We start from the raw sequence: 173288 nt of genomic DNA on the forward strand, positions 1-173288 counted from the left end.
ACAAGCGATTCATCGCGCCAAAATTGCGGCATGAATCAGTTCAAAACAGGCTTGGTGCTGATAAGCGGCCTTTGGCTATTGGCTTCCAATGCTGCAACAGCTCAGGCCACAAGGCCCTTACCACTGGCCCAACCGAAGGCAGCCAATCTCGCGCGCATGCGTGCAGAGTCGCTGAACGGGGGCTTAAGCCAATACAGGGCAGCAAGCTGCATGTACGAAACCGGAGCAGGGTCCTGTCTCGAATCCATCAGCGACGGAGGGTTTCTGTTCCGCTTCCAAGGTGGGCCGCCTGGTTGGCAGCAGCAAACCCCTCCCAACCCAACCATCGAGACATCGGTGCTGGTCTCCAGAGACGGTGACCGCATCCTGGAGGTCACTTACAACGGAACGGTCCGGTAAGGGCACGATCCAGTTGACAGATCGGGGCACCATGATTCCGATGTAGGTGCACTATCTGGTTCTGCATGAATCTCCGTACCCTCTCGGCCATGGCCGTCATCACCGGTGCAAGCGTGATGGGCGCAACCCCCGGGCTTGCTCAAGACCCCATTCCAGCGTCGCAAGTGAGAGCGATCAACTTGGCCCGCAACACCGCCGTTGCCGAAAATGGTGGTCTCACCGTTTATCGCCCTCAGCCCTGCATGTTTCAAACCAGCACAGGAGGAGGAGATTGCCTGGTCAATCAGGACGCCAACGGATACACCTTTCAATTTCTGGGAGGCGTCCCAGGCTGGCCTGAAAACGGCAGTTCACCCACCACGGAAACGGAGATCCAGATTGCTCCAGATGGGCGCAGCGTGAACGAAGTTCTCTACAACGGATCACCCCGCTGATAGCTGCGCTTGAAAGGCCTCTGTCCATTCAAAAGATAGAGGCCAGCACTCTCTGTGGGTGAGGCTCAAGGCAATGGCTTTCTCTGCATAGGCCGCCTCATTAATAAAGAGTGGAACCAGTCCATCCGCTCCCTCATAGGGAACACAGCTGCCATCAGCCTTCTGAAAGAGCGGATCGCCGCCACACATGGGCTGCCAGTCCGAACCTTGTCGCTGAGGGTGGAGGAAGGCGTCTGGGGAACCGGATGGGGAGCGTGGGAGATCAAGACTCCCCAGATGGCGATGCACCACCAATTGCTTGGGATAGCGGGCTCGTCCGGCCAGCGCATCAGAGCAAGCCTCAAAGACGGCCTCGAGAGCCAGGCGCGTTTGCGTCAAGATTTTGTGATGACGCACCATCTGGGGGACGGGCCCCACTTCAATCACCAGGCCACAGGGCCAGCTCTCCACCAGAAATCCCTGCTGAGCCTGGTCTGCTTCATGGAGATACACCGGTAAGCCCAACCGCCCTTGAACAAGGGCGGCCAACGCCAAATCAGCAGGACGACGCCCATAGACCACCAGAGAGCTTCCCATCGCAGAGGTGGTGCTGTGGAGATCAATCACCAAACCACAGGCCTCGATGCCTTCAAGGCCGTAACGGCTCACCAGGTCAAAGGCACGCTGAACTTCGCGATCCACCTGGAACGGTGGATTCCGCTCTGAGCCAGCCTGCCGAAGAAGATCAGGCTGGAAGGAGCGATTGAGATCACGATCGAGGTAACGACAACCCTTTGCATAAGCATCGGGATTGCCAATCACCGGGATCACCTCGCATCCATGGGTCTGAATGAACTGGGGCTGCTGCTGCCACTGTTCCAGCAGCCAGGGAGCATTGATTTCATTCCCATGGGTTCCAGCCACGACAAGCACACGAGGGCTTGGCATCAACTCTCAGCAGCCATCAACAATCTGATGGAAGATACGTGCAAATGGAACAAAGATGGCGATCCATCCACTGATTGTGCGCGGCGCTCGCCAAGGATGGCGCTGGCAATGGCTTCGCTTGATGGGAGGGCTAGGCCCTGCCGATCAAGGTGGACACTATCGGCGCCCTGACAGCACACCGATGCAAACCCTCGTCTTAGAGGAGCAGGAGCTTGAGGCGAGAAACAGCAAGACAAAACCCCACCTGATCGTTGGCCGCAGTTGCCCATGGGCCCATCGTGTCTGGCTGGTTTTTCAACTGAGAGGACTCAGCGCAAGCATCAACCTGTTGAAGGCCGATGCCAATCACGACGAAGGACGTTGGCGACTGGAGCCAACCTGGCTCAGCTGCGACAGCCTTCTTGATCTTTACAAGCTGTGCGGAGCACCTCCCAGCTACCGAGCCACGGTGCCGGTCCTGGTCGATCCAGGTGCAAGCCCATCCGATCAGCCCCGATTGCTGGGGAATGACAGCACCCCCTTGAGCGCTGCACTGTGTTCGTGGCCAGCAGAGGCAACGGCACGCGATCTCGCCCCCAGCGAATTGCAACCTGCGATTGCGTCATGGCAGGAATTGATCCAACCCTCGATCAACGACGGCGTCTATCGCTGTGGATTTGCACGAAACCAAGGCGCCTTTGACCAAGCCAGCCAAGCCCTGTTCTCAGCTTTGGACCAAGTGGAGAAGAGCTTGCAAGCCCAAGGGCCATGGCTCTGCGGCGAGCAAATCACGCTGGCAGATGTGCGTCTTTTCCCCACATTGATCCGCTGGGAAATGGTCTACGCGCCCCTATTCGGTTGTAGCGCCAAGCCGCTATGGATGTTTCCAGCACTTTGGAGTTGGCGTCAACGCTTTTTTGCACTTCCTGGGGTCGGTGAGAGTTGCGACAGCCAAGGGTGGAAGCAGGATTATTTCGGAGCACTGTTTCCCTTAAACCCCAGCGGAATTGTTCCAAATAGCCCTGAGCTGAGCAGACTGATTGGGGCGGGAGTGGCACAACCGGAATGACAACCAACAGCAAGACAAGAGCAGAACAATCGGAACCAAGCTTTGAGGGAATGTATGGCCCCTATTGCATCACCCTTCAGGATCAGCGAGAGGTTCAGCTCTACCGAATCTGCTTGCTGGTGTGTGGATTGAGCTTCAGTGCAGGCCTCGGACAATGGATCCTCGTAGGGCCGCAGCTGGCGCCCCTATGGCTGTTGCCCCTTGCCGTATCACTTGGCCTGGCCTTGCGCTGGATTCACATCTATTTGCGCCCTCTCCACCAAGCCCTTCAATTGTTTTGGGCTGCTGGATGCATCGGCTGGCTGGTCTTAGCCATCCAGGCCGGTCCATCGGACATTTTCAACGCACTCGAAAGCCAGCGTCTTTGGACCCTGGCGATTGGCCCCCTCTTTGCAGCCCTGGCCGGCATCGGCTTCAAGGAGTTCTTTTGCTTCAGACGGCCAGAAGCCATCGGACTCACCCTGCTTCTGCCCGTTGCCCTGCTCGGTCACTTGAGTGGCCTGATTGCAGGGCCAACAGCCATCAGCATGATGGCGATTTCCTCCGCTCTTCTGGTGCTTCTTGCCTTGCGCAAATTTGGAATGGAAGCCGCCGCAGATGTAGGCGATAAGAGCGTATTTGCTTATCTGGAAGATCTGCGTAGGGCCGAGAGCACGTGAGCCTGATCAGTCTGATCGATGCATCCAAAGACTTCGGCATCCGCACGCTGTTTGCTGAACTAACCCTGCACATTCGAGAGGGTGATCGCCTGGGACTAATTGGCCCCAATGGGTCAGGGAAGTCGACCTTGCTGAAAGTGCTGGCCGGAGAGGAACCGCTTGGGGGAGGGGAACGACGCTGCTCGTCGCGGTTGAGAGTTGAGCTCGTGGGGCAAGAGAGCACCGTGGACCCAGGCCTCACCGTTCTGGAACAGGTGTTGGCAGGGTGCGGAGAGAAACGAGACTTGCTGCTGCGTTTCAGCGAACTCAGCGAAGCTGTTGCCGACAATCCAGACAACTCCGAGCTCCTAGCCGAGCTGGGGGTCCTGAGTCAAAGGATGGACGAATCCGAGGCGTGGAGCCTCGAACAACAGTGCCAGGAAGTGCTGCAACGGCTTGGGATCGCAGATCTACACAGCCCTGTGGAGGCTCTTTCCGGTGGTTATCGCAAACGCGTTGGACTGGCATCGGCCCTTGTGGCTTGTCCTGATGTCCTGCTTCTCGATGAGCCGACCAACCACCTCGATGCCGCAGCGGTGGAGTGGTTGCAAAGCTGGCTAGATCGCTACCCAGGAGCGGTCGTCCTCGTCACGCACGACCGCTATGTGCTGGATCGTGTGACCCGCAGGATCGTGGAGGTGGAGCTGGGGGAAGCGCGAAGTATTGACGGCAATTACAGCGCTTACTTACAGCGAAAAGCCGAGCAAAATCAGGCCGATGCCGCTGCTGCTGCGAAATTTAAAAGCGTGCTCCGACGCGAATTGGCTTGGTTGCGACAGGGACCCAAGGCCCGTAGCACCAAACAAAAAGCGCGGCTGCAGCGGATCGACGAAATGCAGACCGCGCCGACGAAACAGAGCCGCGCTCAGCTAGAGATGGCCAGCGTGAGTCGTCGGATCGGAAAAGTCGCGATCGAGGCGGACCAGCTTTCCGTCTCGGCGGATGGCAGCAAGGACGGGCCGTTTTTGCTCTCAGACTTCAGTTACAGCTTCAGCCCAGAAGATCGTGTCGGAATCATTGGCCCCAACGGCAGTGGCAAATCAACCCTGCTGGACCTCATTGCAGGACGTCGTCAGCCGACCTGCGGGTCCCTCCAGATTGGAGAGACCGTTCATCTCGGCTATCTCGACCAACACACCGATGTCTTGAGCGATGGGAAAGGCTTGGAGCGCAAGGTGATCGACTTTGTTGAAGAAGCAGCCTCAACAATCGACCTTGGCCATGAACAGCTCAGTGCCTCCCAGCTCTTGGAACGGTTCCTCTTTCCACCAGCCCAACAACACAGTCCCCTCAGCAAACTCTCTGGTGGAGAACGACGGCGCTTAAGTCTTTGCCGGATGTTGATTCAGGCACCCAATGTGTTGCTGCTCGACGAGCCAACCAACGACTTGGATGTCCAGACCCTGAGTGTGCTCGAAGACCTCCTCGAAGACTTCCGTGGCTGTGTCGTGGTCGTATCACACGATCGCTACTTTCTGGACCGCACCGTCGACCGTCTTTTCTGTTTTGAAAACGGGCGCTTGCAGCGTTTTGAAGGGAACTACAGCGAATTTCTTGATCACCGCCGTGATCTGGAGAAAGCGCAAAGCGAAGCGCTGGCAGCACAGGAAACAGCTCAACGCGCAGCAAAATCAACCTCTAAACGGGTCTCTCATCAAGACAACAAGCCGAAACGGCGCAGCTTTAAAGAATCGAAGGAGTTGGAGCGCCTGGACAGCGACCTTCCCGCCCTGGAGATCAGAAAACAGGAGCTGGAGGAGGCCATTGCTAGCGGCAGGGGCGATCTCAGCTCTTTGAGCTTAGAGCTGGCCACGTTGTTGGACTCGCTTCATGCCAGTGAGGAGCGCTGGCTGGAGCTCAGTGAACTCGAGCCATAAGCGCCCGCACCAACAAGTCCTTCCTCCATTTGAGGGAGGACAAACGTGTTGTTACGGATACCATTTCGCCTACAGCACTGGTGGATTTAGAGGAAACCGGTCGTAAAATATTTGTATTGCAACTGGCTTCACGAGCAGCCGATTCCATGAAATCCATCGACGAGCACATCAAGAAAGATCAAACAGAAATTGAAGCCGCTCGTGCTTCAGGCGATGAAGCAAAGGTGCGTCACCTGACGACAGAGCTGCAATCTCTTGAGGAATACAAAGAGCACAACCCTGAGGACAAGCACGATCCCACCTCACTTGAGCTTTATTGCGATGCAAACCCAGATGCCGATGAATGCCGCGTCTACGACGACTGAGTCGAACCAGCGTTCATTGGTCATGAACCTGCCCCCCAGGGCAGGTTTTTTTATGCCTTTCGATCCAGCCGCCAGCCCTAGATCCCCAATTCGCTCCAAACACGATCCAACAGCTGATTCAGTCCGCGACTCATCGCCGCCGAAATCAGCAGCGGTGTGCTCCCGCTGGCATCCGTGAGAGCGGAAACGATCGCATCTAGATCTTCTTCCTGAATCAGTTCCTGCTTATTAATGACCAGGATTCTGGGGCGCTCCACCAACCCATGCCCATAGGCCTCTAGCTCCTTTTCAACAACGCGTAGATCCAACAAAGGATCCTCGGCGCCGCCATCCACCAGGTGAATGAGCAGCCGGGTGCGCTCGATATGACGAAGAAAATCGTGGCCCAACCCCGCGCCCTGCGCAGCACCAGCGATCAAACCCGGAATATCCGCAAACACGGTGCCGTCGCCTGTCGGGCGGCGCACGACCCCAAGATTCGGGATCAGCGTTGTGAACGGGTAGTCGGCAATTTTTGGTCGCGCGGCAGATAGAACACTGATCAAGGTGCTTTTCCCCGCATTTGGGAGCCCAATAATCCCCACCTCTGCAAGCAGCTTGAGCTCCAGCTGCAAAGGCCATTCTTCGCCGTCGCGACCCTCCGTACATTTTTCTGGAGCACGGTTGCGATTGCTGAGGTAATGGGCATTGCCCAGTCCTCCCCGCCCACCAAACGCCACGGTGAGGCGTTCTCCATGGGTGGTGAGATCGCCAAGCACGATGCCCGTACTCAGATGACGAACTTCGGTGCCACAGGGCACTTTGATCACCAAGGGCGGACCTGAAGCTCCAGTGCAGCGATTGGGGCCTCCCCGTCGCCCATCGATCCCAGCGAACAATCGCTTGTATTTGAAATCCAAAAGGGTTTGCAGGTTGGAATCGGCCTCCAACACCACATCCGAGCCCTGGCCTCCATCACCACCGGAGGGGCCTCCCGCTGGAACATATTTTTCTCGACGGAAGGCCACGATGCCATCGCCACCACGGCCACCCCGCACGGAAATGCGCGCTTGGTCGATGAACTGCACAGCAAGCCTCAGTTGGGGCCAATTCCCAACCCTAGGATCGAAGAGTACGAGGACAAGAGCTTGGCCGGGGTTCGCTTTGAAGCACTCAGCAAGAACTATCCGGCCCGCGGGGGGGGCAAGCCTGTTGAGGTGATTCGCGATCTCTCCCTCAGCATCGCTGACGGCGAATTTCTAGTGCTCGTTGGTCCCTCAGGTTGTGGCAAAAGCACGCTTTTGCGACTCATGGCAGGACTGGAATCCCCGAGCTCAGGCGAGATCCTGGTGGGGGACCAACCCGTGTCTGGCCTGAGGCCAGCCAAGCGCAATGTGGCGATGGTGTTCCAAAGCTATGCGCTTTACCCCCATCTGAGCGTCCGCGACAACTTGGCTTTCGGCCTGAGGAGAAGCCAACAGCGCACGAGCTGGCAACAGCTCCAGGACCAACTTCACCGCAACACACGCCGTCTCCCTTCTCCGCTGAGAGTCCCTTCGCATCGAGAGCAACAGCTTGAGAAGCGCATCCAGGATGTGGCGCAATCTCTGGAATTGGATCAGCTCCTCGATCGTCGACCGAAAGAACTGTCTGGCGGACAAAAACAACGGGTGGCCCTAGGCAGGGCCATGGCCCGCAAACCAGAGGTCTTCCTGATGGATGAACCACTGAGCAATCTCGACGCCAAATTGCGCGGGAGCACGCGGGCGCGGATCGTTGACCTCCAGCGCCAACTCGGGACCACCACCATCTACGTCACCCATGACCAGGTGGAAGCGATGACGATGGGCCACCGCATCGCCGTGCTCAACCAAGGACATCTGCAGCAATTAGGCACTCCGATGGAGCTGTACCGCTGGCCTTCCAACTTGTTTGTCGCCCAGTTCATCGGCAGCCCGCCGATGAACGTGCTCCCCGTGCATGTTGGCTCTGGCGGCACACTGATGCTCGAGGACAGGCGCCTCAACGTGGAGGGACCGATCAGGACCCTGCTTCAGACCCTCGAAGGCCAACAATTGAGCGGAGGAATTCGTCCAGAACAACTCCATGTCGCACCAGCCACCAACCGAAACCTGCCAGCTGAGGTGAGTCACAGTGAGGTTTTAGGGAACGAACAACTGCTCACCTGCCGGTTGCTGGATGGCGACCACTTGGTGCAAGTCAGAGCCGATCCAAGCCTGAACGTTTCGATTGGAGGGTCCATTCATTTAGAAGCCGATCCGGATGGCTGGCGGCTATTTGATGAGGCTGGAGACGCCATCGCTCTCCCAACCCCACCACCAGCCGATACCGATGAGCCTCAACTCCCCCCGCTGAGCTGAGCTCAGCGATCAGCGCACCCAAACAACGCTGCAACCTGGACCACCATCTCCCTGATCGGCATCACCAACCCGTTCCACGTACGGGAGCGAATCGAGCCACTGACGCAAACCGCGCTTGAGGCGACCAGTCCCGATCCCGTGGATCACCCAAACCGGACCATTCGCACCACGGAGGAGCTCTTCCACAGCAGCTTCCGCTTCATGCACTCTCTGGCCGCGAACATCCACGGTGTTCCGCGAGGTACGCACCTGAGAGCCACCGACTCCTCGGCGCGCTTTCACCTGAACCACAGGTTTCTCAGGGGGTGCAGCTCGGCGGCCATCCAAGCTTTCCACCGCTTGAAGATCCACCATGCTGCGCATCACACCACAGCGCACACTCAGCTGCTGACCATCGTCTGACACCTCAAGCACCTCAGCCGCTTTATCGAGGGCAAGCAGGCGAATGCGCTCGCCCACAGAGGGGCGCCATTCAGGATGATGGCGACGCTCTGGAACGGAGCGATGGTTGGATTCAAGCTTGCGCAGCCTCTGACCGGCGCGGCGAGCGGTTTCACCATCCGCTTTCTGATCCCGCAGCCGACGAATCAGATGACGCACCTCTTTTTGACCATCGCGAATGGAGCTCTCCAAACGCTGACGTCCCAACTCCTGCTGCTGAGCTGAGTTTTTGCGTTGCTGCTCCCAACGCTGAAGGAGCTCCTCATGCAGCAATTCGGTGCGAGCCAAAAGTGCCGCCGCATCTTCAGCCGCGGCCTGTTGGCGTTGCCTCTGCTCTTCTAGGCCGCGAATCACAGCGTTGACATCACCATCGCCACTGGGCTTCAGCAATTGCCTGGCTTGTTCAATCACATCGCTGTCAAACCCGAGACGCGTAGCAATCGCTAAGGCATTGCTCCGTCCTGGAATCCCCCAAAGCAGCTGGTATGTCGGCGAAAGGGTATCGCTATCAAAGGCCACGGAGGCATTTTCAAAGCGTGAATCGCTGTATTTGAGAGCTTTGAGCTCGCCAAAGTGAGTGGTCGCGATGGTGAGCCGGGCGCAATTGGCCAAATTGCGCAGCAACGCAATCGCCAGGGCTGTGCCTTCACTCGGATCCGTGCCGGCTCCCACCTCATCCAGCAGCACCAATGCGGGAGAGGGTCCAGAGGCGATGGATTGAAGGATGCTGCCGATTCTTTTTACATGACCGCTAAACGTGGACAAACTTTGCTGAAGCGACTGCTCGTCGCCGATGTCGGCAAGAACCTGTGCACACCAAGGCAGTGAGGGACTTCCTTTGCAGGGAATCCACATACCGGCTCTGGCCATCAAAGCCGCCAAGCCAATGCTCTTCAAGGTCACTGTTTTGCCACCGGTGTTGGGTCCTGTGATGGCCACAACACGCAACTGCTCCGACACCTCAACGCTCACGGGCACCACAGGGGCGCCCCCCTCCTTGCGCTGCTGCCAAACCAGCAGTGGATGGCGGAGCTCGAGAATTTGAAAGGGGGCATCAGGTTGAGCGTCAAGCCGGGGTGGGACGGCACCAAGCCACTGTCCATACCGCCCTCTCGCCAAGGCCAGATCGAGCTTCAACAACACGGCCATCAAACGAGCGATCGCATCGTTTTGCTCGGCAACGGCAGCGCTGAGCTCCGCCAAGACCCGACGCTCCTCTTCTCTGATCCGACCATCGAGAGCGGCAAGACGATTGCCAAGACCGATCACCGTCTTCGGTTCAACGAAAACAGTGTTTCCAGACGAAGAGCTGTCGTGAACCATTCCTGGACATTGGGAGGCGGCACCAGCCTTCACCGCCAACACCGGTCGACCATGGCGTTCCGCAATGACGGCGTCTTGCAACAGGGATGTCCAGCGCCGCAGAACCGCCTGCAAACGATCACGCCGCTCCTGCCGAGCGACCTGCCATTGGAGGCGCAACTCTTCCAACGATTCACTCGCTCGATTCGCAACGCGCCCACCCTCTTCCAAGGCAAATTTCAACCGCTGCTCAAGCTCCGGAAGCGTCGCCACGTTTTCCAGCAGAGCCGAACAGTCAGGCCTTAAGTCAGGGTCATCGATCTGACGGCGAAGACGTCGGGCGGCTGCAAGGGTGTGAGCCACAGACAACAACTCCTCTCCTGACGCTGTTCCGCCTTTGCAGCAGCGAAGCAAGACCATCTCGAGGTCAGACACCCCTTGAAAACTCAATCCGCCATCGAGGAGCCCATCCAGGCTTGCGAGCTCGATACTTCTGGCTTGATAGGTCAGCGTGGTTTCCAGGTCAGCGGGAAGCTGACCCTTCAAGCAGTGTTGGCGCCCTTGTGGAGTGTTGGCAAACGTTGAAAAGTGCTGGCACAACCTGGGCCACTCCAACAACTCCAATGTCTCTTCCAAGATCGAGACCGGAGGAGGCAGCGAGGTGGTGCGGGGTTCAGATGTCATCAAGAGAGACCCGCCGATGCCTCCACCTGGTTGGAGGGGATACCACCGGGAGGTTCGTACAGCATCTCGAGCCAGTTCCCATCTGGGTCCCGGAAGTAAAACGAAGCCGTTCCATCTCTGTGGTCATGCACAGCGCCAACGCTGACCCCAGAGGCTTTTAAGTGGTCGTGGACCACATCAACCTCGGCCCGATCGCGAAAGTGAAAGGCAAAATGCGGCCCTGCCGCTTTGTAGCTGGGTCCAAGGAGGGCTAACCCATCTCGACTGTCTCCCGCCTCGAGATAACACCAGTCATCCGCCTTCCAAACCAAGCGCATGCCGAGATCACAGTAAAAAGCGATCGCACGTGACAGATCCTGCACACGGATGGCAACGTGGCCGAGGCGCTTTACCGCTGGCATAGGTGCAGTGAAAGAAGACGGTCATTCTGGTCTGTCAATCGCCATCTGTGAGGGACTCCATGACCGAGACCGTCTACGGCATCGCCATCTTCAGCACGTCCGAAGCCACTCGGCAGCATCACAGGCGTGATAGGTGAGGATTAAATCGGCACCTGCTCGCTTGAAGCTCAGCAAGGTCTCCAGAACCACAGCACGTTCATCAATCCAGCCACGTTCGGCGGCCGCTTTCACCATGGAGTATTCGCCACTGACGTTGTAAGCCGCGATTGGAAGCTCTGACTCATCCCGAAGACGGCAGATGATGTCTAGATACGCCAAGCCTGGCTTCACCATCATGATGTCGGCACCTTCTTGTTCATCAAGCTGAGCCTCCGTGATGGCCTCGCGCGCATTGGCCGGATCCATCTGATAGGTGTCTTTGTTTTTAGGGATCACCTTTTCAGTGGTCGCGCGAGGAGCCGAATCCAGCGCCTCGCGGAAGGGGCCGTAATAGGCGGACGAATACTTTGCGGTGTAGCTGATGATGCCGACGTGCTCGAAGCCCGCGTCATCAAGGGCTTCACGAATGGCGCCAACGCGTCCATCCATCATGTCGCTGGGTCCAATCAGGTCGGCCCCTGCCTCCGCCTGCATCACCGCTTGTTTGCACAGCTGGTCGATGGTTTCATCGTTCAGCACGATGCCTTCTGGGCTCACAATCCCGTCGTGGCCATCACAGGAGTAAGGATCAAGGGCCACGTCGGTCATGATCGCCATCTCGGGGACATCCCTCTTGAGCTGACGAATCGCCCTGGGGATCAAACCGTTGGCATTGAAACTTTCTGAACCGTCTTCACTTTTGAGGCCTTCCGCCACCTTCGGGAAGAGAACCACACAACGAATCCCCAGATCCCAGGCTCGCTGAACCTCCGCACTCAAACGATCGAGACTCCAGCGATAGGCACCTGGCATCGCACCGATCGGCTCAACTTCCGCCCCTTCGTGCACAAACAGCGGATAGATAAAATCAGCTGGAAGCAATTGGTTTTCGCGCACCATGGCCCGTAGGGCCGGAGAGCGACGCAAACGGCGCGGGCGATAGGTGATCTCCATTAATGCGGTCGGACGACAGATGGGGAAATCGTAAATCCCGCCTTAAAGGCTGGCGTTCTGAATCCACTGTTGCCGGAGGTTTCCGTCTCGGCTGCTCTGAAACTGTTCCAGAAGCTGACGCTGTTCGTCTGACCACTGCTTAGGCCACTGAAGGGAAAGGGTAAGCAACAGATCTCCACGACCAGACTTCCCTGGCCAGCCTTTTCCGCGCAAACGAAGGCTTTTTCCAGGCGCCGTGCCAGGGGGAATGGTGACGTCTGCCTCGCCATCGGGGGTCATGACCTTGACCGTTCCACCAAGGGCGAGTTCATCGAAAGCAACGGGCAATTCAGCGCGCAACTGATCGCCATCCAGCGTCCAGATCGAATGGGGTTGAACCTCAATCACCAAATAGAGATCCCCTCGACGCCCCGTGCCCGGTTGAACATTTCCCTTGCCCTTAAGCCGAAGCTTCGAACCACTTTTCACCCCAGCTGGGATCCGCACCTGAACCCGTTCATCGTTCACAGACAAGGTGCGCTCCCCCCCTCGAAACGCCTCCGAAAAAGTCACCTTGACCGTTGCTTCCGCATCAAGGTTGAGAGCGGCTCTCGATCCACCGCGGGGGAAACCGCCGCCAGGGAAACCACCCCCAGGGAAACCGCCTCCATAACCAGCCGGACCAGAGCCAGCTCCAACCCCACCACCGAAGCGGCCCAGGAGGTCATTAATGAAGTCGTCAAAGTTGCCGTAGCGTCCAAAGTCAACGTCAACTCCGGCGGGGCCTGAGCCACCACCAGGCATGCCTGCCTGGTTCCAATATTGGCCAAATTGTTCGTAGCGACGACGCTTCTCAGGATCAGAAAGCACCTCATAGGCCTCGCTCACTTCTTTAAAGCGCGCTTCAGCGTCCTGATCATCCGGATTCACATCGGGGTGATATTGACGAGCCAACTTGCGAAAAGCACGCTTCACCGTATCGGCGTCGGCACTGCGTTCCACACCCAGCACTTTGAAGTAATCGCGGTAGCCACTGCCGGCCATGGAATTCATCAACCCTTGGGGCTGCGCATCAGATCCAATCGCCAGTTTCGTCCGTGGATGCGGACCGGAGCAATGGCGGGATGCCCGAACGGCATACCTTTCTTAGATTTGAACCATGGTTGAAATCAACAAGCTTTGGCCAGTGATGGCAGCACTGGCAGCGCTCGTTCTGCCAGTTCCCGTGGCAGCGGCGCCCAATCCATCAGAGCTCGCAGAGCATCTCAAAGAAAGTAAGGCGTTGTACTACGGCTCCTGGCGCTGTCCTGCCTGCATCACCCAAAACCGGATGTTCGGCGATGCAGCCGTCAAACTTCCCTATGTGGAATGCGCGAAACCCAAGGAACTTCCGATTCAGGCGGCAGCCTGTCGAACAGCAGAGATTCGTGCCTATCCCACCTGGATTCTTGAAAACGGAGAGCGCCGAGAAGGCGTTCAAACCCTGGAGCAACTCAAGGTGTGGTCATCCATGCCAGCCCGTCCGTAATCCATGGCGCGTCCAAAACTGGCCTTAGTTCACGGCTTCAGTTGGAGGCACTGGAGAGGCGACTTACTGGGGGGGCTCACCGCAGCCGTCGTGGCCCTTCCCCTAGCCCTTGCATTTGGAAACGCAGCGCTGGGGCCTGGCGGGGCTATTTACGGGTTGTATGGGGCCATCATTACGGGCTTCTTGGCCGCTCTCTTTGGCGGTACCCCTGCACAAGTTTCAGGTCCAACAGGACCGATGAGCGTCACCGTTGCCGGTGTGATTGGAACACTCGCAGCCGTTGGAATCTCTCGGGAGCTTGGAAGCAATGAGCTACTCCCGCTCGTGATGGGAGCCGTCTTAATCGGCGGGCTCATTCAGATTCTGATGGGGGTTTTGCGCCTTGGTCGCTATATCACCCTGGTTCCTTATTCTGTAGTGTCAGGCTTTATGTCTGGCATTGGGGTCATCATTTTATGCCTACAAATCGGACCCTTATTAGGAATTAAAAGTCAGGGCGGAGTCATTGCTTCACTCGGGACAGTCTTTGGCCAATTCACTCCTAACACGGCTGCATTACTGGTTGGGGTGTTGACACTGGCAGTGGTTTTTTTAACCCCAAAAAGGCTCAGCACCTGGGTTCCCTCACCATTGATTGCATTGGTGGTGATCACGCCTCTGTCCATGCTGCTCTTTCAAGACGGAATCCCCAGAATCGGAACCATCCCAGAAGGTGGATTGAATTTCAGCCTGCCTAACCTAAAAGATCACTTACCCGTCTTATTACGCGCAGGACTTGTGCTGGCGGTTCTCGGTGCCATTGACTCCCTTCTGACATCACTTGTGGCCGATAACATCAGCCAAAGTCGTCACCACTCCAACCGGGAGCTGATAGGTCAAGGCATTGCCAATAGCGTTGCTGGACTGTTCAACGGTTTACCTGGTGCCGGGGCAACGATGCGAACGGTCATTAATATCAAATCAGGGGGTCGAACGCCTATCTCAGGGATGGCGCATTCGGTGTTTCTGCTTGTGCTTCTACTGGGTGCAGGCCCGTTAGCCGAGAGCATTCCAGAAGCATTATTGGCAGGAATCCTCATCAAAGTAGGCCTAGACATTATTGACTGGGGATTCCTCTTAAGGGCCCACCGTCTCTCCATCAAAACAGCACTCGTGATGTGGGGCGTTTTGCTGATGACCGTGTTCTGGGATCTGATTGGAGCGGTCCTTGTTGGAATGTTCGTAGCCAACCTTCTAACCATTGAATCAATAACAACGCATCAACTGGAGAGCATGAATTCAGAGGACAGCTCTCAGCTCGACCAAGAAGAGCAGCATCTCCTCAATCGCTGCGGTGACGCACTCATGCTGTTTCGCTTGCAAGGGCCACTGAGCTTTGGAGCCGCGAAAGGAATTAGCGAACGTATGACCCAAATCCGGCAGTACAAAATACTTTTGCTGGACGTCACAGATGTTCCGCACCTTGGAATCACGGCCACCTTGGCCATTGAAAGGATGGTGGAGGAAGCGGAGCACCACGAACGCCAAGTGTTAATTGCCGGTGCCAACGCAAAGGTCAAAGCCCGCCTGAAGCAATTCCGCATTCATGAACTCACAGGAAGCAGAAGAGACGCTCTGGCACACGCAGCTCAGGAACTAGACCCGAACTAAGAGGGCCAAGGCATTCAGCGGCGGTCAGTATTTATACTCGATACAAAGACTGTGTAACCGCGAGCACACAGCCGATGGAAATTGTCTGCAGAATATTCATACTTCTTAAATTTCAATGGAAATCCTCACCGCGCTTGCCATCGCTCCATTCCTAGCCGCGCTTGTCCTAGGAGCCAGAGAGGCCGAGCTCGACGAGCAAAGCAACCGATAAAGGCATTCTCAATCATTTACGTGCAGAATTAAACATCAACCTTTACCCAAATCGATCACAGCAAAATAACATTCATCGATTTAAAACTTTTACATTTTTAGCACTTACAACCATTCACCATAAGTGATCGAATCGCATGTAGTCGAAATCAATCTTTTTTTAAAATATTTATAAAAACAATTGAATAATGAATTAAACCCTCCAAATAATAGACGCTCTACGATCAAAAATCGGCAACACGGAAGATCAAAAGAAAACTTGTCCAGACATCCAATGGCCGTAGGGTCTCGATGAAGCCTCAGCAAACGCCAAAAACATCGTGACGCCAATGCCGAGAAGGGTGATCGAAATGCCACTCATGATGGCGATATCGTACAAAGCGCGTATCTCAGAAGCGCTGCGCCCAGGAAGGGAAGAACGTCGAGCCATTCACCTGAACAACAAACTACAAATTAGTTATGAAGCATCAGAGAGAAGAAAACAGCTTTCATTGATGAAGCTCATCAATTCGTTTCACGGCGCAACATGGCGTGCCCAATGTTGCTGAAAAGGAAAGACTTAGCGCAAAGGAACCGGCTGTATTACAAACTTACGCACCTGGATTCAGCACAGACGATATCAGAGCCTCTTTTATCGAACAGGCGGATAGCAGCGCTGCCAACCCGCCTCACGCATGGTGTCCCAGGTGTCGACGGCCTGATGACGAAGCATCCGACGACGCGATAGGGGGACTGGCGGATAGGGCGGTTTCCACTGAAATGTCCTTAACGCGATCAATTCGCCATCAGCAGAGTTGCCAGCAGACTGGAAATGCACAAGCTGCTGTTGAAGCTCGTTAGAGAGCCAACCCTCACCACCAGGGATGTCTGGCAGGCGTTTTGAGTCCGGTCGGAGACGAGGCATAAGTAAATTATGACAGCCTCAAACCAAAATTGTCAGAATTAATGATGAATAACAGATATTTGTTCTGATTCAGGTGCAAACCAACTGAACCACTAGAAGCGTTTACAAACCAAAAGGAATCGGAGTGGCAAGCCAGCTCAGCGAATCACAATGGGTGTCCCCACCTCAACCTGATTAAAAACTTCAATAACGTCACTATTCAACATTCTGATGCAGCCCAAACTTGCAGCAGCCCGAAGGTGGACCCAGCGTGGCCAAGCCGTTCCATGAACGGCGTAAACCTTTCCATCTGAAGCCGCCTTAAGATAAGGCATAAATCGAACACCCACTGGATCATTAGGCCCAGCAGGGAAAACCTTATGATGAGACTTTGAATAATAAGTAGGATCTTTTACTTTTTTCAGAATGCTATAAACACCGGGAATCGTGGGGGTTTCAGGGGCGCCGATCGCAATTGGATATCTCTTGATAACAGTTCCTGAGTCTTTGAGCCAAAGGTAACGCTCTTTAAGGCTCACCTCAATCTCAATCTCAGCTTTTGCTTCCACTGAAGAGATGCCGGTTAGGGCAATGGAGCCCAAAGAAGCAGCCAAAAATACATTTAAAAGAGACCTTGGCGAAAGCATTGGGCCACACAAAAAAGTTCAAGTATTCTACATCAATTAACAGCTAAAACGCAGCAGACCAGACCAAGAAGCATTGGATAACAAGAATTACGATTCAACCGCTTGATCACCCTCTTCCAAACTCTTAGAATCTTCAATTTCTTTGAGAATTCTTTTATAGATGCTTGCAATCACCACTCCATCAGCATTTCGCAAAACAACAGAGTCGATACCAACAGAGCTTTTGGACAAATCCACCTCATCTTCATGCTTGATTTTCTCTTGAGATATTGCAAATTCGATTGCTGGCTTAAATGAAAATGAACTCGTCATCAAGCAGTTGCGACTGCGACCAAGCTGACAGGCCAACAGAACACTGGCAGCAAATACGGTTTTACTTAAGACAGCAAAGGGCCAGGCCGCCAAGTTAAGCAGCCAAACATCAATCAGAGAGAAGGACAGATGGCCACAGGCTTTTGGTGGATCAAGCTCTCAAGAGATGGCCGTATCAAACCGACTGATTCCAGCTGAATTCCCTGACTCACGGTGGAAGCGTCAAAAATGGGCAGTTATGCCTATCGCCTTAGGGATACTCGGCTCCCTAGAACGATTGAGTGATATTCCCAAGCAATGAAGCTCGATAGTGCAAACGCCCAACCGATGGGAAGCCTGATCCACGATGGAACTCACACACCCTTCCACGCCCTTGCCTGCCCCTTGAATCCCCGCATGGTTCGAATCGGCAAAAAAAGATAATCGGCCGAATCTTGATTGGGGCAATGACTAAAAAAGCAAGACATCAGCATTGCCACCGAACGGCTTGATCGCGCCAGACGCGCTGAGCCAATCAAATCCCCTTAAACAATAAAAAACCCCGTATTAACGGGGTGGATCACAACGATCAGGGCGACGTTAACGCGCCAGAGGAGCCAGCTTCGTAGGCGAAAGATGCGCGGAGGTGTAATCGATGCCCTCTGAATGGGCAGCAAAACAACGCTGAGCATCTTGAAGACGTTGCGCCTTCAGCTCTTTTTCTTTGATCAGGAGGAGGGTGTTCATGGGAACGACCGACAGCGCCTCAAACCCCGTTGCTTGTTTGAGATCGAACTGCGTCCCCTCATGGGGACCAACGTGATCTGAATATAAGGGAAAAGGCAGGGTTAGCAAAGCCATGAACCGAACCTTCAATGGCGTAACAACCGTTCCTTCCTCAAACCCCATAGCTGGGGAGATAAACCCGCCACAGATAGCCACGGACCCATACCAAACGGCGCTCCACTCCCATCACCGCGGGGTTGGCTTGCATCTGTATCCGTGAACACTGAGCAGGCCCCTGAGATACTTGGTGCTGAAGGCGGGAGCAGCTCAAGTGGCAGGAAAGTCTGGCTTCACACAAAGCGAATTTGAAGAAATCAAACGCCTCTACGTGGAAGAGGGAAGAACCTTTTCCCAGATCGCCAAAGTCATCGGCAAAGGTAGCGAAAATTCGGTACGAAATTCTTTGTCAAAAGCGCGTGTCAATCGCGCTTCTACTGGAGAGAGGAAGCTCGAAAGATTTAAATCTGGACAGAAATATGGAAACATCACTCTACTCACAAGGCTCGTAAAGTCCAAAAAGCTTAGATACCATGTAGCGTGTGATTGTGGCTATGAATTCGACATTGATCCATACTTCCTGACACTTCCTGATGACCACAAAAACAGCATCTCACAATGTCAGAGATGCCGAGCAGGAAAGTAAAGATATCAATCCCAACAAGGTATTCCAGTGCTGCTGAATCACATCAAATGGAGACGGAACGTAGCCCGATCTACTTGACGAATATTGGCCTCAATCGTTGTCCGGCCGAGACGCTTATGCGCTGTATACCGATGGCAGCCATTAAATCCATAGAACCTACCCTCAAACTCAATGAGATCGATAGGTTCTTGAAGCCCAATCTCCTTGATGCTTCTGATCAGATCATCAACTTTACTTTCATCAATCACACTCTCATGAGGGCGGTTAATGGATTCAATCGGAACGGCTACTCGCTTTTTCATGATGAAGCAGTTGGTGAGAATGAAGCGATCGGTAGCGCTATCACCGCCGAGATCGAACAAAAGCAAACAAGTTGTTGACCTTTTTGAGCAACTGTTGAAGAAGGCCGGGCTGCTGAGGTCCGCTTGGTCGTTGCAACACCATGGTCTCCAGCTCTGGACCTTCGGATTGAAACCCATCAAAAGCCATCAAGGCTTCGCCAGCCCCTTCCAGGTCATGCTCAAGAATGCGCTGATTGACCTGAGGGCTGTGGTGCGAGCGGTTGCGAATGGAAGACATTCTCTACTCCTGATCTGACTCCTTTCTGTCTGAAAAGCAAGAGAAAAGCAAGTGTAGCGAGATGCTTCTTTAAGTAATCTTTAATCAGCTCACAGAGGAGCTGGATATCCAAATCAGGAGTGAAACCTATCCCAATGGCCGATATGAATCACATGAGAATCATCTGAAGCACATTGATTCATCGATCACCCAATCAAAACTTCCTGGGATAGGGAGTATTACCCGCAAGCTCCACGTTCACTGCCTTGCAAATGTTCATCATTGCCGCAAGCCCAAAATTCACACCCATCGGGCCATCAATGAAATCCTGAAACTGCTCAGAAGTAATGCCCTCACGGACTTCCCAAATACAGAATATGGGACCTTCAGCAGACGTTGGACAAAAGGAATGATTAAAGAATCCAGCCTCTAAGTTTTTGACAACGGCGTCATCCCATCCACCACCAGGAGCCATGGCTGCCTGCGCAGCAGCCCACCAATCCTGGGCTTTTCCATGGCGAAACTCATGCTGGACATGGAAGAAAGTAGAAGCCATACAAAATAATTTTTGAACACTAATCGTACTCAAGCCACTTTTTCAATACAAAGAGGTCAGAGAATTAACACGCAATGCTTTAGCAGCACTTACATGCCATCATCGACAACACCGGAGCGACTGTCACAACGCAAACAAAAAGAGTCAGAGAGAGAGTGCTTAAATCAATGAACAAGTTTTTGCCCCATGGAAACCACCATCTGGACCTTTAGCTTGAGCGTTCCCTTCGCAGAGTGGGCTGCAATTTATGACAGTGAAGATGTAAGCAAAATGCACAAGGCAGTTGGGTTAACGTCACTATTTCGTGGCGTTAGCAAGAGCGATCCATCCAAGATCTGCGCCATTCAGCAAGGACCCGTTGGTGTTGCCCAGAAGATCTTTGATGACAACAAAGAAATGATTCGTGGCAGCGGCCACATTATTGAAAGCACGGTGATTAGCACCTATGCAGAAGAATAGTTGACGAAAGACTTGTGGACAGCGACAAACATGACTTGCGGTATCAACAAGCTCATCACTGCGACTGGACGGCAATAAAAATCCCCGCTTATCGCGGGGGTAATGAATCAAGAGCCTTGGATTAGTGATTCCTCGGCTCAACGTGAATCCTGCAGGCATCTGACTTAGCCAGTTCTGCGTCCGCAGCACAAAGCCGCCTCATAAGATCGTCCTTATCAAATTCAGAAAGCGAGCCATCAGAGGCCCACTTAAGACACGTTCTGCCAAGGCAGTTCTTGGCAGGTTTGCCTCCAGAAGATAGAGCCATAACGCAATTCGCGATGGGAAACTCGCCTAGCTCTCTCGAGCATGCATGGTTCACACCGAGAGTGCTTCAGAGGTGTGAGAGAGCAGCCCACCTGCGGCAGATGTGGGAGTGCCCTTTCATGATTCTTCGCTTCCGACACCTCTGGGAATCCAGAAACCAGGGGTCAAGCCGCATGCTTCAAACGTCAAGACGAAGTGTCGGGCTTTGATGAGCAACTGGGGCGAATGTTCCAGGTGATGGACCTTCTGGCTCCGATTGGAGTGCCCCCCAGCTTGCTATAGCCGGGATGAAGGGCGTGTCCATGGATGGTGAGAAAACTCGTGGAGCAGGTGCTTAAGAGGCCAGGCAGCTTCTTACTTTTGCTGGGGGGGAGTGTTTGCCATGCTTGGCACCTCCGATCTCGATGAAAGTATTCTCCACCCGATGAGCATTTTCTGCATCGGTTTAAACGCGCATTGCCTTCTGAACAGAAACAGCCGAGGATTGCAGAAGCATGCCAAGAACGCAATCACAGCAAAGTTCAAACAAATATCCTTTTAAGAAGCATTCGAGGAAGCAACCATCACGACCTGCTTTAGAAATTTTGCTTACGCAGGTCTAACTCCAACGTGCTTCAGAAAAGCCGAAGCCAAAATCCAACTCAAGTGCGATCCACACTTGTCATGAGTGGCCTACTTGCGGTTCAGGTACTTCCAGCCTGCCCAGATGATCACAGCGAGAACAATCCACCCCAAAAATGCACGCAGGAGCACGACACCAATCAAGAGCACCACTGCCGTGCCAGCGGTATTTTTAACGATGGCCTTGCTGCGATCAGACATGTACTGCCAGCGAGGAATCAGAGCCATGAAGTCACTTAACGACAAAGCCACAGTGCCAGTGGTAGGCGTTTCTGTCACGTTTGAGTAGGAGCAGCGATCACCGGCATCCTCACGAGTGTCTTAAGCAGCTTCGATGCACCTGTGCTGAAGGGTGGCCTCAGGTTGGATGGACATGACGGAGCGATCCGTCTCACAAAAAACTCATCGCCCCTTGCTAAGGCGGGAAGCGGAGTCACCCCGATCAAGCGCAGGGTCAGGAAAGATCGCCATGGCTACCTTCAAGATGATCATCCCCACAGCCATGACCTCTTCATCCAGGCTTAGAGACGTGCACGTTTTTCGGATGTCAATGCCGGAACACGAATGCCCCTGGGGACTGAAAGCGATTGCATTAATGGAGAAGCAAGGGATCAGCTTTGAAGACCATCGATTAACAAGCCGAGAGGAAGTCAACACCTTCAAAGCTCAACATGGCGTTGCCACAACGCCACAGATTTTCAACGGCGATGAACGAATAGGGGGTTATACAGAGTTGGCCGCCATGCTCGGAGAAGAAGCTCAGGGAGCTGAGTATTCCTACATGCCAGTGGTAGCAGTCTTCGGAACTGCACTTCTGATCTCACTGGTTCTGGAAGGCAATGTGATCCAACACTTCATGGGGATTTCCATCTGCACACTGGCAATGCTCAAGCTCATTGATGTGGAGTCCTTCGCGGCCAGTTTCGTGAAATACGACCTGGCCACAAAACGATGGCGCCTATGGGGCAAGCTCTATCCGGGAGTGGAACTACTGATCGGGCTTGGTTTTTTAATGAAACCGCCGCTTCCAATGGCAGGGTGGATCGCACTGATTGTTGGTATCCAGGGAATGATTTCAGTCCTCAAAGCGGTTTACATCGACAAGCTCGCTTTGAACTGCGCCTGCGTTGGAGGGAATAGCAAAACACCCCTAGGAATCATCAGCTTCACTGAATATGCAATGCAGACCCTGATGGGCATCGCTGTCGCCTTCCAATTAGCATTTTAAACTTCTCGAAAAACACATCAATACACAAACAAATCGATAAAAAAAGCAATATGGTCTTGCTATTACAGAAAATATAGCCAGCTTCAAAGCTAGTCTTTAGAAGCAGATGAACGTCAGCAAGTCACTAAAACCAATCATTTCGAGGAATCACTCTTTCTGCCCAATGAAGGCTATTAGCAATGCCAACCTATTTCACAAGCGTCTTCGCCAAAGAACGAAGGGAATGATAGTAACCAACATTAAAACACTATAGACAGCGGATGGGAGACTAAAGCGACTTAAACCACCTTGAACAAGCTCCTCACTGATCAGCGAACCAACAACAATACCTATCGTGCCATTTTGAAACCCAGCCTCTACAGAAAGGGAAGTAATCTGAGATTTCTTTAAACGCAGCAAGTGACCAACAAACAAGCCAACCGCTAGCATGATCACATTAAGCAGCAGCAGAATTGGGCCCAAAACAGGGAGATTTGCGATAAAAACATTCCACTGGCCAATCAATACTCCAATCAACACTGCCACAAACAAACCATTGGATATTTGACTGCTTGGCTGCTCCCAACGAGACGCTTGCATCGGGCTGCATTGGCGAAGCAAAACACCGATCAATACAGGCAATGTTGACAAAGAAAAAACTTTTAAACTTAAAGGGAGTATTGACAACTCAATGCCTTGTTGTGGAACAAGAACGGGTGCTGTAACACTCAACACAAGAGGAAGAGTTACAGCCGTAACAAGACTAGCCAGTGCGGTGTAAGAAATGGAGAGTGCTACATCTCCACGAGAAAGCTTAGTCATAATATTCGACGTTATTCCACCCGGACAGCAACTCAAAATCATGACACCAAGGGCAAAATCACCTTGCAGTCCAAACGCCCATATCAATACAAAAGCAATCGCTGGAAGCAGCAAGAGCTGAGCAAGTGCTCCAGCAATCAAGGCCTTTGGCTGCTGAAATGCGAATCCAAAGTCTTGCGGCGTTAGAGAAAGCCCCAAAGAAAACATAATGAAAGCAAGACTTCCAGTAAGAAAAAGTTCAATCACAATTGGGCCAATTCCAAGCTAGCCGAGAATAATCCATAGACATGCTCCCGCAGCACCAGCCTGCTCAGCATCAATGCTGCGAAAATCAAGAAACTCTAAAAAGCTTTTTCAACCTGATCCTTAATTTGAATAGGGCCAAAATTTGTTACTACTCAGACAGATATTGAATCCAAAAATCTAGAGAATAACGGATGCGGTGGATCGCTTGAGGCATAGGGTTATCCCAGGCATGTTTTTTCGGAATACCAGGACCGTACCCAGGCTCCGCTCCGTTGATTCCCCTCTGCTGCGGTTTAAAGCCCGACTAATCTTTAAAGATACACAATGATGAGCTTTCGGTGGAAGCCACAGACTCAGTACTGATGATGCGCCACGTTCATGAGCACGGCTTCCAGGCTGATGGCTGCACATGGCAATTAGCCAAACAACAAGGGAATAGAGCAATCCGAGGAATGGGCTCTAAAAAGTTCGCTAAGGCTGTTCAGGAGCTTGTCTCTCTCGGCTATGGGGTGGTGAAAATCGAAAAACCTCTTACTTACCGCTCTCTGAAGGAGATGGCATAAAAAAAGGCCAGCTTCCACGCAGACCTTTTGAGTGATTGAAGACCGCTCCCTCAAGCGACGTTCGTTTGCAGATCCCGTCCGAGGAACGCTACACATATAGTAACAGGCTTGTAAAGCTTTGTAAAGCTCACTGCTCTTGGGCTTGATTCAACTTGTAGATGTTGAGAGCGAAGCAGGCGGTCCCGAAGCTCACAAGAAGCACGAGAAGATCTTGGGTGTTCATGGGTTGAACCGGTAAGGAGTGTTCAGAAGGGGACTCAGTTTTGAGCTGATTTTGCTTTCTTCACGACTGGCAGATCGGAAGGCTGGGCAAGGATGTACACCACGGCAGCGGAGACAATTCCGGTGAAGGCGATCAGGCCAAAGATGGCGGTTGAGTAGTCGGTCATCAAAAGCGCTCGTGAACTTATGTAACGGACCCTAGAGGTTTTTGTAACGGGTTGCAAAGGTCGCACGCCTCAGGCTGATCGTTGCAGCGGGCATCACAGCAGCGGTTGATGCAGGTCATCAGCTCACTGCGATAGCAGGTGGCATCCCCATGCGACCGTCAATCCCATTAGAGGCAAAGCCTCGATGAGCGAAACAAACAATGTTGAACGACCAAGAGAGGGCTTCAGCAACGATGACCACAAAAAACAAGCTATTTGCTTCTTCTATCCCCCACCATGGATGAGATCTTGATTGCCTAGGATTTTGAAAAATGACAGGCAATTCCAGCACAAACGAGAAGCGGAAAAAATTGCTCTCTGCCATTACGAGCGAAGTATTAATAGAAGAATGACCGTTATTCCATCCAAAGTTTTTTGAAAGCATAGGGAGCAGATTCACGCTGCTCCATAGATGCTTCACGAATGAAGGTGATGCAAGCATTTGAGCCATCAAACTGCTTGTTATTGATGACCATTTCCATCGCAGCATTTAAGCTTTTCCCTTTTTTTAATCCTGCATCAAGAGTTTTTACAGCACCATCAGGATCGCACTTACCAAGCTTCAGTGGTTCTGTGTCTTTGGCATGGCTTGTTGGAATGACACCGACAGACAGGATGAAGCTCAAGAACAACAGATTGATCAACGTCATCGTCCTATCGCTCATAACAATGAGTAAAGCATTAATCTCTTGAAATTTCCGCCCTGGGATATGACAAAAGATGCATGAGGGAAGTAAAACCGTTAAGCCCTTGATCAACATCTTTCAAGACGATCAGGGTTTTGATGGCAGCGGGAGCGCGCAGCTTTCCCCCAGCAGATCTATCGCACAACAACATCAACGCTACACCTGGTCAGCCACAGACCTTCGGACTGATCACCCGTTTGGGGGTAGAGCGAGAACAGCGCTGCTGTTTTGCTGAAAGGCCGAACAGCCCAGACCTCTGGTCTGATCCGATGAACAGGACCAACGAATTCCTCAGCCCCAAACAAGGCAACAAGCTCGGGAAATCAGGTCTGCTGATGCCCCCCTTACGCGATGTCCAGTTCTCCTTCGACATCGAAGACCTCACCCCTCACCAGGACGAATACTGGAAATGGTGGGTCCATAGGATGCAGCTGGCGATCAGTCGCAGCTACGAAAACGATGATGTGCCAGTCCTGATCACTGACATCGCTGAGGAGTTCAGCTATGCCTGTAAGTGGGAGCTGGAGATCATCAGGACCATCTCAGACATGGCCCTAGAGCTGAGGCGAATGCGCCTCTCAATCAACGAAGAGGAAACAGACGGAACAACTCTTCAAAGCGACTATGCGGCAAGCTTCTACCCAAGTCCCAGCGGGAATCACTCGGCAAAAAGCACGATGCGTTCATTCATCTGGGCTGATTGTCATTTGACAGGTCACTGATCAGTTCCGTAACACAAGTGACACTTACTCATTAGAGCCACTGGTAGAGAAGGTCATTGGTTGAAAGTTAATGCAGCACTATTTAATCGTCTGGAATTTCCCAACAGTGGAAGGGTCCTGGGATGCCTGCACTCCATTTGCTGAATACATCAATGCTGGCGGCCCTGGAGATTGCTTCGATGGCTTTGAGCTCAAATATCGCGTCTGCGAGCCCATCGGTGGAACAGGAATGGCCATTGCTGTTGCTAGCAACATAGGCAAGGTCTGGGCCCATCTTGCCCCTTGGATCAAGGGCTTTGGCATCGAATTCGAAGTGACACCTGTTGTTTCCGATGCTGAGTTCGCGGCCATGTGGCCAGGAGTTCAAGCTGCTGCCTCCACTGACTGACCAGCTGGTTGCATCACCGCCACCCTCAGTCCGTTGACTGCTGCGACTGAACGTATTGAGGGTGACTTTGTCATAATCAAGAAAATTCAAGGCTATAAATAGCGACGTTCGATCAATCCACTCCCTTCATGCTTCTGGCCCGGATCCACGTGAAGCAGGGCTGCGTGGACCAGTATCTAGAGCTTGCCCGTGTGACTGATGCAGCCGTTCAGTCTTCCGAGCCTGGAATGCTTCATCACACCTTTGATCAGGATCCGGAAGACCCACAGATGTTTGTTTGGTCAGAGGTGTACTCCAATGACAAAGCCTTTGCCCTTCACGTCTCAAATCCTCCAGTCCAGGAATATTTGCAAAAGCATGCTGAACTAGGGGATGGCTTGAGCATTGAGGTTTACGGCACTGTTGGCGAGGAGTGCAGAAAGCTGATGGAATCTTTCGGTCTTCCTCTCAAGATTTACCCATCCAAACTGGGATACAGCAGATTCTAAGCGAAACCAGATCAATGCCAACTTGGTGACTCAAATCGTTCGCACTGATTGAGAATCGTTCCCCGCCACAGGCGGGTTTTTTGTTGAAGCAGAGAAAGCCTTATAAACAAAAGCCTCCTACTTAGCTGCAGATCATCTTCCTCAAGACGTCGATCTAAACATCAATTCCATTCAGCTTTGCTGCCAATACAGCATCCGCTTGCGTTAGGCCATCCACCTTATGGGTGTAAATCACAGCTTCCGCATGTGCCCAGCCCAGGGAAAACTCAGCATGGTGTCCCTCGACCTCACAGATCGCACCAGCTGCATTCACCCAATCGAGGGCCGTCTGAAAATCGATGAATCGCAACGAACGCGTGAGATGATGGTTATCAACCACTTCCCAGCCAGGCAGTTGAGGCAGCAGATCAGCAAGTTCTGCTTCTGTGAGTTTGGGAGCCCCTTCTTGGCAGGGGATACAAGTCTGTTTGGCTAAATCCATTGAGATCACCGTCAACATTTTCAGTATGGCCACAGCATTGATAGACCTGCATTGAATCCATACAGGGGAAGCTGCTGATGGATACAAGGTCGAAACCTTCTTCAAACGACAGCCTGAGGGGGAGAAGCTGAAACAGGCCTACAAGCTTGAAGCCCATGCCAGGGCCTGGGCCTCTACAGCCGAAACAGACGGTCAACAACCATGAATGCAATAAAAACCCTGAAATACATCGAGCAGCTTGGCGAGAAGGATGAACGAGAAGACGACAAATGTAAACACTGCAACCAATTCAATGGCGTTAAAGAACATCAAAACCGTTCGCGCTCAATGGAGGCGTGGAGAGGTGATGCACTAGCAAGAAAAGCTTGGCGCAGAAGCGTTTCCTAAACGCAATGAAACAAATTTCAGCATGGCCGATGGCCACCCTTTCTGTATTAAAGACTACGCATATACTTCTAATCAGCAGTAAATTGGAAGGAACACGCAAAAGGAGAACAGCGATGGAAATAGAGGCATTCCGCAAACAATTGATTGACGCCAACCCCAAAATGACTTCACCTGCAAAACAGGAACTGATATCCGAAGATTTAGTCATCGCTTACGAAGCGTTAGACCGCATAACAGATAATCTCGGGGAGTTAATTGACGAGACAAATGACACCGAAAAGCTCGTTTACTACGCACAAATGAGAGGAGAATTATGCTCTCACTTCAATGGGTTAGCCATGCTGTTAGAAGACTATAGCCAGGATGTTTAGCAATCACCGTTCCAGGCGACTCCCAATTTTGTATTAGAAATTACCCAAAGCAAATCCAAATCACGGATAAGATTTGGGTATTAAATGCAAAATCCAATGACAACAACACCAAGGCTTCACAGGCCGATCCGTCGATCAGGAGCAGGAAAGCATGACAAATCCCACCCTCCAAATCCAACGGCTGCACCCCCGGCTACGTATCAGGAGGCCATCTCGCGTGATTTAGTGATTGCACTTGAAGCAACGGAAAGACTCAACAAAAGCCTTGACGAACTGATTGAAGGGAATGGATGTAGCGAGTTTCTTGCCTCCCATAGACTACTAGTAGAGAAGATAACGTCCAATCGCAATATTTTGCACATGCTGATTCGAAATACCATGGATATCAGCATCAAGACGGACAAGCCAGAGCTTAGAACCAAATACCCCGACTATTTCACAAAATAAATCGAGGCCATGAAAGCATCATCACCCGAAAACAACTGAGCTCTCTGACTGTTTATCCCTAAAAGCAGTTTAGAAGTCAGCTCATCAAATTATTGTCGTAATCGCAAGGACAAACTGATCCCGCCACAAGCGGGATTGAGCTTGTCCACTAAGCCTATGAGTAACATCACAGCAACGCTTGACGCGGGTCATCAACTCAGCCATTAACTCGGGAGATGGTGTGTTGTGCGAAGAAAGTCTTTTGCTCATAATCAATCAACATACTATTTCCAATGATTAACTCTGAAAACAATGCACGACTGCCCGGTATGAACAAAATTATCAGCGGAAATCCTCAGAGCAATCTGTGTCATTTCCTCCAGAAAGGATTGCTTGGTGCTCTTACAGCCACAGCAGTCCTACACGGTGAGGGGTTGGCACATACCTATTCAGGCCAACACATCCATACAAGATCAGCCGCCTTCCTGCGCAACTGCATGGGCCAATCACCAGCGACAGTTACCTCGATCAACAGTGGGTGCCCGAACCGTTAAAAAGGGTTAATCGGGATTGGCTCGTCGGTGATACGCCTGCAAACGGTGCAACGTCATTTTTCAGGGCAAAAAGGGCTTTGGTACCTGGCGCGAGTGATCCAAAACCAAACCTCAAACCAGGCAGCTTCAAACCATGCACCAGCAGGTTCGATTGGTTGGCTGAGAGCGAATAAGTTCTAGCCGAAACACTGATAAGCATCTGCTGGTACGAACCCACCTCAGGTCTTGCGAGAACTGATGCATGAACCCACCGCTGCCGAGCGAAGTCAAATTCGCCATAAACGGCCACCTGGAGACCGAGATTGCACACTAAAAAAGCGGACCCTTGAGATCCGCTGTCTTGGAAAGATTGAAGGGGGCATTCCACCCCCACGAGTCACTTGGGTGATACGGCTATCCACGAGTATTACGGAATCAGTGCTGACGGGCATAAGGATTAACAACTCAGTCAGAGACTAAAACAAAAGACGACTGTTGACGACTGCTCACTATTAGACAAAACTAACTTGTCGGAAATTTGTCGGAAAACGATGCCGCGTCGCAACCTCAGCGAAATGCCCTTGTGGGAGATGAGGTTGGTCTCAATCACCAGCAAGTGGGCTGGGTGGAGCGTCACCAACGACAAAGGCTACGTCTGCATCCGCTATCGGGTAGCCAGCAAGCCAGCGCAGCAGGTGAATCTTCCCAAACTCCGTTATCGGGAGGAGGACGAAGAAGCGGCAATTAACTGGACCAGACAGCTCTACAAGGTGTGGAGCGGAGCAGATGGAGAGCGAACTCTGAAGGATTGCTTGGCAGAGGTGAAAGGCAGCAGCGATGTTCAGACGCAGGAGGAAGAGGTGACCTGGGCCAAGATCGCCTTAGCGATGAAGGAATCGAAGACCCAGTTCGGGGACAAGATCCAGCAACACACATGGAAATCGAACTGGGAGCCGATTCTCTCGGAAGCGGTGCGGGTACTGGGGAGAAAGAACTCCCCGGCGGATGGCTACGAGTTACTGAAGGCAGTGATTAAAAAATGGCAGCACGCACCATCTACCCAGAAGGAATGTGGCCGCTATTTGGCGCGGTGGATGGAGTTCGCGGTTCGGCGCTACAAGGTGCCGCGCTCATGGCTCATCACCCAAGCGGATCGCGATGAGCTGATCCCAAAGCGTATTAAGAGACGAAAGAAGGCCGTCCTTGAAGACAACGAAATCCTGGCGTTTATCGCTGTAGTGCAGAAGGAGAATCCGGCCTGGGCAAATCTGTTCCGGATGCTCACGCAATACGGATTACGACCGACCGAATTGCAACACCTTTCAGTGGTGAAAGACCCAGTAACTCAAGAGAAAACTTTCTGGTGCAGCTACGAAAAAATCGGCGGCGAAGAAGAGACGGATCCCAGATACCTGAGAGCCATGTATCTACGCAATGAGGACGACAACCCAGTGCAGTGGCCACTGGTTGCGGAGTGGGAGGCGGGGACGTTGAAGTTGCCTGAGGGTCAGCTAAACGGAGCCGCGTGCAATCGACACGTTCACCGCAAGCGGAAGGGTGTGCCCACTGGACCAACGCAAAAAGAGTGGATTCGACTGGTGGAGAAGTACGCCGCAAAGCCCGCTCCCGAGTGGTTGAGGGTCTATTCCTTCAGAGACACATTCGGCGTCCGATGCAAACGAGAGGGGCTAGACAAAGGCGCAATTTGCGACGCAATGGGGCACTCTGAAGCCGTTCATGACCGCTCATATCGAACGATCACGGATTCAATTGTCGCCAGAGCTTTCGAGTCGTCAGCAACATCGATCCCTTTGGAGTAAACACCAGTAGTGGTGGTTTAGTGGCATAAATGGTTGGCAATCTCTACCAATGGTGGTACGTTAAATGACGAAAGCAGCACAGGCGGCCAGTTGTTACCACCACCTCTCTGGAGGGTGACTGCAATCCAACCGATTTCACAAGTTTCAGGGTGCCCAGCCTAAAAGCCCCTTCCGGACGATTGCTCCGACCTATCCACGGCACAGAGGGTCAGAAACTCCCAGCGTGGCTTGAGCCACATCGGGAGAAGCTCACTTACTTCGTGAACTGCGCAGTCCGTATGGATTGGGAGGTTTCACAACCGCACTGGAAACGGTGTCATGTTCGTCTTGGAGAGAAGGCCGTGGTGCTGGTGTTCAAGCCCGGCCACGACCTGCCCCAAAACGCTGATCGCCTAACCCGCGCGCAGCGACTCCACTTCTGGAAAATCGTTCAGAAGTGGGTGGCAATGGAAATGGGCAACCGAGACAAATCGACGAAATCGGACGCCAAAAAAAGCAATGAAAATTGCGTCCATAGAGACGGCACAGCCGAACTCAACAGCAACAACAGCCGAGGTCGCTAAAGAGGCACGGCTTGCAATAGAAACCCTCCTCCGAATGAGGCGGATGGAGAGAGGCCCCTTCGCAGAACATCGCGACTGGGTCTTCATCGGAGCCGGCACTAGACAGCTCCGATGGAACAAGGAGCAAGCAATCAAAAGCCTGTGGAACTTCAAGCGGCAGCCCGCGTCGGAGGTTGAAACCTTCAGCGCGTCGGCCAGCCCACTGAGTTGAAGCGGAGCCAGACACCGTGACAACACAAAATAAGCGCCCCAGCTGGTGGGGCAAAGAGCTACGCCGTTTGGACGGGCTTCCTCTGCTCCCATGTGGAGCGGGTGATACCTACAAAGCCCCTCTTCTTAGCGGGTGGCAAAACAAGCGGTTCAGCCTGGATGAGGTGATGGAGTTCCCTGGGCTTCGATGCATTGGCATGAGGTGCGGACCAGAAGCCGATGGCTTACTGACCATTGACTTCGATGGTGAATCCGCCATCGATTACGCGGTTGAGAAGTTCAACTTCGACCTCTCCACTATCAATCTCAACAACTGGATAATCGTCAGGGACAGCGACGAAAACAGATTTAAGCTCGTCGTAAAGGTCCCGAAATCACAGTGGGATGGTCTCCCTGGGAAGACCGTCATCAAGACCGGGGAAAAAGAACAGATCGAGTTCTTCTGGTCCTCAGGTCAGGTAATTGTTGCTGGAGAGCATGTCTCCTCCGGGGATAAATACCACTGGGCAGACACAGGGCCACGAATGGTCAGGGAAATCCCCCTATCGCTATTTGCTCTGTGGAAATCGGGCTTTAGCCAGGGCCATGATCATTACTCCAGCCGAAGCGAAGGCAGTCGAACTCGACAAGAAGACGCGCATTGGATCGACTGCATCCCCTGCCCGATTTGTGGCCGAACTGAACACGACTGTCGCCAAAGCCGCGACAAGAAAGTGATCCTCTGCCACTACGGCTCCCGCTGGAGTCCACCTTTGATGGCAAAGGGCGAGATGCTTGTTCGCGGCGGGATCACCTGGGCCTACTGCGGTGACAAAACTACCGCCGTCGGAGAGTCGGCGCTATTCCGCATCCATGAGGAGCAGCCAAATCAAGCGTTACGCCAAAAGCGTGTTGAACCTGGCTTCGCTTTAAAGCTGATGGCTCAACAGCTCGGCGACGTTCCGAGGCTGAATGTAAGAAGCCGTGGCATCCACATCAATGGGGCCGAGGCCACAGCGACTCAAACAGAGAACCTCTACCTCCGTTTATCGATGCCTCCAAGCCCAAACAAGTGGAGTCAGAAGATTGCTCGCGATGCCTTCATCGAACTTGCTCACGAGCACGAGTTCGATCCTGTCGAGGTCTACCTAAACAGCCTCGAAGCAGACCCTCTCGCCGATGAGGACTGGCATCAGCTCAGCCGATTCCTGTTCGACTTCAGCGACCCCATCACCGATGCCTTCATGCCTCGGTTCCTAGTGGGCGCGGTAGCCAGAGTGATCAATCCAGGATGTCAACTCCGGCAGACACCGGTGCTCCTTGGTGGGCAGGGGATCGGCAAGACAGAGATGGGCAGGGCGCTGTTCGGACATGAGTTCTACGGCGACGGTTTAAGTCCGGCACTCGACATCGACGATGTGACCCGCCTCCAGTTCGTTTGGGGGATGGAGCTTGGCGAGCTGAACGGCATCACACGACAAACACAGCAAGAAAAGCTCAAAGCCTTTCTAAGCAGGCGGGTAGATCTAGTTCGGCGTAAATATGCTCCCGGCACCGAGCCAATTCAGAGGCGCTCGACGTTCTGGGCGACCACGAACAAATCGCCACTGACGGACAACACCGGCAGCAGCCGATTCGTGATGATCCCCCTTGGGAGCGACAAGCTCCCGATCTCCAGGGTGAAAGCCGCAAGGGATGCGATTTGGGCCAGAGCCCTCCTCGAATACCGCAATGGCTACCAGCACTGGAGCACAGACGAGGAGATGGGCGAGATCCTTGCCAGAAACTCCGCCTACGACCTGGTGGATCCGTGGTTGGAGCCGCTGCGCGAATGGATTCTGATGCGTGGCACCACTGCCTACATCAAGCGGGCAGAGGTTTACGACTTTCTCGACATCCCTAAAGAGAGGCAGAACAACTACAACGCCCAACGCATCAGGGAGCTTATGACACATCTTGGGTGGGTCACGGACCGCCGCCGTATCGACAAGGACAAGTGGGTCCGTGCGTTCTGGAACCCTCGCCAGCCGGAATAGTCATCTCTCCTCAATAACCAATATCCCCCTTTATTTAGAAATGGATAAAGGGGTGGTTCGGATGGTCAAATAATCCAGCTACCCGTCACAACCAAGTCAAGACAAAATGTCGAACGCGTTAACCCAATGAGCCTAAAAGATCATTGGTCTCAACAGCAATTACGCCAACAGCAACGCCAAGCATCACTGCTACCGACAAGCAATCACTTTTAGCGTTTTCTATCTAATGACCACTTTCAGCCATAAACCCTAGGCTACTGATAATCACGCAAACACCGGTGAATAGGGAAAATTCACCGAATCTTAGCTATATTCAGCTTTGAGCAAAAATAAATAGCCTTACCATTGAGCTCAGATCATGGATCCAAGAAATAGTTTTATCGCTCTATAGGAAACAGCTAATTGAACAGCATCTGAATTAAGCTGACCTGTTCAGATGATGGAATACAAGGAACATTTAAACATAAAGAAACTATTTCAAAGCACAATCCACTAGCACCCTAGAAGAGGTTAACAAACCCCTAATCCCCCAACTCGGGGCGATCTACGACAATGGGAGTGAGGTGGAGGAATACATAGCATAGTTCTGCCATCACAGAGTCCCGCATTCCGGCGGAAAGACCTTCAAGACAGTATTCAACAAACCCTGGCTCAGGAGAAGAAGAACAGAAGCCGTTAATCGCTTCAATTGCAAAATCGACGAGCTTCGGACCAGAGGGTAAATAAAATAGAATAAAAATTCGGAAGAAGGATCCCAAGGGAAGAACTAAAGCCCTAACAAAAGCACCAAAACAAACGAGAGATCAAAGTTTCACACATTATTTTAAAGCTTAATACTAAACAGAAAGATTTGATTCTTTGGCTCAACCATGCTAAAAAAAGCAAAAAAAACACTGCCTTATGGATAGTCACGGCGAACTCATCCTCAGAAAGGGGCCATTTGGGTTGAGAATGGGACTGAAGAGGGATGAATACCCCGGCTCACTACAAGAGGTCAAGCCAGGGCTCTACCAGCCGACAGAAGTCCCAAAGCCTCACTCAGCCTTTGAGTTCCATGTTCTTCAGTTTGGCCCATCCTGTGGCCTTTCCTGGATAAAAGCGATTGGGAAAACCATAGAGACGAACGATTTTGGAACACCTATCGAGAATGCTTTTGATGACATGAAAAAGAAGCTGGTTAAGGCATATGGAGAGTCAGAGAATTTCTCTTACTTAATGCAAGGAAGTATTTGGAGCGAACCGCGAGACTGGATGCAAGGCTTACTCAATGGAGATAGAGTTTTAGCCGCAAGATGGGAAGCTCATTCGCACAAAGAACTTCCTAACCAACTATCATCTATCTTTTTGGTAGCCTGCGCAACTGATACGTCAAATGGTTATATAGCAATTGAGTATGCATTTGAAAACCATGCAGCCGCAGAAGAAGAAATTGCAGAGCTAGAAGACGATGCTCTCTAAAAATGCACAGTGAAGGCAGCAACTGAGCAGCAAAGACAACGCAACCAAAGGCAAGGTCGAATCCAACAATCGTACCCAGGCAGAGGGATCTAGACCCTCTAATTGCTAAAGACATTAACAAAGAAAGCACTAATTACAGCCTTGGCCATGTTGAAGCATTTTAGTTGCTTGGTTCAATACATGAGACTCTCATTCCGTGAACATACCATCGTCAATATTCAACAAGAGTCACATCACTGACAAGAGGAATGACAATGGCCCTGATGTTACTCATTTACGCAATTAGAGACAAATACTTAAAGCCCGGCTACACATCGATTGAGAAACACTTGTTACTTAGCATTCGTCGATAGCTTCACTAGCTCCGTATCCGTGGAACTCGTTGTCTAGCTGTTGCGTTGATCCCTAAGCCCGTCATCCAATCAAGCTGCTTAATGCAAGCAACAACAGCTCCAGGATTATTCTGTTGTTTTGCCTGACCAGCGGCAGCCATCAGCGTCTGGATGGACCAAGCCAATAGCTCTTGCCTATCGATACCGGTCTCATCAACATCGGCCTTGATCTGCGACCAGGCACGTTTAAGAAGTTCATACCCGCGAGCTCTGCTAATCCCCCACTCCTTTCTCGCAAAAGCGAGACAAGAGGAATTTGGCTGACCCTCCAAGATCATGACTTGAAGGTGATCGACTCGTTCAGCGGTCTCTAAAGCAGTAGCTCTTGCCATATTCGAGCAACCTCCTTATTGATCACGAAACCAAGGCGATAATTTTAATAATAGAACAATCCCTATAGAAGAGAAACGACTTCTTACAAATAAAACAAACTCTCAATTCAACAAGGGAAAAAAGAACATCGACTTCAAAAGGCTAGGAAAGCAGGTCTCTAATATAAGTATCAAGCAGGTTCAACTCTCGCTGTGGGTCACGAAACCAGTCTGTTGACCAAACACGATAAACCTTCCATCCAAGCCCCTCTAAGACTTGTTGACGCAGGCGATCTCGCGATCTCGCACTAAAAGAAGAATGGTATGACGCCCCGTCACATTCAATTGCCAATAGGTAACGCGAAGGATCTCTTGGATCACGTATTGCCATATCGATTCGGTAAGAGGCAACACCAACTTGGAGATCTACCTGATGACCGAGAGAAACCAAAGAGTTTCGTACAGAATCTTCAAAAGGACTTTCGACTTCACCTCCAGATCGCTGCAAGTCATCAGCAATTGAACCTGATAAAGCGAAGTCAAGATAGCCACGTAGAGCACGCACACCCCTACTTGAGTTCTCAGTGATTGAGATGTCTGATGGCATCAAGGAAGAGACTACTATGACCTTGTGCTTAGCACGAGTGAAGAGTACATTTAGACGCCTCCAACCTGAATCTTTATTAATTGGACCAAAGTTTTGCATGACACGACCGTCAGAGCCAGGTCCATAGACAGTTGAGATAATGACAACATCACGCTCATCTCCTTGAACATTCTCAAGGTTCTTTACGACTAATTCGTCAAGGGTGGATTGATGGGTAGAAGAAAACTTCTCAAGCAAAGGGTCATTCTGGATCTCCCTCTCCAATGCCATCTTGAGTTCCGAAGTTTGAGCCTGATTCATTGTGGCTACCAAGATTGTCCTATCAGGCTCTGCAGAGATCTGACGCTTAAGCACCTGGATCACCTGCTCTACTTCCGACAAATTGATACCACCGGAATACAATGGGTTCTCAACTTGAACAAGATTTACTTGGGAGTCAACTTTATTTGAGGCGAAGATTGTCAGGGAGTTTTCGTAAAAGTAGTAATTCGAGAAGCTTATTAATGATTGATGACGTGAACGGTAGTGCCAACCGAGCGAGCAACCGTTAGCGGCTAGAACCTTATCTGCAAGCTCAAGGATAGATTCATTATCTTCAATCTCGACATCGACTTCATCTTCATCTGAGACGAGATCTCTTTTCTGAAAGAAGTTGGTTGGTGGAAGCTGATTTCTGTCGCCGACAATAATGACTTGCTTAGCTCGTGCAATTAATGAAAATGCTTGCTCAGGCTTCATCTGTGATGCCTCATCAATGACGAGTACATCAAAAAGAGCAGGACGCTTAGGAAGCAGCTCTGCTGCAGAAGCAGGCGACATCATCCAACATGGCTTGAGACGAGAAAGCGACTCAAAGGCTTGCTTGACTAGCAACCTAGTTGGCAAATGACGGCGCTGCTTTCTGATCTCGTGTTGAATTAATGGCCCCTCAGTAAAAAGCCGTGGGCTTCCAGTAGATGTCCCTGGTAACAGAGCATTCTTTGTTCCAGCACACAAGGAAGCTGCTAGAGCCTTGGAAGAGTCAAGGATAAAGTCTTCATCAACCTCTCTAAATAGTTCACGTAGAGAATTGACTGAGGCACCAGATAAGGTACTTATTTGCGCTTCTAATTGCAACTCACGAGATTGCATAGAAGCAATTGCTACTGTCAGGATACGCCTTGGAGGCAAACCTGACTCAACAGATAGCTTGACAACCTCTGCGACCCCCTTAGAAATTCCCTTCTGAGATAGAGAGGAGACAACTCGAAGGTATTTGAGAATTTCAGGCTGAAAAGATACTGCCTTATCAGTAAGGCTAAGCAGGGTAGAAAAGGCGTCAGCAACAGTAACATCAGATAGAAAATTTTCTACAGAGTTAGCAGAGAGAAAATCCGCTATGGGAGCTGTAGATGAAATAGTATTAAGGGAATCTTTCCTAGAGAAGCATGCAAGATTTTTTCGAAGTGCCGAGCAAGTAGCAGAGACCCCATACGACGAGAGTGACTCGCTAATAGCAGGTGGTAATGATGAGAATTTTATATCATTAAAAGTCGAGAGTAGTGACTCAATATTGGAGCCACTCAGTGAGAATGAAAGATCCTTATCAGAGAAAATATTATTGCTGATTAGGAATTGATAAAGAGAATCTACCGCATCCTTAAAAGCCGAAAGATCGCGAGCTAGAAGTGATAGATCATATGGATCTAATGCAGAAATTGAATCTCTTATTCCCTCCCCAAGAAGACTTATCTTTGAACCTATAGATGCTAAGCTGGCACCAGAAACCTTTTCTGCTTCCTGAAGAGTCCTTGCCGATAGGCATATCAGCTCCGGGACAGAGATAGATTCAGAGATCGTGGCAAGTAGTTCCAGTGCAGATGCTGCTAGCTTCGGATCATCTAAAGAGCCATAAAATTGAACCAGGTCACATTCATGATCATCGGCGGAATCTAATTGGCTTGAAAGGTCGCGTAGCTTCTCAAGTGGAAGAACCTCATTGATCAAAGCTTCTTCCTCGGAACTACGCCTTATATATTCAGAACACTTTGAATATATTTTGGCAAGTTGAGGCAGCGCCGGTCTTTTTGTTTGACTATTACTAACAAGCTTCCAAAGTAATTTAGCAGAACGAACTTTGGCATCAACAATACACCCCAAGGGACCAGTATCTCGGATTGATTGCACACTATCCCGAAAGCGAAGAGCATCAACTTCACCAAGAGAACTAACTTCCACGCCAAGTCCAGTCAGCTCAGTAGCAAGATTTGAGTTTCGCTTAATTTCTAAAAGTGCGGCGTAGCAACTTGAGACATGTTGAGAAGACTCAGAATGAGCAATAACCTGTGCTGCGATTTGGATAGGTATCGCAGAAGCAGACCTAGAGAAATCTATACAAGCAGCAGTATCTCCATAACAGAGCTTTTCTGTGATTGCTCGATCCATACGAGAAAGAAGTCGTCCAGTAGCCCGACAGAAGTCAAAAGAATCCCTTAGCAAATCCTGAAAATGCTGTACCGAGTCAATATTTTTCTCATCCTTAACTAGATTATCAATTGCTATCAAGCAGTCTTGGAGCTGAGAAAACCGTTTTGATTCTCCAAGAAGTGGATATGTCCAGGAAGGTATATGGTCCTGGACACTTTCTCGTGTCTTGATGAGACGTAAAGCCTCTGAAAGATTAGTAGCAAAGCTCTCATTAATAGGAACGTCAGGTGCAACGCCGAAGGATTCGGACAGCTTCTCAACAGTAGAGAGTTGATCAAGGAGAAACTGATAGTATTCGTCCGTTAATTCAGAGATGGTAAGTCTCTCTTGATTGGACTCCTGAAGGAGCAATTCATAGTCAACCCTGAGATTGTGAAGAGCATCTAAAAGACTTGCTAGCTCACTTTCAGTAACAGGAAGTCCTACAATTGTTGAAATGTTTTGTAGACCACAATCAGAAAGAAGCTGTGAGGTTTGCGAAAGCTGATCCAACTCATCAGTAGCTCTCTCAAGAAGAGCAGGTGTTATAACATCAACATTAATTTCTTGAGCCCTAGACAAGGCGAAGAGTTCGGATTCATCAGCTACCGCTAGCTTATTCGATACCAACTTCCAAATTGAATCATGAATAGAGGTATCCCCAAATGAAGTCGATAGTGTTTTATTAAGAAGTCCTGAGTGATCGTTAAGTTCGGTCCTAAGAGTCTTGAGTTGCTCTAGAGATTGAGAGTAGTTCTTTTGAGAGTACTTTTCAACCTGATAATCGATTCGCCTCTTGATCTCTTGATGAAGCTTAAGCTTGGAACAACCAGCATTATGCATTTCAAGACAAAACTCTTCCAGCCCTTTCTCGCTAAGCCTATTCTTAACTACCTCCAGTGCAGCAAGCTTATCTGCAGCAAATAAAACTCTTTTACCACTATCTAAAAGACAGGCAATCATATTGGTAATGGTCTGACTTTTCCCAGTTCCTGGTGGACCTTGAACAACGAGGTTATAGCCCTGAATAGACTTTTTGATGACTGCATATTGTGTGCTGTCAGCATCAGAAATAAGCTTTGGAACTTCGAACGCAGTCAAAGACTGCTCATCTTCATCCTGTGAAGACGAAAGCTCGCCCATCGGCTCAATGCTGGCCGATGGAGTTCCCTGGATAAAATCAGATAAAAAACTATTTGAGCTAAGCGGATCTTCATCCCAACACGAAAAGTCAAGATCATTATATATAGAGATATTGGTAAAACTAAAAAGTCCTAGAGTAGCCCACTGTTTAAGATGCCAAGGCTGTCCTGAGTGATTCTCATTACGTTCAGACAAAAGGACCTTAAGTTCATCAAAAAATTCCGATAACTGAGGCTGACCTTCTTCATCAACAGATAACGCTGGTAGCTGAAGCCCCTCATCCTCACTTAGCTTTCTCCAAAGAGAGATGTTGATCGAAGGATCATCCTCTCCTCCATCAACAAAATATATATATCCATTTGTCGACTTCTCCCTTGAAATCTGGACAGGTAAGAGAACTAAAGGAGAGAAACGCTCTTCAGTCCCTATCGAGCCTCTACTTTCATACCAATGAAGAAAACCAATAGCAATATTTAGAGTATTAATTCCTCTTTCTTGAAGACTGAGGCGGTTTTCAGATCTGAGCTTCTCGCAGCTAAGGCTAAATACAGGTTCTTCTTCAATAACCTGAATGAAATCATCGGAATGCTGAGACGAGAGAGTAGATATATCTGTCAAAAGTGTAAGATCTACCTCATAGGCATTTTCCGGTGGCTTTGCTATAAGCTGAAGCCGTGATTGCTGATCTAACTTTTTAAGAATTATTTCTGGCACCTCATCAGCTATCCGAAGATAGTTTTGCTTTTTTGATCTTGAAGTAGGGCCTGAGTGCTTAAAATTTATAAGCTTATTTCGACCACCAAGATCAAGCAGCAGCTTACGTTGTGCCTCTAATTTGGCGAGAAGTTCAGTTGAATTTTGACTAGACACTACTGTTCAAGCCATAATACTAATCACAAGCCTAGCCCAATCAAAGATTACCGGCTAGCCCGCCAAACATGATGATTCCACCAGCAATCCAGACTACGAGTTCGGCTTTACTTGCTGGTGGTGCAGAGGCAGCTATTTCAGCTGGAACTTGGGAAGAAAAATCAGTCATTGTGTTTGAGAAAGAATTTTTTATCGGTAGATTGATAGCGACACACGCGCCCCCTGCTTTTCCCTTTCGGGTGTTGTCTTGCTACTTAATACTCTCCCAACTATGGCGTTGAATTTCAGCGAGACTTGGGTGTTTCCGAGCCCAAAGCTGCAGTAAAGGATTGGCGTTTAACTTCTCTTCCCAGCTCATGCGAAATATGGTCATTTTAGGTCGAACTTCATTTTCTGGCTGCCATGTCAAATCTGCAACAGGGCAGCTTCCTCTCGACAGCTCTAAACCCAATACTTCCAAATCTTTTGCAATCTTAATTCCTTGCGCTGAACGATACCCATTACCAAAAAGGTCCTTATATGAATAGTCAGTATCTGCTTTCCATTTTTCACGGCATAGTTGCCGCGCGCCCGTATTTGTCTCCCATGCCCAATCGGAAACAGAGTTCAGCTTTGTTCTGAATTTATCTTCAGGACATTTATCATTAGCCAGTGAAGATTCGGCTCTCCTCGCTTTCGAGATCATATCTTCTGATAATTCTCGAAGGGCTAGACATTCGGCCATGCTTCCTGCAATAGATGGTGAGGCAAAACCTATTGACAAAACCAATGGGATGATCCGAATCATTTGCCCTCTACGCAAGTCCAACGACCATCAAAGTACCAAATAGGCTTATAAATCTTTGTGGTGATTTGACGGCCAGCCGCTTCACACTGTTCGATTGACTCCATAGGCAGAATTTGTACTGACGGACTGCTGTATTGGGCGACTCTCGGTTTACTGCCACCATCAGGCTGTTTGTAAGAACCCAACACTAAATAAGTAGTTGCTGCATTTGCAGCAGGTGCCATGGCAATGAGCCCACCCATCGCTGAGGCAAGGGCAAGTAAAAGTGGAGTTGTTTTCATAGCCTCGATTTGAGTACCGGAGGTCATCATCCCTCCTAAACTTCTTCATTGTGGTTCCCACTGCAATACCAGTCATCACCCGTTCGGGTACATGCAGCATTTGCATAATCCCCCAAACGGGTAATCAGCAAGGCGGCGGCGTGCAGCGTTCCCAACCGATCTTCTGCAGGTTGATCCACATCTCGATGCCTAGGTGTCTGAGCATTCGCTGCTGCCTGACGGGTTTCCCAAGCCGTGCTGACAAGCGGTAGTAGCTCACCAGAACGAACTGAGCATGTTGCGTTGCTGCATCGGGCTTGATCTGGAGGAGCATCCCTTCTTGCCTGTTCAGCAGCCAGCCCTCACCATCGAGCCTCTCTTTGTATAGGGCGTAATCAGGCTGCTGCTGCCACATCACAGCAGTTTGCTGAGGCGAGCTGAATCAGTCAGTATTGATGGAATTGGATTTGCCGTTATGGCCTTTAAGGCTGGGCATCGCAGGGGTCAGGTCTGGGATGACGTGAAGACCCTCGACAAAATCATTGGCAATACTCGGTTCAACCTGACCGGAAAGTCAGAACGCGAGTTTGAAATTCACTTCATGTCATCCGTTAACGCCAACGCTGATCGGTTGAACGGGAAGATTCATTCACAGGTTGACAAGGAAACTGTCGTCCAAAGCGTCTACTTATTTGGCAAGAAGCATCGTCCAGACCTCACGATCAACGAGGACGGTATTGCGATTGAAATCAAGTACCTCTCAGGCAGCCTGGACGGCCTCAAGCAAGCGATTGGTCAGAGCATTTTTTATCGAGTGCGCTACCGATTTGTGATTAACGTTTTCGTCCTCGATGAGAAGTACAAAGAGACTTATCTAAAGGGTGCGAACGATGCGGAGAAGGATTTGGAGGAGATTTTCCGAGAACTCAGTACAGATATGAATATCTTCAGCTATATAATCCCAGCCTTCAACCCTGGCTCGAATATCAAAGCCCTTCTGGCCTGGAATGATATTTCTGACGCATAAAAACACTCCTACTGCTGCTGTCGTGGGATTGACCTGAGCAATTAATGAATCTAATTTTGCCAGAATGGCATGGTCCACTTGCCAGATCGATCTTTTTTAAACCGAGCCAATTCGTTATTGCCTTCATCCATCAAGCAAATAGTCTTATCATCGATGATTGATTTGGCATACACAGGCCGTCTATATGTGCCTCGTTCGTTCCAAATCTCAACGCATGCATTGTAATCATCAGCTCCTTCGATAGGCCCTTCTGGCTCGCTAACTTCAAGGATTAATTCTGGCTTGTCAATGTTTGCATTGTTTGCTTGCTCACCTGACAAGGCATCAGAAATTTTACGTAATAGCTGATGCTGACGCCTGTCAGATAGTCCAACTGTGGCGATCAATGCCAGAGGCCCCAATAGCAATCCAGCGAATCCCCATGCTGTTCCATTGTGATTTTTATCAGCAGCAACAATTGCACATAAAAGAGCAGTAATTATCCAAGCTAAAAATAAAGCGAAACCCATGCGTTGAGTATATTTTGGTTAACTCTAGTCTTCAGGACAGCTGTAGAAATTTGAAAGCAACATTCCTAAATGCGATGCCTAGAAATGGTCTCGGCGCCGTGACAGTTAGAGATGGTCACATCACCAAGAGGTGGCATCACCCGACGCTGGCAAAGTGGGCTGATGGAAGGGAAAGCAGCGCGAAAGGTAGCCCGGAAGGCTCAAATTCCAGAGCTTCTGAAAAAGCGCGAGGAAGAGGCAAACCTCCCCGCTGAAGAGGTCAAACAGAGAAAACGTGAGCAGGACAAGCGCAATAGGGAAGCAACAAGAGAAATGATGCGTAAACAGGCAGAAAAAATGGATTTCAGCCCTGGTCCATCAGTCCCATCAACTCCAGCCGTCAGAACTGGATCCCGTGGCGGCAAGTACACGGAAGCCGTCACCAAAGAAGGACGCCCTTACCGCCGCTATTTCTGAGCCTCCAACCCCTCCAGCTCCGTCTGATCCCTGACTTCATCTAAAGCACTGGCAAACTGGGCTGATGGGCTACCGCAGGCACTACGACTACCCAGATAATCCAGGAACTCGTATTGGCCACGTAACGGCAGTTGCAGGCTTCTGGGGGATGGGTGGCTGGATAGTCGGCGCAATCGTTGGAGGAGCGGATGGAGTATGGGGCGTATATATCGGCGGATTTTTATTAATTTTCTTGGTTGGGCATTTCTACATCTGGGGCGCTCCTGTTCAAAACCAAGGCACAGAAGCTGAGATGTTGGCAGACCCAGATCTAAATACGCAGGATTTTCAACTCCACTGGAAAAGACTGGAGATGTTCGGCCACTCCAAATACAACGGAGAAACGGAATACATGGGGCCACGCGGAGGCGTTTATAAGTACACAGCTTCTGGTCACAAGAATTACCGCTGAGCCTCCAACCCCTCCAACTCCGCTAACACCTCCTTAATCAGCCCTAAAAATCCCTATTTCCGTGTCAAGCAGAGATAGTTAATAAAATTCCTGAGCTGTTGCCTAGTGAGAGCCTGCGGGCTCAACACATCCACATGCATTTGGGCTGGAAGGGACCCAGTCGGAACTACTAATCCGTCCGCGAAGCAGAAAGTTTCCTTGATCAAATCACATCTCTTAAGCAACTTGCTGCATTTGAGAACGGTACGAGGCACAACGTGATTAATATTTAGCCCTAAAGGGGTTGCATTGACATCCCTACTTTTCAGTAAATATCATCGCGCGTGTACGCACCATAAAATCAGGAACTTCAGCAAGTGCATGCAGCTTGCTCTTGGTACTCATAGCAGTAGCAAATACCTCTGCAGCTAAACCTCCTACCCTTTCTTGTTCAAACTTGGCTTTTTTAGCTGTCTTCCATAAATCTTCCTTGAGCGCCTCGATCGTGTGCTGCTGCATCACCTTTTCCGCATGCTCAAGCGACCAAAGAGCATTTTTCTTTAATCCCTCTTTCAATTCTTCGCTAAAGTATCTGTTGGAATCATAGTTTTTCCAGTCTTCATTTTTAACAGCTTCGCTTGCTTCCATATGTTTTCTCATGGCGCGAGCTGTACTCAGCATATTCTTAGTGCACCTCTCCCAAAGAGCTTGTTCGAACTTTTTTTCTCTTTCTAAAAACAGGCGAGTTTTATCTGAGACTTCTATCCTCCAATCGATATCTATTGCAAGCTCTGTTGGATTTGGACCTCTATGAGGAAGAATACCGTTGGCGAGAAGATTTAGCTGCCCCCAACCCTCATCATTTTTCTTGGCAAGCTGAAGGTAGGCCGGCAGTCTTGTGTAATGAGACAAGTGATTGGAGATTATTTCATACATTGCTGCCTCCCTATACGCTTTGTCTAAGTATTTTAGAGCCTTTTCATAATCCTTTTCTCCTTTACACTTAACAGCTTCAGAAACCCACTCTTGAATTTGTTTTATCGATTCATCGCTCTGACGCGGTTTATCTGCTGCTGAATCTTGCTGATGGGAGAGCCTTGGAGAAAGCTCTGGTGCCGCTGGTGGCATTGCAGCCGACGCACTTGGTTGAGTCGTCCTGGCTTTTGAGCTGAAGAGCTTTATGGCGACTAGATAAGCCACCGCCAACACGACTAAAAAAAAGAAAAGAGCCCCCATCTATGAGCCGGCCGCGGATGATCTCCATATTCTGGACACAGCGACAGGCGAACAGCTTTCAGCCTCAAGTTTTGCTGCGGGTGCAATCTGCTGATAGCTCAGTTAAATATCTATGAACCTGATATGCCTCAGCCATATCAATGCGCCTGATCACTCCTAGCCAGCTGTCGCTGTTTTCGATCAGCCCGGTGATCGGGGCGTGGTGGCAGGAGCTGGAAGCTCGCAAACTATTTGAAGGCAACAAACCAGCGGTAAGCGAGCTTGACCAGCAGCTGTTTGCCGATGGCTTGCGTCATGAGGAGGTGTTGCTCGAGAAGCTGGAGAAGGAGGGGCATCGCATCGCTCGTTTGCCTGGCAAGCAAACGGAAGCTGATTACACCGCCACGAAGCAAGCGATGGCTGAGGGGTATGACTTCATCCATCAAGCCTCGCTTTGTGATGGTGGAATGCGTGGCAGCGCCGATCTGCTCAGGAAGATTGAGGAGCCGTCAGCGCTGGGTGAGTGGAGCTACATCCCTATTGAATGCAAGCTCGCCAGCAAACCAAAAACTACTTTCCTGGTTCAGGCTTCTGCCTACTGCGAACTGCTAATCCCGCTTTTAGGTAGTCGGCCGGATCAGTTCGATCTGTATCTGGGTGGCGGCAGGTTTCAGCGATACAACACTGATCAGTTCTGGGCCTGGTATCAGCATCTACGCCAACGCTTCTCAGCTTTTCAGGAACGTTTTGACCCCAGCCAAGCGCCTGAGGATGCACCTGGTGACCACAGCAACTGGACAGCGTTTATTGAGGAACGGCTAGAGCAGCAGCGCGATTTAATCCTGGTGGCGGGGATGCGCCAAAGCCATCGCCAGAAGCTGCGCGCAAAAGGCATCACCACGATCGAGGAGTTGGCTGCTCTACCCGCCGGGTGCAGCGTGAAAGGACTTTCTGGTGAGGCGTTGCATGAGTTGCGCCAACAAGCTGAACTGCAGCTCACTCCAGTAGGTGCTGATGGCCGTCCGGCTTATCGACTGCGACCTGCCATCACTGGCAAAGGACTGAGTGCCTTGCCTGCGGCTGATCCCGGCGACATCTGGTTTGACATGGAGGGGATCCAAGATTCGGTGGCTGGCACCAAGCTCGAATATCTGTTCGGAGCTTGTTATCGCGATACGCCTGATACCCATCCAGTGTTCAAGGCTTGGTGGGCCCACACCCCAGAGGAAGAAAAAGCCGCCTTTGCTGCTTGGGTGGATTGGGTAGAAGACCGGCGCAGGAGCCATCCCGGCCTGCACGTCTATCACTACGCGGCCTATGAAAAAACAGCGATGCGACGGCTGGCGCAGCAACACGCCACTCGGGAACTAGAGATCGACAACTGGCTGCGCAACGGTTTGCTGGTGGATCTGTTGCCGGTGGTGACTAGTTCGATCGTGCTGGGTGAGCCCAGCTACTCGATCAAGAAGGTGGAGCACCTTTATATGGAGCAGCGTGAGGCAGGGGTCACTAACGCCGGAGATTCGGTGGTTGCCTATCTGCACTGGCAGCTCTCTGACGAACCGGAGGTTCCTGGCGAGGCTCCTACCTACAGCTCAAAGCTGAAAGCGATTGAGGACTACAACCGGGAGGATTGCGAAAGCACTGCGTTTTTGCACGACTGGCTGCGCCAGCGCAAAGCGGAACTGGGTCTGCCGGAATACCCACTGCAGCAGTTAAGTGAAGACGAGCAGGAGCTACGGGAGCCGCAACCGCTGGAGCTGCTTAGCCAACAACTCCTCGATGAGATTCCTGATCCACTTACTGATGACAATGCGATCGGACCGCTTGGCTTGAGCTGGAAAGCCCAAAAGCTTCTCGCTCAATTGCTGCCCTTCCACCACCGGGAGGCAAAGGTGGGCTGGTGGGCCTATTTCGATCGCAGGAGCAAAGCTGAACTTAGCCCCGACGAGCTGATCGACGACGGAGAAGCAATCGCAGAAGTTAAGTGGGTAGGGATGGAAGAGCGGCCCAGCGCCAGGACAGGCGCAGACATTCATCACTTCCGTTTTGACCCCAGCCAGCCACTGAAACTGCATGCCGGTAATGGCGACGGACGGCTCACCGTGGAGCTACCAGCCACCCGCCTGAAGCTGGATGTCGATGCCCTCGATAGCAAGCAGGGCAGCGTGAGCTTGAAGTTGCCTTGGAGGAAACGCGATCAACGCCTCGCCAATGGAGAAGGAGAGGGCATCCCTAAGGAGCCAACCTCAATCATCAGAGTCCCGGCGGACATCAGTAAACCGTTGCGAGAACGGCTGGAAGAGCAGGCGATGGAGTGGGTCCACGAGAACAAACCAATTCCCAAAGCAATCGTGCAGCTGCTTGAACGGAAGCCGCTTAAAGAACTCAATGAACTGAACGCAGTGATTGCTGGAGATCCCAATGCTGTAGCGGGTGCACTGGCGAGTTACCTGCAGGAGCATTCCGGCATCAGCCTGGCGCTGCAGGGTCCACCGGGCACCGGCAAAACCACTGTCACTGGTCAGGTGATTGCCCAACTGGTTGCAGTAGGCCAGCGGGTAGCGATCAGCTCGAATAGCCATCCGGCGATCAACAACCTGCTCAGGAAAGCTAAAAGCACATGCACTGCAGCAGGCGCATCGAGCGAGGTGGTGAAGTGCAGCAATGCCAAGGAGGATCCACTGGCGGCTGAAGGCTTTTCTGTAGTGAGGCCAGACCAGCTCACAGAAGAGATGGCAGTAGTAGGTGGCACCACCTGGATGTTCTGCAAAGAAGAACTTGATGATCAGTTCGATCTGTTGGTGGTGGACGAGGCGGGACAGATGTCGCTCGCCAATCTTCTGGTGATGGCTCGCTGCGCTCGCTCGATCCTGCTGGTGGGCGATCAACAGCAACTAGCTCAGCCATCTCAAGCCGATCATCCTGGCGACTCAGGTCAAAGCTGCCTTGAGTATTGGATGGAAGGCGCATCTGTGGTGCCGTCTGATCGCGGCGTGTTTCTAGGCACTAGCTGGCGTATGGAACCCAGCCTCACGGCAATGGTGAGTGAGCTGTTTTACGAGGGCAGGCTCAAGGCCAATCCTGGAAATTGCGCAAACCGCATCGAATGGGCCAAACCATGCCAAAGCAAAGCGGGATTACTGCTACCTGAGCAGGGCCTTGTTTTTGAAGCAGTGGACCACAGCGGTAATAGCGTCTGCAGCGAGGAAGAAATCAATCGCATCGAAGAGCTGGTGGATGCCCTGCTGGGGGGCCACTACCAACACGCCAAAGCAGGAGAACTAGATGAAGGCCCGCTGACTGCCAACCAGATCTTGGTGACAGCGCCATACAACGTGCAGGTGAACCGGCTGAAGCAACGGCTCAATGGTCGTGCTCGGGTTGGCACGGTGGATAAGTTCCAGGGTCAGGAGGCTCCGGTTGCCATTCATTCGCTTACGGCAAGCAGCGGTGATGAGGCACCCAGAGGGCTGAGTTTTTTATTGGAGCCAAATCGATTGAACGTGGCAATCAGTAGGGCTCAGTGCCTGTCGATTGTGGTGGGCTCCTCCAACCTGGCCAGTGGCATCGCAAACACGGTGGCGGAAGCCGAGCAGATAAATCGGTTATGCAGGCTTCAATCGCACCAATGATCAAGTAATAAATGAAGTAAAAGAGCCTCTCGTATAACCCAATTAATAGAGGACGATTTATGAAGGCTGCGATGCCCATGAAAACTTCCACGCCTTGACTGATAACGTATGGATCACCTGGGACACTCCCTGCAGCATGAAAGCTGATAAAAGATCACTGTTCACAGTGCTCAACACATAAATAGTCGAATGAGGTTGCGACAAGGAGAGTGAAGCCTTAGTCTGCTGGGGTTGTATAGAAAAATGTATGAACTACAGCAAAGAATTGCTTATTAAGTGCTTGACAAATGAGTATGAGCACTTGCTCCATGACAGCGAAGAGCCATTAGACATGACTATCGAAGAGCGCAGAGAATGGTTCAATACTCTCTCTGTTGAGCAGCTCATTGAAGAGACAGGTTGGGACGATGAAGAAGACCTAAAAGAGTTTATCGAAAATTGGAAGGGTGAGGAATAGAGAGGACTAGGTTATGAGTTCATATACATAAACTCATCAAGAGGATGGAAACGAATGGGGGATGATAATTTTCACGTTTCCATAGAAGGAATTTACAAGGATGATAAATCGATTAAGTCTCTCTATGTTGAATTGCTAAATGACGATCCTGACTTTGACTTCTGAAAAGCGAAGGAACACAAAGGCTTAAACTCTACTTTTGGAACGCTATATCCTGGTGTAGAATATCTACCTTCTTCGCATCTTACGTGCAGATGGATACTCTGAGGGCTAACGGATAACGATTCTGTGAGATTGGTCTTAACATCTCACTCACTTCACCAAGAGAAGAAGATGAGCAGTAGAAAGCAGATTGGGAGATACCTGAGCTACAAAATGGCCTTTGACAGGCTTGAAGAATCCCTATCTGAAGGATGGTTGCTAGAGGCTTTGGCGATCGAAGAAAGCATAATTTCAGATAGGTTAATGTCAATACTGAAATCACGAAACATTAAACCAAACGCCAGACAAAGTCTCAGAGGAATGATTGAGCAAGTAAAGAAATTACTTACAAATACTGGCAATCTGTCAAATGATGACATCTTCAAGGAGCTAGACGATTGGCGTCATCAAAGGAACGAATGCATTCACAGCCTCTGCAAGCCAAACGATGAATCGCAATCAGAGCGATCCACAGAGTTGTTTAATGAGAAGCTTTGGCATACCTCTAGAAAAGGATATATATTGGCAGAGCTTACTAGGGATCTAGCAAATCAAATAAAAAGATCTTGATAGATCAAAAATTCTCGCGATAACTTCAGAAGGATGTACTTAGATTGTCAAGTTCAACTCTCCCTTTTTTTATTGCATTTAGATCAATAGAGGGGCACTGTATTGCCTTCTTGAGAGCCAAGAATCAAATTCTTCTCTCGCAATAACGATTCCTTTATTGAATTACTCTTGATTTGGTAGTTCATCTCCAGACCACCAACAATAAATCTGTTTCAAAAAACAACCATGTTGATCTATCTCTGCAATTTCAAAGTCGAAGTCTTCATCATCTCTGCCCATGAACTTTATTTCTGACCAAACTCCTTTTTCTCTACAAATAAATCGAGTTGCATTTTAGATACTTCCGAGCTTGCTGAAAATTATCGAAAATCTTAAGTGTGTGACTTGATAATCCGTCATAATAAATGACTGCATAGCATTTAGATGCTTTGTGCCTAACTTTGATATGGGTGATTAATTGACAAGCGTTGTACTACCATCTTCGTTCTTTAGATATTTCATCTCTGCATACATTGTTCTATCGAGCCAGGTCTCCATGTATTCACTTAAAGGGTGATTGAGTTTTGGGTTTTCATTTTCAATAACAGATGTTTCTTGCATCAGCTCTTCCCATGACATGGATGCTGCATTTAATTTGAAATCTTCCAGGGAAGTTTCATCAGATTGAGTACCCCCATCTCCGAAGCAGAGATACGCATAGTCATTGATGACAGCCTGACGAAGCTGTTCGATGGTGTATTCGGTATTGATTACACGTTCCTTAGGGTCTTCTTTCGTAGTTGCTACTCGCCCATGGTTTCCCCACTGGTTCAAAAATTGCCTTGTATCTCCCGAGTAGTCCCTATGAATCTCGTTAGCCAATTGATCATCCGACATCGTATCAAGTTCATTGCGATAATCTTGTATGAGGACCTGTGCATCTTTTCCTGCATCTTTACTAATCCAATCCTGTTTCCTGGAGAGAGCGTCAATAATCTCTTCTCTCCTATATGGCCCATTACCATAATCAGTAAAACATTGATTGGTAGAAGATAAAATATTAAATGCTTTCACTTCGAAAAAATCAGATTCTTCTGCTGAGGTAACTAAGTCTATATTTGTTGAAGCAATAGTCCAAAGCATCGTCTGACGTATTACATAGATCTCGTCAAACATTTTTTGCTGCTCAAGACCAGACTGAATTTCCAAAAATCTTAAATAATTTTCTCCATTGTCCCTTTCTTCTCTTGAGCCACAATCAGTTAAATTAAGGAGCTTATTGCAGTAAATCGAACACCCGTAGACGATATATTCCTCGATCTCATTGGCTCTTTCGGACTGCTTTTTGATCTCTTCGTCATTTAACACTTCATGAAGACGGGTATCGGTATCGGCAAAAATTTTATATAGAAAATACTCACCAAAGGCTTCGTTGTCGTCATTCATTTTACCATTCATATTGATAGACATGCAGGCATAAGTTAGATTCCTTAGACGGAAAAGAAAGTATGAATCGTGATATTTAAAGGAGATCTTTAATTGATTGAAGTATTCAGTGATGAGTTCGCTTCGAAGCCCAGAAAACTCTTCTACTACTTGCGTTTGTCCGCCGTCATCGCGCAGCATCTCAATATACTTCTCATACCGGAAGATGTAAGCGGCATTTCTGCATAGCAATGCCTGAGCAATTCTCCACTCTTCAAGGTTGTCTGTTGGTTTTAGCAAGTCAATTGAAGGTTCTTTTTTCTTTAGTTTTTGCTGAATATGTAAGATATGCTTTTCGACCTCTTCATCTGTTGTGCTATTTAACTTGTAGGTATTTAGGTCCTCTAAAGCACTTTCGTAATCCAATAAAAATAGACTAAGTAAGCCTCTTAGCCTGTAAGCTTCCCAAAAGTTAGCATCAATATGTAATATATTTGAATATTCCTCGGCCGCCTTCTTGTACTCCTCGAGTCGAGAGTAAGTAATGCCTAAATAGCTTCTGGCCTGCAGATCATTAGGGTTTAAATCAATGGCAGCTTGCAAGTCAGACTTGGCACTGATATGATCATCGATAGTAGATTCAAGAACAGCTCTTGAGACGTGCGATTGTTGACTTAATTCTTTGTATTCATCCATTGCAATAGATTTGCTGTAGTCCTCTATTGCATCAGAAGTCTGTTTTATTTTTTCGTTTGTCCTCCCTCTCTCAAAGTAAGCACGCTGAGTTGGTCTTGTTTTCAATGACTGATCAAAAAAGGTAATGGCTCTCGGGAAATTCCCAAGTTCATAGCAACAACAACCCATTCTTAAAAGAATACTCTCCACATTGATATGAGATAAATGTTCGGGATAATCATCTAAGGCTGAGAAGAAAAGCGCTAACGATTCTTGAAAATTACCCTTTTGAAACTCTTCCTCTCCTTCCTCTATATGACTTAGAAATAATGATTGGGACGTGGATGGATTGCAATGCTCACTATCCCGTTCGGGATTTATGCGGCGAAAAGCCTTGTAGATAATGTCAGCAGAAAAATACAGGCCGATCACGAGCCCGCAAATGCGGATCCATGACGGTCCTTTCGTCAAAAGAGCATTCGCCTGCAGAGCAATTATGAATAGAAAGAATGATAACCATGCATAGTCACTCCACTTAAGACGCTTTATGAAAATGGATATAGGTGATTTCATTGCTTACTCTCCAGATTGAATTTCTCTGACGACGCTATCTATACCATCACCAATCGTTGTTTCACTGTTCTGACCCGCAAGCTCAGCAAATCGTCTCCCCTGCGGTAACAAGCGACTCTGCGCAGAGCCAACTGCCTCGTTATAGCTCTTGTTGAGTCTTGCCAAATTGCTTCCTACAGCGTTGAACTTGTCGACAAACATCAAGAACCGCTTATGCAGCTCAACAGCATTGTTCTGGATCTCCTCAATATTTGCCGCTATTTCACCTTGCTGAATTGTCATCGATAAGCCCTTGAGAATCGCGAGGAGACTTGTTGGGAAAGTCAGGATGATCTTCTTGCTAAACGCGTACTCCAGAAGGTCAGGATCGCGTTCCAATGCCATTGATAGGGCTCCTTCAACAGGAATGAACAGAACGACTCCGTCAACGACCTGTCCCAAGGAACTCAGCTTTCCTGCGTAATCCTTCTTACTAAGGAGATCAATATGACTACGGACTTTTTTGAGGTGCTCCTTTAAGGCTGCCTCACGCTGTGTTTCGTCTGTGGCCTGCAAGGCATCCAGATAACTCTCGATCGGTGCCTTGGAATCCACGATGAGCCTGCGCGAACCAGGAATAGTGATCACGCAGTCCGGGCGATAGGCACCTTCATCTGTATCGACATGCACTTGCTCGTCGAAATCGCAGTAGCTGATCAGACCAACGAACTCCAAGATTCTGTGAAGGTTCACCTCTCCCCATCGGCCCTTCACGTTGGGGGAACGCAAAGCAGATGTGAGCTGCTGAGCTGCGCCTTTAACGTCTTCGCTGCGTTGACGCAGATCCATGGTGGTCTGGGCCAATGCCCCAAGCTTCTCTACTGACTCCTTCTGTAAGACCTGCATCTGCTGCCGCAGCTGCTCCATTTGTTTGGCAAAAGGCTCACTAACGCTTTCTTTGGTGGATTTGAGCAAGGCGTCCCTAGAGCCATCAAGCATCTGACCACTAAGGGAGCGAAATTGGGTCAGTAGATCAGCCCGAGCTTGCTCCAGAAATTGAGTTTGAGTCTCTTGCGAACGGAGCTTCTCAGCTATCTCTGCCGCCTGCTTGCTGAGGGTCTCTTTCTCTGACCTGATCTGCTCAAGGACGTTAGTTGTCGTGGACTGCGAAGACTTCAGCTCATCTCGCTCGCGGCTGACTGCCTCAAGCTGTGTACGGCTGACAGCAGCAACCTCTTTGGCTTCTTGCAGCTGCAACTGCTGTTGTTTGAACTCCGCGTTCTGTGCCTCAAGCTGATCCCCAAACTTGCCCAACCCCTCATTGGCTTGCCCTAGGCGCTCTTCTAGACGCCCTAAGTCGCCAGTGCCACCTGCGGGCCTAGAACGCCCAAACATCTTGCTGAGGATGAAACCAACGATCACGCCGGTTAAGACACCCGTGATGAAGAGGAGAACTGCTGGCAACGACTTTTGGATTAGATCACGCGCGACTCATAACCCGAACCAACTGAAATAAGCAAACGCTTGCAAAGAATGCATAGGGTCGGTTAGTAGTATTTGCAATTAAGCCATATGTCCTGATTAAACCTGGGAGTAATAAGCATTTTCTTCGGGCTCATCGTAAAGTTCAACAGGAAAGTCATTGAAATAAGCTTCAAAAGTCTTACTCCAAACTTCTCCCCATGGAGTCATTGTTGTTGACTCATAGTCTTCCTTAGTCTTCCGATAAGCAATGACGTCATCAATTAGAATCTCGTGGGTGTAGCTTGCGGATTCGTTGTCCAACTCTTCTTTCATTTCTTCCAATTCATCATCATCCATTTTGGTTGCAACTTCATCTAATCCGTATTTCTCAACCATCTCCGAGGTTAAGTAGAACCTGTGCATATGCTCGTCAAAATCATAAAATATCCCATCATCATTCTCTACGAACTCAGTACCGCGATCCACTTCTTGTTGATGTGAAACTGCTATGCAAACTTCAACATAGGCATGGTTGTCCTTACCCCAATTCCAGGCAGGTGTTTGAATTTGTGCTGTTTTGCCGTTCGATCTCCATCTCTGAGCTTCCTCCTTGGCTAATTCAACAGATGGAAACCACTTCCAGTCGCCGTCTTGATTGAATACTTCAAACCAAGTGCTAAGTCCTTGTGGTGGCAGTTCAGTCATTTGATTAGTAGTTCAAGAGAATTGTGTTTTTGATACTTAAACTTTAGCGGAAGCATCGCTATCTCCATACTCCTCAAATGATCAGATACATTCCGGAGCAAAATGATCAGGCTGTTGCTGCCACATCAGTGCAGTTTGGCGAAATGGCCCATTGGGTTGATACCCACTCACTCGAAAGGATGAGTCAAGGCATAAAAAAAGAAGGCGACTAAGCCTTCTTCGGGGGGTGTGAGGAGCCAAACCTTGTGAGGAGTTGGCCAATCCCATGATGATGAGGCGCCTGCAGAACAGTCAATCAACTGATACGGAGGGACTTGCTCAGTCGTATTTCTGAGGCATTATTCACGTGTGAGGAGGGCTTCTTCACGGAGTGGAAACTAGGCAACACGCCCAACGAGAAGCCGAGAAACCCTGCCTTTGGCGGGGTTTTCTTTTATCTGCGCATAAAAAAGGAGCGGTTTCTCACTCCGCTCCCATGCCGTGTGTCTTGCGTGAGCAGCCTTCACTGCTATAGCAATCATGAGTTAGCGCAAGGAACATGTTTGTCACGCTACATACAAAGTCGAAAATTGCTTGAGGCAGGCTGTTATCAACTATTGAGTGTGCTGTTATCCGAGTCTCAATGAACTGCTGTCTTTTGGGTTTGCCGCAACGTAATGAGCAGTCGTTCCAGATGAACTGTGTCCGAGTGTTGCTTGAAGCGTGAAGACATCGACACCTCTCCTGATTGCATGTGTCGCGTGGGTATGGCGGCACCGGTGCGGATAAAGCCGTACTCCGGCTTCGCTTCCCCATTTCGCCATGCGAGCAGCAACTGCCTGACGGGTCAATGGGCCATCTCTCCTATCGGAGGGGAACAGCCAGCCCTCAGGCTCGCCGCGGCCCAACGACTCGAATAACTCCAGCGTTGCGGAGCTGACCCGAATAGCGCGGGGCTTATTGCCCTTGCCCAAGAGCTGAATGTTCCCGCCCTCCTCCAAACGCTCAATGTCCTGCCAACAGAGACGGCACAATTCAGAGACGCGACACCCCAACAAATACGACCCACGCACCATCACGTAGTCACGCGCCGCGATAGCTGAACCCTTTAACTTCTTGGCACTAATTACATCAAGAACTGATGTCAGATCAGACTCAGATAGCGGCTTGGCCAGCTTTGGTGCCGACATTCCTGTTCTTCGGGGGATTGGGTTCCGCGGCACTCCTGACACAGCTGATCTCGTAGGTTCAGCGGCCCAGCGATAGAGCGCGCTGACGGCACTGATCCGTCGATTAAAAGAACGCGGCATCAGCTCGCCTGCATCAACTTGTTCCCGCAGCTGGGACACCCAGTCCTGAACAAGCGCAGGGTCCAACTCCCTCAGGTGCAGGTGGGGATGGTGCTGATCCCTCCAGCCTGTGAAATGCCTCAGCTCTCGCCTATAACCATCTTTGGTTTCCTGAGATCCAGTGCGACTGCACTGATCAAGGAATCGTTTTAGGAGGAGATTGTCCCCCCAAAGGACAGCGCCAGCATGAGCGGCATCAAAGAGCCGACTGACGTATGCCAAAGCCTCCGCCTTATCCAGCCCCAAGAACACCGCAGGAAGCTTGTCGGAAGATTTGTCGGAAACCGCTTTACTGGCTTCTGGCGTAACTACCAGATCATCTGCAGCAGTAACAATTGAAGGGGGCATTCCACCCCCACGAGTCACTTGGGTGATAAGGCTGACTTCACCCCATCTCCCTTAAAAGGGTCAGGCAGCAACAGGGGCTGCTTGACGGGAGAAACGTACGATGTTGTTCGCAGTTACGGGATTTGCTCTTACCGAGCAGGCTTCAGTAACCCTCCTTATGCCCCGTCGAAACCATTGCAGCCCCGAAGGGAGAATGGAGCTGAGCGGAATCGAACCGCTGTCCGAAACACCGGTGTGGACCACCTAGTCCGTTCAAGAACGGACCTCATCATTCTGGCATCAAGACCGAAAGATGCCTCGCCTCTCGAAGAGCAAAAAACATCAGTGCCTTTGCGACGCCCCTAGGACGCAGCAAGCAAGCAGGGAAGACATTCGGAAAAACCAAATATTGATACCAACCAAAAGCCAGATTTCAGATACCCACTCCATGCAGTTTTCTTGCTATTCAAAAAGGCAAAAATGATCAATAAACCATCAACAAGAGCATTATCTTGACAGATACATTTAAAAACAAAACAGGAGCTTTTCTGCAAATTCGCCACCGCTTTTGTCAAGGCGATCGCATGTCCCGGAGGCTCTCTGGGCTTACAACCAAGACAAGAGACTTAGGCTCAGATACCGTGTCAATCAGTAGGCATAAATCGAGACGTAGTAGTGAACAGAAAGCAAGCAAAATCTGAGCGCATTAAAGGTGTCTCCGTGCTACCTCAAGGATTGGAAGAAGCTGGAGTCACTGAGCTTCTTGCCTTAGGAGCGAAAGCGGTGAAACCACTGCGTAGGGCCGTCTCATTCGAGGCAGATATGGCTTGCCTGTATCGGCTTCATTTGCAATGCCGTCTGCCTTTTCGATTGCTGCGGGAAGTAGCCCGATTCCCATGTGATGGACGCGAGTCGCTGTATTCAGGGGTGCAGGAAGGACTGAACTGGGAACGCTGGCTGCATCCCTCGATGAGTTTTCGGGTGGATGTCACTGGGACAGCTCCCGGCCTTAATCACAGCCACTACTCCGCACTGCAAATCAAGAACGCGATCGTTGATCGACAACGCGACATCTGGGGACAACGGTCTTCGATCGATCTCGATGAACCTGATGTTTGCCTGCACGTGCATCTCGATCGAGAGGGTGGCGTGCTGAGTCTCGATGGATCAGGCGGCAGTCTCCACCGCCGCGGCTATCGCGCCGAAATGGGGGATGCTCCCCTCAAAGAGAATCTCGCCGCTGGCTTGATCCGCCTGAGTGGATGGACAGGAACCACTCCGCTCGTGGATCCCCTCTGTGGCTCGGGAACGTTGCTCATCGAAGCGGCGTCACTGGCTGCAGGGCATGCCCCTGGCCTCAACCGCAGCTTTGCCCTCGAAGGTTGGGCTGATTTTGATGACGACCTCTGGAGAGAGGAGAAAGAACGCGCGCTCAAGCGCCAAGAGCAGGGCCAATTCCAACCCCTCATCATTGGCTGCGAACAGGATCCATCGATTGCCAAACAGGCTCGCAACAACGTTGAGGCCGCTGGTCTTTCCCACTTGATCTCCATTCAAACGGGAGATTTCCGAGATCTCCAGCTCCCCGAAGGACCAGGAACGATCGTTTGCAATCCTCCTTATGGATTACGCATCGGAGCCGGTCAGGATCTTGAAGCGCTGTACGGCGATCTCGGTGCCATGGTGAAAAGCCAAGCCTCAGGATGGGATTTCTGGCTGCTTAGCGGCAATGCTGGAGTCACGGGAGCCCTGCGGATGAGAGCGTCCCGACGGATCCCGATCAACAACGGAGGCATCGACTGCCGCTGGTTGCATTACCAAGTGCGTTGACCCCAATCGATCAACGTCCCATCACGGCGCGGGTGGTTTTGGACAACCCTTCGAGGGTCTGCGGCAAATAAGGCCCCTTGGCCAGCTGTCCTCCAATCCGCAAGCTCGCACCCGCAACCACCACATTCAAGAACGCAAGGGTGAGCAAAGACTGCGGCAACGTCCAACTGAAAGCGGTCAAGGACCAGACCACAAAAGCCGTTTCAACAGCCACGAGAGCCAAGAGCATCAAGGTTCCGCCCATGGCCAAAAACACACCCCCGCCAATCAGGCGGCGCTTCTCTCGACCAACTTCCTGCAGAGCAATACGGACATGCAGGTCCATCACCGAAGCGGCTAGCGAGGTCACTCGACCCGCCGCCCCGAGACCTCTTGGGCGGCTCTCCTGAGATCCAGGTAGTTCACTCATGAGGAACGACGACCTCCAGTGAGCAGGGCACCGACAAGAAGGCCAACCCCAGCAGCGATGGCGATGGCCAGCAGCGGCCGCTCTCGCACAGGGCGCTCAATCTTGGGTCGCAAGGTGGCATTGAGATCATCAAGCAGATGTTCGAGTTGCTCCTCCAAGGGCTCAAGGGTGTCCGCAAAACTGCGCACGCTCTCCCCGGGGTGATGCATCAAATCTTCCAGCTGCAGCTGCACGGTTTGCACCGCTCGATCGCTTTGGGAAGCAATCAATTGCACAACCTCATCAAAACTGCCCCGGGTGGCATCTAAGGCTTGATGCGTCACCTCGGGCCAACGGCGCTGGATTTCAGGAACGAGAGACTCAAAATGATCCCGAAACCGTTGCGCAAAATCCTTGTCTTCCTCTTGGGATGGAGCTGAGTCCATGGGTAGGGGTAACGCCTTTTTCAGACTAGAGATGGTGTCTAGAAGATGACACCCATCTCAGCGCAACTGTCTCGATACCTATTCCTAGAGCACACGAATGCTCCAGATGATCCGGCATGCAGGCATGTGGATTTACTGCTTGAAGATGGCGAAAGCTGCCGCACCTGGCGTCTGCGCAGTGTTCCCCTTCCCAATGGCCCCAGCCTCAAAGCCACCCCATTGCCAAGGCACCGACTGATCTGGCTGGAGCGAACATCAGCGGCCGTGTCTGGAGGGCGCGGCTGGGGACGGCGCATTGTGGGGGGCACTTTCCAGGGGGTCTTACCCGACAACCCGAAGGCGCTGATCAGGGTTGAGCTCCGCGGCACTGCCGCCCTTCGCTTTCCAGACCCCTTGATCCTCGAACTAGCCGATGGCGAATGCCGGCTGCATTCATCAGCAGATCAAAGACCGGCGCCAAGCCCTTGAGCTTTTCAGAAGCTTCGCTAGTTTTGATTTGCTGACAGCTGTGTCACCTGTTGGTCCATATCAATCAGGTCGGACTAACTCACTTCAAGTCCTTCGGTGGGGCGATGACCATCCCCCTCGAGACCGGGTTCACTGTGGTGACCGGTCCCAATGGGTCTGGAAAGAGCAATATTCTCGATGGCGTTCTTTTTTGCCTAGGCCTGGCCAACAGCCGGGGCATGCGTGCTGATCGCTTACCCGATCTTGTTAACAGCGGCATGCTCAAGGCAGGCAAGTCAGCTGAGACCACCGTCAGCGTGCGTTTTGATCTGAGCGACTGGCAGCCAGATGCCGCGGAGGAGGGGATTGAACCCCCTGAAGACGGTCCCTGGATTCAAGCTGATGCCAATGAGTGGACGGTCACGCGCAAGCTGCGCGTGATGCCGGGGGGGTCTTACAGCAGCACCTACAGCTCAGACGGGGAACCGTGCAACCTGCAGCAGCTGCAAACCCAGCTGCGCCGATTGCGCATCGATCCTGAAGGCAGCAATGTCGTGATGCAAGGCGACGTGACGCGGATTGTCTCGATGAGCAATCGGGACCGCCGCGGCCTCATCGACGAGCTGGCAGGTGTCGCGCTCTTCGACACCCGCATTGAACAGAGCCGCCGAAAGCTCGACGACGTGCAAGAGCGGCAAGATCGCTGCCGCATCGTTGAACAAGAACTCCTAACCGCCCGCCAACGCCTGGAAAAGGACTGTGCAAAAGCACGGGCCTATCAAGACCTACGCGATCAAGTGCAACGTGGCAGGCAGCAGGAGCTTGTGCTGGCCTTCGAAGCCGCTGAAGCGGAGCTGAAGCAGCTCAAAACCCGCCAACACCAACTCAGCGAGCAGGAGATCCGCGACAGCGCCGCCATCAAGGAGAAGGAAACAACCTTGTCTGAGCAGGCCACACGCCTCCAAACCCTTCAGGAGAGCGTTAAGGCCTTAGGCGAAGACCAACTGCTCAGCGTGCAGGCGGAATTGGCCGGTCTCGATCCTCAGAACCGCGCTCTCGAACGTCAAGCCACGCAACATCAGCAGGAAGGCGAACGCTTACAAGGACTGCGACAGACCCTCACCAGCCGCCGACAGCAACTTCAAGCAGACAGCGAAGGGCTCAAGCAAGCCAACAACCCAGAGGTGCTTCAGGCAGCAGAGCAAGCCTGCCGCGATGCCGAAGCTGCTGTTGAAATCTCGCGCAGGCGCCTCGGCGATGTCGCCGGGCGATCAGGAGCCTGGCTGGATGAGCAACGCCAACGGGCCGCACGCCGCTCAGACTTACAAACCACGCTCACGCCTCTTCAGGAGGAACAACAGCAACTCCAAGAGCGTTTGCGTCTGGACGAAGCGCGTCAATCCGAGCTGCAGCTGGAACGGGACGAAGCCGGTGCCGAAGACCGTGAAGTTCAAGACCAGCTGGAAGCCCTGGAACAAGAGTGGCAAACGCTTCTGGAAAGCCTGCGCAGCGGCAAAGAACAGCTCCAAGAACGCGCTGAAGCTGTTGCGATCCAACAACGCACCCGCACAAGGCTGGAAGAGGAACAGACCCGCCTGGAACGGGAAATCGCCCGATTAGAAAGCCGACGGGAAGCTCTGCAGGAAACAAGGGGGACGGGGGCCTTGCGCCTCTTGCTGGAAGCGGGACTGGATGGAATCCATGGAGCCGTTGCTCAACTAGGCGAAGTGGAAGATCGCCATCGCCTAGCCCTCGAGGTCGCGGCTGGAGCACGCATGGCCCAGGTGGTTGTCGACGACGACCGGATTGCAGCCCGTGCCATCGATTTGCTGAAGAGCCGGCGGGCGGGCCGTTTGACGTTTTTACCTCTCAACAAAATTCGATCCCAAGCCGCTGGCGGTAGCGGTGGCTCAGCGATGGCCCGTGGCCGCCGACCGGATGGAGACCAGGGCGCCGGCCTGATCGCGCGAGCTGTGGAATTAATCCGCTATGAGCCGATCTATAGCGACGTGTTCGGGTACGTCTTTGGCGACACACAGGTGTTCAGCGACCTAGGCAGTGCTCGGCAACAAATCGGGCGTTTCCGCGCCGTCACCCTCGAAGGCGAACTGCTCGAAAAAAGTGGCGCGATGACCGGCGGCAGCTTCAGCCAGCGCAGCGGTGGGCTGAGTTTCGGGGTGAGCAGTGACAGCGACGAAGCCGAACCGCTTCGGCAGCGGCTGCTCGAGCTTGGCGAAACCCTGGTGGCTTGCAGGCGAGAAGAAAGCCGACTGCTTCAAGCGCTCGAGCAAGAACGACCACGGCTGCGTCAGCTGGAACAAAGGCAAGCGGCCCTGGATGCGGAGAGAACTGCAGCCAAGCGAGCCCATGGACCCCTGCTGGAGCGTTGCCGCCAACGCAGCGAGCGTCTCAACAGCCTTCAAGCCAACCGCACGCAACAGGAACAGCGACTTCTCGTTCTCAAAACCACCATCAGTCCTCTGCTCGAGGAACTCGAGAGAATTTCCACTGAGGAGCGAAAGGTTCAAGCCGAAGCGGATGCCGGGAACTGGCAACAACTCCAAGCCGAACTTGAACAGTCGGACAACGCCTTGGAGCTGGCCCGCCGCCATCGCGATGATCGCCTCCAGCATCAGCGTGAACGCGAATTGGCACAAACCCGCATCGCTGACCAACAACAGGCGATCGAAGAGGAAGAAAGCAGTCTCCAACGCGCCGTTACAGCACTCGCTGAAGCCCATCAACGCTGGCGTGATGAACAGAAGGAGTTGCAGGAACGTCGCCAGGCTTTGGAAAGCCAGCAACAAATCCTCCAAACCAAATTTGGGGAGGAGCGTCGCGCTCGGGATGCGGCAGAAGCGTCCTTGGCCGAGCTGCGTCAGAACCTCCAGCAAGCCCGCTGGGAACTCGAACGGTTGCAGGAGGAGCGTCAAGCGATTCAAGAGCAACTGCGCAGCGGTGGAATCCGCCTAGAGGAGCTCAAGCCCACACTGCCCAACCCCCTTCCTGAAATCCCAGAAGAGATCCGCGATGCCGGCCTTGAGGCCCTGCAGGAACAGCTGCAGCAACTTCTGAAACGGATGGAAGCCCTCGAACCGGTCAACATGCTGGCCCTCGAAGAGCTAACAGCACTGGAAGAACGGCTGGGGGACCTGGGCGAACGCCTCGACGTGCTCAGCCAGGAGCGCGAAGAACTGCTGTTGAGGATCGAAACGGTGGCCACCCTCCGGCAAGAGGCGTTTATGGAAGCCTTTCAAGCCGTCGATGGGCATTTCTCAGAGATCTTTGCAAGCCTGTCCGAGGGCGATGGCAAGCTGCAGCTGGACAATCCGGATGATCCCCTCGAGGGAGGGCTCACCCTGGTCGCTCATCCGAAAGGCAAGGCTGTACGCCGCTTGGCGGCCATGTCCGGTGGGGAGAAGTCACTGACCGCACTCAGTTTTCTGTTTGCACTGCAACGCTTCCGCCCCTCACCCTTCTATGCCCTCGATGAAGTGGACAGCTTCCTCGATGGCGTGAATGTGGAACGGCTTGCGGCCTTGATTGCCCGTCAAGCCGAAGAAGCCCAGTTCCTTGTCGTCAGCCACAGGCGACCGATGATTGGCGCCTCACAGCGCACCATCGGTGTGACCCAGGCCCGTGGCGCTCACACCCAGGTTGTGGGATTACCCGATGCAGCCTGAACAGCGAGCTCCCTGGTCTTGCGTCAAAATGAGTCGAATTGCTCTGGCTGAGGCCTGCATTTGAGCTCGTCCCCGTCCCCCAACGACCCACTGGCAACCGTCCCCAGCGACAGGCTTTGGCTTCGGTCGGAATTAATGGGGACCCAAGTGATCACCAGAGATTCCGGCAGACGCTTGGGCGTTGTTGGTGAAGTGGTTGTGGATATCGACCGTCGCGAAGTGGTCGCCCTCGGGTTGAGAGACAACCCGCTCACCCGGTTCTTACCGGGACTGCCCCGTTGGATGCCCCTTGATCGCATACGGCAGGTGGGCGATGTGATCCTGGTTGACTCCGCAGACTCCCTCAGTGAGGGCTTTTCCCCGGACCGATACAGCCGGGTGATCAATTGCCAGGTGATCACAGAATCGGGTCAAACGCTCGGCCGCGTGTTGGGCTTCTCCTTCGACATCGAGACGGGCGAACTCACCACGCTTGTGATGGGAGCCGTTGGCGTTCCTCTCCTGGGGGAAGGCGTGCTCAGCACCTGGGAAATCCCTGTCGATGAAATCGTTAGCAGTGGCGCCGACCGAATCATTGTGTACGAGGGCGCCGAAGACAAACTCAAGCAATTGAGCAGCGGTGTTCTGGAAAAACTGGGCGTTGGAGGGCCGAGCTGGGAGGAACAGGAGCGGGAGCGTTACAGAGTGAACATCGTCCCCGTTGAAAACCAGCTCAGCTCAGGACAAGCCGTCGAGGAGGCACCCAGAATGCTGGAGGCCTCCGACTCACAACGCTTCGAAACCGAACGCGAACTCGAGTACGTCGAACTCGAAGATCGCCGCAGTGAGAACACGCGGGAGCGTCGCTATCTGGATGAAGCGCCGATGCAGGAGCGTGACAGCTCCTATCGAGAGCCCTATCGCCAATCCGAGAGCTACAACGAGACGCCGTCGTATCGCGAGCCCGAACCCTTCAAAGAACCGGAGGCCTACAGCGAGGACCGCAGATTCCGTGAGCCGGAGCCAGAGCGTTTTCGTGAACCCGAGCCCTTCCAGGACCAAGACCGCTACCAAGAGCCCCAGCGCGCCGCTGCACCGCAGCAACTGGATGCTGCCCCACGCTTGGAACAGAGGCCAAGACCGGCCTCCCGTCGCCCGATCGAACGCCCAGGCGAACCCCTCGATGTGGAACCGATCGAAGCTCGTTCTCCCCAAGAACCGGAGAGCCAACCCCTCGATGATCCCTGGTAAAGCCAGGGATCAAGCCACGCCTCAACTCAACTGCTGGCTTTCTTTTTGAAGTCGAGGGAAGCGCTGTTCGTGCAGTAGCGCTGACCGGTGGGTGCGGGTCCATCGTTGAACACATGCCCTAGATGGGCATCACAACGCGCACAGAGAATCTCTGTTCGCATCATCCCGTGGCTGCGATCTTCATGGGTGCGAATCGCCCCCTGGGTCACACCATTCCAGAAGCTTGGCCAGCCGGTACCCGATTCAAATTTTGTGCTGGAGCTAAACAGAGGCGCATCACAGCAGACGCAGTGATACATGCCGTCTTCCTTGTGATCCCAATAGGCACCAGTAAACGCCGCTTCGGTGCCGCCCTGACGCGCCACTTGAAACTGGGTTGGGCTGAGTTGCTGCCTCCATTCCTCAGGAGTGCGTTCCACCCGATCTCCACCGGCTACTGCCTCACCCGTCATGACTCAAACATTTGACTGGCGGGGACGCTAGTCGGAAAGAGCCAATGGCAAGAGTCCCTGAACCTCCTCAGCAAGTGCCCTAACCGCCCCAGGTTCACCGCGAAGGCCACGCAAGTCATCGCGTTGACCCTGCAGCCTGTTCGGTGACGCAAGCCAGGACTCAGCCTCAAGGGCAATTTGCTCAGGCGTGATCGGTCCCACCCGTTCAGGAACCACCATGCGACCAGCACTGATGTTGGGCCAAGCCATCAATCCATGGTTCCGGAGACGCCAAGCGCTGAGCAACAAGCCGATCAGACGCCGGAGGCCTGGCAGACGGGCTAAAAGCCCGAGCCATCCATCCCAAGCCTGCATCACCCCCAGATGCTGCGTAGGCACCAACACGATCATGGGCACACCAAGAGCGCCAAGTTCAGCCGTGTTCGCTCCCACTGTGGTGAGCGCCAGCTTGCACTGACTCAGAGCCCCATGAGCTGGAGGGCTTTCCTGCAGGTAAATCTCTGTGCCATGACGCGTCAGCAACCGCCTCAAACCCTCGCCGGCGCGGGCCGGTTCAATTGCGGCGACAGCGCTGTTGTACGAGGCCGCAATCGGATTCGAGCGACTCGCATAACGTTCCAAGTCTCCGATGGTGGTCGTGGGTGCCACCGGCAACAAAAAACGACAGCCAGGGCGTTGAGCCGCCAACCGGTCTGCGGTTTCCAGCAAAAAAGGAACACCCACACTGAGTTTTGCCGGTTTCGAACCAGGCAACAAAGCCACCCACTCACCCGATGGAAGAGGGGCCTCCTCTCTGGCATGGCTGGAAAGATCCGCCATTAAATCGCCCACGACGCGGCAGCGCGAGCGGAAGCGACTGGGCAGCTGATCCCTCACCGCTGGTGCCATGGCTGCAATGCGATCGTTCCAACGCGGCCAACGCGCCACCCACTCCGCGTAAGTGATGTGGCGATAACCAAGCCGAGCTGATAACAACACACTCCAAAATTGATCCCCGCCCAAAAAGACCACCACGCCGCGATCAGGCCATACCCCAAACCGAGATGGCCTCAACAGCAGCAACCAAAATTGCCGGGCCAGAGTGATGCGATCAAACAAATGCCAACGGGAGGCCGCGGAGGCTTCCGTCCCGGTGGCATTGGGACAGGGAACCAAAACCAGCCGCAAACTCAATAACGACCCAGGAGCTCTGGGGCGCATCAAGAGGCGGCGATGCAGCTGCTCTGCAAGGGGACGAACCCAGGTTGTGAGTTCACCAGGGCCGTTGGAGACGAACACCACAGCCAGGGTTTGGTCCTTGGTGTGTGACGTCACTCAGTGCCGTTGGGACTGTGAAAAATGATGCGGATGGCGAGACTTGAACTCGCAAGGCCGAAGCCACACGCTCCTTAGACGTGCGTGTCTACCAATTCCACCACATCCGCGTGGCGACGTTTCCCAAGGGGCTCGTCGATGGATGAGTATACCGACAGGCCTGAAAAGGCCTAACCGCTGATACGATCCGCGCTGGCTCGGATGCTGCGGAATGCCCATCGGCAAGGTGCTGATCGCCAACCGCGGCGAGATTGCCCTAAGAATCCTGAGGAGTTGCCGTGAACTCGGCATCAGCACGGTTGCGGTGTACAGCACCGTGGATCGTTCTGCACTGCACGTTCAACTCGCTGACGAGGCGGTCTGCGTCGGAGAAGGTCCGAGCAACAAGAGCTACCTCAACATCCCCAACATTCTTGCGGCAGCCACCTCCCGCGGGGTGGATGCGATTCACCCCGGCTATGGGTTTTTGGCGGAAAACGACCGCTTCGCTGAGATGTGCCGTGATCACGGCATCACGTTTATCGGTCCGTCTCCCCATGCCATCCGATCGATGGGGGACAAGTCGACGGCAAAAGCCACCATGCAGGCTGTGGGCGTTCCAACGGTGCCTGGCAGCGAAGGCCTCCTACCCACCCCAGAGGCCGCCGCTGAGCTCGCTGCTGCCATGGGCTATCCCGTGATGATCAAGGCCACCGCGGGCGGCGGCGGCCGTGGCATGCGGCTCGTGCCCAGTCCTGATCAGTTGGTCAAGCTCTACGAAGCGGCGCAGGGGGAGGCCGATGCAGCGTTTGGAAATCCAGGGCTGTACATGGAGAAATTCATCGACCGGCCCCGTCACGTCGAAGTCCAAATCCTGGCGGACCGTCACGGCAACGTGGTCCATCTCGGTGAACGGGACTGCTCGATCCAACGACGTCATCAGAAACTTCTCGAAGAAGCGCCAAGCCCGGCCCTGGACCCTGAGCTGCGTCGTCGCATGGGAGATGCAGCGGTCGCGGCGGCGCGCAGCATCAATTACGAGGGCGCCGGAACGGTGGAATTCCTCCTGGACCGAAGTGGTGGGTTTTATTTCATGGAAATGAACACCCGCATCCAGGTGGAGCATCCCGTGACGGAAATGGTTACGGGTATCGACCTGATTGCTGAGCAGCTACGCATCGCCGGCGGGGAGCCGATCAGCGTCCGGCAAGAAGATATCCAGATGAATGGGCATGCGATCGAATGCCGAATCAATGCCGAAGATGCCCAACACAACTTCAGACCAGCCCCAGGACGGATCACGGGTTGGTTACCGCCTGGAGGCCCTGGAGTCCGCGTCGATAGCCACGTGTACACCGGCTACGACATCCCCCCCTTCTATGACTCCCTGATCGGCAAGCTGATCATCTGGGCGCCCAATCGCCCTGCAGCCCTCGAACGCATGAAGCGAGCTCTCAACGAGTGCGCCATCACCGGCATTCCAACAACGGTGGACTTCCACCTGCGCATGCTCGACCGCCCTGAATTCCAAAGGGGCGACGTGCACACCAAGTTCGTTGAAGAGGAGATGCTCTAAGCGGGAGCAAAGGGGTTGCCAACGGCGCTCCCACCATGGATTAAGGCCGTGATTAGGGCAGTGATTCAGGCCGTGATTTGGGCGAGGGACTGGGCGCGGAGCAGCACCAAGGAGAGCAATCCTTGCTGCCCAACCAAGAGTTCGCGCAGCAAGCTGAGCAGCCCAACCCAGATCACGGGAGTGACATCCACGCCCCCGATGGGAGAGACAACTCGGCGGGTCACCCCCAAGATCGACTCTGTGGGCCAGGCCACAAGTGGCCAAAAGCCCTTGGATAGATCCACCTGCGGATACCAAGTGAGCACGATGCGCGCCAGGAATGTGAGGGTCCATGCGGCCAACAGCAAACCCAGTGCCAAGTTGAGAAGAGGGAGGATGGCGACAAGCGTTGGCGTCACAAAGCCCTAAGCATTGGAGATCTCATCGTAGAAACTTGACCTTGATCCCTAAGATCGCAGCCAATCAGGCCTCGCTAAACGCATTCGGTCCTAATTCCTTATGACGCCCTCCCTCTCCAATTTTCTGACCAGCCTCGTTGCTGGTGTCGCGATCGTTGTGATCCCTGCTTCTATCGGGCTCTTTTTCCTCAGCCAAACCGATCAGGTTGATCGCAAACTTTGAAGACCCTTTCACGCTCCGTAGACTGGGCTCACTAGACCCGAGCTTCGGTTCCACGCAGGTCGTTATCAGAGAGCTTCACTGTGGTTAATGCCAGTCTGAATTGGGCCAGCATTGTTGGGATTGTGCTGGCTGTAGGTGGAGCACTGCTCTACTTCATGCGCAGTTTCAAGCCCGCTCTCGCTCGTGATTACGACGTGTTCTTCGCGGCGATCGGCCTTCTCTGCGGTGGAATTCTTTTCTTCCAGGGCTGGAGACTCGACCCAATCCTCCAGTTTGGACAGTTCCTGTTGGCGGGAACCACGGTGTTTTTTGCCTACGAGAGCGTTCGTCTTCGGGGGATTTCAGCGGAACAGGCAAGGCGCTCGGCCTATTTCGATGACGAGCCCGAAACCGCAAGCCCCGCTGGAGGTTTGCGGGGTGGTTACGACGATCCCTACGAACGATTCGACGAACCCCAGCCGATACGACGCCGGTTTGGTGGCCAAGGCCCGGATGAAGACGAGAGGCCTGAACAAGATTTCTACCGCCCCCGTCGGACCTCCAGAGCTGCGATCCCAGAGCAGGCCGCGAGTCGGAGCCGTCAGCGGCCCGATCCCCCCTCCGATTGGTCAGACAGCAGCGAACGGGAGAGGCGCATGGCCCGATTTGGTCGTGGCGACGACTCTGCACCGAGTGGTCCAAGCTTTGGAGATCGCCGCAGCCAACGCCAGGATCAACGCCGAGGCTCTCGGCCAACTCCCGTCGCTTCGTCCAGGCCTGAACCCTCATCACGCGCCTCTGCTGGGGAGGCTGGCCTCAACCAGCGCACGACAGGATCAGCTGGCCGATCAGCGACTGGATCAGCACGCAGCGGCTTAGACGGACAACCTGGCATCCCCCAAGGCACACCGCTGCGTCGAGAACCCGAAGATGCCGCTTACTCCCCAAGCCCGCGGCAACCCTCTTCCAAACCCCCGGTGAGCAGACGCAACCCAGCCCCTGAAAACGGGCCTGCAACGTCTAGGGACACCAATCGCACCCCTCCCCGCAGTTCCCGCCCCAGGGATAACAACTCCCGCTTCGACGACTGATCAGTCTGAGCATTCACTCCGGTATGACTCGACGCCTCCTCCTCGTGCTGCTCGCACTGGGAGTTGCTGCCTGTGAAGGTCGCTCGACCCGAGCACCATCTGGCCTGCTGGAGCCACAACAACAAGACCCTGCCCTCAGCGGTGATGGGCGGTTGTTAGCCGTGATCGAAGACCAAAACGGCAGACCGACCGTCCAATTACGCAACGTGCAAGGTGGGGGTTCGTTGCGTTTACGCCACCTCTCTCGTCATCAGCCCCATAGCTCGCCGTCCTTGAGCTGGAACGGCCGTTATTTGGCCGTCATTACCCAACGCGGCAACCACAGGCTGGTCTTGATTGAAGATCGCCTCAATGGCAAAGCCCACCCCCTGCGCTTGCCCTCCGGGCGAGATCCCGTGCAAGTCAGCCTTGCTCCTGATGCCCGCAAGCTCGCCATTCAAACCGCAGACCAGGGACGTTGGCGTGTTGAAGTGATCGATCTGAGTGGCTTGCTGGAGCCCGACGGGCCTGGAGGCCAGCGACGCACGACGCCGAACGAGTCAAACCGATGAGACAGCGATTCCTGCCATCGGCCTTCCTGCTCTGTTTCCTCGTTTTGGGCTGCGGTCAAAGCGGGATCCGTCCCATGTCCAGGGTCGGGGCATCGCTGCGTCGAAGCGCCGAGAGCAGGCGCCTTCCCTCGATGGGACAACGTTGGCTCGCCACCCTGGCCAGTCGCAACGGAAGAGAGCGCGTGGAACTCATTGACCTGAGCAACGACACACCGGTGCCCCTGAATGGGATCAATCAGGCCGATTCCCAGACCATCAGCCTCAGCGTGAGTGGGGATGGGCAGAGGATCGCCCTTGTCCGTCAACGCGAAGAACGAACCGAACTCATGCTTTATCGACGCAATGCCAGCGCGTTGCAACGCCTACCCATTAATCCGCCGGGTGTCCCCCGTTCTGTGAGCCTGAATGGGAATGGTCGACTTCTCGCCGTTCAGGTGAGCCGCAGAGGGCGTTGGGATGTGGACTTAATTCGCCTGCCCTAGCTAGGGAATCAACCCTGCCCAATGCAAAAAGGTATCGCCGCTGAGGGCTTCCGTGAGCACGACAGCTAGAAATCCGATCATGGCGAAACGGCCATTGATCCTCTCGGCATAGGCACTCCAACCAAAGGCAGGCACATCTTTGGTGGTGGCACTGGTGGTGGAAAGGGGCTCTGGAGCAGCCGACGCAGAGGAGGGGTCCTCCGGAGTGCGATCGCTGACTTGATCAGGCTTGTTCATGGTTGATAACTGCTAGCGGGAATCAGGCTCCAATCGCCATCCCCACGCAGTTCAAGCACGTTGTCATGGAAGTGCTTGAGGGAAGGGCGATGGCCAACACTAATAAAGGAGAGATCTCGATCCACAAGCAACTCATAAAGCTGCTTCTCTGTCTTCACATCAAGGGCGCTGGTCGCCTCATCCAGAACCACAAAACTCGGAGAATTCAACAACAAGCGTCCAAAGGCCAGTCGTTGCTGTTCTCCAAGAGAGAGAATTCGGGGCCAATCCTGCTTGATATCCAGGTCGGGATAACGCGTCACCAACTTCTGCAAACTGACTTGCTCCAACACGCTTCTCAACTGCTCATCACTAAAGCGATTCTCATCTGCTGGATAACAAAGCTGTTCTCTTAACGAGCCCAGCAACATATAAGGCTTCTGGGGGATGAACAGCAGATCCCCCATCGAGGGCCTCTCAACACTGCCCCTGCTGGGCTCCCAAAGGCCGCTAATCATCCGCAGCAGGGAAGTCTTTCCACATCCGGATGGCCCCACAACCAAAAGCTTGTCGTGGTCACCGATATCAATCGTGAGATCTTCGATGACGGGATTCTTTCCATTCGGAGGATATAAGTCTGCAGACCGAATCACGATGCCGTTGCTTCCTGGCACCTCGCGACTGTTGCTGCTGGGGGCCTGCTGGCTCACCTGCTCAATTTTGGTTTGGAATCCTTCGAGACGACTAATGCCGGCGGCAAACTGAGCAAGCTGCTCAATGCGAGCCACGATGAAGAACAACGATCCCTCCACCATGTTGAAAGCAAAGTTAGCCTGATTGAACACGCCAAAATCGATCTCTCCTGCGAAATACACAGGTGCCATAACCAAGAAGGGCAGAAAAACTCCCGCATACGACACCGATCGCCGCATGACATCGATGATGACCTGCCAAATAATGAGGAGATTGAAGTTTTTAACAACAGAACCCAGACGCCGATAGGACTCTTGCTTTTCTTGCCCCTCCCCCGAGTAAAAGGCAATGGATTCAGCATTGTCCCTGATATGAACCAGTCCGTAACGGAAATCAGCTTCATAGCGGAGCTGGTCATAATTAATGCGCACGAGGTTGCGCCCTGAAACAATCAGAAGCGTGGTGGCAACCGCCGAGTAGGCAAACAGAGCGAACGTCAGCCTAGAGCTAATACTCCAGAGCACCAAGATGTTGAGCGAAAACGTTAAGAGCGCATCAAAAAGACCCAAGGCAAGGCTCAAACTTTGCGCCGTAAAAGACTCCGTATCTTGGGTAATCCTCTGGTCAGGGTTATCAACATCCGTTTCGTCTTCACTATTAGGATTGAGAACGTAATAAGCCCTGTTTTTCATATAGTCGCCAATCAACGATTTAGACAGCCACTCCCTCCAAATAATTCCCAGCTTTGCAGTGATATAAACCTGAGTCACCCGAATGGGAAGGGCTATCACAAAACAGGCACCATAAATAGCCAATCGTCCATAGAAACCACCTTGGTCCTTATCCACCAAGGCATTCGTGATGTCTCGGTAGATAAATCCGATCCCCGTATTAATGCCGTTAACAGCAAGCAACATGAACACAATCGTTGCCAATAAGCCCCAATTGAGCCAACGCCGCTGGCGCAATTGCTGACGGAAAGCAATGAAACTGGCCAAACCAACCAGAAACAGCCCAACGAAAGCCACTCCCCACCAACTCGACCAAATCGTGGCGATCGTTCCCGAAACACCCGACAGATATTTCTCCGTTAAGTCGGGTTGAAACCGATCCAGGCTTCGAATCAAAGCGGTAAGAACCGCAAGCACCAACCCGCCAACACAAAACAGAAGGCACAACAACAGCCAAATGAACTGCCATCCGCTGGCCTGATCAAGCGGCAAGAAAAAAGGTTGGGCCAGGTGACGCAGCTTCGCGAGCTGATGACGCAGATTTTTAAACGGGCCGCTGCTGGCGAAAGGGGACGCTGTCATGACGCCATTCTCACAAGCCAGACCTTCATCCGGGAGGCCAATCCAGGGAACGCCCACCGATCACATGCACGTGCAAGTGGAACACGGTCTGCCCGGCACCCTCTCCGCTGTTAATCACCGTTCGCCAATCCCTTAACCCTTCTTGTTTGGCAACCTTCGCAGCCACCAACAGCAAATGCCCAAGCAGCTGCTCATCCCCTTTCTCCGCCTCGCGCAAGCTCTCGATTGGTTTGCGCGGAATCACCAGCACATGCACAGGAGCGGCTGGAGCGACGTCGCGGAACGCCAAACAGCTGTCATCGCTGTACACCTCATCGCATGGAATGTCTCCACGCAAGATGCGGGCAAAAATCGTGTCACCAGCCATGGTCACAACCCTGGGCAAAACAGTGCATGAGACGGGTGGGGCATCAGATGCCTACCCCGCAACCATTCAATGCTGGCACGCTGCTCAAGTGCATCCCTTCAAGGGATGGAGGCGCTACCCGTCACGGTGGAAGTGGATCTGGCCCCAGGGCTTCCCGGCTTGCAGCTTGTGGGACTTCCAGATACCGCCATCCAAGAGTCGCGCGAACGCGTCCGGGCAGCGCTGCGCAACAGCGGGTTTCGCGGCCCCCTGGTTCGGGTCATTGTCAATCTGGCGCCAGCCGATCGACGCAAGGAGGGACCCGCCTTCGATCTGCCGATCGCGCTGGCCTTGCTCGTCGCCAGCGGTCAGCTTGATCCCCAAAAACTGGAAGGGCTCTGCTGCGCCGGAGAACTGGGCCTGGCGTGCCAAGCGAAAACCCAGCAAGCCAAAGCCTTTGTGGTGCCATCAGCCAACGCAGCCGAGGCGTCACTCGTGGACGGACTCCCCATCGTGAGCGCCAAAACGCTTGGCGAGCTCGTTGAGCAGTTACGGCATGGAAGCCAGAACAACCGTTGTTCTCCCCCCAAAAAGAAAGAGCCTGCAACGACCACCATCCCAACCAGCGCATCAGAACCTCCGTCCGCAGCACCCCTCACGATTCAGCATTTCGCTCGAAAAGCCCTGGCGATTGCCGCCGCCGGTGGGCATCACCTTCTGATGGTGGGACCTCCTGGCTGTGGCAAAACGATGTTGGCGCGAGAGCTCCCCAGTCTTCTTCCGCCGTTGAGCGACTCAGAGGCCCTAGAGCTCACCCGCCTTCAATCCATTGCTGGCACGCTCGGCAGCGTGACAAACCTGGTGCGGCAACGACCCTTCCGAGCACCGCATCACAGCACCACGGCAGCAGGGCTTCTCGGGGGAGGGATCAATCCCCGTCCCGGCGAATTGAGCCTGGCCCATGGAGGCGTGCTGTTTCTTGATGAGCTCACTGAATTTCCGAGAGCCATCCTCGATCAGTTGCGTCAGCCTCTGGAGGAGGGCGTTCTCTGGATCAGCCGAGCACGATTGCGCTGCTCTTTCCCCTGCAGGGTGACCCTGGTGGCGGCGACCAATCCATGCCCTTGCGGATGGCATGGTGATCCTTCCAATCGCTGCCGTTGTTCTGAACTTCAACGGCAGCGCTACTGGAATCGTTTGTCTGGGCCATTTTTAGATCGGCTCGATCTTCAATGCCGCCTCGAACCCGTGCCGACCAGCCAACTTCGCCGGTGCTTCAAGACAGCAGAAGACCCAACGGAGACTCCAAGAAAAGGCAGCTTCTCTCCCAAAGCCATCCAAGCCGCGCGCATCAAAATGTGCCAACGCAACCCGGGCAAGCAGCTCAACAGCCAACTCAGCGCGCTGGAGCTCGGGCGTTACGGCCAGATCGCAGAGCGAGCCTTTCAATACTGGGAGCAGGTGGTGTCGAAACGGCAGTTGAGCATGCGCAGCAGCTTGAGACTTCTGCGCGTTGCCCGAACCATTGCCGACCTAGACGCTGTGCCAACAGTGGGCGAGCAACACCTAGCGGAAGCGATCTGCTTCCGAAGCTATGACCACGCGCCCAGAGCTAACAGCTAACGGACCGTCGCTTAACGCGATCCATGGTGAGGAACGTCGCGATAGGGCTGGACTCCAATCGGAGGTGGAACCGTCTTCTTCTCTTCACTTGGATTTCCAACAGCATGCGACAGGGTTTCTGCTAACCATTCGCGCAGCGAACTAAACATGAATGCCATGGTGGGTCTCCTCCGAGATGCACCCAGTCTCGTCAGGCATTCAAGAAAAAGAAACAGTCGAAATACCGATCATTCAGCGTGCCACGGCAATGAATCCGACGTAGCACGCCGATCTAAAAGCTAAAACTGCGAACGAATCAACGACGGCGACGGCGCTGCTGAGCTTTGCGCTTGTACTTCTCGATTGGAGTTTCGTGATGGCGGAGACGCTTGAGATCCGCGAAGATCCCGGCCTTGGAGACCTGACGCTTAAAGCGACGTAGGGCAGATTCGATGCCTTCGTTTTCTCCGACCGTGACCTGAGTCATTCAACAAGCGATGATTTCCAGCTTGTCAATGTAGCAAGCGATCGGCAAATGGATCAAAGGGCATCTGGCAATCCAGGCATGCTGTCCCGATACACATAAAGATGTCCCAGGGTGCGCTTGCCGTATTGACGCCTCATCAGCTTCCAACCTGGTTCAAGGTTCAGCTTGAGGAAACCGTTTCCAGGACCTCCTGAACGAGCCACCACCATGGTGGGACGGGAGGGATCACGCGTCGGAACGGCCAAGAGCTCGATGTCCGCGCCAGTTTTGACGACGGAGAGTCGATAACGCGTTCCAAGGTCATCCCCTCCAATCCGCAGGGAATAGCCATTGCCATCGATGTAGCGGTTACAGATTCCTGTGAAGTCAAAAGTGGCCAACAGCGGATCCACGACAGCAGGCGACGATCCCGAAACCGCAAAACAAGGACGGGCGCTCGTGCGCTGCTCGTAAATGTTCAGCTGCGAGTTCTCACCCTTACCGATGGGAGCCGACACCATCACAAATTGGCTTTCGTCGACGTCTGCAGCCGTGAAGACAGAGCCTTGCGCTTTTGCTGCTTGCGGGAGGCCTGTGGCCGCAGCAGCGGCAAACACAGCAAATGCAACAGCAGCGTTCCAAGGACGGCCCATCAATCAATTCCGATCGTTAAAGGGATCGTATTAGTCCCTTTGGATCTGAGCACGTGCCATCAGGCCGGTTTGTTGAGACGAATCGCGACCAAAAGTGACCCAAGCGTCGCTGGAAGACTCAAACCAAGGATCCATCGCGTTGGGTTGACGCCCAGATCAGGATCGCCGTAAGCCAATTCAAAAACACAGCCAGTGGCTGCGATTCCAAGCACGCATGCCAGGGCCAGGAACAGCCCAGAAAGGGGTTTCATTGGCATCGGTTTAAGGCGTCATGGGGCGGACGTCTGTGGCGCGGAAGCCATGATCTTTTAGCTCCTTTTTAAGGCCAGTGGCATCGGTCACGCGATCCACAAACAACACCCCACGGAGATGGTCCATCTCGTGCTGAATGCAACGCGCCATCAAACCGTCGGCCTTCATGGTGCGGGGCCGCCCCATCTCATCCCTGAAACTCAATTGAATGGCCGTAGGACGGACCACATCGAGGTACACCCCTGGGATGCTGAGGCACCCCTCCTCGTACGTATCCACCGATGCGCTGCAGGTGGTGATTTCTGGGTTGATCAGCACCAGAGGTGGCGTGCTGGGGGTCTCAAAGTCGAGGTCGATCACCAGCAATTGCTGATGCACCCCAACCTGAGGTGCCGCCAAGCCGATGCCACGGGCCGTGTACATGCTGCGCAACATGTCGCGGGCCAAGTCGCGCACACGCTCGTCCACCTTGCCAATCCTGCGCGCATCACCCCGTAGCGCGTCGTCGCCAAGGGTATAGATATTGAGCGGAGCACTCTCTAAGGGCTCCTTAGGCACGGCAATGGAGGAGCTGCTCTTCTCAGCCGATCGTGCCAACTGGGCGAAGCTCCTAGCCAAAACCCCTCCTACTTTGAAATTGTTCTGATCTTAGGCAGACCTGATCTCTGCTTGATCCGTTCGACATGTCTCTGCAACAGCCCCTACCTGCCACAACCGCTCTCGGACGGACTTCGCTGCTGCGTGCTCCGCAACTGCTGGGGGATTGGCTGCTCTGGCTCGAGCAGCGTCCCCACGAGAAAGGCCGCACCACAGCATGCATCCGGCGCTGGGGGGAGCCAGAAGCCACACCTCTGGAGCTCACACCAGCCCCCATCAATTTGCGCAGCAGGGTGCACGACTACGGCGGAGCGCCGCTCACGGCGGCGCTAACGGAAGGAACACTCCAGCTGGTTTGGGTCGATGACAACGACGGTTGCCTCTGGTTCCAAGCCTGGACAGGTCTTGATGGAAATACCCCCCAAGCGCTGCACGCCCTCGACAGCCCCCAACGGCTGACCGCCCCCCGTAACAGCGCGCTGGGGGGCGGCGTGATTGACCCTCTCCGCTCGCGATGGCTGGGCGTGATCGAGGAGTCCGGTTGTGATCGCTTGGTGAGCGTGGCCCTCGATCAGCGGGATCAAACCCCTGATGTCGTCCATCAGCCTGCTGATTTCGCGGGCTATCTCGCCCTCAGTGCCGACGGAGCCCAACTGGCTTGGGTGGAGTGGCAACAACCCTCCATGCCCTGGGATTGCTCCCAGCTCGTCTTGGCGCGACTGACGGCCTCTGGCTCCATCGAGGCTTGCCGTGGGATCGCGGGCGCTGAACCATCCCAGGCCCAGGGGATCTCCGTGTTTCAGCCCCAATGGCTGCCGGATGGAAGCCTCGTCGTGGCAGAGGACAGCAGTGGCTGGTGGAATCTGATGCGCCATCCCAACGCCGACAGCATGAACATCCACTGGCAACGCCTTTGGCCCATGGCCAAGGAGACGGCGATGCCCCAGTGGGTGTTTGGGATGAGTACCACCGCTTGGGATGGGGAGAAGCTGTTAGCCGCCGTCTGTGATCAAGGGGAATGGCAGTTGCAACGGCTCGGTCTCGATGGCTCGGCAGAGAGGGTGGAACAACCCTTCAACGATCTCGCCGATCTGCACGCATCCCATGGCCGGGCTGTCGCCATCGCCAGCAACAGCACCACAGGCCATGGACTGCTCGAGCTCGACTTGGGCTCAGGAACCTGGCGACACACTCCAGCCGCCTCCGCCGCCATGGAAGTCAACGCGATCAGCGTGGGGCAATCGCTGTGGTTTGACGGATCCGGTGGGCAACGCACCCATGCCTGGTATTACCCCCCTGTCGGGGGAGCCGATGCCTCGTCGCCACTGCTGGTGAAAAGTCACAGCGGGCCTTCATCCATGGCCCGCCGCGGCCTCAACCTCGCGATTCAGTTCTGGACCTCCAGGGGCTGGGGCGTGGTGGACGTGAATTACGGGGGCTCCACAGGCTTTGGCCGGACCTACCGCGACCGGCTTCAGGGGGGCTGGGGCGTGGTGGATGTCAACGATTGCGCCGCAGCCGCCAAAACCTTGATTGCCACGAACCGCGCAGATCCGAGCCGCATCGCCATCGAAGGGGGCAGCGCCGGTGGCTTCACCACGCTGGCCTGCCTCTGCTTCACCGATGTGTTCCGCGCCGGTGCCTGCCGCTATGCCGTGAGCGATCCCAGTGCCTTAGCCACCGAGACGCATCGCTTTGAAGCCCGCTATCTGGATGGACTCATCGGCCGTTGGCCCGAGGAGCGGGATCTCTATGAGCAGCGATCGCCGCTGGGCCATGCAGACCAGATCCGCTGTCCTGTGATCTTTTTCCAGGGCCTCAAAGACAAGGTCGTCCTGCCGCAGCAAACCGAACGCATGGCCGAGGCCCTACGCCGCAATGCCATCCCAGTGGAGGTGCACACCTTCCCAGAAGAAGGCCATGGCTTCCGAGATAGCGCCGTGCAGATAGCTGTTCTTGAATCGACTGAACGTTTTTTCCGCCAACACCTCAATTGTTAGAGGCTTGGCCATATCCCAACCCACGGAACTGCCGATGCACCTCTTCCATTTGTGATGCGGACAACAGCGGAGGCTCCCCTAGCTGCAGCGCTTGCAAGTACATCTGTGCCAGCGTCTCCACCTCAACGGCAATCTTCAGAGCCTGATCAAGATCCCGTCCCAAACTGACCAATCCGTGGTGAGACAGCAGGCAGGCCTGCCGGTCCTGCAGCGCCTGCACCGTATGGGCTGATAGCGCAGCGGTCCCGAAGGTGGCGTAGGGAGCACAGCGAATGTCATCACCACCAGCCACCGCTGTCATGTAGTGGAACGGCGGAATCCCCCGGTCATGGCAGGCCAGCGCCGTTGCATGAATGGGATGGCAATGAAACACCGCCATGGCATCGGGACGATCCGCCAAAACATCGGCATGCAATCGCCACTCGGACGAGGGTCTCCGCCCACGGCCAGGGAGTCCGCTGGGCAAAGGTTGACCGTCAAAATCGATCGCCACCAGATCCTCCGGCTCCATCTGGTCGTAGGCCAAGGAGCTGGGGGTCACCAACAATCCCCCCTCAATCCGCAACGACAGGTTGCCGGATGTGCCCTGATTCAAGCCGGTGCTGTTCATGGCACGGGCCACGTCCACGAGCTCGCAGCGCAAGGCCCGTTCGTTCTCGTTCATCCTTCTCCCTGAATCAGCCACGGTTGTAAAGCTCCTTCAGGCCAACTTCAGTGGCCGGCGCCACACCACGGTCGGTGATCAGAGCCGTCACAAGCCGCGCCGGGGTGACGTCGAACGCCGGATTAAACCCAGCGCAACCATCAGGCGTGAGTTGCACGCTCACAATTTCACCGGCCGACTCCCCCGCAATCACTCGCCCCTGAATGGACGTCACCTCCTCAGCAGAACGCGCTTCAATCGGGATCTCTGCCACCCCATCCGCAAGACGCCAGTCGATCGTGGACGTCGGCAGGGCGACATAAAAAGGCACGTTGTTGTCGTGAGCCGCCAGGGCCTTGAGGTAGGTGCCAACTTTGTTGCAGACATCGCCGCAGCGCGTGGTGCGATCGGTCCCAACGATCACAGCATCCACCTGTCCATGCTGCATGAGGTGACCACCTGCGTTATCCACAATCACGGTGTGCGGAACCCCCTCCCGCGCCAACTCATAGGCCGTGAGCGAGGCCCCTTGATTGCGCGGCCGGGTTTCATCCACCCACACATGAATGTTCAACCCAGCGCGATGGGCCTTATAAATCGGTGCCAAAGCCGTTCCCCAGTCAACGGTCGCCAGCCAGCCCGCATTGCAGTGGGTGAGCACCTGAAAGGGCTCGTTCTGTCGTGCGCTAGGTCGCTGCTCTGCCAGCGCTTGGAATAGATCGAACCCATGCACCCCAATCGACTCGCACATCGCCACGTCTTCATCGGCAATCAGCGCCGCCTCCCGCCGTGCTGCCGCCGCTCGCTCCGCTTCGGGCAAAGGCTGCACCAGATCACGAACCCGTTCCAAGGCCCAACGCAGATTCACCGCTGTAGGGCGACTGGCGTTGAGCTGATCAAAGGCTTGGCCCAAGCCCGCATCGCTGGCGTCGTCTTGCAGGGCAAGCATCAAGCCGTAGGCGCCGGTCACACCGATCAATGGTGCGCCCCGCACCACCATCGTGCTGATCGCCTCAGCCGCTTGATCACAACGCGTCAGCGTTCGGGTGATCAAGCGATGGGGCAACTGGGTCTGATCGATCACACCCACGGAACGCTGATCGGCTTCAAGCCAAATCGTCCGCCAAGCCTGGCCATCAATGTTCATGGTTGAATCAACGGCAAGCGCCGAGTGGCTTCTTCCATTCTCCGATGCACACGACTCAGGGATTTAGAAGCGCAGACACCCTTTGTGAAGCTGATCAAATCGGTCGATATCCAAACCAGTCAGGGACCTGGTTCTGACTTTCACCATCCTGCTGGCGATGGAGATGCACGTACACACCGTTGCTCCCCGTCAAGGACAACTGTTCAATCGCCAAGCAATCGTCGACGGCACTGAGATCGTCCTTGTGCTGCTCAAGGGCATCTAGCAACCAGCGCTTCTTGGCTGTTGCTTTCGCGGCTTGCGGCGAGGAGGCCACAACGAGTCCAAAGCGATGCAATTCCGCAAGGGAGTCGGGCTGATAGGCCCCGAGGTTGACGAACCACAGACGCTGCTGCGCAGAAGAAGGCTCCATCTCAAGGGTGACGCGCCAACCATCAATGCAATGCACGGCCATGTAGCTGTCGAGATGCAACCCGCGACGGCGACCAAACCACTGGCGACGAAGCTCGGGATAGGTGTCTTCGATGCAGCGGCCCGCTACGAAGCGCACATCATGCAGCTCAATCAAGCTTCGATCGGTGCGTCCACCAAGGACAACCAAAAACAAGATGGACTGTTCCACGCACTAATGGCGAAAGGAATTAGCCATGCTCACGAAAAAAGTCGATCACACTGACCAGCTCATCAGCGAAGCGATCAATCTCAGCGTGCGTCGTGCAAAAACTGAGGCTTGCCCGGGCTGATCCCGTCACGCCGTAGAGACGATGCAGCGGTTGGCAGCAATGGTGACCACTGCGAATACAAACGCCGGCCAGATCCAGCATCGCCGCGATGTCGTTGGCATGAACACCCTCCACCACAAACGTGGCAAGGGCTCCACGATCAGGCTGCTGCTCAGGCGTAGGGCCAAGAATGCGCAGACCATCAATCGATTGAAGCCGGCCAAACAGATGGGTGGTGAGCTCCGCCTCCCACGCCTGAATCGCATCGAATCCAAGCGTTTGCAGGTAGGTGATGGCAGCACCCATGCCGATCGCTTCACCAATGGCTGGCGTACCCGCCTCAAACTTATGGGGGAGGTCCGCCCAGGTGCTGTGATCCAAGAACACCTCTTGAATCATTTCGCCACCACCAAGGAAGGGCGGCATCGCCATCAACGTTTCTTCCGCAGCCCATAGAAAGCCCATTCCAGTGGGGCCACACAGCTTGTGAGAAGAGCCCACGAGGAAATCAGCGCCAAGGCTCTGCACCGAAATGGGTTTATGCGCCAGGCTTTGACAGGCATCCACCAACACCTTGGCCCCAACAGCATGGGCAAGGGCTGCAATCTCTTCGATCGGATTGCAGCACCCCAGGGTGTTGCTGATGTGCACCAAGCTCACCAGGCGTGTTCTCTCATTGAGCTGATCCCGCAGGTCCGCTAGGTCAAGCGTGCCCTCAGGGGTCACCCCCACATGCCGAAGCACACAACCCGTCCGTTCCGCGAGCAATTGCCAAGGCACCAAATTGCTGTGGTGCTCCATCACGGTGAGCAGCACCTCATCCCCAGCCTTCAGCTGGGCATCACCCCAACTGCGAGCCACCAGGTTGATGGCTTCGGTGGCATTGCGCGTAAACACGATTTCTTTCGCGCTGGATGCACCGATCAAGCCAGCGGTAATCGAACGAGCCCCCTCAAACGACTCTGTGGCACGGGCACTGAGCTGGTGAGCTCCCCGATGGACATTGGCGTTGTCGCAGGCGTAGTAGTGCTGAATCGCATCGAGCACGACACGGGGCTTCTGACTGGTCGCCGCATGATCCAGATAGATCAGGGGCTGACCAGATCCTGAGACCTGGTCAATAATCGGGAAATCGACACGAACTCGTTCCGCAATCGTTACGGGGGCGTTACGGGGAAGTGTTGTCATGGGGTCATCCCTCCGACCTGCAGGCTGCCGCCCAACCAGCGCTGCGAGGCATTGAGAGGCAAGCGGTCCAAAACCTCCTTGCAGTAGGCACGCAGCAGCAAGGTTGCGGCCGAAGACTGCGTAATGCCGCGGCTGCGCAGGTAAAAAAGCTGATCCTCCTGAAGCTGACTCACGGTGGCCCCGTGGGTACAACGAACATCGTCGGCCACGATTTCCAACTCGGGCTTGGCATCCACGCGGGCGCGCCCAGAGAGCAACAAGTTTCTGCTGAGCTGGGAGGCATTGGTGCGCTGCGCCGGCCTGGGCACTTGAATAGCTCCGTTGAAGATGCTGTGAGAACGATCGGCAGCGATCGTTTTTTGCACTTGGTCAAGCGTGCCCTCAGGCCCCTCAAAGCGCACAGCGGTATGAACCGCAAACTGCTCGTCAGCAGCGGTGACGGAAAGACCATGAATAGAAGCAGAAGCCTGGCCATCCACCTGCACAACACTCGGCTCCAGTCGCCCGAACGACCAGCCCTGAGACACGGAAACCAGGGAGTAATGACTGCGCGTCTCTTGCTCCACAGCCAGGTTGGCGAGCAGAGCCTCGCCACCATCCCCTAAAGCAAGCAAACCGTGATTCACCTTGGATTCCTGGCCGAGATGAATTTCGAGCAGATGACTATGGGCAGCCTGGCCCTTCGCGCTCACAACCTGAAGAAACTCGAGCTCTGCTTTTTCTTCAACCAGCAACAAAACCCTGGTTGGAACCAACATGGCGTCGGACGCGACCATCACCAGCTCAACCGGTGGAACTTTGCCGCGGATGCGCAACGCCAAAATCTGCTGACTTACTCCGTGATTCAGCTCCACCGGCCAATCCGACGCGCAGCGGCAGCGGGACAGAGTATGGCCGAGGGCCTGCTCCAACTCAGCCCCTTCGAGCAACGAAATTCCTTCCGGCAATGCCACCCCCTGCAGGGGGTCCTGGCTGCCATCAATCACAAGCCTCAGGGCCTGCTCAGGAACAGGCGGCCAGCTATCTGCACTGGAGGAATCACTCCTTTGATCAGCGAGTGACAGCTGAAACAGGGCCTCTAGGCGAGTGAGGTCCGTGAGTCTCCACGCCTCTTGTCTCCTAGTGGGAAAGCTCTGCTCTGACAGCGCCAATCGTCCTCGGCGCTGAACTGGCTCGAGTGTCCCCGCTGGTGCAGGGAGCTGTGTCAACCAACCCTCGGGCATCGCCATCGTTAGGCCACCCCCTCGGCCGCGAGCTGCTGATCCACCCAGTCGTAACCGATTTTTTCCAACTCAAGAGCCAACTCACGCCCGCCTGTACGCAAGATGCGGCCCGCCCCCATCACGTGCACGTAATCGGGAGTGATCTCATCCAAAAGCCTTTGGTAATGGGTGATCAGCAACGTGCAGTTGTCCTGACTCGCCAACTGATTCACACCGCCAGCAACGATGCGTAAGGCATCAATGTCCAGACCAGAGTCGGTTTCGTCGAGGATCGCGACCACTGGATCCAACAGGGCCATCTGAAGAATCTCGTTGCGCTTTTTCTCGCCACCAGAAAAACCTTCATTCACGCTGCGTTCCAGGAATGCAGGGTCCATTTGCACCACTTGCAAGCGCTCACGCACGTGATCGTCGAAATCAAACGTGTCGAATTCCTCCTTGCCTTGCTTCTCGCGCCGAGCATTCGTGGAGACCCGCAGAAACTCCAGGTTGCTCACTCCAGGGATCTCAATCGGATACTGGAATCCCAAAAACACACCAAGACGCGAACGCTCCTCAGGCTCCAGCTCAAGAAGGTCACGGCCTAGATAGCGCACGGAACCCGATGTCACCTTGTAAGCGGGGTGTCCGGCCAAAATCTTGGACAACGTGCTCTTACCGCTGCCATTCCGCCCCATCACGGCATGAATCTCGCCGGCTTTCACCGTCAGGGTCACCCCATTCAGGATCGGCTTGCCCTCAACGGACGCATGCAAGTCATTGATTTCAAGGAGAGGCTCGGCGTCAGGACGAATCACGTCAGAAGAAAAGGAAGAGAGAAACGAGTATTAAGAAGCTTGGTGCTGGGATTAGCCCACCGAACCCTCAAGCTTGAGGGCGAGAAGCTTGTCGGCCTCAGCCGCAAACTCCATGGGAAGTTGATTAAACACATCCCTACAGAAACCGCTCACCATCATCGACACAGCTTCTTCAAAGCCAATGCCTCGACTTTGGAGATAAAACAATTGATCTTCCGACATGCGACAGGTACTGGCCTCATGTTCAATCGCAGCTTGAGGCTGTTGGGAGCGAATGTAGGGGTACGTGTTGGCGGCAGCTTGATCACCAATCAGCATCGAATCACATTGGCTGTAATTACGAGCACCCTTGGCATTTGGACCAACTTGCACAAGGCCTCGATAACTGTTGCTTGACCGACCAGCACTAATCCCTTTGCTAACAATTGTGGAACGAGTTCGTGGTCCCACATGAACCATTTTTGTTCCCGTGTCTGCTTGTTGGCAATTATTCGTAAGAGCAACGGAATAAAACTCACCAACCGAATCAGCACCCTGCAACACGCAACTTGGGTATTTCCAAGTGATAGCTGAGCCCGTTTCCACCTGCGTCCAGCTAATACGACTGCGATCACCGCGGCACTGACCGCGTTTGGTCACAAAATTATAAATACCACCCACACCATTCTCATCACCAGCGTACCAATTTTGAACCGTGGAATATTTAATCGAGGCATCATCTAAAACAACCAATTCCACAACAGCCGCGTGAAGCTGATTTGTGTCAAACATCGGAGCCGTGCACCCTTCCAGATAGCTCACCGACGCACCTTCTTCCGCAACAATTAACGTGCGTTCAAACTGGCCAGTATCGCCAGAGTTGATTCGGAAATAGGTAGATAGCTCCATGGGACATTCCACGCCCTTAGGAATGAACACAAAAGACCCATCACTAAAGACAGCGGAATTCAATGCCGCAAAGTAATTATCACTGCTAGGAACAACTGAACCAAGATATTTTTCGATCAGCTCCGGATGTTCAATAACAGCTTCACTAAAGGAGCAAAATACCACTCCATGTTCTGCAAGCTTTTCCTTGTAGGTGGTAGCAATCGAAACGCTATCAAAAACAGCATCAACGGCCACATTGCTCAATCTTTTTTGCTCGCTCAGAGGAATCCCTAATTTCTCAAATGTTTCAAGAAGTTTGGGATCAACTTCATCAAGACTTTGCTTTTTCTCTTGTTGCTTTGGCGCTGCGTAATAAACAATATCCTGGTAATCAATGGCTTTATAGCCCAACGCAGCCCAATCAGGCTCTTCCAACTTCAACCAATGGCGATAAGCCTTGAGCCGAAAATCAAGGAGGAACTTCGGCTCATTTTTCTTAGAAGAAATCAATTTCACCACCTCCTCGCTTAGACCTTTGGGGATCTTCTCGGTTTCAATGTCAGTGACAAACCCGTACTTGTACGGCTGACTAACGAGATCGCGTGTGGAGGTACTGGTCATGGACTTCAACCTGCTGTGGCGTGAATCGTTTCCGTGCTGATGGTCTGGTCCTCGCAGCGGAAGGGATTGTCTTCTGTGAGAAACAACATGCAGTGGCAGTCTTTCCGCTCGCGCATGGGCACGCAAGGACAATTCCAAAAGGCTTGGGAGACCTCAGCTTGTTTGTCTTCGTAATGACGACAAGGGCAAAGCGCTCCACCTAAATCATCTTTGTGCTTGGCAAGACCCTTTAAGACAACTGCCGTCACTCCGGGATCACTACAAAAATAAGTGCCGGTTCGTTGGGCGTACGTTTCGGCAAATTTGCGAATGACCTCAAGGCTTTCAGCTGTCGGCTCTGTGCTGCCAGCGGACGCATCGGACATTGGGCTCAAGGGGGGAAAGGAGAGGACGTAGTCAGAGTGGAACTCTGACTACACCCCGGCCAAGGGTCAGGCCAGGACCGAGATACGAAACAAAAGGGTTTCGTTTCTAGGAGACTAGGGCACTGATCCATCGTCCGGAGACCCCATCATTCTGAAGGGGCGAACACCCGCTGAGCAGAGATCGGTCCAATCGTCGTTAACCCTGACGAAGGCGACGGCGGATTCACACGCCGATTCCGGCCTTCCCGTGGCATGGTGAGTTCAACAGCTTCATCCCATGGGAGCTCAGGCTCAGGCCCCGACCCGCGAGACCACACTCACCTTGCTTCTCCGGCAGGGCGAAACCAGTGCGGCGAAATTGGCACAGACATTGGGAATTTCTGTGCAAGCCATGCGCCGGCATCTGCGCAGTCTTGAGGACGAAGAACTCGTGGAAGCCAGCCCCACGCCAGACGGCCCTGGGCGTCCATCCAACCTGTGGAGACTCACAGCGAAAGGGCACCAGCACTTCCCTGACGGCAGCGAGAACTTCGCTTTGGGTCTGCTTGAGTCCATGGCAGCGACCTTGTCACCAGAGGTGATGGCTGATCTCCTCCGCCAGCAAGCTCTGGAGAAAGCAACCCTCTATCGCAAACATCTGGGGAATGCACCGCTCGAAGAGAGAGTCCGCGCGCTGGTGAATCTCCGCCTCAAGGAGGGTTACGTCAGCGACATGCAGCCAGCCCCCACGGGTCCGGGTTGGTGCATCAGTGAATTTCACTGCTCAGTGCAGAGAATTGCCGAGGAGTATCCAGCGGTCTGTGATCAAGAGCTGCAGCTGATCAGGCACACCTTTCCCGACTGTCTGGTCGAGCGCGTGCACTGGCGCCTGGAATCAGGACATTCCTGTGGATTCAGCATTGCCCCTAAACAGGACTAACCCATGCCTGAACAGTCGATCTTCGGTGCAGGCCCCTTGTCTCGAGCTGATGCCGAGCGGATTGAAGCCACGTTGCTTCCCAACCTCGATCGCCACCACCTTCGCCTCTTGGCCCACTGCCTACGCAGCTTTCAAGCCATCGCAGATCCGCGTCAATCAGGTCCCCTTCCAGACCGACGCACGCTCGAGCAATGGCTGTTGCAGCAGCCACAATTTTTGGATGAACCCCAGTTCCGCGACTTACTTCTCAAACAATTTCTAGCGGCAGCGCAGCAGCTCGAAGATCTCGCCAAACAGCAAGATCTCTCCCCGCTGGAACTCAACCTGGAAGCGCTCATTGAAGCCAGCACCAGGGCGAGCAAAGCCAGGCTGGAGGGGCCGCACAAGCACCCTTCGAACTGCGATCATCCAATACAGGCGTCATCCCCCTCATGACCTCGGCCATTCCCAACGCTGTCCATTTCTTTCAACAGAGTTGCGGTCGTTGGCGATCGCAACGCAGTGTTCATCACCTGTTGCACCGACGAGCAGAGGCGGGTGGATCCCTCATCGTTGTGGAAGATCTCGATCCCGACGACCAACGCCTGCAAACACTGGCTGAACAACACGGTCACTCCCCGGGGAGCATTGCAGGAGGAAGCTTTGTGCGTTGGAGCGCCTCGATGGCCTGGGATCAAAACGGCGACGCCCATGACGGAGAAACAATCTTTGGTCTCATCCCAGATGGCGATGACGGACGCAGCGGCACCCTGCTTCGCGATTTGGGCTACGCCGAAAAAGCACCGGCCACCTCAACCTTCCAAATGGATCAACAGGACGGTCTCATCCTTTGCACCAGCTACGAGACCATGACCGTCTGGGAGCGCTTCTGGTTCACCAGCCCGAACGTAAGGCTGCGATCCAGCACGGTGGAAGGGCTTTCCAACAACGCCTCCTTTTGCATGGAAACGCGCTTAAGCGACGACACCGAGGACATCACAGAGGCGCCAGCTGGGGCCAAGGACGCGTCATTGCAACCCCTTTCAGCCCCATTCGGCTGGTAAAAACAGACCGCGGTAACTATTACGGACTGTGAGTGCTGACCGGAGAGGAAGAGGTGCACCGGACTCTTCTTCTACGATCACAAACGAAGGATGTTGAAGTTTGCGTGGCCATTCCTCTGTTGCAGTACGCACCGATCACCCAAAATTCAAGGGTGGCGGCGCTACGGGTCGCATCCGAAGAGGTGCCACGGGCCTATTCCATGGACATCGCCATGGATGCGGACAATTTGAAGTCCGTGATTGAAGGGGCTTACAGGCAGATTTATTTCCACGCCTTCAAGTCCGATCGGGACGTGAATCTGGAATCCCAGCTCCGAGACGGTCAGATCACTGTCCGCGATTTCGTTCGTGGCCTCTGCCTCTCCGACACCTTCCAGAGAAGTTTTTATGGCTTCAACAGCAACTACAAGGTGGTTCGCCATCTCGTAGAGAAGCTTTTGGGACGGAAGACAAGCGGTAAATCAGAAGAGATCGCCTGGTCGATCGTGATTGCCACCAAAGGCGTGACCGGGATGGTCGATGCGCTGCTCGACAGTGAGGAATATCTCGACGCCTTTGGCTACGACACGGTCCCCTATCAGCGCAACCGCGTACTCCCCGGACGAGAGCTAGGAGACACACCGTTCAACATCACAAGTCCTCGCTACGACGAGTACTACCGCGGAATTCTTGGGTTCCCCCAGTTCATCTACACCGGCACGGTCAAATCGATCCCGGCCCGCGCCAAGATCAAGCGCGGCGGCTTCCCCGAGGACTACCTGCCTTGGGTCCGTGGTCTTTCTGGCGCTCGCGGGGCCGCCCCCAGCGGGAGTGCCGATATCGATTACATCTCCAAGGTTCCTTACCGCAGCATCGGCCGCTGAATCACGCAAAAGCATTGCGAAAACTAGGAAAGTCGAGGGGGCCATCAGGCCCCTTTTTTTGTGAGTCCAGCGCGTGGGAGCAGCCAACTGAGACCTCAAGAGCAGGGGTCTGGAGTCAGAAGATGCTGACCACAGCAATGAAAGATGTCTGAAAAATGGAAGTTGGCTGCAAACTGATCCCGAAGAAACTCGGTTGGTTGTCCGTGACGCAAGCCCTCTCATCTCTAGCTCGCCTGACGCTGCGTCAGCTCCGCCAGATGGCAAGTGATCTGGGGGTCACCCTCTACAGCCGAAAGAGCAAGGAGGATCTCGTTAGCGCTATCGCCGAGCGCCAGGATCGTCGCGATGGCGATCTCGAAGCCATGGAGGCAGAGCTGCGTGCTCCCTCCATGCCCGAAGCAACGACCCGGGTCGTTTTCCTACCGAGAGATCCCCAGTGGGCCTACGTTTTTTGGGAAATATCCGATAGCGATCGACGGCAAGCTCAATCAGAAGGAGCCGCCTTCTTGTGCCTGCGTCTCGCCGATGTAACCGGACTTGAGAACGGTTCATCCCACCCTCACACGCTCCAAGAAGTGCCGGTTGATAGCCACAGCACTGAGTGGCATTTGCCTGTTCCTCTTTGCGATCGCGACTACCGCGTTGAACTTGGATATAAGTCTGAGAACAAGTGGATCTCCCTGGCCTTCTCCTCTGTGGCAAGGGTTCCAGCCCTTCACCCAAGCGATCAAATTCTTGATCAGTTTGTCCCCTTCAGCCTGGATGCCACACCTGCTGCCGCTCCCGTGCAGCCGATGACCATGCCTGGGGCTGATCCAGAACCAACCGACAGCAAGCTGCACGAGCGTCTTTATCAAAGCGCCACGACCCACTTCCGCAGTCGCCGCGTTGGCTCCGAGATCCTTCATGAAAGCGATTCAATGGGTTCCGATCAGCGTGGACTCAATGATTCAGGAGTTGGCCTATGGGCCAGCGGACGCAATGAGTCCGGCCTGGGTGGAGTCGCTCCCCGTCAGCGCTCGTTTTGGCTCGTTGCCGATGCGGAACTGATCGTTTACGGCGCAACGGATCCATCGGCACGTCTCACCATTGGCAAAGAAGATGTGCCCCTTTCGAGCGACGGCACCTTCCGCATTCAGGTGCCATTCCGCGATGGTGAGGAGGTCTATGCCATCGAAGCCACGGCTGCTGATGGCGAACAGAAGCGCAATATCACCCTCAATTTTGAGCGTGTAACACCGGAAGACAACAGCAATCCCGCTAGCGAAGCACGCGCTGAGTGGTTCTGATTCTGAACTCCTCAATGCTGCGTTGGTTTGTTGCGATCACTCCCCTAGCAGGGGCCATGGCCTTCCCAATCCTTGTGCCGATCACCATGGCGAAAGTGGGGATCGGCGCCGGTGTGGGTGTCGCGCTCGTTTTGAGCACTCTTTGGTTTGTCGCCATGTTGCGGACATCTGAGATGCCGCACTGAGGGTGGAACTCTCAGTCTGAGAAGCGAACATTCCCCTGTGAATCGATCACAACCCAGGCTTCCTTTACGGAAGCTGATCGTATCGACTGCTTTTGGCCTCCTAGCCAGTGGTTGCAGCCGAGCTGGTGTTGTGCTCGGACAGAGGCCAATCGATCTGGCCTTACCAGATGGGATCGATGTCGGGTTTAACCACCGCAGGGACCGTCGCTATCGAAGTCCCTTAAGCGGCGAATGGAGAAATGGCGACAATCTCGAACAGATGCTGATTGAGGGGATTCAGTCTGCAGACGAAGAAATTTTAGTAGCGGTCCAAGAACTTTCCCTACCGCAGATTGCCCAGAGTCTTGTTGCCGCAGCCCGCCGAGGGGTGACCGTCAAAGTCATTTTAGAAAACAACTACAGCACCCCATGGAGCCAAGCTCATGAGCTCGACCTCAGTGGTCATGGACGCCAAAGACTTCAACGCTTGAGAGCGCAGGCCGATCAAGATCGAAATGGTGTTGTGAGTTCGGAAGAAGCACGAAAACACGATGCGCTACTCATCCTTCAGAACGGACAGATTCCTTGGATTGATGACACCGAAGACGGCAGCAAAGGGAGCGGCCTGATGCACCACAAGTTTGTCACCATCGATGCTGAACGCGTCATCACTGGCAGCGCCAACTTCACCAATTCCGGCATCCATGGTGATGCTGGAGCCACCCAAACGCGCGGCAATGTGAATCATCTGATCGACATTGAAAGTGAAGCTCTAGCTGCTGTTTTCAAAGAAGAGTTTGCTCAGATGTGGGGAGATGGCCCTGGCGGATCGAACGACAGTCGCTTTGGACGCAACAAAACGGCCCAGCCTCTGCAAACGGTCAAGGTGGGACCCGTGAAAATCAATGTGCTGTTTCCACCCCATGCAAAAACAGATCCAGGACATGGACTTGATCTGATTGCGGGTCAACTAAGCAGCGCCAAACAAACGATTGACCTGGCCTTGTTCGTGTTCTCGGCGCAGCAGCTCACCAACAAACTTGCCGACAGGGTTTCCGCTGGCGTGAGGCTTCGGCTGCTTGCTGACCCTGGCTTTGCCAGCCGGTCCTTTTCAGAAGTGCTTGATCTTCTCGGGGTGGCCCTGCCCGATCGCTTCTGCAAATTAGAGGCAGGCAATCAACCCTTAACCAAACCACTCCAAGGCGTCGGCACCCCTGGCCTTGCTCGCGGCGACAAACTCCACCACAAGTTCGCGGTGATCGATAACCGCAAAGTGATCACAGGATCATTCAACTGGTCGCCCTCTGCCGCTCACACCAACGACGAAACCCTGCTGGTCATTGAGTCACCACAACTTGCAGCACATTTCACCCGTGAGATGGATCGAATGTGGCGAGGAGCTGAACTGGGGATCACAGCTCGAATGCAGCGCAAGCTGGATCGACAAAGAAGAAAATGCGGGAGTGGGGTCGAGAGGGGATAAGAGTGGCTTGAGTTCTGCCTTTATCCTCCCAGAGATAAGCAGACAAGCAGTAATCGAGATTTTTTCGGCAACCCAAAGACAAAACCAACAAAAGGCAAATTCCACCTTGAGAGAACCAAAAGGCATTAATTAATGTAAACGAGCTAACCCACCCCAGCCCCACAAAAAATTATACCGAAAACGCATAAAGCCGATAAAAAGATTGCCCGCAGAGGCGGGTTCAGTTACAATAATGGTATAAATTACCAGGATTAGGGTAGTTGATTAGTATCGCCGACCTGAAATATCTTGATTTTCAAATCTGGCTTAGATCTGGCGAAGAGTGTGCAAAACGCTTATTCACCACACAGAGCACTATTTCTCGTCGCAATGCAGAAACGCTTAAAACACTTAATCTAAAAATAAAGAGAGATGAATTTGGCGATTGAATAATAGAAGGCGACAAAACATTTATCAACATGGAAAGAAACATTCATCAACTTTATAGATTAGGAAACAACGAAGAGAAACTACGATTAGAAGCAACGTTCTGGTCTGGACCAACATTGGCAATGCCTGTACCAGAAGGATGGGTTAATGGTGTCTGGAATCATGTTGGAATGGCACGACCACTCCATCTCATCCATGAAGGAATTATCGATGCATGGATAAGTAGTTATCAGCCCGATTTGCCAGAACCGGATAATCCTGATTTTGCTGTCATTGATCTTTGCAAAACTCCAGTAAAGCTAGTTGCAAGTAAACACCACCCATTGACAAAGAAAAAAAATATTTGCAAGCAAGATTTAGAATCATTCCCTGCTTTATCACTACCTAAAGGATGGTTTCCACTTACTGAAGAAAAACTTAGGTCTCATGGATTATGGTCCACAGAAGCAAGGATGAAAAGGTATAGAAAGGAACAATGGGAAGGTAAAACTGAAGACCAGGCAACCCTCAGCTACGCAACATGCTTGGGGTTAGAAGTAATGGAGAATCTTTCAGTCCTTGATTATGACCTTGACCTGACCAGCGGCGAAAGCTTAATAGTGAAGAAAAACTTGATAGACAACGAGAAAGTACAGTCGCTTTTATTGTGCCTAAAGAAAAGAGTTATTGAAAAATCTAAAATTTATGACGAGTTAGAGCTCTGCTTCTAAAACAATAAGACCGCACAAGAACAATTTTTCCGCAAACAACGCATTGAAAACAATACCCCAAAGAGGCGATTGAAACTTTTATGCAAATCATGCATTGAGGAGCATTTATGCAAATCATGCATTAAGGAGCATTTATGCAAAACGTGCAATCATTGATACTTGAATTTTCGCTACCATCAATTAAAATATGTTTTTGATGGGTTCAGTGATTAACTCACCTCCAAATCAGTTAATAAATTTTTGCGCGATACTTAGCGAAAGAAATGATTTGCAGTCCCAGATAAAAGAAGCAACAACTTGCGAGCAGATCATTGCAATAGCAGCATCAAATGGATACGAGATCTCCTATAAAGAACTACGTACATGGTCAAAAGAATTGAAGGCACCTTATTTCCCTTGGGCAGAAAAGGGAAACGAATGGCGTCGAAACTTTTTCTCATGATTGCTATCTATTAGCTTATTTGTTCTGCAGAAATACATAAAATTCATCACATTTCTTTCTCAAGTTCGCGGTGATCGACAACAAAACAGTGATTACTGGTTCATTCAATTGGTCGCCCTCTGCCGCCCACACCAATGATGAAACCTTCCTGATCATCGAGTCACCGCAATTAGCAGCACATTTCACCCGTGAGATGGATCGAATGTGGCGAGGAGCAGAGCTGGGGATCACCGCTCGGATGCAGCGCAAGCTGGATCGACAAACAAGAAAATGCGGGAGTGGGGTCGAGAGGGGATAAGAGTGGCTTGAGTTCTGGCTTTATCACTTCTCGCAGTGGTCACAAAAGCACTAAGGCACCAAAAACTCAGCAGAAACAACGCCACGATCATCTCGATCGAAAAGGTGTCTGATTATCAACCAACAAGCTATATTGGTCGTAAAATGAACAAGACAAGAGCAAGCATTACCTCTAGTAATTGAATGCCTTTGCTGCAGAGCATATGAGTGAATCACTTCTAGCAATATGAACTTTGCCGTTCTTATCACCTCTACATACTGTTTCTTTTCCACCCCAGTTTCTCTTCGATCCTGATGGCATCACAATAAATCCAGCAGCTCTGCAGGTCATTGAGTAAGGGTAAGGGGGGTTTTCATAGTCATCTGGACGTGATTCTCTAGGCATAGGTTTACAACTGACATCTTCGGACTTTACCTTTAGGGTCCCACCATTGTCCAATTTAATACTCTTGGACCCCCCGCAGGATATTAAGAGTGAAGATAAAAGCAAAAGAGAAGAAATTTTCGCGATGAACATTTTATTTAGATTTATTGGAGGAATGTTACCACGTGCAGTAGGTTTCGTCTTATGCAAATCATGCATTTTCCCCAAGGGATTCAACACGATGCGTGAGCATTCCAAAGGCACTGACGAATTCACTTCAATTTAATTCCACTGACTCCAATCACTCCAGTACCTCAACATAGGTCCTTCTGATGATGACTTACTTGAAGTGACTGGCGGGAACAATTATGCCAATGGCAATATGGGAGAAGACACAATCATCTTGCGTGGTGGGTTTGGTGAATACTTAGGTGGCAAGGACAGTGACACCATTGAAGTTTTTGGTGCAGAAGAAGGAACTTCAGTTAACGGCAATATGGGCAAGGATTTCATCACAGGCACAGTCGCAGGCGTCATTTACAGGGGTGGGAAAGACAACGACACTCTTGCAGTCAGTCAAGGAGAAGTATGGGGAGACAAAGCATCTGACACGTTCCGTGGAGTCACTGGTGAAGGATATGCAGTGATTCAGGATTACACCATTGGAGAAGATGTGGTTGAACTCACAATGGATGGCATCTGGAGCAAGACAGAATCTGGTTTGATGTTTACGGATAACTCAGGTGACCAAATCATGCTGCTTCTTGGAATCAATGATCTCGAGGCGGTCACAATCGCATAAACGAGCGCAAAGACACGTTGTTCACCATAATTAGCATTAAGAGACAACTTGACTACCCATCAAACTATAAAAAACTTCTTCACCAGGAAGTAGTGAAAACTATTAATCAATACCCAACAGTTTACGGGTAAAACCTATGCATTTATCGTATTGATTGTTTGCCAAAGCAATATTTCTCAGATATCATTTATATTAAAAAGTTTCCTGATCTTTTCGCTGCCTTTTCTAACATACCTTTCCCATCCTTTTGGCAGTGCCCTCTTCTGCAATCTTGCAAAACTGTCTAAAAGTCAACATATCCTTTAATCTCTTTGTGCGGATGCCTGTCCATCCATTTCATTGCTTCTTCAAGAGAAAATTCAATGTACTCCTGAGCACTTTTGAACTGACCAGTGAATGTTCTGTTCCTCTCTAATTTCCAAAGCAGTTCCCTGACCTTACGGTTCACCTCTATCCTTTTTTGCATCAATCGCTCTTGTCACTACCATCTATTTAGGACCTTTTTGTCAAGAAATTCTTGATCCGTGATATGCAATCATCCTTTTGATCAACTGTGACTTATTCATTCCCACATGCTCCTGCAGTTCCATTAGAAGTGGATTTAACTGCAGATACTCTTGATACGTAAAAGAAACCTGTACAACATATCTTCTCTTTCTCATAGATAATTCTCTAAGGCAACAATAGAACTCTATTCTTTAAGTTGATCCAAACAAGTTCATGAAACTAGTTCATTGAAGTAGTTGCTTTCGCTACGCTCAAGCAACGTTCGCTGCGCTCACGTCTCATTAGGATTGATCTAAAGGATTGAATCTAAACAATCATAAGACCCAAAGAAACTAAAGATCTTTTGTTCATTCAACACAAGGTTATTATACACACTTTGGAGAGATTTGTCAACCCCTTAAGAATCAACTATTGAATAGTTCGATTAACCTTTACAAGGTTATTTATACATATTGCACTTTACAAAAACGAGAACTTATGGTATACTTGTAGGGCAAGTTAGCAATATAACCATGAACTTAGAGCAAGCATTCATCGACAAAATATCCAGTCATCTTCTCCACTATCGATTCAAGGGTGGAGAAACACATCAACTCTGCTGTCCCTATTGCCAGTCGGGTGGCATCGACAGCAAAGGCAAGAAGATCAGCGAATCAAAAGCAAAGGGATACTTCTACAAAAAGGAGAGTTCCATCAACTTCATGTGTCATAAATGCGGGACTGGCAAACAATTCCATAACTTTCTCAAGGATCATTTTCCCACTGAATTCATTGCTTACGTAAAAGAACGAGAACACATGGGTACAACAGGCAAAGGGCATAACTGTCCAACCCTTGCGAATGCTCTTGAAAGTATTGGAGGTTTGAAGTTTGAGAAACCAGTTTTTGATAAAAATAAAATTGATGACAGCACTAGCACTACTGCAAAAGAGTCATCAGATTCTTCTAAAGAAGAAGCATGTGGCAAACCACCCAAAGTTCAAAAACTGCCACCCATGCGCTCACCTCAGCAGCAATCAGGACGCCAAGGACGCATCAACCATCTGATCAAGCAAAAGCATGAGCGTGCTCGCAGGCGCAGAGGTGATCTGTGGTGATCAACCCCAGAAAGGGTTGACAAATTAGCAGTACAGGTGTACTATGCATGTGCCGACAAGGTCGGCATGTACATATAGCTAATTTTAAAAATGAGTAACACCTATTGCATCTTTGAAGCACAGGCAACGCTTGGTTGTGCTTTCGACAAAAAAGATTTGGATCAATACCTCTTGAAAGCGCCACATCAAGATATCCTTCGCGAAATCGCTAAAGGATTTGAAGATGGAGCAACTATTCCCTCGCAAGGCGACGACTTTTGCTCTAAGGATGCTCTTTTCTTTGATACAGATGAAATTTTATGGTACGCAGATAAACATCCCAAGGATTTCAATGAAGAGCTATTGGATTTCTCTGTAGATGAGCGAGAAGCGATCTGGGGTGTATGGAGCGATAATATTGAATGCACTGTTCCGAAATATGCGTGTTGGCTGGCAAACAAGAAGTTTGGGGTTGACGCCAATCTGTATGTTCAAGAGCGATATATGTCTCTCTATCATTGCTCTAACATTTGCTACTCAGTAGAACCCTCAACGAAGATTGTTTGGTAACTACCAACTCGGAAGTAGCACTCTCCCAGTTGGTTTGGCATAAGTATTCAGTAATTGTTCAGTCCTATGCCCTGCAACTTCTGCTAAATCAGCAGGTGAATTCCCTAATGCAAGGGCATGGGATAGAAACGTATGCCTTTGTGAATACAACCTCCTTACGGGCAGTCCTAGGCGTCTTAGAGAACGTTTCCATACGTGCTCTAGTCCAGAGTCATACAAATGCTGATGCGTTCTTGGTGTAATGAATACCAATCCACTCTTGGTATTCATTTCCAGTTCTTGCATTCTTAAACGATGCTGCATCATCATCTCCACTACTTGTGGATTGATCGGGACGACCCTGCTCTTGCCTGTCTTGGTACTGCCCCAAATTCTTCTATGAGTTGCAGTCCCATCTCTCTTCAGTGTCTTACTAATCAAAACCTCACCCTCATCCAATCGAACGGCGTCCCACGTCAAACCAATTAATTCTGAGTTCCTGAGACCTGTACTCATCCAAAAGAAAAAACATGGATAGAACCATTCCTCATTGCTCTTGAGATCTGCCAGCACCTGCTGGATCTCTCCTTTGCTCAGGACTTCTTGATGAACACAACGATGAGGCACCCTCACATGGACTTTATGTAGTGCCTTGTTCTTGGGTTGAACACTACGGATCGTGCTCAAGATCGTGGACTGGGTGGATGCTGCAAGTCCTCTCTGCTGCATCCACTCAACAAAGGTCAGAACCTCCTGCTTGGTCTTGATCGAACAACCAAACTTCAGGACAGTTCGATAGGTATGGGTCACCCTTGCCTGATTCTTTTTTTCCATTAATTGCCTCAACGCCTCTAATAAATCAAGATCCTTTCCATCCACTAGCGGGCGGTAGCGATTCAACGTCAAATCAAGATCACCCTGCTGGTAATCACTCCAGATCTCTGCTGAGATCGATAGTGCCCTTGCTCTGGCAACAGGATCGTCCCATCTACCCAGGCGATTAATGAAATAATCCTTGCCGTCCAGACGGACTCTCACTTGCAGGGCACCGTTGTTATTCCTCAGGGTTGGTGCTTTCCTCAAGATCCAGATCCATCACTGGAAACTGGCTTAAAGCTGACCCTTACCAAAAGCCAATTTCACTTAGCTCTCTGTAGCTCTTTGGAATCTCACCCAGTCCAATCAGTGAGAGCGGCTTTGGTTCTGGCTTTATGTGACTGAGTACCCCTGAGAAACCAAACTGAGAGACCCATCTCAAGGATGTCCATCACAAGTTCGCCGTGATCGACCAGCGCAAAGTGATCACGGGATCCTTCAATTGGTCGCCCTCTGCCGCACACACCAATGATGAAACCCTGCTGGTGATTCACTCACCCATGCTTGCTGCCCATTTCACCCGCGAGATGGATCGGATGTGGCGAGGTGCCGAGCTGGGGATCACGCCACGAATCCAACGGAAGCTGGCACGACAGCGAGCGAAATGCGGGAGCGGAGTCCAGCGCAAGGAAACAAACACCAGCACTGGTGCAAAAAGATAAAACTTGTTTGGCTTTGACGCCTTAATCCAGAACACCTTGCATGACATCACCAACGCTGAACTGCACATTCTTGCGGAACCCAGCAACATCTAATTGGCGCATAAGCAAAGCCGCTGCAAGGAAGCCGATCATCTGCAAGCCAAAGACACCGCCATAGGCTCCGAACATATCGCCACCATTCCATGTTTTAAACAGCGTGAGAAGACCACCACCACTGATCGTGGCAAATCCCCGGGAGTAGGCATACAACGCCCCCCAGATTCCAAGCAATAATCCAACCCTTCCTGGCTCCACAAAGCTAAACATCAACGTGAAGCTTGCATGAATGCAGATTCCAAGCGACACACCGAAAAGAGTTAATGAAACATACAAACATTCAAACGACTGCCATGGCGCCGACAACAACATCAGAGCGAGGGAAATCGAAGCAAAAACTGCCCCAAACTGGGCTGTACGAATGTTGCCAATCCTGTGGACTAACTGAAAACCACTGAGGCCAAGTCCAACAAAAAAGCCCACTGCCAAAAAGGCATTCAGTGCCGTTGTGGCACAGATACTCATGTCAAAGACGGCAGCGCCATAGGGCTCAAGCACCGCGTCATTGAGAAACATGCTGAAGGTGAACAGGCACAAAGCACCGGTAAATCGTCCGAACTGAGGAATCGATCGCAAACGACCAAGCAATTGAAGCAACGTCAGGGATTCACGCCCGTCCCTGGAGTTGCCTGCCACATCCTGATCGCCCCCCTCTAGAGATTCGCTTGCCTGATTTGGCAGATCACGTCGCTCCAAACCAAAGACTGACAACACACCAAGACCAAACAACAGCAGGGGAGTCACCACAATCAGCCGTTCGAGTCCAGCGATGACGGCAGCTTGACCGGCCTCCAAACCACAGGCTGCACCAAAGATCCGATTCACAAGAGCGGTTCCTAACAGAACCCCAAGCAGCCGCATGCCCCAAACCACAGACAACACACGGGGACGCTCGCGGTCCGTCGTGAGATCAACGATCAGAGCAGAGAAGGCCGTTCCCCCCGCCGCAACGGCTGTACCGATGGCGATGGAAATCAAGGTGAGAAGTCCCATCCAGGCAGCAAAGAAAGGCTGCTCTGCTGAGGGCATGGTTCTGGCGAGTTGCAGCACCACCCATCCCGCGCCTCCAAACAGCAACGACAAGGCAAGCGAACTCAGCACGATGAAGGGGGTTCGCCGCAATCGCCCCGGAGGGATTCGATCCGAACGATCACCGAACCAAGCCCGGCTGAACCCCATCAGTTGCTGAGCTCCGAAGGCCAGAGCCGTCAATGCAGCAGAGACGCCTATCTCAGTGATCAGGAGACGATTCAGGAGTCCAAGAATGAGAACCCCGAGGATTCCAAGGCTGAGCTGAAACAAGCCCAGACGCACACCTAGACGTACAACACGCACAACTGACAAGGGCTTGAGCCAATCCATCCATTCACCGAGATGGTACGCAAAGCGCAAAGGACGGCTTGGCAGCGTGCGCCCATGCGCTTGTTCTGGCGCCAGAATGCTTCTATGACTTCCCTTCTGCCCGCGCGACTCTCGCCACTGCTTGTTGGCTTAGCGATCCTGGCGCCCAGTGCGGTTCGCGCACAATTGAAATACGTAGCGTTTCCCACCAAGGATGAATTGAGGTCCCTGCAGCTACTGGCCTACGCCTGCTCACGGGAAAACACGGTGGACACCTGTACGCGCACGCGTGAAATCGCCAACCCACTGATGGACCATCCACGCCTTCCAGCAGCCTGCAAAGACACGGTGTGGGAGCTGATGCAAGAAGCCAAGCCAGCCGCAACCAACAGCTCTCAACGCCGCGACAGCATTGACAGTCCCGCACGCCGGCTCACCGTGGTCTGTGCTGATCCTGAAAAACCCAGCAAACCAAGCAATCCATCTTCAGGAGGTTCTCCAGCCAATCAGACGTGAAGCAGGATTGGCGCCCTGAGCAAGGGATGCTCACGAAGCGCATAGACAAAGTCAGGCTCTTTGTTCAGAGGCCGGTCAACCGAGCTTCCTATCAATAGCTGTGATAACTGGTCTGATCGAGAGCCATGAACCCCCATCAACAGGCTTAGGTTTTGGGGAACGATGCTGCCTCGTCATGACCCCTTCAATGCCGACGGAACCCACCCAGCGGCAGGTGCAACTCGAGGCGCCTTTCACCGACCAAAAGCCAGGCACCTCTGGTCTGCGCAAAAGCAGCCAACAGTTTGAACAGCCCCACTACTTAGAGAGTTTCATCGAAGCCTCCTTCCGTACCCTCCCGGGAATGAAGGGCGGAACCCTGGTGCTCGGTGGAGATGGTCGCTATGGGAACCTCCGCGCCATCGATGTGATCCTGCGCATGGGTGCGGCCCACGGATTGCAGAAAGTGATTGTCACCACAGGCGGCATCCTCTCCACGCCTGCCGCTTCAAACCTCATTCGACAACGTCAAGCCATCGGCGGGATCATCCTTTCCGCCAGCCACAACCCCGGTGGCCCTGATGGTGACTTCGGCGTCAAGGTGAACGGAGCCAACGGCGGCCCCACGCCTGCGTCCTTTACGGATGCGGTCTACGACTGCAGCAAAACCCTCACGGGGTATTCGATCGTGGAGGCTCCTGCCATCAGCCTTCAGGCGCCAGGACAGCACAGCATCGGTGAGATGCAGGTCGAGGTCATCGATGGCGTCGATGACTTCGTAGCGTTGATGAGGACATTGTTTGACTTCGAGAGCATTAGCGCTCTGATTCGCAACGACTTCCCCTTGGCCTTTGATGCCATGCATGCGGTCACGGGCCCCTATGCCAAAAAATTGCTGGAAGAGGTCTTAGGAGCACCGGCTGGCAGCGTCCGCAATGGGACGCCCTTGGAAGATTTTGGAGGCGGGCATCCCGATCCCAACCTCACCTACGCCCATGAACTCGCCGACCTCCTGATGGACGGTGATGCCTATCAATTCGGTGCTGCGTGTGATGGCGATGGCGACCGCAACATGATTCTGGGCAAGCGTTGCTTTGTGAACCCAAGCGACAGCCTGGCCGTCCTAACGGCCAACGCCACCCTTGCCCCTGGCTATGCCTCAGGCCTCGCGGGGGTTGCACGGTCCATGCCCACCAGTGCTGCCGTGGATGTGGTGGCCAAGGAGCTGGGAATCAAATGCTTTGAGACGCCGACCGGCTGGAAATTCTTCGGGAACCTTCTCGATGCTGGCGACATCACGCTCTGCGGCGAAGAAAGCTTCGGAACAGGCAGCAACCACGTGCGCGAAAAAGATGGGCTATGGGCCGTCCTGTTTTGGCTCCAGATTTTGGCGAAGCGACGCTGCAGTGTCGCCGAGATCATGAGCGAACACTGGAACCGTTACGGGCGTCACTATTACTCGCGCCATGACTACGAAGCCGTTGCAAGCGAGGGAGCACATGGGCTTTATGACCGCCTGGAAGCCATGCTTCCAAATCTCATCGGTCAACCTTTCGCGGGTCGAACCATCAGTGCCGCTGACAACTTCAGCTACACCGATCCCGTCGACCAATCCGTCACCAAAGGGCAGGGGCTGCGCATCCTGCTGGACGATGGAAGCCGGGTGGTGCTGCGCCTCTCTGGCACAGGGACCAAGGGAGCCACATTGAGGGTGTATCTCGAGAGCTACGTCCCCACCACAGGTGACCTCGCTCAGGATCCCCAAGTCGCACTAGGCGACATGATCCAAGCCATCAATCAGCTCGCTGAGATCACAGAACGCACCGGCATGGAGCGCCCAACCGTGATTACCTGATGGAGATCAGGCGTAGGTTATTTCTTCTGTGACCCACGCCTGCCTCGATGGGCATTGGGATGGCGATACACGGGATCAACAGCTTCTTCCTGGAGTTGACGGGTGGATTCAATGGCAAAACCAGCAAGTCCAGAGGATGCAATCACCATTAAGTAGAACAATCGCAGCCTGGTGAGATCAATCTCAGCCGGGGTGTTCTCAATTAAAACCTTCAAGAAATAGGCAATTGCACAGCCGATCGCGAGTCCAATCGCCATTGCCACCAACACTCTTGAACCACTAAATGTCTTTTTGGTCATGAGTTCAGCTGAGGATCAGAAGCAGGCTTGGCATCGGCCTGACCTAGAAGCGATTTCATCACCACATAGAACACAGGAACAACCAAAGTGGAAAGGAAGGTTGCCACCAAGAGACCACCAAACACCACCAAACCCAAGGAAGATTGACTTTGTGCTCCAGCTCCACTTGCCAACATCAAGGGCAAAAATCCTGTGAGGGAAGAAATCGCTGTCATCAAAATCGGTCTTAAGCGCGATTGAGCAGCAAAGCGAGCAGCTTCAAGGGCCGAAGTGCCCTCAGCCATTTTTTGGTTTGCGAGATCCACAATCAAAATCGCATTACCACCGGCCAAGCCGATGAGCATCACCAAACCAACTTGGGCATAAATATTGAGGACCTGACCAGCCGCGCCAAGGAACACCAAGGCCCCAAGCAAAGCCGTTGGTACGGTCAACAAAATGATGATTGGATCTGAGTAACTTTCATATTGCGCTGAAAGCACCAAGAACACCGCCAAAATACCGAGGGCAAAAATCACCACGGCCAAGGACCCAGCCTTCACCTCTTCTCTTGAAATACCAGTCCAATCAAATCCCAACCCCTGTAGATTGGCATCTTTGAAGATGGTCTTCATCGCTGTAATCGCCTGGCCAGAACTTTTGCCAACGGCGGGTGTTCCATCAATCTTGATCGAACGATAGAGATTGAAGTGAGGGATCACACTTGGGCCATTGGTGGGCTTCACAGTGAAAAACTCAGACAAGGGGATTTGTTCCCCTTTCATGCTCTTCACATAAACAGCCGAAAGTTGTTCAGGGGTGGCTCGGTTAACATCATCAGCCTGCACATAGACGCGTCGAACCTTTCCCTCTTGGAAGGTGTCATTGACATAGGCACCACCAAAATTAACGCTGAAAGATTGCATAGCGGAGCCAAAATCAACCCCTAGAGACGCCATCTTCTCGCGATTCACCTTGATTTCGATCTGAGGTGATTCTGGCGAGAACAGGGTGTACACACGATTCAGGATTGGATTGGAATTGCCGGCCTGCATGATCTGCCCCGCAGAGGCAAAGAATTGGTTCAACCCATAGGCACCACTGCTTTGATCCAACAACTGGAATTCAAAACCACCACCAGCGCCATAACCAGGAATCGAAGGGGGCTCCACCACAAACACCCGACCACCATCAATCGACATCAACAATTTTTTGTTCAAGCGTTCAACAATCGCCGCCACTGAGTGCTCACTTCCTTGGCGCTCATCCCAATGCTTTGTTCCAAAGAAGAACAATCCCTTATTCGGTGCGTTTCCATCCAAACTGGCCCCACTAAACAAGGCGGCAGCAGAAATATCATCTTCAGATCGCAAAACCTCGGCCACCTTGCGGTTGATGGCAAGGGTCGTCTCATTCGAAACACCATCAGGAGCCTGCACAAAACCAATGGCATAACCCTGGTCTTCGATCGGAACAAATCCTCCAGGGATGCGCGTAAAAGCAAAGCCAGTGAGCAGGATTCCAGCGGCAAGAGCCGCCATCACGATCGGGCGAGCCTTTAGAACCTGATCAAGAATTTTCGAATAGCGCTTTTCAAAACCCGCGTAAAAGCGATTGAAGTGAACAAAGATCTGAGGAATGAACCAGCCAACAACAAGACCAATCAGCGTGAACAAGATCACCGGAATGAGATTGGTCACCCCCACGAGAATCAAACCCACAACGGCTCCACCCGCAGCTCCAGGCATCCGCAAGGGAATCGATGTGAGCTTCATCGCAACGAAGCCAATCAAGGCACCAACAACCACTGGGATCAGAACCAATCCGGCGCCATTGCCAGCGCTCAAAAGGCCGTAGGCAAAACCAAGAAAAACGCCAGCTGTGGCGTATTGCTGTTTGCTCAGCGGCTTTGTTTCCTTCGACAGCAAGAGGGCCGCCAACATGGGCGAGAACGTCAGTGCGTTGAAGGTTGAGATCCCAATCGAGAAGAGGATCGTGGCAGCAAACTGCTTGTAGATCGTTCCTGTTGCTCCGGGAAAGAACAACACAGGAAGGAAAACCGCCATCTTGACCAATGACGTCGCAATCACAGCACTGAAGAGTTCATCCATGGTGGCCATGGCCGCCTGCACAGATGTCATGCCCTCAGCTTTTTTGGCAGAGGTGTCTTCAACCACCGTGATCGCATCGTCAACGACCAAACCCGTTGCAAGAACAAGACCAAACAAGGTGAGCTGATTGAGGGAGAACCCGAAGGCCAGCACAAGCGCAAACGTACCAATTAATGCCACAGGAATGGCGATGGCAGGAACGAGCGTTGCTTTCCAGTTCTGAAGGAATAAAAACAGAATCAAGACCACCGGAATCACCGCATCCCGCAGGGAATTGGTTACCCCTTTGATGGACTGGTTGATGAAGTCAGTGGTGTCGTAAATCACCTGAGTATTAAGACCAACAGGAAGCGTCTGTTCAAATTTCTCGATCACCTCCTTCACACCGTTAGACACCTGAATGGCGTTACTTCCTGAAAGCTGATAAACAGCCACACCAACAGAAGGCGTGCCTTTAAGGTCCATCGCATCGATCCCGTAGGCCTCACCGCCCAAGCTCACGCGACCAACGTCTTTAAGCTTGATCAAACCACCGGCATCGGTCGTTTTTAAAATAATATTTTCGAATTCAGCTTCTGTCGTTAAACGTCCCTGCAACTGCACAGTAAATGTGTATTGCTGACCTTCGGGAGCGGGAGAACCTCCGATCTTGCCCGCCGGGACTAACCGGTTTTGACTCTGAAGTTGCTGAACAACATCAGTAGACGTAAGCCCATTAGCTGCAAGCTTTTCCGGGTCAAGCCACAACCTAAAAGCAACTTTGCGGTTACCAAAATAAGTAACTTCCCCCACACCAGGAACCCGTTTAATATTATCGGTTAAGTTTTTATCTAGATAACCGCTTATTGTCTCCACACTATATTCTGTTTTAGAAGGATCAGAGTTAACGAAGTTATAAACAAGCAGAATCGAATTCGAGGCCTTGTTGACGGTGACCCCAGCTTTACGAACCTCCTCAGGCAATTGGGGCTCAGCCAACGAAACTCTATTTTGGACATTAACTTGATTAATATTTCCATCCGTTCCACTATTAAAAGAAACGGAGACAGAGCTCACTCCATCAGACGAGCTGTTGGAGGTAATGAAGTCCATATTCTCCACTCCATTGATCTGCTGCTCAAGAACAGTGGTGACACCTTGTTCAACAGAAACAGCGTCAGCCCCCACATATGTGGCCTGTACCTTGACCGTTGGAGGAGCAATATCGGGGAGATTCTCAATAGGAAGAATTGGAATTGCGATCAATCCCACAATCACAATTAAAAGACTGCAAACGGTGCTAAGAACCGGTCGCGTGATGAAATTATTCGATGCAGACATGAATCAACCTCAGTTCTTAGCTGCAGCAGGTTGGGATCCTGCGCGTTGTGATTTCACCTGGATCGGCATTCCATGCTTGAGGTTAAGGAGATTGGTCGTAATCACCTTTTCATTGAGTTTTAAACCTTTCGTGACCGGATAACGGTTGTTCTGAACCTCTCCAATATTGACTGGTGTTTGAAGTGCAAACAGGGCATTCTTTGGCAATTTACCCTTTTCGATGCCTTTACCAATTCGCTCGATGTCAGCTTTGCCTGGGTTGGCCTTTAAGTCAGCGAAGTTACCAACACGGAAAACAAAACTTTGTCCTGACGTTTGTGTTACCGCCGCAAACGGAACTGAAATCTGTTGACCAGATTTCAGTTGAACCCTGGTACGCAGTCGCTGCCCACTCCGTAACCGGCCATCAACGTTATTAAACAAGGCCTTCACCAAGAGACCCTGCGTTTGAGGATTGACTTGAGGATCAATCGACTCAATCTGACTCGTCGCTAGAGGCTTAACCGTGCCAGGGGCACTCAAAATGACGGGTTGACCGATGGCGAGGCGATCGCCGTAGGCGGCAGGGACTTCGACCTTCGCTTCAAGAATGTTGTTTTGAACCACACTGGTGAACGGTTGGTTTTGATTGACCACATCGCCAACCTTCACCTGCACATTGGCCACGGTCCCTGCCGTTGGCGAACGCAAATTTTTATAGCTGAGCTCTGCTTCTAAAGATTTAACTTTTTCAACCGCCGCGACGTATTTCAAGCGATAGGAATCGCGCTGACGAAGCGACGCAGCCCCCGCTTTTGCGAGAAATTCTTCGCGTTCCCAATCAACTTTGGCTGTTTCCGCTTTCGCCCGTTGTTCTGCCAACGCTGCCCGTGCCTGAACCTGGTCCAACACGACGAGCAACTGACCCGCTTCAATACGATCGCCCTGAGACACTTTGAGCTCAGTGACACGACCGGACGTTTGCGCGGCTAGCTCAACCAACTCATTGGCCTCGAGCGTGCTCACCGTATCGATATCGTAGGTGAAAGGAGCTTCAAGAACCGATGCTTGCTGTACCGGTAGGGCGGGCGTCTTTTCATCAGAGCCTCCACAAGCACTAACGGAAATGGCTGTTAGGAGCACAGGCAGCAGTGGACGAAAACGCAGCACAAATCCTGTGACGAACGAAGGGATTATGTACGAATATGCGCCGGGTTTTGGTTCGATTCAGGCAAGAATCCATACACGAAGACCATTGAGGGGAGATTGGTCGGTTGGTTGAAGATCTGTTCAGCCACCGCGGCAATGAGCTAAGGCGGCGTCAGGCGCCCTTAGCTGACCGTTTGAGGCCCACATCCCTGGAGGAATTTGCCGGCCAAAACGCGATCCTCGCCGAAGGCCGTTTGCTGCGCCGGGCGATCGCCGCAGACCGAGTGGGAAACCTGATCCTGCATGGACCGCCTGGCGTCGGGAAGACCACCCTGGCCAGGATTATTGCGACCCACACCCGGGCGCAGTTCAGCAGCCTGAATGCTGTTCTCGCCGGCGTTAAGGATTTACGTGAGCAAGTGGATGCCGCCAAGGGGCGCTTGGAGAAGCATGGTTTGCGAACCATCCTGTTCATCGATGAAGTGCATCGCTTCAACAGTGCTCAACAGGATGCGCTCCTCCCTTGGGTTGAGAACGGCACTCTCACCCTGATCGGGGCCACCACGGAAAACCCTTATTTCGAAGTCAACAAAGCCCTCGTGAGTCGGTCGCGTCTGTTTCGACTTCAAAGCCTGGAAGCCAACGATCTACGTCAATTGCTCCATCGGGCCCTTCACGACAAAGAGCGGGGCTATGGCCATCGTTCGATCACGATCACTCCCGAAGCCGAATCCCACATGGTGGATGTGGCCAACGGTGACGCGCGCAGCCTTCTCAATGCCCTCGAGCTGGCGGTGGAAAGCACAACGTCGAGCGACCCAGACGCCACGATCGAGATTGATTTGACCATCGCCGAGGAGTCGATTCAAGAGCGAGCTGTGCTCTACGACAAACAGGGAGATGCCCACTTCGACACGATTAGCGCCTTCATCAAATCGCTGAGGGGCTCCGATGCGGACGCGGCCCTGTTTTGGCTGGCTCGAATGTTGGAGGCAGGGGAAAACCCAAGGTTCATCTTTCGACGGATGTTGATTGCAGCGGGAGAGGACATCGGTCTGGCCGACCCCCAAGCGGTGGTCGTTGTCGAAGCCTGCGCAGCCGCCTTCGAACGCATCGGCCTGCCAGAAGGGCTTTACCCGCTTGCCCAGGCAGCCCTTTATCTGGCCTGCGCCGAAAAAAGCAACAGCACGATGGGACTGTTCGAAGCCATCCGGCTTGTGCGCAAAACTCAGAACCAGAGCGTGCCAAGCCACCTCCGCGATGCCCATCGCGATGGTGAAGCCTTCGGCGATGGAAAGGGTTATCGCTATCCCCACGCCTACAGAGAGCATTGGGTCGCCCAGAATTACCTTCCCGATGCGCTGCAGGGAGAAGTGTTCTGGACTCCGAGCAAGCAGGGGTGGGAGGGAGAGCGGCGAGGAAGGATGCTCGAACGTCGGGCTGCACAACTTGCCGTCGCAGCAGAAGCGGCCCAAACCCACCCGCTGCTTCTTAGTAGTGGTCCTGACCTGCCTGACATGGAGCGCTGGCTGCATCGACAGCTCGCCCAAAACGATGAACGCTTGCAAGATCTGCAGCAGCGACTGTGGGCCGCCGTGACCTTTCAACGCACCGACCGGGTGCTGGTGCTCGGGGGACGATCCCTGCTCTGGGCCCTCGGTCCACTCAATGCGGTGCAAGAGGGGAGCGTCACCATCCTGTGCAGCAGCGCTGAAGAGCGGACCCGACTTGAAGCACAGGTCGATCTGCTGGATCCGCTCCATCGCCCCCAACTCCTCACGGGAGGGACCAAGGCGCTGGAGGAGCTTCCTCCAGAGTGGCAATTCGAAGTCGTGGGTGGGCGATTTAGCAGTGAAGATCGCGATTGGATCGAATCTCCAGAGTTTTGGCAGCAACTCAAATTGAAGCTCTCACCAACGGCTCAGCTGCACGTCCTTCTCAGCCAAACAGCGATCGGTCCAGCGGCAGCGCTCTCAGATCAATGCCCTGGATCCAGCGAAGCGCTATCGGAACTGATCGAAAAGGAGCAACAGTGGCTGGTCCACCAGCAGCTTGACCAGCTCGTACAAATGCAGCTCGAACAGCTCTCTCAATCCGTCATCACGGAGCAATGGCAGGAATCCCTATCCCTCCCCATTGATGAACGTCTTCTGAAACGCTGGCTAGGAGAGGACCGTCCCTATCGATCTCTGCTCAATCGCTGCAGCCAGCCCGAGACCGTGCTCAGCACCCTTCAGCAGCTCCTGCAAACAAAACGGGGCGGGACACTGCCACAACCCCTGATCCATCAGCGGGTGGCCTGCACGATGTCGTCGTCCTCATCCTCGTAACAACCCAAAAAAAAAGCCCCGGCATTGCCGAGGCTTGTGTTGGCCGAAGCCGTTCGATCACCAGAGGCCGCGAACGGGAGCAGGGGCAGCAGCGCGAGGAGCGGGAGCAGCAGGAAGGATCTGCTTGGCTTGCACACAAGCGGGCAGGAAGACGTACCAAGACATCAGAGAAGTGGCCTGGGCGCCATCAAGACCGTCCTTACAGACGTTCTGGGAACCGTCAGAAGCACCGTTGTCAGCCAGAGCGAAATCAACGGGGAGACCATTCAGGATGCCGGCAGAAGAGATCTGGCCGTCAGCAGCATCGAGGATGATGGCGGAGCGGAGAGCAACAACGGCTGTCTCCTGCTTCCTCCAGTAGGGGTAGTAGCTCTTGGTCTGATCCTGCAGGAAGGCAACGCCGTCGCTGGAGTAGAGGAAACGGGAAACGCCCACGAGGTCAACCTCGTAAGAACGGGTCATGCCCTCTTGGATTTCTTCTGCGGTCCAACCGGAATTGTTGATTCCACCTTGGAGGCCGCGATCGGTGATTTCACCGTCAGCGAAGAAGGTTTTGAAAGCTGAAGACTTGGTGGACCAAACAGCACCACCGGTTTTCCAGCGCACAGGGCGCTCAGCGGCTTCGGCGGCAACAGCCAGAGTTGTGAGAGAAGCGGCGGCGAGAACGCCAGCTGCAAGACGGGTGAACACGGACGATGGAGTTATAGACATCACTTAAAACTTAGTCGCAGGAAAATGGATTGCCAACAAAAATGCTGGGTCCAGTACAAGAAACTGTCCTCAGTGCGCACTATTAGAACCAATGCACTATAGGTATTAAATCGAGACTCACGACTCTCGGGCTATTAATGCTTTAAATAGAGCAAAAATCAACTTTCTGGGATCTCAAACGCCCTCCATCCTTCGGGGCAGGCAGCAGATTTCTGCTCAGAAGAAACAGGCGTTAAACCTCGACATTGCAGTCGAACGAGCTTGGATCCATTGAAATGGACGATCGCAACGTAGCTTTCACGTCCACGTTTGGGGGTCAGCCATAGGCGCGTGCTGCGGCCTTTTGTCTCAACACGAACATCCAAGGCCTCATCGCTGCTCAACCCGAGATCAACGAGTGATGACGCAAATTGTCCCCAGTAAAAGCTGGCGAGCTGGCCGCGAACGAATGCTGTCAGCAAGGTTTCGGCTTGGCGACGTTGATTCAAGGTTGCTTCTTGATCATCCAGCTGCTGCACAACACGCGCATCCGATGGCAGGCCAGGGGCCCCGGGAGAAAACACCCGCTTTTGGCTTGTCGCGATCAAGCCCAAACCAGCCAAAAGAAGGGCTGCCACCACGGTGGGAATCGATCGCATCCAAGCTTGCGTCACGCCAAAGAGGATCCCGATCCCGATTGAGATTTCAACCTAGGCAGACCCTTGCGCCAATCAAGTTCTGTTCGCAAGCTGACACGATCGCCAGGCCCCAGGGCCCCAGTTGGCGACAGTGCGCCGCGATCTGAAGACCACGGCCCCGATGGCTTGCACTCAACTCATCGGCCGCAACCACCCAGTGCGACAGATCCTGAGCCAAAGATCCCCGTTGCCACTTAATCGCAGCTTCCTTGATCAACCAATACTTCAAAACAGCCTGGTGAAAGGCTTGGTGGGGAAGGCCTCTCAGACGACGCTGCTCGCTCGCTGCGTAGTAACGGCTCATCAGTGCTTCCGAAGCGAACGGACGATCCAATCGCTCTAAATCAACCCCAACGGGGGCGGAAGACCAGGCCATCAACGCCGATCCCTTGCTGTGGCTGAGGCTGACAAATCCCCAACCGGAATGAAGCGATGGCGGCGCACCTGGAGGCGCATGCAAGGGGATCTCCTGCGGGGCAACTCCCCATAAATCACTCAGGCAAGAACGCATCCAGGCACGGGAACCAAGAAAACGCTGCTGACGCGTCTTGCCCAAGTCGCAGGCCCAGGCTTGTTCCTGATCCGACACGCAAAGGCCCCTTGAGGAAGCCGGTCCAAGCCACAGCACGGTTACGCTTCCGCTCCGGTTGAAGCCTTCCTCCATGACTCTGCAGATCGGCGATCTCGCGCCTGATTTCACACTTCCTGACCAAAATGGAGAACCTGTGCACCTGGCCTCCTTGCGGGGGCAGCGCGTGGTGATCTATTTCTATCCCAAAGACGCCACCCCTGGTTGCACGAAAGAAGCCTGTAACTTCCGAGATCGCTGGTCGTCCTTCAAGGACCATGGAATTCACGTCTTAGGAATCAGCAAGGACAACGCGGCCTCCCATACGCGCTTCATCGCCAAGCAGGAGTTGCCCTTCACGCTGTTGAGTGATGCGGAACCGTGCCCAGTGGCCAGCAGTTTTGAAAGTTATGGACTGAAAAAGTTCATGGGTCGCGAATCCATGGGAATGATGCGACACACCTTCGTCATCGATGCCGAAGGACGGTTGGAATTGATTTACAGAAAAGTGAAATCTGATTCCATGGCCGATCAAGTCCTCAGTGATCTCGGCATCAGCTGACCAGCTCGACCATCGCCTCCATCACCAAGTTCGGTGCATGAAACACCTCTATCCCCAACTGCTCCTGAAGGTTCGGGAGTAATTGGGGAGCATCTCCTCCACAAAGCCAAATCGGCCAAGGGCTTTGGGCATGAGCTTGACGGATAAGACCCACCAAACTTTGTTGCGCGCCAGAGCGCATCGCCGCTTGGGTCTCGAAAGGGAAAGGCTTCGCGTCTTCGGGATCGAGGCCCACGGGAGAGGTCACGTTTAAACCTGCTGTGGCCTCAGCCATCGCACGCAATTGCAAGCCATAACCAGCCGCTAACAACCCACCAGAAAACGATCCCGTCGCCGAGATTCTGGTGAGGCTGAGAACCGTGCCTGCATCCACCACAAGAACGCCGACATGCGTTTCATTGGCACGCCAAGCGCCCCATCCAGCGAGCGCTCGATCGATTCCTAACCAAGGCGGAATGCCCTGAAGAGGGATGTCAGCCAAGTTCAAGCGTCGGCTGGACTGCAAACAAGGATGCTGTGGGATCGGCCCCACAGCTGCCCAGGCCATGAGATCGCTAGGAGAATCCAACGCCTCTGGGGCCGCAACCTCATGCTGATAGACCCAGCGAGACGTGCCGCTCTGCTCTGCCCAGTGCCAGCGGCTGTTTCCAATCAGCAGGCAGCGGGATGGGAAATCCTCACTAAATGCCATCACCCATCACACCTGGCAGGTGGATGCCGCATTCCTGCTTCAAACCAGCAAAGCGCGTGTCTCGCCCCGTCGCCTCCAGCCCATCAGGGCCACTGGAATGCCAATCTCCAACGGTGGAATACCCCTTTTCAAACAAGGGATGCTGAGGAAGATCGTTCTCCTGCATGTAATAGAAGACATCTCGTGAGGTCCACTCCAAAAGGGGTCTCAGGGACAAGCGACCGCGAATCGGATCGAGCGCCGTCATTCCCCGGCGAGTGTCCGTCTGTGCACGGCGCACACCACTGGCCCAACAAGACACCTGAAGACGATGCATCGCCTCTTCGAGGGGCTCAACCTTACGGATCTTGAGGTACAACTCCATGTCCTCAACAACGCCTGATTCCCAAAGGCGGCCATGAAGCGCCTCCATCCGAGCTGCAGACGATGGGGACTGCGCGATGTGGAGATTCAGATCGAAGCGTTGGCGAAGATCCTCGGCGTAGCGGTAGGTCTCCGCAGGGAGATAGCCGGTATCCACCCAAATCACTGGAATGTCTCCGCCTCGATCCATCCCGCTCAACAAATGGAGCAACACAGAGGATTGGATGCCGAAGCTCGTGGTTAGGGCAAAACCCGAGCCAAATTGCTCATGCGCCCACAGCAATCTTGCGCGCGCATCCAACGGCTCAAGCTGCAGACGCGCTTGTTGAAGTTCCCCCGCATCAGCCTTAGGGCCAGCGGCAACGACAGGCTGGTTCTCGGAGGTGGAGACATCCCTCATCTCTCCATCTTCCAACGCCGAGGGGCATGGTGTCATGTCTATGGTTTCAAAAACCCGACTGAAGTTCTGACTTCTGACACCACCATGCACAACGATCCAATCATTGTTGTGGGAGGTGGTTTTGCAGGTCTGACAACAGCTTTAGCGCTCAGTAACCAACGGCCTCGGCCTCCGTTATTGCTGATTGAACCGCGCCATCAATTTCTCTTTTTACCCCTTCTCTACGAACTCCTCAGCGGCGAAATGAAGAGCTGGGAGGTGGCTCCCAGCTACGAAAGCCTTCTCCAGGGGCGGCGCATACCCCACCTGGATGATCGGGTGACATCGATCAATACGGCCCAGAAATCTCTACAAACGAGCCGCGGCCAAGTCCTCAAATACAGCCAGCTCGTGCTCGCCACTGGCTCTGAGCCAGACGACTTTGGAATTACAGGCGTCAAGGAGCATGCCCTGACCTTCCATTCTCTTGCGGATCTCCCTCTTCTTAAAGAACGCGTTCACAGCCTCCGCAACCGAGCCTCAAAAGACGGGGCACTGGTCATCGTTGGAGCGGGAGCAACAGGCGTTGAATTGGCTTGCAAACTCAGCGACATGCTGGATGGATCAGCCAACATTCACCTCGTTGAATTGGGGGACAGCGTTCTCTCACGATCTCGAGCCTTCAATCGCGAACAAGCACGAAAGGCCCTGGATCAACGGGGCGTCCATCGTCACCTCAACACGCGGGTGACCTCCGTATCGGCCAATGCCGTCCAGCTACTGAAAAATGACCGTCCCCAATCTCTCAACCACGACGGTTTGATCTGGACGGCAGGGACCAAACCGGTGCTGCCCCCCCTGACCCCCACCCCTCCCCGTGAGCGAGGACTGCTCTGTGTTGATGAAGGGCTGCAGTTAACGACGGACCCGAATGTGCTGGTCCTCGGGGATGTCGCTTGTCATAACGATGCAGAGACCCCTTGGCCCCGCTCTGCGCAAGCAGCACTTCAGCAAGGGACGGCGGCAGCCAGGACGCTTCAGGCGATTCGAATGGACAAGCCTGTCCCCGGTTTTCACTTTCAGGATCTTGGCGAGATGCTCAGTCTTGGCATCGGGGATGCTTCGATTACGGGCATGGGACTCACCCTCGCCGGTCCTCTTGCCTACCGGATGCGGCGACTCACATACCTTGCCCGAATGCCTGGACTCTCCTTGGGCTTGAGGTCAGCAGGCGCCTGGCTGGTTCATTCTTGAAGCAGGCTCACCTAGCAGGCCGAACCAATGGCCTACGCCCATCACTGCATCGACAGCTTGAGCGTCTCAGTCAGAGGAGGCACCCCGGCCAGAGCGGCGCCGATCCGCTCACATTGGAGCGACTGTCTGAGCTGGTGCTGGAGTTAAAACAGCCCTTGCACTTGATCGTCGATGAGCGGGGACTCTGCCGACTGCTCTGGGTTGGGCCCCTCAGCGAATCGGATCAACTGCGCAGCCATCTACCTGGAGGGCCACGACGGATCAAGCGACGCTGGAGGTTGATCAGCAGCCTGCAAGGCAAGGCGGGGACGGACCTGAAGCCCGATGGCAGAGATGCCGTCGTCGCCCTTGACCTCAAACCCGACACCTGGCTTCGCTTTCAGGCATCGCCCTCCACAGGGGGAGGGCATCTTGCTTCGCTTTGGCAACCAGATCCAGGAGATCGTTCCGGCTGGCATCAAGCGGCCCTTGGCACGCTCAAGGAGCTATGCGACCGTCCAGCCCCAGCCACTGCAAAGGGCCTTGATTCCCCTGGACCAACAACGGCTCCCGCGGACGTGCAAGAGCGGGTCTTGCTGCTCATCCTCACCGGTGCTGACGCCCAGCGGAGCGAAAGGGATCTGGCTGAATTGGAGGGGCTCGTTCGTAGTGCAGGTGCCCTGCCTGTTGCTGTCTGCCGGCAGCGGCAGGGACAACCCAACCCTCAAACCCTCTGGGGCACGGGGAAACTACAAGAGGCGGCGCTCGAAGCGAGACGCCATCAAGCCACACTCGTGATCACAGATCGGGAACTCTCTCCCGTTCAAGCCAGGAATCTGGAGTTACTCATCGACTGCCCAGTCATGGATCGCAGTGAGTTGATCCTCGACATTTTTGCCCAGCGAGCGGCGAGCGCGGCTGGCCGTCTTCAAGTGGAGCTCGCTCAATTGCGCTACCGACTCCCGAGGTTGAAGGGCCGCGGCCTCAGCCTCTCGCGGCAAGGGGGAGGCATTGGCACGCGCGGACCCGGTGAAACCCAATTGGAAAAGGATCGGCGAGCCATCAGCCGTCGCATCGAACATCTCGGGCGTTCCCTGCTCCAGCTAGGCGCCCATCGCGCCCGGTTGCGCGACCGCAGGGACGGCGTCCCTCGCGTCGCCCTTGTTGGTTACACGAATGCTGGCAAATCATCTCTTTTAAATGCGCTGTGCTGCCGCAATCCAGGGCTTGAGGTTTTAGCGGAGAACAAGTTATTCGCCACCCTTGACCCCACCACGCGAAGACTCAGCCTTCCCCAAACATCAGCGGCCCCGAAGGAGGTGCTGATCACCGACACCGTGGGGTTCATTCGTGAACTTCCCAAACCACTGCTGGAAGCTTTCCGAGCCACGTTGGAAGAAACACGCGAGGCCGATCTTTTACTGCTGGTTGTGGATCTCGCAGACCCCGACTGGCAATCACAACTGGAGGCCGTCCATCAACTGTTGGATGGCCTCAGCTGTGACCAACTGCGCAAAGTGGTGGCCAATCAAATCGACCGTTGCGAGGCTTCAGCGATCGAGGCAATTCGCACTCTCGAGCCGGATGTGATCTACCTATCAGCCAAGGAGGGTACGGGATTGAAAGGTCTGCGAAACTGGCTGGAAAAGCAGTTCTGGGACGACGCAACTACCCCTGAACCCTTCACCCAACAGACGGCATTACCCGACCATGGCTGATCTAAACCATGGCTGATCTCAATCATGGCTGAGCTCATCGATCGTCATCAGCAGGCCAACCCCCTCCTCCCCCTGGCCCCTCTGCGCTTGGCCGCACGACGCCCTGGCCAAATGCTGATGCTTAAGAGTCCTGCCTGGATGGTCCTGTCACCGGGAGGCAGGTGAGCGCCATGCCGATTCCTTACGCCATTCACCGCACTCAGGCCTGGTACCGCCGCCTCACGATCCCCCAATTCACAGTTGTGACAGGGCTGCTTGTGATCGCAGCCGGCACCTTGCTTCTCGACACCCCACTCTGTTCAAGTCCGAGAGTGGGCTTGTGGGAAGCCTTCTTCACGGCCTCATCAGCCGTCACCGTGACGGGGCTTTCGGTCATCGACATCCGCGAAGATCTGACCCGCCCTGGCCAGATCGTGCTGGCGATGATGATCATGGTCGGGGGCCTGGGATTGATGGCGGTCACCACGTTCCTGCAAGGCTTTGTGGTTCGCGGTACCGCTCTTCGGCGGCGCCTCGATCGTGGTCAAACCCTCGATGAGTTTGGGGTAGGGGGCGTAGGCAGCACCTTTCGAGGAATTGCGCTCACAGCTGTGGTGCTGATCTTGGTTGGAGCATTCCTGCTCTATGTCTTTGGCTTCACAGACATTGCTCCTGGAGGCGAACGGCTTTGGGCAGCTCTCTTTCACAGCATTTCGGCCTACAACAACGCCGGTTTTGGCCTCTGGAGCGACAGTCTTGAGACCTACCGCACCAACAGCACGGTGAACGCCGTAATCATGGTGTTGGTGGTTCTGGGCGGTCTCGGATGGCGTGTCACCAATGACCTATGGAGCAATCGCCAACGGCTTAGACGGCGTCATCTCAGCCTGCACACGCGCCTCGTGCTGCGCACCTCTGGTCTTCTCATCCTGATCGGGACCTTGGGATTAATGCTGACGGAATCACTCTCGAGGGGCCATGCACTCACAGGGATGGGGTTTGGCGAACGCTTAATGAGCGCCCTTTTTGAATCGGTGAGTTCAAGAACCGCTGGATTCACGACGGTGCCCCTCTCTTTGAACAGCATTTCCGATTCAGGCCTGTTGTTGGTGATGACCCTGATGTTCATCGGTGCGAGTCCAGGCGGAACAGGTGGTGGGATCAAAACCACAACGGTGGCAGCCCTCATGGCCGCTACCCGCTCCACCCTGCGCGGTCACAACGATGTGGTGATTCGCCATCGACAGATCTCCGACAAAGTCGTGTTGCGCGCTTTGAGCATCACCGTTGCCTCCCTGCTGTTTGTGCTGGGGATGGCTCTGTTGTTGGCATTAAGCAGCAATCTCAGTGGAGAAGAACCGTTCACCTTCCTTGAGCTGGTTTTCACCTGCATCTCCGCCTTTGCCACCGTTGGTTTGGATCTAGGCGTCACGCGCCAACTGGCGCCTTTTGGTCAGTTTGTGCTTGTGATGGGCATGTTTGTGGGACGGCTGGGCATTCTTTTGCTTTTAAGCGCCATCTGGGAAAGTTTTAACCGAGGGCATCTGCAGCGCGAGAATCGCGTTGGTTATCCCCGCGAGGATCTCTATGTCTGATCACCGATCCCAGGGAGCAGTGCAGTGAGGGAGTGGTGGCATTGGTCCCAGGCCAACCAGGCAGAGCCTTCAAGCTTCGGAATTGTGGGGTTGGGGCGTTTTGGGAGTGCTGTCTGCAAGGAACTGATGCAAAACGGTGCTGAAGTTCTTGCTGTCGACCGCTCCTCAAAGGCCATCGAGGAACTCCGCCAACTCGAGCCATCGATCGAAGCTCGCATTGTGGACTGCACCGATGAAGAAGCGCTTCGTGAGGCGGGGATCCTCGATATGGAAACCGTGGTCGTGGCCATCAGCGAACCCATCGAAGCCAGCATCACGGCCACCTTGATTGCCAAAGACAGTGAAGGGAGCAAGGTTCGTCGCGTGATTGCAAGAGCCACCAGCGACTTGCACGAAAAAATGCTGAAGCGCGTGGGAGCCGATCGGGTGGTGTTCCCCTCCCGAATGCAGGGAGAACGCCTGGGCGTGGAATTGGTACGACCCAACCTGATGGAGCGACTCGAGCTCGATAAGCATCATTCGATTGAAGAGATCAAGGTGCCAGGCCGATTTGTGGGGCGCTCGCTTCGAGACCTCAACCTGCGCAAGAATTTTCGGGTGAACGTTCTTGCGGCGGGTCCCGCAAAAGAGCTCATGGTCAACCCACCGGCATCCCATGTCCTTCAAGACGGGCATGTCCTCGTGGTGATGGGTTTAACCGACGATCTCCAAGAGCTTCCAAAAACCTGAAGCATGCGTGTTCTCGGTCTGATGAGCGGCACAAGCGCCGATGGCGTGGATGCTGTCTTGGTCGAGCTCTCGGGGGCCGCCGACCATCCCCAATGGACCCTGCTGCGGTCAGCATCGCTGGACTACCCAACCTCCCTGCGGCAACGGATCTTGGCCGTAGGGCAAGGCGAAGCCACCACCGCGTCCTCTCTCCTCGATCTTTCCGAAGCCATCACCAAGATTCAGGCCGCAGCAGCTCGTCAGTGCGATCCAGAAGGGCAGGCAGAGCTGGTGGGTTGTCATGGCCAAACCCTTTGGCATCGTCCGCCTGAAAGCAGCGAAACGGGCGGACGTCTGCACGGAACGAGCTGGCAAATGTTGCAAGGCCCCCTGCTGGCACAGCTGCTGAATCGCCCTGTGATCTTCGACTTTCGGGCTGCTGATCTGGCCCTCGGAGGCCAGGGGGCACCCCTGGTTCCCAAAGCGGATGCAGCCCTTTTGGGACGAACCAATGGCTGGAGAGCCTTGCTCAATCTGGGTGGCATCGCCAATCTCACCCTCATTCCACCTGGCACAGGCCCTGATCGGCTCCAACCCGTTAGGGGCTGGGATTGCGGGCCTGCCAACAGCTTGATCGACCTGGCGATGGAGCAATTCAGCCAAGGGAAACAAAGCTGCGACCAGGGCGGCCGCCTTGCGGCGGAGGGTCACTGCAATGAAGCGTTGATTCTCCGCTGGCTCGCTGAGCCTTACTTCCAGCTCAGCCCTCCTAAGTCCACCGGACGTGAATTGTTTGGGCGCGCTGATCTAACAAGACGCCTTCAGGACATGCAGGGACAAGCCATTGCCAATCAAATCGCAACGCTCACAGCCTTCTCAGCCGCTGTCGTAGCGCAGGACTTACACAAGCTCTCCGACCAGAACCATCCCCTCCCCATAGAGCTTTTGGTCGCTGGTGGTGGCAGCAAAAACCGCACCTTGATGCGAGAACTCAACAGACGTTGCCGGGGACTGAGACTGCGTCGTAGTGACGAGCTAAAACTTCCCAGCCAAAGCCGAGAAGCCATGGTGTTTGCTCTTTTGGCGTGGTGGCATCACTTGGGATTTCCAGGAAATGCGCCAGCGATTACGGGTGCACAACATGAGGCCGTCCTCGGAGTAAGGGTCAATCCAGCTTGAGCGCGTAGCCCCAAACGGCCTGGGCGTTTGGATGAAGTCATTCAGGCTTAAAAATTCGAGCCTGAGTTAATTCGGACGGTGAAGCCTGACCCGACGCGGTGCGCCCCGTAGCCGACCGGTTTGCTTCGACTCAAGAGCGTTGCGCAATTGCTCTGTTGACGACTGATGCGCGTCCGCACGAGGCGCTACCTGCCTGTCGCCTCCCTGCTCGTAACGCTGAACCCCTTGCTGGATTAACACCTTGGCCATGTTGCTGACCGTGCGCGATTCATCCTCAGCCAAGGCCGTCAAGCGGAGGCAAAGTTCTTCGGGGAGCACCACCTGAATGCGCGGTGACTTTGGCTTCCCACTGGATGAATTTTGGCGAGTGGCCACGACCCAGAAAGAGGCAGAGCTACTTAAAAGTGTACAGAGATGCGCAAGGGTAGTATCCAGCACTATGCTGCTGTCATTGATCAGATCCCTGATCCAACTGCAGGCCAGGCCCTCGGCCGCCCCATCCCAGGAGTGCCATGACCCATTCCAAAAGCCCAGACGTCAGCCCCCCCCAGCTACCAAGCCGTAGCAAGCCGGTCACGCGTAAAACAAACCGTCAAGGAGACGAGCGTCGTAAAACGCGGCGCCCAAGCCGAACCCCTGAGAACAGCGAAGTGCTGGTCTCAGCTGTCATCAGCACCTACCTGCTCACCCACCTTCATCACGTGCTCCAACGCGCTGAATACGGCGCCGTTCAAGATGGACGCCGCTCACAAGCTGCCAACTACGCCCAGCTACGCAAAGTGCTTTGCATGGATGCCCGCAGCATGGAAGACGCCTCAGCCTCAGGCCTGAAGGCAACGGAGCTCGACCAAGCTGCCTAGGCAGCGGCTTGGCAATGGGATGGCAGTTCGCGATGGTGTGAATAAGGTTTCGTCAGAAGCATCACGATCATGTCCAACGCAGCTGCTCTCTACGCACGCATTGAGAATGATCGAGACCTGAGCAAGGGGTTATTCAGACAGGCGCTTCAAAATCCCTCAGGAGCCCTCGACTCCATCTGCGAAATCGGCAATCAACTCAACTTGCCTGTCACGCTTCAAGAGGTGAAGGATCACCTCAATAGTCTCGATGACGAGATCACAAAGCAATGGCTGATCAAGGCGAGGGGAGGGCTTTGACCGCAGCGGATTCCGTCGCGTCGTTGGACGGCATGGATTGACCAGAGGGCGCTAACGCTGGCTTGGGGGCCGAGCGTTCGCGCACCCCTCCCCCTCCGGCCCAACTGAAAAACAACCAATAACTAATAACGGCCAGACCGGCTGCCACCACAAGGGCCGTGACCTGCTCCAGTCGTCGCATTGAGCCTGCTCCCAGCTCAAGCAGTCTGCCTGGAAACCCCGACGCGGGATGATGGGTTTTCCCTGCCTCCCCTCCGTGCTGCGACTTGAGCGAGTCGGCAAGATTTATCCCACCGGAGAAGTTCTACGGGATGTGACCTGGGAGGTCAAACCCGGAGACCGGATCGGCCTCGTTGGAGTGAATGGGGCAGGGAAGTCAACCCAGCTTCGGCTGATCGCTGGCATGGAAGAGGCCAGCAGTGGCCAAATCGTGAAGCAGGGCGAGCCAAGGATCGCTTACCTGCAGCAGGAATTCGATGTAGACCCCAGCCGCACGGTGCGAGAAGAACTGTTTCAAGCCTTTGGTGAGGCCGCCATCGTGCTGGGCAAACAAAAAAAAGTTGAATTGGAGATGGGCTCAGACCGAGCTGCGGCAGACCCCGATCACCTCGATGAGCTCATTCACGAACTAGGGCGACTGCAGACCCGATTTGAAGGTCTGCATGGCTACGAACTCGATGCACGCATCGACAAACTTCTCCCCACCATCGGGTTCAAGCTGGAGGAGGCAGACCGGCTGGTTTCGGACTACTCCGGCGGCTGGCAAATGCGCTTGGCTCTGGGAAAAATCCTCCTGCAAGACCCTGATCTGCTGCTTTTAGACGAGCCAACGAACCATCTCGACGTCGAAACGATTCAGTGGCTCGAGGGGTATCTCATCGAACAAAAGGCGGCCCTGGTCGTCATCAGTCATGACCGGACATTTCTGGATCGTGTGTGTAATCAAATTGTGAGCACAGAGCGAGGCGTATCAAGGGCTTACTGGGGAAATTACACCTCACACCTGGAGCAAAAAGCACTCGAGCAAGAAGCCTCACAAGCCGCTTTTGAACGGCAGCAAAAAGAGATCGCAACCCAACAGGCCTACATCGATCGCTTCCGCGCGAGTGCGACGCGCAGCACCCAAGCAAAAAGTCGGGAGAAGCAGCTGGACAAGGTGGAGCGGGTTGAGGCCCCGATTGAGTCAGTGAGTGGTCCCAGCTTCCGCTTCCCTCCAGCACCACGATCCGGTGCTCAGGTGGCTGTCATCGAGAACATGACGCACAGCTACGGGGAAAACATCCTTTTCATGGATGCTGAGCTCGAAATCGAGAGAGGTGATCGGATCGCCTTTGTCGGTCCCAACGGAGCCGGGAAATCCACCCTGCTGCGCTTGATCATGGGGGTCGAAACGCCTGATGAAGGGTCAGCACGGCTCGGGGAACACAACATCGTCGCTAGCTATTTCGAACAAAACCAGGCAGAAGCCCTTGATCTCAGCAAGACGGTGATCGAGACCATGTTCGAAGCCGTTCCTGATTGGACGCAAACACAGGTGCGTTCATTGCTTGGGAGTTTCTGTTTCAGCAACGACAGTGTTTTTAAAGATGTCGGCCAACTGAGTGGTGGGGAGAAAGCACGCCTAGCTCTTGCACTGATGTTGCTGAGCCCTTGCAATTTGCTAGTCCTCGATGAGCCCACAAACCATCTCGACATCCCTGCCAAACAGATGCTTGAAGACGCACTATGCGCCTACGAAGGAGCCGCTTTATTGGTATCGCATGACCGTTACTTCATCTCACGTGTGGCCAACCGGATCGTGGAGATTCGCGATGGCGAACTTGTGATTTATCGCGGAAATTATGCTTACTACCAAGATAAAAAGGCCGAAGAAAAAGCCGAAGCAGAGGCAAAACAGCTGATTGCAGAGAAAGAAGCCAAACGAAAAGCAAACAACGAAAAGCAAAAACAGCGCGCTTCCCGCAAAAAGAACGCTGCGTAGCAAGGCTTCTCGGCAATCGCAAGACGAAACTTCACACTTGGTTAGGCAGGAAGACTCATTTCCCTTTACCAGTTCAAACGGTGTGGATAGGCTGACATCACTGATCCCCGGTCGGCCATGAACAGCACCCATTCACTTCATGTCACTGCCGCAGGAACACCTTCAGCCATGGCTGAAAGCACTGAGCATGGACAGACGTGGGATGCGGTTGAGACCTACTTCGAGTGCATCACAACATGCTCCCTCGACGATGGGGAATGCATCACACGCTGCGTAGAACAGCTCAAAGACACAGACAGCTAAGTTTCAAACGAAGAGATGATTATTGACGCAAAGATGTCATCTCAACAGGTGTAATTGAAAGCGTAATCCGTTCACCAGAACGCATAACGTCAAGTTTTAGAGGTCGATCAACCCCATGGCGATCAATCGCCGAAACAACTTCAGCAGGATTGCTAATCGATTGACCTCCGATCGACACGATCACATCATCAACGCGCAGGTTTCCCCGATCGGCGGGGCCACCAGGTACGACGGATCGGATCACGGCTCCAGGAGGAGCCGTCATTCCTGGCCTGGGGGCAGGAACCGTTGAAAGGCCCACACCCACCATCGGATGGCTGGCCCTTCCCTGCTTGACGAGCTGACTGGCAATCGAACGTGCCCTGTTGATGGGGATTGCAAAACCGAGGCCGGCCCCTGGTCCTGAGCGAATAAGGGTATTGATTCCAATCACTTCGCCACGGGCGTTCAACAACGGGCCACCCGAATTACCAGGGTTAATCGCAGCGTCTGTCTGGATGAGATCAAGACGCTTTCCAGAAATTCCCAATTGCGACATATTGCGATTGAGATTGCTGACGATGCCCATCGTCACAGTGTTTTCAAGACCAAAGGGATTTCCCACAGCGATCGCCCAATCCCCCACTTGAAGACGATCGGAGTTGCCCAAGGGAGCCGTGGGCCATGGCCCCTTTGTTTCCAACTGCACAACGGCCAAGTCGGTCAGCGAGTCTTGACCAATCACCCGACCAGCAACGCGCCTGCCATCAGGCAGTCCCACCATCACCCGATCCGCATTCTCCACCACATGAGCGTTGGTCAAAACCAAACCTTGTTCATCAAAAATCACGCCGCTGCCCTGCCCGCGCTCGATCCTTGAACGCGGAGCCGCTTGAGCTTGCAACCCAAAGAAACGACGCAGGAATGGATCCGCCATCAAGCTCCGCGGAAGCCCACTCCCACCTGCCGTCCGGACAGTTCGCTGCGTGTCAAGCGTGACCACAGCCGGTCCACTGCGGGCGACAGCTTGGGCAACGAACGACGTCGGGGCGACGGCCGGCAAGGCAGCGGAGGCAACGGCTCGCGGCGGCTGGACCAACATCCCTGGGAATGCCAACGCACCAGCACAAACCAATGGGAGCAAAGGATTAGACACCGCCATGGACGCGATTTCTTTCATGAATTGAGTCACCGTGACCGTAGGCATTGAATCCCTAGAAAGACAGACCCATTTCCAACGATTTCATGACTGGATGCGACCAGGGTTCTGCCAATCAGCATCCGTTCATCCAAAAAGAGCGATGATGGATGGGATGGTTAGGCCCATCTCCGATTTCTGCGGTGATTGCCATGCTCAGCAGCCTGTTTCCCCTGATCTATGGACTGATCTTCATCGTCCTCCTGTGGCAAGCCTTTCGCGTGATGGGACGCGGGTTCAGTGCTGCTGGCAAACCGCTGGTCGCTGAGAACGTCGACCGAACAGGACGCCTCACGATTCATCCAGAACTCCTGGACGGAGAGGGACGCCTCACCGAAGAGGATCTTTTGACTGTGCGTTTTGGCGGCGATAGTGAACCACCCAATCCCACTTCGAAGCCCGGTGAATAGGTTGGGTTAATGGCAACTGCTTGAGTTGTCCGATTGACTCGTAGAGAGGGACTCCTAGGTGGACCAACGAACACGGATTGTGGCTGCGGTAATCAAATCCGTGAAACTGCCGCCCCGCTTTCGCTTAAGGCTTTTGAAAGAAGATCCTGTTCGGCTTGAGCTCAGCCTGACTCCTGCCTACGGGAAAGACCCCATTCAGGTGGGACTGGTGGAATCGTTGGATTTGGTGGCGCGCCGCGATAGGGAAGGACGCATTCCACGCGACCTACAAGGCACCTGGGACTGGACCGTGCGTCATGGCGATGTCAGCACGGGCGGCTGGAACCCTTATCTCAAGGAGGCGCTTCAAACCATGTTCGAAACAGGGCTTCCCGCCATCGTTTACGAAGAGCTCACGGGGGAGGAATACCACCCAGTTGACGGCGCACGGCACATTCGCTGACCGCCGCTGACCGCTGGCTTGGAGAAGTTGTGAAGCACTGCAACCAGGGGGCGAGAATCCTTCCGGAGCTCCGCTAAAACTGGATTGCATTCGGCCTTAAGGTTTTCTTCATGGCCTCGATTCCCGTTCGCTTTGGTCCTCTCGTGCGCCTCTTGGCTGCCTTCGGGGCCCTCAGCAGCATTTTGCTCCTTGGGATGATCAATTTCTTCAGCTGAAGGTCGAGAGTCATTGGGCGAGTTCCCGATTGATCCCTTACTGCCAAGACTGCGAGCCAGTCTTGTTCCAGGTGCCACGGTTTTATTGCAATCACCACCGGGTGCCGGCAAGACAACCCGGGTGCCCTTGGCACTGCTTGGAGAGATTGCCGGGACGCAGCCTCTGAGCGGACGCACCTTGATGCTTGAGCCCAGGCGGCTAGCGGCAAGGGCTGCTGCCACCAGGATTGCGATCAGCCTGCAGGAACCACTTGGGGAGCGTGTGGGGTATTCCGTGCGCCACGAGCAAAAGCGCTCCTCTCGGACGCGAATCGAAGCGATGACGGACGGACTCTTCCTCCGTCGACTCCAAAACGATCCCGAGCTCACAGGGATCAACTGCGTGATCTTTGATGAATTCCATGAGCGCAGCCGAAACAGTGAGTTAGCGCTTGCCTTGGTTCGGGAAGCGCAGGAGCTACTCAGGCCAGATCTTTGCCTGCTGCTGATGTCGGCAACGCTCGATCTCACCAACCTGCGCGCCCAATTGCCCCATGCCCAGGTCCTCACGAGCGAAGGGAAGGCCTTCCCTGTGGAGACGCAACACCTCTCGCCTCGACCGAATGAACGGCTCGAGGGACATGTCTTGCGTGCGATGGAACAGGAGATGAGCCTCTTGGCCAGCGCACAAGGCGGTGGCGATCATCCACCCTCCGTCTTGGTTTTCCTCCCTGGAGTGCGAGAGATCGAACGTTGCCGGCAGCGTTTACTCACATCAAGCCTGCTGAGCCAGTGGGAGGTGATCGCCCTGCATGGCAGGCAATCACTGGCTGAGCAGGGGCGAGCCCTGAAGCCTTGCGACCGCACACAGGCAGGACGGGTGATCTTGGCAACGTCCATCGCTGAAAGTTCCCTCACCCTGGATGGTGTGCGCCTCGTGATCGATTGCGGACTGACGCGTCACACCCAATTTGACCCTGGAACCGGAATGGAGGGACTGATCACCGTGCCAGCGAGTCAGGCCAGCGCTGATCAGCGACGCGGCCGTGCTGGACGCCAAAGCGCCGGTCGTTGCATCAGGCTTTGGTCCCCTGCGGAACAGCAACGACGGCCCGCTCACGACATTCCTGAATTGCAGCGCGCTGATCCCCAACCCACCGTGCTGGATCTCGCACTCTGGGGGGCTGGTTTAGGCGAATCCTTGCCTTGGATCGAACCCCCTCCGAAAGCCGCGCTTCAGGAAGGCCAACGGCAACTGCTTACGCTTGGAGCGCTGAATCCAGACGGACGCCCCACGGACACCGGGCAGCAATTGGCTCGGTTTGGTGCCCATCCACGCCTTGGATTGCTCCTTCTGCAAGCGCGGGCCTTGGGGCGACCACAAGTTGGAGCCGATCTCGCCGCCATCCTCAGTGAGCGAGATCTGCTCAGCCAGCACAATCACGGCAGCGATCTTTGGGCCCGCATGCTGTTGCTTCGCGATCAGAGGAGCTCATCGCGAATTTCAGGGGATCGTGCAGCAGCCGATCGCCTCAGAACAGTCCTCGATCAGAGCCGACGATGGCTCCAACAACTCGGTCAATTGGAGCAGGAGCAAGACCTCCAAGGCATGGAGGCCACAGACGAGCAGCTCGCAGCGCAGCTGGTTGCTACAGCTTTTCCAGAATGGGTTGCCATGGCCCGTCCAGGACAACGGGGACAATTTTTACTTCGCCAAGGGCGCGGTGCAGCTCTGCAGGTCAGCGATCCGCTCGATGGCGCTGAAGCCCTCGCGATTGCCCAGCTTGACCTCGGCGACACGCGAGCCAAGATCCGACTAGCACTCCCGCTGACACTCCAATGGGTTAAGGAGCTTGCAAATCAGAACGGTCACTGGCAAGAACGGGTGCTTTGGGATGAGCAAACCAAACGGGTCAGAGCGGAACGGGTCTTGCAGCTTGGTGCGCTGGAGCTCGAGAGACAGGTCCAACAACAGGCCTCTTGCGAGCAAAGTCGTGAGGTCTTGATCAAGCAACTCAGCAAGGAAGGCCTGTCGGCACTGCCCTGGAGCCAACGTACGGAGCAACTTCGTAGTCGTCTCGCTTTAGCCCACCAACAGTTAGGAGCCCCATGGCCACAACGCAGTCTCCAATATCTGGAAAAGAATCCCAACGCCTGGATTGGAGACATCCTGATGGGGTGGAGGGGCTGGGACGACGTCAAGGAAGAGGAACTGATCGAAGCCCTTTGGGGTGATCTCGCCTGGTCGAACCGGCAGCAACTCGATCAGCTCCTACCAACCCACATCAACATCCCCTCGGGGCGCCATGCAGCCCTGCACTATCAAAATGACGACATTGTCCTGTCGGTCAAGCTGCAAGAAATGTTTGGCTGCCTGGAGGGACCTGCTGTTTTGAATGGCCAACTCCCCGTGACGATTGAATTGTTATCGCCGGCAGGCCGTCCACTCCAACGCACGAGAGACCTGGCTGGGTTTTGGCATGGGAGCTATCAACAAGTGCGCAAAGAAATGCGCGGCCGCTACCCAAAGCATCCCTGGCCAGAGGATCCAGCCAAAGCCGAGCCCACGGCCAAAAGGAAAGCCCGATCCTGAAGCGCTTCTCCGGCCCCGTTAAACGTATCCGATGAAACAGTCAAGAGAACGCTACGGTTTGTTACGATGAATGAGTATCGGAGTTTCACATGTCTGACAACGCACCTCGCTTTGGTTTTGTAAATTTCGCTGAAACATGGAATGGCCGCCTGGCCATGCTCGGTTTCGTCATCGGTCTGGGCACCGAGCTTCTCACCGGTCAGGGCATCTTGACCCAAGTCGGCCTCGGCTGATTGATCTAAGGCTGGACTTTGTTTCTAGTGATCAGCCCCATCGAATATTTGGTGGGGTTTTTTTGTGGCAAGCACTCGTTAGGCCAGACTGAACGGATTCGCGTCGTTGGCAATGCTTCCCTTCTTTGCTAGCAATCGCCGAGAGGGAGCCAGGCTGTTGAGCAGCATGCTGGTGTTCCTGGCTATCGGATTGACACAGGTTCACCAGACGTGGGGCATCATCCTGACCATCGTCTCTGGGATCGTGAGCATTTATTGGGGATTGGCATACCAACGTCTTGAGCGCTGAATCGATTCCCACCTATTCCGTTCGCGAACTCAACAACGCGATCGGGGTTTTATTGGAACGGGGGTTTGCCCCTCGGTTTGTGATCCAAGCAACAGCGTCTAGGCCTCAAGTCAAAAAAGGCCATCTCTGGCTCACATTGAGCGATGGTGAGGCGAGCATCACGGCTGTGGCCTGGGCCTCAAAATTAAAGCAATTGGAGTTTGTCCCCGCCGACGGTGACGGAGTCACCGTGATTGGCAAGCTGAATTTTTGGTCTGCACGAGCAAGCCTGGCTGTGCAGGTTCTCGATATCAGGCCCAGCCTGACCACTGTGCTGAGGCGGTTTGAGACGGTCAAGGCACAATTGCTCGAAGAGGGCATCATTGATCCAAGCCGGCGACGCACGTTGCCGCCGTACCCCAAGCGGATCGCCGTGCTCACGAGCGTTCCGAGCTCAGCCCTCGCAGACATGTTGCGTACAGCAGAAGAGCGCTGGCCTTTAAGTGAGCTTGTTGTTGTGCCGATTCCCGTCCAGGGGGATGTGGCGCAGATCATTTGCGGAGTTCTCAGTCGCCTCGCGCAACAGCATCAGCAGCTCGGATTGGACGCGATCGTGATCGCCCGAGGAGGGGGGAGTCGAGAAGATTTGATGGTCTTCGATGATGCGGACGTTTGCCGCAGTTTGGCCACCTTCCCACTTCCCGTCGTCACAGGAATCGGACATGAAGATGACCTCACCGTTGCAGATCTCGTAGCAGACCATCGGACAGCAACACCGACAGCCGCCATGGTCACCCTGATGCCGAGCAAGGAGTCTGCGCGGCAAACAATCATTCAAAGACGCAACCGCCTGAGCGAATCCAAACGCTGGCGGTTAGAGCAAGCCAGCGCACGACTGAAAGACCGACAACTGCTGGTCCAGGCACTGAGGCCTGCTGTCGGCGTCCAACGTCGCCGAGATCAGTGGCAACAGCGCCAGCAATTGTTATGCGCTCTCTCCCCCCAACGATGGCTCAATAGGGGCTTTGCAATGCTCAACACAACGAAGGGGCACCCCCTGCAAAGCGTTTATGACATCAGCCCCAATCAACAGGTACAAATCCGCCTCAAGGATGGTGTGATTCAGGCCGTCGCCAAAACCATCCAAGCGGATGCAACGTCTGATGCAAAAGCATCTCTTTAACTGCCATGCCACGCAAAAAATCTGAGCCCTCAACCAAATCGGAACAAGACACTTGGAGAGAGGATGCTTCGAAGCTCAGCTATGAAGAAGCTCTGCAGGCTCTTGATGTGCTGCTTGGGCAATTACAAGACGATTCCATTCCCCTAGCCGAGCTACAGAGAAATCATGCTCGGGCCTCGATTTACCTGGATCGCTGTGACTTGCTTCTCAGCCAAGTGGAGCAATCAGTAAGGCAACTCGATCCAAATACTATGGAAGGACGAACTCTCGACCCGAGCAACCATGAATAAATCTCTTCCATGGGTTTACCTATTGCTAGCCATCCTTGGAGCCATCCTCCCTTGGCAAGCCAATCTCGAATTCATGCAAATGAATCCTGGTGGTGGATTTGATCTTCAGACATTTATCCAAGATGCCAATATCAATGCTGCATCCCGCTCTTTAAATAGGGACCTTTTAATTGCTGCATCAGCCTTTAGCATCTGGATCATTAGCGAAGGCAGAAAGCTACAGATCAAGGGCTGGTGGATTGCTTTGATTGTGAGCGTCAGTGTTTCCTTTGCTTGCGGTGGTCCACTCTTCCTCTATTTACGGGAACGCAAGCTAATAGAGATCAATTCCGAACAAGCTAACAAGTGAAACGTTAAGGATCTACGTCCTCAGCTTTGATATCGATCGTCACGTCGCTGGCAGGCAAGGAATCATCAACCGCTTTCGCCGAAGAGGCCCCAGATTTCTGGGAAGGGAGCGGAGATCCGCAAGCAGGGCATTGAGCATCGGTTGTCATCGTGCTCAAACCACAGGCCTCACATGTTCTGACCCGGCTCTGCAACACCTTCCAACCGATCCACCCCAAACCACCTAAGAGCACGGGTAGAGCAAGAAGGGTGATGAGGAGGCCTCCCGCCAAATCCAGCAAAACACGACCTGCTGCCGTAGGCAGCAGCAACAGAGCCAACAGAAGCAACCAAAGGAGTGGAGGGAAACGTCCCATTAATCAACACTCCAAACGAAGGATGCATTCATAATCGCTGCTTTTTTGCCTTCAAGCATGGCCCGATCTGTTCGGATCCCTGCCATGCCTGACAGAAGCCTTCGCAAGTTCAACACTCCAACATTGTCCAAAATAAATCACAACACCCACCATCCAAACCCATAAGGTAAGAACAAGAACACTGCCGATCACGCCATAGGCCTGAAAACGAGCGCCTAGAGAAAGAATGCTTCGGCTAACGGCAAGATTAAGAACAGTAAGACAAAAACCAATCAATAATGCACCTGGCATGAGCGGCTTAAAAGGAACTCGACGACTCGGAAGCAAAAATTGAAGCAGTAAAGCTGCAGCAGAGAATCCCAGAAATGGAACCATCAAGCGACCAAATTGCAGGACCGGGATACGAGAAAGGAATCCACCAAGCCAAGGGATCGCCAGCGATAGCTCAGTTAAAGCAGCCGTTGGAATCATTCGCACATTGGCGCTGAGTTGATCAAGAACAATTAAAAGTCCTATTAATATCACCACAAAGAAGGCTTCAAGCCGATTACGAATAAACTGGGCCGCTTGAAGCTTGAAAGGCAAGTTTCGTTGTTGCGAAGCGATTACACCATCCCATAGACGTTCAGATCCACGTTGCAAGGTGAGATACACATTCCCAGCAGTCAGTAACAACACACCAGCACCTAACAAACCAGCACCAAAGCCCTGACGGACTAACTGCATCAGCGTATTTTGCACAATCACAACTGCCGATGGAGGCAAAACCCCGCTTGCATAAGCAATAATCTGCCTCTCTAATACCTCTTGGCGACCAAGAAACCATGAGGCAATCGATAACGAAATCAGCAGAATAGGGAAGATCGACTGCAGTGTGTAATAAGCAAAAGCAGCACTCAAGTCAACGCAATCACATTTCGCCCAACGAAGGCAGGCACACCAAAGGCTACGAATCAACCGCCGCAGCGGCCTATGTTTAGCCATGGCAATTGATTGAACGAATCAGGACCAAAGTAACGCGAAATTAGGCACAAAAAAAGCCACCCCTTCAAGGGATGGCTTTCTTCGTTTGAAATGTTTTTACCTGGCATCGAGCTATTTTCTCAGGGGGCTACCCCCCAAATATCGTCGCCGCTGCTGCGTTTCACAACCGAGTTCGAGATGGATCGGAGTGGGTCCACAGCGCTATGGACACCAGGATAGAAACATTCCCAAGGGTTGAACCCTGAGAACTGCATAGTTTCATCATCTCCACTTTCGCTTTGATGATGACATCTGGATTAAATAAAGTCTTTTCAGGCAAGAACCAAGTGTTGGTCAAGCCCTCGGTCTATTAGTACTCCTCCGCTGCATCCATTACTGAACTTCGACGTAGAGCCTATCAACGGGTGTTCTTCCCGTGACCTTACTGGGTTACCCCATGGGAATACTCATCTTGAGGTGGGCTTCCCACTTAGATGCTTTCAGCGGTTATCCACTCCGCACATGGCTACCCAGCGTTTACCGTTGGCACGATAACTGGTACACCAGAGGTGCGTTCCTCCCGGTCCTCTCGTACTAGGGAGAAATCCTCTCAATATTCCTACGCATACACCGGATATGGACCGAACTGTCTCACGACGTTCTGAACCCAGCTCGCGTACCGCTTTAATGGGCGAACAGCCCAACCCTTGGGACCGACTTCAGCCCCAGGTTGCGATGAGCCGACATCGAGGTGCCAAACCTCCCCGTCGATGTGAACTCTTGGGGGAGATCAGCCTGTTATCCCTAGAGTAACTTTTATCCGTTGAGCGACGGCCCTTCCACTCAGAACCGTCGGATCACTAAAGCCGACTTTCGTCCCTGTTCGACTTGTAGGTCTCACAGTCAAGCTTCCTTCTGCTTTTGCACTCGTCGGCTGATTTCCAACCAGCCTGAGGAAACCTTTGCGCGCCTCCGTTACCTTTTAGGAGGCGACCGCCCCAGTCAAACTGCCCACCTGATACTGTCCGCTCCCCGGATAACGGGTGAACGTTAGAACCCTAGCTCTGAAAGAGTGGTATCTCACCATTGACTCCCTAGTACCCACGAGCACTAGATCAACGTCTCCCACCTATCCTGCGCATTCAGAGCCCGGGCACAATACCAAGCTACAGTAAAGCTTCATAGGGTCTTTCTGTCCGGGTGTATGTAGTCCGCATCTTCACAGACAATTCTATTTCGCCGAGCCTCTCTCCGAGACAGCGCCCTGATCGTTACGCCTTTCGTGCGGGTCGGAACTTACCCGACAAGGAATTTCGCTACCTTAGGACCGTTATAGTTACGGCCGCCGTTCACCGGGGCTTCAGTCGCCAGCTTCGCTTACGCTGACCGGCTTCCTTAACCTTCCGGCACTGGGCAGGCGTCAGCCCCCATACATCGTCTTGCGACTTAGCGGAGACCTGTGTTTTTGGTAAACAGTCGCCAGGGCCTCTTCACTGCGACCACATTGCTGTGGCACCCCTTCTCCCGAAGTTACGGGGCCATTTTGCCGAGTTCCTTAGAGAGAGTTACCTCGCGCACCTCGGTATTCTCTACCACCCCACCTGTGTCGGTTTCGGGTACTGGCAGTTATGCCTTAACGGGTATAGAGCTTTTCTTGGAAGCATGACATCACCAACTTCGCTGCCGTAGCAGCTCGTACTCACGCCTCAGCTCGGATCGTTTTCGCCGATCCTCAACGCCTCGAACGCTTGAACCAGTAACCAACATCTGGCTTGGCTAGCCTTCTCCGTCCCTCTTCCCAAAACATAACCGGTACAGGAATGTTGACCTGTTATCCATCGACTACGCCTTTCGGCCTCGCCTTAGGTCCAGACTAACCCTCCGCGGACGAGCCTGCCGGAGGAACCCTTAGGGTTTCGGTGCATGGGATTCTCACCCATGTTTTCGCTACTCAAGCCGACATTCTCACTTCTATGCAGTCCACGCCCGCTCACGCTAACGCTTCGCCCCACATAGAACGCTCCCCTACCATAAATCCGCAGCTTCGGTACAACACTTAGCCCCATTCATTTTCGGCGCAGGATCGCTCGACCAGTGAGCTATTACGCACTCCTTTGAGGATGGCTGCTTCTAGGCAAACCTCCTGGTTGTCTGGGCAATCCCACCTCCTTTATCACTTAGTGTTGATTTGGGGACCTTAGCTGGCGGTCTGGGCTGTTTCCCTCTCGACCATGGAGCTTATCCCCCACAGTCTGACTGCCTCGCTACACACAGGGTATTCAGAGTTCATCTCGATTTGGTACCGCTCTCGCAGCCCGCACCGAAATGGTGGCTTTACCCCCCTGCTGGAGCACGAGACGCTACGCCTCAACGTATTTCGGGGAGAACCAGCTAGCTCCGGGTTCGATTGGCATTTCACCCCTAACCACAGCTCATCCGCTGATTTTTCAACATCAGTCGGTTCGGACCTCCACTTGGTATCACCCAAGCTTCATCCTGGCCATGGTTAGATCACCCGGGTTCGGGTCTATAAACACTGACAAACGCCCTATTCAGACTCGCTTTCGCTATGGCTCCACCATTTCCGGTTTAACCCGCCAGTGCCTATAAGTCGCCGGCTCATTCTTCAACAGGCACACGGTCACCCTATGAGTAGGGCTCCCATTGCTTGTAGGCTCACGGTTTCATGTTCTATTTCACTCCCCTCCCGGGGTTCTTTTCACCTTTCCCTCGCGGTACTGTTTCGCTATCGGTCACACAGGAGTACTTAGCCTTACGAGGTGGTCCTCGCTGATTCACACGGAATTTCACGTGCTCCGTGCTACTCGGGATACAGCTAGGTCAGTTCAGTTTTCGTGTACGGGGCTTTCACCCTCTATGGCGTGTCTTTCAAACACTTCCACTAACATTCCTGATCCACGTTGCTGTCCCACAACCCCAATGGTCGAAACCATTGGTTTAGGCTCTTCCCCGTTCGCTCGCCGCTACTTAGGGAGTCGTTTTTACTTTCCTTTCCTCCAGCTACTAAGATGTTTCAGTTCGCTGGGTTGGCTCGCGCCAGCCTATAGATTCAGCTGGCCGTTCTAGGGGTTGCCCCATTCGGAAATTCCCGGATCAAAGCGTGTTTCCAGCTCCCCGAGACTTATCGCAGGTAACCACGTCCTTCATCGCCTCTGTGTGCCAAGGTATCCGCCGTGAGCCCTTTGTAGCTTGACCAATGTATCTCCAGCACGCTTGCTGTTGTTGAAACAGATTTTTCTAATTTCTAAAATTAGACTCTAAAAATAGCTCCTAAAACTAGAAATTAAAATCAAACTCTCAAACGCTCGACACATTTGAAAGAACATACTGGAGTCTCGGCTCTTGCTTTAGAATTAACATCACTCTTTCATGCGTTAACACGAAAAAATGATGCATCCATAAAGATGCTTTATTCTTTCCAGACTTAAACTATGCAGTTGTCAAGGTTCGGCTAGACATCAAAACAATGCATTAATCTCTCAATACATTGCATCGAGCCCAGCATCCTATCAATCAAATCATGGAATCATTTCCATAGCTTAAAATGACAAGAAGCTAGGGTCATCTAGCGGACAAATCTAAATCACAATCCATACGAGTTCATACTCCAGGTTTTGGAGATGGGGATTTTGGTAGTCAGTGGAGGTTAGGAGACTCGAACTCCTGACATCCTGCTTGCAAAGCAGGCGCTCTACCAACTGAGCTAAACCCCCTACACCGAATGGGCCATCCTGGACTTGAACCAGGGACCTCACCCTTATCAGGGGTGCGCTCTAACCACCTGAGCTAATGGCCCAGGAGTCTCATCCCTAATGGGTTGTGAACTAGACAAAGTTTAGGAACTAAAAATCTACACTAAGCAGACAACCATTGCTGGAACTCTCTTAGCTTCAAAGTTGAGGTACCGATCGACCTAAGGTGACAGGATTTTGGCCTAAGAATAAATAACTCAGACATCAAAATCGTTGTTTGTCTCCCTGTTAGGAGGTGATCCAGCCGCACCTTCCGGTACGGCTACCTTGTTACGACTTCACCCCAGTCATCAGCCCCACCTTCGACGTCCTCCTCCACAAGGGTTGGAGTAACGGCTTCGGGCGTGGCCAACTTCCATGGTGTGACGGGCGGTGTGTACAAGGCCCGGGAACGTATTCACCGCAGTATGCTGACCTGCGATTACTAGCGATTCCTCCTTCACGTAGGCGAGTTGCAGCCTACGATCTGAACTGAGCCACGGTTTATGGGATTTGCTTGTCCTCGCGAACTTGCTGCCCTTTGTCCGTAGCATTGTAGTACGTGTGTAGCCCAGGATGTAAGGGGCATGATGACTTGACGTCATCCACACCTTCCTCCGGTTTATCACCGGCGGTCTCTCTAGAGTGCCCAACTAAATGCTGGCAACTAAAGACGTGGGTTGCGCTCGTTGCGGGACTTAACCCAACATCTCACGACACGAGCTGACGACAGCCATGCACCACCTGTCACTGCGCTCCCGAAGGCACTCTCAAGTTTCCAAGAGATTCGCAGGATGTCAAACCCTGGTAAGGTTCTTCGCGTTGCATCGAATTAAACCACATACTCCACCGCTTGTGCGGGCCCCCGTCAATTCCTTTGAGTTTCACACTTGCGTGCGTACTCCCCAGGCGGAACACTTAACGCGTTGGCTACGACACCGGAGGGGTCGATTCCCCCGACACCTAGTGTTCATCGTTTACGGCCAGGACTACAGGGGTATCTAATCCCTTTCGCTCCCCTGGCTTTCGTCCATGAGCGTCAGTGATGGCCCAGCAGAGCGCCTTCGCCACTGGTGTTCTTCCCGATATCTACGCATTTCACCGCTACACCGGGAATTCCCTCTGCCCCTACCACACTCAAGCCCAACAGTTTCCACTGCCATGATGGAGTTAAGCTCCACTTTTTAACAGCAGACTTGAAGGGCCGCCTGCGGACGCTTTACGCCCAATAATTCCGGATAACGCTTGCCACTCCCGTATTACCGCGGCTGCTGGCACGGAATTAGCCGTGGCTTATTCATCAAGTACCGTCAGATCTTCTTCCTTGATAAAAGAGGTTTACAGCCCAGAGGCCTTCATCCCTCACGCGGCGTTGCTCCGTCAGGCTTTCGCCCATTGCGGAAAATTCCCCACTGCTGCCTCCCGTAGGAGTCTGGGCCGTGTCTCAGTCCCAGTGTGGCTGATCATCCTCTCAGACCAGCTACTGATCGATGCCTTGGTGAGCTCTTACCTCACCAACTAGCTAATCAGACGCGGGCTCATCCTCAGGCGAAATTCATTTCACCTCTCGGCATATGGGGTATTAGCGGCCGTTTCCAACCGTTATCCCCCTCCTGAGGGCAGATTCCCACGCGTTACTCACCCGTCCGCCACTAACCCGAAGGTTCGTTCGACTTGCATGTGTTAAGCACGCCGCCAGCGTTCATCCTGAGCCAGGATCAAACTCTCCGTTGTAGATCAATCCCTTTTGGCTTTCACCTCAGATTGACTTGCTTCACCCACATCCCAGCACTGGCGTACTGGCTGCAGTTGTCGCCCCCTTCCTCTGACAGAAGGATTCACAAGAGTGCAAATTTAGAATTTCTTCTTCGTTTGACTTTCCAGGATCTCAGATCCGGTCGTTGCTCCACATTGCGCACACCGACAACTCAAAAGTTCGTGAAAACTTTTAAGTTGTAAGCACAATGCTTCTCTGCAACTAAAATTTTGTTGACGGGACCTCACACCTTTATCGCAATATCATTTAGCCAAACCAAAAACCTTGCGGCCTTCAGTTCAAACTAAACGCGATAAAAGCGTCAGTTCCTAAACTTTTCAATTGTCCAGGTTCTGGCTTTGCGTCCCCTTTCAGAGACGTGCGGCCTGCGGTCTCGCGACCGCTTGTGAAACTTACAACATCGTGGGATCGCTCCCTCAATCTCGTAAGCACCCGCTGAACACTTCAAGCTTTCGCTCTTCGCATCCATCGGCTGCGCTTCGGAGCAAACTCCCCTGCGCAGTCCAAAACCATAACCCAACACTCACCCTTTGCGCAACCCTCCTCTTCTTCGGGCATTTTTTACTCCCCTTGAGCTCAACCCTTCAAAAGAGACTCTCCCCAAGGTGCCAAGCGCTCCAGCTGCTTCTGAGAGCCAGCAGCTACGACAGGGAAGCCCATCTCTGAGAGATCGCATCCTGGTTGCAAATGAGCCGGGTGAGGGCCCAGCCAGAGCAGTGGGCAGCCCAGTTCAGTAAGAACAAGCCAAGCTGCAGCCAAGTCCCAAATTTTGGGAGTGGCCTCGAGCGCACCAGCGGTTTGCCCCATCGCCACACTGACCAAATTAAGGCTTGCAACACCCAAAAGACGAATTTTTCCAGGGAAGGCCTGGTCTGGTCTTTTCTGAAGAACGCGAATGGATCGACTGCAAAGAGAGATGCATGAACTTCCAGCAGCAACCCTGCTCTCAGGAGTCAAACGTTTTTGATTCCGCCAAGCACCTTGTCCTCGAATCGCAACGATCCTCTGACGCAAGGAAGGAATGTCAAGAAAAGCCTCTGACGGCTCCCCGTCTACGAATCGTGCGATCGAAATAGCCCAATAGGGAATCCCAGAAGCAAAATTTGTGGTGCCATCCAAAGGATCAACCACCCAGTACGCCTGGGTCGACGGGCACTCTCGACTTCCTTCTTCGCTGAGCACCCCCTCGCCAGGAGCAATCTCAGCTAATCCCTGAACAAAGGCAGCATCACTCCATCGATCGCAGGCTGTGATCAGACTTCCATCCGGTTTGACGTCGGACACGATGTGGCCGAAATCATTGCGCTGACGTTCAGCGACTTGGTCGAGTAAACGATGTACCCGCTGGAGTTGCTGAGGAGTAAGCGGGTCAGGCACCCTGGTCAGCCCTGAACGACAGGAACCGGAGCTTGACAAGCAGGCCGATTGGGTTGCGGCTCGATGGGGACATCGATACCGGCCTGGCTTGACTTTGTAGCAGGCAAATTGAGGGCAGAACATGCCATCACTTGGTCAAGTCCTGTACGACGACGCAATTGGGCAATACTGATGTTGTACTCAGTAATTGCATTGGCATAGCGAACCTCAGCACTTGTAAGGTCACGCTGTGTATCCACAACTTCCCGTTGAGTGGTCACACCAGCTTGGAAGCGCAGGCGAGATAGTCGCAACGACTCTGCCGAGGAGAGAACCTCAGTGGAGGTGGTGTGGATATTTTGAGTTGCTTTGCGGAGGTTATAGAAACTTTCTTCCACTTGAGAACGTATGCGATCACGCTCAGAAGCAAAGTTGAATTTGCTCTGCTCGGCTCGCTGCTTGTTTTGGCGATATTGAGCACGGGCACGCCCACCATCAAAAATCGCCCAAGTTGCGTTTAAGCCGACCGCGTTACTTACGTTCCAGTTGTAGTCGTCCATATTAACGGAGCCCGTCTGGCCGCTTTGCCCTTGATTCTTGCTCGTATTGAAATTATTGAAGATGGTCAACACAGGCTGAACTTCGGCAAGAGCTGCGTTCGCATTACTGTTATTGATGGAAATATCAAGAATAAATTGATCTAATTCTTCCCGAAATGCATAGGCAGCGATGATGCTTTCTTGAAGGGATGGTTGCCAAATTCCGATCACGCGAGCTGGATTCGCGGCTGTGGGAGTGACATCCTGTGGAAGGTCCAAAAGTGCAGCTAAGGCTCGGCGAGCCTGGGCTTGCTCTGCCAAACCGTCTGTGAGCACAAGGCGGTCTCTGGATAGCTGCGTCTGTGCTTCCAAGACTTCCAGCTTGGTCGCGACTCCAGCTTGATAGCGAGCACTTGCTTGCTGCAAGCTCACCAGAGAAGCTCTCACCGACTGCTGACCAATCCTGACCTGCTCATCCTGACGCTGAAGCTGAAAATAACTGGTTGAAGATTGAAGCCTTAAATCCCTCAATGCAATGAGATAGGCATCACTAGCTTTCTCAAAATTATCGCGTGCTGCAGAAATTTGCGGAACCCGTCTTGGGTCTATCAAATTCCATTGAACTTGAGCCGAAAAATTGGCAGACCATCGTGTTGTATAGGTGTTGGGCTTTGGCTCGGGAAGCCCAGTTTCGGGGTTACGAGCAGTCCGCGCAAAATCAGGATTTCGGTATTGCTCACCATCTAAATATTGAGGAAGTCCATTCGCTGTGAGATTCACGGTGGGGTACCAAGCTGAAATCGCAGCAAGAACTCCTGATTTAGCCTGTTCAACTTGACTTGCAGCAGCTTTCAAGCGGGGATTATTAACTTCAACAAGTCGCTCAACCTCGGCAAGGGTTAAGGGGCGAAGTTCACGGATCGTGACCTGAGAAGGGAGATCGGGTAGGGCGAGACTATCTGGTGACTTCAGCGCATCCAAATCCTCAGGAAGCGTTGTTGCGGCTGGTGGCATGACAGATGGATCGGCCTTAGGACGCGATCCTTTGAGCTCAAGGGCGTTAGGCAGCGTCGATTGATCCATCAGCAATGAATCAGAGGAAGGCGACTCGCCATTTACAGCCTCAGCAAGTGCAGTCGACGCGCCAAACACAGGCAGGCAACCTGCGATTAGAAAAATATGAGCAGCTGTCCGAAGCACAATAAAACTGGAACTCTGCGGAGTTTAGGTGCTTTTTTCATTGGAGCCGAGTGCAGAGGCCACGATCTCAGCTGCTCCATGCACAATTCGGACCGGAACCGGCAAAGTCGCCCTTAATTGATCCAAGGTCATGTCGTCCAAAAACACCGGATCGCCTTGACGGAGCATGACGGAAGGCAGCAAAAGCTGATCACCAAGATCTTGATCGATGAGGCCATCAAGAAGGTCTTGTCCAGTTAGTAAGCCAGTCACAACTTGATCTTGCCCCCAGTATGGGCTCGGGAGGCCATACAAGCTGAGCTGGACTCCCTCCACCGCATTGAGCCTCTGCAGGACAGGCTCCAGGGCATTGGCAACCAAGCGTCCCACCACCCAGCTGCTCCTCACTGGTGTCTCAACAGACTGGGGAAGATTGGTGGTGGCCTCATCCAGCGAAGCGAGAAACGCCCGGATACTGCCAACCCCATTTTCCTGCTGAGGAAAGTCTTCGTAGCTCGCGCGCGAGGGCAACGACAACCCCGCAATCAAATACCACTCATCTGAAAGCCAGGCAAAATTGCTTTCAAATTTGAGCTGAAACTCCTTCTGAAGAGGTTCCACCGCGGCAATCACCTTCCTGGCATCCACTGGAGTGACCGCACGTAAGCCATCAGATGCCGGCCGGAAGCGAGTCAGGCCAACCGGCACAACGGCGACAGAGAGCACTGCAGGCCAGTCACCGCCTGCAAATTGCGCCAAATCCTTAATGGTGCGCAGCAGCGCCTCTCCATCGTTTTGATCGGGGCACACCACCACTTGCGCGTGGATCTGCAAATCGCGTTCGGCGAACCAAGCCAGTTGCTGCAACAGCTGACCGGCTCGTGGATTCTGCAAAAGGCTCGAGCGCAGATCAGGGTCCGTGGCATGGACAGAAACAAATAAAGGAGACAGACGCTGTTGTTCAATCCTGTACCAATCGGAATCACTGAGATTCGTCAGGGTGAGGTAAGAGCCGTAGAGAAAACTCAAGCGATAGTCGTCATCCTTGAGATAAAGGCTGCTGCGATGGCCAGGTGGTTGCTGATCGATGAAGCAGAAGGCACAGGCGTTGCTGCACTGACGCAATCCATCAAACAAGGCTTCTGTAAAAGCCAGCCCTAGGCCGTCGTCCTCATCCTTTTCCAGATCCACCTGATGGAGCGCCCCTGCTGCATCGCGTATCTCTAAGTGCAACTCTTCTTCCACGATCAAATAGCGGTAATCGATCAGGTCTCGAGGTCGAACACCGTTGATGCTTAACAGCTGATCGCCAGGCTCAAAGCCAAGGTCCTCTCCGATCGATCCAGGCTCGACCGATGCCACCACAGCTGGTGAGGGCTGGCGAGAAGCACGATCCGGATCAAGAGCCGAAACAGCAACACCGGCAGAAGGTTCATTCCACACGGGGCTCACGGTCAACTTCGTTCAGTTTGATGCCGAACCAGACCACCAGACCAGAAGCAGCACACCAAAAAGCAACCGGTACACCACAAAAACCCAGGTGCTGTGGCTCTGGAGATATTTAATGAGCCAGTCGATGGCAAGCCAGGACACCACTGCCGCAGAGCAGATCCCCACGAAAACAGGTAACACCCCCCCCGCGCTGGGCTCTGAAAAGACGTCCTTCAATTCCACCAATCCAGCAATCGTGATGGCAGGAATCCCTAACAAAAATGAGAAGCGCGCTGCATCCGCGCGCTTCCATCCATCAAAAAGGGATGCCGTGAGCGTGCTTCCCGAACGAGAAACGCCAGGGATCAGCGCCAGCACCTGGGCTAAACCCACAACCAATCCATCTCGTCCTTCCACCTGAGTGAGCTGCTTCATTCGCGGCCCGATCCGTTCAGCGGAGCCCAAGAGAAGTGCCATCACAATCGACACCACGGCAATGGCCGGAACGCTTCTTAGTGGAGAGATTGCATAGTCAGGCCAAAAAAACTTGATGCACAAACCAGCAATCAAAATAGGCATGGTGCCAATCACCATCGCAATCCCAAGCCGCGCCTCAGGTTCACGCCATTGACCGCGGCGGACAGCTCCACTGATGCCTTTGAGCACTCCCGCCAAATCAGCACGGAAATAGGCAATAACAGCAACGATGCTGCCTAGTTGAATCACAGCGGTCACCGACACGCCAGGGTCACCCCATCCAGCAAGAACAGGAACAACTTTTAGATGGGCCGTGCTGCTGATCGGCAAAAATTCCGTGAGCCCCTGCACGACACCAAGCACAAAGTCACGCCAGCAAGCTTCCAGCAGTCCGGGATCTGGCGTCAAAGCGCTCTTTTAATGAGGGCTATACGACTATGAGCCACTACGAGACAAGCCGCACGTGTTAAGGGCGACGAGGTTGGCGACGTTTTAATCATTCTTAGGCGCAAGATCCCAACAACCGGTTCAAATCTTCTAATCTTCGAGTCCTTTAGTTACTTCAACGGGGAAGCACTTTTGCTGAGTGGTCTGATTCAGACGCCAATAACGGACAAGAAGAGCCTGATTATTTCTCAGGCACCATCGGTTTCGTTTCCTCGCTCGTTGTCCTTCTGGGCATCGGCGTTGGTTGTTCTGCCAGTCTTCCTCCAGGCACCCTGGGTTCGCTTTCACCCGTTTAGCTCCTGTCTGTTCACCGCAGTTCTGCTGACGACGGGGATTGTGGCAGTACAGGTTGGCAATGCTGCTTGGAAGCGAGCGGGAACCCTGCTGGTGGGGTTCAGCGGCAGTTGGCTCGCTGGCACCCTGTTCTGGGGATGGCTGCGCATGCATCCGGTGTGGCACTTACCCATAGAGGCCATCGCCGTACCGCTAGCGATTGGCGGGCTGAAGAGTCGCTGGAAGCTGAGCTGTTCCTTTTATTTAGCCTCACTCCTGGGCACCGCCTTCACCGATATCACCATGGCCCTGACAGGGGTCATGTCGTTTTGGCCACAGGTTGTTCAAGCCACATCGAGCGAGGCCCCCTTTCTGCTCAGCGAAGCAGCAAAGCTGGTTTTGCAACCTGTTTCTCTCTTGATCCTCTCTGCAGCCGCAGGGCTGATCCTCTGGTTGGCAAAACAGTTTTGGACGCAATCAGCCAGGCCTTCAGAGCATCAAGAGGCTTGGAGAGTGGCCGCTGCTGTCCTTTCCACCACTCTGTTTATCGATGCTTTGTTTCTCGGGCTCTCCCTCTCAGTCCCAAGCCTGAGCGGTCTGATCTGAAACGAACTGCGAACGCCTGACTGTGCTGAGGCAGCAAAAGGGTTCTGCACTTGTATGGTTTCCGTACCGGCGCTGCCGGAAGTTATGTTCCGAATCCCAACGGAGAGTTCAGATGAAGCGCCTGTTGTCCTGGCTGACGGGCTTGGTTGTGATCGCTGGCCTACTGATAGGCCTTCTCGTTCCCCCCAGTGTTTCTGCCGCTGAGATCAGAAATGTCGCAGACGACAAACTCGCCGAACGTGGCGACAAGGTTGATCTAAACAATTCCTCTGTGCGCCGCTTTCAGCAATTTCCTGGGATGTACCCCACCTTCGCGGGAAAAATTGTTCTCGGAGGTCCCTATGAGAACGTCGATGACGTTTTAGATCTCGACCTTTCCGAACGTCAGAAAGAATTGTTCGAGAAATACCGCGACAATTTTGTGGTCACAGCTCCATCGATTGCGCTCAACGAGGGCTTCGATCGCATCAACGACGGTCAGTACCGTTAACACTGATCCAAGCTTTAACCGCCAGGTGCACTGGCGGTTTTTGCTCCCATGAGCAGCCACGCAACCTCTATCGATCCGATTGCGCCTGGGCCCTGGGATGTGATCGTGATTGGCGCCGGTGCTGCCGGACTGATGACATGTTTGGAGCTTCCAGCGGGTCTTCGGGTCCTGCTCCTCAATCGAAACACGAGTCGGCGATCGTCGAGTCGCTGGGCTCAAGGAGGAATCGCGGCAGTGACCCGTTCCAACGACAACGCTGGAAGCCACGGCGAAGACACCGTGAGAGCAGGCGCTGGGCTATGTGATGGGGATGCGGTGCGCCTGTTGGTTGATGAAGCCCCGCAAAGCGTGCTCAGACTTCAAGAGCTCGGCATGGAGTTTGATCGCAACTCGGATGGATCACTCGCGACCACCCTGGAGGCGGCCCACAGTCATCGCAGGGTTCTGCATGTGCAAGACCGCACGGGCAAAGCCTTGGTGGATGTCTTGCGAGAACGCGTGGATGCTCGTCCTGGCTTGCAGCATCGCCGAGGCGTACGGGTCACCCAGCTGTGGGTGCAAGACAATCGCTGCTGTGGCGTCCAGGTACTCGAAGGCCCGAGGCTTCACTGGATCCCCGCCCGTGCTGTGGTCCTAGCCACCGGCGGTGGCGGCCACCTTTACACCAACACGACCAACCCAGCACAGGCCTGTGGTGAAGGTGTTGCGCTGGCCTGGCAAGCGGGAGCGGCCATCGAAGACCTGGAATTCATTCAGTTCCATCCCACAGCCCTCAAGCTTGAACATGCACCCTGCTTCTTGATCTCGGAGGCCGTCCGCGGAGAGGGGGCTCTCCTCGTCGACGCCCTGGGACAAAGCCCCGTCCAAGAGCTTGCTGGAAAAGACTTAGCCCCAAGAGATCAGGTCAGTCGTGCGCTGGTTCGTCGCATGCAGGCCCAGGGGGTCGCCCACATGGGTCTGGACCTCACCCCCATCGACGCTCAAACGTTGCAACGGCGCTTTCCCAACATCCTTGAACGCTGCCACAACTTTGGAATCAACCCAGAACAACAGCCCATTCCAGTGGCTCCAGCGGCCCATTACTGGATGGGAGGTGTCGCCACCGACTTGAAAGCGACGACCAGCCTTCCTGGCCTTTACGCCGTTGGCGAAGTGGCCTGCACCGGTCTGCATGGAGCCAATCGCCTCGCCAGCAACTCTTTGATGGAATGCCTTGTCTTCGCTAGGCAATTGCGTGACATCGACCTTGGCGATCCACTCTCAAATGCCACCACAGAGGAACAACGCACGGAAGCACCATCAGACACCGTTCAGGATCATCAAGCGTTCAGCCAACAAGAGCTAAGCCAATCCATCCAGTGGCTGAGATCAGAGTGCTGGCGTGTGGCCGGCGTTGACCGATCAGCTCATGGCATGAGGGACGTGTTGGGAACTCTGCAGAAAGCAACGCCAATCTTGGAAGCAATGACTCCTCTCAAGTTGATGCAGCAACAACATCCTGAGCGGAGCACCCTTCTCGATGAAAGCAGGCGGGCAGAGCTGAACCTGATGTTGGATCTGCTTCATCGCCAGCAAGCCAGTTCTTTGCTGTTGGAGGCTTGTTTGTTCCGAAAGGAAAGCAGGGGCGGACACTTCCGTAATGACACCCCAGCCCCCTTACCTCAATGGTGCCGCCATAGCCGCCAAATAAAAGGCCAAGGCATCGGAACGAGAGCAGTGACCTCTTAATGGTTGGTTCTTGTGTTTAGAAGTCCTTGGGGCCCTGATATCCAGACAGACGTGCGAGATCTGGAAGCTTTTTCACACCAGAGTCCAGCTCTCCGTTGATCTCCCAGGTTGGGAATCCCTCAATGCCCTTGCTCTGGCAAAGCTTGGCTTCGTTGTTTTGACCTGTTGGGGCGCATTCAACAACTTTGAGAGTGTCGGCAGCTTCTTTACCGAAGAGCTCCTTCTGTTCATGGCAATGAGGGCACCAATAGGCGCTGTACATCACCGCTCCCGAGGCCGTGAGATGTTCGGCAAGAGAGATTTTTGCTGGGTTGCTCTCGCTGAGCACCGGGGGAGCTGCGCCTGGGCCTGTGGCAACGGCATCAGGACGGGCAGGGTCCAGCACGGAAGCCCAAATCAGGCCACCAAGCAACACGGCCAGAGCGAGAAGGAAGCCTCGAAACAGCAGTTGGGAGGGGTCGTCCCATCCACCTCCAACCAATGACAACACCAACAAGCACAGGGAGAGCAGAGCCGAAAGAACGCAGAAAAAACAGAAGGCCTGGATCTTGATCACCATCAGACCCACGAGCACCAGGCTGAACACAGCCATCACGAGGGAGACCGTGAACAAGCCCCACCAGGTGCGACGCGACAAGTCAGCTTTGTTCTCCGACAAACCTGGGAGCAAAGGCACAACCGCCATGACCAGGACTGCGAGATAGGCGATCAAGCCTGCAAAAGAGAGGGGAATGCTGAACCCATCTCCCTGAAACAACGTGCCCCAGGGGCTATTCAGGACCTTGTCGCAACCACCCGCGCCCATCGGGCAGCTGAGATTCCCCAGTACTCCCCAAAACTTCAGGGTGATCGACCCCGTATCGATCACGCCGACCGTGGCCAAAACGGCCATCACAATTCGGACCCATTTCGAACCTTGGTCCTGCCGGCGTCGGCTGGTGAGACGCTGAGTTGCCATCAAAGGCGATCAATTACCCCTGATTTTGGCAGCAAAGCGTAAGCAATTCAACGTTGAAGCATGGGTGTCATCCGTTCATCCGCTCCTAAAGTGAGGGATTGCAGGGTCATGCCATGGCCGGGGACGCCAAAACAGGCAACAGCCTCTCGGAACGGCCCACCGTGGCCTTCGCCCATCTGGGCTGCGAGAAAAATCGCGTGGATACAGAGCACATGCTCGGACTTCTGGCTGAGGCCGGCTATGGGGTGAGCAGCGATGAAAACGACGCCAACCTAGTGGTGGTGAATACCTGCAGCTTCATTCAAGACGCCCGCGAAGAGTCCGTACGAACCCTTGTGGGACTTGCAGAGCAAGGCAAGGAGCTGATCATTGCAGGATGCTTGGCCCAGCATTTTCAGGATGAGCTTCTGGAGTCGATACCAGAGGCAAAAGCGATCGTGGGCACCGGTGATTATCAGCACATTGTGGAGGTGCTGCAGCAGGTAGAAGCCGGTGAGCGGGTGAACCGCGTCAGTGAGACGCCAACCTTTGTGGCCGATGAAAATCTGCCCCGGTATCGCACCACAGGGGAAGCGGTTGCCTACTTAAAAGTTGCTGAAGGCTGCGACTACCGCTGCGCATTTTGCATCATTCCCCATCTGCGCGGAAATCAACGCTCAAGACCGATCGAATCGATCGTGGCTGAAGCCCATCAGCTGGCAGCACAAGGGGTTCAAGAACTGATCCTGATCAGTCAGATCACCACCAATTACGGCTTGGACCTCTATGGCAAGCCGCGCCTTGCCGACCTTCTCAAGGCACTCGGCGACGTGGAAATCCCCTGGATTCGCGTCCACTACGCCTATCCCACGGGCCTCACCCCTGAGGTTCTTGCGGCCTATCGAGATGTTCCCAATGTGCTGCCCTATCTCGATTTACCGCTTCAGCACAGCCATCCTGAGGTGTTGAGAGCGATGAATCGCCCTTGGCAAGCCGATGTCAATGAACGATTGCTGGAACAGATTCGTGAACAACTCCCTGAGGCCATTCTTCGCACCACATTGATTGTGGGATTTCCCGGCGAAACAGAGGAACAATTCGAACATTTGGCCGGATTTTTAGAACGTCAACGCTTTGATCACGTTGGCATCTTCACCTTCTCGCCAGAAGACGGCACGGCGGCTGCAACCCTCCCAAATTCAGTCCCTGAGGAGATTGCCATCGCGCGCAAGGACAAGTTAATGACCTTGCAACAGCCCATTTCCGCTGCTCGCAATGCCTCTTGGATTGGCAAAACCGTGGATGTTTTAGTGGAGCAACACAATCCCTCCACCGGGGAAATGATTGGCCGATGTTCCCGCTTCGCGCCGGAAGTGGACGGAGAAGTGCTGGTGCAGCCAGGGGATAACGGACTGCAAGTCCATCCCGGAACCATGGTGCCGGTTCAGATCACAGGCGCAGACATCTACGACCTCACCGGCCGAGTGGTCGGTGCTGCTCACATGGTCGCCGCAGCTCGCGGTGCGACGTGAACAGAAGCCCCAGCTGGCATGAACGGCAACGCACAATTTTTCTCATTGCCTCAGGGTTAAGCACAGCTGGTTCTTTCGCAGGTCTCACCGCCAAAGGTTGGATCTTGATGAGCGGCACCGACAACGCCATGTTGCTCGCCCTGCATTTTGCAGCTCTCTCACTCCCGACCCTGATCGTGAGTGGAGCCGCGGGTGTTCGCACCGATCGAATCGGCTGCGAGCAGGTGCTCATTCAGGCGCAATGGGCGCTCCTCGGAGCAGGGCTCCTTGGGGCCCTATCGATTCCTCTTTTGGAGGGAACAGCCCAGGTTGCTGTGCTGCTCGCCAGCACCCTGCTCATGGGGATTGCCAGTGCCTACGAACTCACTGCCCGCAATAAATACTGCGCCTTGCTGGTGGAGGACCCACGCACATTGGCGCCGTACCTCACCAGTTTTTCGGTGGTTTTCAATGTTGGGAAATTAGTCGGACCTCCGATCGGGGGGTGGCTTGTGGCTTTGACAGGACCAGCCACAGCCCTCAGCCTCGATGCCCTCACCTATTTATTACCCATTGCCAGCGTGATCTGGCTGCTGAAGCCAAACCGATCGATTGAACAACTCAGCAGCACGACAAGCTCCACCACCTTGAAGGCTGCCTGGAAAGAATGCGGACCCGTTTTACGGCACGTGCTCAAGTTCACAGGCTTGATCTGCATCGTGGGGTTCTTTCACCCAGGCCTGGCACCCCTGATTGCCGCCGACACCCTCGGGCCAAGCCCTCAAGACCTTGGTTTATTCACAAGTGTGCTGGCCGCAGGAAGCATCACCGGTGGGATCGTCTTGCAACGCAACAGCCACAAATTCAGCAGCCGTCCCGGCCTCACGCTCGGTTGTTTCGCCTTGATCACGGCGATCGCTCAACTTGGAATGGCCAGCAGCAAATTTGTTCCCATCGTGCTGTTGATGGTTTGGCTGATTGGCGCTGGAACCGCTGGACTTCTCAGTAGCGCCAATTTGATCACCCAGGTTGGCTCAAAGCAGGTGCTCAGAGGACGAATGGCCGGATTAAGCCAAATCGCTTTTTTGGGTGGTGGAGGGTTAAGTGGCCTGATCGCAGCTCAGCTCACAGTCAGTCTTGGACTGCAAGCAACATTCGCGATTGCAGGAGGAATTGGCCTGATTCTCTCCTTAGGTGAGATCTGGCGTCGAGGTGGAATGCCGATGAACGAAATCAAATCAGCTTGATGCCGCGCAGAATCGTGCTGAGAACAAATGCTGCCACCAAACCGGCAGCCACAAGACCCAAATAGATAGCGACGCCCATAACAGACACAGATTGCAGCAACCATTAGATCAGAAACCTTGCCGAGATGCTTGCAAACACGCTTAAGCTTGTACGCATCGAAATCTACGGATTAATAACCGGTCTGCATTGAGGGTTGGCCGGCTTCCCAGAACGCTTAGCTCTCCCGATACCACCATGCGCACCCTTTTCGTCTATCCCCAATTCCCCAAGACGTTCTGGAGTTACGAAAAAATTCTGGAACTGGTCAACCGAAAGGTGTTGCTACCGCCTTTAGGCCTCGTCACGGTTGCAGCCCTCCTTCCCCAGGAATGGGAGATGAAGTTGGTGGATCGCAACGTGCGCGAAGTGACCTCTGCCGAATGGGATTGGGCCGAGCTGGTGGTGATCTCGGGAATGATCGTCCAGAAGGACGACATGCAACAACAGATCAACGAAGCAAGGAGTCGTGGGATTCCAGTAGCGGTTGGAGGCCCCTACGCCAGCTCCACCCCTGATGCGCCTGAAATTGCGGACGCTGATTTCAAAATCTTGGATGAGGGGGAAATCACCCTGCCCCTGTTTATCGAAGCCATTCAGAGGGGAGATCGCAGCGGTCGGTTCAGCGCAGAAGGAGAAAAGCCTGATGTGACCTCCACCCCAATCCCCCGCTTTGACCTGCTGCAGCTCGAGGCCTATGACTCCATGAGCGTCCAGTTCTCGCGGGGCTGTCCATTCAATTGCGAATTTTGCGACATCATCGTTCTCTACGGACGCAAACCACGCACCAAAACACCTGAGCAGTTGGTTGCTGAATTGCAATCGCTTTATGACCTTGGATGGAGGCGTTCGATCTTCCTGGTCGATGACAATTTTATCGGCAACAAGCGCAACGCGAAGCTTTTGCTGCCGCAAATCAAAGCCTGGCAAGAAGACCGTGGCTACCCGTTCAGTTTTGCAACTGAAGCATCCGTCGATCTAGCCGATGACGACGAAATGATGCGAATGATGCACGAAGCTCGTTTTGAAAGCGTGTTCCTTGGCATTGAAACTCCTGATGAAGCCAGCCTAGAAACCGCGAGAAAAGTTCAAAACACTCGCAATCCACTCGATGCCGCTGTTGACCGCATTACGGCCAATGGCATTCGGGTGATGGCTGGATTCATCATTGGTTTCGATGGAGAAAAAGATGGTGCTGGCTTACGGATCGTTGATTTCGTAACCCGTACAGGAATTCCTGCAGCCATGATGGGAATGCTGCAAGCCCTTCCCAACACAGCCCTATGGCATCGTCTTGAAAAAGAAGGTCGCTTGATTCAAGACGAATCGGCAGCCAAGGGTGTTAACCAAACGAATTTGCTTAATTTCAAACCAACCCGACCCATTCGTGACATTGCCAACGAATATGTCGAAGCATTTTGCACGCTTTACGAACCCAATGCCTACATGGATCGGGTTTATTCCTACTACTTAAAAATGGGAGCGCCACGCTGGAAAGGAACCAGCAAGTTGCCTACCTGGACTGATATCAAAGCACTATCGATTGTGATCTGGCGTCAAGGCCTAAAACGCGATACTCGCGGGCGCTTTTGGCGCTATCTGTTTGGAATGGCTCGCCAGAATCCAGCCATGCTTGAGCAGTTCATCGTTGTCCTTGCGCACAACGAACATTTCATGGAGTACAGAGCGATTGTGCAACAGGAAATCCGTGAGCAGCTGGAATCATTGCCACCAGAAGAACCCAGCAACTCTCGCGAACTTCAGCCTGTTTGAGGGTTTAATCCTGAACGTAAGGACTTCCTTCGCGCAAACACTGTTCTGCCTTCTGAAGTTCCCGACCCAAATACAGCGCATGATCCAAACGGCTTAGGGGATGGTCTCCGTCCCCTTCGCACAAGGCAATCCCCAATTCTTTTGCCGTACGCCCACGCAACACGGCCGTGGGCGTTCTAGGACCACCCTTCCGGCAAGCAATCACTTCCCCGGAATCTGGATCTCGTGCAAGGCCTTGCTCATCAATCGTGTTGCCGTAGTGCTCAACAACCAATTCAGCGGCAGCAACATCCACGCGAATCAAGAAATAACCCAACGGATCTAAGGCTATAAATCGCTGCGACAACTGATCATCCAGCTGAGCACAGGCGTTGAGGTCTATGGCACTGTTGGTCTGGTTCAATCTGGCTGCAAGGCTCTTCTCAACTTACAGAGCAAGGGATGGCGTCTCTTTTCGAAAAGGGAGCTCCGCATTGATTGCCTCAATCTCCTCGAGCATCAGTGGATTGACCTTGCCGAGCCAGCCACGAATCAATCCTTCCATCTGGGGCTCATACCAGCGATGGAGGCTGGTATGAGGTCGAGCCACAAACCCACGCCGACGCTTGTGGCTTCCCCCTGCTCCTGGATCAAAACTCTTCAGTCCCTGCTTCAAAGCCCACTCAATCGGGGCGTAATAGCAAACCTCAAAATGCAAACAATCAATCTCTTCGTGGCTCCCCCAGTACCGGCCCCAGAGCGATGCATCGTCATGCACGCAAAGTGACATCGCCACTGGCTCATGGGGGTTGCCACGATGCGCACTAAAGAGAACAATCCGCTCACGCAATGCATTCGTAGACAAGGCATCGAAAAACGATGCTTCGAGATACTTGCTACCCCACATCCCCCAACGAGCACAGTGCTGTTCATAAAATTGATGCATGCATTGCATCAATGAAGGATCGAGATCCTCACCACACAGGGGGGTGATCTCAATGCCTGCTGCACGAACCGCCTTCCGCTCTCGTTTGATATTACGGCGCTGATTGGCATTAAATCCTGCCAAATAGTCGTCAAAATTGGCCTGCCCATCTGATGTCCAGAGACTCTGCTGATTCAACCAAGCAGCGCAACCTGCAGCTTCTGCCAAAGGACGCCAGAGCGGATCAACGTAGAGAAAATTACAACTGAGGATGCCATTATTACGAGCAAAGGTGTCAATCAATTCCAGCATGAGTTGGGTCAATGCCGCAGAATCTTCATCTGCAGCGATATGGAAGCGATAGCCCTGTACCGGGCTGACGGGGCTCATCCCAATCAACTTTGGGTAATAACGAAGACCAAGGTCGCCAGCGAGCCGAGCGAACGCTTGATCAAACACAAACTCCCCGTAACTGTGACCCTTGAGATACAGCGGAGCGACCGCACAAAGATGCTCCTCTCCGCGCCACAGGGATAGGTGCAGTGGCTGCCATCCCTGATCGGGCGCCACGCTCCCAGAATCTTCAAGGGCCGCCAGCCAATTCCAGCGATAGAAGGGACTGACCTCAGGACCAAGCAGCTGTTCCCACTGCTGTTCGGGTATCTCCCGAATCGAGCGATGCCAACAAGCCTTCAGGGATGCCATGACCGGCGAAGACAGCGGCGAAGAAGAAGACCCTAACCAGTGAGAGCCAATGGAGTCACACTGAACGCAAGCCAGTTTTTGCCAACCTGCCGTGAACCGTTCGACGCCAGGAAAACAGCAGGTGGTGTTCACGCTGTTGGCGCTCAGCTTGATGCTGAGCGAAAGTGCCGTCCAAGCAGGGCTACTGCAGCCATTGCTGCAAATGATGCGTCCAAAACTTGAGAGCCAGCTTGCTGATCAATGTCAGCAACTCGCGAAACAAGCCCTTAAAGAGGCTGAACTCGACCTTGAACCATTCAGCCGCATGGGAGAGCAGTCGTGTCAGGCGCTAGCCAAGCCCGTCAGTGAATGCCTGATCCGTGAAACCAGTCGCGCTGGCAGAGAGTTGGGTGTGATCAGCGAACTCTTGTCAGGGCGCATTGGAGATGACGCCGAAGTGGTGATCAAACGCTGCCTGGCGTCGCTGCTGGGACTCCAGGCAACCGACCTAGAGAAGGTCCCGCTCAGCGAGCTTTTTCAGCGGCTGCGTCCATAACGAACCAACAGCTCATTTCCGCTCAGTCGATCGGCCGATAACAGCGTCCAAGCATCGGGCTGCGATAAAGCCAATGGCATGCTGCATCCTTCAGACGGAATCCAGCTGAACCGACCTCCCAGCAGGCATGGGCTCAGAGTCAGCTGCAGCTCATCCACTTGATCGGCTTCCAGAAGGGATGCGCAGAGGCCCGCTCCTCCAAGAAGAACGAGGCGATGAAAGCCCAATGCCGCAAGCTCCACCAGGGTGGTCTCCCAGGATGGTTGCAAGCGATGAATGGCGGAGAAACCATCCACGGAGATCCGCTCTGGGGTCAAGAGCTGACGCTCAAGCGCTTGTTGAAAAAACGGCCACTCCAGACCAAAGTCTGGACGGCGACTCACCACCAGCGCCGTTGGCTGTAACGGCCTGCCCTCTTGCTTGCGCTGCGCCAGAAGCTGTGGTTCATGAATCAAACAGGTGCAGCGATGGGCCCGCAGCGTTCCTGCACCGATCAGAACCGCATCGGCCCAAGCCAAAGCCTGTTCAAGGACGTGCCGATCGCCAGCACCGCCGAGCTGAGCAGCCCCTCCAGACGCAGGAGCAAGCCGCCCATCCAAACTGACGGCTAGCACCAGACGAACCGATGGTCGCTGCACGTGGAAACAGCCTCAGCCGTTAACGGCAGAGTGCATCGCTTCGGGCATCGCATTGAGCGCAGGAGCTTCGGCGTACACCTCTGCAGCGTTGTTGGGGCTTTCCTGAAGTCGCACCTTGTGCAACTGAGCGCCAATGGCGCGAACGGGGGTGCTCAGTCGATCAACGATATGCAGGGCAATGTTTTCAGCCGTCGGAACACAATCGGCGAAATGGGCGACGTCCTTGTTGAGGAAGGTGTGATCGAAAGGCTCCACAACGAGGTCACTGACGAGACGTTGAAGCGCCGCTAGGTCGCAGACCATCCCCGTGCGGGGGTCGATGCTTCCGCGCACCGTGACATCCACCAAGTAGTTGTGGCCGTGGCCATGGGGACGGGCACATTTGCCGTAAATCTGTTCGTTCTCCTCTTGGCTCAACTCTGGTCTTGCCAGACGGTGCGCAGCAGCGAAATGAGTGCGGATGGTGAGATAGGCGTCCATGGTTTGTCCGAGATAGTCGGCCCACAGGCCTGATGATTCATAAAGGCGCAGCGCCACGAGCGGCAGCTGATTGGCCAACCGAGACCAGATGATCCGAACCAAAGCTTCGGTGGTTGGCAGGCAACCCTCCGGATTGGTCACATCGAATTCTGGCCAAGCCTCATTGAGGAAGCGAAAATCGAGTTGTTCGGTGACTTCCGAACGAATCGCATGCTTCACATCAGAGAGGTTCAGCACCATGCCATTGGCGTCAAGGCCACCGGCCATGGACACAATGAGTTCGTAATTGTGTCCATGGCCAGGGGCGATCGCACAGGATCCAAAACGGGCTGCGTTGTCGTCAGCACTTAATTCCGGCAACCAATAACGGTGGCTGGAGCTAAAACAGGCTCGGCGGGTGATGACACAGCCACGACCTTGGCCGTGCGGTGCCGTCGTGATGGCATCAGTCATGACGTGGTCTGACCAGCGATCATCCTAGTGAGTTCTCCCACCTGCCGAACCGATGGCTGACGGCGCGACCACGACACCCCATCCTTTGAAAGCCCGTTTGGGCGGCCGGAACCTGTACCTGATCGGAATGATGGGGAGTGGGAAAAGCAGCACGGGGCGCCCCCTAGCCCAACGCCTGGGCTACGGCTTCGTTGACGCCGACGGCGTCGTGGAAGCGCTGGCTGGCCGCCCGATCCCCCAAATCTTTGAGACAGAGGGAGAGCCAGGCTTCCGAGCACTCGAAAGTCAGGTCCTGCAAGCCATTGGCGAACGCCATTCGCTCGTGGTTGCGACCGGTGGTGGTGTGATCACGCAGCCAGAAAACTGGGGCGTTCTGCATCAAGGGATCGTGATCTGGCTTGCCCCTGGACGGGACCAACTCCTGGCGCGTCTCCTCGCAGACCCAGGAGCCAGGCCTCTGCTTCAAGATCAAAATCCTGAAGCGGCTTTAGACGCGCTCCTGGAAGCTCGTACCCCTCTTTACGCCGAGGCCGATCTTCGGATCACGGTGGGCGACGAGACGGTCAACGCTGTGACAGATCGAATCCTTGAGGCCATCCCTGGCATTCTCAAACCCCATGAGCTCATGTTCCAGGCTCCAGGCGCACGGCAAACCACTGAAGATTGAACCCTGGAGCTAGCTCGAGATCGCAGGCTGTGTCCAAGAGCCTTTCTGCGGCGGCAGATGACGATCCAAACGCACGCAAATCACTGGGTAGCACTGACATGTTGTCCAGCTGATCCGTCAGCCATGTCAGGGTGTCGTCGGAACTGAGCAGTCGTTCTGGCTTGCCCGGCTCAAGCACCACATAGTGATCACAAGCACGGATGAGGGGATCGGACATGACGCGGCCACTGCTGGAACTGATCATGGCCGTGCTTCTTCTCGCTGGACCAGCAACACCAGCCCTAGCGGACAACACCCAAAACCATCAGCAGCTCGAAGCCCGCCTCAAGGATTGGCCAGCCTGGTCGGATCCTGCTCCTCTGCCGCGGCCACGCGCCAACCAGGACCTGGTATATCCGGATTGGTTTGCAGGGCTTTGGGAGGTGGAAAGTCTGGATCTTTTGGCGAACGGCAAGGTGGACGAACACTTGCCCCCCTTGCAGCATCTGGCCCAGTTTCAGCTCAATCCGCAGAACGAGGTGGTGGGGAATCGACCGTTTAATGCCAAAGCGATTGGTCAGGCCCTCTTAGGCAAGCAAATGATTAGCGTGGAGCAAGCCCCTCAGCAAGTGAACCGTCAGCTCGCTCGACTCAGCGACGATCGCCTGCTGGAAACGACGGTGATCGGCAGGGAACAAACATCGATCAACGCCGCAGCCTTTCTGAGTGATGAGCTTGTTCTCCAGGTGATGCATGGGGCAAGGGCCCCAAGGCTCAGCAGAATTGAAACCCTGAGTCGCTATCGGGCATGCCCCAACGAGCCAAGCGCTGAAATCATCAGTCGAATCTGCGGGGAGCAATGGCAACAGACCTATCCAGCTCCAGGGGAAACCAGCGAATCGTTTGTGCAACGACCAAGCCGTTACAAGCTCACGCTCACACGGCTGCAGGATCCTGCTGAAGCAGGCGAGCATCCAGCCGATCGCGCCACTCAAACAATGGTTGAAGGCGGGGATGATCACTGAGACCAGCGACCCCGCGGCCAGCCAATTGGGGGCCTGATGAAGCGGGGAAGCGCAACAGGGATAGCTGCGCCGCTACGGCCAAATCAGCCAGGCTGAGGGAATCGCCAACCAAGACGCTGTCCGCCGTGAGTCCATCCGCAATCGCAATCAAGTTGTGGAGCATGGCGGAACGCTCCTCCTGGCCAAACAGCTCGTTCACTCCACTGAGCCAACCCGTGGGAACGCCGGTCATCACCTGCCGAATCGGGCCCGGTACGTCATCAGGCAAAAGGGCCGCACGCAAATCTGGGTCATCCACAGCGGCCTGAAGCAGAGCCGCGCGGACGGATCCAGCCAAGGTTGTATCGGCCCAATCTTCGATCAAATGAACTTGGGCCACAGCGCGGCGATCCTTCGGGAAGAAGGGCGATTCGGGCTGCAACTCCTCCAAATAACGACAAATCGCGCTGGAATCTGCCACCACCGTGTCGCCATCCACGAGCACCGGAACTTGCCTTTGCCCTGACAAACGGAACACGGCTAATTGACCGATTCCAGGCGTGACTTCCACTTCTCGAAAGCTCAAACCTTTTACGTGCAACGCCATCCGCACCTTGAGGCAGAAGGCGGAGTGACGGAATTGATGCAGCTCCAGCATGACCGTCTTATCACAAATACGCAGGATAGCTATTTAATCCCAAAGAATGCAAAATCATGCCTCATTTTCACGACAGCCCAATTAACACATGAGCATTGAAAAACATCTAGAGCGATTCAACCTCACCCCAAACGTTAGGCTTATAGGTTGCAAGACGCAATTAAAATTGTTTTTCAGAATATCAATACTGGAGCAAAAACCTGACGAGCACAATGAGCGAAACAAAAACAAACGCGAGTCCAGAACGCTCTCTAAAAAATAAAACCCAAAACTCCACCCAAGCACATCAGGATATATCATAAAAATTAAAAGTTACAACTAATTTATTGGGCGTTAAACATTAGCGAGCATAACCCAATATTGCCCAATAAGTTCTATTCATATCATTTAAAAGAATTGCAATTGCAAGTAGCTTCACGGCTCAAACAAGACTTGTCTCAACGCCCCATATTTCTGTTAATGCTGCCAAGTCCACATCGGTGAACTCATCTCCCCACTCTCCAGCAAAAGAATTATAAGACATTACTGTATCCTCTACTGTGTTCCACAAAGGATTATTTGGAGCCTCATTCGGATGACTTAAGCCTAAAGAATGACCGATTTCATGGACTATAGTATTCGAATCAAATTCAGCGTTTCCTGTATCTTTCCAAAGAACGAACCAACGATTCGGACCCTCTACGACTTGACCAACGATGCCGGGACTTCCCCATCCAATATATCTATCAACCTTAATAACTACAATTTCAGAATTAAGTATAAATTCAGATTCTTCAAAATCAAGTTCAATAAGCGCATCCACTTCAGTAAAAGTTTCATCAATTAGAGCTTCCTCTTGAGCTGTTTGCTCAAGCGAAGTAAAAAAGAAATTTTCTGATTCCCTATCAAATACTGTATAAGTTAAGGTAGTATTACCATCTTCTGGGTTCCAATCAATATAATCTTTCGTAATATCTCCAAAAGATGCACTTACCAACGCATTAGGGTCTAAACTTGAAGTTGATTCAAGTATACTTGACGAGCCAGGGATTTCTCCTTTGCATATAGAGCATGCGCAGCTAAGGGAGTCCCGCGAAACAGACTCTAAAGCAGAAGATTCGAGCCGATCAGCAAAGCGATCACTTAATGGATTAAGCCTTTCACTTTTTCTACCACCCAAAGCATTAAACACAGCTTTTTCCACAATAAATCTCTTATACTTTACATTGCATCCTTGACAATGTCAAGCAACCTTCAAGAGAATTGTCAGAAATTACTCTGACAGGTTGCGGACGAACAGAGCGGTTGCCCCAAAGACTTAGTAGTTGCAAGCAAACTCACACCCAATTAAAATGGCCCAAATAGAATTATTTCATTCTCAATAGGCATTTCCTTTTGCGAACAATTGTGCGGTCCCCTAGCTGCATCGTCTTTTGGCACCACAAATGTCTTGTCCCTTCAAATCATCCCAAATACGCTGCAATAACTGAAGATGAAAGAGTTTTTCGTCAATGTGACGCGTTACCCGCGCTATCTCATTGCCTTCAGTCTTGGAGTCCTTAATTCCGTTGCCGAGCCCCTGGCTCAGCGGCGCAGCAATCCCGTCACGGCAGTGGCTCTGATCGGGGCCTTGATCAGTGGTTTCATCACCCTTGGGCTGGTGCTCCGTGCCATGGTGACCTCAACAGCACCACTGAGCTGACGATGGCCCAGGGACGTCGAGTTGAACGGGTTGCCGCCTTAATCCGCAAGGAAACCAGCGAGCTGCTGATCAATGGGATCCGTGACGAACGGGTCCATCAAGGCATGGTCAGCATCACCGAGGTGGAGGTCAGCGGAGACCTCCAACATTGTCGAATTTTCGTGAGTGTCTTCGGCGAACAGGCGCAAAAAGACGAAGTCATGGATGGCCTAGAGGCCGCTCGAGGATTCCTTCGTGGGGAGCTTGGCCGTCGTCTGCAAATGCGCCGCGCCCCTGAGATCGTGTTCAAACTCGATCTTGGAATTGAGAAAGGCACCAGCGTGCTCCATTTGCTTGGGGAACTCGAACGGGAGCGGGATGAACGAGGAGATGTCCCGGAAGGAACCGAACTCCCGGAGAATCCATGAATGCTGGTGAGCTCGGTCAGGGCGAGCTCCGAGAGGCCGTCGCCCGATTGTTGGTGGTGCGCGCCAGCGGTCATGCCACAGACAGACAACGGCGATACCCGCACTGGGAACTCAGCAATCAGGAGCTTGAGCAGCTCCTAGGCGCTGGGGTCGGGGGCGTGATCCTGCTCGGTGGAACAGCCACAGAATTGCAACAGCGCTGCCGCACCTTTCAGCGCTGGGCTGGGCAACCGATTCTGTTATGCGCCGACGTTGAAGAAGGCGTGGGCCAACGGTTTGAGGGAGCCAGCTGGCTCGTGCCGCCGATGGCGCTCGGACGGCTCCATCGCAGAGCTCCCAGACAGGCCGTAGAACTGGCTGAAAACTACGGACGTTGTTGCGGCAATCAGGCAAAACGCTGCGGGCTGAATTGGGTCCTGGCACCGGTTTGCGATGTCAACAACAACCCCGACAACCCGGTCATCAACGTGCGGGCATGGGGCGAAGATCCAGACACCGTGGGGGAGTTAACCGGAGCTTTTCAGCGTGGACTGGCGACAACAGGCGTCTTGGGGTGCGCCAAGCATTTCCCTGGGCATGGCGACACCGCCAGCGATTCCCACCTGGAACTTCCTCTGCTGCAACACAGTCGCGAACGACTAGAGAGCCTTGAACTTCAGCCGTTTCGCACCCTGATCCAGGCGGGAGTCAGCAGTGTGATGACAGCCCATCTACTGATTCCGGCATTGGATGAACAGTGGCCGGCCACCCTCTCCGCCAATGTGCTCACCAGGCTGTTACGGGATGATCTCGGCTTTAAGGGCCTTGTGGTCACCGATGCCTTGTTGATGGAGGCCATCGCGGCTCGCTACGGAGCAGGCGAAGCCGCAGTGCTGGCATTCGCCGCAGGTGCTGACTTGATCTTGATGCCGGCCGATGCCGTGGCCGCCATCGACGCTCTCTGCGATGCGCTGCTTTCCGGTCGCGTACCCATGGCCCGTCTTCACGACTCGCTCAATCGCCGCCAGGCTGCTGTGCAGTCGATCCCGGCGGCGCTCGATTCGAACAACAACGACCACAGGATCGAAACAGCAGAAGAAAGAGCCCTCACGCTGGAGCTCGTTACCCAGTCACTGGAGATCTCCAACTCTCCAACCGCCAAGGCGTCAACTCAGCCCAACGGGTCAACCCAGGCCAACCCCATCGAGGTCATCAACCTGATCCGGGTGGATGGTGTTCTTCCCTGCCCGGTGCTCCCTGCCGATGCACCTGCCATCCTTCTTCCCAAAGCCCTCGGCTTCCAATCCCTCGTCAGCCATCCCCTCGGCATTTCCCCGTGGGCGAATCCAGCGGATCCAGCAGCCCCGCTGGCGCTCGATCGCCTCGGGAAAGGGCCTCTACTCCTGCAATTATTTGTCCGAGGCAATCCCTTTCAAGCCAACCGCAGCGCTCGGGAGCCCTGGACTGATGCCATCAAACAGCTGATTGGCTTGAACCGACTTTTCGGCTTGGCGGTGTACGGAAGCCCCTACGTCTGGGAGGCACTGAGCGCCCTGCTGCCGAGATCCATTCCAGCGGCTTACAGCCCTGGGCAAATGCCTGACGCACAGCAAGAGTTGCTTCAACAGTTGCTTCAAGAGTTGAAGCAACATCGCCTGAAACCGGATCCCGCTTCAGCGCCATCAAGGTTTGCCATCAACGAATTCACCGACTGAACGCGCCTAGCCTCTGCCCCAGTTGTGCCCAAGACCATGCTCAGCCTCTCCATGATCGTGCGCAACGAGCAAGAGCGGCTAGGAGCCTGCCTGGACTCCGTAAAAGCCTTCGCCGATGAAATGGTCATCGTTGACACGGGCTCGACCGATCAGACCATTGCCATTGCGAAGGCGGCAGGTGCACGGGTCGAACAGTTGCCTTGGCCAGGCGATTTCGCTCCAGCTCGCAATGCCGCCCTGGAATTTGTGACAGGCGACTGGGTGCTCGTGCTTGATGCGGATGAATCCCTAAGAGCTGAAGCGATTCCTGCTCTCAAGGCGCTCATGGCCCAACCTGATGTGCTGGTGATCAACCTGTTGCGCCATGAGCAGGGTGCTGCCATGGCCCCTTATTCCAGCGTGAGTCGCCTGTTCCGCCGCCATCCCCGCATTCGCTGGAGCCGCCCGTATCACTCGATGGTGGATGACAGTGTGCGCGAGCTGCTCAAGGACGAACCCCACTGGCGGATCGCCGACTGCCCAGAACCAGCCCTGCTTCACGACGGTTACCGGCCAGAGCTACTGCAAGGAACGGATAAGGCTGACCGTCTCCGCCGGTCCATGCAGGAATGGCTGGAACAGGAGCCAGGACATCCCTACGCGTGCGCCAAGCTCGGGGCCCTCGAGGTGGCAGATGGGGATCGGGTTCAAGGCATCGCCCTGTTGCGCGAAGGGCTTGCCAACCTTGGCGAAGGTGAAGAGCACGCTGCAGAACGCTACGAGCTGTTGCTCCATCTGGGCATTGCCCTGAGCGCGGAGGACACCGACCAGGCCATCGCGTTCTACAAACAAGCCCTAGCGCAAGCTTTGGACGTCCGTCTTGGCCTTGGCGCCAGGTTGAATTTGGCCGCCCTGCTGTTGCAAACCAACAAGCTCGATGAGGCCATCCAACTCACCAAAACGGCATGCCAACGCGCTCCAGAAGTGGCCCTTGCCTGGTACAACCTGGGGCTGATGCAACGCCGCAAGGGTGAGATCAAGGACGCGTTGCAGTCCTATGAACGAGCGATCAGCCTGGAACCCAGCCATGCCGAATGCCATCAGAACCTTGCTGTTGCAAGGCTCGTCGGTGGAGACATCGACGGGGCGAGAGCATCGTTCCGAACGGCGATCGCCCTGCTCAACAGCCAGGGGAAAGGAGACCAGGCAAAAGCCTTGGAACAGCAGGTAAGTGGACTGGTGAAACTGAATGAGGTGAATGCATGATTGCCGGAAGCAGTCCCGGTCTGCAGGGGCGCACCATCGTCGTCACCAGGGCTCGTGAACAACTGGGGGAAGCCCGGAAACTTTTGGAACAACAGGGTGCCAGGGTGCTCGACCTACCAGCTTTGGAAATCGGCCCTCCCGATGAATGGGGACCTTTGGATGATGCCCTGGCTGAATTGGATGAGTTCCACTGGGTGGTCTTCTCCAGTGCCAATGGGGTGCAAGCCGTTGATGAACGTCTGCGGCTACAGGGAAGCAGCTTGGGGTGTAGGCCTGCCGGGCTCCGTATTGCTGCTGTTGGACGCAAAACCGCACGCCTTCTGGAGCAACTGGGAGCCCCCGCTGATTTCGTGCCACCAGATTTCGTAGCAGACAGCCTGATCGAACACTTTCCTGTTTCAGGTTGGGGACTAAGACTCCTGCTGCCAAGAGTGCAAAGTGGTGGCCGCACGCTGCTCGCTGAAGCCTTTGGAGAGGCGGGCGCCAGGGTGGTAGAGGTGCCTGCCTACGAATCCCGCTGTCCAGCCGACATCCCCGACACGACGGCCACAGCCTTGGCCTCAGGGGAGGTGGATGCCATCACATTCAGCAGTGGGAAAACCGTGCTCCATACAGCGGCACTGCTAAAGCAAAGATTGGGAGCTGAACTAGCAGCTCGAGCCATGCGCTCCGTAGCCCTGGTCTCGATTGGCCCCCAGACCAGCCGACATTGCCTTGAACATTTCGGACGGGTCGACCAGGAAGCCAACCCCCATGATCTCGATGGTTTGACCCAAGCCTGCCTTCAGGTGATGCAAACCCGCTGAGATCGCCCGGCCTGAAGCACGGTTAGGCAGCCCGTACGGATGTTGATGGTTTGCACCTCAACGTCCATCGGGAAAAGCTGCTGAGCCTCGCCAGGGCAACGGCCTCCTGCCCCCAGACACACCACTCCCGATCCCTCAGTCGTGCTGATCAGTGCACGCAATTGATCAGCCACAGAGAGCACACCAAGGACCTTCCAGTCCTGATCTCCCGCATCACCGAGATCGGGCCCAGAGGTGCGTTGGGGGAAAGGGGCAAAGGGATCGGTGCGCCCCTCTGGAACGGAGACGAGCACCTCATCAACACTGGGTAAGACGGTTAAGGCCGTTTGAGGGAGGGACGGCTCAACCGTCTCCTCAGGGGACAGCAAGGGGGGTGCATTCACTTCACTGGATAGGCTGACATCCGTTGGATCAGCGGAACATCCAACGATCAGCGCCCCGAACATCAGCGTTGAAAGGGCAAAGCTTGAGACTTGACCCAACTCAAGGCTCCGACCGTGGTGAGTAACCGCTTTCCACCAAATCCCTAAAACGATCAAGGTTTGCCTGGAGCTCCTTGGTAACGATCCCTCCCAGGATGCTCGGTTCCATCAACGGTGCCAAGACTCCAGGAAGTTCGTAGCTCACGCTCAGCTTCACAGCTGTGAGCTCTGGCTGCTCTTGATAGAAGCGAACGCCACCTTTGGTGGGGAGTCCCCCCACCGATTCCCACAGCAATTGCTGCTGTTCAATGCGGCTGGTGATCCGCGCTTTCCATTGAAAACGAAAACCTTGGGCTGCCAAAGTCCAATCCGTTAGGTCCGGGTCTTCTCGGGTCTTGACGGATTCAATCCAGCGCATCCAGCGAGGCATCGCTTCGAGATCACTCCAAACAGTCCACACCTGATCGACAGGTGCTTGCACTTCGGTGGTTACCGTGTGGTCGAGCCAACGTCCCATCGGTTCAGGCCACCGCGGCGTTTGTGGCCAACTTTGCCGACGTGCCAAGAATGGCTGCAGCAGCAAGATGACCACTCATCGTGGCTCCCTCCATGGAATCGATGTAGTCCTGTCGGGTGTAACTACCAGCAAGGAAAAAATTGCAGACAGGTGTGCGTTGATCAGGGCGATAGGGCTCCATTCCAGGGGCCTCTCGATACAAAGACTGAGCCAACTTCACAACATTGCTCCAGGTGAGGTTCAAGTGCTGCGCTGATGGGAAGAGTTTGCGCACCTGAGCATCGGTGTGGGCAACGATGTCATTCACTGATTTTGGAATCCAAGGGTCGCCTGGGGTCAGGACGCACTGCAGCAACGATCCTTCTCCTGGCTTTCGGTAGTCCTCAGGACTCGCCAATGCCAAATCCGCAAAACAACTGAAGTCTGCGTCAGCGGTATAGAGCAAATTGTTCAAACCAATGGGATGGGACAGATCCTTCCGGCGCGTGTCTGCCATATCTCCTTCCGCCAGTTCCGTCACCCATCCGTCGTAGCGCAACTGCACCGTGGCGACCGGAACAGCTTCCAAGCGATGAATGGCATCGAATTGCTCATGCTTGCGCCATGCATCGGGGAGAAGGCGCTGGATCCCTGGAACATCACAGGCCGCCAAGTACACATCCGCCTGAACATTGCACTCACCCTCGGGAGTGCTCAGGGTGAGGGAGGTCACCTTCGGAGTCTCACCCTCCTCGTAATGCACCTCCTTCACGCGGTGGCGAAGATGCAACGTGGCGCCTCGTTCCTGGATGTATTCCAAAATCGGCCCCGTGAGCCAGCGATGCGGCGAACCTTTCAGCAAATTGAGTTTTGAAGCCTCTGTTTTGGAGGCAAACATCATGAAAATGGTCAACATGCAGCGCGCCGAAATGGCTTCGCAATCGATAAAACCCAAGGCGTAAGCAATCGGATTCCACATCCTGCGAATGCTCTCCAAGCTCCCGCCATGGCTGACAAACCAAGTCTGGAAACTCACGGAATCCAGGGCACGAATCGTGCGCATCGCCCCTTCGTAATCCACAAGGCCACGCACGATTGGACTGGTGCCTAAGGCCAATGCATTACGCAACTTGTCGATCCAGGTCAGCTGCGGAGTCGTGAAAAAAGCCTTGAGTCCATTGAACGGAGCACCAATCGGGAAACGAAAATCAAGTTCCCGCAGATCACCGCCGCTATTCACAAACAGGTGCGTGTGATCTTTTGGCAGCAAGTTATCAATCGCACCCACCTTGCGCATGAGGGCAAAGAGATTGGCGTAATTGAAAAAGAACACATGCAATCCCATCTCGATGTGATTGTCGTTTTCATCCACCCAGCTGCCGACTTTGCCGCCCATGAACGGACGCGCTTCGTACAGATCCACCTTGTGACCTGCGTCCACGAGGTCGACGGCAGCGGCTAGGCCGGCCAGTCCTGAGCCCACAATCGCGACCTGCACCAGCGCTTCTACCAAGAATTCAATGACTCTATGAATCCGAACGCCTTAACTGCTTTAAGCAAGAGACGCGCGGGTTCAATACAGTGACGACAGGCCAGCTGGACTCTTGACCCATGACCACCTCCACCCCCAGTACTGCGACCCACACAGCCAAAGGTGGAAAAGGCATTCAGATCACGGATCCAGCAATGCTTCAACTCTCGAAGCTCTGCCGAGAGCAAGGAGATGAGCAAATCCTTCGTGTTGGTGTGCGCTCTGGCGGTTGCAGCGGCATGAGCTACACCATGGACTTTGTGCCCTCCTCTGAGATTGAGGATGGCGATGAGGTTTACGACTATGCCGCCCCCTCGGGTGCCGCCTTTCGGGTGGTCTGTGACCCCAAAAGCCTGCTTTACATCTATGGCATGCAGCTGGATTTCAGCACAGCCCTGATTGGGGGTGGGTTCAATTTCACCAATCCCAATGCCACCCAAACCTGTGGATGCGGGAGCTCCTTTGCGGTCTGAGCGACACCGCGTGGGAATCTGATGACAATTTCCAGAGAATCAGAATCAGCAATGGAGTCCCAGGAATCTCAGGAATCCAGCCTCTTCGAGCAGGCGATGGCCCGTTATCAAAGTGGAGCACCAGCGGCAGAGTTGATCGATGATTTTGTCGCGATCACCGAAGCCGCACCCCGGCAGTCGTCTGGCTGGACTTGCTTGGCTTGGCTTCTGTTGCTCTGCGATAGGCCAGACGATGCGTTGCGTTCTGCTCGGTTGGCGGTGAAGCTCAATGGTCAGGATCCTCAGGCTCGGATCAATCTGACCCTGGCCATGCTGGAAACCAAAGCGAAGGGCGTTCGTGATCAAATTGCTGTCGTGCAGCAGGTCTTAGCGGTTGCTCCCGAAATGGGAGATGAGCTGAAAGAGTCGATCAATGATGGCTTTAAACGTCGGCCGGACTGGCCCGCCCTTCTCAAAGTGAAGAGTTGGTTGGAGCTCTGACGTGGCTCGGCTGCTGCTTTTAAGCAATGGTCATGGCGAAGACCTCTCGGGTGCTTTGCTTGGACAAGCCTTGAAAGCGCAAGGGCACTCCGTGGAAGCGCTGCCCCTGGTGGGTCGCGGCAATCCCTACAGCGAAGTGGCGATCCCGCTGGTGGGTCGTACGCGTGAATTCAGTACGGGTGGGCTTGGCTACACAACCTTTCGAGGGCGCCTCACGGAGCTGATCCAGGGTCAGGTGATCTATCTTCTGAGCCGCCTGCTGAGGTTGCTGCGCAACGCAGGCCGTTATGACTTGGTGGTGGTGATCGGGGATGTCATCCCCGTGATGGCGGCATGGCTCTGCCACCGGCCAGTGGCGACGTATCTGGTGGCTTACTCCAGTCATTACGAGGGTCGATTGAGACTGCCATGGCCCTGCGGAAGCTGCCTCAAGTCTCAGCGGTTTAAAGCGGTGTTCAGTCGCGATGCCCTCACAGCCTTGGATCTCAGCGAACAGCTGAAGCGCGAGGTGGTGTTCGTGGGAAATCCTTTTATGGATTCTGTGTTGAGCCCTAGCCAGCGCCTTCCCTACGCCAAAAGACGTCTGGGACTCTTGCCCGGCAGCCGTCGACCAGAGCTGGAACACAATCTGCTGCTGCTTCTGGGCGTGATCGACCAGATCCCGCTCTCGCAGCACAGGCCTGGAGAGCTTGAAATCGATCTAGCACTCGTTGGAGCGCTCGGAGATGACCCCTTGCACAACCTTGCCCAGTCCCATGGCTGGTCTCTTGTTCGGGAGCAAGGCAGCTCCCCAGCACGCTTGGAGAAGGACGGGCGGCAGATTCAGGTGAGACGACAGGGTTTTAACTCCGTGCTTCTCGGCTCAGACCTCTTGCTATGTATGGCCGGCACCGCGGCTGAGCAAGCCGTGGGCATGGCCAAGCCAGTGCTGCAACTCCCTGGCCAAGGCCCCCAATTCACCGCTGGCTTCGCGGAAGCTCAGCGACGGTTGCTCGGTCCAACCGTTTTTTGTGCTGCGGCCCCTGATGAAGGAGAGCAACGTCTAAAAGCAACAGCCAAACTGGCGGTCGAACTGCTGGAACGAAGCGTGAATGACCCAGACCTTCGTCGTGATTGTCGGGAACAAGCGATGCAACGATTGGGCCCCCAAGGCGGAGGCAGCAAAATGGCTGACTGGATCAGTGGGCTGCTGGAAAAGAGCTAGATGACATCAAAAAGCCTTGAACCCCCTTGGAAACGCTGGCTGGATCGGCTCCTCGTTGTGGATGTGTTTCTGGTCTTGGGAGGTGCGGTTTGGTTTGCCCTGGCCGTCATCGCGGACGGACAAGGCCTCAAAGCGCCCATGCAGCAATTTCAGCGACTCTGGGACCCCCTTTTCACCCCAGCGATTGGAGTCCTGATGGCAGCCGCCCTGATCAACGGGCTGTGGAGCTGGTGGCAGCGTCGAATGCAGCAGGCAGCTCAGAGAAACGACAGCTGAAGTCCAACGCAGCTTGACGTGCTGACTGGACCCGCTGTCCTTCCAGCACCACCCTCGCTCCATCGCCAAGCAACAATTTCAAGAGTGGGCCGGGGACCGGCAGCAGGCTTGGACGCCCCAAACAACGACCCAGACTTGCCGAAAATGTGGCCATCGTGACCGGCGTTGGAGCCACGGCATTCACGGCCCCCGACCAAGCATCGTTCTCCACAGCAGCAAGGATCATCCGACAAAGGTCGCTGCGCTCAATCCAGCTCATCCACTGACGACCTGTTCCAATCGGTCCACCGAAACCGATCCGGAAGATCGGCAGCATTTTGCCCAGCGCACCTCCATCGGCCGCCAGCACGATCCCGATGCGCAATACCACCAATCGCGTGGCGTCAGGCTTGTCCGCCGCTGCCGCTTCCCAGCGTTGGCACAGCCCAGCGAGCACATCGTTGCCACAAGGGCTGGATTCTTCAAAACACTGGTCTGCACTAGTTCCGTAATACCCAACAGCCGAAGCGTTGATCAACACGTTGGGAGGCTGGGCCAAATCCCTCATCGCCTTCACAAGCTGGCGAGTGGTTTGCAGGCGACTGTCTTCTAGCAATTGAAGATGCGTTGAAGTCCAACGCTTCTCTGCAATCGGTTCCCCTGCCAAGTTCACAACCCCTTGCGCTTGCGCCAGTGCCTGCTGCAGCGGACTCGATGGCGCCCAACTGCTCGAATCGGCTGGATTGCACTGCACCCACGACAAGCCTTTGAGGCAACGAGGAGGAAGTCCGGCCGGAGCTGACCGACGACTCACGATGGTGAGATCGTGCCCAGCGCTTTGAAGCATGGGAACCAAGGCACGACCGACCAGTCCGGTGCATCCGATCAGCAAAAGTCGCATGGTGGATCCATCTTGTCTGCTTTGAGAGGCTAGGCAGCAGCGTCCGGATCATGTTGCCGAGAGGGCAGCGTGAGATTCATGCGTTCAGCCAACGGAACAAGCGCAAAGCCCTGAATAAAAAGGCCATAAAGCACAACGGCAAGGGCAAGAGGAGGCATCGACGCCCCCCAAGGAATGCCAGACGACCAGGCATCGATGGCCAGTGCGATTGGAACCGCTCCACGCAATCCCGCGCAGCTCACGAAAATTCGTTCATACCTGGTGAAGGTGGTATGCCAAAGCAAGGCATGCACCATCAGGAATCTCACCGCCTGCATCAACAGAAAGAGAACAAAAGCCCAACCAGAGGCGTACACCACATCCTGCGGGGCAACGACAAGCCCCATGCACAAGAACAGCAAAAGCTCCGCCATTTTCGCGTAACTGGAATGGGCCTCAGCAAGCGCCGTTCGATCCAGGGTTGGGCCATTCCCAAGCACTAAGCCCGCCACATAGGCCGCAAGCAATGGGCTCCCACCCAGCAACAAGGTTCCACCGGTTAAGACCATCAGCAACGCCAAGCTCACGACCGGGAGCATGGCGGCATGGTTAAGGGTGAGACGCGTTCCAAGCAGTTGGAGGGTGAGGGTGCCGCCGATGAACCCCAGCAAGATCCCGAGCACAAACTGGCGGACAACATCTGTGACCAATACCCCAGCAGCAACGCCATCTCCACCGGCTAGAGCCAACGCCAATCCAGCCAAAACAACAGCCATTGGATCGTTGAAACCCGACTCACACTCGATCAAATCAATCAATCGCTTTGGCAATCGACCAGCCAAGGGACGGAGAAGGACCAAAACGGCAGAGGCGTCCGTACTTGCCACCATGGCTCCGATAAATAGAACCCGCGGCAGGGTTGTTGGATTCGTTCCAACACCACTGGCTGCGCTCAGTCCGAATCCAGCCCATCCAATCAAGGCCGCTGTGATGACCACTCCAACCGTGGCCAAACGCGCAGCAGGCTTGATCACACCGCGAACCGCAGACCAATTGGTGGTGAGACCACCAAAAAAAAGCACGAGCACCAGGGCGGCCTGACTGATCTGCTGCGCTTGATTGAGGTTCAGCAGAGTGATTTGCTGGCCTCCCACCACGCCCATGTGGTTTTCAATCAGCAGGCCCAAAACCAGCACCATGAGGATGCCGGGGACCCTGATACGCGCGGCAAGATCGTCAAGAAGGACTGATACGAGCAGCAGCCCTCCAAAGGCCACTAAATACAAGGCAAGAGGGTGGGACAAACATCAGCCTTGTTGGTAGGGAGGTTTTAGCCTGGTTTCGATTGATCGTCTCTCCATGGCTGAACCATCCGCTGAGTCCACCCCAACCACCAAACCAGCGGCGACGCTCAAAAAGGGGGCGCTGGTTCGCGTCAACCGCTCGTCCTATCTGGGAAGCGTCGAGGCATCAGCCAGTGATCCCAGACCACCCGAATACATTTTTGAGGGACCGGGAGAACTTCTTTTGGTAAAAGGAGAGTACGGACAAGTGCGCTGGAGGCGTCCTGTTCCAGACGTCTGGCTGAAGCTCTCTCAATTGGAAGTGTTTTCCTGACTGTTGAGGAAATTCTCCACAGCACGCACGGCCGGAGGGAGTGACTGCACTGCCTCTGGCAACCTCCAGAGCACCCCACCCAACACAGCAGAGATCTCACCAGACTCACCAAATCAGGTGCTGTTCAAGCACGATCGAGAGGGGCCAAATCCAAGTCAGCACCCCCCGAAATTGCCAAGACTTCATCAACCGATCTCCAAGCGGCGACGTTCCTCCTGAAGACGCTTGCGCCTTTGCCTGGCTTCTCGCAACATCTCACGACCATCGTGGAGATAACCATCCACGTAGCCCATCGTGTAGCGCTCCAATTCGCCAATCGCATCTTCTACCTCCGACAGACAGTGATAAAGACTCAGCCCGAATCCCTTTGCCGATGAGGGCGTAGGGAGGGATTGGAAGAGATCTTTCACCTTGTCTAGTTTGCTGCGACTTTGCTCCAGGTAATGACAGAAACCTTCCATCAAACGGTCGTCATAGGGATCTGCCGATAACTCACGCAATTCGCTGGCAAAGGGATTGATCACCTGTCCGAGCATGCGATCAATCGGTGTGTACACCTTCTTCAACCAATTCGCTAGGGCATCATCTTCAGCGGCACCATGCCCAGAGGCACGACGAGCAGCCTGACTCGCTCGAGCATTTCTGACACCACGGCGGCGTGCTTCGTCTTTCTCTACAGCCCTAGGAGACCCTTGCTGGTCAAAGGCACGCCGTCGCTCGCGATCGCCAAGCAACTCCCAGGCGGCATTCAAAACAAGGATTCGTTCGGCATCTCCACCCGCATCGGGATGATGCCTCTTCACAAGTTGGCGATACGCCGCCTTGATTTCAGCCGCAGTGGCGCTGCGACTCACCCCGAGCACCACATAAGGATCACCACCTTTGGCCTCAAGCTGGGGACAATGGCTCAAAGCTGACCATCCCGCCACGCCGTTGGAGCAGCCGAAGCACTGAACATCGGTGTGGACAGATAACGCTCACCGAAGCTGGCAAGAATCACAACGATTCGTTTCCCTGCCATCTCAGGTCTTTGGCCAAGTTGGAGAGCAGCCGCCACAGCGGCTCCACTACTGACCCCGGAGAGCAGGCCTTCTTCCCGGGCCAAACGGCGCCCCACGTCCATCGCTTCTTGATCACTCACCCCAAGGATTTCATCAATCAAGCTTGGATCAAAGACAGAAGGAACAAAACCAGCACCAATGCCCTGAATGCGATGGGGGCCCGGGGCTCCACCCGCCAAGACAGGACTGGCTGCCGGTTCTACCGCAAACACTTTTAGATCAGGATTGCGCTGTTTGAGAAACCTGGCACAGCCTGTGATCGTGCCACCCGTCCCGACTCCAGCCACAAAGGCATCAAGTTCACCGCCTGTATCACTCCAGATCTCTTCTGCTGTCGTAGCCGCATGGACCGCTGGATTTGCAGGATTATTGAACTGCTGCAACAGATAAGCCTCGGGAATCTCGCAGACAAGCTCTTTAGCGAGATCTAACGCCCCTTGCATTCCTTCATTCCCTGGGGTGAGCTGCAACTCAGCCCCGTAGGCCCGGAGCATGGCGCGGCGCTCGGTGCTCATGGTGTCGGGCATGGTAAGGATTAAGCGGTAGCCCCGAGCTGCTGCAACCATCGCCAAAGCGATTCCCGTGTTTCCACTGGTGGGCTCAACTAGCACGGTCCGTCCTGGAGCGATGGTTCCAGCTTGTTCAGCAGCCAGAACCATCGAACCGGCAATCCGATCCTTCACCGAAGCCGTGGGATTGAAGCTTTCCAGCTTTGCCACCAATTCAGCCAGACACCCACTGCGCTCTGGGAGGCGGTTAAGACGTACAAGCGGAGTACGACCCACCAGATGGGTGATATCAGGAGCAATTGGCATGCTTTTATCCAATCAGATGACCGCCCATAAGGCCAAGAGCAGAGGTCAAAACCATCAACAGAAACCGTGTCAAAAGCGCTTTTACAACTAAGAACCAAGCCTCAAAAATTACATTAACCCCTAAATATCAATAAAAAACTCTCATACTGCATAAGCAATATGAGAGAAATAACAACGATCAACAAGGAAGATCCCTCAAAAGAGGGATCAATCTTTAAGTGATCAGAACTTGAAGGTGGTCTTCAGAAGTCCACCGAAGTTGTTGAAGGTGTCATCGCCACGGTTTCCACCGAAGGCACGGTTACCACCATCAGTCAGATCGCCATAAGGGCGGCTGAGGTAGTAGATCGCAGGAGTCACAGAGATGTTGTCGGTGACTTGGAACTGGTACCAGAATTCCCAGGCGTAGTTGCCGTCTGCAACGAAGTCTGAATTC

At 53.7% G+C, this 173288-nt stretch carries 181 protein-coding genes, 3 tRNA genes, 3 rRNA genes and 2 pseudogenes; 95 read left to right on the forward strand and 94 right to left on the reverse strand.

What is annotated here, in order from left to right:
• Positions 1 to 30 precede the first annotated feature (30 nt).
• Together SYN8016DRAFT_RS10555 and SYN8016DRAFT_RS10560 are read left to right on the forward strand one after the other, a co-directional pair.
• On the forward strand, positions 31 to 399 hold the full coding sequence (locus SYN8016DRAFT_RS10555; RefSeq protein WP_006854388.1) for a hypothetical protein: 369 nt from the start codon (positions 31 to 33) through the stop codon (positions 397 to 399).
• A gap of 65 nt (positions 400 to 464) precedes the next feature.
• Complete coding sequence (locus SYN8016DRAFT_RS10560; RefSeq protein ID WP_006854389.1) at positions 465 to 833, forward strand: hypothetical protein; 369 nt, start codon at positions 465 to 467, stop codon at positions 831 to 833.
• On the opposite strand, the gene SYN8016DRAFT_RS10565 is transcribed toward SYN8016DRAFT_RS10560, so the two are convergent.
• Complete coding sequence (locus SYN8016DRAFT_RS10565) at positions 822 to 1760, reverse strand: aspartoacylase (protein WP_006854390.1); 939 nt, start codon at positions 1758 to 1760, stop codon at positions 822 to 824. The genes SYN8016DRAFT_RS10560 and SYN8016DRAFT_RS10565 overlap by 12 nt on opposite strands.
• Positions 1761 to 1815: 55 nt before the next feature.
• On the opposite strand from SYN8016DRAFT_RS10565, the gene SYN8016DRAFT_RS10570 reads away from it, so the two are divergent.
• From SYN8016DRAFT_RS10570 to SYN8016DRAFT_RS10585, 4 genes are all read left to right on the forward strand, one after another.
• Positions 1816 to 2808 carry a glutathione S-transferase C-terminal domain-containing protein gene (locus SYN8016DRAFT_RS10570; protein WP_006854391.1) on the forward strand — a complete coding sequence of 331 codons (993 nt, stop codon included), beginning with the start codon at positions 1816 to 1818 and terminating at the stop codon, positions 2806 to 2808.
• Entirely contained in the window at positions 2805 to 3467 is a 663-nt protein-coding gene (locus SYN8016DRAFT_RS10575; protein ID WP_006854392.1) for a DUF2301 domain-containing membrane protein, read from the forward strand. Before SYN8016DRAFT_RS10570 ends, SYN8016DRAFT_RS10575 begins: the two co-directional genes overlap by 4 nt.
• Positions 3464 to 5383 carry an ABC-F family ATP-binding cassette domain-containing protein gene (locus tag SYN8016DRAFT_RS10580; protein ID WP_006854393.1) on the forward strand — a complete coding sequence of 640 codons (1920 nt, stop codon included), beginning with the start codon at positions 3464 to 3466 and terminating at the stop codon, positions 5381 to 5383. The genes SYN8016DRAFT_RS10575 and SYN8016DRAFT_RS10580 overlap by 4 nt, the downstream gene beginning before the upstream one ends.
• A 146-nt stretch (positions 5384 to 5529) precedes the next feature.
• Positions 5530 to 5748 carry a CP12 domain-containing protein gene (locus SYN8016DRAFT_RS10585; protein ID WP_038014473.1) on the forward strand — a complete coding sequence of 73 codons (219 nt, stop codon included), beginning with the start codon at positions 5530 to 5532 and terminating at the stop codon, positions 5746 to 5748.
• A gap of 77 nt (positions 5749 to 5825) precedes the next feature.
• On the opposite strand, the gene cgtA is transcribed toward SYN8016DRAFT_RS10585, so the two are convergent.
• Complete coding sequence (gene cgtA / locus SYN8016DRAFT_RS10590) at positions 5826 to 6815, reverse strand: Obg family GTPase CgtA (RefSeq protein WP_038014476.1); 990 nt, start codon at positions 6813 to 6815, stop codon at positions 5826 to 5828.
• Positions 6816 to 6875: 60 nt separating this feature from the next.
• Here cgtA and SYN8016DRAFT_RS10595 point away from each other — a divergent pair, with 60 nt between their 5' ends.
• Positions 6876 to 8108, forward strand: a complete 1233-nt coding sequence (locus tag SYN8016DRAFT_RS10595; RefSeq protein WP_038014606.1) for an ABC transporter ATP-binding protein — start codon at positions 6876 to 6878, stop codon at positions 8106 to 8108.
• Between the two features lie 9 nt (positions 8109 to 8117).
• On the opposite strand, the gene SYN8016DRAFT_RS10600 is transcribed toward SYN8016DRAFT_RS10595, so the two are convergent.
• From SYN8016DRAFT_RS10600 to SYN8016DRAFT_RS10615, 4 genes are all read right to left on the reverse strand, one after another.
• Positions 8118 to 10535 (reverse strand): endonuclease MutS2, encoded by a 2418-nt coding sequence (locus tag SYN8016DRAFT_RS10600; protein ID WP_006854397.1) that lies wholly within the window; start codon positions 10533 to 10535, stop codon positions 8118 to 8120.
• On the reverse strand, positions 10535 to 10936 hold the full coding sequence (locus SYN8016DRAFT_RS10605) for a VOC family protein (protein WP_006854398.1): 402 nt from the start codon (positions 10934 to 10936) through the stop codon (positions 10535 to 10537). The genes SYN8016DRAFT_RS10600 and SYN8016DRAFT_RS10605 overlap by 1 nt, the downstream gene beginning before the upstream one ends.
• 90 nt (positions 10937 to 11026) lie before the next feature.
• Positions 11027 to 12028 (reverse strand): porphobilinogen synthase, encoded by a 1002-nt coding sequence (gene hemB / locus SYN8016DRAFT_RS10610; protein WP_006854399.1) that lies wholly within the window; start codon positions 12026 to 12028, stop codon positions 11027 to 11029.
• Between the two features lie 42 nt (positions 12029 to 12070).
• A complete protein-coding gene (locus SYN8016DRAFT_RS10615) occupies positions 12071 to 13051 on the reverse strand; it encodes a DnaJ C-terminal domain-containing protein (RefSeq protein ID WP_006854400.1) in 981 nt (326 codons plus the stop codon).
• Positions 13052 to 13166: 115 nt separating this feature from the next.
• Between SYN8016DRAFT_RS10615 and SYN8016DRAFT_RS10620 the strand changes: the two genes are divergently transcribed.
• Together SYN8016DRAFT_RS10620 and SYN8016DRAFT_RS10625 are read left to right on the forward strand one after the other, a co-directional pair.
• Positions 13167 to 13535, forward strand: coding sequence for a hypothetical protein (locus SYN8016DRAFT_RS10620; protein ID WP_006854401.1), 369 nt, complete (start codon positions 13167 to 13169; stop codon positions 13533 to 13535).
• 3 nt (positions 13536 to 13538) lie between these two features.
• On the forward strand, positions 13539 to 15185 hold the full coding sequence (locus SYN8016DRAFT_RS10625) for a SulP family inorganic anion transporter (RefSeq protein WP_006854402.1): 1647 nt from the start codon (positions 13539 to 13541) through the stop codon (positions 15183 to 15185).
• Between the two features lie 457 nt (positions 15186 to 15642).
• Here SYN8016DRAFT_RS10625 and SYN8016DRAFT_RS10630 read toward each other — a convergent pair whose 3' ends face one another.
• From SYN8016DRAFT_RS10630 to SYN8016DRAFT_RS10650, 5 genes are all read right to left on the reverse strand, one after another.
• Complete coding sequence (locus tag SYN8016DRAFT_RS10630; RefSeq protein ID WP_006854404.1) at positions 15643 to 15825, reverse strand: hypothetical protein; 183 nt, start codon at positions 15823 to 15825, stop codon at positions 15643 to 15645.
• 201 nt (positions 15826 to 16026) lie between these two features.
• Complete coding sequence (locus tag SYN8016DRAFT_RS10635; protein WP_006854405.1) at positions 16027 to 16299, reverse strand: DUF1651 domain-containing protein; 273 nt, start codon at positions 16297 to 16299, stop codon at positions 16027 to 16029.
• 137 nt (positions 16300 to 16436) lie between these two features.
• Positions 16437 to 16925 carry a L,D-transpeptidase gene (locus tag SYN8016DRAFT_RS10640; RefSeq protein WP_006854406.1) on the reverse strand — a complete coding sequence of 163 codons (489 nt, stop codon included), beginning with the start codon at positions 16923 to 16925 and terminating at the stop codon, positions 16437 to 16439.
• A gap of 87 nt (positions 16926 to 17012) precedes the next feature.
• A complete protein-coding gene (locus SYN8016DRAFT_RS10645) occupies positions 17013 to 17330 on the reverse strand; it encodes a hypothetical protein (RefSeq protein ID WP_038014479.1) in 318 nt (105 codons plus the stop codon).
• A 486-nt stretch (positions 17331 to 17816) separates the two neighbouring features.
• Positions 17817 to 18077 (reverse strand): hypothetical protein, encoded by a 261-nt coding sequence (locus SYN8016DRAFT_RS10650; RefSeq protein WP_038014482.1) that lies wholly within the window; start codon positions 18075 to 18077, stop codon positions 17817 to 17819.
• 172 nt (positions 18078 to 18249) lie between these two features.
• Here SYN8016DRAFT_RS10650 and SYN8016DRAFT_RS10655 point away from each other — a divergent pair, with 172 nt between their 5' ends.
• On the forward strand, positions 18250 to 18645 hold the full coding sequence (locus SYN8016DRAFT_RS10655; protein ID WP_006854409.1) for a hypothetical protein: 396 nt from the start codon (positions 18250 to 18252) through the stop codon (positions 18643 to 18645).
• Positions 18646 to 18683: 38 nt separating this feature from the next.
• Here SYN8016DRAFT_RS10655 and SYN8016DRAFT_RS10660 read toward each other — a convergent pair whose 3' ends face one another.
• From SYN8016DRAFT_RS10660 to SYN8016DRAFT_RS10670, 3 genes are all read right to left on the reverse strand, one after another.
• Entirely contained in the window at positions 18684 to 19007 is a 324-nt protein-coding gene (locus SYN8016DRAFT_RS10660) for a sulfiredoxin (RefSeq protein WP_244279082.1), read from the reverse strand.
• The gene (locus tag SYN8016DRAFT_RS10665) at positions 18988 to 19224 is read right to left on the reverse strand and encodes a hypothetical protein (RefSeq protein ID WP_006854411.1); all 237 of its coding nucleotides are present in this window, start codon (positions 19222 to 19224) and stop codon (positions 18988 to 18990) included. The genes SYN8016DRAFT_RS10660 and SYN8016DRAFT_RS10665 overlap by 20 nt, the downstream gene beginning before the upstream one ends.
• Positions 19225 to 19417: 193 nt before the next feature.
• A complete protein-coding gene (locus SYN8016DRAFT_RS10670; RefSeq protein WP_006854412.1) occupies positions 19418 to 19759 on the reverse strand; it encodes a hypothetical protein in 342 nt (113 codons plus the stop codon).
• 186 nt (positions 19760 to 19945) lie between these two features.
• Between SYN8016DRAFT_RS10670 and SYN8016DRAFT_RS10675 the strand changes: the two genes are divergently transcribed.
• Positions 19946 to 20218, forward strand: a complete 273-nt coding sequence (locus tag SYN8016DRAFT_RS10675; RefSeq protein WP_006854413.1) for a DUF3764 family protein — start codon at positions 19946 to 19948, stop codon at positions 20216 to 20218.
• Positions 20219 to 21196: 978 nt separating this feature from the next.
• Here the strand turns inward: SYN8016DRAFT_RS10675 and SYN8016DRAFT_RS10680 are convergent.
• Positions 21197 to 21424: a hypothetical protein gene (locus SYN8016DRAFT_RS10680; protein WP_141561483.1), complete on the reverse strand. Its 228-nt coding sequence runs from the start codon at positions 21422 to 21424 to the stop codon at positions 21197 to 21199.
• Positions 21425 to 21487: 63 nt separating this feature from the next.
• Here SYN8016DRAFT_RS10680 and SYN8016DRAFT_RS15575 point away from each other — a divergent pair, with 63 nt between their 5' ends.
• Positions 21488 to 21670, forward strand: coding sequence for a hypothetical protein (locus tag SYN8016DRAFT_RS15575; RefSeq protein ID WP_173362181.1), 183 nt, complete (start codon positions 21488 to 21490; stop codon positions 21668 to 21670).
• A complete protein-coding gene (locus SYN8016DRAFT_RS10685; protein WP_006854415.1) occupies positions 21615 to 22373 on the forward strand; it encodes a MauE/DoxX family redox-associated membrane protein in 759 nt (252 codons plus the stop codon). Before SYN8016DRAFT_RS15575 ends, SYN8016DRAFT_RS10685 begins: the two co-directional genes overlap by 56 nt.
• A 192-nt stretch (positions 22374 to 22565) precedes the next feature.
• On the opposite strand, the gene SYN8016DRAFT_RS10690 is transcribed toward SYN8016DRAFT_RS10685, so the two are convergent.
• Positions 22566 to 23420: a bile acid:sodium symporter family protein gene (locus SYN8016DRAFT_RS10690; protein ID WP_006854416.1), complete on the reverse strand. Its 855-nt coding sequence runs from the start codon at positions 23418 to 23420 to the stop codon at positions 22566 to 22568.
• Between the two features lie 365 nt (positions 23421 to 23785).
• Here SYN8016DRAFT_RS10690 and SYN8016DRAFT_RS10695 point away from each other — a divergent pair, with 365 nt between their 5' ends.
• Positions 23786 to 23983 carry a hypothetical protein gene (locus tag SYN8016DRAFT_RS10695; protein WP_253909860.1) on the forward strand — a complete coding sequence of 66 codons (198 nt, stop codon included), beginning with the start codon at positions 23786 to 23788 and terminating at the stop codon, positions 23981 to 23983.
• Between the two features lie 257 nt (positions 23984 to 24240).
• Here the strand turns inward: SYN8016DRAFT_RS10695 and SYN8016DRAFT_RS15970 are convergent, their stop codons facing one another.
• The 3 genes from SYN8016DRAFT_RS15970 to SYN8016DRAFT_RS10700 all read right to left on the reverse strand — a co-directional run bounded on the left by SYN8016DRAFT_RS15970 (position 24241) and on the right by SYN8016DRAFT_RS10700 (position 25172).
• Positions 24241 to 24372, reverse strand: coding sequence for a hypothetical protein (locus SYN8016DRAFT_RS15970; protein WP_006854419.1), 132 nt, complete (start codon positions 24370 to 24372; stop codon positions 24241 to 24243).
• A 118-nt stretch (positions 24373 to 24490) separates the two neighbouring features.
• On the reverse strand, positions 24491 to 24796 hold the full coding sequence (locus SYN8016DRAFT_RS15095) for a hypothetical protein (RefSeq protein ID WP_141561484.1): 306 nt from the start codon (positions 24794 to 24796) through the stop codon (positions 24491 to 24493).
• On the reverse strand, positions 24768 to 25172 hold the full coding sequence (locus SYN8016DRAFT_RS10700; RefSeq protein WP_006854421.1) for a hypothetical protein: 405 nt from the start codon (positions 25170 to 25172) through the stop codon (positions 24768 to 24770). Before SYN8016DRAFT_RS10700 ends, SYN8016DRAFT_RS15095 begins: the two co-directional genes overlap by 29 nt.
• A 23-nt stretch (positions 25173 to 25195) precedes the next feature.
• On the opposite strand from SYN8016DRAFT_RS10700, the gene SYN8016DRAFT_RS10705 reads away from it, so the two are divergent.
• The 3 genes from SYN8016DRAFT_RS10705 to SYN8016DRAFT_RS10715 all read left to right on the forward strand — a co-directional run bounded on the left by SYN8016DRAFT_RS10705 (position 25196) and on the right by SYN8016DRAFT_RS10715 (position 26695).
• Positions 25196 to 25819: a hypothetical protein gene (locus SYN8016DRAFT_RS10705; protein ID WP_006854422.1), complete on the forward strand. Its 624-nt coding sequence runs from the start codon at positions 25196 to 25198 to the stop codon at positions 25817 to 25819.
• Positions 25820 to 25889: 70 nt separating this feature from the next.
• Complete coding sequence (locus tag SYN8016DRAFT_RS14600) at positions 25890 to 26207, forward strand: DUF3303 domain-containing protein (RefSeq protein ID WP_006854423.1); 318 nt, start codon at positions 25890 to 25892, stop codon at positions 26205 to 26207.
• 98 nt (positions 26208 to 26305) lie between these two features.
• Positions 26306 to 26695 (forward strand): putative quinol monooxygenase, encoded by a 390-nt coding sequence (locus tag SYN8016DRAFT_RS10715; protein WP_038014499.1) that lies wholly within the window; start codon positions 26306 to 26308, stop codon positions 26693 to 26695.
• Positions 26696 to 26849: 154 nt separating this feature from the next.
• On the opposite strand, the gene SYN8016DRAFT_RS10720 is transcribed toward SYN8016DRAFT_RS10715, so the two are convergent.
• Positions 26850 to 27185, reverse strand: coding sequence for a 4a-hydroxytetrahydrobiopterin dehydratase (locus SYN8016DRAFT_RS10720; protein WP_253909864.1), 336 nt, complete (start codon positions 27183 to 27185; stop codon positions 26850 to 26852).
• A gap of 407 nt (positions 27186 to 27592) precedes the next feature.
• On the opposite strand from SYN8016DRAFT_RS10720, the gene SYN8016DRAFT_RS10725 reads away from it, so the two are divergent.
• A complete protein-coding gene (locus SYN8016DRAFT_RS10725; RefSeq protein ID WP_006854428.1) occupies positions 27593 to 27934 on the forward strand; it encodes a hypothetical protein in 342 nt (113 codons plus the stop codon).
• Positions 27935 to 28018: 84 nt separating this feature from the next.
• Complete coding sequence (locus SYN8016DRAFT_RS15100; protein ID WP_141561485.1) at positions 28019 to 28381, forward strand: hypothetical protein; 363 nt, start codon at positions 28019 to 28021, stop codon at positions 28379 to 28381.
• Between the two features lie 507 nt (positions 28382 to 28888).
• Here SYN8016DRAFT_RS15100 and SYN8016DRAFT_RS15400 read toward each other — a convergent pair.
• Positions 28889 to 29131, reverse strand: a complete 243-nt coding sequence (locus tag SYN8016DRAFT_RS15400; protein ID WP_159098324.1) for a hypothetical protein — start codon at positions 29129 to 29131, stop codon at positions 28889 to 28891.
• 313 nt (positions 29132 to 29444) lie between these two features.
• Here SYN8016DRAFT_RS15400 and SYN8016DRAFT_RS10740 point away from each other — a divergent pair, with 313 nt between their 5' ends.
• The 4 genes from SYN8016DRAFT_RS10740 to SYN8016DRAFT_RS10755 all read left to right on the forward strand — a co-directional run bounded on the left by SYN8016DRAFT_RS10740 (position 29445) and on the right by SYN8016DRAFT_RS10755 (position 34959).
• Positions 29445 to 30713, forward strand: coding sequence for a site-specific integrase (locus SYN8016DRAFT_RS10740; protein ID WP_006854432.1), 1269 nt, complete (start codon positions 29445 to 29447; stop codon positions 30711 to 30713).
• Between the two features lie 278 nt (positions 30714 to 30991).
• Positions 30992 to 31276: a hypothetical protein gene (locus SYN8016DRAFT_RS10745; protein WP_006854433.1), complete on the forward strand. Its 285-nt coding sequence runs from the start codon at positions 30992 to 30994 to the stop codon at positions 31274 to 31276.
• A 227-nt stretch (positions 31277 to 31503) separates the two neighbouring features.
• Positions 31504 to 33501, forward strand: a complete 1998-nt coding sequence (locus tag SYN8016DRAFT_RS10750; RefSeq protein ID WP_006854434.1) for a VapE domain-containing protein — start codon at positions 31504 to 31506, stop codon at positions 33499 to 33501.
• Between the two features lie 951 nt (positions 33502 to 34452).
• Complete coding sequence (locus SYN8016DRAFT_RS10755; protein WP_141561487.1) at positions 34453 to 34959, forward strand: hypothetical protein; 507 nt, start codon at positions 34453 to 34455, stop codon at positions 34957 to 34959.
• 866 nt (positions 34960 to 35825) lie between these two features.
• Here SYN8016DRAFT_RS10755 and SYN8016DRAFT_RS10765 read toward each other — a convergent pair.
• The 4 genes from SYN8016DRAFT_RS10765 to SYN8016DRAFT_RS10780 all read right to left on the reverse strand — a co-directional run bounded on the left by SYN8016DRAFT_RS10765 (position 35826) and on the right by SYN8016DRAFT_RS10780 (position 42189).
• A complete protein-coding gene (locus SYN8016DRAFT_RS10765; RefSeq protein ID WP_006854439.1) occupies positions 35826 to 40727 on the reverse strand; it encodes a DUF4011 domain-containing protein in 4902 nt (1633 codons plus the stop codon).
• Positions 40728 to 40977: 250 nt separating this feature from the next.
• Complete coding sequence (locus tag SYN8016DRAFT_RS10770; protein ID WP_006854441.1) at positions 40978 to 41514, reverse strand: hypothetical protein; 537 nt, start codon at positions 41512 to 41514, stop codon at positions 40978 to 40980.
• Positions 41511 to 41822 carry a hypothetical protein gene (locus SYN8016DRAFT_RS10775; protein WP_006854442.1) on the reverse strand — a complete coding sequence of 104 codons (312 nt, stop codon included), beginning with the start codon at positions 41820 to 41822 and terminating at the stop codon, positions 41511 to 41513. Before SYN8016DRAFT_RS10775 ends, SYN8016DRAFT_RS10770 begins: the two co-directional genes overlap by 4 nt.
• Positions 41823 to 41919: 97 nt before the next feature.
• Positions 41920 to 42189 (reverse strand): DUF1651 domain-containing protein, encoded by a 270-nt coding sequence (locus tag SYN8016DRAFT_RS10780; protein ID WP_006854443.1) that lies wholly within the window; start codon positions 42187 to 42189, stop codon positions 41920 to 41922.
• Between the two features lie 60 nt (positions 42190 to 42249).
• On the opposite strand from SYN8016DRAFT_RS10780, the gene SYN8016DRAFT_RS10785 reads away from it, so the two are divergent.
• Complete coding sequence (locus SYN8016DRAFT_RS10785) at positions 42250 to 42801, forward strand: hypothetical protein (RefSeq protein WP_006854444.1); 552 nt, start codon at positions 42250 to 42252, stop codon at positions 42799 to 42801.
• A 50-nt stretch (positions 42802 to 42851) separates the two neighbouring features.
• On the opposite strand, the gene SYN8016DRAFT_RS10790 is transcribed toward SYN8016DRAFT_RS10785, so the two are convergent.
• A complete protein-coding gene (locus SYN8016DRAFT_RS10790) occupies positions 42852 to 43310 on the reverse strand; it encodes a hypothetical protein (protein ID WP_006854445.1) in 459 nt (152 codons plus the stop codon).
• Between the two features lie 162 nt (positions 43311 to 43472).
• On the opposite strand from SYN8016DRAFT_RS10790, the gene SYN8016DRAFT_RS10795 reads away from it, so the two are divergent.
• Together SYN8016DRAFT_RS10795 and SYN8016DRAFT_RS10800 are read left to right on the forward strand one after the other, a co-directional pair.
• Entirely contained in the window at positions 43473 to 43766 is a 294-nt protein-coding gene (locus SYN8016DRAFT_RS10795; RefSeq protein ID WP_006854446.1) for a hypothetical protein, read from the forward strand.
• Between the two features lie 64 nt (positions 43767 to 43830).
• Positions 43831 to 44217, forward strand: coding sequence for a hypothetical protein (locus SYN8016DRAFT_RS10800; RefSeq protein ID WP_006854447.1), 387 nt, complete (start codon positions 43831 to 43833; stop codon positions 44215 to 44217).
• A 297-nt stretch (positions 44218 to 44514) separates the two neighbouring features.
• Here SYN8016DRAFT_RS10800 and SYN8016DRAFT_RS10805 read toward each other — a convergent pair whose 3' ends face one another.
• Positions 44515 to 45432 carry a hypothetical protein gene (locus SYN8016DRAFT_RS10805; RefSeq protein ID WP_006854448.1) on the reverse strand — a complete coding sequence of 306 codons (918 nt, stop codon included), beginning with the start codon at positions 45430 to 45432 and terminating at the stop codon, positions 44515 to 44517.
• A 140-nt stretch (positions 45433 to 45572) separates the two neighbouring features.
• Here SYN8016DRAFT_RS10805 and SYN8016DRAFT_RS10810 point away from each other — a divergent pair, with 140 nt between their 5' ends.
• The 3 genes from SYN8016DRAFT_RS10810 (at position 45573) to SYN8016DRAFT_RS10820 (ending at position 50274) form a co-directional block, all read left to right on the forward strand.
• The gene (locus tag SYN8016DRAFT_RS10810; RefSeq protein WP_006854449.1) at positions 45573 to 49046 is read left to right on the forward strand and encodes a TM0106 family RecB-like putative nuclease; all 3474 of its coding nucleotides are present in this window, start codon (positions 45573 to 45575) and stop codon (positions 49044 to 49046) included.
• 247 nt (positions 49047 to 49293) lie between these two features.
• Positions 49294 to 49503, forward strand: a complete 210-nt coding sequence (locus SYN8016DRAFT_RS10815) for a hypothetical protein (protein ID WP_006854450.1) — start codon at positions 49294 to 49296, stop codon at positions 49501 to 49503.
• Between the two features lie 333 nt (positions 49504 to 49836).
• Positions 49837 to 50274, forward strand: coding sequence for a hypothetical protein (locus SYN8016DRAFT_RS10820; protein WP_006854452.1), 438 nt, complete (start codon positions 49837 to 49839; stop codon positions 50272 to 50274).
• Between the two features lie 453 nt (positions 50275 to 50727).
• Here SYN8016DRAFT_RS10820 and SYN8016DRAFT_RS10825 read toward each other — a convergent pair whose 3' ends face one another.
• From SYN8016DRAFT_RS10825 to SYN8016DRAFT_RS10840, 4 genes are all read right to left on the reverse strand, one after another.
• Positions 50728 to 52785 carry a tetratricopeptide repeat protein gene (locus SYN8016DRAFT_RS10825; RefSeq protein WP_159098326.1) on the reverse strand — a complete coding sequence of 686 codons (2058 nt, stop codon included), beginning with the start codon at positions 52783 to 52785 and terminating at the stop codon, positions 50728 to 50730.
• Positions 52786 to 52929: 144 nt separating this feature from the next.
• A complete protein-coding gene (gene rmuC, locus SYN8016DRAFT_RS10830) occupies positions 52930 to 54369 on the reverse strand; it encodes a DNA recombination protein RmuC (RefSeq protein WP_038014515.1) in 1440 nt (479 codons plus the stop codon).
• A 117-nt stretch (positions 54370 to 54486) separates the two neighbouring features.
• The gene (locus SYN8016DRAFT_RS10835) at positions 54487 to 55074 is read right to left on the reverse strand and encodes a hypothetical protein (RefSeq protein WP_006854456.1); all 588 of its coding nucleotides are present in this window, start codon (positions 55072 to 55074) and stop codon (positions 54487 to 54489) included.
• A 608-nt stretch (positions 55075 to 55682) separates the two neighbouring features.
• The gene (locus SYN8016DRAFT_RS10840; RefSeq protein WP_006854457.1) at positions 55683 to 56750 is read right to left on the reverse strand and encodes a tyrosine-type recombinase/integrase; all 1068 of its coding nucleotides are present in this window, start codon (positions 56748 to 56750) and stop codon (positions 55683 to 55685) included.
• A 654-nt stretch (positions 56751 to 57404) separates the two neighbouring features.
• Here SYN8016DRAFT_RS10840 and SYN8016DRAFT_RS10845 point away from each other — a divergent pair.
• A complete protein-coding gene (locus SYN8016DRAFT_RS10845; RefSeq protein ID WP_006854458.1) occupies positions 57405 to 58559 on the forward strand; it encodes a class I SAM-dependent RNA methyltransferase in 1155 nt (384 codons plus the stop codon).
• Between the two features lie 10 nt (positions 58560 to 58569).
• Here SYN8016DRAFT_RS10845 and SYN8016DRAFT_RS10850 read toward each other — a convergent pair whose 3' ends face one another.
• On the reverse strand, positions 58570 to 58968 hold the full coding sequence (locus tag SYN8016DRAFT_RS10850) for a phage holin family protein (protein ID WP_006854459.1): 399 nt from the start codon (positions 58966 to 58968) through the stop codon (positions 58570 to 58572).
• The gene (locus SYN8016DRAFT_RS10855) at positions 58965 to 59393 is read right to left on the reverse strand and encodes a hypothetical protein (RefSeq protein WP_006854461.1); all 429 of its coding nucleotides are present in this window, start codon (positions 59391 to 59393) and stop codon (positions 58965 to 58967) included. Before SYN8016DRAFT_RS10855 ends, SYN8016DRAFT_RS10850 begins: the two co-directional genes overlap by 4 nt.
• 45 nt (positions 59394 to 59438) lie before the next feature.
• Here SYN8016DRAFT_RS10855 and SYN8016DRAFT_RS10860 point away from each other — a divergent pair, with 45 nt between their 5' ends.
• The 3 genes from SYN8016DRAFT_RS10860 (at position 59439) to SYN8016DRAFT_RS10870 (ending at position 64753) form a co-directional block, all read left to right on the forward strand.
• Positions 59439 to 59861, forward strand: coding sequence for a hypothetical protein (locus SYN8016DRAFT_RS10860; protein ID WP_006854462.1), 423 nt, complete (start codon positions 59439 to 59441; stop codon positions 59859 to 59861).
• Between the two features lie 104 nt (positions 59862 to 59965).
• Positions 59966 to 63523 (forward strand): chromosome segregation protein SMC, encoded by a 3558-nt coding sequence (gene smc / locus SYN8016DRAFT_RS10865; protein WP_006854463.1) that lies wholly within the window; start codon positions 59966 to 59968, stop codon positions 63521 to 63523.
• Between the two features lie 60 nt (positions 63524 to 63583).
• Positions 63584 to 64753: a PRC-barrel domain-containing protein gene (locus SYN8016DRAFT_RS10870; RefSeq protein WP_038014524.1), complete on the forward strand. Its 1170-nt coding sequence runs from the start codon at positions 63584 to 63586 to the stop codon at positions 64751 to 64753.
• A 26-nt stretch (positions 64754 to 64779) separates the two neighbouring features.
• Here the strand turns inward: SYN8016DRAFT_RS10870 and msrB are convergent, their stop codons facing one another.
• From msrB to SYN8016DRAFT_RS10885, 3 genes are all read right to left on the reverse strand, one after another.
• On the reverse strand, positions 64780 to 65205 hold the full coding sequence (gene msrB / locus SYN8016DRAFT_RS10875; protein ID WP_006854465.1) for a peptide-methionine (R)-S-oxide reductase MsrB: 426 nt from the start codon (positions 65203 to 65205) through the stop codon (positions 64780 to 64782).
• Between the two features lie 27 nt (positions 65206 to 65232).
• Positions 65233 to 66519 carry a hypothetical protein gene (locus SYN8016DRAFT_RS10880; RefSeq protein ID WP_006854466.1) on the reverse strand — a complete coding sequence of 429 codons (1287 nt, stop codon included), beginning with the start codon at positions 66517 to 66519 and terminating at the stop codon, positions 65233 to 65235.
• A gap of 28 nt (positions 66520 to 66547) precedes the next feature.
• Positions 66548 to 66629: transfer RNA gene (locus tag SYN8016DRAFT_RS10885), tRNA-Leu, on the reverse strand.
• A 101-nt stretch (positions 66630 to 66730) separates the two neighbouring features.
• Between SYN8016DRAFT_RS10885 and accC the strand changes: the two genes are divergently transcribed.
• On the forward strand, positions 66731 to 68074 hold the full coding sequence (gene accC / locus SYN8016DRAFT_RS10890; protein ID WP_006854467.1) for an acetyl-CoA carboxylase biotin carboxylase subunit: 1344 nt from the start codon (positions 66731 to 66733) through the stop codon (positions 68072 to 68074).
• 65 nt (positions 68075 to 68139) lie between these two features.
• On the opposite strand, the gene SYN8016DRAFT_RS10895 is transcribed toward accC, so the two are convergent.
• A complete protein-coding gene (locus SYN8016DRAFT_RS10895; RefSeq protein ID WP_006854468.1) occupies positions 68140 to 68472 on the reverse strand; it encodes a YggT family protein in 333 nt (110 codons plus the stop codon).
• A 100-nt stretch (positions 68473 to 68572) separates the two neighbouring features.
• On the opposite strand from SYN8016DRAFT_RS10895, the gene psbX reads away from it, so the two are divergent.
• The 4 genes from psbX (at position 68573) to SYN8016DRAFT_RS10915 (ending at position 70798) form a co-directional block, all read left to right on the forward strand.
• Entirely contained in the window at positions 68573 to 68695 is a 123-nt protein-coding gene (psbX, locus tag SYN8016DRAFT_RS10900) for a photosystem II reaction center X protein (protein WP_011620364.1), read from the forward strand.
• Between the two features lie 80 nt (positions 68696 to 68775).
• Entirely contained in the window at positions 68776 to 69765 is a 990-nt protein-coding gene (locus SYN8016DRAFT_RS10905) for a Ycf66 family protein (protein WP_006854470.1), read from the forward strand.
• A 23-nt stretch (positions 69766 to 69788) separates the two neighbouring features.
• A complete protein-coding gene (locus tag SYN8016DRAFT_RS10910) occupies positions 69789 to 70316 on the forward strand; it encodes a hypothetical protein (protein WP_006854471.1) in 528 nt (175 codons plus the stop codon).
• Positions 70317 to 70390: 74 nt separating this feature from the next.
• The gene (locus SYN8016DRAFT_RS10915) at positions 70391 to 70798 is read left to right on the forward strand and encodes a hypothetical protein (RefSeq protein ID WP_244279087.1); all 408 of its coding nucleotides are present in this window, start codon (positions 70391 to 70393) and stop codon (positions 70796 to 70798) included.
• Here SYN8016DRAFT_RS10915 and SYN8016DRAFT_RS10920 read toward each other — a convergent pair whose 3' ends face one another.
• From SYN8016DRAFT_RS10920 to SYN8016DRAFT_RS10930, 3 genes are read right to left on the reverse strand one after another with little or no spacing between them, the layout of a single operon-like run.
• Positions 70799 to 71035 carry a chlorophyll a/b-binding protein gene (locus tag SYN8016DRAFT_RS10920; RefSeq protein ID WP_006854473.1) on the reverse strand — a complete coding sequence of 79 codons (237 nt, stop codon included), beginning with the start codon at positions 71033 to 71035 and terminating at the stop codon, positions 70799 to 70801.
• Positions 71032 to 73020: an ATP-binding cassette domain-containing protein gene (locus tag SYN8016DRAFT_RS10925; RefSeq protein ID WP_050802747.1), complete on the reverse strand. Its 1989-nt coding sequence runs from the start codon at positions 73018 to 73020 to the stop codon at positions 71032 to 71034. Before SYN8016DRAFT_RS10925 ends, SYN8016DRAFT_RS10920 begins: the two co-directional genes overlap by 4 nt.
• Positions 73021 to 73045: 25 nt before the next feature.
• Positions 73046 to 73387, reverse strand: coding sequence for a histidine triad nucleotide-binding protein (locus tag SYN8016DRAFT_RS10930; RefSeq protein ID WP_006854475.1), 342 nt, complete (start codon positions 73385 to 73387; stop codon positions 73046 to 73048).
• 69 nt (positions 73388 to 73456) lie between these two features.
• Here SYN8016DRAFT_RS10930 and SYN8016DRAFT_RS10935 point away from each other — a divergent pair, with 69 nt between their 5' ends.
• Positions 73457 to 74989 (forward strand): YifB family Mg chelatase-like AAA ATPase, encoded by a 1533-nt coding sequence (locus SYN8016DRAFT_RS10935; protein ID WP_038014531.1) that lies wholly within the window; start codon positions 73457 to 73459, stop codon positions 74987 to 74989.
• Between the two features lie 11 nt (positions 74990 to 75000).
• Here SYN8016DRAFT_RS10935 and SYN8016DRAFT_RS15580 read toward each other — a convergent pair whose 3' ends face one another.
• The 5 genes from SYN8016DRAFT_RS15580 to def all read right to left on the reverse strand — a co-directional run bounded on the left by SYN8016DRAFT_RS15580 (position 75001) and on the right by def (position 76957).
• Positions 75001 to 75147: a hypothetical protein gene (locus SYN8016DRAFT_RS15580; RefSeq protein ID WP_006854477.1), complete on the reverse strand. Its 147-nt coding sequence runs from the start codon at positions 75145 to 75147 to the stop codon at positions 75001 to 75003.
• Between the two features lie 137 nt (positions 75148 to 75284).
• Positions 75285 to 75455, reverse strand: a complete 171-nt coding sequence (rpsU, locus tag SYN8016DRAFT_RS10940) for a 30S ribosomal protein S21 (RefSeq protein WP_006043142.1) — start codon at positions 75453 to 75455, stop codon at positions 75285 to 75287.
• 53 nt (positions 75456 to 75508) lie between these two features.
• Positions 75509 to 76087, reverse strand: a complete 579-nt coding sequence (locus SYN8016DRAFT_RS10945; protein ID WP_006854478.1) for a DUF3747 domain-containing protein — start codon at positions 76085 to 76087, stop codon at positions 75509 to 75511.
• Between the two features lie 59 nt (positions 76088 to 76146).
• Complete coding sequence (locus SYN8016DRAFT_RS10950) at positions 76147 to 76344, reverse strand: hypothetical protein (protein ID WP_006854479.1); 198 nt, start codon at positions 76342 to 76344, stop codon at positions 76147 to 76149.
• Positions 76345 to 76348: 4 nt separating this feature from the next.
• Positions 76349 to 76957: a peptide deformylase gene (gene def / locus SYN8016DRAFT_RS10955; protein ID WP_038014533.1), complete on the reverse strand. Its 609-nt coding sequence runs from the start codon at positions 76955 to 76957 to the stop codon at positions 76349 to 76351.
• Positions 76958 to 77022: 65 nt separating this feature from the next.
• Here def and SYN8016DRAFT_RS10960 point away from each other — a divergent pair, with 65 nt between their 5' ends.
• Complete coding sequence (locus SYN8016DRAFT_RS10960; protein WP_006854481.1) at positions 77023 to 78936, forward strand: prolyl oligopeptidase family serine peptidase; 1914 nt, start codon at positions 77023 to 77025, stop codon at positions 78934 to 78936.
• Here SYN8016DRAFT_RS10960 and SYN8016DRAFT_RS10965 read toward each other — a convergent pair.
• The 8 genes from SYN8016DRAFT_RS10965 to SYN8016DRAFT_RS11000 form a co-directional block, all read right to left on the reverse strand.
• A complete protein-coding gene (locus SYN8016DRAFT_RS10965; protein WP_006854482.1) occupies positions 78926 to 79600 on the reverse strand; it encodes a class II aldolase/adducin family protein in 675 nt (224 codons plus the stop codon). The genes SYN8016DRAFT_RS10960 and SYN8016DRAFT_RS10965 overlap by 11 nt on opposite strands.
• A gap of 13 nt (positions 79601 to 79613) precedes the next feature.
• A complete protein-coding gene (mtnA, locus tag SYN8016DRAFT_RS10970) occupies positions 79614 to 80726 on the reverse strand; it encodes an S-methyl-5-thioribose-1-phosphate isomerase (RefSeq protein WP_006854483.1) in 1113 nt (370 codons plus the stop codon).
• 94 nt (positions 80727 to 80820) lie between these two features.
• Positions 80821 to 81348: a DUF1543 domain-containing protein gene (locus SYN8016DRAFT_RS10975; RefSeq protein ID WP_006854484.1), complete on the reverse strand. Its 528-nt coding sequence runs from the start codon at positions 81346 to 81348 to the stop codon at positions 80821 to 80823.
• A gap of 19 nt (positions 81349 to 81367) precedes the next feature.
• A complete protein-coding gene (locus SYN8016DRAFT_RS10980) occupies positions 81368 to 82636 on the reverse strand; it encodes a SufS family cysteine desulfurase (protein ID WP_006854485.1) in 1269 nt (422 codons plus the stop codon).
• Entirely contained in the window at positions 82633 to 83865 is a 1233-nt protein-coding gene (gene sufD, locus SYN8016DRAFT_RS10985; protein ID WP_006854486.1) for a Fe-S cluster assembly protein SufD, read from the reverse strand. The genes SYN8016DRAFT_RS10980 and sufD overlap by 4 nt, the downstream gene beginning before the upstream one ends.
• Positions 83866 to 83867: 2 nt before the next feature.
• A complete protein-coding gene (gene sufC, locus SYN8016DRAFT_RS10990) occupies positions 83868 to 84656 on the reverse strand; it encodes a Fe-S cluster assembly ATPase SufC (protein ID WP_006854487.1) in 789 nt (262 codons plus the stop codon).
• Positions 84657 to 84707: 51 nt separating this feature from the next.
• Positions 84708 to 86147, reverse strand: coding sequence for a Fe-S cluster assembly protein SufB (gene sufB / locus SYN8016DRAFT_RS10995; RefSeq protein WP_006854488.1), 1440 nt, complete (start codon positions 86145 to 86147; stop codon positions 84708 to 84710).
• A gap of 5 nt (positions 86148 to 86152) precedes the next feature.
• Positions 86153 to 86512 (reverse strand): ferredoxin-thioredoxin reductase catalytic domain-containing protein, encoded by a 360-nt coding sequence (locus SYN8016DRAFT_RS11000; RefSeq protein ID WP_006854489.1) that lies wholly within the window; start codon positions 86510 to 86512, stop codon positions 86153 to 86155.
• A gap of 277 nt (positions 86513 to 86789) precedes the next feature.
• Here SYN8016DRAFT_RS11000 and sufR point away from each other — a divergent pair, with 277 nt between their 5' ends.
• The 13 genes and pseudogenes from sufR to SYN8016DRAFT_RS11060 all read left to right on the forward strand — a co-directional run bounded on the left by sufR (position 86790) and on the right by SYN8016DRAFT_RS11060 (position 97470).
• A complete protein-coding gene (sufR, locus tag SYN8016DRAFT_RS11005) occupies positions 86790 to 87431 on the forward strand; it encodes an iron-sulfur cluster biosynthesis transcriptional regulator SufR (protein ID WP_006854490.1) in 642 nt (213 codons plus the stop codon).
• Positions 87432 to 87434: 3 nt separating this feature from the next.
• Positions 87435 to 87866 carry a hypothetical protein gene (locus tag SYN8016DRAFT_RS11010; protein WP_006854491.1) on the forward strand — a complete coding sequence of 144 codons (432 nt, stop codon included), beginning with the start codon at positions 87435 to 87437 and terminating at the stop codon, positions 87864 to 87866.
• On the forward strand, positions 87863 to 88474 hold the full coding sequence (locus SYN8016DRAFT_RS11015; RefSeq protein ID WP_006854492.1) for a phycobiliprotein lyase: 612 nt from the start codon (positions 87863 to 87865) through the stop codon (positions 88472 to 88474). Before SYN8016DRAFT_RS11010 ends, SYN8016DRAFT_RS11015 begins: the two co-directional genes overlap by 4 nt.
• Positions 88475 to 88578: 104 nt before the next feature.
• Positions 88579 to 89337: a phycobilisome rod-core linker polypeptide gene (locus SYN8016DRAFT_RS11020; protein WP_038014535.1), complete on the forward strand. Its 759-nt coding sequence runs from the start codon at positions 88579 to 88581 to the stop codon at positions 89335 to 89337.
• A gap of 155 nt (positions 89338 to 89492) precedes the next feature.
• On the forward strand, positions 89493 to 90626 hold the full coding sequence (locus SYN8016DRAFT_RS11025; protein WP_006854494.1) for a DUF4912 domain-containing protein: 1134 nt from the start codon (positions 89493 to 89495) through the stop codon (positions 90624 to 90626).
• Positions 90627 to 90640: 14 nt separating this feature from the next.
• The gene (locus tag SYN8016DRAFT_RS15585; protein ID WP_006854495.1) at positions 90641 to 90811 is read left to right on the forward strand and encodes a hypothetical protein; all 171 of its coding nucleotides are present in this window, start codon (positions 90641 to 90643) and stop codon (positions 90809 to 90811) included.
• 37 nt (positions 90812 to 90848) lie between these two features.
• Positions 90849 to 92273, forward strand: a complete 1425-nt coding sequence (locus SYN8016DRAFT_RS11035) for a phosphatidylserine/phosphatidylglycerophosphate/cardiolipin synthase family protein (RefSeq protein WP_006854496.1) — start codon at positions 90849 to 90851, stop codon at positions 92271 to 92273.
• A gap of 458 nt (positions 92274 to 92731) precedes the next feature.
• On the forward strand, positions 92732 to 93412 hold the full coding sequence (locus SYN8016DRAFT_RS11040) for a LysR substrate-binding domain-containing protein (protein WP_006854497.1): 681 nt from the start codon (positions 92732 to 92734) through the stop codon (positions 93410 to 93412).
• 196 nt (positions 93413 to 93608) lie between these two features.
• Complete coding sequence (locus tag SYN8016DRAFT_RS16045; protein WP_159098327.1) at positions 93609 to 93854, forward strand: Nif11-like leader peptide family natural product precursor; 246 nt, start codon at positions 93609 to 93611, stop codon at positions 93852 to 93854.
• Between the two features lie 61 nt (positions 93855 to 93915).
• Positions 93916 to 94152: pseudogene (locus SYN8016DRAFT_RS11045) on the forward strand (phospholipase D-like domain-containing protein); the annotation flags it as partial.
• A 712-nt stretch (positions 94153 to 94864) separates the two neighbouring features.
• The gene (locus SYN8016DRAFT_RS11050; protein WP_141561490.1) at positions 94865 to 95317 is read left to right on the forward strand and encodes a hypothetical protein; all 453 of its coding nucleotides are present in this window, start codon (positions 94865 to 94867) and stop codon (positions 95315 to 95317) included.
• A gap of 1019 nt (positions 95318 to 96336) precedes the next feature.
• Complete coding sequence (locus tag SYN8016DRAFT_RS11055) at positions 96337 to 96921, forward strand: hypothetical protein (protein ID WP_006854501.1); 585 nt, start codon at positions 96337 to 96339, stop codon at positions 96919 to 96921.
• Between the two features lie 90 nt (positions 96922 to 97011).
• A complete protein-coding gene (locus SYN8016DRAFT_RS11060; protein ID WP_006854502.1) occupies positions 97012 to 97470 on the forward strand; it encodes a hypothetical protein in 459 nt (152 codons plus the stop codon).
• Here SYN8016DRAFT_RS11060 and SYN8016DRAFT_RS11065 read toward each other — a convergent pair whose 3' ends face one another.
• Complete coding sequence (locus SYN8016DRAFT_RS11065; RefSeq protein ID WP_006854503.1) at positions 97471 to 98487, reverse strand: site-specific integrase; 1017 nt, start codon at positions 98485 to 98487, stop codon at positions 97471 to 97473. It abuts the gene before it with no gap.
• Between the two features lie 224 nt (positions 98488 to 98711).
• Between SYN8016DRAFT_RS11065 and SYN8016DRAFT_RS11070 the strand changes: the two are divergent.
• Positions 98712 to 98987, forward strand: a pseudogene (locus SYN8016DRAFT_RS11070) (phospholipase D-like domain-containing protein); the annotation flags it as partial.
• A 21-nt stretch (positions 98988 to 99008) separates the two neighbouring features.
• Here the strand turns inward: SYN8016DRAFT_RS11070 and SYN8016DRAFT_RS11075 are convergent.
• Positions 99009 to 100445 (reverse strand): MFS transporter, encoded by a 1437-nt coding sequence (locus SYN8016DRAFT_RS11075; RefSeq protein ID WP_006854504.1) that lies wholly within the window; start codon positions 100443 to 100445, stop codon positions 99009 to 99011.
• 84 nt (positions 100446 to 100529) lie between these two features.
• Here SYN8016DRAFT_RS11075 and SYN8016DRAFT_RS11080 point away from each other — a divergent pair, with 84 nt between their 5' ends.
• Both SYN8016DRAFT_RS11080 and SYN8016DRAFT_RS11085 read left to right on the forward strand, forming a co-directional pair.
• Positions 100530 to 100940 (forward strand): hypothetical protein, encoded by a 411-nt coding sequence (locus SYN8016DRAFT_RS11080; RefSeq protein ID WP_038014629.1) that lies wholly within the window; start codon positions 100530 to 100532, stop codon positions 100938 to 100940.
• A 175-nt stretch (positions 100941 to 101115) separates the two neighbouring features.
• Positions 101116 to 102774 carry an alpha-D-glucose phosphate-specific phosphoglucomutase gene (locus SYN8016DRAFT_RS11085; protein ID WP_006854506.1) on the forward strand — a complete coding sequence of 553 codons (1659 nt, stop codon included), beginning with the start codon at positions 101116 to 101118 and terminating at the stop codon, positions 102772 to 102774.
• A gap of 17 nt (positions 102775 to 102791) precedes the next feature.
• On the opposite strand, the gene SYN8016DRAFT_RS11090 is transcribed toward SYN8016DRAFT_RS11085, so the two are convergent.
• From SYN8016DRAFT_RS11090 to SYN8016DRAFT_RS11100, 3 genes are read right to left on the reverse strand one after another with little or no spacing between them, the layout of a single operon-like run.
• Positions 102792 to 103073 carry a hypothetical protein gene (locus SYN8016DRAFT_RS11090; protein ID WP_006854507.1) on the reverse strand — a complete coding sequence of 94 codons (282 nt, stop codon included), beginning with the start codon at positions 103071 to 103073 and terminating at the stop codon, positions 102792 to 102794.
• Positions 103070 to 106483 carry an efflux RND transporter permease subunit gene (locus tag SYN8016DRAFT_RS11095; RefSeq protein WP_006854508.1) on the reverse strand — a complete coding sequence of 1138 codons (3414 nt, stop codon included), beginning with the start codon at positions 106481 to 106483 and terminating at the stop codon, positions 103070 to 103072. The genes SYN8016DRAFT_RS11090 and SYN8016DRAFT_RS11095 overlap by 4 nt, the downstream gene beginning before the upstream one ends.
• Before the next feature lie 9 nt (positions 106484 to 106492).
• Positions 106493 to 107632 carry an efflux RND transporter periplasmic adaptor subunit gene (locus SYN8016DRAFT_RS11100; RefSeq protein WP_006854509.1) on the reverse strand — a complete coding sequence of 380 codons (1140 nt, stop codon included), beginning with the start codon at positions 107630 to 107632 and terminating at the stop codon, positions 106493 to 106495.
• A 104-nt stretch (positions 107633 to 107736) separates the two neighbouring features.
• Here SYN8016DRAFT_RS11100 and SYN8016DRAFT_RS11105 point away from each other — a divergent pair, with 104 nt between their 5' ends.
• Positions 107737 to 109941 carry an AAA family ATPase gene (locus tag SYN8016DRAFT_RS11105; RefSeq protein ID WP_006854510.1) on the forward strand — a complete coding sequence of 735 codons (2205 nt, stop codon included), beginning with the start codon at positions 107737 to 107739 and terminating at the stop codon, positions 109939 to 109941.
• A gap of 57 nt (positions 109942 to 109998) precedes the next feature.
• Here the strand turns inward: SYN8016DRAFT_RS11105 and SYN8016DRAFT_RS11110 are convergent, their stop codons facing one another.
• The 3 genes from SYN8016DRAFT_RS11110 to SYN8016DRAFT_RS11120 all read right to left on the reverse strand — a co-directional run bounded on the left by SYN8016DRAFT_RS11110 (position 109999) and on the right by SYN8016DRAFT_RS11120 (position 111993).
• Entirely contained in the window at positions 109999 to 110652 is a 654-nt protein-coding gene (locus tag SYN8016DRAFT_RS11110; RefSeq protein ID WP_006854511.1) for an alpha/beta hydrolase, read from the reverse strand.
• Positions 110653 to 110810: 158 nt separating this feature from the next.
• Complete coding sequence (locus SYN8016DRAFT_RS11115; RefSeq protein ID WP_050802741.1) at positions 110811 to 111305, reverse strand: hypothetical protein; 495 nt, start codon at positions 111303 to 111305, stop codon at positions 110811 to 110813.
• Positions 111306 to 111336: 31 nt separating this feature from the next.
• Positions 111337 to 111993 carry a 4'-phosphopantetheinyl transferase superfamily protein gene (locus tag SYN8016DRAFT_RS11120; protein ID WP_038014550.1) on the reverse strand — a complete coding sequence of 219 codons (657 nt, stop codon included), beginning with the start codon at positions 111991 to 111993 and terminating at the stop codon, positions 111337 to 111339.
• On the opposite strand from SYN8016DRAFT_RS11120, the gene bcp reads away from it, so the two are divergent.
• Positions 111992 to 112459, forward strand: a complete 468-nt coding sequence (gene bcp / locus SYN8016DRAFT_RS11125) for a thioredoxin-dependent thiol peroxidase (RefSeq protein ID WP_006854514.1) — start codon at positions 111992 to 111994, stop codon at positions 112457 to 112459. The two genes, SYN8016DRAFT_RS11120 and bcp, sit on opposite strands and share 2 nt — an antisense overlap.
• Here bcp and SYN8016DRAFT_RS11130 read toward each other — a convergent pair.
• Positions 112452 to 113150, reverse strand: coding sequence for a type III pantothenate kinase (locus SYN8016DRAFT_RS11130; RefSeq protein WP_006854515.1), 699 nt, complete (start codon positions 113148 to 113150; stop codon positions 112452 to 112454). The genes bcp and SYN8016DRAFT_RS11130 overlap by 8 nt on opposite strands.
• Positions 113140 to 113949 (reverse strand): phosphoadenylyl-sulfate reductase, encoded by an 810-nt coding sequence (locus tag SYN8016DRAFT_RS11135; protein WP_006854516.1) that lies wholly within the window; start codon positions 113947 to 113949, stop codon positions 113140 to 113142. The genes SYN8016DRAFT_RS11130 and SYN8016DRAFT_RS11135 overlap by 11 nt, the downstream gene beginning before the upstream one ends.
• A 48-nt stretch (positions 113950 to 113997) precedes the next feature.
• On the opposite strand from SYN8016DRAFT_RS11135, the gene SYN8016DRAFT_RS11140 reads away from it, so the two are divergent.
• Genes SYN8016DRAFT_RS11140 through SYN8016DRAFT_RS11160 form a run of 6 tightly spaced genes read left to right on the forward strand, consistent with a single transcriptional unit; the run spans position 113998 to position 120304 of the window.
• Entirely contained in the window at positions 113998 to 115146 is a 1149-nt protein-coding gene (locus SYN8016DRAFT_RS11140) for an NAD(P)/FAD-dependent oxidoreductase (protein ID WP_006854517.1), read from the forward strand.
• A complete protein-coding gene (gene hflX, locus SYN8016DRAFT_RS11145) occupies positions 115143 to 116843 on the forward strand; it encodes a GTPase HflX (RefSeq protein ID WP_006854518.1) in 1701 nt (566 codons plus the stop codon). Before SYN8016DRAFT_RS11140 ends, hflX begins: the two co-directional genes overlap by 4 nt.
• A 24-nt stretch (positions 116844 to 116867) precedes the next feature.
• Entirely contained in the window at positions 116868 to 117008 is a 141-nt protein-coding gene (locus tag SYN8016DRAFT_RS15405) for a hypothetical protein (RefSeq protein WP_006854519.1), read from the forward strand.
• Between the two features lie 5 nt (positions 117009 to 117013).
• A complete protein-coding gene (locus tag SYN8016DRAFT_RS11150; protein WP_006854520.1) occupies positions 117014 to 118417 on the forward strand; it encodes a TrkH family potassium uptake protein in 1404 nt (467 codons plus the stop codon).
• A 24-nt stretch (positions 118418 to 118441) separates the two neighbouring features.
• Positions 118442 to 119146: a TrkA family potassium uptake protein gene (locus SYN8016DRAFT_RS11155; RefSeq protein WP_038014555.1), complete on the forward strand. Its 705-nt coding sequence runs from the start codon at positions 118442 to 118444 to the stop codon at positions 119144 to 119146.
• A gap of 3 nt (positions 119147 to 119149) precedes the next feature.
• Positions 119150 to 120304 carry an anhydro-N-acetylmuramic acid kinase gene (locus SYN8016DRAFT_RS11160; RefSeq protein WP_006854522.1) on the forward strand — a complete coding sequence of 385 codons (1155 nt, stop codon included), beginning with the start codon at positions 119150 to 119152 and terminating at the stop codon, positions 120302 to 120304.
• A gap of 66 nt (positions 120305 to 120370) precedes the next feature.
• Here SYN8016DRAFT_RS11160 and SYN8016DRAFT_RS11165 read toward each other — a convergent pair whose 3' ends face one another.
• Positions 120371 to 120679 carry a hypothetical protein gene (locus SYN8016DRAFT_RS11165; RefSeq protein WP_006854523.1) on the reverse strand — a complete coding sequence of 103 codons (309 nt, stop codon included), beginning with the start codon at positions 120677 to 120679 and terminating at the stop codon, positions 120371 to 120373.
• Between the two features lie 137 nt (positions 120680 to 120816).
• Between SYN8016DRAFT_RS11165 and SYN8016DRAFT_RS11170 the strand changes: the two genes are divergently transcribed.
• Positions 120817 to 121164 carry a hypothetical protein gene (locus tag SYN8016DRAFT_RS11170; protein WP_006854524.1) on the forward strand — a complete coding sequence of 116 codons (348 nt, stop codon included), beginning with the start codon at positions 120817 to 120819 and terminating at the stop codon, positions 121162 to 121164.
• Between the two features lie 69 nt (positions 121165 to 121233).
• Positions 121234 to 121461, forward strand: coding sequence for a hypothetical protein (locus tag SYN8016DRAFT_RS11175; RefSeq protein WP_006854525.1), 228 nt, complete (start codon positions 121234 to 121236; stop codon positions 121459 to 121461).
• Here the strand turns inward: SYN8016DRAFT_RS11175 and SYN8016DRAFT_RS11180 are convergent.
• Complete coding sequence (locus SYN8016DRAFT_RS11180) at positions 121439 to 121642, reverse strand: hypothetical protein (RefSeq protein WP_006854526.1); 204 nt, start codon at positions 121640 to 121642, stop codon at positions 121439 to 121441. The two genes, SYN8016DRAFT_RS11175 and SYN8016DRAFT_RS11180, sit on opposite strands and share 23 nt — an antisense overlap.
• A gap of 51 nt (positions 121643 to 121693) precedes the next feature.
• Between SYN8016DRAFT_RS11180 and SYN8016DRAFT_RS11185 the strand changes: the two genes are divergently transcribed.
• Positions 121694 to 123442 (forward strand): ABC-F family ATP-binding cassette domain-containing protein, encoded by a 1749-nt coding sequence (locus tag SYN8016DRAFT_RS11185; protein ID WP_006854527.1) that lies wholly within the window; start codon positions 121694 to 121696, stop codon positions 123440 to 123442.
• Between the two features lie 117 nt (positions 123443 to 123559).
• Complete coding sequence (locus tag SYN8016DRAFT_RS11190) at positions 123560 to 123745, forward strand: hypothetical protein (RefSeq protein ID WP_006854528.1); 186 nt, start codon at positions 123560 to 123562, stop codon at positions 123743 to 123745.
• A 19-nt stretch (positions 123746 to 123764) separates the two neighbouring features.
• On the opposite strand, the gene SYN8016DRAFT_RS11195 is transcribed toward SYN8016DRAFT_RS11190, so the two are convergent.
• Positions 123765 to 124904: a trypsin-like peptidase domain-containing protein gene (locus SYN8016DRAFT_RS11195; RefSeq protein WP_170952828.1), complete on the reverse strand. Its 1140-nt coding sequence runs from the start codon at positions 124902 to 124904 to the stop codon at positions 123765 to 123767.
• A gap of 170 nt (positions 124905 to 125074) precedes the next feature.
• Here SYN8016DRAFT_RS11195 and SYN8016DRAFT_RS11200 point away from each other — a divergent pair, with 170 nt between their 5' ends.
• From SYN8016DRAFT_RS11200 to SYN8016DRAFT_RS11230, 8 genes are all read left to right on the forward strand, one after another.
• Positions 125075 to 125332: a DUF2973 domain-containing protein gene (locus tag SYN8016DRAFT_RS11200; protein WP_038014635.1), complete on the forward strand. Its 258-nt coding sequence runs from the start codon at positions 125075 to 125077 to the stop codon at positions 125330 to 125332.
• A 58-nt stretch (positions 125333 to 125390) separates the two neighbouring features.
• Entirely contained in the window at positions 125391 to 125774 is a 384-nt protein-coding gene (locus SYN8016DRAFT_RS11205) for a hypothetical protein (protein ID WP_006854531.1), read from the forward strand.
• 228 nt (positions 125775 to 126002) lie between these two features.
• Positions 126003 to 128561: an ATP-dependent helicase HrpB gene (hrpB, locus tag SYN8016DRAFT_RS11210; protein ID WP_006854533.1), complete on the forward strand. Its 2559-nt coding sequence runs from the start codon at positions 126003 to 126005 to the stop codon at positions 128559 to 128561.
• Positions 128562 to 128650: 89 nt separating this feature from the next.
• Positions 128651 to 128794, forward strand: coding sequence for a chlorophyll a/b-binding protein (locus tag SYN8016DRAFT_RS11215; RefSeq protein WP_006854534.1), 144 nt, complete (start codon positions 128651 to 128653; stop codon positions 128792 to 128794).
• Positions 128795 to 128900: 106 nt separating this feature from the next.
• The gene (locus tag SYN8016DRAFT_RS15105; protein WP_173362182.1) at positions 128901 to 129083 is read left to right on the forward strand and encodes a hypothetical protein; all 183 of its coding nucleotides are present in this window, start codon (positions 128901 to 128903) and stop codon (positions 129081 to 129083) included.
• Positions 129073 to 130245 (forward strand): exodeoxyribonuclease VII large subunit, encoded by a 1173-nt coding sequence (gene xseA / locus SYN8016DRAFT_RS11220; protein ID WP_006854536.1) that lies wholly within the window; start codon positions 129073 to 129075, stop codon positions 130243 to 130245. Before SYN8016DRAFT_RS15105 ends, xseA begins: the two co-directional genes overlap by 11 nt.
• A gap of 5 nt (positions 130246 to 130250) precedes the next feature.
• Positions 130251 to 130535: an exodeoxyribonuclease VII small subunit gene (gene xseB / locus SYN8016DRAFT_RS11225; RefSeq protein ID WP_006854537.1), complete on the forward strand. Its 285-nt coding sequence runs from the start codon at positions 130251 to 130253 to the stop codon at positions 130533 to 130535.
• Positions 130528 to 130884: a DUF2834 domain-containing protein gene (locus SYN8016DRAFT_RS11230; RefSeq protein ID WP_006854538.1), complete on the forward strand. Its 357-nt coding sequence runs from the start codon at positions 130528 to 130530 to the stop codon at positions 130882 to 130884. The genes xseB and SYN8016DRAFT_RS11230 overlap by 8 nt, the downstream gene beginning before the upstream one ends.
• 4 nt (positions 130885 to 130888) lie before the next feature.
• Here SYN8016DRAFT_RS11230 and SYN8016DRAFT_RS11235 read toward each other — a convergent pair whose 3' ends face one another.
• The 11 genes from SYN8016DRAFT_RS11235 to SYN8016DRAFT_RS11285 form a co-directional block, all read right to left on the reverse strand.
• Positions 130889 to 131239: a hypothetical protein gene (locus tag SYN8016DRAFT_RS11235; RefSeq protein WP_006854539.1), complete on the reverse strand. Its 351-nt coding sequence runs from the start codon at positions 131237 to 131239 to the stop codon at positions 130889 to 130891.
• A gap of 51 nt (positions 131240 to 131290) precedes the next feature.
• Positions 131291 to 132223, reverse strand: a complete 933-nt coding sequence (locus tag SYN8016DRAFT_RS11240) for a YihY/virulence factor BrkB family protein (protein ID WP_006854540.1) — start codon at positions 132221 to 132223, stop codon at positions 131291 to 131293.
• 98 nt (positions 132224 to 132321) lie between these two features.
• Positions 132322 to 132438, reverse strand: a 5S ribosomal RNA gene (gene rrf / locus SYN8016DRAFT_RS11245).
• A gap of 114 nt (positions 132439 to 132552) precedes the next feature.
• Positions 132553 to 135418, reverse strand: a 23S ribosomal RNA gene (locus SYN8016DRAFT_RS11250).
• Between the two features lie 445 nt (positions 135419 to 135863).
• A tRNA-Ala gene (locus SYN8016DRAFT_RS11255) sits at positions 135864 to 135936 on the reverse strand.
• 9 nt (positions 135937 to 135945) lie between these two features.
• Positions 135946 to 136019: transfer RNA gene (locus tag SYN8016DRAFT_RS11260), tRNA-Ile, on the reverse strand.
• 184 nt (positions 136020 to 136203) lie between these two features.
• Positions 136204 to 137688, reverse strand: a 16S ribosomal RNA gene (locus tag SYN8016DRAFT_RS11265).
• The 16S, 23S and 5S rRNA genes sit together here with 2 tRNA genes alongside, the layout of an rRNA operon.
• A 619-nt stretch (positions 137689 to 138307) precedes the next feature.
• Entirely contained in the window at positions 138308 to 139108 is an 801-nt protein-coding gene (locus SYN8016DRAFT_RS11270; RefSeq protein ID WP_006854541.1) for an inositol monophosphatase family protein, read from the reverse strand.
• A gap of 5 nt (positions 139109 to 139113) precedes the next feature.
• Positions 139114 to 140709, reverse strand: coding sequence for a TolC family protein (locus SYN8016DRAFT_RS11275; protein ID WP_006854542.1), 1596 nt, complete (start codon positions 140707 to 140709; stop codon positions 139114 to 139116).
• Positions 140710 to 140850: 141 nt separating this feature from the next.
• Complete coding sequence (locus SYN8016DRAFT_RS11280) at positions 140851 to 142248, reverse strand: TIGR03279 family radical SAM protein (protein WP_038014641.1); 1398 nt, start codon at positions 142246 to 142248, stop codon at positions 140851 to 140853.
• A 21-nt stretch (positions 142249 to 142269) separates the two neighbouring features.
• Complete coding sequence (locus SYN8016DRAFT_RS11285) at positions 142270 to 143121, reverse strand: undecaprenyl-diphosphate phosphatase (RefSeq protein WP_006854544.1); 852 nt, start codon at positions 143119 to 143121, stop codon at positions 142270 to 142272.
• A gap of 171 nt (positions 143122 to 143292) precedes the next feature.
• Between SYN8016DRAFT_RS11285 and SYN8016DRAFT_RS11290 the strand changes: the two genes are divergently transcribed.
• From SYN8016DRAFT_RS11290 to nadB, 3 genes are all read left to right on the forward strand, one after another.
• Positions 143293 to 144039 (forward strand): DUF3120 domain-containing protein, encoded by a 747-nt coding sequence (locus tag SYN8016DRAFT_RS11290; RefSeq protein ID WP_038014562.1) that lies wholly within the window; start codon positions 143293 to 143295, stop codon positions 144037 to 144039.
• Between the two features lie 112 nt (positions 144040 to 144151).
• Positions 144152 to 144529, forward strand: coding sequence for a photosystem II complex extrinsic protein PsbU (gene psbU / locus SYN8016DRAFT_RS11295; protein ID WP_006854546.1), 378 nt, complete (start codon positions 144152 to 144154; stop codon positions 144527 to 144529).
• 48 nt (positions 144530 to 144577) lie between these two features.
• Positions 144578 to 146257, forward strand: coding sequence for an L-aspartate oxidase (gene nadB / locus SYN8016DRAFT_RS11300; protein WP_006854547.1), 1680 nt, complete (start codon positions 144578 to 144580; stop codon positions 146255 to 146257).
• A gap of 16 nt (positions 146258 to 146273) precedes the next feature.
• Here nadB and SYN8016DRAFT_RS11305 read toward each other — a convergent pair whose 3' ends face one another.
• The gene (locus SYN8016DRAFT_RS11305; RefSeq protein WP_006854548.1) at positions 146274 to 147215 is read right to left on the reverse strand and encodes a vitamin K epoxide reductase family protein; all 942 of its coding nucleotides are present in this window, start codon (positions 147213 to 147215) and stop codon (positions 146274 to 146276) included.
• Between the two features lie 113 nt (positions 147216 to 147328).
• On the opposite strand from SYN8016DRAFT_RS11305, the gene rimO reads away from it, so the two are divergent.
• Positions 147329 to 148726, forward strand: a complete 1398-nt coding sequence (rimO, locus tag SYN8016DRAFT_RS11310) for a 30S ribosomal protein S12 methylthiotransferase RimO (RefSeq protein WP_006854549.1) — start codon at positions 147329 to 147331, stop codon at positions 148724 to 148726.
• On the forward strand, positions 148723 to 149952 hold the full coding sequence (locus tag SYN8016DRAFT_RS11315) for an MFS transporter (RefSeq protein WP_038014564.1): 1230 nt from the start codon (positions 148723 to 148725) through the stop codon (positions 149950 to 149952). Before rimO ends, SYN8016DRAFT_RS11315 begins: the two co-directional genes overlap by 4 nt.
• Here SYN8016DRAFT_RS11315 and SYN8016DRAFT_RS11320 read toward each other — a convergent pair.
• Positions 149939 to 150031, reverse strand: coding sequence for a hypothetical protein (locus SYN8016DRAFT_RS11320; RefSeq protein WP_006854551.1), 93 nt, complete (start codon positions 150029 to 150031; stop codon positions 149939 to 149941). The genes SYN8016DRAFT_RS11315 and SYN8016DRAFT_RS11320 overlap by 14 nt on opposite strands.
• A gap of 156 nt (positions 150032 to 150187) precedes the next feature.
• On the opposite strand from SYN8016DRAFT_RS11320, the gene SYN8016DRAFT_RS11325 reads away from it, so the two are divergent.
• Complete coding sequence (locus SYN8016DRAFT_RS11325; RefSeq protein ID WP_006854552.1) at positions 150188 to 151762, forward strand: B12-binding domain-containing radical SAM protein; 1575 nt, start codon at positions 150188 to 150190, stop codon at positions 151760 to 151762.
• Positions 151763 to 151766: 4 nt separating this feature from the next.
• On the opposite strand, the gene SYN8016DRAFT_RS11330 is transcribed toward SYN8016DRAFT_RS11325, so the two are convergent.
• On the reverse strand, positions 151767 to 152165 hold the full coding sequence (locus tag SYN8016DRAFT_RS11330; RefSeq protein WP_006854553.1) for a DUF4346 domain-containing protein: 399 nt from the start codon (positions 152163 to 152165) through the stop codon (positions 151767 to 151769).
• A 24-nt stretch (positions 152166 to 152189) separates the two neighbouring features.
• The gene (locus tag SYN8016DRAFT_RS11335; protein ID WP_006854554.1) at positions 152190 to 153371 is read right to left on the reverse strand and encodes a GNAT family N-acetyltransferase; all 1182 of its coding nucleotides are present in this window, start codon (positions 153369 to 153371) and stop codon (positions 152190 to 152192) included.
• Positions 153372 to 153462: 91 nt separating this feature from the next.
• Between SYN8016DRAFT_RS11335 and SYN8016DRAFT_RS11340 the strand changes: the two genes are divergently transcribed.
• A complete protein-coding gene (locus SYN8016DRAFT_RS11340; RefSeq protein WP_006854555.1) occupies positions 153463 to 153906 on the forward strand; it encodes a hypothetical protein in 444 nt (147 codons plus the stop codon).
• On the opposite strand, the gene SYN8016DRAFT_RS11345 is transcribed toward SYN8016DRAFT_RS11340, so the two are convergent.
• On the reverse strand, positions 153888 to 154544 hold the full coding sequence (locus SYN8016DRAFT_RS11345) for a dihydrofolate reductase family protein (protein ID WP_006854556.1): 657 nt from the start codon (positions 154542 to 154544) through the stop codon (positions 153888 to 153890). The genes SYN8016DRAFT_RS11340 and SYN8016DRAFT_RS11345 overlap by 19 nt on opposite strands.
• 12 nt (positions 154545 to 154556) lie before the next feature.
• Positions 154557 to 155477, reverse strand: a complete 921-nt coding sequence (locus SYN8016DRAFT_RS11350) for a 6-carboxytetrahydropterin synthase (RefSeq protein WP_006854557.1) — start codon at positions 155475 to 155477, stop codon at positions 154557 to 154559.
• Positions 155478 to 155529: 52 nt separating this feature from the next.
• Here SYN8016DRAFT_RS11350 and SYN8016DRAFT_RS11355 point away from each other — a divergent pair, with 52 nt between their 5' ends.
• Positions 155530 to 156144 (forward strand): shikimate kinase, encoded by a 615-nt coding sequence (locus tag SYN8016DRAFT_RS11355; protein ID WP_006854558.1) that lies wholly within the window; start codon positions 155530 to 155532, stop codon positions 156142 to 156144.
• Here SYN8016DRAFT_RS11355 and SYN8016DRAFT_RS11360 read toward each other — a convergent pair.
• On the reverse strand, positions 156101 to 156361 hold the full coding sequence (locus SYN8016DRAFT_RS11360; RefSeq protein ID WP_006854559.1) for a chlororespiratory reduction protein 7: 261 nt from the start codon (positions 156359 to 156361) through the stop codon (positions 156101 to 156103). The genes SYN8016DRAFT_RS11355 and SYN8016DRAFT_RS11360 overlap by 44 nt on opposite strands.
• Positions 156362 to 156386: 25 nt before the next feature.
• On the opposite strand from SYN8016DRAFT_RS11360, the gene SYN8016DRAFT_RS11365 reads away from it, so the two are divergent.
• Positions 156387 to 157148, forward strand: coding sequence for a DUF6816 family protein (locus tag SYN8016DRAFT_RS11365; RefSeq protein ID WP_006854560.1), 762 nt, complete (start codon positions 156387 to 156389; stop codon positions 157146 to 157148).
• Here SYN8016DRAFT_RS11365 and SYN8016DRAFT_RS11370 read toward each other — a convergent pair.
• Together SYN8016DRAFT_RS11370 and SYN8016DRAFT_RS11375 are read right to left on the reverse strand one after the other, a co-directional pair.
• Complete coding sequence (locus SYN8016DRAFT_RS11370) at positions 157060 to 157785, reverse strand: glutathione S-transferase family protein (protein ID WP_006854561.1); 726 nt, start codon at positions 157783 to 157785, stop codon at positions 157060 to 157062. The two genes, SYN8016DRAFT_RS11365 and SYN8016DRAFT_RS11370, sit on opposite strands and share 89 nt — an antisense overlap.
• A 421-nt stretch (positions 157786 to 158206) precedes the next feature.
• Positions 158207 to 158968: a zinc-dependent metalloprotease family protein gene (locus tag SYN8016DRAFT_RS11375; protein WP_006854562.1), complete on the reverse strand. Its 762-nt coding sequence runs from the start codon at positions 158966 to 158968 to the stop codon at positions 158207 to 158209.
• A 288-nt stretch (positions 158969 to 159256) separates the two neighbouring features.
• Here SYN8016DRAFT_RS11375 and SYN8016DRAFT_RS11380 point away from each other — a divergent pair, with 288 nt between their 5' ends.
• Genes SYN8016DRAFT_RS11380 through SYN8016DRAFT_RS11400 form a run of 5 tightly spaced genes read left to right on the forward strand, consistent with a single transcriptional unit; the run spans position 159257 to position 163618 of the window.
• Positions 159257 to 159466 carry a DUF751 family protein gene (locus SYN8016DRAFT_RS11380; protein ID WP_006854563.1) on the forward strand — a complete coding sequence of 70 codons (210 nt, stop codon included), beginning with the start codon at positions 159257 to 159259 and terminating at the stop codon, positions 159464 to 159466.
• Between the two features lie 2 nt (positions 159467 to 159468).
• A complete protein-coding gene (gene rbfA / locus SYN8016DRAFT_RS11385; RefSeq protein ID WP_006854564.1) occupies positions 159469 to 159873 on the forward strand; it encodes a 30S ribosome-binding factor RbfA in 405 nt (134 codons plus the stop codon).
• A complete protein-coding gene (locus SYN8016DRAFT_RS11390; RefSeq protein ID WP_006854565.1) occupies positions 159870 to 161567 on the forward strand; it encodes a glycoside hydrolase family 3 N-terminal domain-containing protein in 1698 nt (565 codons plus the stop codon). Before rbfA ends, SYN8016DRAFT_RS11390 begins: the two co-directional genes overlap by 4 nt.
• A gap of 36 nt (positions 161568 to 161603) precedes the next feature.
• Complete coding sequence (locus SYN8016DRAFT_RS11395; RefSeq protein ID WP_006854566.1) at positions 161604 to 162812, forward strand: glycosyltransferase family 2 protein; 1209 nt, start codon at positions 161604 to 161606, stop codon at positions 162810 to 162812.
• Positions 162809 to 163618 carry a uroporphyrinogen-III synthase gene (locus SYN8016DRAFT_RS11400; protein WP_006854567.1) on the forward strand — a complete coding sequence of 270 codons (810 nt, stop codon included), beginning with the start codon at positions 162809 to 162811 and terminating at the stop codon, positions 163616 to 163618. The genes SYN8016DRAFT_RS11395 and SYN8016DRAFT_RS11400 overlap by 4 nt, the downstream gene beginning before the upstream one ends.
• Here SYN8016DRAFT_RS11400 and SYN8016DRAFT_RS11405 read toward each other — a convergent pair.
• From SYN8016DRAFT_RS11405 to zds, 3 genes are read right to left on the reverse strand one after another with little or no spacing between them, the layout of a single operon-like run.
• On the reverse strand, positions 163597 to 164100 hold the full coding sequence (locus SYN8016DRAFT_RS11405; RefSeq protein ID WP_253909862.1) for a hypothetical protein: 504 nt from the start codon (positions 164098 to 164100) through the stop codon (positions 163597 to 163599). The genes SYN8016DRAFT_RS11400 and SYN8016DRAFT_RS11405 overlap by 22 nt on opposite strands.
• A gap of 1 nt (position 164101) precedes the next feature.
• Positions 164102 to 164557 carry an SRPBCC family protein gene (locus tag SYN8016DRAFT_RS11410; protein ID WP_006854569.1) on the reverse strand — a complete coding sequence of 152 codons (456 nt, stop codon included), beginning with the start codon at positions 164555 to 164557 and terminating at the stop codon, positions 164102 to 164104.
• A gap of 4 nt (positions 164558 to 164561) precedes the next feature.
• Positions 164562 to 166034: a 9,9'-di-cis-zeta-carotene desaturase gene (gene zds / locus SYN8016DRAFT_RS11415; protein ID WP_006854570.1), complete on the reverse strand. Its 1473-nt coding sequence runs from the start codon at positions 166032 to 166034 to the stop codon at positions 164562 to 164564.
• 113 nt (positions 166035 to 166147) lie between these two features.
• On the opposite strand from zds, the gene SYN8016DRAFT_RS11420 reads away from it, so the two are divergent.
• The 4 genes from SYN8016DRAFT_RS11420 to SYN8016DRAFT_RS11435 are packed head-to-tail and all read left to right on the forward strand — an operon-like array spanning position 166148 to position 168500.
• On the forward strand, positions 166148 to 166540 hold the full coding sequence (locus SYN8016DRAFT_RS11420; RefSeq protein ID WP_006854571.1) for an iron-sulfur cluster assembly accessory protein: 393 nt from the start codon (positions 166148 to 166150) through the stop codon (positions 166538 to 166540).
• Positions 166541 to 166591: 51 nt separating this feature from the next.
• On the forward strand, positions 166592 to 167020 hold the full coding sequence (locus SYN8016DRAFT_RS11425; protein WP_006854572.1) for a hypothetical protein: 429 nt from the start codon (positions 166592 to 166594) through the stop codon (positions 167018 to 167020).
• A gap of 1 nt (position 167021) precedes the next feature.
• Entirely contained in the window at positions 167022 to 168224 is a 1203-nt protein-coding gene (locus SYN8016DRAFT_RS11430) for a lipid-A-disaccharide synthase-related protein (RefSeq protein WP_006854573.1), read from the forward strand.
• Positions 168225 to 168500, forward strand: a complete 276-nt coding sequence (locus tag SYN8016DRAFT_RS11435) for a hypothetical protein (protein WP_006854574.1) — start codon at positions 168225 to 168227, stop codon at positions 168498 to 168500.
• Here SYN8016DRAFT_RS11435 and SYN8016DRAFT_RS11440 read toward each other — a convergent pair.
• Together SYN8016DRAFT_RS11440 and SYN8016DRAFT_RS11445 are read right to left on the reverse strand one after the other, a co-directional pair.
• Complete coding sequence (locus tag SYN8016DRAFT_RS11440; RefSeq protein ID WP_006854575.1) at positions 168436 to 169380, reverse strand: TIGR01777 family oxidoreductase; 945 nt, start codon at positions 169378 to 169380, stop codon at positions 168436 to 168438. The genes SYN8016DRAFT_RS11435 and SYN8016DRAFT_RS11440 overlap by 65 nt on opposite strands.
• A gap of 29 nt (positions 169381 to 169409) precedes the next feature.
• On the reverse strand, positions 169410 to 170663 hold the full coding sequence (locus tag SYN8016DRAFT_RS11445) for a cation:proton antiporter (RefSeq protein WP_038014574.1): 1254 nt from the start codon (positions 170661 to 170663) through the stop codon (positions 169410 to 169412).
• A 55-nt stretch (positions 170664 to 170718) separates the two neighbouring features.
• Between SYN8016DRAFT_RS11445 and SYN8016DRAFT_RS11450 the strand changes: the two genes are divergently transcribed.
• Positions 170719 to 170976, forward strand: coding sequence for an NAD(P)H-quinone oxidoreductase subunit O (locus tag SYN8016DRAFT_RS11450; protein WP_006854577.1), 258 nt, complete (start codon positions 170719 to 170721; stop codon positions 170974 to 170976).
• A gap of 185 nt (positions 170977 to 171161) precedes the next feature.
• Here SYN8016DRAFT_RS11450 and SYN8016DRAFT_RS11455 read toward each other — a convergent pair whose 3' ends face one another.
• From SYN8016DRAFT_RS11455 to SYN8016DRAFT_RS11465, 3 genes are all read right to left on the reverse strand, one after another.
• Positions 171162 to 171887, reverse strand: coding sequence for a J domain-containing protein (locus SYN8016DRAFT_RS11455; protein ID WP_050802750.1), 726 nt, complete (start codon positions 171885 to 171887; stop codon positions 171162 to 171164).
• The gene (gene cysK / locus SYN8016DRAFT_RS11460) at positions 171884 to 172852 is read right to left on the reverse strand and encodes a cysteine synthase A (RefSeq protein ID WP_006854579.1); all 969 of its coding nucleotides are present in this window, start codon (positions 172850 to 172852) and stop codon (positions 171884 to 171886) included. The genes SYN8016DRAFT_RS11455 and cysK overlap by 4 nt, the downstream gene beginning before the upstream one ends.
• A 222-nt stretch (positions 172853 to 173074) precedes the next feature.
• The coding region (locus SYN8016DRAFT_RS11465; protein WP_006854580.1) for a carbohydrate porin at positions 173075 to 173288 on the reverse strand (214 nt) is incomplete at its 5' end.

Source organism: Synechococcus sp. WH 8016, from assembly GCF_000230675.1.
GTDB lineage: Bacteria > Cyanobacteriota > Cyanobacteriia > PCC-6307 > Cyanobiaceae > Synechococcus_C.

Excerpts from the sequence above, each read along its gene's own strand:
- SYN8016DRAFT_RS10795 (WP_006854446.1), top strand. The coding sequence starts at position 43,473 with ATGGAAGGGAAAGCAGCGCGAAAGGTAGCCCGGAAGGCTCAAATTCCA.
- SYN8016DRAFT_RS10630 (WP_006854404.1), bottom strand. The coding sequence starts at position 15,825 with ATGGCTCGACGTTCTTCCCTTCCTGGGCGCAGCGCTTCTGAGATACGC.
- SYN8016DRAFT_RS11160 (WP_006854522.1), top strand. The coding sequence starts at position 119,150 with ATGCGTGTTCTCGGTCTGATGAGCGGCACAAGCGCCGATGGCGTGGAT.
- psbU (WP_006854546.1), top strand. The coding sequence starts at position 144,152 with ATGAAGCGCCTGTTGTCCTGGCTGACGGGCTTGGTTGTGATCGCTGGC.
- SYN8016DRAFT_RS11085 (WP_006854506.1), top strand. The coding sequence starts at position 101,116 with ATGACCCCTTCAATGCCGACGGAACCCACCCAGCGGCAGGTGCAACTC.
- SYN8016DRAFT_RS11425 (WP_006854572.1), top strand. The coding sequence starts at position 166,592 with ATGGAGTCCCAGGAATCTCAGGAATCCAGCCTCTTCGAGCAGGCGATG.
- SYN8016DRAFT_RS10925 (WP_050802747.1), bottom strand. The coding sequence starts at position 73,020 with ATGACAGCGTCCCCTTTCGCCAGCAGCGGCCCGTTTAAAAATCTGCGT.
- SYN8016DRAFT_RS10960 (WP_006854481.1), top strand. The coding sequence starts at position 77,023 with ATGTCTCTGCAACAGCCCCTACCTGCCACAACCGCTCTCGGACGGACT.
- SYN8016DRAFT_RS11355 (WP_006854558.1), top strand. The coding sequence starts at position 155,530 with ATGGCTGACGGCGCGACCACGACACCCCATCCTTTGAAAGCCCGTTTG.
- psbX (WP_011620364.1), top strand. The coding sequence starts at position 68,573 with ATGACGCCCTCCCTCTCCAATTTTCTGACCAGCCTCGTTGCTGGTGTC.
- SYN8016DRAFT_RS11015 (WP_006854492.1), top strand. The coding sequence starts at position 87,863 with ATGACCTCGGCCATTCCCAACGCTGTCCATTTCTTTCAACAGAGTTGC.
- SYN8016DRAFT_RS10570 (WP_006854391.1), top strand. The coding sequence starts at position 1,816 with ATGGCGATCCATCCACTGATTGTGCGCGGCGCTCGCCAAGGATGGCGC.
- SYN8016DRAFT_RS11305 (WP_006854548.1), bottom strand. The coding sequence starts at position 147,215 with ATGGCAACTCAGCGTCTCACCAGCCGACGCCGGCAGGACCAAGGTTCG.
- SYN8016DRAFT_RS10615 (WP_006854400.1), bottom strand. The coding sequence starts at position 13,051 with ATGGCCGGCAGTGGCTACCGCGATTACTTCAAAGTGCTGGGTGTGGAA.
- SYN8016DRAFT_RS10800 (WP_006854447.1), top strand. The coding sequence starts at position 43,831 with ATGGGCTACCGCAGGCACTACGACTACCCAGATAATCCAGGAACTCGT.
- SYN8016DRAFT_RS14600 (WP_006854423.1), top strand. The coding sequence starts at position 25,890 with ATGCAGCACTATTTAATCGTCTGGAATTTCCCAACAGTGGAAGGGTCC.
- SYN8016DRAFT_RS10585 (WP_038014473.1), top strand. The coding sequence starts at position 5,530 with ATGAAATCCATCGACGAGCACATCAAGAAAGATCAAACAGAAATTGAA.
- SYN8016DRAFT_RS11130 (WP_006854515.1), bottom strand. The coding sequence starts at position 113,150 with ATGGCATTTAGTGAGGATTTCCCATCCCGCTGCCTGCTGATTGGAAAC.
- SYN8016DRAFT_RS11400 (WP_006854567.1), top strand. The coding sequence starts at position 162,809 with ATGATTGCCGGAAGCAGTCCCGGTCTGCAGGGGCGCACCATCGTCGTC.
- SYN8016DRAFT_RS10785 (WP_006854444.1), top strand. The coding sequence starts at position 42,250 with ATGGCCTTTAAGGCTGGGCATCGCAGGGGTCAGGTCTGGGATGACGTG.
- SYN8016DRAFT_RS11040 (WP_006854497.1), top strand. The coding sequence starts at position 92,732 with ATGGAAAGAAACATTCATCAACTTTATAGATTAGGAAACAACGAAGAG.
- cysK (WP_006854579.1), bottom strand. The coding sequence starts at position 172,852 with ATGCCAATTGCTCCTGATATCACCCATCTGGTGGGTCGTACTCCGCTT.
- SYN8016DRAFT_RS10740 (WP_006854432.1), top strand. The coding sequence starts at position 29,445 with ATGCCGCGTCGCAACCTCAGCGAAATGCCCTTGTGGGAGATGAGGTTG.
- SYN8016DRAFT_RS11180 (WP_006854526.1), bottom strand. The coding sequence starts at position 121,642 with ATGCGACGACTGGAGCAGGTCACGGCCCTTGTGGTGGCAGCCGGTCTG.
- SYN8016DRAFT_RS11090 (WP_006854507.1), bottom strand. The coding sequence starts at position 103,073 with ATGACCAAAAAGACATTTAGTGGTTCAAGAGTGTTGGTGGCAATGGCG.
- SYN8016DRAFT_RS10945 (WP_006854478.1), bottom strand. The coding sequence starts at position 76,087 with ATGGGCCGTCCTTGGAACGCTGCTGTTGCATTTGCTGTGTTTGCCGCT.
- SYN8016DRAFT_RS11075 (WP_006854504.1), bottom strand. The coding sequence starts at position 100,445 with ATGGATTGGCTCAAGCCCTTGTCAGTTGTGCGTGTTGTACGTCTAGGT.
- SYN8016DRAFT_RS11240 (WP_006854540.1), bottom strand. The coding sequence starts at position 132,223 with ATGGCTAAACATAGGCCGCTGCGGCGGTTGATTCGTAGCCTTTGGTGT.
- SYN8016DRAFT_RS10560 (WP_006854389.1), top strand. The coding sequence starts at position 465 with ATGAATCTCCGTACCCTCTCGGCCATGGCCGTCATCACCGGTGCAAGC.
- SYN8016DRAFT_RS10855 (WP_006854461.1), bottom strand. The coding sequence starts at position 59,393 with ATGGACTCAGCTCCATCCCAAGAGGAAGACAAGGATTTTGCGCAACGG.
- SYN8016DRAFT_RS10700 (WP_006854421.1), bottom strand. The coding sequence starts at position 25,172 with ATGTTGATCAAGGGCTTAACGGTTTTACTTCCCTCATGCATCTTTTGT.
- SYN8016DRAFT_RS11110 (WP_006854511.1), bottom strand. The coding sequence starts at position 110,652 with ATGTCTATAACTCCATCGTCCGTGTTCACCCGTCTTGCAGCTGGCGTT.
- SYN8016DRAFT_RS15585 (WP_006854495.1), top strand. The coding sequence starts at position 90,641 with ATGCTGCGTTGGTTTGTTGCGATCACTCCCCTAGCAGGGGCCATGGCC.
- SYN8016DRAFT_RS11380 (WP_006854563.1), top strand. The coding sequence starts at position 159,257 with ATGAAAGAGTTTTTCGTCAATGTGACGCGTTACCCGCGCTATCTCATT.
- SYN8016DRAFT_RS10820 (WP_006854452.1), top strand. The coding sequence starts at position 49,837 with ATGAGCAGTAGAAAGCAGATTGGGAGATACCTGAGCTACAAAATGGCC.
- SYN8016DRAFT_RS11370 (WP_006854561.1), bottom strand. The coding sequence starts at position 157,785 with ATGCTGGAGCTGCATCAATTCCGTCACTCCGCCTTCTGCCTCAAGGTG.
- SYN8016DRAFT_RS11175 (WP_006854525.1), top strand. The coding sequence starts at position 121,234 with ATGTCCAACGCAGCTGCTCTCTACGCACGCATTGAGAATGATCGAGAC.
- SYN8016DRAFT_RS11440 (WP_006854575.1), bottom strand. The coding sequence starts at position 169,380 with ATGCGACTTTTGCTGATCGGATGCACCGGACTGGTCGGTCGTGCCTTG.
- SYN8016DRAFT_RS10775 (WP_006854442.1), bottom strand. The coding sequence starts at position 41,822 with ATGACCTCCGGTACTCAAATCGAGGCTATGAAAACAACTCCACTTTTA.
- SYN8016DRAFT_RS11230 (WP_006854538.1), top strand. The coding sequence starts at position 130,528 with ATGAATAAATCTCTTCCATGGGTTTACCTATTGCTAGCCATCCTTGGA.
- SYN8016DRAFT_RS11010 (WP_006854491.1), top strand. The coding sequence starts at position 87,435 with ATGCCTGAACAGTCGATCTTCGGTGCAGGCCCCTTGTCTCGAGCTGAT.
- SYN8016DRAFT_RS15405 (WP_006854519.1), top strand. The coding sequence starts at position 116,868 with ATGGCTGAGCTCATCGATCGTCATCAGCAGGCCAACCCCCTCCTCCCC.
- SYN8016DRAFT_RS10860 (WP_006854462.1), top strand. The coding sequence starts at position 59,439 with ATGACACCCATCTCAGCGCAACTGTCTCGATACCTATTCCTAGAGCAC.
- SYN8016DRAFT_RS11200 (WP_038014635.1), top strand. The coding sequence starts at position 125,075 with ATGCTCAGCAGCCTGTTTCCCCTGATCTATGGACTGATCTTCATCGTC.
- SYN8016DRAFT_RS10810 (WP_006854449.1), top strand. The coding sequence starts at position 45,573 with ATGCGCCTGATCACTCCTAGCCAGCTGTCGCTGTTTTCGATCAGCCCG.
- SYN8016DRAFT_RS11025 (WP_006854494.1), top strand. The coding sequence starts at position 89,493 with ATGGAAGTTGGCTGCAAACTGATCCCGAAGAAACTCGGTTGGTTGTCC.
- SYN8016DRAFT_RS11080 (WP_038014629.1), top strand. The coding sequence starts at position 100,530 with ATGACTTCCCTTCTGCCCGCGCGACTCTCGCCACTGCTTGTTGGCTTA.
- SYN8016DRAFT_RS10620 (WP_006854401.1), top strand. The coding sequence starts at position 13,167 with ATGGTTGAAATCAACAAGCTTTGGCCAGTGATGGCAGCACTGGCAGCG.
- SYN8016DRAFT_RS10725 (WP_006854428.1), top strand. The coding sequence starts at position 27,593 with ATGGCCACCCTTTCTGTATTAAAGACTACGCATATACTTCTAATCAGC.
- bcp (WP_006854514.1), top strand. The coding sequence starts at position 111,992 with ATGACTCTGCAGATCGGCGATCTCGCGCCTGATTTCACACTTCCTGAC.
- SYN8016DRAFT_RS10635 (WP_006854405.1), bottom strand. The coding sequence starts at position 16,299 with ATGCCTCGTCTCCGACCGGACTCAAAACGCCTGCCAGACATCCCTGGT.
- SYN8016DRAFT_RS10745 (WP_006854433.1), top strand. The coding sequence starts at position 30,992 with ATGGATTGGGAGGTTTCACAACCGCACTGGAAACGGTGTCATGTTCGT.
- hemB (WP_006854399.1), bottom strand. The coding sequence starts at position 12,028 with ATGGAGATCACCTATCGCCCGCGCCGTTTGCGTCGCTCTCCGGCCCTA.
- SYN8016DRAFT_RS10910 (WP_006854471.1), top strand. The coding sequence starts at position 69,789 with ATGACTCGACGCCTCCTCCTCGTGCTGCTCGCACTGGGAGTTGCTGCC.
- SYN8016DRAFT_RS10920 (WP_006854473.1), bottom strand. The coding sequence starts at position 71,035 with ATGAACAAGCCTGATCAAGTCAGCGATCGCACTCCGGAGGACCCCTCC.
- SYN8016DRAFT_RS16045 (WP_159098327.1), top strand. The coding sequence starts at position 93,609 with ATGGGTTCAGTGATTAACTCACCTCCAAATCAGTTAATAAATTTTTGC.
- SYN8016DRAFT_RS11000 (WP_006854489.1), bottom strand. The coding sequence starts at position 86,512 with ATGTCCGATGCGTCCGCTGGCAGCACAGAGCCGACAGCTGAAAGCCTT.
- sufD (WP_006854486.1), bottom strand. The coding sequence starts at position 83,865 with ATGGCGATGCCCGAGGGTTGGTTGACACAGCTCCCTGCACCAGCGGGG.
- SYN8016DRAFT_RS10965 (WP_006854482.1), bottom strand. The coding sequence starts at position 79,600 with ATGAACGAGAACGAACGGGCCTTGCGCTGCGAGCTCGTGGACGTGGCC.
- SYN8016DRAFT_RS15100 (WP_141561485.1), top strand. The coding sequence starts at position 28,019 with ATGCAAAATCCAATGACAACAACACCAAGGCTTCACAGGCCGATCCGT.
- SYN8016DRAFT_RS10840 (WP_006854457.1), bottom strand. The coding sequence starts at position 56,750 with ATGCCCCCTTCAATTGTTACTGCTGCAGATGATCTGGTAGTTACGCCA.
- SYN8016DRAFT_RS10915 (WP_244279087.1), top strand. The coding sequence starts at position 70,391 with ATGTCCAGGGTCGGGGCATCGCTGCGTCGAAGCGCCGAGAGCAGGCGC.
- SYN8016DRAFT_RS10640 (WP_006854406.1), bottom strand. The coding sequence starts at position 16,925 with ATGCTTTCGCCAAGGTCTCTTTTAAATGTATTTTTGGCTGCTTCTTTG.
- SYN8016DRAFT_RS10625 (WP_006854402.1), top strand. The coding sequence starts at position 13,539 with ATGGCGCGTCCAAAACTGGCCTTAGTTCACGGCTTCAGTTGGAGGCAC.
- SYN8016DRAFT_RS10705 (WP_006854422.1), top strand. The coding sequence starts at position 25,196 with ATGGCAGCGGGAGCGCGCAGCTTTCCCCCAGCAGATCTATCGCACAAC.
- SYN8016DRAFT_RS11140 (WP_006854517.1), top strand. The coding sequence starts at position 113,998 with ATGCACAACGATCCAATCATTGTTGTGGGAGGTGGTTTTGCAGGTCTG.
- rbfA (WP_006854564.1), top strand. The coding sequence starts at position 159,469 with ATGGCCCAGGGACGTCGAGTTGAACGGGTTGCCGCCTTAATCCGCAAG.
- SYN8016DRAFT_RS10790 (WP_006854445.1), bottom strand. The coding sequence starts at position 43,310 with ATGGGTTTCGCTTTATTTTTAGCTTGGATAATTACTGCTCTTTTATGT.
- SYN8016DRAFT_RS11190 (WP_006854528.1), top strand. The coding sequence starts at position 123,560 with ATGAACAGCACCCATTCACTTCATGTCACTGCCGCAGGAACACCTTCA.
- SYN8016DRAFT_RS11335 (WP_006854554.1), bottom strand. The coding sequence starts at position 153,371 with ATGGCATCCCTGAAGGCTTGTTGGCATCGCTCGATTCGGGAGATACCC.
- xseB (WP_006854537.1), top strand. The coding sequence starts at position 130,251 with ATGCCACGCAAAAAATCTGAGCCCTCAACCAAATCGGAACAAGACACT.
- SYN8016DRAFT_RS11185 (WP_006854527.1), top strand. The coding sequence starts at position 121,694 with ATGGGTTTTCCCTGCCTCCCCTCCGTGCTGCGACTTGAGCGAGTCGGC.
- SYN8016DRAFT_RS10770 (WP_006854441.1), bottom strand. The coding sequence starts at position 41,514 with ATGATTCGGATCATCCCATTGGTTTTGTCAATAGGTTTTGCCTCACCA.
- SYN8016DRAFT_RS10555 (WP_006854388.1), top strand. The coding sequence starts at position 31 with ATGAATCAGTTCAAAACAGGCTTGGTGCTGATAAGCGGCCTTTGGCTA.
- sufB (WP_006854488.1), bottom strand. The coding sequence starts at position 86,147 with ATGACCAGTACCTCCACACGCGATCTCGTTAGTCAGCCGTACAAGTAC.
- SYN8016DRAFT_RS10950 (WP_006854479.1), bottom strand. The coding sequence starts at position 76,344 with ATGCCAATGAAACCCCTTTCTGGGCTGTTCCTGGCCCTGGCATGCGTG.
- SYN8016DRAFT_RS10675 (WP_006854413.1), top strand. The coding sequence starts at position 19,946 with ATGGAAACCACCATCTGGACCTTTAGCTTGAGCGTTCCCTTCGCAGAG.
- SYN8016DRAFT_RS10805 (WP_006854448.1), bottom strand. The coding sequence starts at position 45,432 with ATGGGGGCTCTTTTCTTTTTTTTAGTCGTGTTGGCGGTGGCTTATCTA.
- SYN8016DRAFT_RS10665 (WP_006854411.1), bottom strand. The coding sequence starts at position 19,224 with ATGTCTTCCATTCGCAACCGCTCGCACCACAGCCCTCAGGTCAATCAG.
- SYN8016DRAFT_RS11095 (WP_006854508.1), bottom strand. The coding sequence starts at position 106,483 with ATGTCTGCATCGAATAATTTCATCACGCGACCGGTTCTTAGCACCGTT.
- SYN8016DRAFT_RS11450 (WP_006854577.1), top strand. The coding sequence starts at position 170,719 with ATGGCTGAACCATCCGCTGAGTCCACCCCAACCACCAAACCAGCGGCG.
- SYN8016DRAFT_RS10600 (WP_006854397.1), bottom strand. The coding sequence starts at position 10,535 with ATGACATCTGAACCCCGCACCACCTCGCTGCCTCCTCCGGTCTCGATC.
- SYN8016DRAFT_RS11150 (WP_006854520.1), top strand. The coding sequence starts at position 117,014 with ATGCCGATTCCTTACGCCATTCACCGCACTCAGGCCTGGTACCGCCGC.
- SYN8016DRAFT_RS11420 (WP_006854571.1), top strand. The coding sequence starts at position 166,148 with ATGACCACCTCCACCCCCAGTACTGCGACCCACACAGCCAAAGGTGGA.
- SYN8016DRAFT_RS10935 (WP_038014531.1), top strand. The coding sequence starts at position 73,457 with ATGCTGGCACGCTGCTCAAGTGCATCCCTTCAAGGGATGGAGGCGCTA.
- SYN8016DRAFT_RS10670 (WP_006854412.1), bottom strand. The coding sequence starts at position 19,759 with ATGGCTTCTACTTTCTTCCATGTCCAGCATGAGTTTCGCCATGGAAAA.
- SYN8016DRAFT_RS11350 (WP_006854557.1), bottom strand. The coding sequence starts at position 155,477 with ATGACTGATGCCATCACGACGGCACCGCACGGCCAAGGTCGTGGCTGT.
- nadB (WP_006854547.1), top strand. The coding sequence starts at position 144,578 with ATGAGCAGCCACGCAACCTCTATCGATCCGATTGCGCCTGGGCCCTGG.
- SYN8016DRAFT_RS10755 (WP_141561487.1), top strand. The coding sequence starts at position 34,453 with ATGGGACTGAAGAGGGATGAATACCCCGGCTCACTACAAGAGGTCAAG.
- SYN8016DRAFT_RS11410 (WP_006854569.1), bottom strand. The coding sequence starts at position 164,557 with ATGGGACGTTGGCTCGACCACACGGTAACCACCGAAGTGCAAGCACCT.
- SYN8016DRAFT_RS10695 (WP_253909860.1), top strand. The coding sequence starts at position 23,786 with ATGCGCCACGTTCATGAGCACGGCTTCCAGGCTGATGGCTGCACATGG.
- SYN8016DRAFT_RS10780 (WP_006854443.1), bottom strand. The coding sequence starts at position 42,189 with ATGTGGCAGCAGCAGCCTGATTACGCCCTATACAAAGAGAGGCTCGAT.
- SYN8016DRAFT_RS11215 (WP_006854534.1), top strand. The coding sequence starts at position 128,651 with ATGTCTGACAACGCACCTCGCTTTGGTTTTGTAAATTTCGCTGAAACA.
- SYN8016DRAFT_RS11320 (WP_006854551.1), bottom strand. The coding sequence starts at position 150,031 with ATGGGCGTCGCTATCTATTTGGGTCTTGTGGCTGCCGGTTTGGTGGCA.
- rpsU (WP_006043142.1), bottom strand. The coding sequence starts at position 75,455 with ATGACTCAGGTCACGGTCGGAGAAAACGAAGGCATCGAATCTGCCCTA.
- SYN8016DRAFT_RS15970 (WP_006854419.1), bottom strand. The coding sequence starts at position 24,372 with ATGACCGACTACTCAACCGCCATCTTTGGCCTGATCGCCTTCACCGGA.
- SYN8016DRAFT_RS10565 (WP_006854390.1), bottom strand. The coding sequence starts at position 1,760 with ATGCCAAGCCCTCGTGTGCTTGTCGTGGCTGGAACCCATGGGAATGAA.
- SYN8016DRAFT_RS10605 (WP_006854398.1), bottom strand. The coding sequence starts at position 10,936 with ATGCCAGCGGTAAAGCGCCTCGGCCACGTTGCCATCCGTGTGCAGGAT.
- SYN8016DRAFT_RS11060 (WP_006854502.1), top strand. The coding sequence starts at position 97,012 with ATGAGTAACACCTATTGCATCTTTGAAGCACAGGCAACGCTTGGTTGT.
- mtnA (WP_006854483.1), bottom strand. The coding sequence starts at position 80,726 with ATGAACATTGATGGCCAGGCTTGGCGGACGATTTGGCTTGAAGCCGAT.
- sufR (WP_006854490.1), top strand. The coding sequence starts at position 86,790 with ATGGGAGCTCAGGCTCAGGCCCCGACCCGCGAGACCACACTCACCTTG.
- SYN8016DRAFT_RS11055 (WP_006854501.1), top strand. The coding sequence starts at position 96,337 with ATGAACTTAGAGCAAGCATTCATCGACAAAATATCCAGTCATCTTCTC.
- SYN8016DRAFT_RS10980 (WP_006854485.1), bottom strand. The coding sequence starts at position 82,636 with ATGACAACACTTCCCCGTAACGCCCCCGTAACGATTGCGGAACGAGTT.
- SYN8016DRAFT_RS11120 (WP_038014550.1), bottom strand. The coding sequence starts at position 111,993 with ATGGAGGAAGGCTTCAACCGGAGCGGAAGCGTAACCGTGCTGTGGCTT.
- SYN8016DRAFT_RS11170 (WP_006854524.1), top strand. The coding sequence starts at position 120,817 with ATGACCCATTCCAAAAGCCCAGACGTCAGCCCCCCCCAGCTACCAAGC.
- SYN8016DRAFT_RS11360 (WP_006854559.1), bottom strand. The coding sequence starts at position 156,361 with ATGTCCGATCCCCTCATCCGTGCTTGTGATCACTATGTGGTGCTTGAG.
- accC (WP_006854467.1), top strand. The coding sequence starts at position 66,731 with ATGCCCATCGGCAAGGTGCTGATCGCCAACCGCGGCGAGATTGCCCTA.
- SYN8016DRAFT_RS10685 (WP_006854415.1), top strand. The coding sequence starts at position 21,615 with ATGGCTACCTTCAAGATGATCATCCCCACAGCCATGACCTCTTCATCC.
- rimO (WP_006854549.1), top strand. The coding sequence starts at position 147,329 with ATGGCCGGGGACGCCAAAACAGGCAACAGCCTCTCGGAACGGCCCACC.
- SYN8016DRAFT_RS11235 (WP_006854539.1), bottom strand. The coding sequence starts at position 131,239 with ATGGGACGTTTCCCTCCACTCCTTTGGTTGCTTCTGTTGGCTCTGTTG.
- SYN8016DRAFT_RS11395 (WP_006854566.1), top strand. The coding sequence starts at position 161,604 with ATGCTCAGCCTCTCCATGATCGTGCGCAACGAGCAAGAGCGGCTAGGA.
- SYN8016DRAFT_RS15095 (WP_141561484.1), bottom strand. The coding sequence starts at position 24,796 with ATGCTTTCAAAAAACTTTGGATGGAATAACGGTCATTCTTCTATTAAT.
- SYN8016DRAFT_RS10850 (WP_006854459.1), bottom strand. The coding sequence starts at position 58,968 with ATGAGTGAACTACCTGGATCTCAGGAGAGCCGCCCAAGAGGTCTCGGG.
- SYN8016DRAFT_RS11135 (WP_006854516.1), bottom strand. The coding sequence starts at position 113,949 with ATGACACCATGCCCCTCGGCGTTGGAAGATGGAGAGATGAGGGATGTC.
- SYN8016DRAFT_RS11325 (WP_006854552.1), top strand. The coding sequence starts at position 150,188 with ATGCGCACCCTTTTCGTCTATCCCCAATTCCCCAAGACGTTCTGGAGT.
- SYN8016DRAFT_RS11365 (WP_006854560.1), top strand. The coding sequence starts at position 156,387 with ATGGCCGTGCTTCTTCTCGCTGGACCAGCAACACCAGCCCTAGCGGAC.
- smc (WP_006854463.1), top strand. The coding sequence starts at position 59,966 with ATGACCATCCCCCTCGAGACCGGGTTCACTGTGGTGACCGGTCCCAAT.
- SYN8016DRAFT_RS10650 (WP_038014482.1), bottom strand. The coding sequence starts at position 18,077 with ATGGCTTTGCTAACCCTGCCTTTTCCCTTATATTCAGATCACGTTGGT.
- SYN8016DRAFT_RS11390 (WP_006854565.1), top strand. The coding sequence starts at position 159,870 with ATGAATGCTGGTGAGCTCGGTCAGGGCGAGCTCCGAGAGGCCGTCGCC.
- SYN8016DRAFT_RS15580 (WP_006854477.1), bottom strand. The coding sequence starts at position 75,147 with ATGGCATTCATGTTTAGTTCGCTGCGCGAATGGTTAGCAGAAACCCTG.
- SYN8016DRAFT_RS10835 (WP_006854456.1), bottom strand. The coding sequence starts at position 55,074 with ATGACTGAACTGCCACCACAAGGACTTAGCACTTGGTTTGAAGTATTC.
- msrB (WP_006854465.1), bottom strand. The coding sequence starts at position 65,205 with ATGACGGGTGAGGCAGTAGCCGGTGGAGATCGGGTGGAACGCACTCCT.
- SYN8016DRAFT_RS10815 (WP_006854450.1), top strand. The coding sequence starts at position 49,294 with ATGAACTACAGCAAAGAATTGCTTATTAAGTGCTTGACAAATGAGTAT.
- SYN8016DRAFT_RS11435 (WP_006854574.1), top strand. The coding sequence starts at position 168,225 with ATGACATCAAAAAGCCTTGAACCCCCTTGGAAACGCTGGCTGGATCGG.
- SYN8016DRAFT_RS10930 (WP_006854475.1), bottom strand. The coding sequence starts at position 73,387 with ATGGCTGGTGACACGATTTTTGCCCGCATCTTGCGTGGAGACATTCCA.
- SYN8016DRAFT_RS10575 (WP_006854392.1), top strand. The coding sequence starts at position 2,805 with ATGACAACCAACAGCAAGACAAGAGCAGAACAATCGGAACCAAGCTTT.
- SYN8016DRAFT_RS11275 (WP_006854542.1), bottom strand. The coding sequence starts at position 140,709 with ATGGATCAATCGACGCTGCCTAACGCCCTTGAGCTCAAAGGATCGCGT.
- SYN8016DRAFT_RS11195 (WP_170952828.1), bottom strand. The coding sequence starts at position 124,904 with ATGAAAGAAATCGCGTCCATGGCGGTGTCTAATCCTTTGCTCCCATTG.